Below are 214,069 nucleotides of genomic sequence, written 5' to 3'. Positions count from 1 at the left end.
GAGGCTGTATCCCTCGGCCTCCGGATGGAGGCTGTATCCCTCGGCCTCCGGATGGAGGCTGTATCCCTCGGCCTCCGGATGGAGGCTGTATCCCTCGGCCTCCGGATGGAGGCTGTATCCCTCTGCCTGGAGGGTGAACAACCGGGCGTAGTGGCCGTCCCGCTCCATGAGTTCGGCGTGGCGGCCCCGCTCGGCGACGCGGCCGTCGGACAGGACGACGATCCGGTCGGCGTCGCGGACCGCCCCGAGACGGTGGGAGACCAGCAGGCTGGTCCTGCCCCTCCGGCGCTCGCGCAGGGTCGTGTGGATCCGGTACTCGGCCTCGGCGTCGAGTCCCGAGCTCGGTTCGTCGAGGATGAGCAGGTCCTGCCGGTCGCGCAGGAGCGCGCGGGCCAGCGCCAGCCGCTGCCACTGCCCGCCGGAGAGCGGTACGCCCGCGAGGTCCTCCTCCCCGGGAGAGCCGAACATGCGGCTCAGCACGGTGTCGTAACCCTGGGGCAGCTCGCGGATCATGTCGTGGGCTCCCGCCGTCCGGGCCGCCGCGGTCACGCGTTCCCGGTCGTGCATCGCGTCGAGGTCCCCGATGCCGATGTTCTCCCCGGCGGAGAGGTCGTACTCCATGAAGTCCTGGAAGACCGCCCCGATCCGGGCGCGGAGCGTGTCCGGGGCCAGTTCGCGGATGTCCACACCGTCCCAGAGGATCTTTCCGCGATCGGGGTCGTAGAACCGGCACAGGAGCTTGACCAGGGTGCTCTTCCCCTCGCCGTTGCGGCCGACGACGGCCACCGCCTCGCCGTGGGGGATGAGGAGGTCGACGCCGCGCAGCACCCATGGGTGCTCGGGGGAGTAGCGGAACCACACGTCGCACAGCTCGATGCCCGACCGCAGCTCCGGCGCCGGAAGGCCCAGGGAGGGCAGGTCGGGTTCCGCGGTCACCACGTCGACGTAGTGGCCGAAGAGCAGCAGGGAGCGCTGGACGGTGGAGTAGTCGGCGATGATCTGCGCCAGGGAGGCCTGGACCGCGGCTGCGGCGGCCAGGAACAGGGAGAGGTCCCCGATGGTGAGCCGGCCGTCCCGGGCCGCGCCGATCGCCCACACCAGGCCGCCCGCGGCCGTGAGCGCGGACAGCGCCGTCAGGCAGCTCTGCGTCCACAGCTCGCGGCGGTCCCGTTCCCGCTCGGCGGCGTCGGCGGAGGACCGCTCACCGATCATGCGGTCCAGCAGGAATCCGCCGACGCCGAAGAGCCGCACCTCTTTCGCCGCCCGCACGTCGGTCAGCAGCTGCGAGTAGAAGATGTCGCGGCGGACGGCCGGGCTGATCCGCCACATCATCCCGGCACGGGAACGGTTGAGCGCCCGCTCGGCGGCGACGGCGGGAACGACGGCGAGCAGGACCAGAACCGTCAGGAACACGTTGATCATGATCATCGCGCTCAGGAACCCGGCGGTGAGGAGAAGGCCGCGCGCCATGCCGGTGGCGCTCAGCACGAGTGAGCCGGTGGCCATCTGGCTGGCCTCCTGCGCGAGCCGCAGCCTGTCGTGGAAGCGGGGCTCCTCGAATCGGCCCAGACCGGTGAAGCGGTTGACCGCCTCGTGCAGGCGTCTGCGGGACAGGAGCCCGACGCGTCGTTCGGCCTCCGCGTTCAGGTACCGGGTGGCCTGGGCGCACACGGCTCCGAGCAGGCCCGCCCCCGCGAGGCCCGCAGCGCATCCGAGGAGCCACGGCCACGGCCGTCCGGCCGTCACGCCGTCGAGCACCAGTTTGGTGAGCCACGCGCCCGCGACCGGCGCGGCGGCCAGCAGGACGGTCGCGCTCACCTGACCGGCGACGACTCTGGGGGCCGCCTGCCATACGAGCGCGGCGGCGGCGGTGAGGTTGGGCATCGACGGTTCTTCCTGTGCGGTGGCGGCGCCGGCCGGGGCGCGTGGCTCACGATGATGCACACGACCGCTTCACGTCCGCCATACAGGACCGGCGGCTGCGGGTCAGGCCGAGGGCGTCCCCCACCTCGGCGAAGACGGATCCGGCCTGGTCGGGGCGCGCGGCGGCGAGGAGCGCGTAGCCCTCGAGCCGCCGGAAGCCGTTGCGGCGGGTGACGGCCAGCGCGTGCTCCGCGTGGCGCGCGGCGGCGGCGTCATCGCCGAGCGACCGCAGGGAGACGGCCAGCTCGATGTGCGCCTGCGCCGTCTCGTAGCGGAAATGGCCGGTCAGGGCCAGCGAGAGGGCCTGTTCGTGAAGCCGGGCGGCCCTCCTGGGGGCACCCGCCCGTACGGTGGTCCCCAGGGTGCTGGTCGCCGACGCCTCGGTCCTGGTGTCGCCGATGGCACGGGCGAGGTCGCGAGCGCGCACGGCCAGGTCGTGAGCGGGGCCGTGCGCGTCCACGTCGTGGTGGACGGCGGCCAGGGACGAGAGCGTGTCCGCCGTGCCGTACTCGTTCTTCAGGATGCCGAACAGTTCCAGAGCGCGGTCCAGCCGGGTGGCGGCGAGGTCGGGTTCGCCCATGTGGTGCGCGACCAGGCCGAGGTTTCCCAGGGCGATGGCCTCGCCCATGGTCGAGCGCCTCTCGCGCTCCCAGCGGAGCGCCTCGCCGAGCTGCTCCGCCGCGTGCCGGAGGTTGCCGAGATGGATGTTGGCCAGTCCGAGGTTGCCGAGGTTGCTGATCACCCCGCGGTGCACGCCTGCTCTCCGATGGACCTCGATGGCGCGCAGGCAGTACTCGGATGCCAGGGAGGGTTCGCCCCGGGCGAGGTGGAACGTGCCCAGCCGGCCCAGAGTGGCGGCCTCGTGCTCGGTCCAGCCGGCGGTCTGGGAGAGTTCGAGCGCCGCCGTGTTGTGGCCGAGCGCCTCCGTGTGCCGTTCGAGGAGCAGGCAGACCTCCGCGAGACTGCCCCGCATGGCGGCCTGGGCGGTCGGGTCGGCGGCCGACTCGGCCGCCGCGAGGGCGCTCTCCACGTGCCGCAGCCAGTCCGACGAGTGCCGCCGCAGGTACCAGTAGCCGCGGAGCGCGTCGACCAGCAGCCATTTGGCCGGTCCTGCGAGCCGGTCGGCGAGGGAGAGAAGGTTGTGCCGTTCGCTCTCCAGCCAGCGGAGGGCCGCGACCTCGTCGCCGAAGGACGGCGGCGGCGAGAGATCGGCCGGCAGGAAGATCATTTGCGGGCAGACCAGCTCCGACGCCGCCCGCGCGTGCCGCAGGTACCACCGTGTCAGCCGGTGGTGCGCCCGCCGGCGGGCGGACGCGTCGTCCTCCTCGCCGAACCGCTCCAGCGCGTACGCCCGGAGCAGGTCGTGCAGGCCGAACCGGCCGTCGGCGTCACCGGTGACGAGGTGGGCGCGGGAGAGGACGTCCAGCGAGGCAGCGACGGCGTCGAGCGGCGCGTCGAGTACGGCCGCGGCCGTCTCGGCGGTGAAGTCGGCGCCGGGCATCACGCTCAGCGCGCGGAACAGGCGTCTGGTCTCGTAGGGCAGCCGCCGGTAGGAGAGGTCGAACGCCGAGCGGATGGCCCGGCGCCGCCCGATGCCGCCGTCGAGCAGGTCCAGGGGGTCTGCGTCGTCCAGTCTCTTCAGGTAGGCGGCGGTGTCGAGCCGGGGGTCGCCGGCGATCTGGGTCGCGGCGAGCCGGAGCGCGAGCGGGAGATGGTCGCAGAACCGCGCGAGCCGTTCGCACTCCGCGCCGGTGATCCTCCTGAGGAGCTCACCGGCCTCCTCGCCGGACATGACGTCGACGCCGATCCGCCGTACCCCGTCGAGGGCGGCCAGGCAGTCGAGCCGGTCCCGGCTCGTGATCAGCGTGCACGACGGGACGGGAGGGATCAGGGGCCGCACCTGGTCCCCGTCGAAGGCGTTGTCCAGCAGCACCAGGACGCGCTTGCCGGAGAGCAGGCTCCGGTAGAGCGAGGCCGCCTCGTCGGTGGTGAGGGGAATCTGCTCGGGCGGGACGCCCAGGGAGCGGAGGAACCGGGACAGGGCCTCGATGGGGTGCATGGGCCTGGCGGACGGGGTGAACCCGCGCAGGTCGACATAGAGCTGACCGTCGGGGAAGCGCGCGGCGGCGGAGTTGGCCCAGTGGACGGCGAGGGCGGTCTTGCCGACACCGCCGGTTCCCGTGAGCGCGCAGGAGACGGAGCCGCCGCCCTCGGTGCGGAAGAGGTCGTCGAGGACGCGCAGATAGCCGGACCGGCCGACGAAGTCGCCCACCCCGGCGGGGAGCTGGTGCGGGCGCGGCACCGCGGCGAGGGCGGGGGAGACGGGGCCGGGGGGACGGAGCAGCCCGGGGTCCTCCCGGAGGATCCGGCCGTGCAGCTCGCGGAGTTCCCGGTTCGGGGCGACGCCGAGCTCCTCCTTGAGGACTTCGCGAGCGCTCTGGTAGGAGTCCACGGCCTCCGCCGTCCGCCCGCAGCGGTGGAGCGCCAGCATGAGCAGCGCCCACGCCTTCTCCCGCAGGGGGTTCCTGCCGGTGAACTCGATGAGGCCCGCGACCAGATCATCGTGCTGCCCCAGCGCCAGCCGGGCCCTGGCCAGGTCCTCGTAGGCCGACAGCCGCGCCTCCTCCAGCGCCGCCCGCTCGGGCCAGAGCCACTGCGGCAGGGGGAGGCCGTCGACGAGGTCGCCCCGCCACAGGGCGAGTGCGCCGGCCAGGTGGTGGGCGGCCTCCGCGGAGCGGCCCGCGGCCAGCGCCCGCTGCCCGCTGCCCGCCAGCGCCCGGAACCGGGCGGCGTCGTAGCCGTCCTCGTCCACGGTGAGCAGATATCCGTCCGCGGCCAGGGCGATGCCCCCGCCGAGGAGCTTGCGGAGCTCCGACACGTAGGACTGCAGGTTCGCCCTGGCGGAGGGCGGCCTGTCCTCCTCCCAGAGGGTCTCAAGGAGCTCGTCGGCGGAGACGGCGGTGTTGGCCCGCAGCAGGAGGACCGCGAGCAGCGTGCGCGTCTTGCGCCGCTTCGGGACGAGGAGCTGCCCTGAAGCGGCGCGTATCTCAAGCGGGCCGAGTACACGGAATTCGACCATGAGGGTGTCTCCCGGAGAATCTTCCAGGGTGCGGCGACCTCAGAGACTCGAGGAGGGCGCCGGGCCTCAGGGGGCGGACGGCTCCGGGGCCCGGAGGTTCAGGAGCTCGGCGGCGGCCTGGGCGTTGGCGCGGGCGGCGCCGTACGTGGCGAGGTAGGTGGTGCCGGCGGGCCGCCAGATCGGCAGGCCCATCTCCACCACGGTGGCGTCCGGGCGGGTGGCGAGCAGCGCGGAGACGACCGTCCGGCTGGCCTCGTAGCGGTGCGCGTCCTTGACGACGACCACCAGGGACCGTCCTTCGGCGCGCGCCAGGAGGCCGGACACGTCGGCGGACTCCGGCTTCACCCGGACGATCTCCGCCCGGGAGAGCCACGGGGCGAAGCCCCACGGCACGTCGCCCACCGCGATGGTCGGCGGGGTGTCCACCTCGACCACCAGCGGGTCGACCAGCGGGGAGGCCGAGCCGGTCAGGCTGACCGCGCGGCGGGCCGCGGTGAGCCCGATCACGTTCTCGCCGGCCGCCACCTGACGGGGCTCGCCGAACCAGGTGCGCAGGCGGGCCACGCGCTCGGCGGCCTCCTCCAGGCGGGAGACGGGCAGGCGGCCGTCCCGGACGGCGGCGACGATCCCGGCGATGATCCGGCGGACGTCGTCCTCGGTGGGCAGCGGCCCGAGGCAGAGCAGGTCGGTCCCGGCCGCCAGGGAGAGCACCGCGCCGCCGGCCAGGCCGTAGGCGTCGGTGATCGCCTTCATGTCGAGGGCGTCGGAGACGACGACGCCGTCGTAGCCCAGCTCACCCCGGAGCAGGCCGGTCAGGGCGGCGGGCGAGAGCGTCGCGGGCAGGTCGCCGGTGAGCGCCGGAACCCGGACGTGCGCGGTCATGATGGATTTCGTCCCGGCCTCGATGGCGGCGCGGAAGGGCACCAGCTCGCGCTCGTGCAGCAGTTCCAGGGAGGCGTCGACGAGGGGGACCTCCAGGTGGGAGTCCTGCCGGGTGGCCCCGTGGCCGGGGAAGTGCTTGACGCAGGCGGCCACGCCCGCCGACTGCAGGCCGTGCACGGCGGCGACGGTGTGCCGGGCGACGAGCGCGGCGTCGGAGCCGAACGCGCGGGTGCCGATCACCGGGTTGTCGTCGGCGGTGTTGACGTCGGCGTCCGGTGCCATGTCCAGGTTGACGCCGCAGCGGGCCAGGTCGTCGCCGATGGAGCGGTAGACGCTCCGGGTCAGCTCCACGTCGTCCACGGCGCCGAGGGCGGCGTTGCCCGGGTAGGGGCTGCCCACGTGGTAGGCGAGCCGGGTGACGTCGCCGCCCTCCTCGTCCAGCGAGACGACCGGGTCGCCGGCCGCGCGCAGGCGCGAGGTCAGCGCGGAGAGCTGATCGGGATCGGCGACGTTGAAGCCGAAGAGGGTGACGCCGCCGAGGCCGTTGTCCAGTTCCCGGAGGACCCAGTCGGGAGCGGTGGTCCCCTGGAAGGCGACGAGCAGCGTGCCGGCCGCGAGGCGGTACAGCCCCTGCTCGCTGGGGCCCGTGATGAACTCGGACATGGCGGTGGAGAGCTCCTTACATCAGGAGGGAATCGGACGGGGGCAGGGCCGGTACGGCTCGCGCCTTGTGGGTGCGAGCCGTACCGGCACCAGGGGGATCAGCCCTTGACGGCGCCCGCGACGAGGCCGGAGACCATCCGCCGCTGCACCAGGAGGAAGAAGACGATCACCGGGATGGTCATCAGGGTGGAGGCGGCCATGATCGCGCCCCAGTCCACCGACCGCTGGCTCACGAAGAACCTCAGCGCCACCGGCATGGTGTAGCTGCCCTGGTCGTTGATCAGGGTCAGCGCGAACACGAACTCGTTCCAGGCGGTGATGAACGAGAAGATGCTGGTCGCCACGAGGCCGGGGGCCACCAGCGGGAACAGCACCCGCCAGAAGGTGGTGAACCGGCTCGCGCCGTCGATCCAGGCCGCCTCCTCCAGCGACCTGGGCACCGCCGCGACGAAGGTGCGCAGCATCCAGATGGCGAACGGCAGCGTCAGCGCGACGTTCACCACGATGAGTCCGAGGAGCTGGTCGTAGAGCCCGGCCCTGCGGACCATCAGGAAGAGCGGGATGAGCAGCGCCTCGGCCGGGACCATCTGCACGATGAGCAGCAGGATCAGGAACGAGGTACGGCCCCGGAAGCGGAACCTGGCCACCGCCGTCGCGCCGAGCAGCGCGAAGACGGCGCCGATGAGCACCGTGCCGAGCGCCACGATCGCGCTGTTCATCAGGAACTTCCAGATGGAGTGCCCGGCGACGCCCTGGGTGAAGACCCGCTCGACGTGCTCGAAGGTCGGATCGGTCGGGAACGGGATGAAATCGGTGGTGAAGATCTGCTCGCTGCTCTTGAACGCCGTGGTCACCATCCAGTAGACGGGGAACACCGCGAACAGGAACACCGCGACGGCCGCGGCGTTGAGGCCGAACCTGCGCAGCTGCTTGCGCTTCTTGGCCTGCTGGTGCCCCCGGGCGGCCTTCCGGGATATTCCGACGGCGGTCATCGCACATCCTCCGTCTTCACGATCTGGCGGACGTAGACGGCGGTGATGACGAGCAGGATCAGCGTCAGCACCACCGCGATGGCCGCACCCATGCCCATCTTGGGCGGTGCGCTGAACGCCTGGGTGAAGGAGAACAGCGACAGGTTGAAGGCCTCGCGGTTGGAGGTCCCGCCGGCCAGGACGAACAGCTGGGTGAAGACCTTGAAGTTCCAGATGGTGGAGAGCACGATCAGCACCGAGAAGACCGGCTTCAGCAGCGGGACGGTGATCTTCCAGAAGGTCCGCCACGCGGAGGCCCCGTCAACCCGGGCCGCCTCGTAGAGCTCGGCGGAGATGCTCTTGAGCCCGGCGAGGATCGAGACCGCGATGAACGGGAAGCCCGCCCACACCACGACGAGGATGAGCACCAGGTAGATGGTGAAGGGGTCGTTGAGCCAGGGCTCGCCGGTCCAGTCGGCACGGCCGAACAGCAGCTCGGAGAACCAGTCGGGCAGGGCGTTGAGGGCCCAGTTGATGATGCCGGACTCGGCGTCGAACATCCAGCGCCAGATGATCGCACTGGCGATCGCCGGTGTGGCCCAGGCGGCCATGATGCCGACGATGAGGAAGGTGGACATCTTCCCGCTGAGGTTGTGCAGCAGGATCCCGACCACGGTGCCGAGGATCAGGGTGAGCGCCACCGTGACGACGGCGAAGACGACGGTGTTGCGGAGGGAGGTCCAGAAGAGCTCCGACTCCAGCAGCTTCTCGTAGTTCTCCAGCCCCACCGACTCGGCGGGAACGCCCCGGATCTGCCGCAGTCCCACGTTCTGGAAGGACATGGCGACCATCTGGTACAGCGGGTAGAGCAGGAGACCGCCGATGACCACCAGGCCGGGCAGGAGCAGCACGTAGGGGACCACCCAGGCGGGCAGCCCGCTGGGCTTGCGCGGGGGTGCACTGCCTCGGCGCCCCCGCGCCGGGGCGGGGGAGGAGCCCCCGCCCCGGGCGATGGTTGAGGTGTCGGCCATTTCTACTGGTTCAGGATCTCTTCGAGTTCCTTGTTGGCGTCGGCCAGCGCGGTGTCGACGTCCTTCTTGCCCTCGATGACCGAGCGGGCCGCGTTCTGCAGGACCGCCTTGGTGTCGTTGGCCTCGGCCCAGTTGGTGTCGTTCGGGAAGCCCTTGGCGACCTTGAAGGTCTCGGCGAACGGCGCCTGGACCGGGTCGGTGGCGTACTCGCCCAGCGCCTTCGGGTACAGCGGCAGCAGGCCGCCGTCCTTGGCGTAGCGGGTGCCGAACTCCTCGCCCGCGGCGAGCTTGATGTACTCGGCGGCCAGCTCGGGCTGCTTGGCGTCCTTCCAGATGGCGATGTCGTTACCGCCCTGGAAGGCGGGCGCCGGGCCGCTGCCGTCCTTGGCCGGGAGCGAGAAGAAGGCCATCTGCTCGTCGCCGACCTTGCCGCCGCTCTGCTCCTTGATGGTGGTGATGTCCCAGCCACCGGTCACGTACATGCCGACCTTGCTGTTGGCGAAGCGGGTCGCGATGTCCACCGAGTTCTGGGTCAGGGCGGACTTGCGCGAGACGCCGTGCTTGACGACGAGGTCGGTGTAGTACTGGAAGCCCTCCTTGAAGCCGGGCTCGGTCAGCTTGCCGACCCACTTGCCGCCCTCGAAGGCGGCGAAGTCGCCGCCGGCGGACCAGACGAACGGGGAGAGCGACATGTTGGCGTCGGAGCCGCCGTTGAAGGCGAAGCCGTCGACGTCCTTGCCCTTCTCGGCGACGATCTTCTTGCCGGCCGCGACGAGGTCGTCCCAGTTCTTGGGGACCTCGATGCCCAGCTCCTTGAACCAGTCCTTGCGGTAGAGGACGGCGCGGGTGCCGCCGCCCCACGGGGCGGCGTAGATCTTGCCGTCCACCGTCTCGTAGCCCCACAGGTTCTGCGGGATCTGCTGGAAGTCGGCGTGGCCCTTGACGAGGTCGGTGATGTCGGTGAGGGCGTCCTGCGCGACCCAGGCGGCCACCTGGTCGTTGCCGAACTCGGTGACGTCCGGGCCCTCGCCGCCGGCGAGGGCGGCGGTCCACTTGGCCTGCGCGTCCGGCCACGGGACCCACTGGAGGTTGACCTCGGCGCCGGTGGTCTCCTTGAACTTCGCGTTCAGGTCGGCCATGAGCGCGTTCTGCTTCTCGTCCGGCGCGCCCAGACGCCACACGGTCAGCTTCTGACCGGCGAACTTCTGACCGCCGGAGGCGGCGGAGGCGTCACCCTTCGGCGCGGTCTCCGTGGCCGGCTCGCTGGAGCATGCGGCGAGGCCCAGGGCCAGTGCGGCGGTGGCGGCCGTCGCGGTGGCGATTTTCGCGAACTTCACTTGGGTTCTCCCTTCCCGGCTTTCGACGGGGTAGCGCTCATCTGTATCGGCTAGGGCCCCCCGCGACCCTCTGCACTCACTAGGAGCGGTCGGCGCTGCGGCATCCCGCGGCGACGATCACTTGCCTGCGGGCTGCCTGCCGCTAAACTAACAAGAAACTTTCTTAAAAGAAACGATCGTTAGCGGATCGTGACGGGGGAGGCCGCCTTGCCCAGACGCCCGGGGACACCCAGGTTGTTGCGCCAGCTCAACGACCGTTCGGCGCTGGAACTCCTGCTCTCCGGCGGCCCGCTCACCCGGGCCGAACTGGGAGAGCACACGGGTCTGTCCAAGGTCACCGCGGGCCAGCTGCTCTCCCGGCTGGAGGAGCGCGACCTCGTCGCGGTGGTCGGCGAGCAGGCGGGCGGGCGCGGCCCGAACGCCGCGCTCTACGGCGTGGTGCCCTCGTGCGCGTACGCGGCCGGGCTGGACGTGCTGCCGGACCGGATCAGCGCGGGAATCGCCGACATCACCGGCGCGCTCGTCGCCGAGGTCTCGGTCGACCCCAGCGACCACGAGGACCCGGTGCGGCTGGTGTGCGGCGCGGTCGAGAAGGCCTGCGCGGCGGCGGGCGTCGAGTTCTCCCGGCTGCGCGCCTTCGTGATCGGGACCAGGGGCGTCGTCGACCCCCGGACCGGCGACATGCGCTTCTCCCTCGACCTGCCCTCCTGGCACGGGGACGTGCTCGCCGAGCTCCGCCGGGACCTCGCCATCCCGGTGACGATCGAGAACGATGTGAACCTGGCCGCGCTGGCCGAGCGCTCGCACGGCGCCGCCGCGGGAGTGGACGACTTCGTGCTGGTCTGGGCCGGGATCGGCCAGGGCCTCGGGGTCATGCTCGACGGCCGGCTGCACCGCGGCTTCACCGGGGGCGCGGGCGAGATCGGCTGGCTCCCGGTCCCCGGAGAGCCGCTCCCGACCGATGTGAGCGAGCCCCAGTCGGGTTCCTTCCAGCGCCTGGTCGGCGGGGACGCGGTCACCGGGCTGGCGGGCGCGCACGGCGTGGGCGGCCGGTCCGCGGGCGAGTGCGTCCGTACGGCCGTCGCCGCCGGAGCGGAGGGCTTCCTCGACGAGCTCGCCGGACGGCTGGCGGTCGGCGTGGCGGCGGTGGCCGTGGTGCTGGACCCCGGGCTGATCGTGCTCAGCGGCGACGTCGGCCGGGCCGGTGGAGCGGTGCTCGCGGCCAGGGTCGAGGAGGCGGTGGCGAGGGTCTGCCCGAGCCAGCCGAGGGTCGTGGTGACCGAGGTGGAGGGCAATCCGGTGCTCCGGGGTGCCCTGGAGTCCGCTCTGGAGCAGGCCCGGGAACAGGTTTTCTCCGACACAGTGTGACAATTGAATATATGCGAGAAATCGTGTTGATCTCCGACCCCCGAGTCGTCTCGATCCCGGTCGAGGAGAGCGGAGAGCCGCTGGTCGACGTCCGGGGCCGGTTGCGGACCGACGACCGGCTCGCCGACCCCGAGGGGGACTTCGCCCGCCTGCGGGAGGGGCTGCTGACCCGCCTGGAGGCGGCGCAGGCGCAGCTGCCCCCGGGGTACCGGCTCCTGGTGGTGGAGGGGTACCGGCCGGTCGCGGCGCAGCAGCAGATCTTCGAGGAGTACTCGGCATCCTTGCGGGCGACATTTCCAGAAATGTCGCCCGAGGAACTCTGGTCGGCGGCCAGCCGGTACGTCTCACCCGTCGAGGTCGCCCCGCACACCGCGGGCGCGGCGGTCGACCTGACCCTGTGCACCGAGGACGGCGCCGAGCTCGACATGGGCACCCCGGTCAACGCCACCCCGGAGCAGAGCGGCGGCGCCTGCTACACCGACGTCCCCGGCCTGTCCACCGAGGCCCGCCACCACCGCAAGCTCCTCGCCTCGGTCCTGGAGCCCGCGGGCCTGGTCAACTACCCCACCGAGTGGTGGCACTGGTCCTACGGCGACCGCTACTGGGCCATGGTCACCCGGTCGCCCGCGGCCCGCTACGGCCCCCGCCTGCCGTGACTCCCAGCGCCCGCGTCGCCTGTCACCCCGAGCCGGCCCCGCCGGAGGGCGGGTCCGGCGTGCAGGCGCGCCAGGACAGCGGGCGGCCGGGAGCCGTGCCGACCAGCAGGCCGGCGTGGGCGGTCAGGACGGTGGCGCCCGCGGCGTCGCACAGGCGGGTCCACTCGGCCGGACCGGCGATCGGCAGCCGGGTGCGGACGAGGCCGGCCGCGTCCACGGCGTAGAGGCGGCCGTTCGCGGAGGCCATGGCGACCACCCCGGGGGCGGGCCCGGCCGGGTCCCAGCAGGAGCCGTCCGCGGAGCGGCGCCACAGGGCCGAGGGGGTGGCGGCGAACACCTCGCCGTTGACCAGCGCGAGGCCCGTCGCGCCGGCGGGTGCGCCGCCGAGCGCGGACCAGGAGCCGTCGGGTTCGCGGAGGACCAGGCGGCCGTCCTCGGTGAGGCCGTACAGGCCGACGGGGAGGGCGGTGGTCGCCTCGCGGGGCACGGCCAGGGCGGTCACCCCGGGGGCGGAGCCGTCCCGCCGCCAGCGCAGGTTCTGGCCCGACAGGTCCCGGGCCAGCAGCGAGCCGTCCTCGGCCGCGCCGTACAGCACCGGGCCGAGGACGGCCAGCGCGCGCAGCGAGCCCGCGGGACCGATCACCTCCCAGCCGCCCCCCGGCCCGGACAGCCGGTCCAGCACGTTGCGGGTGATCCGGTCCACGACCGGATCGTGCAGGGCGTTGCCCCAGTTCACCGTGGCGGCGGTGAACACGTTCCCCGCGCCCAGGCGCATGGCGCCCATGGTCGCCATGCCGCCCTGGCCGTACCGGTGCCAGTGGCGCAGGTCCGCGGTGGCCAGGATGACGAAGGACGGCGGCGTGCCGTCCCGGCCGGTGGCCACCGGGACGCCGTCGACCTCGGTGAAGTCGCACGCGTCGGTCTCGTAGCCGAGCGCGCCCTGGCCGAACTTGTCGCCCTCCCCGAGACCGGTCCCGGAGAAGGCCCAGTGCTCGGGGAAGCGGACGGTGTAGGACTCCTCGTGCATCAGCCGCATGTACGGCCCCCAGGTCCCCGCGCCCCGCCGGAAGCTCACCCCGATCATCGAGTTCTCCGGCCGGTCGACCGGGGCGCCGGACCACTCGACCGTGGTGAGGGCGGGTTCCACCGCCGCCACGGGGTCGGCGACGGCGTCCCGGTAGCAGACCATCGTCCGCCCGCCGTCCTCCAGCCGGAACTGCCACCAGCAGGTGTTGCCCGAGAAGACCGCGAGGTTGCCGCCCCGCCGGACGAACTCCTCGACGGTGTCGCGCATGCCCGCCGACCAGTACTCGTCGTGGCCGTTGACCACCAGCAGGCGGTAGCCGGCCAGCAGCTCCCCGCCGTCGTGCAGGTCCAGGCCGGAGCAGTAGTCCACCTCGTACCCGGCGGGCCCCAGCCAGCGGATCATGCCCTCCTCCCAGCGCTCCGGGGGCGGGCCGCCGCCCGGCCGGTCGAAGGAGACGCGCGCGGCCCGGGCGGGGTCCTCGGTCCAGTAGAGGGACTCGCCGGGGATCCCCGCCCGGTTGTAGGCCTGCCAGGTCGGGAACGGGACCGAGAGCAGGACCGGCGAGGCCGGGCGGGCGGCCCGGACCACGAAGTACACCTCGCAGGCGCTCTCCCCGGCCGTGAAGACCGCCCGGTAGAGCGAGCTGGTCCAGCCGGCGGGGACGTCGAGCGTCCAGCGGGGGCCGTCGAACACCCCGTCGAGCACGCGCAGCCCGGAGGCGACGTCCTCCACGTGCACCGAGCCGCGCAGCGGTGCCCGGGAGGTGTGGGTCAGGTGGAAGGCGAGCGGTTCGCCCTGGGCCCGGGAGGTCGACTCGGCATAGGCGTGGACGGTCATCGGGCCCTCTCCGGGACGGGGATCTCGGGCCTCGCCCCCGGAAGGCCGGGGAGATCGGGGAGATCGGGGAAGGGAGTCAACCGACCAGCTCCGGCACCTCGCGGAAGGCGGCCGCCACCAGTGTGGACTCCAGGTCGAGGAGGTAGCGCTCCATGGACGGCCGGGACAGGAAGCGGGTGTCGGCGGTCACCGAGACCCCCAGGCCGCCGGGCTCGGCGGTCAGGTGCAGGCAGAACCGGCAGTTGAGCCGGTCCTGGCTGAGCGGCCAGGTCAGGGTCGTCCCGTCCATCGCCCGCCGTACCGTCGCCTCGTCGTGGGAGGCGTCGGCGCGGTCGGTGAAGCGCATGTCGTTGAAGCAGCAGTAGGGGTGGACGCGGGTGCCCCGCTCCCGGCTCGCCTCTGCCTCCAGCCGGTCGCGGTCGCGGGGGTCGTGGTAGGCGGAGCGGTAGGCGCGCAGCGCGGCCGGCCGCGCTGCGCGCAGCAGCCCGGCCAGGTCCGCCCGGTCCGCGTCGAGCACGAACAGGCCCTCCTGGGAGAGGGTGGTGACCGCGTTCACGGTGTCGCCGCGGAAGCGGTTGCCCACGATCGGCAGCATCGCGCACACCTCGTGGCCGGTCGCCGCGGAGACCAGCGCGGAGGAGGCGGCCAGCAGCACGGTCGAGGTGCTCGTGGCGTGCACGGCGGCGATCCGCTGGACGGCCAGGTCCAGCGCCCGTGACACGATCTTCGCCCGCCACACCGGCGGGCTCGCCGCCTGCCGCGAGGGGCGGTCGAACATGGTCGGCGGGATGCGCCGGTACTCGTTCTCCCAGTGCTCGGCGGCGACCCCGGCCACCCGCCGGCCGGCCCCCGACTCCTGCCAGCGGGCCAGGTCCAGCGGCTGCGGCGGGGGAGGCCCGGGTACCGAGCCGCGCATCAGCAGCAGCCGCAGGTCGCGCACGGCGACCTCGGCGCCGAGCCCGTCGGCGGCCAGGTGGCAGAAGGCGAGCACGACGTGGGTGACCTCGCCGCCGCCGACCACCAGCCCGGCCCGGAGCGGCCACTCGGCGGCGTAGTCGTAGGCGGTCGCCGTCAGCTCGCCGAGCAGGGTCTCGGGGTCGCCGGTCGCGACGGTGACCGGGATCGTGCCCGCACCCGCCAGGACCTGGTACGGCTCGGCGTGGTCGAGGATCCGGCGGGGTTCGCGCCCCTCGGACCGGTGCGGTCCCGCGTGCTCCCCGTCCCGGTACGGCTCCGCCGCGCCCAGCGTGGTCCGCAGCGACTCGTGCCGCTCGACCAGGGCGCCGAGCGCCGCGGCGGCCCGCTCGGGGGTGAGCGGCCGGGCGCGTCCCGGTACGGGCAGGATCCGGCCGAAGTTGAAGTAGCGGTCGTCGGGCACGGTCCTGCGGACCGTGTCCCAGATGGCGCGCTGGCCCCAGGTCAGCGGTGCCGTCCCCGACCTGCCCCCGGAGAACCGGGCGTCCATCACGCCGCTCCGGCGACGTAGCGCTCCAGGGCGCCGAGGTCCTCCAGCACGCCGACCCCGTCACGCGAGAGGTCGAACTCGATCCCGAACTCGCTCTCCACGGCGTCGATCAGCCGCATCTGCGCCAGGGAGGTGACCCCCAGCGCGGACAGGGGCACCGTGGCCGCCAGGGCCTCGGCCGCGGTGACCGTCCCGTCCGAGGCCGCGGCCACCATCGCGGCCAGCCGTTCCCTAAGCATGCGGCGTTCCCTCCGAAGCGTCTGCCGCCGGATCCCCGGCGCGTCTCCCGGGCGAGGACGGCTCCCGCGCGCTGAGCGGGCGCAGGTCCGTCCAGACCCGTTCGATGTGGGCCAGGCACTCGTCCCTGCCGCCGGAGGTGCCCTCCGCGCGCCAGCCGGACGGCAGGTCCCGGCCCGCGGGCCAGATCGAATACTGTTCCTCGTGGTTGACCACGACGAGATGGCTCAACTCGGTTCCCCGTTCTCCATGAGGCGTGCCGCCTCCTCCTCCGACAGCGCGGCGATCTCGGCGACCAGCAGTTCCTCCACCGCGGCCGCGAGCCCGGACACGGTGCTCCGCGCGAACAGCGTGCGGATCGGCACCTCGACCTCGGCGAGCGCGCGGATCCTGGCGACGACCCGGGTGGCCGTCAGCGAGTGGCCGCCCAGGGCGAAGAAGTCGTCGAGGGCCCCGACCGCGTCGAGGCCGAGCACCTCGGCGAAGACCTCCGCCACCAGCTCCTCGGCGTCGCCGCGCGGGGCGACGTGCGCGCGGGGCGCGGCGGCCGGCTCGGGCAGCGCGGAGCGGTCGATCTTCCCGTTGGGCGTCAGCGGCAGCGCGTCCACCACCGTCACCACACCGGGCACCAGGTAGCCGGGCAGTTCGCGCGCCAGGCGCTCGCGCACCCGGTCCGGCAGGTCCCGGTACGCGTCCTCCTCGCCTCCCGCCGCCTCGCCCGCCGATCCCGCCTCGCCTGCCGGTCCCGCCGTGCTCCCCGTGCCCGCCGGGTCCGGCACGACGTAGGCCACCAGCAGGTCGCCGCGGACCGCGGCGACGGACTGCCGGACTCCCGGGCAGGCGTCCATCGCGGCCTCGATCTCGCCCGGCTCGATCCGGTGCCCGCGCAGCTTGACCTGGTTGTCGGTGCGCCCGAGGAACTCCAGGGTCCCGTCGCGGAGCAGCCGGACCCGGTCGCCGGTCCGGTAGCGGCGGGTGCCGTCCGGACCGGGGACGAACCGCTCGGCGGTCAGCGCGGGGCGGCCCAGGTACCCGGTCGCGACCCCGGCGCCGCCGATGAGCAGCTCGCCGGGGACCCCGACGGGGACCGTCCGGCCGGTCCCGTCCACCACGTGGACCGTGGTGTTGGCGATCGGGCGGCCGATCACGATCCCGCCGGGGTCGGCGGGCACCTCCCAGGCGGTGGACCAGATCGTGGTCTCCGTGGGGCCGTACACGTTGAGCAGGCGGTCCACGCGCGGGCGCAGCTCGCGGGCGAGCCGGACCGGCAGCGGCTCGCCGCCGGTGAGCGCGGTCACCCGGGGCAGGTCCCCGGCCAGGAGCACCTGCCAGCCCGACGGCGTCGCCTGCACGTGGGTGACCCCGGCCTCGCGGACCAGGCGGGCGAGCTCCTCGCCGTCCCGGGCCGCCGCGGCGTCCGCGATCACCACCCGGCCGCCGGTGACCAGCGGCAGGAACAGCTCCAGGGCGGAGATGTCGAACGACAGCGAGGTCAGCCCGAGCCACACGTCGTGCGGGGTGGAGCCCACCAGCGACCGCATCGCGAGCAGGAAGTTCACCAGCGCGCGGTGCGGGACCACCACCCCCTTCGGCCGCCCGGTGGACCCGGAGGTGTACAGCACGTACGCGGTGTCGCCGGGACGGGCGGGATCGGCCGCGGCGGATCCCGCCGGTGCGGGAGGCAGGTCGTCGAGGGAGGTCAGGACCAGGGCGGCCGCCGAGTCCTCGATCATGTAGGAGGTGCGGGCCTCGGGGTAGTCCGGGTCAACCGGCAGGTAGGCCGCGCCGCTCATCGCCGTGCCCAGCAGGGCGACGAGCATGTCGGCGCCGCGCTCCATCCGGATCGCGACGAGGGATCCGCGGCCCGCGCCCGCCGCGGTCAGCCGGGCGGCCAGCTCCGCCGCCCGGCCGGTCAGCTCCGCGTAGGTCAGCGTGTCCCGGCCGCAGACGGCCGCGACCGCGCCGGGGGTGGCCGCGGCCTGCGCCAGCACCAGGTCGACCAGCGTCGCCTCCGGCAGCTCCGCGCCGGTCGCGTTCCACGCGTCCATCGCGGCCAGCTCGGCGTCCGGCGCCATCCGCAGCGCGCTCACCGGCAGGTCCGGGTCCGCGACGGCCGCCGCGAGCAGCTCCTGGAACCGCTCGGCGAACCCGGCCACGGTCTCGTGGTCGAACAGCTCGGTGCTGTAGATCATCGTGCCGCCGAGGGAGCCGTCCGGATGTTCGGCCATGTCCACCGACAGGTCGTGGCGCGCGGGGCTCCAGCCGTTGGGGAACGGGACGGCCGACAGGCCGGGCAGCGGGTCGGGGTCCTCGCCGTGGGTGTGCAGGGCGAACATCGTCTGGAAGACCGGAGTGCGGCTCAGGTCGCGGCGCACGCCGAGCTCGGCCACCAGGCGCTCGAACGGGACGTCCTGGCGGGAGAGCGCGTCCAGCACCGCGCGACGGGTGCGCCGGAGCAGCTCCGTGAAGGTGGGGTCGCCGGACACGTCGCACCGGACGGGCAGCGTGGTCGAGAGGAAACCGATCATGGACTCCAGCTCGACGCGGTTCCGGCCGGCCGACGGGGTGCCCACGCAGAAGTCGTCCTGGCCGGTGTGCCGGGCCAGGAGCACCTGGTAGGCGGTGAACAGCACCATGTACGGCGTGCAGCGCGCCCGGCGGGCCAGCCCGGCGACCGCGGCGGCCCGCTCCGGGCCGATCCGGAAGTCGAGCGCGGCCCCGGCGGCGGACCGCTGGGCGGGCCGCGGCCGGTCGGCGGGCAGGTCCAGCGCGGGGACGCCGGCCAGGTGCCCGGTCCACCAATGCAGGTCGGCGTCCGTCCAGTGCCGCTCGCGGGCGTGCTCGCCGTACTGGAGCGGCGGTTCGGGCAGGGAGGCCGTGCCGCGGCTGCCGTAGTGGGCGGCGACCTCGGCGCGGAGCACGTTGAGCGACCAGCCGTCGCTGATGATGTGGTGCACGACGACGCACAGGACGTGGTCGTCCGCTCCCAGCTCGATCAGGGCGACCAGGAACGGCGCGGCGGCGGTCAGGTCGAAGGCGGTGTTGGTGAGCGCGGTGACCAGGGCCCGCGCCTCCTCCTCGCCGCGGGCGGTCAGCCGCCGGACCGCCACGGGGGCGGGCGGGCCGACGACCGCCACCGGCTCCCCGTCCGTCTCGCGGAAGCGGGTGCGCAGGCTCTCGTGCCGGGCGGCGACGGCGGTGAACGCGGAGGCCAGGGCGGACTTATCAAGCCGACCTTTCAACCGGTAAACATAGGATGTGTTGTAGCTCGGGTCGGCCGGATCGAAGCGGTGAAGGAACCAGAGTCGCTGCTGGCCGTGTGAGAGCGGGTGCTCTTGCGCCGTGCCGACGGGGGAACCGCCGGACGAGATGATCTCTGATTGGGGCACGGAGGGCTCCTTCGGCGGATGCGGGCTCACATTCGCGCAGGCGCGGAGAGAGATCGGACACTGGAGTCCGTTCCGCGCATATCTGCCCAGGTGAACATGATTCCAGAAAGGCGTCTTTCCGGAAAGAAACCTTCCAGTTGGGTACGGCTCGCCAGTTTTACACCTCCGTCCGGAGGGCGCAAGGCCTTGGGATGCCAGGAGTCCGTGCCGCTCCGCGGGTTGCCGCAAAGGGCTTGCGTGGCCCTTTCGATCATGTAAGACTGACGCTCGAATCTTAACTGTAAAGATTCTTTCCTGTTGTGGCCATGGCGACCGCACCTCCCTGGCCCACATACATCGGATCTTTGTTGGGAGGTTCACGTGGTGAACCTGACCGTTCCCCAGTTGCTGAGAGACCGGGCGCTCGCCGACCCCGAGGGGGTCGCGCTGATCGTGCAGGGCTCGGCGCCGCTCACCTACGGCCAGTGGGAGGAACGCTCCACCGAACTGGCGAACGGCCTGGTGGAGCGCGGTGTCGGCGGCGGCGACCGGGTGGGGCTGGTGTTCGGCAACGGGGACTGGACGGACTACGCCGTGGCGTTTCTCGGCGTGCTCAAGGCGGGAGCGGCGGCCGTGCCCCTCTCCGACCGCCTCGCCCCCGCCGACCTGCGGTTCATGCTCGATCACTGCCGCGCCGCGGGAGCCGTCCACGCCGAAGGGGCGCAGGCGCCCCCGGGCGGCTGGACCGGCGGCTGGACCGCGACCCCGGACGGCCTGCGGACGCGGGCGGCGGCGGAAACCTCCTACGGGAAGGCGGATCCCGGCCCCGGCGACCTGGCGCAGATCCTCTACACCTCCGGCACCACCGGCCGCCCCAAGGGCGTGTCGGCCACCCACGCCAACCTGGCCCACGGCTGCGGCGGGCGGCGGCGCCCGTTCGCGCACTCCCGGCACCTGGTGCACGCCTTCCCCATCGGCTCCAACGCCGGCCAGACGATGCTGATCAACGCCCTGGACGCCCGTCCCGCCGTGGTCACCCTGCCCCGCTTCACTCCCGGCCGCTTCGCCGCGCTGATCGAGTCCTACCGCGCCGGGACGGTCTTCCTCGTCCCGGCGATGGCGATCGAGCTGCTCAACGCGGGGGTCGCGGAGCGGCACGACCTGTCCAGCGTGCTGCTGCTCGGGTCCGCCGCCGCGCCGCTGCCCTCGGCGGTCGCCGCGGCGCTGACCGGGGCCTTCCCCAACGCGACGATCGCCAACTACTACACCTCGACCGAGGCGGCGCCCGCCCAGACGATCATGATGTTCGATCCGGAGCGGCCCGGCAGCGTGGGCCGGGCGGTGGCCGGGGGACGGGTCAGGATCGCCACCGCGCAGGGGGAGCCGCTCCCGCAGGGCGAGACCGGGGAGGTCTGGATGCGTTCCCCGGCCGCGCCCCGCTCCTACTACGGAGACCCCGGCAGCGGGACCTTCCGCGACGGCTGGGTGCGGATGGGCGACCTCGGCTACCTGGACCCGGACGGCTACCTCTACCTCGTCGACCGCGAGAGCGACGTGGTGAAGTCCGGCGCCTACAAGGTCTCCACGCTCCACGTCGAGGAGGCCGTGTTCGAGCACCCGGCCGTGGTCGAGGCGGCCGCGTTCGGAGTGCCGCACCCGGTCCTCGGGACCGTCGTCGCGGTCGCCGTGGTCACCCGCGCGCCCCTGGCGGCCGAGGAGCTGCGGGTCTTCCTCTCCGGCAGGCTCGCGCCGCAGGAAGTCCCCGCCCATGTGGTCGAGGTCCCGGCGCTGCCCCGCAACACCGGCGGAAAAGTCGACAAGCGGGCGCTGCGCGAGGTCTTGACCGCCGGTACGGCCCCGGTCCCCGGCGCTGCGGAAGGGGCGCCCGCATGAGCGCCACCCTGCCGAACCCGCCCCCCGTCGCCCCGCCGCCCCCTCCCGCGGGACCGCCGCCCGGCCCGGACGGCGCCGAGGCCACCTTTCTCCAGCAGGGGATGTGGGTGACCGAGCAGACCGGGAGGGCGGGAACCGCCTACCACATGCCGCTCCTGATCCACCTGCGCGGCGACCTGGACCCGGACGCGCTCGCGGCGGCCTGCGCCGCGCTCGTGGACCGGCACCCGGTGCTGGGCTCCGTCGTGGCCGAGGCGGACGGCGGCCTGCGGCTGGTCCCCGGCGCCCCGGTCCCGGTACGGCGCATGCGGGTGACCGGGGCGGCGCTGCCGGAGGATCCGGACGCCTGGCCCGAGGCCGTACGGGAGGAGGTCTTCGCGCCCTTCGACCTGGAGACAGGGCCGCTGGCCCGGTTCGCCCTCGTCGAGACCGGCCCCGGGCGGCACACACTCGCCTTCACCGCCCACCACCTGGTCTTCGACGGCCACTCCAAGGACATCCTGGTCCGCGATCTCGCGGCGCTCCGCAACGGCGAGCGGCTCGCCCCGCTGCCGGCGCTCGACCACGGCCGGGCCGAGCGCGAGCGGGTGGCCGCGGAGCTGCCGGCCGCCCGGGAGTTCTGGGCGTCCCGGTGGCGGGAGCCCGGCGAGACGCTGCTGCGCGGCCGGGCGGTGCGCTCCCGCCGCGCGGCCGGGGGCCGCACGCTCCGCTTCTCCGCCGGTCTCGTTCCCGTCGCCGGGCTGACCCGGTTCGAGACGTTCCTCGCCGCGCTGCACACCCTGCTGGCCGGGTACGGCAACGCCGAGGTCACCACGGCCGTGGACCTGTCCACCCGGCCCGCCGAGGCCGCCGGGCACATCGGCGTGTTCGTCAACGAACTGCCCGTCGCCTCACGCCCGGGGCCGGAGGAGACCTTCCGCGGATTCGCCGCCGGGCTGCGGGCCGGGCTGCGGGAGGTCTACCGGTTCCGCCGGGTCCCGCTGAGCCGCGCGCTGCCCCGCCTGCGGCCGCACGCCGCGCTGGCGCCCGTCTCCGTGAGCTACCGCACCCGGGCCGTCCCGGATCCGGTCTTCACCGGCCTGGACTGCACGGTGGACCGGATGGTCCCCACCGGCTCCGTGCGCGGCGCGCTCCACCTGCAGTGCGTGGACGGGACGGACGGCCTCGACATCGCCCTGCGCCACGACCCCGAGGCCGTGCCGGACGCCCGCCGGGTGGTCGGCGACCTGCGCCTGCTGCTGGAACGGGCCGCCCGCGATCCCGGTCTGCGCCTGCGCGACCTGGCGCCCCCGCACTGAGCCCCGCACCGGGCCCCCGCCGGGTCTCCACTGGACCCCCGCCGGGCCCCCGCACCGGGGTCCCGCCTCCGGCGGGCCGCCACCGCACCACCACCGCACGACCCCGAACGATCCGCCACCGAACGATCCGCCACCGAACGACCCACCGAACCGCGCACGACCCTCTGGAGCACGACATGGGTTCCGTCACCACCCTCACCGACCAGGTCCGGGAGATATGGGAGGAGGTCCTGGGCATCTCGCCGATCGGCGACCACGACGACGTCTTCGACCTCGGCGGCCACTCCCTGACCATCACGCAGATCATCGTCCGGATGCGCAAGCGCCTCGGCGTGGAGGTCGAGCTCGACGACTTCTTCGACAACCCCACCATCGCCGGCATCGTCGAGATCCTCGGCGATGACTGAGACCCTCGTCCCCGCCCTCGACCCCGCGGCCGGCCGTCCCGGGCTCTCCCGCCTGGCCGACGACGACCTCGAACTGCTGCTGCTGATCCGGCACTTCGAGCTGGAGTTGCTCCGGCTGTACGGCAGAGGCGAGCTGAACGGCACCACCCACACCTGCCTGGGCCAGGAGTACGTCCCGGTGGCGCTGCGGCCCCTGCTGGGACCGGCCGACTTCGTGTTCAGCAACCACCGCGGCCACGGCCACTACCTGGCCAGGTTCGGCGACGCGCACGGGCTGCTGGCGGAGATCATGGGCAGGGAGGGCGCGGTCTGCGGCGGGGTGGGCGGCAGCCAGCACGTCCACCGCGACGGCTACCTGTCGACCGGGGTGCAGGGGGAGAGCCTCCCGGTCGCCGCCGGCGTCGCCCTGCACCTGCGGCGGACCGGGCCCGGCGCACTGGCCTGCGTGTACATCGGCGACGGGACCTGGGGGGAGGGCGCCGTCTACGAGGCGCTCAACCTGGCCGCGCTCTGGCGGCTCCCGCTGCTGGTGGTCGTGGAGAACAACGGCATCGCCCAGTCCACGCCCACCGCGTCGCAGATGGCGGGGACCGTCGCCGGCCGGGCGGCGGCGTTCGGCATCGCCCACCGCCTCGTCGTCTCCGCCGACGTCAACGAGATCCGCCGCGAGCTGGAGCCGGCGGTCGCACGGGTGCGGGAAGGCCGGCCGCTGGTCGTGGAGTTCGTCACCCACCGGCTCGGCCCGCACAGCAAGGGAGACGACACCCGCTCCCCGCAGGCGATCCGGGCGGCGCAGGAGAACGACTGGTACGGCCGCTACGCCCACGACCACCCCGAGCACTTCCACCGGTTCGACGGGCCCGCCCGCGCCCGGGTCCGGGGCGTCGCCGACGAGGTCGCCGCCCGCCCCCCGTCGAGGTGGTCGCCGTGCGCGTAGCCGAGAACCTCAACGCCGCCCTGCACGGGCTGCTCGACGACGACCCCACGGCGTACGTGCTGGGAGAGGACGTCCTGGACCCGTACGGCGGCGCCTTCAAGATCACAAAAGGGCTGTCCACGCGCTTCCCCGACCGGGTGATCACCACGCCGATCAGCGAGGGCGCCCTCACCGGGGTCGCCGCCGGACTCGCACTGACCGGCAACACCGCGGTGGCCGAGATCATGTTCGGCGACTTCGTCACGCTCGCCTTCGACCAGCTGTGCAACTTCGCCGCCAAGTCGGTCTCGATGTACGGCTCGCGCCTGCCGCTGCGGATGGTCGTCCGCTGCCCCACCGGCGGCGGACGGGGCTACGGCCCCACGCACAGCCAGAGCCTGCAGAAGCACTTCGTCGGCGTGCCCGGGCTGGCGCTGTACGAGATGTCGCCCTTCCACGACAACCGCGAGGTCTTCGCGGCCATGGTGGACCGGGGCGAGCCGTGCCTGTTCTTCGAGGACAAGGTCCTCTACACCCGGCCGATGGGCCAGGCGGACCCGCTGTTCGAGGTGCGCCGCGACGGCGGGCTCGCCGTGGTCGACCCGGCCGTGCCCGACCTGGCCGGCCGCCCCGACTGCGTGATCGTCGCGCCGGGCGGGACGGCGCACCGGGCGCTGGGCGCGATGCGGTCGCTGCTGCTCCAGGAGGAGATCTCCTGCAGGCTGCTGGTGCCCTCCCGGCTGTACCCGCTGGACGCCGAGGCGCTGCTGCCGTACCTCGGCCCGGTCGTGGTGGTCGCCGAGGAGAGCACCCCCGGCGGCACCTGGGGCGGCGAGGTCGCCCACCGGATCCACCAGCGCGCCTGGGACCGGCTCCGGGGACCGGTCCGCCTGGTCTGCTCCAAGGCGTCGGTCATCCCCACCGCCGCCCACCTGGAGCGGGAGGTGCTCGTCACCGAGTCCGCGATCCACCACGCCGTACGGGAGGCCCTGCGTGGCTGACGTCCTCGTCCCCAAACTGAACAACCAGGACACCGAGTACCTGGTCGTGGAGTGGCTCGTCGGCGACGGCGAACCGGTGCGCGCCGGCGAGGCGGTCGCCGTCCTGGAGACCTCCAAGGCCGCCGACGAGATCGAGGCGGCCGACTCCGGACGGCTGGTCCACGTCGCGGCCAAGGACGCCTGGATCGCCCCGGGCGCGGTGCTGGCCCGGATCCTCTCCGGAGACGGCATCCCCTCCGGAGACGGGGCGGCCTCCGTGAACGGCACCCCTCCCGGGGACGGGACGGGCTCCGTGAACGGCGCCGCCTCCGGGGACCGGGCGGGCTCCGGCGGAGCGGCCGGGCCGTCCGGCGGCGACACGGCCGGCACGCCCACCGGGGCGGCGGCCGACTCCCTGATCACCGCTCCCGCCCGTGCCGCGATGCTGGAGCTGGGCGTCGCCGAGGACCGCGTGCTGGCCCTGGGCCTGCCGCTGGTCCGCCGGGCCGACGTCGAACGCCTCGCCGGCGGGGACGCCCCCGCGAACGGTGCCGGAGCGGACGACGGGACGGGGAGGTACGAGCTGCCGCGTGTCCAGCGGGCCGTGGCCCGCGCCGTGGCCCTCTCCCACCGGACGGTCCCGGCGGCCTACACCGTGGTGCGCTTCGACGTCGGCCGGGCCCTGGAGCGGGCCCGCGCGCTGACCCGCGAGGTGCGCAGGCCGGTCGGCCTCCCCGAGCTGTTCGTGCAGGCGGTGGCCGGTCTGCACGAGCGCTTCCCGCTGCTGTTCGCCTCCGTCGAGGACACCGCGGACGCGGGGCACGCGCCCGGTCCGGTGGTCCGGCTGCCCGACGCCCCGCGGATCGGGGTCACCTTCGACCTGGGCGAGGGGCTGTACGTGCCCGTCGTCCGCGAGACCGGTTCCCTGCGCGACATCGCCGCCGCGATGATGCGCCATCGGCTGGCCGCCGCCACGGGCGACTTCCGGGAGAGGGACCTGACGGGGGCGAACATCACCGTCACCCTGCACACCGACGCCGACGTGATCCTCGCCGTCCCGATCGTCCTGCCCGGTACGGCCGCCGCCCTCGCGGTGACCTCTCCCCGGCCGGAGACCGTTCTGGCCGCCGACGGCTCGGTGACGGTCCGGACCGTCACCGACATCGGCCTGGCCTACGACCACCGAATCGTCAACGGCCGGGACGCCGCACTGTTCCTGGCCGCGCTCCGCCAGGAGATCCAGTGACCGAGACCGCATCGACCGCATCGACCGCCCTTGCCGGCTCGGCCGCCCCGACCACGCCGGCCGAGCCGGCCGCCACCGTCGCGCCCGTCGCCACCGTCGCCACCGTCGCCACTGCCGCGCCCGCCACCGCGGGCGCGCAGCCGGAGCTCTCGGACGCCAAGCGGGCGCTGCTCGCGCGGCGGCTGCGGCGCAGGGAGGAGACCCGGGCCGTCGTCCCCCGGCCGCCCGGCGCCCTCCCGCCGCTCTCCCACGCCCAGGAACGCCTGTGGTTCCTGGAGCAGTACCGTCCGGGCCTGACCGCCTACACCGTCCCGGCCGTCGTGCGGCTGCGCTGCCCGCTCGACGAGGACGCCCTGCGCCGCGCCCTGGAGCAGGTCGCCGCCCGCCACGAGGCCCTGCGGATGCGCTTCCCCACCACCGAGGACGGCACCCCCGAGCTGGTCGTCGACGAGCCGGGGCCGGTCCCGGTGGACGTCGTCGAGGCGGCGGACCAGGAGGCGGCGCTGGAGCTGTTCGACGCCGCGCTGGCCGTCCCGTTCGACCTGGAGCGCGGACCGCTGCTGCGCGCCGTCCTGGCCAGGATCGCCCCGGACGACCACGTCCTGCTGGTCGCCGCCCACCACGCCGTCGTCGACGGCTGGTCCTTCGACATCGTCTTCCGCGAGCTGCTCGCCCTCTACGACGGCGAGACCCTCCCGCCCCCGCCGGTCGGCTACGGCGACTACGCGATCTGGCAGCGCGGGCGCGACCTGGGCCGCGAGATCGGCCACTGGCGGGAGAAACTGGCCGGACTGCCCGCACTCGACCTGCCCACCGACCGGCCGCGCCCGGCCGAGCAGGGCTACGACGGCGCCGCGCTCACCGTCCGCATCGACGCCGGCCTCACCGGGCGGCTGGCCGAGCTGGGCCGGACCGTGAACGCGACGCCGTACATGACGCTGCTGGCGGCCTTCCAGGTGCTGCTGGCCCGCTACTCGGGGCAGGCGGACTTCGCGGTCGGCTCCCCGGTGGCCGGGCGCGGCCTGCCCGAGCTGGAGGGCGTCGTCGGCATGTTCGTCAACACGCTGGTGCTCCGCGCCGACCTGGACGGCGACCCGCCGTTCACCGCGTTCCTGGAGCGCGTCCGGGAGACCGCGCTGGACGCCCTCGCCCACGCCGAGCTGCCGTTCGACCGCCTGGTCACCGAGCTGAACGTGGTCCGCGACGTCAGCCGCGCGCCGCTGGCCCAGGTCGCGTTCGCCCTGCAGAACTACGCCGACGGCGGGGACGACCCGCGGGTGGCGTACCTGCCCCCGCCGGTCAGGACCACCCGCCACGACCTGGCGCTGTACCTGTTCGAGACGCCCGACGGGCTGGGGGGCCACTTCACCTACAACACCGAGCTGTTCGACCCGGGGACGGTGGAACTGCTGTCGGCCCGGTTCGAGACGCTGCTGCGCTCCATCGCCGAGGCGCCGGACACCCCGGTCGGGGAGCTGTCGATGCTCTCGGACGCCGAGCGGGACCTCGTGCTGCGGTACGGGTCGGCCGCCGAGCCGCGGCCGACCGGCCACCGCCTGCTCGGCGACATCGTGACCGCCCAGGCCGCGCTCACCCCGGACGCGACCGCCGTGGTCTGCGACCCCGCGGGCGGCCCGGACGGCGGGGCTCCGGCCCGCCTGACCTACGCCGGGCTGGAGCACCGGTCGAAGGCGATCGCCGCGCTGCTGCGCCGGAGGCACGGCGTCGGTCCCGACGTCCGGGTCGGCGTCCTGCTCGACCGGTCCACGGACCTGGCCGCCGCCGTCCTCGGCGTGCTGGCCGCGGGCGGCGCCTACGTCCCGCTCGACCCCAAGCAGCCGCACGACCGGCTGGCCCACATGCTCGGCGACTCCGGGGCCGTCGCGGTCCTGACCACCTCGGCCCAGCGGGAGCTCGTCCCGGCCGGCCACCCGGTGGTCTGCCTGGACACCGAGCCGCTGGAGGAGACCGCGCTCGACGACCCCGGCACCACCCCCGACCACCTGGCCTACGTGATCTACACCTCCGGCACCACCGGGCGGCCCAAGGGCGTCGGGGTGCAGCACCGGCAGGTGCTGAACTACCTGGCCGGGGTCCGGGAGCGGTTCGCCGTCGAGCCGGGCTCGGTCTTCACCCTGCTCCAGTCGCTCTCCTTCGACTTCGGCGTGACGGTCTTCTACCTGTCGCTGCTCACCGGGGGCGAGCTGCACCTGCTCGACCCGCAGGCCCCGGCCGAGGAGCTCGCCGGGCCGCTGGGCCGTACCGACTACCTGAAGATGACCCCCTCCCACCTCGCCTCGCTCCTCGCCGCCGCGGACCCCGCCGAGCTGCTCCCGCGCAAGCTGCTCATCCTCGGCGGCGAGGCCTCCACCTGGTCGTGGGCCCGGGAGCTGGCCGGGCACACGGACGTGGTCAACCACTACGGGCCCACCGAGGCCACGGTCGGCGTGGCCACCCACGCCGTCACCGGCGCACCCGAGACCGCGCTGACCCTGCCGGTCGGCGGGCCGCTGCCCGGCGTCCGGCTGTACGTGCTGGACGAGCACCTGCGGCTCGTCCCGCCCGGCATGACGGGCGAGATCTACATCGGCGGCGACCGCCTGGCCCGCGGCTACCTCGGTCAGCCCGGCCTGACCGCCGACCGCTTCCTGCCCGACCCGTACGGCGGGCCCGGCGCCCGCATGTACCGCACCGGCGACCTCGGCCGCTGGCTGCCGGGCGGGGAGCTGTCCTTCCTGGGCCGCCGCGACCTGCAGGTCAAGGTCCGCGGCTACCGGGTGGAGCTGACGGAGATCGAGTCGGTCCTCGCCGACCAGGAGGGCGTCGCCCAGGCCGTCGTGGAGCTGCGCGGCGACCGGCTGGTCGCCTACCTCGTCGGGGAGCGCGCGCCGGTGGGGGAACTGCGCGCCCGGCTCGCCGACCGGCTCCCCGAGTACATGATCCCGGGACGGTTCGTCTGGCTGGACGAGCTGCCCCTGAAGTCGCACGGCAAGGTCGACCGCGCCCGGCTCCCCGAGCCCGGCGACGAGCGCCCGGACCAGGAGGCCGGGTTCGCGCCGCCGGAGACGCCCCTGGAGGAGGGCGTCGCGCAGGTGTGGGCCGAGGTCCTGGGCCTGGCCCGGGTCGGCGTGCTGGACGACTTCTTCGACCTGGGCGGGCACTCGCTGCTCGCTGCGCAGGTGGTCGCCCGCCTGCGGAAGGTCCTCCCCGCGGGCGGGCGGCAGATCAGCATCCTCGACCTGTTCAAGCACCGGACCGTCCGCGAGCTCGCCCGGCTCGCCGAGACCGCCGAGAGCGGGCCGCGCGCCCTCCTGCACCGGCTCACCCCGGCCCGGACCCTCACCGGGACCCTCACCGGGACCCTGGTCTGCGCGCCGTACAACGGCGGCAGCGCCGCGATCTACCAGCCGCTGGCCGACGCGCTGCCGGACGACTGGGCGCTGCACGCGATCGCCGTGCCGGGCCAGGAACTCGGGCTCGTCGAGGAGACCCGGCCGGTCGCCGAGGTCGCCGAGGGCTGCGCGGCGGAGATCCTCGCCGGGATCAGGGGCCCGGTCGTGCTGTACGGCCACTGCGGGCTCGGCGTCATGCTGACCGTGGAGATCGCCCGCAGACTGGAGGCCGCCGGCCGGCCCGCGGAGGCCGTCTACCTCGGCGGGATCTTCCCCTTCGCCCGGCCCTCCTCGCTGCTGGCGAGGCTCGCCGACCTGACCGACCGGCTCCGCAACGACCAGGCGTGGGCCAACGCGCTGCGGGCCGCCGGGCTCGACATCGACGAGCTCAGCCCCGAAGAGCTCAAAATGATCATCGACAACCGGCGGGAGGGCACCCGGGAGACCGAGCGCTACTTCACCCGGCTGCTCGCCGAGGGCGTCGAACCCCTCCAGGCGCCCATCGTCTCCGTGGTGGGGGAGCGCGACCCGGCGACGGAGTTCTACCAGGAGCGCTACCGCGAGTGGCACCTGCTGAGCGACTCCGCGTCGCTGGTCGTGCTCGACGAGGCCGGGCACTTCTTCCTGAAGTACCGGGCGGAGGAGCTGGCCGGCGTCGTCACCGGCACGCACCGGGCCGTCTCCTCCGGGGAGACCGCGGCGCTGGGCCGTACCGACCGGTCCACCTGGTGGCTGGAGGGCGTCTCCCGGCGCTCCCCGGACGATCCCGCGGCGGAGCAGGAGGGCGTCCCGGACGCGCCGGACCGGCGGGCCCCGACGGGTACGGCCCGGCCCGGGCCCGCCGGACCGGAGCCGAGCATGAAGCGGTTCGGGGCGGTGGCCGCCGGGCAGCTCGTGTCGATCATCGGGTCGGCGCTGACCGAGTTCGCGGTCCCGCTGTGGATCTACACCACCACCGGATCGCTCGCGAACTTCGCGCTCTTCTCGGTCCTGGCGCTCCTGCCCGGCCTGCTGGTCTCCCCGCTCGCCGGGGCGCTCGTCGACCGCTACGACCGGCGCCGCGTCATGCTCGCCGGAGACGCCGGGGCGTTCGGCACCCAGCTCGCCCTGGGGGTGCTGCTGTGGACCGGCAGCCTCCAGGTGTGGCACATCTACCCGCTGCTGGTCGTGCTCTCGGTCTCGCTCACCTTCCAGCGCCTGGCCTACGGCTCCGCCATCCCGCAGCTCGTCCCGAAACGGTTCCTCGGCCACGCCAACGGCGTGGTCCAGATGGTCACCGGAACGGCCCAGCTCGTCGTGCCGCTGGCCGCGGTCGGGCTGCTGGCGGGGATCGGCCTGGAGGGCATCCTGATCCTGGACGTCGCCTCCTACACGTTCGCGATCGGGGTCCTGCTCCTGGTCCGCTTCCCGAAGACGATGGCCGCCCGGCGCCGCGAGTCGCTGGCCGCCGAGATGGTCGAGGGCTGGCGCTTCTCCTGGGGAAACCGGTGGTTCCGCGCCATGCTGGTCTTCTTCGTGGTGCTGAACGTCTTCCTGTCCCCGCTGTTCCTGCTCATCTCGCCCCTGGTGCTGGGCTTCGCCACCCTGGAGGACGCGGGCCGCGTCGCGTTCTTCGGCGGGCTCGGCGTGTTCCTCGGCGGCCTGGCCGTCACGGTCTGGGGCGGGCCCCGGCACCGGCGGATGCGCGGCGTCCTGCTCACCACCCTCGCCCTCGCCGCCTTCTGCCTGGTCACCGGCGTGCGGGAGAACCTGGTGGTGATCGCGGTCGGGGCGTTCGGCATGTCGTTCTGGCTGACCGTGCTCAACGGCGTCTACGCGACGATCGTGCAGGTCAAGGTGCCGCAGCGGTTCCACGGCCGGGTCATGGCGCTGAACCAGCTCGTCGCCCTGTCCGCGCTGCCGGTCGGCTTCGGCCTGGTCGCCCCGTACGGCAGCGCCCTGTTCGAGCCGCTGATGCGGCCCGGCGGCCCGCTGGCCGACACCGTCGGCGCGGTGATCGGCACCGGGGAGGGCCGGGGTGTCGGCCTGATGTACCTGCTGTTCGCGGTGGCCATCGCGGGCGTCGCGCTGGTCGCCCTGCGGACCCGGACCCTGTCCCGGTTCGACGACGAGATGCCGGACGCGCTCCCGGACGACCTGGTCGGGCTCCAGACGGTCCGCAGGCGCGCAGAGCCGGCGGACGCGGAGGCAGGAGAGGCCGGGGAGACCTCCGCCCCTCCGGCGGAGGAGCCGGTGGCGGAGGCGGTCACGCTCCGGAGGTGACGGGCGCCGCCGCCGTCCCCCGGCCCGGGACGGCGGCGGCGGGCCGGACCGCCAGCAGCAGCCCGAGCACGGCGTAGGTGCCGAGCATCCAGGCGGCGCTCACGTAGACGCCGATCCCCATCCCGAGCAGGTTCTTCACCGGGATCATCACGACCAGCCAGCAGCCGGACGCCAGCGGGTACCAGCGCAGCGCGCCCCGCCACCGCCCGGCCCCGGCCACCGCCGCGCCCATGACGAGCGTGCAGAGGTTGGCCAGCGGCCAGCACACGTCCGTCACGACCAGCCAGCCCGTCATGTCGTCGTGGAACCGGTAGCCGAAGGAGGCGAAGCTGTAGACCAGCGCCCCCGCCAGCAGGACGAGCTGCACGATCGGGATCACCCTGCTCCTGAGGGCCCCGGTCGCCATGACCGTCCAGGCGAGCGCGGCGACGCCCAGCAGGTAGAGGATCCCGGCGACCGTCCCGGCGTGCACGATGCGCGTCTGGACGGCCTCGCCCGCGATGATCGTGCCCGCCGCCCATGCGGCGGCCCCGGCGGCCAGCGCCGCCCCTGCGAGCCGTATCCGGAGGAGAAGTCGGTCCATGGTGGTTCGTTCCTTTCGTCGGGCACCAGCGTGGGCGTGACCCGTCCCGGGCGGCCAGGGAGCACCGGCCCCGCCGCCGTCCCGTCCTCGCCCGCCCCGGTCCGGGCCGGGTGTCCCGCACGTCGCGGGACACCCGGCCCGAGCCTCCGGGACGCGGGCGGTGGCACCATTCGAAGATGTCCGTTCTCGCAGGCCCGCGCGTCTCCGACCGGGTGATCCGGGCCGCCGCCCTCGTCCTGGCCGTGCTCTGCGCGCTCGCCGCCGCCGGAGGCGTCTGGGCCGGCGCGCGGCTCGGCGAGGCGGCCCGGCCCGACCCGATCGCGTGGCCGTCGTGGTCCTCGGCGGCCACCGGGCTCGTCCTCGTCCTGGCCGGGGCCGTCCTCGTCCGAAGGCTGCCCCGCCACCCCGTGGCCTGGGTGCTGGCCGGCGGCGGCGCCGTCGCGTCCGCCGACGGGTTCTGCGCCGCCTACGCCGCGCTGTCCGTCGTACGGCACGGCGGGGACCTGCCGCTCACCGCGGCCGCGCTGTTCGTCGGCGGGCGGTTCGGCCCCCTGGAGAACCTGGTCGTCCCCCTGGTGCTCCTGCTGTTCCCCGACGGGAGACTGCCCTCGCCGCGCTGGCGGCTGCCCGCGGGGGCGGCGCTGGGCTGCGTCGGGCTGGTGGTCCTGATCCTGTTCACCATCCCGTGGCGGATCATCTCCGAGGGCGACCCGCCCTTCCCGGGCCTGGCCGGGATCGAGCCGGACCCGATCACCCCCGCGCTGCCGGACCCGGTGTGGCAGGCCACCAGGATGATCATCGTGGTGCTGCTGCTGGCCAGCGTCGCCATCCCGGTGGCGGCCTTCGTCGGCCGGTTCCGCGGGTCCGGCCCGGAGGTGCGCGTGCAGCTCCGGTGGATGCTGCTCGCCGCCCTGGTCAACGTGGTGATCACCGCCCTCGTCTTCGCCGTCAAGCCGTACCTGCCGGGTGTCTCGGAGGCGCTGTGGCCGATCTGCCTGGGAGTCGTCGCGCTGGCCGTTCTCGCCGCGGTCGCCCGCCACCGGCTCTACGACGTGGATCTGCTGCTCGGCAGGACGATCCTGTACGGCGGGCTCGCCGCGGCCGTCGTCGCCGTGGACACCGCGGTCTTCGTGGCGGCGGGCGCGCTGGTCGACGACCCGCTGGCCGCGGTGGTCGGCGCGGGGGCGGTGGGGGTGCTCTACGCGCCGCTGCGGCTGCGCATCCAGCGCTGGACCGACCGGGTCCTGACCGGCCGGGGCGACCCGTACGACGTGGTGTCCGCGCTGGCCGAGCGGCTGGAGGAGTCCGTCGGCCCGGACGAGCTGCTGCGCGAGGTGGCCGGCGTGCTGTCCACCGCGTTCCGCTCGCCGTACGTCCGGGTCGAGCTGGAGCGGCCCGGCGGCGGAACGTACGTCGTGGAGCACGGCTTCCCCCGCGACGACGTCGTGGTGCTGCCCTTCGCCTACCGGGAGGCGCAGATCGGCCGGCTCGCCCTGGTGCCCCGCACCGGTTCCCGGCTGTCCGACGCCGACCAGCGCCTCCTGGCCGACGTCGTGCGGCAGGCCGCCGCGGCGGCCCGCGCCACCGCGCTCACCGAGGAGCTCCAGCGCAACCGCGAACGGCTCGTCACCGGCGTCGCCGAGGAACGCCGCCGGCTCCGCCGGGACCTGCACGACGGGCTCGGCCCCCTGCTCGCCGCGGCGGCCCTCAAGATCGAGGCGGCCCGCAACCTGGCCGGGCGGGATCCCGGGGCCGCGGACGAGGCGCTGGCCGCCGTGCGCGGCGACCTGTCCACCGTGCTCGCGGACGTACGCCGGCTGGTGCACGACCTGCGGCCTCCGGCGCTGGACCGGTTCGGGCTGGCGGGAGCGGTGGAACGGCAGGCCGCAGGGCTCTCCGGCGGCGCCCTGGAGGTGGCCGTCCGCGCCGAGGGCGATCTGGCGGGACTGCCCGCCGCGGTCGAGGTCGCCGCCTACCGGATCGCCGCCGAGGCGCTGGCCAACGTCTCCCGCCACGCCCGGGCCGCCGCCTGCACGGTCCGGCTGGCCGCCGCCCGGGGCGCCCTGGAGATCGAGATAACCGACGACGGGCGCGGCCTGCAGCCCGGAACCCTCACAGGCGTCGGCCTCGTCGCCATGCGCGAGCGCGCCGAGGAGCTCGGCGGGCGCTGCACGGCGACCGCCCGCCCCGGCGGCGGCACCCGGGTCCACGCGGTCATCCCGTACGGCCCCGGTCCGGGATGATGTCCCCATGGAACCGCGTCCGGGGACGGCCCCGTCCGCCCGGCCGGCCGCCCCTGACCGTCCCGGGCCGGAGTCCGCGGGGTCCGCGGGGTCCGCACCGAAGGAGCTTCGATGACCTCCGATCCCTCCTCCCCGCGGGGAGCTCCCGCGCCGCCCCGCGTCCTGCTGGCGGACGACCACCCGGTCTACCGCGACGGGCTCCGCATGATGCTCGCCTCCACCGGGGCCGTCGACGTGGTCGCCACCGCCGCCGACGGGGCGGAGGCCGTCGTCCTCGCGGGGCGGCTGCGGCCCGACGTCGTCGTGATGGACCTGCAGATGCCCGGCCTCGGCGGGATCGAGGCGACCCGGAGGATCGTCTCCGCCCACCCCGGCACCGGAGTGCTGGTCCTGACCATGCACGACGACGACGAGAGCGTCTTCGCCGCGATGCTCGCCGGAGCCCGGGGCTATCTGGTGAAGGGCGCCGACCAGGGGGAGATCCTGCGGGCCATCACCGCCGTCGCCAGCGGGGAGGCGATCTTCGGGCCGGCCCTCGCCGGCCGGGTCACCGCCTACTTCGCCCGCCTGGCCACACTGCGTCCCACCGTCGAGGAGCCGTTCCCGCAGCTCACCGCGCGGGAGCGCGAGGTCCTCGACCTCATCGCGGCCGGCCTGCCCAACCGGGCGATCGCCGAGCGGCTGGTGCTGTCGCCGAAGACGATCCGCAACAACGTGTCGAACGTCCTGGCCAAGCTCCAGGTCGCCGACCGCGCCGAGGCGATCATCCGCGCCCGGGACGCCGGCCTCGGCCGCTGAACCCGCCCCGACGGCCCCGAGGCCCCGGCAGTCCCGACGTCCCGGACGGCCGCCTGCCACCGTCCGGGACGCGCGGCCTGCCGCCCGCCTGCGTACGGCAGGCCGTCAGGCGCGCAGGCGCAGTCCCCGGGGGGTGGGATGGAAACCGGCCGCCTCCAGGGCGGCGGCGAGCGGGGAGTCGTTGATCGCGGTCCCGTCGGCCCGCTCCACGGTCAGCTTCCCCAGCGCGCCGTCGCGCACGGCCAGCGCGAGCGCGTCCACGGCGGGCCGGAGGCGGTCGTCGTCGGCGAAGGACAGCAGCGTCCTGCCGCCGCGCTCGACGTACAGGACCAGGTGGCCGTCCACCAGCACGACCAGGGCCCCCGCCTTCCGGCCCGGCTTGTGGGACACGTCCCCGGGATGGGCGGGCCACGGCAGCGCCGCGCCGTACGGGTTGGCCGGATCGGCCGCCGCCAGCACCACGGCCCGCCGCCCGGCCGCCCCCGGCCCACCGGGACCGGTGGAGCCCTGCCAGGGAAGCGGCGCCGGAGACGACGCGGTCGCGCGCATGCGGTCGACGGCTCCGGGGAGGGCGAACTGGGCTCCGCCCAGGCCCTCGACGAAGTAGCCGCGGCGGCACCGGCCGCTCTCCTCGAAGGCGCGCAGCACCTGGTAGACGGCGGAGAACCCGCCCGGCGACCGCTCGGCGGTGACCGCGCCCCTGGTCAGCACACCGTGCCGCTCCAGCAGCGCCTCCGCCTGGGCGTGGGCGCGCTGGGTGGCGTCCGCGGCCGGCGGGGGCAGCAGCCACCAGCGCCCGCCCACGGTCGGCGGGCCGCTCCGGGTGGGCAGCACGGCCCGCCGCCTGCGCGTGGAGGCGGGCCGGTGCGCGGGCCGTCCCGTGCCGAGCGTCGCGCGGAGCGGGGCCGGCGTGTCGCCGGTGATCCGTCCCGCCCACACCAGGTCCCAGACCGCCGCCACGAGCGTCGCGTCATCCGGGGCCCCGGAGACGGCGGGGACCGCGCCGACGCGGGCGCCCAGCTCGCGGAAGAACAGGGCGCCCCCGCCGCCGAGGACCTCCAGGACCGCCTCGTGCACCGGGGTCATGGTGATCTCCAGCGGTTCGGGCATCAGCAGGGGGGCGGTGTCGGCGAAGTACAGCGAGACCCAGCCGTCCCCACCGGGCAGCGACCCCTGCCCGGCCCAGACGACCTCGCCCGAGGAGGTCAGCTCGTCGAGCAGGGAGGGGTCGTAGCCGGGCACGCGCGAGGGCAGGACCAGCGTCTCCAGCGCCGAGGCGGGCACCGGCGCGCCCTGGAGCCGCTCGACGGCGTCCACCAGCGCGTCGATCGGCGGCCTGCCCGCCCGGGAGGCGCCGGTGATCCCGTGCCAGGCGGGGGTGAAGGCGGCCAGGGTCTCGGCGGGGACCGGCTCCACCTCCTTGCGGAGCCGGGCCAGCGACCGGCGGCGCAGCATGCGCAGCACCCCGGCGTCGCACCACTCCTCGCCCCGGCCGCCGGGCCGGAACTCGCCGCTCACCACCCGGCCGGAGGAGGCCAGACGGCGCAGCGCGTCGGCGACGACGGCCGGGCCGAGGCCGAAGCGGGCGGCGGCCGTACCGGCAGGGAAGGGCGTGCGGGTACGGGCGTGCCGGGCGAGGAGGTCGCCGAGCGGGTCGTCCACCGGCTCCAGGAACGCGTGCGGCACCCCCACCGGGAGCGGCACGCCGAGCGCGTCGCGGAGCCGGGCGGCGTCCTCGATCGCGGCCCACTGCTCCTGCCCGGCGATCCGAACCCGGATCGCGCGCCGGGCCGCCTCCAGGGCGGTCAGCCACGCCGGGTCGCCCTCGCGCAGGCTCACGTCGTCGGCGAGCAGGGGACCGTGCGAGCGGAGCAGGTCGGCCAGGTCCTCGGCGTCGCGGAGCGGCCGGTCCAGCCGGGCCAGCTCGCGCTCGGTGCCGGCGATCACGTCGGGGTCGAGCAGCTCGCGCAGGTCGGCCTGGCCGAGCAGCTCGGCCAGCAGGCTCGTGTCGAGGGCCAGCGCCTGGGCGCGCCGCTCGGCCAGCGGGGCGTCCCCCTCGTACATGAACGCGCCGATGTAGGTGAACAGCAGGGACGCGGCGAACGGCGACGCCTGCGAGGTCTCCACCTCCACCAGCCGCACCCGCCGGGCCGCGATGTCCCGCATGAGCGCGACCAGGCCCGGCACGTCGAACACGTCCTGCAGGCACTCGCGCATCGTCTCCAGCACGACCGGGAACGAGCCGTAGCGGGAGGCCACGCCCAGCAGGTGGGAGGCCCGCTGCCGCTGCTGCCAGAGCGGGGTCCGCCGGCCGGGGCTGCGGCGCGGCAGCAGCAGGGACCGGCCCGCGCACTCGCGGAACCGGGCCGCGAACAGCGCCGACCCGCCCAGATCCTCGGTGACGATCCGCTCGATCTCGTCGGCGTCGAAGACCGCGACGTCCGAGGGCGGGTCCGACAGCGTGTCGGGGATGCGCAGCACGATCCCGTCGTCGGAGTGCACGGCCTGCACGTCGACGCCGTAGCGCTCGCGCAGCCGCCGCCCCATCGCCAGCGCCCACGGGGCGTGCACGCGCGCGCCGTACGGCGAGTGCACGACGACCCGCCAGTCGCCCAGCTCGTCGTGGAAGCGCTCGACCAGCAGCGTGCGGTCGTCCGGGACGTATCCGGTGGCCTCGCGCTGCTCGGACAGGTAGGACAGCAGGTTGGCCGCGGCGAACCCGTCCAGGCCCGCGGCCCTGACCCGGGCCCGCGCGGTCTCGGGGTCCGCCCCGGACAGCTCGCGGAGGAAGGCGCCGATGGCCCGGCCCAGCTCGGCGGGGCGGCCCGGTGTGTCGCCGTGCCAGAAGGGCAGTTTGCCCGGCTTGCCCGGGGCGGGGGAGACCAGCACCCGGTCGGCCGTGATGTCCTCGATCCGCCAGGAGGTCGCGCCGAGCACGAAGACGTCCCCGGCCCGGGACTCGTAGACCATCTCCTCGTCCAGCTCGCCCACCCGGGAGGACTTCTCACCGACCAGGAAGACGCCGAACAGCCCCCGGTCGGGGATGGTGCCGCCGTTGGTCACGGCCAGCCGCTGCGTCCCCGGGCGCCCCTGGAGCACCCCGGTGACCCGGTCCCAGACGATCCGCGGGCGCAGCTCGGCGAACTCCTCGCTCGGGTAGCGCCCGGCGAGCATGTCGAGCGTCGCCTCCAGCGCGCTCCTGGGCAGCGTCCGGTACGGCGCGGCGCGGCGGACCACGGTCTCCAGCTCGTCGACGGTCCACTCGTCCAGCGCGGTCATCGCGACGATCTGCTGGGCGAGCACGTCGAGCGGGTTGCGGGGGTGGCGCAGCTCCTCGATCTCGCCCCGTTTCATCCGCTCGGCCACCACGGCCGTCTGGACCAGGTCGCCGCGGTACTTGGGGAAGATCACGCCTCGCGAGACCGCGCCCACCTGGTGGCCGGCCCGGCCGATCCGCTGCAGGCCGCTGGCCACGCTCGGCGGCGCCTCCACGCAGGCCACCAGGTCGACCGCCCCCATGTCGATGCCGAGCTCCAGGCTGGAGGTGGCCACCACGGCGGGCAGCCGCCCCGACTTGAGCGCCTCCTCGATCTGGGACCGCTCCTCCTTGGAGACCGAGCCGTGGTGCGCCCGCACGATCTCCGGGACCACTCCCGCGCTCGCCCCGGCCTGGGCCATCATCTCGGCCGGGGTGGCGGTCGAGGCGGCGGGGCGGGGGAGGCCGCCGGGAAAGCCCTCGGCCCAGTGGACCGGCTCCCCGGGGCCCTCCGGCCCCCGTTCTCCCGCGCGCCGCTCCCAGGCCAGCTCGTTGAGGCGGGTGCACAGCCGCTCGGCCAGCCGCCGGGAGTTGGCGAAGACGATCGTCGAGTCGTGCGCGCCGATCAGGTCGAAGAGCCGCTCCTCGACGTGCGGCCAGATGGAGCGCCTGGCCGGCTGCTCGGTGAGCCACGCGTCGTCGTCCTGGCGGGGCCGGGGGGCGGTGTCGAGCTCGGTCATGTCCTCGATCGGGACGACGACCTCGACCTCGATGACCTTGTCCGAGGGCGGCTGGACCACGGCCGCCGGGCGCGGCCCGCCGAGGAACCCGGCCACCTCGCTCACCGGCCGCACGGTCGCCGAGAGGCCGATGCGCTGCGCGGGGCGGGGCAGCAGGGCGTCGAGCCGCTCCAGGCTGAGCGCCAGGTGCGCGCCGCGCTTGGTGGCCGCCACCGCGTGCACCTCGTCGACGATGACCGTCTCCACCCCGCGCAGCGCCTCGCGGGCCTGGCTCGTCAGCAGCAGGAACAGCGACTCCGGGGTGGTGATCAGGATGTCGGCCGGCTTGGCCGCGAACCTGCGCCGCTCCTCGGCGGAGGTGTCGCCCGACCGGATCGCCACCGAGATCTCCGGCACGGGGAGCCCGAGCAGCCGGGCCGTCTGCCGGAGCCCGGTCAGCGGAGCCCGCAGGTTGCGCTCGACGTCCACCGCCAGGGCCTTGAGCGGTGAGACGTACAGGACCCGGCAGCGCCGGGGCGGCCCGTCGTCCGGCTTCGCCCGCCCGCGCCCGCCGCGGGACGGCCGGGCCGTCTCCGGGGCCGTCTCCGGGGCCGCGGCCATGCGCTCGGCGGCCAGCCGGTCGAGCGACCACAGGAACGCGGCCAGCGTCTTGCCGGAGCCGGTGGGAGCGACCACCAGGGTGTTGTCGCCCCGGGCGATCGAGGCCCACGCCCCCTCCTGGGCGGCGGTGGGCGCGGCGAAGGCTCCGGCGAACCACTGCCGGGTCACCGGGGTGAAGTGGTCGAGCGCTGATCCGGTCACCGTCCCATGGTGCCTCGCGCCACCGACAGAACCCGCGCCGGGCGGGAGCCGTACGGGAAGGTCAAAAATATCTACGGAAAGTGTCCACAATGTCTATGCCTGGTTTAAGTGTTTTGTCCGCATACTTCTCTGGTGCACAGCTACGACGAGCGCCTGACGAGCCTGGTCTTCGACTACATGAAGGACCGGCTCTCCCTCGATCCCGTCCCCCTCGACAACCCCGGGGTGAAGGACAAGCTCGAGGCCGCCCTGGCCGGGATCATCACTCCCGGGGGCACCGACCCGGAGAAGGTCCTGAACCTGTACGCCGACCAGCTGGCCCCGGCGGTCATCTCCGCCGACAGCCCCCGGTTCCTCTCCTTCATCCCCGCGGCCCCGACCAAGGCGGCCCTGCTGTTCGACATGGTCGTCTCCTGCGCCTCGCTCCAGGGCATCTCCTGGCTGGAGGCCTCCGGCGCGATCGCCGCCGAGAACCAGGTGCTGCGCCTGCTCGCGGACCGGGCCGGGATGCCCGAGGGCGCGGGCGGCTGCTTCGTCTCCGGCGGTTCGGCGGGCAACCTGTCCGCGCTCGTCGTCGCCCGCGACACCGCCCGGCGCCGGATCCCCGCGGGCCGCCTGCGCGTCGCGGTCAGCGACCAGGCGCACTCCTCGATCTCCAACACCCTGCGCATCATCGACGTGGACGCCCTCGTCGTCCCCTCGCGGGACCACCGCCTCACCGGCGAATCCCTGCGCGCCGCCCTGGCGGCCGACCCCGACCCGTCGAACGTGATCGCCGCGGTCGCCACCTCCGGCACCACCAACGCCGGGATCATCGACGACCTCGCCGGAGTCGCCGAGGTCGCCCGCGAGCGCGGCCTCTGGTTCCACGTGGACGGCGCGTACGGCGGCGCGGGGCTGTTCGCCCCCTCGATCCGCCACCGCTACGCCGGGATCGAGCACGCGGACTCCTTCGTCGTGGACCCGCACAAGTGGCTGTTCGCGCCCTTCGACTGCGCCGCCCTGATCTACCGCGAGCCCCGCCTGGCCCGGGCCGTGCACACCCAGGACGCCTCCTACCTCGACGTCCTGCACACCGAGGGCGACGAGTGGAACCCCACCGACTACGCCTACCACCTGACCCGGCGCGCCCGGGGGCTGCCGCTCTGGTTCTCCCTGGCCGTCAACGGCACCGACGCCTACACCGAGGCCATCGAGAAGGGGCTCCGGCTCGCGAGGGAGACCGCGGCCCTGATCGACGGCACCGGGCACCTGGAGCTGATCCGGGAGCCGGAGCTGTCGGCCGTGCTGTTCCGCCGCACCGGCTGGACCGGCCGGGACTACCACGAGTGGTCGGAGCGGCTGCTCGCCGGGCAGATCGGCTTCGTCACGCCGACCGGCTGGGAGGGCGAGACCGTGGCCAGGTTCGCGTTCCTGCATCCGGGGACGTCCATGGAGATCGTGAAGGAGATCCTCGACACCATGGCGTGACGGTGGGGACAGGTTGGGTGACCGCGGCCGGGGAGATAGCTCAGACAGCATCGGCATACTGAGCGGTGGGTCAGCAATGAGCATCGACTATCCGGCCATCGAGACGGCACGCGAGCGGATCAGGGCGGAGCGCATACGGGAGCACCGTCCGCCGAGCAGCGCGAGGGGTCTGCACCACTTCGCCCTGATCTCCTCCGACGTCGAGAGGACGATCGCCTTCTACCAGGACCTGCTGGAGTTCCCCCTCACGGAGATCTTCGAGAACCGTGACTACCGGGGTTCCAGCCATTTCTTCTTCGACCTCGGCAACGGCAACCTGCTGGCCTTCTTCGACTTCCCGGGGCTCGACCTGACCCCCTACCGGGAGGTCCTCGGTGGGCTCCACCACATCGCCGTATCGGTGGATCCGGTGACCTGGGAGCGGTTGCGGGGCAAGCTGGAGGCCGCGGGCGTGCCGCACCAGATCGAGAGCGGCGCCTCGATCTACTTCAGGGACCCCGACGGGACCAGGCTGGAACTGCTCGCCGACCCGCTCGGCGAGATGTACGGCTCCCGCGTGCTCTGACCCGCGTTCCTCCCCGGGAGGGGCGGCGCCCGTCGCCGGGAGGGCCCCGGGGACGGGCCGCGGTCCTCAGCGCCGGGAGGGGCGGCGGGTGCGGGGCCTGCCCTCGCGCGGCTGCCGGACCTGCATGGCGTGCCGCTCGGAGCGCTCGGCCTTCTCCTTCCGCACGGCGAGGCGCAGCTGCTTGAGGAACTCGCGGCGCCTGGCCCGGCGCACGGCCTTCTCGGTGCGGGTGGGCCTGAGCGCCGAGGCGAGGAGGACGCCGGCGAGGGGGAGTGTCAGCATGCTCCGAGTCTCACCCGCCGCGCCGGAGACTTCCAGGCCCGGAACGGGCCCGGAGGCCGGACCGCGCGCGGCCCCCGGGCCCGCGGGACGGGGGGCGCTCCTCGCGGCAGGACGCGCACGGCTGCGGGGGACCCATACTCTGGGGGGCATGCGCCTGTCAGAGTTCTGGAAGCGGATGAAGCTTCACTTCGGCGACTCCTACGCCGAGTCGTGGGCCCACGACTACGTCATCGCCGACCTGGACGGGCGGACCGTGATCCAGGCGCTCGCCGACGGCATCGCGGCCAAGGAGGTCTGGCACGCGGTCTGCGGGGTGGCGGACGTGGCCCCCCGCCTGCGCTGACGGCTCCTGCACGGCACGGAAGGCGGGCCGCCGCGCCGGGAGAGGGCCGGGGCGGACGGCGCGCGGTCACGCGCCCGACGCGCTCCGCGCCGGCCTCAGGAGACGGGGGCGCCGGCCAGGAGCTGCTTGACCGACTCGGCCACCCGGGAGGGATCGGCGGTGCCCTCCTGCCCGTCGGGTGACCACAGGAAGAGCCAGCCCTCCTTGGCGGGGGTGGCGAAGACGATCGTCTGCCTCCCGCTGCCCGGGTGCCAGACCCAGAGCACGGGATCGTCGCCTCCGAGCATGCGACTGACCATCCCCCGGTCGGGCAGCTCGGCGGCCAGGGACTCGAGATGGGCCAACCGCTGCTGGGCGAACGTGTCGGTCACGTCGTTGTCACCTCGGAGACACCTAGACAGCTTTTGGCTCCAGGATTCCCGCAGGTCAGTCCGGCGACACTGGGTTCGGCGGAATGCCCGCAAATGTCGCCTCGCGGGCGGCGGGCGGGAGGCCGTGCGGCACGGGCGGAGCCGGAACGGGTGATGCCGTTGAGCCGCGATCGAACAGTCGTTCGGCTATATTGAACGTGCCATCCGTCGTGGCGTGCTCTCCGGAAAATGTCGGTGGCACCCCGTAGCTTTCTGGCAACACCGATTCCGACCCGCAACCCTCCAGGGGGGCTCCCAATGGCAGCTAACGACCGCGAGAAGGCGCTCGAGACCGCGCTCGCTCAGATCGAGCGGCAGTTCGGCAAGGGCTCCGTCATGCGTCTCGGCGACGAGACCCGCGCGCCCATCGAAGTGATCCCGACCGGATCCATCTCCCTCGACGTCGCCCTCGGCATCGGCGGGCTCCCGCGCGGCCGGATCGTCGAGATCTACGGCCCCGAGTCCTCCGGTAAGACCACCGTCGCGCTGCACGCGGTGGCCAACGCCCAGCGCGCGGGCGGCATCGCCGCGTTCATCGACGCCGAGCACGCCCTCGACCCGGAATACGCCAAGAAGCTGGGCGTCGACACCGACGCGCTGCTGGTCTCCCAGCCCGACACCGGCGAGCAGGCGCTGGAGATCGCCGACATGCTGATCCGGTCCGGCGCCGTCGACCTGCTGGTCATCGACTCGGTCGCGGCCCTGGTGCCCAAGGCCGAGATCGAGGGCGAGATGGGCGACAGCCACGTCGGCCTCCAGGCCCGCCTGATGTCCCAGGCCCTGCGCAAGGTCGCCGGCGCGCTCAACAGCACCGGCACCACCGCGATCTTCATCAACCAGCTCCGCGAGAAGATCGGCGTCATGTTCGGCTCGCCGGAGACCACGACCGGTGGCAAGGCGCTGAAGTTCTACGCCTCGGTCCGGCTCGACATCCGCCGCATCGAGACGCTGAAGGACGGCACCGAGGCCGTCGGCAACCGCACCCGGGTGAAGGTCGTCAAGAACAAGATGGCCCCGCCCTTCCGCGTGGCCGACTTCGACATCCTCTACGGCATCGGCATCTCCCGTGAGGGCGGTCTGATCGACATGGGCGTCGAGCACGGCTTCGTCCGCAAGTCCGGCGCCTGGTACACCTACGAGGGCGACCAGCTCGGCCAGGGCAAGGAGAACGCCCGCAACTTCTTGCGCAACCACCCCGACATGGCGAACGAGATCGAGAAGAAGATCAAGGAGAAGCTCGGCGTCGGTCCCCGCGTCGACGCTCCCGCCGCCCAGCCGCCCGCGGCCCCGGCCGCTCCGGCCGCCTCCGGCCGCGGCGCCAAGGCGGCCGCGGCGCCCAAGCCGGGCGACGTCTGATCCGGGCTGAGCCGTGGTGACGGGGCCTGACTCCGGTCCGGCCGGACCGCGAGACTGGGGCGCCTGGCCCGACCTGCCCGAAACCGGACCCTCCGGCCGGGGCGGCCGGCCGGAGCGCTCGCGCGGTGACCGGCCGGGGGCGTGGGAGGCGTTCACCGCCGGAGCGGGGTCCGCCGGGCGCACGGGACCGGCCGAGGGCTCCGGGCCGGAAGGCGGCTCGGAAGACGGCCCGGAGGGCGGGGCCGGTGGTGCGCGAGGCCGTGCTTCGCGGCGCCGGGGAAAACGCCCTGAGGGCGATGCGGGTGGATCCGCGTGGCGCCGTTCCGGCGGCATGCCCGGAGAAGGGTCCGAGGAGGCGTCCGGAGGCGACTTCGGGAGCGGGCCCGAGGAGCGTTCCGGAAGAGCGCCCAGGGGAGCCTCCGGACGGACTTCCCGGAGGAGGTCCGGAGGATTCCCGCCCGACGGGCCGGTGGAGGGCTCTCCGGCGAGCCGGGGGCCCGAGGCCGATCCGCAGGCGGTGGCGCGGGCGATCTGCCTGAGGCTGCTGACCATGGCGCCGCGCACCCGGGCCCAGCTCGCGGAGGCGCTGCGCAAGCGCGAGGTGCCCGAGGAGGCGGCCGAGGCCGTGCTGGAGCGGTTCTCCGAGGTCGGGCTCATCGACGACGAGGCGTTCGCCGCCGCGTGGGTGAGCTCGCGGCACGCCGGGCGCGGGCTCGCCCGGCGGGCGCTGGCCTCCGAGCTCCGGCGGCGCGGGGTGGAGGAGGACACGGTCAAGGAGGCCGTCGAGCAGCTCGATCCCGAGCAGGAGGCGGAGACCGCCCGGCGGCTCGTGGCGCGTAAGCTCGCCTCCACCCGGGGGCTGGAACCGGCCGCCAGGACACGGCGGCTCGCGGGCATGCTCGCCCGCAAGGGATACGGGCCCGGCCTGGCCTTCCGCGTCATCCGTGAGGCCCTTGAGGGCGAGGAGCCGGAGGGTGTGGATGATCCGATAGATCCGGATTATCCACTTGATTGGCTTTAATTCTGTCCAAACATGTGCGTCAGTGGGTCTTTGCTTGCCCGTTACCACTTTGACGCTTAATCTCGACGGCAGTGAGGAGTTACTCCGCGCAGCGCGGATTGTCATAACGGTGAACTACGGACGAGCAGACGTGGCAGCGCGGGCAGGCGGAGTGTCGGCGGCATGAGCTGGTGCGGCGCCCGTCCGGAGTTGATATCTGCCCCGGTGGCGACACCGCTTGGGCTTTCGTGCCGTGCGTGTGACCCTCGTGTGCTCGATGTCGGCGACGCGAGGAGGGCGGGGCGCACATGGAGCCCGTGGTGGTCATCGTGTTGGCCGGGGCGATGGTGGTTCTCGCCGGAGTGACGATGACCGCGCTGGTCGTCCTGCTGCGCCGTACCGGGGGGATGACGGGCCGGCCGATCGGGCCCTCTCCCGAGCAACTGGCCGAGATCCAGAGTGAGCTGGAGGAGGCCAGGCGCGAGGCGGCCGAGATCCGCGTCAAGGCCGAGCAGGAGGCCACGGAGATCTTCCGCCGTTCCGAGCAGCAGGCCGCCGAGGCCGTGCGCCGTTCGGAGCAGGAGGCCGAGGTGATCCTGCGCCGCTCCGAGGCCGCCGCGGAGAGCGCCGCCCAGCTGCGCAAGGAGGTCGAGGCCGAGAGCCAGGTGCTCAAATACGAGCTCAAGGAGCTCCGCTCCGATCTGGAGCGGCGGGAGAACCGGCTGGCCGAGCGGGAGCAGCGGCTCGACGAGGAGGCCCGGCGCCAGGCCGAGCGGGCGCGCAAGCTCGCCGAGACCGAGACCGAGCTGGCCGACCGCCGCGAGGAGCTCGACCGGCTCTCCCAGGAGCGCAGGGCCGTCCTGGAGCGGGTGGCCGGGCTCACCGGCACCCAGGCCAAGGCCGAGCTGGTCCGGGAGATCGAGAACCAGGCCAAGCGCGAGGCCGCGCTGATCGTCCGGGAGATCGAGGGCGAGGCCCGCAGGGAGGGCGAGAAGCGCGCAACCAAGATCGTCACCCTGGCGGTGCAGCGCGTGGCCGCCGAGCAGACCGCCGAGTCCGTGGTCAGCGTCCTGCACCTGCCGGGCGACGAGATGAAGGGCCGCATCATCGGCCGCGAGGGCCGCAACATCCGCGCCTTCGAGTCGACCACCGGCGTCAACCTCATCATCGACGACACTCCCGAGGCGGTGCTGCTGTCCTGCTTCGACCCGGTCCGCCGGGAGACCGCCCGGCTGACCCTGGAGAAACTCGTCCTCGACGGCCGCATCCACCCGCAGCGCATCGAGGACGCCTACGAGCGCAGCCGGGCCGAGGTCCAGGAGCTGTGCGTGCGCGCGGGCGAGGACGCCCTGGTGGAGCTCGGCATCACCGACATGCACCCCGAACTGGTCACCTTGCTCGGCCAGCTCCGCTACCGCACCTCCTACGGCCAGAACGTGCTCGGCCATCTCGTCGAGTCCGCGCACATCGCCGGGATCATGGCCGCCGAGCTGCGCCTGGACCAGATGCTGCTGAAGCGCTGCACGCTGCTGCACGACATCGGCAAGGCCCTGACCCACGAGGTCGAGGGCAGCCACGCGCTGATCGGTGCGGAGATCGCCCGCCGGTACGGCGAGCACGAGGACGTGGTCCACGCGATCGAGGCGCACCACAACGAGGTCGAGGTCCGCACGGTCGAGGCGGTCCTCACCCAGGCCGCCGACGCGATCAGCGGCGGGCGGCCCGGCGCGCGGCGCGAGTCGCTGGAGGCCTACGTCAAGCGGCTGGAGCGGCTGGAGGAGATCGCCCAGTCTCACGTGGGCGTGGAGAAGGTCTTCGCCATGCAGGCGGGACGCGAGATCCGGGTCATGGTGAAGCCCGACTCCGTCGACGACATCCAGGCGTCGGTGATCGCCCGGGACGTGGCCAAGCAGGTCGAGGAGGAGCTCACCTATCCCGGCCAGATCCGCATCACCGTCGTCCGCGAGTCGCGCGCCACCGAGTTCGCCCGCTGACGCGACGCGGCGTGAGGCCGGTCGCCGCCGCCCGCTGACGCACCGCGGCGGGTCAGGTGAGGAAGATCTGCTGGTAGAAGGCGAACTCGGTGGCCAGCGCCGCGCTGCGGGTCTCGGCGCGGCGGAAGCCGTGGGACTCTCCCTCGAACGTGAGGTAGGTGCAGGGCACGCCGCGCTCGGCCAGGGCGTCGGCGAAGGCCTGCGACTGGGCCGCCGGGACCACCGGGTCGGCCAGGCCCTGCAGCAGGAGCATGGGGCAGCTCACCCCGGAGACCTGGCCGAGGGGCTCGCGGGAGCCGTACAGGGCGGGGTCGGAGGGGCCGACCAGCCACTCGACGTAGCGGGACTCGAAGTCGTGGGTGGTCTCGGCGAACGGGCCCAGGGCGCTCACCCCGTAGTAGGAGACGCCCCCGGCGAACGTGCCGGAGACCGCGCAGGCCGCCATGACGGTCCAGCCGCCGGCGCTGCCGCCCCGGATCGCGATCCGCGCCGGGTCGGCCAGCCCCTCGGCGGCCAGCCACTCGGCCGCCGCGATCGAGTCCTCCACGTCGACGACGCCCCACTGCCCGCGCAGCCGGTCGCGGTAGGCGCGGCCGTACCCGGTGGAGCCGCCGTAGTTGACGTCGATCACGCCGATGCCCCGGCTGGTGAAGAAGGCCTTCTCCAGGTCGAGCGCCGTCGTGCTGTGCCCGGTGGGACCCCCGTGGACGAACACGACGTACGGTGGCGCGCCCTCGCCGGCGGCCTGCGGGTTCGACGGCGGGTAGACGAAGGCGTGCACCCGGCGGCCGAACCGCCCCTCGACCTCCACGGCCCGCGGGACCGGCAGGTAGGCGACGTCGGGCAGTTCGTCGACGTCGCGCCGGAGGCCCTCCACCCGCCCGGTCACCGGGTCCACCCGGACGACCGACCGGGGCACCGCGGGGCCGTACCCGATCCCGGCGAGGGTGCGCCCGTCGGAGGCCAGCATGGGGAGCCAGCCGCCGTAGGGCACGTCCAGGTCGGTGAGCGTGCCGTCGTCGGGGTCGAGGACGGCCAGCCGCAGGTCGCCCTGGCCGTGCAGGACCGCGAGCCGCCCGTCGTCCAGCACGGCGTACGGCGCGCCGCCGAGCTGCCAGAGCGGCCCGGCGAACTCCTCCTCGGCCGGGTGCAGCGCCTGGGAGGAGGTGCCGTAGATGCCGATCCGGTAGAGGTTCCACCAGCCCGACCAGTCGGAGACCAGGTAGAGGTTGCGGTCGTCGCGCCACTGCGGGGCGAGCACGGACTCGGACGAGCCGCCCTTGACGGTCCAGGAGTGGCCGTCGGCCAGCCGGGTGATCCGCAGCTCGGTGCCGTTCCACGGCATGCGGGGGTGGTTCCAGCAGATGTAGGCCAGGTGCTCGCCGTCGGGGGAGAGCGCGGGAGAGGCGTAGAAGTCGCACCCGCCGGCCCGCTCGCGGGGCTCGGCCCCGCCGTGCAGGGGGATGGAGACGATCGACCGGCTGACCTTGCCGTCGTGGTGGCGCTCCTGCACGCACCAGATCTGCCCGTCCCGGACGACCGGGTCCGCGTAGCGGAGGCCGGCCTCCACGTCGGGTTCCGGGGTGATCGGCCGGGGGTCGGCGCCGGGGGCCAGCAGGTAGAGCCGCTGGTCGGACTGGTTGGCGAAGACGACGCTCCTGCCGGCTTCTCCGGCCGGGTCGTCGTCGGGGACCACCGCGTAGGAGCGCCCGCCGTACTCGTGCACGCGGGTCCGGGCGCTCCACGGCGCGGACAGCAGCTCGCAGCGCGTGCCGTCGGCGCTCCGGTGCACGATCGTGGTCCGCCCGCCCTCGGCGGGCCGGTCCTCACTCCACCACACCTCCTCGCCCAGCACGGTCGGGAAACCCAGGTGCAGTCCTGAGCGGGCGACGTCGGAGGTGGAGACGGGGGAGGGCCAGGCGGCGTACGGCAGGACATCACGCTCTGCGGGCATGGCGTAATCCTGCCCGATATCGCGCCGCGTGTCGCCGGGTACGGCGCGCACCGTGTTTCGGATATGCGGAACGCCGGGTTTCCGCTGTCCGGGTCGTGCGGGACCGCCGGGAGGCGGCGGCCGGCACGGCCGTGCGGCAGGGAACGGCATGGCACGGCTGCCGGGAGAGCCTCTGGGCCGGGGAACGGTGCGGGGCGGCCACCCGGATGGGCGGCCGCCCCGCATCAGGGCCGGGACCGGGTCAGTCCACGATGGCCTTCGTGCTGCTGCCGACGCCCGGCGCCACGGCCGCCCCCGGCGGGACGACCGGCTTGGCGGACGTCTTGCGGCTGCGGCGGCTGCGCTTCTCCAGCCAGGTGGCCAGGGCGCTGAGCGCCATGTTGAGGCCGACGTAGATGACCCCGATGACGATGGCGGCGGGGATGAGGGACCCGAAGTGAACCGCGGGAATGATTTTGAAGCCGTAGTTCAGCAGATCGACGTAGGCGATGATGTAGCCCAGCGCCGTGTCCTTGAGAAGCACGACGAGCTGGCTGACGATCGCCGGCATCATCGCGGTCACCGCCTGCGGGAGCAGGACCAGCCGCATCACCCCGCCCTTGCGCAGGCCGATCGCGTAGGCCGCCTCGGCCTGCCCCCTGGGCACGGCCCGGATGCCCGCGCGGACGACCTCGGCCAGTACGGACCCGTTGTAGAGGGCCAGACCGGTCACCAGCGCGATCAGCGTGTAGTCGCCACCGCCGAGCACGCTGGGCGCGAGGTAGAAGAGGAAGAAGATCAGCAGCAGCAGGGGGATCGCGCGGAAGGTCTCCACGATCATCCCGGCGGGCAGCCTGATCCACCGGTGGTCCGAGAGCCGGGCGATGCCGAAGACCGCGCCGAAGATCAGCGCGAACACCGCGCCGAGCCCGGCGGCCTTCAGGGTGCCGAGCAGGCCCGGGATGATGTATCCCGTCCACGTGTACGGCTCCAGGAACGGCTGCCAGATCCGCCCCTCCCACTGGCCCCTCGCGTCGAACTTGGCGTAGACGGCGTAGAGGGCGTAGAGGATCGCGACCGTGGCGAGCAGGGTCAGGATGTTGTTGCGCAGCCGGGCACGCGGGCCCGGCGTGTCGAACAGGACGTTGGCCTGCGAGCTCATCGGGCCACCGCCAGCCGGTTCGCCAGCCAGCCGGTGAGGAACCCGATCGGCAGAGTTATGATCATGAACGCGACGACGATCCCGAGGAAGATGGGGATCGACACTCCGGTGTCGTCGAAGGTGTCCTTCATGACGAACGCGGACTCGGCCAGGTAGCCGGCGGCGATCGCCACCGTGGTGTTCTTGATCATCGCGATGATCACACTTCCCAGGGGGGCGATGACGGCGCGGAACGCCTGCGGGAGAATGATCATGGTCAGGGACTGGAGGAAGGTGAGCCCGATGGCGCGGGCCGCCTCCGCCTGCCCCATCGGGACCGTGTTGATGCCCGACCGGAGCGCCTCGCAGACGAAGGTCGCCGTGTAGAGGGACAGTCCCAGGACCACCAGCCAGAAGCTGTTGCTGCCGGGATCGTCGGAGAAGGTCACGTCGAGTGTGTCGCTGAGACCGAGCGCGGAGAAGGCCAGCACCAGTGTCAGCGGGGTGTTGCGCACGATGTTGACGTAGGCGGTTCCCGCCGCGCGCAGGACCGGCGTCGGCGACACCCGCATGGAGACCAGGACCGTGCCGAGGATCAGGGAGAGGACCGCGCAGACCGCCGAGAGCTGCACGTTCTTCAGGAAGCCCGCCAGCAGGTCCGGCGCATATTTGATCAGATCGTCCATCGTGCTCCACCAAGGGGACGGCGGCGGCCGGTGACCCGGTCTCCCGGGTCACCGGCCGCCGCGTGCGGCAGGATCAGGCGCAGGGCTCGAACTGCGGGGCGCCGGTCGGAGCCGTGAGGCCCTGGGTCCCGGCGAACCACTTCTCGAACAGCTTCTGGGCGGTGCCGTCCTGGTACATCTTGGTGATGGCCGCGTTGACGGCCTCACACGTCTTGGTGTCGCCCTTCTTCAGGCCGACGCCGTACTTCTCGTCGGTGAACGGCTGGCCGAGGATCTTGAAGCCCCCGCCGGCCGCGCTGGCCTGCTTGGCGAAGCCCGCCAGGATCAGGTCGTCGGTCGTCACCGCGTCGAGGTTGTTGCCGCCGAGCTTCTGCACGCACTCGGAGTAGTTGGCGGCACCCACGAGCTGGGCGTCCAGGTCGAGCTCGCCGTCCGGCGGCGGGTCGGTGATCCGCTTGTAGGAGTTGGAGCCGGCCGCCTGGCAGATGCGCTTGCCCGCCAGGTCCTGCGGCTTGGTGATGGCGCTGTCGTCGGCGCGGACCATGACGTCCTGGTGGGCCACGATGTACGGCCCGCCGAAGGTCACCTTCTGCTTGCGGCTGTCGGTGATCGAGTAGGTGGCGAAGATGATGTCCACGGTGCCGTTCTCGAGGAACGCCTCGCGGTTGGAGGAGGCCGACTCCTTCCACTCGACCTCGACCTCCGCGCCGCCCGCGAGCTCCTTGACGACGTACTTGGCGACGTCGACGTCGAAGCCCTCCGGCTCGGCGCCGGTCTTCAGGCCCAGGCTCGGCTGGTCCCACTTGGTGCCGACGACCAGCTTCTTGGCGCCCTTGGCCTTGTCGACGACCGTGGTGTACGCCGCGGTGCCGCCGCCGTCACCGCCGTCGTCACCGCAGGCCGCCAAGCCCAGGGTGAGCATGCCCGCGGCGGCCAGCGCCGCGCCGATACGCGTTACTCGCATGTTTTCGTCCTCTTCTTCATCTGGGGTGACCAGCAGCGGGCAGGGAGGTCAATGCGTCAGGATCTTGGAAAGGAAGTCCTTGGCCCGGTCGGTCCGGGCGTTGGTGAAGAACTCGTCGGGGGTGTTCTCCTCGACGATCTGCCCCTCCGCCATGAACACCACGCGGTTCGCCGCGCGCCGGGCGAAGCCCATCTCGTGGGTGACGACCATCATCGTCATGCCGTCGCGGGCCAGGCCGATCATGACGTCGAGCACCTCCTGGACCATCTCCGGGTCCAGCGCCGAGGTCGGCTCGTCGAAGAGGATCATCTTCGGGTCCATGGCCAGCGCGCGGGCGATGGCGACCCGCTGCTGCTGGCCGCCGGAGAGCTGCGCGGGGTACTTCGCCGCCTGGGCGCCGATGCCGACCCGCTCCAGCAGCTCCATGCCGCGCTGCTCGGCCTGGGCCTTGGCGACGCCCCTGACCTTGATCGGCCCGAGCGTGACGTTCTCCAGGATCGTCTTGTGCGCGAACAGGTTGAAGGACTGGAACACCATGCCGACCTCGGACCTCAGCCTGGCCAGCGCCTTGCCCTCCTCGGGGAGCGGACGCCCGTCGAACAGGATCGTCCCGCCGTCGATGCTCTCCAGCCGGTTGATCGCCCGGCAGAGCGTGGACTTGCCGCCGCCCGAGGGGCCGATGACGACCAGCACCTCGCCGCGCGAGATCGTCAGGTTGATGTCGCGCAGCACGTGGAGGCTGCCGAAGTGCTTGTCGACGCCTTCAAGCACGACAAGAGGAGTCGCGTCCCCGTTCTCCGTCATGAGTCACAACGTAATTCTGTAAAGGGCAACTCGCGCTAACCCTGCGGTACCGATCCGATCACGGGCGGCCAACGGCTGGGTCATACCGGACCTGGGCCGGAGAGGGCCCGGAGAAGGGTCGTGGCCGCGGCCGACCGGTCCGGGCCGATCTCCGCGGCTGCGGTCCCCTGCGGTCCTCTGCAGTCCCCGTGATCCCCCGTGATCCCCTGTGGTCCTTTGCGGTCCTCCGTGGTCCGCCGGTCCCCGCGGCCCGGAAAGCTCCAGCACGGTGACGCTCTTCGCCAATGGTAGCCGATCCGTCACTCCCCGTACGGCCCGCGCGAGCCGTACCCGGAGGTCGGCCGAGCGCCTACCCTTGTCTGTGAGATGACTGCCACCGTGGAGAGCGCCCGCACGTACGAGGTTCGTACCTACGGGTGCCAGATGAACGTGCACGACTCCGAGCGCCTGTCGGGCCTCCTCGAGGACGCGGGATACGTCCCCGCGGCAGAGGGGGAGACGGCCGACGTGGTCGTGTTCAACACCTGCGCCGTGCGGGAGAACGCCGACAACCGCCTCTACGGCAACCTCGGCCACCTGCGCCCGGCGAAGACCGGCAACCCCGGCATGCAGATCGCCGTGGGCGGCTGCCTCGCGCAGAAGGACCAGGGCGAGATCGTCCGGAGGGCGCCCTGGGTCGACGTGGTGTTCGGCACGCACAACATCGGCTCGCTCCCGGTCCTCCTGGAGCGCGCGCGGGTCGCGCGGGAGGCGCAGGTCGAGATCAGGGAGTCCCTGGAGACCTTCCCCAGCACGCTGCCGACCAAGCGCGAGTCCGCCTACGCCGCGTGGGTGTCGATCTCGGTGGGGTGCAACAACACCTGCACGTTCTGCATCGTGCCGTCGCTGCGCGGCAAGGAGCGGGACCGCCGCCCCGGCGACGTCCTCAACGAGGTCCGGACCCTGGTCGAGCAGGGTGTCCTGGAGATCACCCTGCTCGGGCAGAACGTCAACACCTACGGCGTCGAGTTCGGCGACCGGCTCGCCTTCGGCAAGCTCCTGCGGGCCTGCGGCGGGATCGACGGCCTGGAGCGGGTGCGCTTCACCAGCCCGCACCCGGCGGCCTTCACCGACGACGTCATCGCGGCGATGGCCGAGACGCCCAACGTGATGCACCAGCTCCACATGCCGCTGCAGTCCGGGTCCGACCGCGTCCTGAAGGCGATGCGCCGCTCCTACCGGGCCGAGCGCTACCTGGGCATCATCGAGCGGGTCCGCGCGGCGATGCCGGACGCGGCGATCTCCACCGACATCATCGTGGGCTTCCCCGGCGAGACGGAGGAGGACTTCCAGGGCACGCTGGACGTGGTGCGCGAGTCGCGGTTCGCCAACGCCTTCACCTTCCAGTACTCCATCCGCCCCGGCACCCCCGCCGCCACCATGGACGGCCAGATCCCCAAGGAGGTCGTGCAGGAGCGCTACGAGCGGCTCGTCGCCCTGCAGAACGAGATCTCCTGGGAGGAGAACAAGAAGCAGGTCGGCCGGGTGCTGGAGGTCCTGGTGGCCGAGGGCGAGGGCCGCAAGGACGAGGCGACCCACCGCCTGTCCGGCCGCGCCCCCGACAACCGCCTGGTGCACTTCTCCCCGGGCGGGTCCGGCGCGGAGGCGCCGCGCCCGGGTGACATGGTGACCGTCGAGGTCACCTACGCCGCCCCGCACCACCTGGTCGCCGACGGTCCCGTGCTGAAGCTCCGCCGGACCCGGGCGGGCGACGCCTGGCAGGCCCGCCAGGGCGCCCCGGCGGGCAAGGGCCCCGGCGTGATGCTCGGCATGCCGTCGATCGGCCGTCCGGCCCCCGCTCCGCAGGAGCCCTCGGGCTGCTCCGCCGCCCCCTGATCCGCCCGGTGCGGTTCAGCGGGGGAACAGCTCTTCGAGCACGGCATGGCAGTAGGCGCGGCGGAGTTCGTCGAAGGTCGTGCACGGGTCCGGCAGGTGAGCCGGCCGCCTCGGGACCGGGACCGGCGGCGCCGCCGGATGCGCCTCCGGGGTCCGCGCCGCGGGCGGGCGTGCCTCCGGGCTCCGCGGCGCCGGCGCCGGCGTGGGACGCGGCCGGGGGGCGGGCGCCTGCCGCGCCTGGGCGGACCCGCCGGTCGCGGGCTCCGGCGTGCGGGACGGCGGGGCGGGGCGCCTCTTCGCGGCGGAGCCGCCCGGTCCGCCGGGGGCGGGACGGGCGTGCGGGAGCACCGGAGGGGTGGTCCGGGGGAGCGGGCCCGGGGCGAGGGCGGGCGCGAGCGGCTCCCGGGCGGGACCCGGACCGCCGGAGTCCTCCGGAGCGGAGCCTCCGGTCGGCGCGGAGGCGGCCGGGACCGGGACGGGCGAGTCCCAGGAGGCTCCGCCGGGGGCATGGCGGCCGGGGGAGGACGACTCCCCGTCCGGTACGGCGGTGCCCGCGGGCACGAACGGGGCAGCGTCCGGAGCGGTGTTCGTGCTGAGCAGCAGGCCGAGACCCGCGGCCCCGGCGGCGGCCAGCACGCCAATCAGGACATATGGCCTTGAAGTACGTATAAGTCTCTCAATAGATGACAAGTCGTAATTCCTTTGTGATTGATGCGCGGGCATTTCGTTACTGTGGCTAGTGTGGTTCGGCACCCTCGGAAGCCGTGGAGGTTTCCATCGAAAACCGCAGGGAGTTGTTCCACATGCACGTCCCCCCGCCTCCCGGCCGCCCCGAGCAGGCCGGAGAGCCCGAAGTCCTCACCGGCCCCGGCGGGCCGCCCTCCCGGCGCGCGGCAGCCGGATCCGTATCCCGGAAGCGCGGCCTGGCCATAGCCGTCGCATCCGCCCTCACCGCCGCCCTCGTGAGCGCGGGCGCCGTCTTCGTCCTGCTCGGCGGCGCCGGCGGGGGTTCCGGCACGTCCCCGTCGGGGAGCACGCAGGGAGCCCGGCAGGCTCCCGAAGCGGGCGAGGGCTCCGGAGAGGGATCCGGCGAGGCGCCCGAGGACGCCGCGACCGGCCCGGACGGCGCGGCCGACGGTTCCGGCACGGCCGACGACTCCGGCGCGGCCGACGGGCCGGGATCCGGAGAGGACACCGCCGCCGGCCCCGGTGACTCCGGCGCGCCCGGCGAGGGAGACACCGGCGCCCGGTCCGACAAGCCCGCCACCTCCACCGCGGGCAAGAAGGGGCAGGACTCCCGGCAGGAGCCGGAGCAGCCCGCCTCGGACCTCCACACCGACCCCCGGTCCGACGGCCCTCCCGGATTCAGCCCGCCCAACCCCCCGATCGGCGGTTACTGATCCCCGGACGGAGGTTCCCGGCCCGCCGGTGCGGCCGTGCGGCGGGCGGGCTCCGTTAGTCTGGCGGCGTGATCGTCGCCGCCGCCGTGTGCCCGCACCCTCCGCTGTTGGTCCCCGAACTGGCCGGCGCGGCCGCCGCCGAGCTCGACGGGCTCCGAGCGGCGTGCGCGACCGCGGTGGACGCCCTGCGGGACACCGAGCCCGACGCGGTCGTGGTGGTCGGCGGGGCGGAGGCGGCCGGGACCTACGGGCCGGACGCCGCCGGCGGCCTCGCCCCCTGGGGCGTGGACGTCCGCGCCGGCGCGGGCGCCCCGGTCCTGCCGCTCTCCCTCACGATCGGCCGCAGGCTCCTCGACGAGCGCGGCCTGGCCGCCTCCGGGTTCCACGCGGTGCCCTTCGACGCCTCCCCGCAGGAGTGCGCGGCGCTGGGCGGGCGGCTGGCGGCCGCGGCCGGACGGGTGGCGCTGCTGGTCATGGCCGACGGCTCCGCCCGCCTGACCGAGAAGTCCCCGGGCTACCTGGACCCCCGTGCGGAGGCGTACGACGCCGGGATCGTGCGCGCGCTCGCCCGCGGGCGGGTCCCGGAGCTCGATCCCGGCGAGGCGGCGGAGCTCTGGGCCGGCGGCAGGGCCGCGCTGCAGGTCCTCGCCGGAGCCGGAGCCGGAACCGGAGACGGAGCCGGAACCGGAGACGGCGCGGGAACCGGAGACGGGGCGGACGGGCCGCTGAAGGGCGAGATCCTCTACGACGAGGCCCCCTACGGGGTCGGCTACGTCGTGGCCCTGCTCAGGCGCGTCTGATCCGCGCCGCCGCCGGAAGGGGCCGCCCGTCAGGCGCGCCTGGGGACCGGCACCCGCGCCAGGTCCTGGGCCAGGACGATGTCGCCGTCGAAGAACGCGCCCGCCTCCTCGACGAAACGGGGTTCGTCGTCGGGGCCGTAGCGCTCGGAGACATGGGTCAGCACCAGGCGGCGGACCCCGCTCTCGGCCGCGACCCGGCCCGCGTGGGCGGCGGTCAGGTGACCGTAGTCGGCCGCCAGGGCCGCCTCGCCGGACAGGAACGTCGACTCGATCACCAGCAGGTCCACCCCGTCGGCGAGCGCGAACACCCCGTCGCAGAGGCGGGTGTCCATGACGAACGCGGCGCTCTGGCCCGGGCGGGGCTCGCTGCAGTCCTCCAGCCGCACGGCCGAGCCGTCCGGAGCGGTCACCGTCCCCTCCCGCTGGAGCCTGCCGATCAGGGGTCCCTCGACGCCCCGCTCCCGCAGCAGGGCGGGGATCATCCGGCGGCCGTCGGGCTCGTCGAGGCGGTAGCCGTACGCCTCGACGGGGTGGGAGAGCGGGCGGGCGGTGAGCGTCACCGGGCCCGCGTCGAAGGTCGCGAGCTCTCCGGAGACCGGGCGCTCGGCGATCACCTGGGTGTCGGCGAAGACCGAGGCGTGGCGCAGGCGGCGCCAGTAGGTCTCGCCGCTCGCCGGGTAGGCGGCCTGGACGGGGTGGGCGACGCCGTCCCTGGCGATGCGCTGGACGATGCCGGGGACGCCGAGGCAGTGGTCGCCGTGGAAGTGGGTGACGCAGATCCAGGTGACGTCGTGGGAGCCGACGCCCGCCCGGGTCATCTGGCGCTGGGTGCCCTCGCCGGGGTCGAACAGGAAGCCCTGGCCGTCCCAGCGCAGCAGGTAGCCGTTGTGGTTGCGGTGCCGCGTGGGCACGGCGCTCGCCGTGCCGAGGACCACAAGCTCGCGCGTCATGCGCGTCAAACTACCGCCTGCCGTGAGGCCGCCGCCGCCACGCCCGCGGGTTCGGCCCGGCCGATGGGTCCGGTCGTGTTTGCGGGATGATGCGTGCCGCATCCGACCGGCGGCATCGCCGGTCGACGGAGGCCTCGACGATGTCCGGCGGCGCTCGTTCCGCTTCCCGGCGCCCGGAGGCATCCCGGTCGAGACGACCGCCCCGGAACGGCGGCGGGTGCTCCTGCCGAAGTTCCGGCGGGGGCGGTGCACTACCGGGCATTCCGAGTACGCTGATGTGAACGGCGCGAAATGCATCAAAGCCAGAGGCCGGGCCGCCGGGCCGGTCGTCTCAGGGCGTGGGGACTCGGAGGACGCCCGGGTCGGTGAAGCGTCGGGCGCCCCGTTCCACGGCGTGCGCCGCGGCCCGCCGCGTGAAGCGGCACGGGCTGCCCGCCCTTTCCAGGGCGGGGGGCAGGTCGAGGCGACGGGGCGGGACCGCGCCGGAGGCGCCGAGGACGACGAGCTCGCGAAGGGACGCAGGAGCGATGGTGGGAACCGTGGCGTTCGGGCGCCTGCCGACACCCCTGGGGGAGATGACGGCCGCCGTCACCGAGGACGGCGTGGCGGGCCTGGGCTGGGGCGGCGACCGGTGGCTCAGGGAGCGGCTGCTGGACGGGCTCGGGCTGGCCGAGGCGGACGATCCGGGGCGGACGGCTCCGGTGCTGGGCGAGCTGGCGGACTACTACGCCGAGCGGTTGCGGGTCTTCACCGTCCCGGTGGACTGGCGGCTGACCACGGCCGTGCAGCGCAGGGTCCTGGGCACGCTGTACGAGACGGTCCCCTACGGGCAGGCGGTGACCTACGGCGAGCTCGCCGCCCGCAGCGGGACCGGGATCCCGGCGCGGGCCATCGGGTCGATCATGGGCGCCAACCCGATCCCGGTCCTCGTGCCCTGCCACCGGGTGGTCGCCGGCAACGGCCTGGGCGGGTTCAGCGGGGGCGAGGGCGTGGAGTCCAAGCGGTGGCTGCTGACCCTGGAGGGCTACCTGCAGCCGATGCTCTGGAGCTGACGCGGCGGCGTCTCCGATCATCACCTCTGCGTATCGGCTAGTTTGACCCTCTATGGGAGTGGCCTTCAAGCTTGCCAGGCTTGTAGCGGTGGTCGTCAGCATCGGATTCTCGTACGGCGGGTTCATCGGCATCTTCCGCGCCGACGACCCTCCAGGCCGCAAGGCCTTCGGATGCGGGCTGCTCACCGCCCTCCTGCTCCTCCATCTCTACAACTGCGTCCGGACGGCCGACGGCCGGCGCCCCAGGGCCTGGCAGTGGACGCTCGCGCTCCAGGCGGTCCTCACCGTCACCGGGCTGCTGATGTTCGCGAGCACCTGGTACGGCAACACCGGCTTCCTCGCCGCCGCCGTGCTCCTGCTCGTCCGGCCGCCCGCGCTGGCCTGGGGCGGCTTCGCGCTCGTCGTCGCGGCCCAGTACCTGTCCGGCCTCCAGGTCCGTCCGACGGTATGGGACGCCCTCTACCTCGCTCTGGGACACGCGGCCTTCGTGGGCATCGCCCTGTACGGTGTCGCGCGGTTCGCGGACCTGGTGGCCGGCTTGCACCAGACGAGGACCGCCCTGGCCGAGGCGGAGGTCGCCAGGGAGCGTCTCGCGTTCGCGCAGCAGCTCAACGAACGGGTCGGAACGAGCCTTGAGCAGGTGGTGCGCTGCGGAGAGGCCGTCTCCGCAGCGGCCGAGCCCGGTACGGCCCGCGCGCAGCTGGAAGCCGGCCTCGCGACCGCGCGGTCGGCCCTGAACGAGACCAGGTCGGTCGCCCACGCCAGCCGCGACGGCGCACCGGCCGGGCGGCGGGTCGCCGACGACCTGACCACGCCCGTCGTGGCCGGGCTCGGCGCGGCGACCGTCTGCCTGATGCTGCTGACCAGCCCCGTCCGCCAGATCCTCAAGGAGCAGGCGTCCGGCGGCGAGGTCGTGCTGTTCCTCGTCCTGCTGTCCGCGTTCACACTGATCTTCCTGCGCGCCTGCACGCCGGGAGACGACGACGGGCGGCCACGGCACTGGCAGTGGACGCTCGCCGCCGCCGCGGTCGTGGCGCTCGCGCCGTCGCTCGTCTTCGAGCGGGAGCTGTGGTACATGAGCATCTTCCTCCCCGCGCTCACGGCGGTCCTTCTCCGCGGATGGCTGCGCTGGGCGGTGACCGTCCCCCTGATCGTCCAGGACTTCTTCACGCTGACCTTCGCGGGTGTCACCCTGCAGGGCACGAGCGTGGTCGACCAGACCTACGAGATGGTCTGGATAGGCGAGCGGGCGCTCGTCGTCTACGGTCTCGTCCGCATGGCCCGGCTGGCCCGCGACCTCCGGGCCGCGCGCGTGGAGCTGGCCCGCACCGAGGTCGCCCGCGAACGGCTGCGCTTCGCGCGCGACCTGCACGACCTGCTCGGATTCGGCCTCTCGGTCATCGTCCTGAAGAGCGAGCTGGCCTTCCGCCTGATGGACAGGGACCGGGAGAGGGCCCAGCGGGAACTGGAGGACGGCCTGGCCGTCGCGCGGCAGGCCCTCGCCGACATCGAGACGGTCGCGGCGGGCCGTCGCGCGATCTCGCTGGACGACGAACTCGAATCGGCGAAAACCGTTCTGGCCGCCGCGGGATACGAGGTGGACGGTTCCGTGACCCGCCTCGCGCTCACCTCCGAGCTCAGCTCGGTCCTGGCGATCGTGCTCCGCGAAGGCGTGACGAACGTGCTGCGCCACAGCGACGGCGGACGCTGCACCCTCGACGCGGAGACCGTCGGCGGGCAGGTCCTCCTGAGGCTGAGGAACGACGGCGTCCGGGCGGGCGGCGCCGCGCCGGGCATGGGGCTGGACAATCTCACCCACAGGGTGCGGGCGGTGGGAGGGCAGCTGGAGGGCGAGGCCCTGGACGGCTCGTACACGCTGACCGCCCGGGTCCCGCTCCCCGCTCCTTAGCGGCCTCCCCGCGCCGGGTGTCCCGGCGTCAGATCCAGCCTTCGTCCGTGGCGATGCGGACGGCGTCGATGCGGTTGCGCGCACCGAGCCGCATGACGGCGGACGACAGGTAGTTCCGGACGGTCCCGACGCTGAGGGAGAGCGCCTGCGCGATCTCCTCGGCCTCCGCTCCGGTCGCCGCCAGCCGCAGCACGTCGGCCTCGCGGGCGGCGAGCGGGCTGTCGGTCTTCTGGAGGGCGGCCAGCGCGAACTGGGGGTCGACGGCCTGCCGCCCCGAGGCGACCGCGCGGATCGCGTCGACCAGCTCACCGGCCGGTGCGTGCTTGAGCATGAAACCGGAGACCCCGGACGAGAGCGCACGCCGCAGGTAGCCCGGCCGGGCGAGACCGGTCAGCATCACCACCCGGCAGGAGGGCAGCCTTCCGCGCAGCTCGTTCGCCCCGCTCAGACCGTCCATGCCGGGCAGGTCGATGTCCAGTACGGCCACGTCGGGCCGGGTCTCCAGGGCCAGGGCGACGATCTCGTCGCCTCTTCCGGTCACGCCGACCACGTCGAGGTCGTCCTCGAGGTCCAGGACGGCGGCCAGCGTCTCACGCAGGATCCGGACGTCCTCGGCGAGGATCACTCTGATCAATGTGAATCCTTCACAAGGTTCTGGTGAGCGGTGCACTACCAGCCGAACCCGCCGTTCGGCGAAGCTCATTACACACCGAAAGCGCACAGACCTTGCAGAGCGCCGCCGCCAACGAGCGGTGACCGCGCTTGGCGAGGCTGGGTGCGCCGACGAAGGTGCATCCAAGTACGGGACGGACGAACCCGGATGAAAAGGAGCGGATCATGAGCAAGGTCGTCGCGATCGTCTTCATCTCGATGGACGGCGTCGTGGAGGAGCCCGCCTGGACCGCGCCGTTCTGGAACGAGGACCACGACAAGTTCCAGGCCGGTCAGATCGCCCAGAGCCGCGCCCTGCTTCTCGGCCGCGTCACCTACGACGGCATGTCCCAGGCCTGGCCGGCGATGGAGGCGGCCGGCGAGGAGGTGGGCGAGATGAACGACATCCCGAAGTACGTGGCCTCCACCACGCTCAAGGACCCGCAGTGGAACGCCACCGTCCTGGAGGGCGACGTCGCCGAGGCCGTGGCCAAGCTGAAGGCCGAGGAGGGCAAGGACCTGCTGATCTACGGCAGCGGGAGCCTGATCGGCTACCTGATCGAACACGACCTCCTCGACGAGCTCAAGCTCTTCCTCCACCCGGTCGTCGTCGGCAAGGGCAGGCGCCTGTTCCGCGACGGCGTGGACACCACGACCTGGCGCCTCGCCGGCACCCACACGTTCGCCTCCGGCGCCATCGTCCTCGACTACCGCCCGGCGCGGCCCGCCCAGGCCTGAAGGCGCGCGCAGGAGGCGGCCGTGCCGATCTGCCCGCCGTACCGGCCGCCGGTCCTCCGGCCCGCCTCCTGCTGCGCCCTGCCGGTGCCCTGCTCGGTGAGATCCTCCACCGGGTCGGAGTGCCGGCCCGGCAGGTCCTCGGCCCTGCCGAAGATCGGCATGATCGGATCCCCCGATCCCGGCGCGACGATGGTGCCGCTCTCGTGCATACCCGCGATGTTGAGAGACTTGTCGCCGTGCCTCAGCTACCTGTCATCGCCGTCGTCGGTCCCACCGCGGCCGGAAAATCCGATCTGGCCGTCGACCTCGCCCTCGAACTCGGAGGCGAGGTCGTCAACACCGACTCCATGCAGCTCTACCGGGGGATGGACATCGGGACGGCGAAGCTCTCGACGGAGGAGCGGCGCGGGGTCCCCCACCACCTGATGGACGTCTGGGACGTGCGCCGGACCGCGAGCGTGGCCGAGTACCAGGCGCTGGTCCGGCCGCTGATGGACGGGCTGCGGGCCAGGGGCGTCGTGCCGGTCCTGGTGGGCGGGTCCGGCCTCTACGTGCGGGCCGCGCTCGACGACCTGGAGTTCCCCGGCACCGACCCGGAGATCCGGGCCCGGCTGGAGGCCGAACTGGAGCGTGCGGGCGCGGCCCCGCTGCACGCGCGGCTCCGCGAGCGGGACCCGGCGGCGGCCGAGGCGATCCTGCCGGGCAACGGGCGCCGGATCGTGCGCGCGCTGGAGGTCATCGAGCTGTCCGGGCGGCCCTTCTCCGCCACGATGCCGTCCTACGACGCGGTCTACGACAGCGTGCAGCTGGGCGTCGAGGTGCCCAGGGACGTGCTGGACGAGCGGGTGGCGCTCCGGGTCGACCGCATGTGGGAGGCCGGGCTGGTGGAGGAGGTGCGGGAGCTGGCCGGGCAGGGCCTGGCCGAGGGCCGTACGGCCAGCCGCGCGCTCGGCTACGCCCAGGTGCTGCGCTTCCTGGCGGGGGAGTGGAGCGAGGAGCAGGCCAGGCAGGAGACGATCCGGGCGACGCGCAGGTTCGTCCGCCGCCAGGAGTCGTGGTTCCGTCGCGACCCCCGCGTGGTCTGGCTGCCCCAGGAGGCTCCCGACCTCCTGGAGCGGGCTCTCGCGGAGGTCCGCCGCTACCGGCCCCCGGGCGGAGAGGCGCGGCGCCGTCATCAATAGGGTGGCGGTATGCGCTTCGCCAAGGGTCACGGCACCGAGAACGACTTCGTCATCCTCCCCGATCCGGAGGGAGAGCTGGAGCTGCCGGGCGCGCTGGTGGCCGCGATCTGCGACCGAAGGGCCGGGATCGGCGGCGACGGCGTGCTCCACGTGGTGCGGACCAAGCTCAGCCCCGAGGTGGCCGACCAGGCCGGCGAGGCCGAGTGGTTCATGGACTACCGCAACGCCGACGGCGGCGTGGCCGAGATGTGCGGCAACGGGGTGCGGGTCTTCGCCCGGTACCTGGTCTCCGCCGGGCTGGCCGCGCCCGGGGAGTTCGGGGTCGCGACGCGCGGCGGGGTCAAGCGGGTGCGCCTGGCCGAGACGGGTGACGTGACGGTCGACATGGGCCCGCCCCGGGTGCTGGGCGAGAGCCGCGCCTCGGTCTCCGGGCGGGAGTACGGCGGGCTCCGCGTCGACATGGGCAACCCGCACCTGGCGTGCGTCATCGGCGATCCGGTGGCCGGGCTCGACCTGACCCGCCCGCCCGCGTTCGACCCGGAGCACTTCCCGAACGGGGTCAACGTCGAGCTGCTGAACGCGGCCGGCCCGCGCAGGCTCGTGATGCGGGTCTTCGAGCGGGGCTCGGGTGAGACGCGGTCCTGCGGCACCGGGGCGGTCGCCTCGGCGGTGGCCGCCGCCCACCTGGCGGGGGAGACCACCGGGAGCTGGGAGGTCGAGGTGCTCGGCGGCACCGTCACCGTCACCCTCGACGAGCGGACCAGCTATCTCGCCGGCCCCGCGGTCCTCGTGGCGTCGGGGGAGATCACTCTTTAGCCCGCGGGGCTTGCCGAATGTTGTTCCGGTAGGCAATGCTGAGTTCCTAGAATAGACCGAGGAGGAGCGGCATGGCTGACCCACAGGCGACGGCGGCGGCGGTCAAGGGGAGGATCGGGGCACTCGGCGGCGGGTTCATGATCTCGCGTGAGGTCAAGGCCCTGTGCGAGCAGACCGGTACGGCGCCCCGGGCGATGTACTTCCGCGGCCGGTGCGGGGTGCTCGGAGAGGTGGACGCCGGCGTCGTCATGGCGGCCACGGTCTTCTTCACCGCCGAGGACGTTCGGGAGAACTGGGAGGCGGGCAGGGGCCTGCCGGTGGAGCGGGCCGTCGAGCTCTACGCGGGGGCCTGCCACGACTGGGGCCGCCGCAGGCTCGGCGCCTTCGACGGGGCCGCGCGCCTGGCCGAACTGCTGGAACCGGTGGTGCGCGGGGCCTCCGTGCTCGGCGCCCCGCTCTTCGCCGGCTGGCGGGCCCTGCCGCTGCCCGGCGACGCCCCCGCCCGGGTCACCCACCTGATGAACCTGGTCAGGGAACTGCGCGGAGGACTGCACGCCGTGGCCGTGCTGGCCGAGGGGCTGACGCCGCTGGAGGCCATGGTGCTCAACTCCCACGAGGGCAGCCCGACGGGCCTGGTCTCCGGGGAGGCCATGGCGCGCTTCTTCGGCTGGCCGGAGCCGTACCCGGCGCCGAGCCCGGAGCTGCTCGAGCGCCGCGCCCGGGCCGAGGAACTCACCGACCGGCTGATGGCGCCCGCCTTCGCGGTGCTGGACGAGAAGGAGTCCGCCGAGCTGGTGGAGCTGGTGGACCGGGCGGGCTGAGGGCGGGACCGGCGGGCCCGCGCCTGCGGTGACGCCGGGGCGGGGCGGACCCGCCGGTCCGCACGCGTTCGCCGGGGACCGCGGGAGCGGGCGGACGCGTGGTGCCGGGGAGCCGGCTCGTTTGGGGCATCCCCCCCGACCTGGCAGACTGACGTCCCATGGACGTGGACATCTGGGCCTGGGTCGGCGACACCCAGCGGCAACTGCACGAGGCCGGCAACACCGGCCTGGCGATGGCGATCGGCGACGTGCCCGCTCAGGCGCTGGAGGGCCGGTACGCGCAGCTCGACGTGCTGGCGCCGGCCATCGCCCAGCAGGCGGAGAACATGGGGCTGCCCTGGCTTGAGTTCTACGCCCGCTACTGGCACCTGATCGGCCGCATCGGCGACCGCGCCCAGGGCGTAGTCGCCCTCGACGACGCGCGCACGCTGGTGGAGTTCGCCCGCCGCGACGACGTCCGCGACTGCCCCGCGGCTCCCGGCGCCGTCCTCGCGCTGGCGACCGCCCAGGCCAACACCGACGGGCCCGGTTACGCGGCCGAGCGCCTGGAGGCCCTGGCCGCCGCCGGGGTCGAGCCCGGCTCGCCGGCCTTCTCCGCCTTCGCCGAGCAGCGCGTCGCCGCCCTGGTGGACGCCGGCCGCGCCGACGAGGCCGTCGCGCACGCCGAGGAGGCGGTGGCGAAGCTGGCCGGGGCCGGCCGCGAGGCGAGCTGGGAGCTGGGGGCGGCCTCCGCCCGCGCCCTGCTCGCCGCAGGCCGCGCGCAGGACGCGCTCACCGCGCTCGACGCCGCGACCGGGTTCGCGCCCGCCGACCCGGTGGCCAAGGCGCACCGCGAGGGAGTGCTGCGCGCGCTCGTGCTCGCCACCCTGGAGCGCGTGCCGGAGGCCGTGGAGGCCCTGCCCGACCTCGACGTGGTCGGCGACCACCCCCGTGCCTGGGTGGAGTGGGCGCACGCCGTACGCCGGCTCGCGGGCTCGGCGCAGATCACCAACAGCTGGCAGCTCGGCCGCGTCCTCAAGCAGTGGATCGACTACTTCGCCGTGATGGGCGGCTACCGCCCGCGGGTCGAGCTCGCCCTCGTCGCCGGCGACCTGGCCGTCGCCCGCAAGGGCGTCTGGCAGGCCCGCGTGCTGGCCGACCTCGCCGAGTCCGCCGCCGCGGAGCTCAGGAACCCGGACGAGGCCGCCGGCCGGATCGCGGCCCTGCGCGCCGCGGCCGACGGGGTGACCCCGCTGGAGGCCCCCGGGCCGCAGGACGAGCTGGTCGGCTACTTCGACGCCGCGGACGGCTTCAACGCCGACCCGGAGCACTGGGTGGGCTGGCTGGCCCCGCTCTCCGGGCGGGACGTCGAGGCCACCCGCCGGCACACCACCACGCTCGGCTTCCTCGGCTACCCCGCCAGGGGCGCCGACATCTACTGGACCATGCTGGTCGAGTCCGGCGACGTCGAGTCGGCCGACGAGCAGGACGTCTCCTACCTCACCGGCCTGCTGATCGAGGCCCGCCAGGACGAGCGGCTGGAGCAGATGGCCGAGCGGCTCCCCGCCGCCGGGCGCCACCTGGCCCTGGGCCGCCTGCACCGCGCCCGGGAGCGCTGGGAGCAGGCCGCCGCCGAGGGCGAGGCGGGTGTGGCCGCCGGCGCGGGCATCGAGGCGCGCCGCCTGTGGGCCACCGCGGTCCAGCAGGGCGGCGACAACGCCAAGGGCGCGGCGATCCTCCGCGAGATCCTCGACACCGAGGAGATCGAGACCGAGGACGTCTGGCGGATGATCACGATGGCGACCGCCGCCGAGGACTGGGAGACCGTCCGCGCCGGAGCCGCCAAGATCGGCATGCCGCTGCAGTCCGACGAGGGGCCGATCGAGGAGGAGATGGGCCTGATCCGCATCGTCCTGCCCGCCCCCGACGGCACCCAGCGCGCGGTCCTCAGCCTGCGCACCGGCCCGGCGACGGCGCGCCTGGCCATCCCGCAGCCTCCCGGCATGGAGTACAACGCCGGTGACCTGGTCGTCTTCGACCCGGCGCTGCTGGAGCCCATCCCGGAGAGCCCGGAGGAGCAGGAGAGCTTCATCCCGCCGTTCGCGGCGGTCAGCATGCTCCGCCCCGGCGGCTACACCAGCTGGTTCTTCGACGGCGCGGCGCCCAGTGAGGCCGACTGGACCGAGTTCAACGAGGTCATGGCCGAGCGCGAGTGGCCGATGTGGGTCTACAGCGACGAGAACTACACCGTGACCCACCCGACCACGGGCGAGTCCCTGCCCGGCGTGTTCGGCTGGATCGCGATCCCGCCGGACGTCACCCCGGTCGAGCTGGACGCGGTGCTCGACGACGCGACGGAGCGCTGGGTGCACCCGCTGGCCTGGCTCGACCTGGCCAAGGCCGTCGACGTCGAGGTCGAGCGGCACGAGCGCATCGTCAAGGAGTACGGCCTGTAGGAAGGGCACCGGGTCCGCCCGCGGGAAACCTCTCGCGGGCGGCATGCCGTCCAGCCTCTAGAATCTCATTCGGTATGTTCGCCGTGTAGGGGAGAGATCTGAATGCTGGACCGATTCCGGCTGGACGGCAGGGTCGCGATCGTCACCGGTGCCTCGTCGGGGCTGGGCGTCGCGTTCGCCCGCGGGCTGGCGGAGGCCGGCGCCGACATCGTGATCGGCGCGCGCCGCAAGGACCGCCTGGAGGAGACCAGGGCGCTGGTCGAGGAGACGGGCCGCCGGTGCGTGGCGCTCGCCACCGACGTCACCAGGCCCGAGGACTGCCAGGCCCTGGTCGAGGCGGCCGTGGCCGAGCTGGGCGCGGTGGACGTCCTGATCAACAACGCGGGCGTCGGTACGGCGGTGCCCGCGCTGAAGGAGACGCCCGAGCAGTTCCGGCAGGTCGTGGAGATCAACCTGCACGGCACCTACTGGATGGCGCAGGCCTGCGCCAGGGTCATGCGGCCCGGCTCCTCGATCGTCAACATCGGCAGCATCCTGGGGGAGACCACCGCGGGTCTCCCCCAGGCCGCCTACAGCGCGTCCAAGGCCGGGGTGGTCGGCCTCACCCGGGACCTGGCCCAGCAGTGGACCGCGCGGCGCGGGATCCGGGTCAACTGCCTGGAGCCGGGCTTCTTCGCCTCGGAGATGACCGAGCAGTACGCCGAGGGCTACATGGCGTGGCAGCTGGAGAACCGGGTCCTGATGAAGCGGGCGGGGGACCCCGCCGAGCTGGTGGCCGCGGCCGTCTTCCTGGCGAGCGACGCCGCGTCCTACGTGACCGGCGCGGTGATCCCGGTCGACGGCGGCATCCTTATAACCTGAGTCAGTAAATCTGATCACCGGAGTTAATCGTCCGGTTGCAGGAATAATGCGCATCCGTCACGCGCGCGTGCGAGAGTTTGTGTTAAGTGACGGAGCAGATGGAGGGCATCTTGCTGGAAGTCGACCGGCTCGGCGCGGTTGTGCGTGACGAGCGTCCCTGGGGTGGGTTCGAGCGCTACACCCTCAACGAGCCGACCACGGTGAAGATCATCGATGTCGCGCCCGGCCAGCGGCTGAGCCTGCAGCGGCACGAGCACCGCGACGAGCTCTGGGTGGCCCTGGACCCCGGCGCGGTCTTCGAGATCGACGGCATCCGGACGGAGCCCGCGGTCGGCGACCGGGTTCTCATCCGGGCGGGCCAGACCCACCGGCTCGGCTCCTCCGGTCCGGCCACCCGGATCCTGGAGATCGCCTTCGGCTACTTCGACGAGGACGACATCGAGCGCCTCGAAGACTCCTACGGGCGGGCCTGACCGGGACGACCATCCCGGGCGGATCCCTCCCGGGTGACGGCGCGGCCGGAGATCGGCCGCGCCCGCGGTCGTTCCGGACCGCCTCTTGTCCGGCCCTGGTTCGCACCTTATGTTCGGTGGATATCCGGTGATTGGTGCGCGGTAGGGAACACCCGGAGGGTGCATGGCGGGCCGGCCTCGTGTTGTGGTCATCGGTGCCGGCATCGTGGGCTGCGCCCTGGCCGACGAGCTCACCTCGCGGGGCTGGAGCGACGTCACGGTCCTCGACCAGGGACCGCTCTTCGCCACGGGCGGGTCCAGTTCCCACGCCCCCGGCCTGGTCTTCCAGACCAACGCGTCGAAGACCATGACGGAGTTCGCGGCCTACACGGCCGCGAAGTACGGGGAGCTCTCCCTCGACGGGAGGCCCTGCTTCACCCCGGTCGGCGGCCTCGAGGTCGCCACCACCCCCGAACGCTGGCTCGACCTGCACCGCAAACACGGCTGGGCCGCCTCCTGGGGCGTCGGGAGCGAGCTCGTGGACCCGGCCCGCTGCGCCGAGCTCTGGCCGCTGCTCGACGCCTCGCTGGTCCACGGAGGCTTCCACGTCCCCTCCGACGGCCTGGCCGACGCGGTGCGCTGCGGCGAGGCCCAGGCCCGCCGGGCGGCCGCCCGCGGCGCGCGCTTCCTGCCCGGCCACCGGGTGGTCGCGGTGGAGCGGCGCGGCGGCCGGGTGAGCGCAGTGACCGCTCACGTGCTCGCGGGCCCCGCGGCCACCGGGTCCGCGGGAGGGGCGCACGCCACCGGGTCCCTGACGGTGCCCGCCGACATCGTGGTCTGCGCGGCCGGGTTCTGGGGCCCGGCGGTCGGAGAGCTCGCGGGGGTGACCGTGCCGCTGTCGCCCCTGGCCCACCAGTACGCCAGGTCCGGCCCGCTGCCCGCCCTCGCGGGGAGCGGCGGGACGCAGGCGGCCTGGCCCATCCTGCGGCACCAGGACCGCGACCTGTACTTCCGCAGGCACGGCGACCGGATAGGGGTCGGCTCCTACGCCCACCGGCCGATGCCCGTCCGGCAGGACGAGATCGCGGCGCGCGCCACGGCCATGCCCTCGATCCAGGCGTTCACCCCCGGCGACTTCGACCCCGCGTGGCGGGACGCGGCCGAGCTGATGCCCGCGCTCGGCGGGTCCAAGCCCGAGGAGGGCATCAACGGGGTCTTCTCCTTCACCCCGGACGGCTTCCCGCTGATCGGCGAGGCGCCGGAGCTCCCCGGGTTCTGGCTGGCCGAGGCGGTCTGGGTCACCCACTCCGCCGGGGTCGCCAGGGCGCTGGCCGAGTGGCTGGTGGACGGCCGCTCCACGTTCGACCTGCACGAGTGCGAGCTGGACCGGTTCGAGCAGGTCCAGCTGGCGCCCGCCTACGTCGCCGAACGCGGCAGGCGGAACTTCGTCGAGGTCTACGACGTCGTCCACCCCCTCCAGCCGATGGAGTCGCCCCGGCCGCTGCGGACCAGCCCGTTCCACCCCCGCCAGCGGGAGCTGGGCGCGTTCTTCCTGGAGGGCGCGGGCTGGGAGCGGCCGCACTGGTTCGAGGCCAACACGGAGCTGCTGGACGGCCACGTCCGGCACCTGCCCGACCACGAGACGATCATCGGCGCGGAGGCGCGCGACGCGTGGGCCTCGCGCTACTGGTCGCCGGTCGCCGCGGCCGAGGCGTGGGCCACCCGCAACCGCGTCGCCCTGTACGACATGACGCCGCTGAAGCGGATCGAGGTCACCGGGCCGGGCGCCGCGGCGTTCCTGCAGCGCATGACCACCAACGACGTCGACAGGCCGCCCGGCTCGGTCGCCTACACGCTGCTGCTCGACGCGGGCGGCGGGATCAGGTCCGACCTGACCGTGGCCCGGCTGGAGGACGAGCGGTTCCAGGTGGGGGCCAACGGCAACGCCGACCTCGCCTGGCTCCGGCGGCACGCGCCGCCGGACGGCGTGAGCGTGCGGGACGTCACCGCCGGGACCTGCTGCGTCGGCGTGTGGGGACCGGCGGCGAGGGACCTCGTGCAGCCGCTCACCGACCTGGACCTGTCGAACGACGGCTTGCGCTACTTCACCCTCGGGTCCGGGTACGTCGGCCAGGTGCCGGTGACCATGATGCGCCTGTCGTACGTCGGCGAGCTGGGCTGGGAGATCTACACCACCGCCGACGTCGGGCCGCGCCTGTGGGACCTGCTCTGGCAGGCGGGCCGGGAGCACGGACTGGTCGCCGGGGGCAGGGCCGCCTTCAACAGCCTGCGGCTGGAGAAGGGATACCGGCTCTGGGGCGTGGACATGACCCCCGGGCACCGGCCGGAGGAGGCGGGGCTGGGCTGGGCCGTACGGGCGGGCAAGGACTTCCTCGGCCGGGAGGCGCTCGGCGGGGGAGGCGGCGGAGGCAGGGGGGACGGCGGAGGCAGGGGGGACGGCGGAGGTCGGGGGGACGGGGAGGCGCGGCGCAGGCTGGTGCCGCTGCTCACCGAGCGGGTCGTCATGGGCAGGGAACCGGTGTTCCACGCCGGGCGCGCGGCCGGCTACGTGACCAGCGCCGCCTACGGGCACACCGTCGGGCGGGCCATCGCCTACGCCTGGCTGCCACCCGGCGCGACGGCGCCGGGCACACCCGTCGAAGTGGAGTACTTCGGGCGGCGGGTGCCCGCGGAGGTGGCCGCCGAGCCGCTCTTCGACCCGGACATGTCCCGGATCAAGCGGTAGGGCCGCCGTGCGGATCCGGGGACGGGGAGAGAGGAGGACTCCATGCGCCGAGGAGCCACGATGAGACGGACCGAGCGGCGGGAGAGCCGGTGAGCGCCTCGAACCACCCGGACTTCCTCTGGCGCGACCCCGAGCCGCGCCCCTCCTACGACGTGGTGATCGTCGGAGGCGGCGGGCACGGCCTGGCCACCGCCTACTACCTGGCGGAGAACCACGGGATCACGAACGTCGCCGTGCTGGAGAAGGGCTGGCTGGCCGGGGGCAACATGGCCCGCAACACCACGATCATCCGGTCGAACTACCTGTGGGACGAGAGCGCCGCGATCTACGAGCACTCCCTGAAGCTCTGGGAGGGGCTCTCCGCCGAGCTGGACTACGACCTGATGTTCAGCCGGCGCGGCGTGCTCAACCTCGCCCACAGCCTGCACGACGTGCGGGAGGGGCGGCGCAGGGCCAACGCCAACGTGCTCAACGGCGTCGACGCCGAGTGGCTGGACGCCGACGAGGTGCGCGCGTTCTGCCCGATCCTCGACACCGGCGGGCACACCCGCCACCCGGTGCTCGGCGCGACCCTCCAGCGCCGCGGCGGCATCGCCAAGCACGACCACGTCGCCTGGGGGTACGCGCGGGGCGCCGACGCGCTCGGGGTCGACCTCGTGCAGGGGTGCGAGGTCACCGGGTTCGAGATCGCGGGCGGGCGGGTGCGGGCCGTGCTGACCTCGCGGGGGCGGATCGCCGCCGGGACCGTCGCGCTGGCCGCGGCCGGGCACACCAGCGTGCTGGCGGAACGGGCCGGAATCCGGCTGCCGCTGCAGTCGCACCCCCTGCAGGCGCTGGTCTCCGAGCTGCTGGAGCCGGTGCTGGACTGCGTGGTCATGTCCGGCGCGGTGCACGTCTACGTCAGCCAGGCGCACAAGGGCGAACTGGTCATGGGCGCGGGCATCGACGCGTACAACTCCTACGGCCAGCGGGGGGCCTTCCACATCGTGGAGGAGCAGATGGCCGCCGCGCTGGAGCTGTTCCCGATCTTCAGCCGGGTCCGGGTCGTGCGGACCTGGGCGGGGATCGTGGACGTCTCGCCCGACGCCTCGCCGATCATCGGGACGACGCCGGTGGACGGGCTCCTGGTCAACGCGGGCTGGGGGACGGGCGGCTTCAAGGCGACCCCCGGCTCGGGCTGGGTCTACGCCGACACGATCGCGCACGGGAGACCGCACCCGCTGGCCGAGCCGTTCGCCCTCGAACGCTTCACCACCGGGGCGCTCATCGACGAGCACGGCGCGGCGGCGGTGGCGCACTGATGCGGCGGCGGACCGGCGAGGGCGGTGCGGAGGTGACGGGCTGATGCAGTCGATCGAGTGCCCCTGGTGCGGCCCGCGGGACGAGATCGAGTTCCGGTACGGCGGGCAGGCCGGGGTGGCCTACCCGCCGGATCCGGCGGCGCTGAGCGACGAGGAGTGGGCCGGGTACGTGTTCGTGCGCGACAACCCCAGGGGCTGGTTCCACGAGCGCTGGTTCCACGCGCACGGCTGCCGGACCTGGTTCTCGATCCGGCGGCACACCGTCACCCACGAGACCGAGCCGGGCCCGGCCCTCCACGGGAGCGGGCGGGCCCCGTCCGCCCCCGGCGCGGGGGAGGCGGGATGAGGCGGGAGACCGGAGGCCGGATCGACCGCTCGCGGGTGCTGCGCTTCTCCTTCGACGGCAGGGAACTGGCCGGGCACCCGGGCGACACGCTGGCCTCGGCGCTGCTGGCCTGCGGGATCCGGATCGTCGGGCGGAGCGTGGACCTCGGACGGCCGCGCGGGATCTTCACCGCCGGGGCCGAGGAGCCGAACGCGCTCCTCCGGGTGGGGGACGAGCCCATGGCCGCGGCGACGGCGGTGGAGCTGCGGGACGGGCTCCAGGCGTGGAGCCTGCGCGGCAGGGGCCGCCTCGACCCGTCCGCGCCGCCCGCCGGGGCCCGGCACGACAAGGCGTACCTGCACTGCGACGTCCTGGTGGTCGGCGCAGGTCCCGCCGGGCTGGCGGCGGCGCTTGCGGCGGGCGAGGCGGGCGCGCGGGTCGTCCTCCTCGACGACCAGCCCGAACCCGGCGGCGACCTGCTGGGCGGCCGGACCCTCCTGGACGGCGCCCCGGCCGCGGAGTGGGCCGCCGCCGTCACCGCCCGCCTCGCGGCCCTGCCCGAGGTGCGGGTCCTGCCCAGGACCACCGCGACCGGCTACCACGACCACAACTACGTCATCGCCGTGGAGGAGCGCGACGCCAACCGCGCCGCGGCGGGCCGGGGGAGCGGAGGGCGCGGCCGCGTCCCGGGGGGCGGGGACGGCGGCCGGCGGCGGGGAACCGGCGGCGCCGGAGACGGAGGGCGGCGGCTGTGGCACTTCCGGGCGGGCCGGGTCGTGCTCGCCACCGGGGCGCACGAGCGCTCGGTCGCCTTCCCCGGCAACGACCGCCCCGGCGTCATGCTGGCCTCGGCCGCACGGACCTACGCCAACCGGTACGGTGTGCTGCCCGGCCGCCGGGCGGTGGTGTTCACCTGCACCGACTCCGGCCACGAGGCCGCCCGCGACCTGGCGGCCGCCGGGGTGGAGGTCGTGGAGGTCGTCGATCCGCGCGAGGCGGGCGCCGTGGTCACCGGGACGCTCGCGGACTCCGAAGGAGTCCTGGCGGGCGTCGTGATCGCCGCTCCGGCCCCGCCCGGGGACCCCGTCCCGGAGCGCGTGGTCGCGTGCGACCTGCTGGCGGTGTCGGGCGGGTGGAACCCGGCGGTCCACCTGTTCAGCCAGTCGCAGGGGCGGCTCCGGTTCGACGAGACCCTCCAGGCCTTCGTCCCCGACCGGTCCGCGCAGGCCGAACGGTCGGCCGGGGCCTGCCGGGGCGTGTACGGCACGGCCGCCGCCGTCGCCGACGGCTTCGAGGCCGGATCCTGGGCCGCCGGGGAGACCTGGACACGTGCCCGGGGGGAGGCCGGGGGCGGGAGGGGGGAGGCCCTGCGCGTCCCCCGATGCGACGAGCCCGACCCGCTGCCCCCGGCCGCCCTCTGGGCGGTCCCGGCCCCGGCCCGGTCCGGCTCCGGGGACGGGACCGCACACGGTCCCGGGGCGGTGGCCGGAGGCGCCGCCGAGGCCTTCGTCGACCTGCAGCGGGACGTGACGGTGGCGGACGTCGAGCGGGCCACCGGGGCGGGGATGCGCTCGGTGGAGCACGTCAAGCGCTACACCACCGCCGGGACCGGCGCAGACCAGGGCAAGACGTCCGGGGCGACGGCGGTGGGGGTGGTGGCCGGGCTGCTCGGGGCGGCCCCCGGGCAGGTGGGGACGACCACGTTCCGCCCGCCGTACACGCCGGTGGCCTTCGGGGTGCTCGCGGGGCGGGAGCGGGGGGCGCTGTCGGACCCGGTCCGGGTCACCGCGATGCACGGCCTGCACGTCGCGCGCGGCGCGGTCTTCGAGGACGTCGGGCAGTGGAAGCGCCCCCGCCACTTCCCGCTCGGCGGCGAGTCCATGGCGGAGGCGGTCGAGCGCGAGCGCCGGGCCGCGCGCACCGGGGCGGCCGCGATGGACGCCTCCACCCTCGGCAAGATCGAGATCATCGGGCGGGACGCGGGGGAGTTCCTCGACCGGATCTACACGAACACCTTCTCCACCCTGCCGGTCGGCTCCTGCCGGTACGGAATGATGTGCGGGGCCGACGGCATGGTCCTCGACGACGGGGTGGCCACCCGCCTGGCGCCGGACCGCTACCTGGCGACCACGACGACCGGGAACGCCGCCGCCGTGCTCGACCGGCTGGAGGAGTGGCGGCAGACCGAGTGGCCGCACCTGGACGTCTCGCTCACCTCGGTCACCGACCACTGGGCGGTCGTCGCGGTCGTCGGCCCCCGGTCCGGGCCCGTCGCCCGGGCGCTGCTCCCCGGCGTCGACTTCGGCGACTTCCCGTTCATGACCTACCGGGAGAGCGGTCCCGCCAGGGTCTTCCGGATCAGCTTCTCCGGGGAGCTCGCCTACGAGATCAACGTGCCCCGGTGGTACGGCGCGGCGCTGTGGGAGGCCGCGCTGGAGCTGGGGGCGGTGCCGTACGGGACCGAGACCATGCACGTGCTCCGGGCGGAGAAGGGCTTCGCGATCGTCGGGCAGGAGACCGACGGGACCGTGACCCCGCAGGACCTCGGGATGGGGTGGATCGTCTCCGCGCGCAAGCCCGACTTCGTCGGCAGGCGCTCCCACACCCGCCCCGACACCGCCCGCCCCGGCCGCAGGCGCCTCGTCGGCCTCGTCCCCGACGACCCCGGCGAGACCCTCACCGAGGGCGCGCAGCTCGTCGCGGCCCCCGGCGGCACGCGGATGCTCGGCCACGTCACCTCCGCCTATCCCGGCGTCGCGCTGGCCATGGCGGCCGGCGTCGCGACCGGCGACCGCCTGGTCGCCTTCGACGCTTCCGGGGGCGGGCAGGTGCCGGTGACCGTGGTCTCCCCGGTCTTCCACGACCCGGAGAACACCCGCCGCGACGGCGACCCGCAGCCGGGCTCCTCCCGGCCCGGAGACGCCGCCGCGGGGCGGGGGGCCGGGCCGGACCCCGCAGGCGCGGCGGCGGGGCCGGCGCCGGACTGGGCCTCCGACGACCGGAGGGTGAGTCCGCTGGCGGAGTTCGCCGGCCGTTTCGCGGCCGAGGGCTCTCCGGAGGCGGTGATCCGGGAGGTCCCCTTCCTGCCGGTGCGGGAGGTCCGGGGGGAGGAGCAGTCGGAGGGGCTGCGGCTCGGGCCCGACTGGTGGCTGGTCGCAGGGGGGCCCGCGGGCGGGGACGACGGCGCCACGGCGGGGGGAGCGGACCCGGCCGCCGCGGCCGGTCCGGGACCCGGGGTGGACGTGTCGGCGCAGTGGGCCGTCGTCGAGCTGGCCGGGCCGGGAGTCCGGGACGTGCTCATGACCGGCTGCCCGATCGACCTGCACCCGGAGGTGTTCACCACCGGATCGCACACGCGGACCCTGCTGGGCCGCGTCCCGGTGGTCCTGCACCGGGTGGGGCCGGACGTCTACCGGGTGCTCGCCGGCTCCAGCCTCGCGGGGTACCTTGCCGAGTGGCTGCTGGACGCGTTGGAGGGGCTGTGAACGTCGTAGTGATCGGCGGGGGCCGGATGGGGGCGGGGATCGCCCAGGTGTTCCTGGCCGCGGGGGCGCGGGTGACGGTCGCCGAGGCGGACGAGAGCGCGTCGGCCGCCGCGCGGGAGCGGATCGCACGCGGGCTGCGGGTCGCCGAGGAGAAGGGCGGGGCCGGAGCCGGGGAGGCGCTGGCGCGGCTGGTGACCGGGCCGGTGCCCGCGGACGCCGAGCTGGTGGTGGAGGCGGTGCCGGAGGACGCGGCGCTCAAGGTCCGGGTCCTGGCCGAGGCGGAGAAGGCCGTCGGGCCGCACGCCGTACTGGCCACCAACACCAGCTCGCTCTCCGTCGGAGAGCTCGCCGCGGGGCTGGAGCGCCCCGAGCGCTTCCTCGGGCTGCACTTCTTCAACCCGGTCCCGGTGCAGGAGCTCGTGGAGATCGTCACGGCCCCCGCCACCTCGGCGGAGACCCTCGCGCGGGCGGAGGGGTGGGTGGCCGGACTGGGCAAGACCGGGGTGGTGATCAAGGACTCGCCCGGGTTCGCCACCAGCCGCCTCGGCGTGCTGGTCGGGCTGGAGGCGATCCGCATGGTCGAGGAGGGCGTCGCCTCGGCCGAGGACATCGACCGGGCGATGGTGCTCGGCTACCGCTACCCGATGGGCCCGCTCCGCCTGGGCGACCTGGTCGGGCTGGACGTGCGGCTGGCCATCGCCGAGTACCTGTGCGAGCGGCTCGGCCCCCGGTTCGAGCCGCCGGAGCTCCTGCGCCGCAAGGTCGCCGCCGGGGAGCTGGGACGTAAAACCGGACGCGGCTTTTACGACTGGGACTGATTGTTCGGGTAGATTCACCGTTTCGGGGTAGCCAAATATTGTGAGAGACGGTGCAAAGGCGCAGGTGAGACGGGGACGGGGCGCGCTCGCCGCGGTGCTGGCGGTCGCGCTGGCGGGCTGCGGCCCCGCAGGGAAGATCTTCGACGAGCCCGCGGGCGGTGAGTCGCGCGAGCAGGGGAAGTCCGCCGCCGAGGCGCTCAAGGACCTGGAGAAGCTCCCGGTCAAGGGCCGCGGCCCGAAGACCGGCTTCGACCGGGACGAGTTCGGGCCCGCGTGGGCGGACGTCGACCGCAACGGCTGCGACACCCGCAACGACATCCTGAAGCGGGACCTGAAGGACGAGACCTTCAGGAAGGGCACGAACGACTGCATCGTGCTCACCGGGATCCTGGAGGACCCCTACGGAGGGAAGACCATCGAGTTCGAGCGCGGCGAGAGGACCAGCATGGAGGTGCAGATCGACCACGTGGTCGCGCTCTCCGACGCCTGGCAGAAGGGTGCCCGGCAGCTCGGCGCCGCCGAGCGCAGGGAACTGGCCAACGACCCGCTGAACCTGCTGGCGGTGGACGGCCCGCTGAACAACCAGAAGAGCGACGCCGACGCGGCGACATGGCTGCCGCCGCGCCGCGCCTACCGCTGCCCCTACGTCTCCCGGCAGATCTCGGTGAAGCTCAAGTACGAGCTCTGGGTCACCGCGGCGGAGAAGGCCGCGATGGAGCGGGTGCTGAAGTCCTGCTGACCGTCCGTCCGGCGGTCAGTCGTCGTACTCCTTCTTGAACTTTACGATCTTCCCGGTCCTGAGGGACACGTAGACGTCGTACTCCCAGTTCCCCCTCTCCAGCTCCACCTTGCAGACGCGGTGGCCGTGCTCCCGCTCCCGCTCGACGTCGGTGACCCGGGCGCCCGGGACCCGCTTCTTCGCGGTCTTCACGGCTCCCGCGCACGAGACGGCCGCGGCGGGGGCCGCGGTGAGGGCCGTGGCCGGTGCGGGGGCCGTGACGGGGGAGGGGGAGGCGGCCGTGGCGCTCCCGGCGAGGGCCGCGCCGCTGCCCGCGGACAGCAGGGCGGCGGTCCCGGCGGCGGTGAGCGCGATCTTGGCGATCATGTGGGTTCTCGTCATGACCCCAGGTTCGCCGGGCGGGTGATAGGGCCGCGCTAAGTCCCGGCTAAGACCGGGCCCGGGCGGGAACGGGTCGTGCCCCCGCTGTGTCTCCGCTGTACCCTCGGCCGCGCGGAGCGGGGTCACGCCCCCGGACGGGCGGGGGCGGCCAGGAACAGGGTCACGCTCGCCCCGCCCGCCGGGGAGGCGGCCAGGGCGAGCGCGCCGCCCGACGACTCCGCGGTACGGCGGGCGATGTCCAGGCCGAGCCCGGTCGACCCGGCCCCGCTCTCGCCGCGCTCCAGCGGGGCGGCCGTGCCGAAGCCGGGCCCGGCGTCGGTGACGGCCAGCACCGCGCCTCCCGGGGCGGGCGCCAGCCGTACGCCGAAGGAGACCCCCTCGTCGGTGTGCGCGAACACGTTGCCGAGCAGGGCGTCCACGCAGGCGGCGAGGTCGCCGGCGGCGACCGCGACGGGGAGCGGGCCGGGGGAGAGCTCCAGTTCCACGCTCCGGCCCTGGTCCTCGGCGAGCACCGACCAGAACGCCACCCGGTCGCCGACCACCGCCGCCGCGTCGCACTCCCCCCGGTCCCTGGACCGCCGCCGGGCCTCGGTGATGACCGCCGTGACGGCCCGCTCCAGCGCGTCCACCCGGGCCTCGATCCTGGCCGCCTCCTCCGGGTCGGACAGGGACTCGGCCTCCAGCCGCAGCCCGGTCAGCGGCGTGCGCAGCCGGTGGGACAGGTCGGCCGCGTTCTCCCGCTCCTCGGCGAGCAGGCCGGTGATGCGCTCGGCGAGGTGGTTGAGCGCCAGGCCGACCGCGTGGACCTCCGGCGGGCCGCCGGGCACCGTCCTGGCGGCCAGGTCGCCGCCGGCGAGCCGGTGCGAGACCCCGGCCAGCGCCGAGACGGGCCGGATCACCGCGCGGGCCAGCCGGTCGGCGACCAGGACGCCCAGGCCGACCAGGGCCAGCCCGAGCGCCAGCAGGCCGGCCTGCACCCGCGTGACGCCCCTGTCCAGTTCGCCGTCGCCGAGGAAGACCCGGACCACCGCCGTGCCGCCGGGCGCCCCCTGGACCGCGACCAGGATCTCCCGGCCGCCCGGCACCGCCGCGGTCACGCTGCGTCCCCGCGAGGCCAGCTCGACCGCGGCGGACCGGTCCGCGGGGGCGCCGACGACCCGGCCGTCGCCGAGGAAGACCGTGGTCGGATGGGCGGCCCGCTCCGCGGTGAGGCGAAGGGTCTCGACGTCCACGGCGTCGCCGCTCCCGGCGCCGACGGCGACGGCCACCGACTCGGCCTCGGCGCTCGCCCGCTCCGCGGCGCCGCTCTCGGCGGCCGTCCTGACCAGCAGGGCGAGCGGGACCAGCAGCGCGACGAGGACGAGCGAGGTGGTCGCCGCGGTCAGCACCGCCAGCCAGCGCCTCACGAGGGCCTCGCGGGGCGGGCCGGGCGGGGCCCCGCGACCCGTCCCCGCCCCGCGGAGGAGTTCGCGAGGGTCATGCGGGCGCGGCCAGGCGGACGCCCACGCCCCGCACGGTGTGCAGGTAGCGGGGCTCGGCGGAGGTCTCGCCCAGCTTGCGGCGGAGCCAGGAGAGGTGGACGTCCACGGTCTTGTCCGCGCCGCCGTACGGGACCTGCCAGACGTGGGTGAGGAGTTCGCGCTTGGTGACCACCTCGCCCGGCCGGGCCGCCAGGTAGTGGAGCAGGTCGAACTCCCGGGGGCTGAGATCCAGCGGCACGCCGTCCAGGGTCGCCTCCCTGGTCCGCGGATCCACGCGCAGGCCGCCGACCGCTACCGAGCTGTCGGCGCGGCTCTCGCCGGAGCGCCGGAGCACCGCCCGGATCCGGGCGTCGATCTGGGCCGCGCTGAACGGCTTGACCACGTAGTCGTCGGCCCCGGCGTCCAGCAGCCTGACCATCTCCGCGTCGCCGTCCCTGGCGGTCGCGACGATCACCGGGACGCGGCTGACCGCGCGGAGCATGCGCAGCAGGTCCAGGCCGTCCAGGTCGGGCAGGCCCAGGTCGAGCACGATGAGGTCGGGGCGCTCCTCGACGGCCAGGCGGAGGCCGTCCAGCGCGGCGGGGGCGGACGACACGGCGTGGCCGCGCTCGCGCAGGCCCCGGGTGAGCGAGGTGCGGATCGCGGCGTCGTCCTCGATGAGCAGCACGTTCGGCATTTGCCGCCACGTTAGCCGGGCCCGGCCGGTGACGGAACCGCGTTATCGGTCCCTTAACCCCGTCTTAGCGGCACAGGTGGCAGGGTGGGCGCATGCGCAGGCGTCTCCCTCTCGCCGTGGCCGGATGGCTGGTCACGGGTGCTCTCGCGACCGGGGCGGGAGTGGCGGTGATCTCCTATCTCGGTGAGCCGCTGACGGCCTCCGCGCACCGCCCGCTCTCCTCCGCCGAGGTCCGGCAGGCGCTCGCCCGCCTCACCCCGTCCGGCACCGCCACCGTGCCCGGGTCCCCGCCCGCGACCGCCGTGCCGTCCGCGACCCCCGTCCCGTCCGGGACCGCCCTTCCGTCCGCGACCCCCGTCCCGTCCGGAAGCGCCGCCCCCACGCCACCGCCCGCCGGACCGTCCGGCCGGAGCCGCGTGATCGGTACGGCGGGCGGGAACGTGATCGCCCGGTGCGACGGCGGGCTCGTCACGCTCCGGGCGTGGAGTCCCGCCCAGGGCTTCCGGGTGGACGACGTGGAGCGCGGTCCCGCCGTCCGCGCCCGCGTCGAGTTCGAGGCGGACGACGACGACGCCGGGATCGACGATCTCAGGATCGAGGTGTGGTGCCCGGCCGGCGGCTCGCCGGTCCACCGGATCAGCGACTGAGGCCGTCAGCTGTAGTTGATCTTCAATCTGACGATCCTCCCGGTCTTGGTGGAGATGTACAGGTCGTACCTCCACAGTCCTTCCTCCATCTGAACCCACCAGGTCCAGATGCCCTGCTCGTGCACGCGCTCGACCTTCACGACCATGGCCCCGGGAGCGTTCCGCTCGGCGATCTCGACGGCCTCCTCCGAGGTGATCTCGTCCACGGCGGCGGGTGCGGCCGGGGCCGGGGTGGGCGCGACCGGGGCGCGGGTGACGGTACCGGTGCCGGCCAGGGCGGTGCCGCCCCCGGCGAGCAGGAGGACCGCGGCCCCCGCGGTGGCGAGGGCGGCCCTGAAGATCGTGCTGAGCTCTCTCATACAGGAGGCCTTCCCGGGCGGCGGTGAGGCTCCGCCATGCCCCCGCTAAAAACAGCGTCACGTCCGCGCCGCCCGGGCAGGGTCCCCGTCAGCCGCAGCCGGACCTGTCATCCCCCTCGACCGCGGGTGCCTCGTCGGTCACGGTGACCGAGAGCTGCGCGGTGGAGGCGACCAGGCTCCCCTCGGGGGACTTCGCCAGCTTCTCGTCCACCACGACGCCGCGCTCCCCGAGCAGCTCGTAGGTCTCCGGGTCGAAGACGAGGTCCTCGCGGACCCCGCCCAGGTTCACCCGGCCCACCCCGATGCCCTTGCGGCCCGCGGCGTCCTCGGCGTCCTCCACCGCGTTCACCCCGGGGATCGTGGCCGCCGCCTTGAACAGCGCGGCCCGCTGCGCGGCGGGCAGGTAGTTCTCCCGCAGCAGGTCGCCGACCCGGGTCCAGGCGGCCTCGTCCCTGGAGTTGCCTCCTCGGTCGCCCTCGTAGAGGTGGGCGCGCATGCCCTCGGCGTCGGTCGGAAGCCTCTTCAGCGCCGCGTGGTCGGTGCGGAGGAAGTCGGGAACCGGTTCGCAGACCGGCAGCCGGTCCATGCCGACCCGGCCGACCGCCTCGTACGCCTCCTCCGGAATCGGCCAGCCGGGATAGGCCTTCGGCTCCAGGTGCTCGACCCTCAGCGCTCCCTCCCTGCTCCCGTCGGCGGACTGCCAGATCGTCCGCCTGGTCCGGTAGAGATGGCGGGTCTCGCCGGTGGCATCCGCCGCGGGGTCGGCGTCCATGTGGGAGTAGGCGGCGTACATCGTCTCCGACTCGACCTTGATGAACTGGTCGTCGCGCGGTTCCAGGTCGGTCCCGGTCCGGGTGGCCGCGTTCGCGGCCCTGCCGAGCACCTCTCTCGCCGACACGGGCGCGATCTCGGGGAGTGCCACCACGACCTCCTCGACCGGCCCGCGCTCCGGGCCGGTCCCGGTGACCAGAACGACCCCGGTCGCGGCGGCCGCCACCGCCAGCGCACCGGCCAGCAGCGTCATACGCGGCCCGCGCCAGAAAGGCCGGGCGGGCGCGCGCGAGGCGGCCGCCGCGGCCAGCCCCCGCCGGGCCGCGGCCTTCGCCTCCGGGTCGTACGGCGGCGCGTCCGGCCGGACGGCCGCGACCAGCTGGATCTCGTCCTCGTTCATGCGTGCGACTCCAGGAAGCGGCGGATCTTGGTTCGGGTCCGGGAGAGCCGGGAGCGCACGGTTCCGATCGGGACGCCGAGCGCCTGTGCGGCCTCCTCGTAGGTCAGCTCGGCCCAGGCGACCAGGAGCAGCAGGTCGCGCTCTGCGGAGCTCAGTCTCGCCAGCGCGGCGGCCAGCGCAGGCCGGAGGCCGTCGGCGGTCACCCGCTCGGCGCTGCGCTCCTCGAAACCGGCCGCCTGCTCCGGGGCCTGCCGGGAGAGGGCCTTGAGCCTGCGCGTCTCGGCCCTGCGGTGGCCGGAGATCAGGTTCGAGGCGATGCCGTACAGCCAGGGCCGGGCGTCGGGCCTGGTCAGGTCGTAGCGGGCGCGCTTGCGGAAGGCCACGAGGAACGTCTCGGCCGTCACGTCGTCGGCCGTGGTGACGTCGTCGAGCCGCCGGGCGGCGTACCGGTGGATCTCGTCGGCGTGCCGGTCGAACAGCCCGGCGAACCTGTCGGGGTCCGCCAGCGACTCCTCGATCAGCGCCGCGTCGTCGGAGGGCGGAGACAGGGCGGGCGCTGCCGCCCGGTGCGGGAACGACAGCGTCACCACCTGTTTCGTCCAGTCATGAGAGGGGTCCTTGTCTGCGAGCGCGGTCGCGCCCACATCCCCTACTCCGTCAGCGGACGTTATCCGGTTCCACGTTTCAGTGGACTTCGACGATCAAAGAGGGTGAGGTGACGCGGAGGCGGGGGACCCGCCGGACGAGGGCGAGGACCTCGGCGGCGCCGGTCTGGCCGAGGCGGCCGAGCCACTGCTCGGGGGCCTCGCTCTCGGTGTCCAGGGTCAGCGTGTAGGCGTAGGAGCCGGGCCGGTCCGGGGCGAAGGTCTCGAAGGTGGCCAGGGTCCGCGCCGCGCAGGGGTCGAACGCCTCGCCGGGCGCCAGCCGTACGAAGTCGGAGGCGAGCAGCGGGCCGGTGAGAGGGTCCTCCGGGACGGGCGGGGCGGCGGCGACCCGGCCCTCGAAGGAGACCGACGGAAGGTAGCGGGGATAGCGGCTGCCGTCCTCCGAGCCGTCGAGGACGCCGGTGACCAGCAGTTCGGCGACGGCGACGAGGGAGACGGAGACGGGGACCGGCTTCCCGGCGGGGTACGGCCCGCCGGGAGCGGTCAGTTCTACGCGGAGCGCGTCCGCCCGGTGCGTGTCTGTCCGGGGCACGGTGTCCTTCTTCTCGGTCGCCCGGCGATCATGCCGGCCGTGGCGGACATGCCGCCTCTCGACGGGTCACCGCTTCCTCTCGGCGGGCCGTTCACCAGCCTCGGCGGCGAGGACCGCCTTGGCCCGCTCGGCCTGCTGCCGGATCTGGTCGAGCACGGACGGGCGCAGATGCTTGGCCTCGAAGGTGTGGACCATCCTGTCGATGGTGCCGGTGGCCTGCTCCAGGTCGCCCTGCCTGGCCTGGGCGCGGGCCAGGCGGCGCATCACCATGTTGAGCGTGATGTTGTCCACGCCCGCGCCCTTCGCCGAGGCGTCGGCCACCATGGTGAGCTGCTGGATGCTCTCCTTGGTGTCGGGCTGGCGGATTTTCAGCTCCTTGTCGGCGGTGAGGTCCTTGAACTCCCGCTCGGCGTTGATGCCCTGGGCCATGCGGGCGTACACCGCCAGGGGGTGCTCGCCGTAGCGCTCGATGACCTCGCGCAGCGCGTCGTTCCCCGAGGCCAGGCAGGGGGAGTCGGAGCCGAGCAGGGAGAGCAGCTTGCCCGACTCCTCGCCCAGCAGCAGCTCGGCGACCTGCTGGTCGTCCTGCGTGACGGGGTACCGGACCCGGATCACGCAGACCGGGGAGACGACCCGGGAGCCGTCGGAGGCCAGGTACTGGGCGCGGACGCGGTACTCGCCGGGCTGCTGGAAGTAGTGCCCGTCGCTGCCGTGGCCGATGTAGGCGCTGCGGTAGATCGCCGGGTTCTCCCCGTCCAGCCTGATCATGGCCGTCTCGTCCACGCAGTGGCGGAGCATCGGCCGGTAGAGCACGGTCCGGCCGGACGGCTGGGTGATCGCGATGTGCGTGAAGTCGGTGTCCGGGTGCAGGTGGCCGTGGGTGCTGCGGCCGCGCAGGTCGGTGGTGCAGAGCTTGAGCTCCACGACCACCGGCTCGCCGAACGCGAAGGCCTCCTTGGTGGCGCGCAGTCCGAGGGCGAGGCCCGACCGGTCCTCGACCGGCTCGTCGAAGAGCTCGGGGGCGATCTCGGCGCCGCCCGTCCCGAAGGGGTTCGCCCCCATGATCACGTCGCGGTAGTGGCCGTGGCGGAGGTGGACCAGCTCGCTGTCGGTGAACTGGAAGGGGAACGCCGCCCAGTAGGCGGCCTCGCCCCCGGCGCCGGAGACGGGCCGGTAGTTCTGGACGTAGTTCATCCAGCTCAGGTCCGCCAGGCCCCCGTTGGGGCCGAGCGGCTGCGGCGGGACGGCCAGGTGCTTCTGCCAGGAGTGCAGCAGGTTGAAGGCGTGGCCGATCTCGTGCACGTAGGTGCGGAGCTGGGCGCGCAGGGCCTGCGGGCCGTCACCCTTGACGGCGTTGTAGAAGACCGCCGCGCCCTGGCGCTGGCAGGCGTCGCCGTAGTCGAACATGATCCCGCGGTAGCCGCCGGTGTGCGCGCTGGCGACCAGCATCCAGACCTTCCACTGCGGCACGTTGTGGTGCGCGCTGAAGTGCCTGACCATCGCGTTGTGCAGCTCGGCGTCGTCCCAGAGCAGGTCGGCGCCGGAGCCCGCGGTGTCGATGACGTCGGAGACGCCGGACATCTGCAGCTCGATCCCGGCCTCGGCGTAGGCGCGCACGACGGTGAGCTCGCGGGCCCGGCTGCCGGGGGGCTGGGGCAGGGCCCCGGTGTCGTAGGAGACGAACGGCACGGTCCCGGTCACCGAGTCCTGCTCCAGGAGCACGCTGCGGAAGTACGGCGAGACGAACGCGCAGGTGTAGGCGGCGCCGGGCTCGCCCGAGGCGGCGGAGAAGCGCACGGTGGCGTCGGCCTGGGGCTGCAGGGCGGTCCTGCGCGGGATGCTCACCCGCACGACGGGGGCCCCGGCGGTGAAGGTGAAGTTCCCCGTCCCCTCGATCACGACCTCCTCGGCCGTGACGGTGACCGCCGGCAGGTGCACGATGACGGAACCGAAGTAGGAGGTCGTGCTCCCGCTGACGGAGAAGAAGTCGGCGCTGACCCGGTGCTGCGGCCGGGCGCCGTCGACGTCCACGCGGAGCTCGATCCGGCAGTCCTGGCCCGCGCTGCCGTACCTGCCGCGCGTCAGCTGCCACTGGACCTCCTGCCGCGGGCCTCCCGCCTCCGGGCGCTGCTCGAGCACCCTCCCGTCGGGCCGGACGTCCTCCTCGCGCAGGGGGTGTCCGAGGACGACCACGCCGGGCGGGGACGCCGACGTCCCCAGGGTCGGGTCGGATGGAGCGGACATGTGATCTCTCCCGTCGCTCTCGCCGCGTTCCGGGCACGGCGTCGTGGCCCGGGACACCCGGTGGCGCGCCGCCGGGCGGCCGCCCGGGCTCGCGGCAGCGGTATATCCGGACACTTCTCTCCGGCTCCGGATGTGTCAATGGGCCGCGGGGAATGTGGCTCCGGGGGCAGACCGGCGTCACGAACCCGGTTCCAGAAGTGTCTCCAGTTCCGCTTCCAGCCTCTCATCCCCGGTCGCGCGGACCACGAGGGGCAGGCCCAGGATCCCGGCCGCCCGTACGGCCAGCGCGCGCAGCTCCGGCGTCGGGCGCTGGGCCAGCCAGACGGCGCGGCGGTAGTGGGCGAAGTAGGCGTCGCGCAGGTCCGGGTACCGGTCCAGGCCGAGTTCGGCCAGGACGGAGCGGTGGAAGGTGCGGACCAGGTAGTCGGTGAGGAAGTACGTCCCCGGCTCCTCCTCGGCCAGCCGCCGCAGCGCGGGCCCGGCGAAGACGTCGTAGCAGTGCCCGCCGCGCAGCCGGGCCAGGCCGTGCCGCTCGCACACCGCGTCCAGCGCCCCGTAGGTCCCGCAGTCGGCGTAGGCCACCGCCAGCCGCCGGTGCCTGTCCCGCACGCCCGCCGCCACCGCCTCGACCTCGGCGGCGATCAGGGCCGGACGGTTGTGCAGCAGCGGCGGGAGCGGGTACACCTCGACCGCCCATCCGCGCCGCGCCGCGATCTCCCGCACGTGCCCCGCCAGCGCCCCGCACGCGATCACTCCCGCGCTCTCCCGCCGCTGCCCGGCACCGCCCGCCGGAGCGGGCCGGGGGAGGGGTTCAGGGACCGGGGAAGGAGAGCAGGTCGACGAAGCGGTCGTTGAAGTCGGGCCGGTCGGAGAGCTCGACATAGCGGATCTCCTCCAGGAGGGCGAGGGCTCCGGCGCGTTCCTGGACCGAGAGCAGCGCGAGCTTGGCGCCCTCCCCGGCGACGTTGCCCGCGCTGACGATCCGGGACAGGGCCAGCTCCGGCACCAGGCCGATGCGGACCGCCGAGGCGGGGGAGAGGTAGGAGCCGAAGGAACCGGCCAGCAGGACCTGCTGGATGTCGTCCTCCCCGGCCCCGTGCTCCTGCAGCAGCAGCCGCCACCCCGTCGCGATCGCTGCCTTGGCGAACTGCAGTTCGCGCACGTCCCGCTGGGACAGGTAGACGTCCCCGGCCAGCACGAAGACCCGTTCCCCGCCGATCACGGTCAGCCGGGCGGCCAGGCCGGGTGCGAGCCGTACGGCCTCCTCCTCGGGGACGAACCGGCCCGAGCGGTCCAGCAGGCCGACCCGGAGCAGCTCCGCCACCGCGTCCACCAGCCCCGACCCGCACAGGCCGGCCGGGGCGACGTCGCCAATCACGCCCAGCTCCACCGAGGGCGCGAGCCGCACCGTCTCGATCGCCCCGGCCGAGGCGCGCATCCCGCAGCGGATCTGGGCCCCCTCGAAGGCGGGCCCGGCCGGGGCGGCCGTGGCCAGCAGCCGGTCGGCGCCCCCCAGCACGATCTCGCAGTTGGTGCCCACGTCGACGAAGAGCCGCAGCCGCCGGTCCCGGTCCATGCCGGTCGCCAGCGCCCCGGCCACGATGTCGCCGCCGACGTAGGCGCCCAGCGCGGGCAGCACCACGGCCCGGGCCCGCGGGTGCAGCCGCAGCCCCAGGTCGGAGGCGAGCAGCACGGGCAGCGCGCGCACGGCGGTCACGAACGGCGCCACGCCCAGCGGCTCGGGGTCGACGCCGAGGACGAGGTGCACCATGGTCGCGTTCCCGGCCAGCGCGACCTCGTAGACGTGCCCGGGGGAGACCCCCGCCTCCTCGCACACCTCCAGCGCGAGCCGGTCCAGCGTCTCGCGGGCCGCGTCCCGCAGCCGGTCCAGTGCCGCCGGGTCCAGCATGGTCGCGCTGATCCTGGAGATCACGTCGGCGCCGTACGGCTGCTGCAGGTTGAGCATCGAGCGCACCGCCACCGGCGTCCCGGCGGACAGGTCCAGCAGCGTCGCCACGACCGTCGTCGTGCCCAGGTCGACGGCGAGGCCGTAGCGCGACCCGCTGGTGTCCCCGGGCTCCACGTCGATCAGCGCGTCGTCCACGACCACCGCCGTGACCCTGAAGTCCGCGGCCCGCATCACGCGCCCCGCGGCCCGCACGGCGTGCAGGTCCGGGGTGGGCTCCAGGTCGTCCAGGGCGGCCAGCAGCCGCTCCACGTCCGGGACCTGGTCGGAGAGGGAGGGCTCGGCCAGCTCGACGTAGCGTTTCTGCACGGCCGGGCGGAGGATGACCTGCCGGCCCACCCCCACGGTCGCCGCCTTCGGCCGGGTGGAGAGCGCGGGCACCTCCACCTCCAGGTCGGAGACGGCCTGGGCCAGGCAGGCCAGGCGCCACCCCTCGCGCAGCTGCTCCGGGGTGAACGCCCGGGGGTCCAGCCGGGAGACCGGGAAGGCGGCGTCCGCGCCGGCCGCCCCGCCCCCGGCGCCACCGGGGCCGTCCGGGCCGTGCGCGCCGTTCCCGCCGCCCGGACCGGGGGTCACCCTGACCCTGCACTTGCGGCAGGTCCCGTGCCCGCCGCAGGTGGAGTCGATCGCGACGCCGTTCCAGCTCGCCGCCTCGAACACGCTCACCCCCGCAGGCACGCTCACCTCCCTGGGCGGCCTTCCCTCGGTCAGCAGGCGCAGCCGTACCCGCCCGCTCCCGGGGGCCTGCCCGTCGCCGGGGACCGCTGCGGTCACGGCCGCCGGGCCCGGTAGGCGGCGATCCAGTTCGCGCCCCACGGGTCGTTTCCGAGCAGCAGGTCGGCGGCGCGGGCGGCGGTGACGCACTCGGGGGCCAGGACGTTCATGATGGCGCCGGTCAGCCCGGCGGCGGCGGCCATCGGCAGGAAGGCGGCGCCCAGCGCGTGCCGGTCGGGCAGGCCGAAGGAGACGTTGGAGGCGCCCAGGCACATGTTGAGCCCGTAGACGTCGCGGATCGCCCGGATGGTCTCCAGCGTCGTGTTCACCGCGTCGGTGTCGGCGCCGACGGTCATCGCGAGCGGGTCGATGACGATGTCCTCCATCGGGATGCCGTACTCCTCCACGGCCACCCGGACGATCTTCCCGGTGATCTCCAGCCGCTGCTCCGCGGTCTCCGGGATGCCGGTCTCGTCGTTGGCCAGCGCGACGACCGCCGCGCCGTACCGCTTGACCAGCGGCAGGATCTCGGCGAGCCGGTCGTCCTCGCCGGTCACCGAGTTGACCAGCGCCTTGCCCTGGTAGACCGCCAGGGCCGCGGCCAGCGCCCCGACCACCGAGGAGTCGATGCACAGCGGCAGGTCGGTGTGCTCCTGGACGAGCTTGACCACGGCGGTGAGCAGCTCGGCCTCGTCGGTGAGCGGCACGCCCGCGTTCACGTCGAGCACGTGCGCCCCGGCCGCGACCTGCCGCTCCACGTCGGCGACCACCTGGGACAGGTCGCCCGCGCGCAGCGCCTCGGCGAACTTCGTGCGCCCGGTCGGGTTGATGCGCTCCCCGATGACGCAGAACGGCCGGTCGGGGCCGATGACCACTTCCCTGGTCCGGGACCTCAGGACGGTGTGCACGATGCCCTCCTAGGCGGGTACGGCGCGGCGGCCGGCCAGGAGCTCCTTGGCGCGGCGGACGGCGGTGGAGGCGTCGGCGGCGTAGCCGTCCGCGCCGACGGCGTCGGCGTACTCCTGGGTGACCGGGGCCCCGCCGACCATGACGATCACCTGGTCGCGCAGGCCCGCCTTCTCCAGCGCGTTGATGTTCGCCTTGAACATCGGCATCGTCGTGGTGAGGAAGGCGGAGAAGCCCACGATGTCGGGCCGGTGCTCGCGGACGGCGGCCACGAACCTCTCCGGGGCCACCTGCACGCCCAGGTCGATCACCTGGAACCCGGCGCCCTCCAGCATGATGTTCACCAGGTTCTTGCCGATGTCGTGCACGTCGCCCTTGACCGTCCCCATCAGGAACGTGCCCAGCGAGGTCGCGCCCGTCCGGGCCAGCAGCGGCCGGAGCACCTCCATCGCGCCGGCCATCGCCCGCCCGGCGATGAGCATCTCCGGCACGAAGAAGTCACCGCGCTCGAACCGGGCGCCGACCTCCTCCAGGGAGGGGATCAGCGCCTCGAACAGCATCGTCTCGGGGGCCATGCCCGCGGCCAGGCCCCGGCCGGTCAGGTCAAGGACGGCCGGGGCGTCTCCCACGAGCGTCCGGTCGTAGAGGCCCTGCAGGATCTCTTGCTCGGTCAACGGGGGGCTCCTAACACTTCGGAGAGGGCGGCGGCTTCACCGGCGAGCAGCTCGCCGATCTCGGTGACGCGTTCCGGGGTGAGCCGGACCGAGGGGCCGGAGACCGACAGGGCCGCGACGACCGTGCCGTCCCCGCCGCGCACGGGGGCGGCCACCGCGACCAGGCCCGGCTCCAGCTCCTCGCGGGCCGCGCCGTACCCGCGGCGCCGGATCCCGGCCAGCTCTCCGCCGAGCTCCCCGCGGTCGGTCACGGTGCGCGGGGTACGGCGCTCCAGCGGTCCCCGGGGCAGCTCGGCGGCGCCGTGGGCGAGGAAGACCTTGCCCAGCGCCGAGCAGTGCAGCGGCACCCGCAGCCCCACCCAGTCGGTCGCGCCGAGCAGGTAGCTGCTGTCGACCTGGGCGATCTGCTCGACCGCGCCGCCGCTGGGTACGGCCAGGTTGACGGTCTCGCCGGTCTTCTCCCCGATCCGCTCCAGGTACGGCCGGGCGGTGGCGGCCAGGCCCGCGCCGCCGGACCGTGCGGCGTGGCGGGCGAGCACGGGCCCCGGGAGGAAGGCCCCCTCGTGGTCGCGCTGGAGCAGGCCGTGCCGTTCCAGCGCCGAGAGCAGCCGGGAGGCGGTGCTCTTGGGCAGCCCCGACCCGGTGTGCAGGGCGGTGAACGGCTGGGGCGCGTCCGCCTCGACGACGCGGACGAGCAACCGCGCCGCCCGGTCGACGGCCTGCGTCCCGGCCGGGTTCCTCGTCTCGTTCTCCCCGCTCATCGCGGGCCGCGGGGGTTCTCCGGCCGGCTCACCGGCGCCTCCTCGGGGGAGTTCCACATTATGGAACTTCAGTTCCATTTCTTGAGCGTAAGATCGGCCTGAGATCCGGGTCAAGAGGGTCGAGCAGGTCCGAAGGAGTGGCCGTGTTCCTGAACCAGATGCCCCGCTACGAGATCCTGTCCGCCGACGCGATGGCCACCCTCGACCGCGGCTGGCGCCGCATCGTCTCCGAGATCGGGGTCGAGTTCATGTCCCCCCGGGCGCTGGAGCTGTTCCGCCGGGCGGGGATGAAGGTCGAGGAGAACAACGTCTTCTTCGACCCGGAGTTCGTCCTCGAACAGGTCGCGAAGGCGCCGCGGGAGTTCGACGTCCGGGCCCGCAACCCCGCCAACAGCGTGCACATCGGCGGCGACCACATGGCGTTCGGCGCGGTGTACGGCTCGCCGTTCGTGCGCGAGGGCGGCGTGCGGCGCGAGGCGACGCTCGACGACTTCCACCGCTTCTGCAAGCTCTCCCAGGTCTTCGGCGAGATGGACTCCGCCGGGGGCGTGGTCTGCGAGCCGGGCGACGCGCCGCTCGACTCCCGCCACCTCGACATGGTCTACGCGCTCCAGACGCTGACCGACAAGATCTACATGGGAAACGTGGTCTCCGGGCCGAACGCCGCCGACACCATCGCGATGACCCGCATCCTGCTCGGCGACATCGAGGCGGCCCCGGCGACCATCTCCCTGATCAACTGCAACTCGCCGCTGCGCTGGGACGACCGCATGCTGGACGCCCAGTTCGAGTACTCCGCGGCGAACCAGCCGGTCGTCCTCACCCCGTTCCTGCTGATGGGAGCCATGTCGCCGGTCTCGGTCCCGGCCACGCTGGTCCAGCAGATCGCCGAGGCGCTCACCGGGATCGCGCTGTCCCAGCTCATCCGCCCCGGCTGTCCGGTGATCTTCGGCTCGTTCCTGTCGAACATCGACATGCAGTCCGGCTCGCCCTGCTTCGGCACCCCGGAGTCGGCCGTCGGGCTGCTGTGCACCGGCCAGATCGCCCGCCGCTTCGGCCTGCCCTGGCGCTCGGGCGGGGCGCTGACCTCCTCGCAGACCGCCGACGCGCAGGCCGGGTACGAGGCGCTGATGACGATGCTGCCCACGTTCCTGGCGGGCGCCAACTGGGTCATGCACGCCGCGGGCTGGCTGGAGGGCGGCCTGGTCAGCGGCTTCGAGAAGTTCGTCGTGGACGTCGAGATCCTGCGCATGCTCCAGCACGAGTTCACCCCGCTGGAGATCACCGAGGAGTCCCTGGCCTTCGACGCCCACGCCGAGGTCGGCCACGGCGGTCACTTCCTCGGCGCGGCGCACACCATGGAGCGCTTCCGGACCTGCTTCTACCGGCCGCTGCTGTCGTCGTCGGACAACTACGAGCGCTGGATGCGGCGCGGCGCCCAGGACGCCGCGGCGCGGGCCGGGGAGATCTACCGGGCCAAGCTGCAGGAGTACGAGCAGCCGCCGCTCGACGACGCGGTCCGCGAGGAGCTCCGGGAGTACGTCACCCGCCGCCGTCGCGAACTCGGCGACTGAGGGGCGGGCCGCGGACTCGGCGGCTGAGGGGCGGGCCGCGGACTCGGCGGCTGAGGGGCGGGCCCGTCCTCAGCAGCGCACCGGCAGGGGGACGCGGAAGCCGTGCTGGTCGCGGAGCACGCCGCCGCTGGCCTCGGCGATCGCGATGGCGAGCCGTTCGGCGGCCTCGACGACCGCCGGGGTGGACGGCCCGCGCCGCAGCGACACCTCGTAGTCCGTCTCGCCGTCGTCTCCGCCGCAGAAGGAGATCTCCAGCGGGCTGTGGCCGGAGCGGAGCAGGGTGAGGTCGATGCCGGGGAGCCGCTGGGGGCGCGTGCCGGGCAGTAGTTCGGCCAGGCGTTCGGCGGGCAGCGCCCGTCCGGTGACGGAGAACAGGTCGGGTGAGCGCTCGGGCGGGTGCGGGCAGGCCAGTCCGCCCAGGCGCGCGGCCAGCCCGGCCACGATCGCGGCCGGGTCGGTCTCGCCCTCGGGGTCGCGCTGCTCGGCGGTGTAGGCCACCGGCCAGCCGACCGGGAGCCGCGCCGCGAGCGCGAGCCCGCGGTGGACCGGGACCGGGCCGCGGAGCCGTACGGACTCGTCGACCACGATGGAGCGGCCGCGCGGGTGCGCCTGCGGGCTGTGCAGCCGGACCGTCTCCAGCACGGTCCGGGGCGGGACGGAAGCGGGCAGCAGCAGCGTGGGCCCGCCCCGGAGGCGCCGGGCGGGCAGAAAGTCGAACAACCCCATGGACCGGGAGCCTGCCAGGCGCCACTTGTGAATCACTGGGATCGGCTTGAGGGCCACCGGGCACGGCCGCCGGGGCCGGGCGGGAACCCCGGCGCCTCCTGCCTCCGGCGATCGGACGCGGCCGGACTACGCCTTCGTGAGCGGCGCCACTAGGATCCGCCTTCGGTAAAGCGGACGTAAAGGAAGTGGCGATGAGCGCGCAGAGGACCGGTGGCAGACGGTTGCTGCTGAAAGGGTTCCTGCTGGCCGTGGGCGCGGTGGTGGTGCTGGGCTTCGTGCTCAGCGGGTGCACCCGCGTGAGCACCCAGCCCGACGAGGTCGTCCTGCACTACGCGGGCGGGACCTTCGAGGCCATCAAGTTCGAGAAGTGCATCAACCCCTCCAGCGGGGCGACCCTGCTGGGGCCCGGCGACACGGGCTACTCCTACCCGTTCGGCCAGCGGACCTTCGACTTCTCCGGCGCCGAGGGCGCCGAGTCCAAGCCGCTCAGCGTCGTCAGCAAGGACAACGTGGAGATGCTCGTCTCGGGGGTGGCGACCTTCACGCTGAACACCGACTGCGGGACGCTCCAGAGGTTCCACGAGAAGATCGGGCTGAAGTTCCGCGCCTACCACGAGGACGGCGAGTCCGAGGGGTGGCGGCGGATGCTCGGCACCTACATGCGGATCCCGCTGGACCGGGCCCTGGACGCGGCCTCGCAGGAGTTCGAGTGGCGCGGGCTGTTCAACGACCCGAAGGTGAAGCAGGCCTGGGAGGCGCGGGTCGGCACGCTGGCGCGGGAGTTCATCAAGGAGACCGCCGGGGCCGACTACTTCTGCGGCCAGAACTACGCCGGCAGCGGCGACTGCGGCGACATCTCCCTGACGATCCAGAAGCCGGAGCCGCCCGAGGCGCTGGTCGACGCCCTGGCCGCGGAGCAGGCCGCGAAGGCCGAGAACGCCGCCCAGGCCCAGCGCAACGCCAAGGTCCGCACCGAGATCGAATCGATCAGGGACCTGGTGAAGGTCCTCGGCAGGGACGGCGCCGTGCTCTGGCAGGCCATCCAGAAGGGCCAGGTCACGGTGGTGCCGGTCCCGCAGGGCAGCGACCTGGACATCACCCCGCCGAACCGGCAGTGAGCTCCGACGGCCCGTTCCCGCGGGAGCCGATCTCCTCCGCTCCGCTCCCGCGGGTCGCCGGGACGGTCACCCGGGGCTGAGACCGCCGCCGAGCTCGGAGCCGAAGTCGCGGGCGATCCTCCGCATGCCCGCGGCGAGTTCCTCCCGGTCGAGGGCGTCGATGCGCTCGGCCGGGCCGGAGACCGACATCGCGGCGATCGTCCGCGCGCCGTCGCGCACCCCGACGGCCAGGCAGTGCACGCCGAGCTCCTCCTCGCCCAGGTCCAGCGCGTACCCCCGGTCCCGCACCCGCTCCAGTTCGGCGAGCATGCCGGGCAGGTCGGTGATCGTGTTGGCGGTCCGCCTGGGCATGCCGGTGCGCTCGACGAGGGAGGCGACCTCGGCGTCCGGCCGGTCGGCCAGCAGGACCTTGCCGACCGCGGTGCTGTGCGGCAGCACCCTCCTGCCGACCTCGGCGAACATGCGCAGCCGCCGGGGGGAGGGGATCTGCGCGACGTAGACGATGAAGTCGCCCTCCAGCACCGCCATGTTCGCGGTCTCGCCGGACAGCTCGACCATCCGCTTCAGGTACGGCTGCGCCCACACGCCGACCATGCGCTCGGCCACCCCGCCGAGCCGTACCAGCGCCCCGCCCAGCGCGTAGCGGCGGTCGGACTCCTGCCGGACGTACCCCCGGTCGAGCAGCGTGCGCAGCAGCCGGTGGATCGTCCCGTACGGCAGGCCGGTCGCGGCGGCCAGCTCCGAGATCCCGGCCGCGCCGCCGTGCCCGGCCAGCGCCTCCATCAGGTCCAGCGCCCGGTCGACGGACTGCACCGTGCCTTTGGCGCTCGCTTCGCTCACGCGGTCCGGACGCCCGGGTGCCGGTGGCCGCCCTCTTCGCTCGTCCGCTCGTTCCTCGCTCCCTCGCTCATCGGTTGGCTCACCGGCGCGTCCTGCCGGGCCTTCGGCGCTCGCTTCGCTCACGGTCATGCGATCTTCCCCAGGCCGCGCAGGGAGGCGTCGAGGACCTGGGCGGTGTGGGCGACCGGGATCGGGGCCGCCCCGGACCTGCGGATCGCGGAGGCGATCTGCATGGTGCAGCCGGGGTTGGCCGAGACCAGCAGGTCGGCGCCGGTGGCGAGGACCCGCTCGGCCTTGCGGTCGCCCAGTTCGCGGGCGGCCTCGGGCCGGAACAGGTTGTAGGTCCCGGCGGAGCCGCAGCAGATCGACGACTCGGCGATCTCCCGCAGTTCCAGCCCGGGGACGGCGGCCAGCAGCTCGCGCGGCTGGGAGCGCACCCCCTGGGCGTGCGCCAGGTGGCAGGCGTCGTGGTAGGCGACCTTCAGCGGGAGCGGATGGCGCCTGGCCGCCGGCCCGAGTTCGGCGAGGTACTCCGCGAGGTCCACGGTCCTGACGGCGCGGGCCCGCCCGGCCCATTCCCCGTCGCCGATCCCGTCGAAGACCTCCGCGTAGTCCTTCATGGTCGAGCCGCATCCGGCGGCGTTGACCACGACGGTGTCCACGCCCGCCCGCTCGAAGGCGGCGACCGTCCGCCGGGCGAACCGCACGGCCTGCTCCGGGCGGCCGGAGTGCAGCGGCAGCGCCCCGCAGCAGCCCTGCGCGGGCGGGATCACGACCTCGCAGCCCTCCATCGCGAGCACCCGCGCCGTGGCCGCGTTGACCTGCGGGAAGAACGCGCCCTGCACGCATCCGGTGAGCATGCCGACGACGGCCCTGCGCCGGCCGACGGCCGCGACGCGGCGCGGCAGCCGTACCCGCCCGGCCGGTTCGGGGGCGAGATCGGCCATCGCGGCCAGGGACGGGTTGATCCGCTCCAGCCTGGGGGCGAGCCGGCGCCGCAGCCCAGCGCCGAGCCGCAGCGGCAGCCGCATCGCGCGCAGCCGCCGGGGGTAGGGGAAGAGCTGGAAGACCAGCTCCCGCAGGGCCCGGTCGGCGGGTTCGCGGACGTGCTCCCGCTCCACCTCGGCACGGGTCTGCTCGATCAGCCTGTCGTACCGGACTCCGGAGGGGCAGGCCGTCACGCACGCCATGCAGCCCAGGCAGGCGTCGAAGTGCCCGGCCATCTCGTCCGTCAGGGGGGTGCCCTCGACGTGCTGCTTCATCAGGTGGATCCGGCCGCGCGGGGAGTCCATCTCCTCGCCCCACAGCACGTAGGTCGGGCAGGACGGCAGGCAGAACCCGCAGTGCACGCAGTCGTCGATCAGCTCGGGGTCCATCTCAGAGGCCTCCCGCCATCCGGCCGGGGGACATCCTCCGGCCGGGGTCGAACCGTTCCTTGACCCGCCGCATCAGCGGCAGCGCGGCCACCGGTCCCCAGCGGCCGGCGAGCCGGGCGAGCTCCGCGGGCGCGGCGAGCACGGTGAGCCTGCCGCCGAGAGGGGCGACGTCGGCGCGCACGCCGGAGACGAACGCCGCGAACGCCGCCGCGCCGACCTCCCCGGGCAGGGCGATCTGCAGGACCGCCGAGGCCAGTGAGCCCCGCACCCGGGCGGGCAGCCCGCGCCCGGCGACCGCCGACAGCGCGCGGTCCACGCCCGAGGGCGGGATCCGCAGCTCCAGCAGCACCTCACCGGGGGGCGCCCCCCACCAGCCGGGGGCCTGCCGCGTGACGGCCGTCTCCGGTACGGCCTCCACCCGCCCGCCGGGCGCGGGGCCGTCCCCGCCCCCGGCCAGGTCCCTTACGGCCTCCGCCCGGACGCCGGTCGCCCTCCCGCTCCCGACGAGACCGCGCACGGTCTCCGCCCGGTCCCCGGCCGCCGTGCCCTCGACCAGCACGGAGAGCGCGGGCGCCCCGGAAGGCGCGAGCCAGTCCAGTTCGACCGCGCTCGGTTCGGCCTGCGAGGCCGCGAGCGCGGTGGCGAGGGCCCCGGGCCCCACGGGGAAGCCGGTCGCGCTCTCCCCGGCCGCCGCGGGCGCGGGCAGGGCCGTGGTGACCCAGCGGCGGGCCGGGGGGACGGGGTGCAGGCGGAAGACGGCCTCGGTGATGATCCCCAGGGTGCCGTACGAGCCGGTGAACAGCTTGCCGAGGTCGTAGCCGGCGACGTTCTTGACGACCTTCCCGCCGGAGCGGGCGACCGTGCCGTCGGCGAGCACGACCGTGATCCCGATCAGCAGGTCGCGGGCGGTGCCGTAGCGGAGCCTGCGGGGCCCGGCCGCGGCGGTGGCGAGCATCCCGCCGACGGTCCCGCCCGGGACGGGGCCGTCCAGGGCGAGCTCCTGCCCGGAGGCCGCCAGGGCGGACTGCAGGACGTCGAAGGGGAGCCCGGCGCTGACCCGGGCCACCAGGTCGCCGCAGGAGTGCTCGACGGCCGACCCGCCGCCGAGGACCAGGGAGGAGGTGCCGACCACCAGGTCGCACCGTTGCGGCGGGTCGCCCCATGCCTGCTTCGTCCCGCCGCCCACGGGCACCACGGCCAGGTCGTACCCGGCCGAGACGCGCATCAGCGCCGCGACCTCCTCGGTGCTCGCGGGCGATGCGACCCAGCGGGGCGCGACCCCGGCCACGGCGTCGCCGGGGTCGGCGTCCCGGACCGCTGCGCCGGTCGCCCGCAGGGCGTCCCCCGCGGCGGTCGCCGGTGCGCCGGGGCCGTGGGAGGCGTCCCGCGGGCCGGACGGATGCGACGCGGCCATCAGAACTGCTCCGCCCGGCCGGACTCGACCAGCGGGTGCACGCCCCTGCGCACGCCCGGGACCTCGCCGCACAGGCGGGGGGTGGGGAAGACCTTGCCCGGGTTGGACAGGCCGCGGGGGTCGAAGGCGCAGCGGACCAGTTGCATGGTGTCCAGATCATCGTCGGTGAACATTTTCGGCATATAACGGGACTTGTCTACACCAACGCCGTGCTCGCCCGTGATGGATCCGCCGTGCTCGATGCACAGGTCGAGGATCCGGCCGGAGACCGCCTCGGCCCGTTCACCCGCGCCCGGCTCGGCGTCGTCGAACAGCACCAGCGGGTGCAGGTTCCCGTCCCCGGCGTGGAAGACGTTGGCCACCCGGATGCCGTGCTCGGCCGAGAGCCGGTCGATGCCCGCCAGCACCTCCGGCAGCGCGGTCCGGGGGACCACCCCGTCCTGCACGATGTAGGCGGGACTGATCCGGCCGACCGCGGCGAACGCCGACTTGCGGCCCTTCCAGATCGCGGCCCGCTCCTCGGGCCCGGCCGCGGTCCGCAGCTCGAACGCGCCGACGGCGCGGCAGACCCGTTCCACCTCGGCGAACTGGTGCGCCACCTCGGCGGCCGGGCCGTCCAGCTCCACGATGAGCACCGCCCCCGCGCCCTCGGGGTAGGCGCAGGCCACCGCGGCCTCGGCCGCCTCGATCGCCAGGGCGTCCATCATCTCGATCGCGGCCGGGACGATCCCGCCGCCGATGATCGCCGAGACGGCCTGCCCGCCCTGCTCGATGTCCCTGAAGGCCGCCAGCAGCGTCGTCACGGACTCCGGGGTCCGCGAGAGCCGTACGGTGACCTTGGTGGTGATCCCGAGCGTGCCCTCCGAGCCGACGAACGCGCCCAGCAGGTCGTAGCCGGGGTCGTCGGCGTCGAGCGTGACGATGTCGCCGTCGGGGGTGACGATCTCCAGGGCGAGGACGTGGTTGACCGTGAAGCCGTACTTCAGGCAGTGCGCGCCGCCGGAGTTCTCCGCGACGTTCCCGCCGATCGTGCAGACCTGCTGGCTGGAGGGGTCGGGCGCGTAGTAGTAGCCGTGCTCGCGGACCGCCTCGGTGATCGCCAGGTTGCTCACCCCCGGCTCCACCACGGCCCGCCGGTTCGCCAGGTCGATCTGGAGGATCCGCCGCATCTTCGAGGTCACCACCAGCACCCCGTCGGTGCGCGGCAGCGCCCCGCCGGACAGCCCGGTCCCCGCGCCGCGCGCCACGAACGGCACGCCGTACTCGCCGCAGAGCTTCACGACGGCGGCGATCTGCTCGGCGCTGCCGGGCAGCACGACGATTCCGGGCACGGCCCGGTGGTGGGTGAGACCGTCGCACTCGTAGGTGCGCAGCCGCACCGGATCAGTGATCACCGCCCCCGGCGGCAGCACCCCCGCCAACCGCCGGGCCAGCTCATCGAGCGTCTCGGTCAATTTCGATCCTCCTCAAACTCACGCGGAGGTGCGGCCCAGGCGTTGATGCCGGGGCCGATCGGCTCATCCGGGACATCCTCCTCGCCGGTGCCGAGCTCCTGCAGGAAGCGCACGACGTTCGCGACGATCTGCTGCTCGACGTCGCGTTCATGTCGCGCGTTGTCGTCCAGGAACTCCAGGACGTAGGGGTCCTTGATGAGCTTCTTGACGGACTCGCGGTCCTGCGGAGGCACCGTCCGGTCGACGTTGTGCAGGGGATGGCCGGTGCGGAGGTGGAGCTGCCCCTTGATCTCCCGCTTGGTGTCCGCCGGCAGCGCGGCGTACTCGTCGGGGTGGACCTCTTTGCCGTTCCTGTGATCGTTCATGGACGGAACGCATTGGATCCGTCCGGTGACTCTGAGTGACGGTGACGGCCCGGGGTGGGGAAACCTCCTCGTGGGAGGACGATTCCTCACCCCGGAGACGCTCATGTCACGGCATGCGCGCGTAGGCGGGCAGGGTGAGGAACTCGGCGAAGTCGTCGTCCAGGGCGACCTCCTTGAACAGGGCGGTGGCCTGGGCGTAGAGGGCCTCGTCGTAGCCGGGCCCGGCCTCGATCTTGGCGAGCTCCTCGTCGATGATCCGCTCGACGAGCTCCTTGGTGACGACCGCGCCGGTGTCGGCCAGCTCGATGCCGTTGTGGATCCACTGCCAGATCTGGGAGCGGGAGATCTCGGCGGTGGCGGCGTCCTCCATCAGGTTGTGGATCGCGACCGCGCCCAGCCCGCCCATCCAGGCGGCGAGGTAGCGCAGCGCCACGTCCACGTTGTTGCGCAGGCCGGCCTCGGTGATGTCTCCCGGGGTCTCGGAGACCGCGAGCAGGTCGGCGGCGGAGACGGAGACGTCCTCGCGGAGCCGGTCGAGCTGGTTCGGCTTCTCGCCGAGCACGCCGTCGAAGACCTCGCGGCAGATCGGCACCAGGTCGGGGTGGGCCACCCAGGAGCCGTCGAAGCCGTCGCCGGACTCGCGGGTCTTGTCGGCGGTGACCTTCTCCAGCGCCACCTTGTTGACCTCGGGGTCGCGGCGGGAGGGGATGAAGGCGGCCATGCCGCCGATGGCGTGGGCGCCGCGCTTGTGGCAGGTGCGCACCAGCAGCTCGGTGTAGGCGCGCATGAACGGCGCGGTCATGGTCACCGCGTTGCGCTCGGGGAGCAGGAACTCCCTGCCCCGGGTGCGGAACTTCTTGATCACGCTGAACAGGTAGTCCCAGCGGCCCGCGTTGAGCCCGGCCGAGTGCTCGCGCAGCTCGTAGAGGATCTCCTCCATCTCGAAGGCCGCCGGGTAGGTCTCGATCAGCACGGTCGCGCGGATCGTGCCCTGCGGGATGCCGAGCAGGTCCTGGGCCCGGACGAAGACGTCGTTCCAGAGGCGGGCCTCCAGGTGCGACTCCATCTTCGGCAGGTAGAAGTAGGGGCCCTTGCCCTTGGCGAGCTGCCGGGCGGCGCAGTGGAAGAAGTAGAGGCCGAAGTCGACCAGCGAGCCCGAGAGCGGGACGCCGTCGAGGGTGAGGTGCTTCTCCTCCAGGTGCCAGCCGCGCGGGCGGACCACGACGGTGGCCAGCTCCTCGTCGGGCTTGAGGGCGTAGCTCTTGCCGCCGGTGGAGAAGTCGATGGTCCGGTCCAGCGCGTCCCGCAGGTTGAGCTGGCCGTTGACGGTGTTCTCCCAGGTGGGAGCGTTGGCGTCCTCGAAGTCGGCCAGCCAGACCTTGGCGCCGGAGTTGAGGGCGTTGATCGTCATCTTCCGGTCGACCGGGCCGGTGATCTCCACGCGGCGGTCCACCAGGCCGGGCGCGGGAGCGGCGACCTTCCACTCCGACTCGCGCACGTGCTTGGTCTCGGGGAGGAAGTCGAGGGTGCCGCCGGCCGACAGCTCCGCCTGCCGGGCCCGCCGGGCCTCGAGCAGTTCGAGGCGCCGGGCGCCGAACTCGCGCTGGAGGGCGGCCACGAAGGCCAGCGCCTCCGGCGTGAGGATCTCGTCGAACCGGTCCTGGGAGGTGCCGGTGATCTCAACGCCGTCCATGAGCTTCCTCTCCATGTTTTCCACATGATGGAAAATCTCTTCTGAATTGCGGAATAGACGCTACTGGACGGTCACTTGCCGGTCAAAAGCCGGGGGTCCCTCAGGGCCGCTTCGGGGGCTTCCCGGATGGGTGGCGGCAGGGCCGGTCGGCCACAGTGGAGTCGCATCCCCCTCCCGAGGGATGAGGTAAGTCGTGAGAGGGAGGCGGAAAGCCTCCCGGAAGTCGAGGATTGGGCTCATGAAGAAGAACATGCTCGCCGCAGGGGTCGTCGTGGGTTCGGTCCTGGTGCTCTCCGCGTGTCAGTTCGACGGTTTCGGCCTGGCCGAGCAGGCCGTCTCCTCCTATGACGTGCCGGAGAAGGTGCTGCGGCTCACCGTGGACGCCGGGTCCGGGGACATCGTGGTGAACGAGTCCGACCGGACGGGGATCAAGGTCACCGAGACGATCCACTGGAACAAGGAGAAGCCGGAGACCGAGCATGTCGTGACCGGTGACACCCTGGCGCTGAAGTACACGTGCCCGGGCGGCTTCGGCGCGGTGACCTGCAGTGTCGACTACAAGATCGAGATCCCGAAGGGCGTGACGGTCAAGGCGGACACCGGCTCGGGCGACATCGTCCTGCGCTCGCTCAGCGGGGAGGTGGACGCCGACACCGGCGCCGGCGACATCGACGCCACCGGCCTGGGCGGCAAGCGGTTCCTCGCCGACTCGGGGGCGGGGGACATCGAGGCGAAGTTCGCCGCGGCGCCGGACGACGTCCAGATCGAGACCGGCGCGGGCGACGCCACGGTACGGCTGCCGCGCGAGACCTACCGGGTGACCGCCGAGACCGGCGCCGGGGACGAGACCATCGAGGTCGCCAACGACGCCTCCGCGTCCCGCACCGTCCGGGTCGAGACCGGCGCCGGGGACGCGAAGGTCCTGCCCTCCTGATCCCGCCCCGCGCCGCCCGCCGGGACCCGGCTCAGCCGGCCAGCACGGGGTAGTTGCTGCGCAGCACGCCCAGCGGGTCCCTGCGGCGCTTGACCTCCCGCAGCCGGGCCAGCACGTCACCGGGGAAGGCGGCGGCGGCCTTCTCTCCCGCCCCGAGGTTGGTGAAGGGCTTGCGCCCGCTGGTGTACGGCACCAGCGCCGCGGAGACCGCCCGCTGCCGCTCCCCGACGGCCGCCCGGTCCTCGGGCGTGAACGGCACGCCCAGCATGCCGAGCAGGTACTCCTCCTCGATGTGCCCGCAGGCTCCGCCCCCGGCGGCGGGCCGGGACAGCGCCCCGCCCAGGTGGCGCAACTGGGCCACGGCCAGCGGGGCCACCGTGCCCGGGCCCGCGAGCCCGTCCAGGACCGCCGCGGCCACCGTGTCGTCGAAGCGGGTCAGCAGCTCGCCGCGGAACATGCCGGGTCCCGGGTCGACCGGCTCGGCGCAGACGCTCCCCAGCTCGGCCGCGGGCAGCGGACCCCGGGTGTCGAGGACCCGGCCGTCGATCTTGTCGAACCGGCGCAGCAGCGCCTGCCCCTCGCCGGGGTCGCCGAGGTGGGTGACGTCCACGAGCACCGCCGACAGCCCGCGCAGCGGCTCCGGGACGTGGGGGAGCGGCGGGAACCGCATGAGAGAGAACCACACGGCCAGCTCCTCCGGAGCCTCGGCCGTGACCTCGCGGAACGCGTCCAGGACCGCTCCGGCGCGCTCGGCGGGCCACACCGTCCGCCCGCCGTACAGGCTCGGCTCCGGGTGGAGGGCGAACTCCATGGCGGTGACCACCGCGAAGTCGCCGCCGCCGCCGCGCAGCGCCCAGAACAGCTCGGGATCGGAGTCGGCGTCCACCCGGGCCCGTGCCCCGTCGGCGGTCACCACGTCGAAGGAGCGCACGCCGTCGGCCGCGAAGCCGTACTTCCGGCCGAACCAGCTCACCCCGCCGCCGAGGGTGTAGCCGACCACGCTCGGCGCGGGCGAGCTGCCCGCCAGGCCGATGAGCCCGTGCCCGCCGGCCTCGGTGAGCACCTCGCCCCAGGAGACACCGGCGCCCACCCGGGCCAGCCGCTCTCCCGGCCGGACCTCCAGCCCGCGCAGCCGCCCGGTGCGCAGCAGGATCGTCCCCTCCGTGTCCCCGCTCGCGCCGTGGCCGCTCGGCTGGGTGCTGACGCCCAGGCCGGCGAGCCCGGCGTAACCGACCACGGCGGCCGCGTCGTCGGCGTCGGCCGCCTCCACCACGGCCAGGACGGCCTGCTCGACGGCCAGGTTCCACGGCCTGCGGGCCGCGTCGAAGTCCTCGTCCCCGGGGACGAGGATCCGGCCGCGTACCGTCCGGCGCAGATCGCTGCCTATATTCGTGCTGTCCTTCTTCATGCTTTCCTCCCGTGTTCCGGTGGCTCCGATACTGGCAGGGGCCCTTTGTGAAGGGTTTGGGGTCGGCTTGACGTGACGTGGGGTGAGATGGAGATCCGGCTGTTCGGCCCGGTGGAGGTCGTGGACGCCGACGGGCGGACCGTCGGTCTCGGCATCCGCAAGCAGCGGGCGGTCCTGGCGATGCTGGCCCTCGAACCCGGCCGGGTCGTCCCGCTCGACCGGCTGATCGACGAGCTGTGGGCCGGAGAGGCCCCTTCCAGCGCGACCGGCACGCTCCAGGCGTACATCTCGCACCTGCGCAGGGCGCTGGAACCCGGCCGCCCGCCCCGTACCCCGTCCGGTGCGATCCTCACCCGCGAGCCCGGTTACCTGCTCGCGGTCGCTCCGGGCCAGGTCGACCTGTTCCGCTTCGCCGCCTGGGCGGAGGAGGGGCACCGCGCCCTGGTCCGCGGCGAGCACGGCCGGGCGCTGCAGACCCTGGAGCAGGCCGGGTCGGTATGGCGGGGCGACCCGCTGGCGGAGTTCGCCGACCAGGAGTTCGCCGCGCCGACCCTCGCCAGGTTCGCCGGACTGCGCGTCACGGCGGAGGAGGACAGGTTCGAGGCGCGGCTCGCCCTGGGCGAGAGCGGGACGTGCGTCGCCGACCTGGAGCGGCTCGTGGAGGCGCACCCCTACCGGGAGCGGTTTCGGGGCCTGCTCGCGCTGGCGCTCTACCGGTCGGGCCGGCAGGCCGACGCGCTGGGCGCGCTGCGCCGGGCCCGCGAGCTGCTCGCCGCCGAGCTCGGCCTCGACCCCGGCCCGGAGCTGCGCCGCCTGGAACGGGCGGTGCTCGAGCAGGATCCCGGACTGGACGCTCCGGCTCCCGCCTCCGCGCAGGCCCGTCCGGCGCCCGCGCAGACCGGCTCCGCGCCGGGGCGGGACGGCCCGGGGCCCGCGGGCCGTACGGCGGCGCCCGCGTGGTCCGGCGAGGCGGAGGAGCGGCTCGTCGGCAGGGAGCGGCAACTGGGACGGATCGGCGCGCTGGTGGCCGAGGTCCGGCGGGGCCGGGGCGGGGTGCTGCTGATCGAGGGCGAGGCGGGGATCGGCAAGACCCGGCTCGCCCGGGCCGCGGCCGGCGAGGCGGCGGCCCGCGGGATGGCCGTGCTGTGGGGGCGGTGCGTCGACACCGCCACGGCCCCGCCGTTCTGGCCGTGGGCTCAGGCGCTGAGGGAGGCGGGACCGGAGGCCGCGGAGGCCGTCCGCCTTCTCGCCGGCGATTCCATCGAATGTCCGGACATGCAGTTGTTCGAGCTGTACCAGCGGGTGCTGGCCGCGCTGACGTCGGCCGGGCCGCTGCTGGTCATGCTCGACGACCTCCACTGGGCCGACGTCGCCTCGCTCCGGCTGCTCGCCTTCGCCGCCGGCGAGCTGGAACGGCACCCCGTGCTCGTGGTGGCCACGCTCCGCCCGGAACCGGGGGAGCACCCCGAGCAGCTCCGCGACACCCTCGGCGCGCTGACCAGGGAACGGCGCACCGAGCGGATGGCGGTGGGCCCGCTCACCGGTGACGACGTGGCCTCCTACCTGCGGACGCGGCGGATCGCCCCGGACCTGGCCGGGACGCTCCACGCGCGCAGCGGCGGCAACCCCTTCTACCTGGGGGAGCTGGTCCGCCTGCTGGAGAGCGAGAGCGCCCTGGCCGCCGGTCTCGCCGCAGGCTCCCCGGGAGAACCCGCCGCGGAGGGCGGAGACGGCCTGCCCGCCGTCGTCCCCTCCGGGGTGCGGGACGTCGTCGGCCGCCGCGTCGCCCGGCTCCCCGAGGAGAGCCAGGCCCTGCTGCGGGTCGCGGCGGTCGCCGGACGCGACGTCGAGGTGGACCTGCTCGCCTCGGCCACCGCGACCCCGGAGGAGCAGGTCATGTCCCTGCTGGAGCCGGCGGTGGCCACCGGGCTGCTGGCCGAGGCCGGCGAGGACTACCGCTTCTCCCACGCGCTGGTGCGCGACACCCTCTACGCCGGGCTCGGCCGGGTGGAGGCGGCCCGGCTGCACCTGCGGATCGGGGAGGCGCTGGAGACCCTCCCCGCGCACGACGGCTCCCGCCGGGCCGCCGACCTCGCCCACCACTTCGGCAGGGCGATCCGGGTCGGCGGCCGGGCCAAGGCGGTGGAGCACGCCTCGAACGCCGCCAGGAAGGCCACCGCCCAGCTCGCCCACGACGAGGCCGTGGGCCTGTGGGAACTGGCCCTGGCCGCACTGCCCGCCGCGGACGACGCCGCCCGGTGCGCGGTGCTGACGGCGCTCGGGCAGGCCCGCCGCACCGCGGGAGACGCCGACGGCGCCCGGCGCGACCTGGAGCAGGCCGTGGAGCTCGCCCGCCGGTCGGGGGACCGGGAGGCGCTGATCGCCGCGGTCGGCGTCTTCGGCGGGCAGAGCGTCTGGAACTGGAGGCCCTACGGTGTCGTGGACGAGCGCATGGTCGCGCTGCTGGAGGACCTGCTGGCCGGGCCGCTGCGGGAGCACCAGCGCGCCGCACTGCTCGGCACCCTCGGCATCGAGCTGTTCTACGGCCCGCGCCGGGCCGAGGGCGAGCGCCTCGCCCTGGAGGGCGTCGAGCTCGCCCGCGGGATCGGCGATCCGGTCCTGACCGCCACCACGCTCAACAACTACCACATCGCCGCCTGGGTGCCCGGGCGGGAGGCCGAGCGGCGCGCCGCCGCCGAGGAGATCCTCGCCCTGCCCGCCCTGCCCCGGGCCACCGAGCTGATCGCCAGGGTGCTGCGGATGGCCCCGCTGCTGCGCGCCGGGGAGCTGGCCGCGTGGGACCGGGACCTGGCCCGCTGCGAGCACCTGCTGGGGGAGATCGGCCGGCCCGAGCTGGAGGCGATGGTCCGCATCGCCGAGACCGCCCGCCGCACCCTCGACGGGGACTGGGCGGCCGCGGAGGCGCTGGTCGCCAGGTTCGGCGCGCTGCTGGACGGCTCCAGCCTGTGGGGCCGGGACTTCCCCCGGCTGGTCGCCCTGTTCACCTGCATGCGCGGGCAGGACCGGGTCCCCGAGGTCCTCGGCGAGCTCGTCGCCCGGGCCGGGGACCCGGACATGGTCCTGCTCCGGCCGGTCGCCGTGCTGGCCGCGCTGGACTGCGGCGACCCCGGACTGGCCCGGGAGCTGATCGCGCGCTGGGGCACCGGGATCCCGGACGACTGGGCGGCGGACCTCCTGCTCCCGGTCTGGGGGCTGGTCGCCGCCCGGCTCGGCGTCCCCGACCCCGGGGAGCTGTACGGCAGGCTGCTGCCGTACGCCGACGACCTCGTGGTCAGCGGGATGGGGACCTCCGGATGGGGCGCCCACCACATGGTCCTCGCCGAACTGGCCGGCAGGCTGGGCCGTACGGGCCCGGCGCTCGACCACGCCCGGCGGGCGGCGGAGATCCACCGGAGACTGGGCCTGGCCTACTGGGAACGGCGGAGCACGGACCTGGCGGCCTCGCTCGCGGCGGACGCCGGCGGCTTCGCGCACGGCGGACGGATAACCGGATGAGAGAGCGGGTGCCGACGTGGCACCATCGTGGGGAAGATACCCGGGGTGTCCAGGCGTTCTAATGAACGATGACGCCTGTGAACCGAACCTACGAACGGAGCAACGACATAGACATCCGTGAGCCGCTGGACTTCGACCAGTTCGACGACCTGCCCGAGATCGGCGAGATGGAGCTGGCCGAGCGCCAGGCACTACGCCGGGTGGCGGGCCTCTCCACCGAGCTTGAGGACGTCACCGAGGTCGAGTACCGCCAGCTGAGGCTTGAGCGGGTCGTCCTCGTCGGCGTCTGGACCTCCGGTACGGTGACCGACGCCGAGAACTCCCTGCTGGAGCTCAAGCTCCTGGCGGAGACCGCGGGCTCGGAGGTGCTGGAAGGCCTGATCCAGCGCCGCCAGAAGCCCGACACGGCGACCTACATCGGCTCCGGCAAGGCACAGGAGCTGGCCGACATCGTCGCGGCCACCGGCGCCGACACCGTGGTCTGCGACGGCGAGCTGAGCCCCGGCCAGCTGCGCCAGCTCGAGGAGGTCGTCAAGGTCAAGGTCATCGACCGGACCATGCTGATCCTCGACATCTTCGCCCAGCACGCCAAGAGCCGCGAGGGCAAGGCGCAGGTCGAGCTCGCCCAGCTCAACTACCTGCTGCCGCGCCTGCGAGGCTGGGGCGGCAACCTGTCCCGCCAGGTCGGCGGACGTGCCGCCGGCGGCGTCGGCATCGGCGGCCGCGGCCCCGGTGAGACCAAGATCGAGCTGGACCGCCGCCGGATCCGCGAGCGGATGGCCAAGCTGCGCCGCCAGATCGCGGAGATGACGGTCGCGCGCGAGACCAAGCGCGCGCGGCGCCTGGCCCGCGAGGTCCCGGCCGTGGCCATCGCCGGTTACACCAACGCCGGCAAGTCCTCGCTGCTGAACCGGCTGACTGGGGCGGGCGTGCTGGTGGAGAACGCGCTGTTCGCCACGCTGGACCCGACCGTCCGCAAGGCCTACACGCCCGAAGGGCGCCTGTTCACGCTGGCCGACACCGTCGGATTCGTCCGGCACCTGCCGCACCAGCTCGTCGAGGCGTTCCGCTCCACGCTGGAGGAGGTCGGCGACGCCGACCTGATCCTGCACGTGGTCGACGGCTCCCACCCCGACCCGGAGTCGCAGCTCGCCGCGGTGCGCGAGGTCATCGCCGACATCGAAGGCGCCCGCGACATCCCGGAGGTCGTGGTCATCAACAAGGCCGACGCCGCCGACCCGGTGGTGCTGGCCCAGCTGACCGCGCGGGAGAAGCACACCGTCGTCGTCTCGGCCCGCACCGGCGCCGGGATCGACGAGCTGCGGGCCGTGATCGAGCGGGAGCTGCCGCGCTTCGACCAGGAGGTCAGGGTGCTGGTGCCGTACCAGCGCGGCGACCTGATCTCCCGGGCGCACAAGGAGGGCGAGGTCCTCGGCGTCGAGCACACCGAGGACGGCACGATCCTGCACGCCAGGGTCCTGCCCGGCCTCTTCGCCGAGCTGGAGAGGACCGCCAAGCCGGTCGAGACCGTCTGACCGGGCGGCACCGGGCCCCGCGGCCCGGTGCCGCCTCCGCCGCATCCCGAGGGCGGCCGGCGCACGTCGCCGGCCGCCCTCGGCCGTGCGCGCCGGACGCGGGATCCGGCGGCGATCTCAGCGGTGGTCCCGGGCGCCCGGGACCCCGGCCAGGCGGCGGAAGAGCACGAGGGCCACGTCGTCCTCACGGGCGCCGAAGCGCGCCAGCAGGCGGTCGCAGAAGGGCTCCAGGTCCTCCCCGGCGGACTCCGCCAGCCTCCGGGCGATCTCCAGGCTCTCGTCCAGCAGCTTGTCGCGGTCCTCGATGAGCCCGTCGGTGAACATCAGCACCGCGCCGCCCTCGGGGATCGTCAGATGGTCGACCCGGTAGGACGTCTCGCTCACGCCCAGCAGGAGGTCGCCGAGCCCGTGGTAGCGGGCCCGGCCGCGGGGGTCGACCAGGATCGGCGGGATGTGGCCCGCGTTGGCGAGCTCGGCCCGCCCGCTCACCGGATCGAGGAGGATCAGGCACACGGTCGCGGTCATGCCGGGGTGGTAGCTCCGCAGCACCTCGTTGAGCAGCGCCATCGACGCGCCGAGGTCCACCGCGCCGAGGAGCGAGGCGCGCAGGGCGTGCCGGAGCTCGGCCATCACGGTGGCGGCGTGCAGGGAGTGCCCCTGCACGTCGCCGATGCCGATGAGCACCCGCTCGCCCAGCCGGAGGACCTCGTAGAAGTCCCCGCCGACCTCGACGTTGTCCGCGGCGGGCTGGTAGCGCCAGCTGATCTCCACTCCCGGGATCTCGGGGATCCGCGCCGGCAGGAGGCTGCGCTGCAGGGTGAGCGCGATCGCGTGCTCCTCGGTGTAGGCGCGCAGGGCGTCCACCGCGAGGGCGAGGGCCTGGCCCAGCTGGCGCAGGAGGTTCAGCTCGTCCGGGGCGAGGGGCGGGGCCGGCTCCACCCCGAGGCACACGGCGGGCCGGCCGGACTTGGTGCGGCAGACCACCAGGGCGGCGCCCTCCTCGGCGGCCGAGTCGGGCACCAGTCCCAGCCAGTCGGCGGCCGTGATCGTGGACGTCTCGGTTCCTGCGAGACTTCCCGGGAGCATCGCGCTCAGCCTGTCCAGGGAGTCGGCGGTGCCGGTCCTCGCGGTGGCGGCGTGCGTCGGAGGCTCGGCCGTGTACCTGCGGATCCGGCCGTCCGGCGGGAGCGCCAGCGCGCCGGCCAGCCGGCCGAGGATGCGCGAGGCGCCCTCGACGGCGGTCGCCAGGAGCATGTCGAACGTCTCGGCCGCGTTCATCGCCAGGGTGACCTCGTTGAGGATCACCAGCCGGGCGGTCATCCGCTCCGCCCGCTGCCGGGCGCGGTAGTAGCGCAGAGTGGCCTCGACCGTCGCGGTGAGCTCGTCCGGCTCGACGGGCTCCGTCAGGTAGGCGTCCGCGCCCCGCCCGAGGCCCTCGGCCCGGTCGGCGGGGGTGATCGCCGCCCCGGAGATCTGGACGACCGGGATCGAGGAGGTGGCCGGGTCCGCCTTGATCTGCTCGCACACCTCGTACCCGCTCATGTCGGGCAGCCGGACGTCCAGGACGACCAGGTCCGGCCGGAGCTCGCCGACCTTGCCCAGGGCCTCCAGGCCGCCCGTCGCCTCCACGACCCGGTGGCCGGCGCGCCGCAGCCAGCTGGACAGGATGTAGAGCTTGGTCGGAGTGTCGTCCACGACCAGCACCGTCGCGGTTCCCTCACCGTGGTTCCCGTCCCCCGGCCTACCCGCCGCCCTACTCACCGCCGCCCTCCACCGCATGCCGTACGGCCTCCAGCAGGGTCTCCCGGCTCAGGCCGTGCTTGGAGATCACCGCCCGTGCCGTCTGCGGGTACTGGTGGGAGGTCACGACCGTGACGACGACCGCGGGGACCGTGCGCAGCCGCTCGTCCTCGGCCATCCGCAGCAGCAGGGCCGCCCCGTCCATCCGGGGCATCAGCAGGTCCACCAGCACGAGGTCCGGGAGGGCTCCGGCCATCAGCTCCAGCGCGGCCAGTCCGTCGGAGGCCTCGTCCACGTGGGCGGCGAAGCCGGTGAGCATGCGGCGGACGGTGGCGCGGAACTCGTCGTCGTCGTCGGCGACGAGCACACGGCCCACCACCGGAGGGCCGTCGTGGCGCCGCGGCAGCCGCAGCACGGCCGTGGTCCCCCCGGTCGCGGTGCCCGCCGCGGTCGCTCCGGCCACCGTGCTGGACAGCCGGAGCGTGCCGCCCATCGCCTCGGCCAGGCGGCGGGCGTACGGCAGGCCGAGGCCCGTGCCCTTCGCCCTCGCCTGGATCGGTCCCGGCACCTGGTAGAACTCCTCGAAGACGCGCTCCAGATGCTCGGCGGGGATGCCGATCCCGGTGTCGGTCACCGTGAAGACCATCTCGTGGGTCGCGGCGTCGGGGGCCACCTCCAGCCGGACCTCGCCCCTCTCGGTGAACTTCAGGGCGTTGGAGAGCAGGTTGCGCAGGATCTTGGTGAGCATCGCCTCGTCGACGAGCATCTCCGGCGAGGACTCCGACACCTCGACCGAGAGCGTGACCTGGTCCAGTCCGCTGGTGGGCCGGAGCACCATCCCCAGCCGCTCGGTGAGCGCGATCAGGTCCACCGCGGACGGCTGCGGGTCCAGCCGCCCCGACTCGGCCTTGGCCATGTCGAGCAGCTCGCTCACCAGCGCCAGGAGGGTCTCCGCGGAGGAGCCGATGAGCTGGACCTGGTGGAACTGCTCCGGTCCCAGCGGCTCCCCGCCGGGACCGGCCAGGAGGCGGACCAGGCCGATGATCGAGTTCAGCGGGGTGCGCAGCTCGTGGCTGACCGTGGTCCAGAACCTGTTCCTGGCGTCACCGGCCTCCCTGATCTGCCCGGACTTCTCGTCCAGCTCCGCGTAGAGCGCCACGACCCCGCGGTTGGTCTCCTCCAGCTCCGCCGAGAGCTGGTTGTACAGGGCGAGCACGCCCTGGTTGGTCTCCTCCAGCTCGGTGTTGAGCTGCAGGACCTCCTCCAGGGTCTCGGCGAGCTCGCGGTTCTGCCGGCGGAGCTCGTCGAGCGCGCTCACCGGCGCGAGCGCGGCGATCCTCGTGCGGATCATCTCCGCGGAGGGCCGGGCGCGGCCCGCGGGGAGGCTCTTGACCATGACCACCCGCCCCCCGGAGGGATCGCACTCGATCGTGTCCACCAGGCGTCCCGCCAGCGTCACGCCGTCGGCGCGCTGGAAGCCGGTGTCCGCGGGGAGGTCGATGGTGACGGTCAGGGTGTCCCGGCCGAGGAGGAAGGCGGCCGAGGCCGCCAGCCCCCGGGCGAGGACCTCCCTGCCGATCTCGCTCAGGGCGGTGGCCACCCGGATCTGGTCGGAGCCGGCCAGCCCGGCCATCTCGGCGACCTCGCGGCCCACCCTGCGCATGGTGAACACGTCCCGGTCGTCCAGGACGCGCAGGCGGATCAGTTCGTCGCCGGTCATGCGGCGGGCCTCACCGTCACCACGCAGGCATCGTCCCTGCGGGTCCCCGCCTCGCGCAGCAGCGCGGCGGCCACGACGGAGGGGGAGCGTGTGATCAGACCCGGGCAGGAGGTGACGTCCCAGCGGTCGGAGAGCCCGTCGGAGTGGAGGACCACCATGCCGTGCGCGGGCATGGCGTACTCGTACTGGCGGAGCGTGCGGGGGGCCCGGTGCCCGGCGATGCCCGGTACGGAGATCATCCCCTGGCGGCCCTCCTGGTGGGCGATCCACGCCGAGATGTTGCCGAGGCCGGCGAAACTCACGGTGCCCCCTGTGCCCCCTGTGCCCCCTGTGCCCCCTGTGTCGGCCGTGCCCCCTGTGCCGCTCGTGCCGCTGCCTCCTGCGCCGCCCGGCCGCCCCTCCATCCGGACCACGGCCGCCGCGCCGCCCCGGGTGCCGGCCAGGCCCCGGTGGATCCGTTCCAGCACGGCGGCCGGCGCGAGGTCCGCGTGGTCCAGGAACACCCTGACCGCCTCCCGCGAGGCCAGGGCCGCGGCGTCCCCGTGGCCGAGACCGTCGCACACCATCGCGGTGATCACGGTTCCCGTCTCGACGAGCGCGAACGCGTCGCCGCAGACGGTCTCCTCGCCGATCGGGCGCGTCATCCCGCTCACCCGGAACGGAGGCCGCGGCGCGCCGGACGCGGTGAAGCACATGGCCAGCACCGTGCCCCGGCCGGGCACGGAGTAGATCTCGTGCCCGTCGGCCATGCGCGTGATGCCGCCCAGCCCGATGCCGAGGGTGCCGGCGGTGGAGTAGCCGTCGCGCAGGGCGCGGGAGACGTTGCGCATGCCGGGCCCCCGGTCCAGCGCGACGACCTCGACCGCGGTGGGGGACTCCGGGTGCGGCCGGATCAGCATGACCCCCTCGACGGCGTGTTTGACCAGGTTCGAGGCGGCCTCGCTCACCGCGACGGCCACCCGGCCCGTGTCCTCGTCGCCGAACCCCCGGGCCGCGGCGAGCGCGACGGCCGCGCGGCGGAGCGAGCCGATCGCGCTCGCGTCCTCGACCCTGGCCCAGACGTCGTTCCGGGAGCGGATCACCTGGTCCATTTGGTCACCGTGATCAGCGTTCCCTCGCCGGGGGCCGACCTCAGGTCGAACTCGTCGACCAGGCGCCGGGACCCGCCGAGGCCGAGGCCGAGGCCGGTGCCCGTGGTCCACCCGTCGACGAGTGCCTGCTCGATGTCGGGGATGCCGGGGCCGTCGTCGCCGAAGGCCAGGCGCAGCCCCATCCGCACCCCGTTGCGGACGATCTCGATCCGGACCCTGCCGCCGCCCGCGTAGACCAGCGCGTTGCGGGCCAGTTCGCTGGCGGCGGTCACGATCTTCGTCTGGTCGACGAGGGAGAGCCCGACCTCCAGGGCCGCGGCCCTGACCCGCTGCCGGACCAGGACGATGTCGCTGCTGCCGCCGATGGCCAGCTCGCCGGAGGAGGTCATCGCGCGGCTGCGGCGATCTGCGTGTCCTCGGAGGAGTTCAGCAGGGCGACGCCCTTCTCGAGGTTGAGCGCCGTCCGCACGCCGCCGAGCGAGAGGCCCAGCTCCACCAGCGTGATCGCGACCGCGGGGCGCATGCCCACGACGACCGTCTCCGCGTCGAGCATGCGGGAGATCGAGGCGATGGTGGCGAGCATGCGGCCGATGAAGGAGTCGACGATCTCCACGGCCGTGATGTCGATGATCACTCCTCGTGCGCCGGTCGCGACCACCGCGTCCGCCAGGTCCTCCTGGAGGGCGAGCACGCCCTGGTCCTGCAGGTCGACCTGGATGGAGACGATGAGGACGTCTCCGAGCTTGAGGACGGGGACCCGGTCCATCAGGCCTCCTCGGTCCGCAGGGCCACGCGTGTCCTCCGGCTGCCGGCGACCTCGACGCCGCTCCGGCGCAGCGCGTGGGCGAGGGCGTCGGCCAGGGAGGCCTTGGTGACGATGTCGCCGAACTCGATGCCGAGGGTGACGATGGTGTGGGCGATCTGCGGGCGGATGCCGGAGATCACGCATTCCGCGCCCATCAGCCGGGCCGCCATCACGGTCTTGAGCAGATGCTGGGCGACCTGGGTGTCCACCGCGGGCACGCCGGTGATGTCGATGACCGCGTGCTCGGAACCGGTCTCCACCAGCGCCTGGAGCAGTTTCTCCATCACCACCTGGGTCCTGGCGGAGTCGAGCGTGCCGATCAGCGGCACCGCGACGATGCCCTCCCAGAGCTTCACGACCGGGGTCGAGAGCTCCAGGAGCTGCTCGGCCTGGTCGATGATGATCTTCTCTCTGGCCGCCGCGTAGGTCTCGAACGTGAAGAGCCCGAGATCGTCGATGATCTTGGAGAACCAGATGAAGCCCCGCAGCGCCTCGGGGGTCCCGTCGTCCTCGACGACCTCGTAGAGGGCCTCCTTGAGGCCGAACACCGCGTTGGCGGTCTCGGCGGGGGAGAAGCCCTGCCGGGCGCGGGACCGGGACAACTCGGCCAGCAGCCCGTGCAGGTCGCTGAGGTTCTCCTCGCCGGTGAACGACTGCCGGAGCGCCTGGTAGATCTCGGGGAGCCGGGCGGCCGTGTCATCCCGGTCCGCCTGGCCGGCGGAGACGGCCGCGGTTATTTCGAGCCAGCGCTTGAGGACGCGGTCCTCGTTCTGCCGCAGGAGCTCTTCGATGCGACGCCGACCGGCGTCCGGCTGGACGGTCAAAGTCACTCCCATGCATACGACCGTGGTTGGCCCGCCCGAAAGGCTACATGGAATGCCCCGCTTTGGAATGACTTCGACGGCTTGTGCTGTGAACCGGCGGGGGCGGGAGGCGGCGGAGTGCCGAGAGGGAGCGAGGGGGAGGTCGCCGCCCGGCGAATTTCAAGCCTAGGGGGATTCTCGTGGGGGATTCAATGCCTGGGCTTGTGCTGCGGAGCGATTCTTGTGGAACTGAAAGCCTTCAAAAACGCCCAAATGGCCATGAAGAGGACACTGGTGGGTCAAGGTTTGGATTGCTACCATGGGGCAAATCCAACGAGACGTTATGGCGCCGGCGCCCTTGGCTCCTGATGTTGCGGGTGGGAAAAGAGTGACCTGAGCTGTGAAAACATGCTTGAGCTCTCTTGTGTGGACGAAACCGATGAACCGGACCCGGTTGTGGGGAAGCGGTGTTCTTCCCAATTAGCCTGTACAGCGGACCAACCTGTGAAATAACGTAACTGGACTGAAACCGCCGGATCATGATGCTGGCGATACTGTCGCCGCACATGAAGCGGATGAGAGCAGGAGACCCCCAATGTCGTCCGGACTCGGAGCGGACCCGGCGGGCACGACGCCCGCGATCGGCCGGGTCCCCGCGGCGTGCCCGGTGGCGGCCTCCCCTGCGGTGCCCTTCCCTGCGCGCAAGGCGGTGATGCGATGACGGTCCGCCTTCTGACCAACATCGGCCGGCTCTGGACCGGAAACGACGTGTGCAGCAACGCTGCGATCCTCGTGCACAACGACCGCATCGCCTGGGTCGGCCGGGCCGCGGACCTGCCGCAGAGCGTGCCCGGAGTGGTGGACGACATCGTCGACGTGGACCACGTCGAGAACCTGGGCGGGGCCCTGGTCACACCGGGCCTGATCGACGCGCACACCCACCCCGTCTACGCGGGCAACCGCTACGCCGAGATGGCCATGCGCTCGGGCGGGTCGACCCCGTCCGCGATCACCGCGGCCGGCGGCGGCATCGGCTCCACCGTCACGGTGACCCGGGGGACCGATCCGTGGACCCTGTGCAACGGGGTCCGCGAGCGCCTGCGCGACTGGCTGCTCGGCGGCACCACCACGGTGGAGGCCAAGACCGGCTACCACCTCACCCGCGACGGCGAGCTGGCCGACGTGCGTCTCCTGCGCGAGCTGGAGAAAGAGCCGATGATGCCGCGCGTGCACGTCACGTTCCTCGCCGCGCACGTCGTCCCGCCGGAGTACTTCGGGCGCCAGCGCGACTACGTCGAGGCGGTGGGCGCCTGGTGCGCCGACGCCGCCGCGGCCGGCGCCGACAGCGTGGACGTCTACTGCGACGAGGGGCACTTCAGCACCGAGGAGGCCCGCTGGGTCCTGGCCTCCGGCCGCAACGTCGGGCTGCTTCCCCGCCTGCACGCCGGCGCCTACAGCCGGCGCGGCGCCGTGCAGCTCGCCGCCGAGCTCGGCTGCGCCTCGGCGGACCTGCTCCACCACACCTCCGACGAGGACATCGCGATCCTGTCCCGCTACGGCGTGCCCGCCGTGGTCTGCCCCGGAACCGCGCTGCAGAACGGCAGCCTGCCGCCGGTCCGCCGGATGCTCGCCCAGGGCGTCACGGTGGCCCTGGGCAGCGACCACAACCCCGGCCACTGCGGTATCACCTCGATGTCCCTGGTCGTCAGCCTCGCCGTCGCGGCCTTCGGCATGAGCGTCGGAGACGCCCTGCGCGCGGCGACCCTCGGCGGGGCCACCGTTCTCGGGGCTCCCGACCGGGGCGTGCTCGCCCCCGGGCGCCTGGCCGACATCGTCCAGTGGGACGCCGACCACGAAGGCGCCTTCGCCTGGGCCTTCGGCCTCAAACCCCGCCGGGTCTGGCGCGGCGGCACCCCCGTCCAGTGACCCTCACGGGATCCCGGCGGCGCCTTCGTCCGGCGGGAGAGGGCGGGCCTCCGCCGGGCGGACCCGCAGCGGGCGGCCGCCGCCGGACGGATGTCTTCCTTGTGCCGCCCGGTCCGGTGCCGCCCGGGCGCGGCCCGGTGACGGCGCCGCTCCCGGTCACGTGATCGCCCCCGGGTAATCTCTGGTCATGCCGCCATCGGTCGCCGTCGTCACGGACTCCACCGCGTACCTGCCGCAGGAGGAGGTCTCCCGCCTGGGCATCACCGTGGTGCCGCTCCAGGTGGTCGTCGGCGGCAGGCCCTTCGACGACGTGGCGCAGATCGGCGGCGCGGAGATGGGCGAGGCGCTCAGGGAGTGGGCCCCGGTCAGCACCTCCAGGCCGGCGCCCCGGCGTTTCACGGACGCCTACGACGAGGCGGCGGCCGGAGGCGCGACCGGGGTGGTCTCCCTCCACCTGTCCGGAGAGATGTCGGGCACGGTCGAGGCGGCCCGGACCGGGGCCCTGGACGCGCCGATCCCGGTGGAGGTCATCGACAGCAGATCCATCGCCATGGGCCTCGGCTTCCCCGTCCTGGCCGCGGCCGAGGCGGCCGCCGGAGGCGGGACGCTCGCCGCCGTGGCCGACGCCGCCCGGCGCCGGAAGGACTCCCTCCGGAGCTTCTTCTACGTGGACACCCTGGAGTACCTGCGCAGGGGAGGCCGCATCGGCGCCGCGGCGACCCTGCTCGGGTCCGCGCTGATGATCAAACCGCTGCTCCACATCACCGAGGGCACGATCTCCCCTCTGGAGAAGGTCCGTACCGCGAGCCGGGCCATCGCCCGCCTGGAGGATCTCGCGGTCCAGGCGGCGGGCCCCGGCCCGGTCGACGTGGCGGTCCAGCACATCTCCGCCCGAGCCCGGGCGGAGACCCTGGCCGAGCGCCTCTCCCAGCGCCTTCCGGGGCTCGCCGCGCTCAGGGTGATCGAGACCGGCGCGGTCATCGGCGCCCACGTCGGCCCCGGCATGCTCGGCGTGACGGTCTCCCCCGTCCCCTCGTGACGGATCCTCCAGGGTCTTCTCCCGCCCGCCGCGGACCGGAAACGGTCCCGGGCCACGGCCCGATCCCGGCCGGTGAGCCCGGAACCGTCGTCTTGCGGCCGTGACCTGTTCCCGGGCGGCCGCGCGCGGTCGGGATTCGTGCCGGGGCGGTCGTCCACAACCGGGACCCGTGCCCGGGCGGTCGTCCACAACCGGGACCCGTGCCCGGGCGGTCGTCCACAACCGGGACCCGTGCCCGGGCGGTCGTCCACAGAATCGAATTCAGCCGGGAGGCGGTCGGCGGCGCGGCCATAACGTTCTCGCGTGCGGACCACAGACCAGGCCACCGAGCGGTTCCGGGCCGAGTCGCGGCTACGGGAGCTGACCGTGCCCGGCGCCTCCCAGGCCCGGCCGACCGGCTCGGAGGGATTCCCCGGCCGCCGGGACACGGGCGATCGTATGCCTCCGATCGCGGTCCCGCCCTCCTTCGAAGCCCTCCGGGCGGCCGTCGACAGAGCGGGTCCCGCGCTCGACCCCGGCCGGTCGGGGACACGGCTCCTGATCGTCGCCGCGCTGGTCGCGGTCGTCGCGGGAGGGCTGTACGCCTGGCGGGCGCAGCCGGAGCCCGAGCCCCTGGCTCCGCCCGCTCCGGTCTCCGGACCGTCCCTCACCGGAGCGGCCGCGCCCTCCCGGCCGCGGCCTTCCCCGGCCGCCGAGGTCACCGTCCACGTCACCGGAAAGGTCCGCCGCCCCGGTGTGGTGGTCCTGCCCGGCGGGTCCCGGGTGGCCGACGCGGTCCGGGCCGCCGGGGGCGTCCGCGGGGAGGCCTCGGCGGGCTTCCTCAACCTCGCGCGCAGACTCGTCGACGGCGAGCAGATCGTCGTCGGCCCCTCCGCCCAGGGAACGCCCGCTGCTCAGGGGGTGCCGGCGGCGCCCGTTCCCGTCGACCCCGCGACGGCGGTCCTCGACCTCAACGTCGCCACTGCGGAGCAGTTCGAGCAGTTGCCCGGAGTGGGAGAGGTGCTCGCCCGCCGCATCGTCGAATACCGCGACGGCCGCGGCGGGTTCCAGAGCGTCGGGCAACTGCGCGAGGTCAGCGGCATCGGCGAGAGAAAGTACGCCGATATCAAGGACAGGGTGCGCGTATGAAGCGGGTCGTCATCGCATCCTCCGTGAGAACCCGCGCGGCCCTCCCCGCGTGGAGCGCGGCCAGGTGACCGGTCCCGCCTTCCCGGCAGATCCGAGCCCGGCGGGACCCCCCGCTTCGCGCCCCGGCCGTGCTTCTCCTCCTGATCCCTTTCCTTCCGGTGGCACCGTTCCTTCCGGTGGGGCCGCCTTCCCGGGACTCCCGGTGCACATGCTCGGGCTCGTCCTGCCCGCGCTCGCCTCGTGGGCGACCGCCCTGGTCCTCCTGGGCCACCCGGCACCGGCCGGTGCCCTGGTGAGCGTCGCCGCGGCAGGTTCCGCGCTCATCGTCGCGCTGCGGGTCCATCTTCCCGGCCTGCGGAGACGTCCCCCGGCGGTGCCACGCGCCGCGGCCGCGCCGGTACGGCCGGCCTGCTCCCCGGCGCCGGCGCCGCCCTCCCTTCACCGGTACGGCGCGGCGCGGCAGAGGCGAGACCCGTGCCGCGGCGCGGCGGGGGGTCCGGCGGGCCCTCGCCATCCCTGGGGAAACGTGGTGATCGCGGTGCTCGGGTGTGTGGCGGCGGTGGCCGGGACCGTGGCCTTCCGGGTGCACGCCACCGGCACCGGGCCCGTGGCCGCGCTCGTGGAACGGCGGGCCTCGGCGACGGTGGAGGCGGTGCTGACGGACGACCCCCGGGAGATCGGACGGGGAGGGGCGTCCCGCGGGGGGAGCGGGCGGCGCGGGGCGGTGCCCGGCCGGGAGGGCTTCGTGGTGCCGGCACGGGTCGAGGCGGTCGAGACGGCGACCGGCAGGGTGCGGGTGCGGGCGCCGGTGGTGCTGCTGGTCTCGGGCGGAGAGTGGCGGTCGCTGCTGCCCAGCCAGCGGATCGGGCTGCGGGGGCGGTTCGGCCCGGCCGACTCCGGCGACCTGCTCGCGGCGGTGGTCCTCGTCCGGGGCTCCCCGCGGGTCCTGGACGGGCCATCGTGGGTGCAGCGCGCGGCCGGTGCGCTCAGGGCGGGGCTGCGGGAGGCGGCCGACGTGCTGCCCCCGGCCCAGCGCGGCCTGCTGCCCGGGCTGGTCGTCGGCGACGTCTCCCGAATGGACGCGCAGGTCACCTCCGACTTCAGAGAGGCCGGGCTCAGCCACCTGCTGGCGGTGAGCGGTGCGAATCTTGCGATCGTGGCGGGGGCCGCCGTGGCACTGGCCCGGACGGCCGGGTTGCCGCTCGCGGTCAGGGCGGTGCTCGCGGTGCTCGCCATGCTCGCCTTCGCGGTCGTCGCCCGCCCGTCGCCGAGTGTGCTCCGAGCGCTCCTCATGGGCACCGTCGCCGCGGTGGCGCTCGGTACGGGCCGTTCCCGCGACGGCGTCACCGCCCTGTCGGTGACCGTTCTCGGGTTGATCCTGTTCGACCCCGCCCTGGCCAGGTCCTACGGCTTCGCCCTCTCGGTGTGCGCCACCGGGGGCATCCTGACGCTCGCCCCCCGCTGGCGCGACCGGATGGCCGGGCGGGCGTCCCGCCGGGTCCCGCGCTGGATCGCCGAGGCGGTCGCCGTCCCCGCCGCCGCGCAGGCCGCCGTCACCCCGGTCCTGGTCCTCATGTCCGGTCAGCTCACCCCGGTGGCGGTCCCCGCCAATCTCCTCGCCGGTCCGGCCGTCGCGCCCGCGACCCTGCTCGGGTTCGCCGCGGCGCTGGCCGCGCCGGTGCTCATGCCCGTCGCCCAACTGCTGGTCCGCCCTGCGGGCCTGGCCACGGGGTGGATCATCGAGGTCGCCCGGCACGCCGCCGGGCTCCCGCTGGCGGTGCTCCCCTGGCCCGGTGGCGTTTCCGGGCTGCTCCTGCTGGCAGTCTCCGCGCCGGTCGCCGTCCTGGTACTGCGACACCGCCGGTCGCGCCGGATCGCCGCCGCCGTGCTGTCCGGGGTGCTCGCCGCGACCGTCCTCACGAGCACGGTCGCGGCCCGCTGGCCGCCTCCCGGCTGGCTCCTGGTGGCATGCGACGTCGGCCAGGGTGATGCGCTGCTGGTCGCCGCGGGGCCGGGCCGGGCGGTGGTCGTGGACACGGGCCCCGATCCGGTCCCCATGGACCGGTGCCTGCGGTCCATGGGGATCGAGCAGGTTCCCCTGGTCGTCCTCACCCATCCGCACGCCGACCACACCGGCGGCCTGGACGGGGTCTTCCGGGGGCGGGCGGTGGGGGCGGTGCTGGTCGGCCCCGGCACGCGGACGGAGCGGGGGTCCGCCAGGCTGAGCGAGGACCTCGCCCGCCGCCGGGTCACCGCATGGAAGGCGCGGCCGGGGGCGTGCTGGCGGTTCGGCCCCTCCGAACTCACGGTCGTCGGGCCGCCCGACGGGCCGCCCGGGGAGAGCGGAGGAGGGGCGGGCACGGAGGCCAACAACGCCAGTGTCGTGGTGCACGTGCGGTGGGCGGCCGGAAGCGCGCTGCTCAGCGGCGACATCGAGACCGAGGCGCAGGCGGAGCTGCTCCGCCGGGGCTTCCCTCCCGCCGATGTCTTCAAAGTCCCGCACCACGGTTCAGCAAGGCACGATCCGGACTTCTTCGCCGCCGTCGGCGCCCGGGCCGCGCTCATCAGCGCCGGGGCGGGCAACGACTACGGCCATCCCGCCCCGCCGACCCTGGCCCGGTTGAACCGCCTCGGCATGCGGACCTACCGGACCGACCTGTCGGGAGACCTGGCCGTGGTGGCCCGCGGCGGAGGCTTGGCCGTCGTCACCCGGGGTCGTCCCCTGACCCGCGGGTAGGGCCCCGCCCTGACGGACCCGTGGTCCGCGTCCCGGCGGGGAGACCGGCGAGGTCCCGTCGCCCCCCGCACCACCGGTTCCCCGAGGACATCCGCAGGGGACGCCCCTCCCCGTCCTCCGCCGGATGGCGGACGCCCCGGAGCGGCTCCCTCCCCGATCCCTCTACCCGGCGGTGAAGGTCAGGCCGAGGCCGGGACGGGGCGGCGGAACTCGGTGTCCACGTCGGCGGCGTAGACCGAACGGCTGCAGTGTGCGCAGCGGTACATGATGGGCCCCTCGTCCAGGGCCGTGCCACAGCGCGGGCAGGCGTGGCGGTAAGCGGCGGACTTCATCACTTCACCTCCTTGCTCGCTCCCGAGACTGCCCCGTGGCGCCTGCACACGGATTGCGAACGACTTGACGATTGGGGGTCGGAGGCCGGGACGTGGCATGCTGCTCGGCATGGCGGCAAGCGATCCGGCACCCGTGACCCTGATAGTCGGCGACGAGGAGCTGCTGGCCGACCGCGCGGTGGGCGAGGTGATCGCGGCGGTGCGGGCGGCGGACCCGGCGGCGGAGACGCACGATCTGGTCGGCGGGAAGGTGGAGCCGGGTGAGCTGACCCGGCTGGCCTCGCCGTCGCTGTTCGGCGACCGGTCGGTGGTGGTCGTGCGCTCGGCCCACGATCTCGCCAAGGAGGTCATCGCCGAGTTCGTCTCCTACGCGGCCCGCCCGGCGGAGGAGACGACACTGGTCCTCGTCCATCCCGGAGGGGTGAAAGGCAAGGCGCTGGTCGACGGGGTGAAGAAGGCCGGGGCGCAGGTGGTCGCCGTCGCCAAGCCGACCAAACCCGCAGAGAGGCTCGCCTTCGTCAAGGCCGAGCTGAAGCGGGCCGGGCGGACCGTCAGCGGTGACGCGGCCTCCGCCCTGCTCGACGCCGTCGGCAGCGACCTGCGAGAACTCGCCGCCGCCTGCAGCCAGCTCGCCTTCGACACCCCGGGCAAGGTCATCGACGAGGCGGCGGTCGCCCGCTACCACCGGGGCCGGGCCGAGGTCAGCGGGTTCACCGTGGCGGACTCGGCCGTCGAGGGCCGGCTGGGTGACGCGCTGGAACAGCTCCGCTGGGCGCTGGCGACGGGGACGGCCCCGGTCCTGCTGGTGAGCGCGCTCGCCAGGAGCCTGCGCTCGCTGGCCAAGGTGGGCGGGGCCCCGCGCAACCTGCGGGGCGGGCAACTCGCCAGTCACCTCGGCATGCCGCCCTGGCAGGTCACCCGGGTCCAGAACCAGCTGAACGGCTGGGGTCCCGACGGCATCGCCCGCGCGCTGCAGGCGGTCGCCGCCGCCGACGAGCAGGTCAAGGGCGGCGGTGCCGACCCGGCCTACGCGCTGGAGCGCACGATCCAGACCATCGTGGCGAGCCGTACCGGTCGCTGAGCGGCGTTCGCCCGGGCCTCGCTGCGTGCGGGCTCCCGCCTGCGCGCGCCGGCCGGGCGGTTGCAGGACGGGGCGGGGAGGCGGCGCCGAGCGATGGCAGGCGGCGTGGCCGGGCTTCACGGGAAGCCCGGCCACCGGTGGATCCGATCACCTGGCGTGCTGAGGTGCCGGGCGGAGTTCAGACGCGCCGTCACCGATGAGAGCCGCCGGCCCTGCTCGTGCGGAGGGCTCGGTGCCCGGTGGCCGAGGGCGACCGGCCGCCGCCCGGCGCCTCAGCACACGGGTCTGCGTCAGAGGGAGATCCGGCCGGCTCCGGCTCCGGCGCTCACGATCGACTTGACGCTGGAGGCGGGGTCGAGCGTGTAGGAGTAGGGGACGGAGGCCACGCTGCCGCCGGCGTCCCCCGCTCCCGAGTTCACGAAGTGGTTGTTGCGGGCGACCAGGCCGCCGGGGTCGGAGGAGCCCTCACCGCGGTGGAAGGGGTCGGCGGTGTTCTCGAAGTAGTTGCCCTCGACCAGGACGCCGGCCTCCTCGGTGGAGGCCACGCCGTACCCGCCTCCGCTGCCGACGTTGGCGTAGTAGTTGTTGTAGACGTGGACCGGGTTGCCGAACCGCACCCGCGGGTGGCGCTGGTTGGTGCCGTCGAACCAGTTGTGGTGGTAGGTCACGCGCAGCTTCCCGCGGTCCTCGCCGCCGTTGCCGTCGCTGTGGCCGAGCAGCATCGTCTTGTCGTGGTCGGAGAACCTGTTCCACGAGACGGTGACGTAGTCGCTGGCGCGCTTGACGTCGAGCGCGCCGTCGTAGCCGTCGCTGAAGGAGTTGTGGTCGAGCCACACCCGGGTGGAGTACTGGACCTGGATGCCGTCGTCGTTCCAGCCGCGGAAGGTCAGGTTGCGGACGATGACGTTGGACGCCTGGGTGATGTTGAGCCCGCAGCCGGCGATGGTGGCTCCGGAGCCGCCGATGACGGTCTTGTCGGAGGTCACCTTGAGCATCCCGGAGCAGGAGATGGTGCCGGACACCCGGATCACCGACGCGCCGCTCGCGGAGAGCGCGCTGGTGAGGGCCGAGGCGCTGGTGACCGTGACCGGTGCCGCGTTGCCGCCGCCGGTGGTTCCGCCGCCCTGGGCGGCCCAGCCGACGAGGCCGTTCGCGTTCCCGGGCGGAGGCGTCGTGGTGGGGGTGACCGTCGGGGTCACGGTGGGAGTGGGCGAGGGGCCGGATCCTGCGGCCTTCAGCGTCCAGCTCTTGCTGGTCACCGAGTCGCAGGAGTTCTGCTGGACGAGGGCTCCGGCGGCGGCCGAGCTGTCCTTGACGTTGAGGCACTTGTCGCTGCCGGTGTTGACCACCCGGTAGGTCGACCCGCTGACGAGTTCCGGCTCCCATGTTTGGAAAGCGCTTTCCATGCAGGCCTGCTGAAGAGCGGCCTTCCCTGCCGAGGTGCTGTTCCCGGCGATCCCGGTGCACTTGCCGCTGTGTGCGGCGATGAGCCGGAAGCCCGCGCCGGCCGCGGTGAGGTTCCAGGTCTGCCCGGGCCCGCCGCAGGCGTTCTGGGTCAGCTGCACGCCGTCCGCGGTGGAGGCGCCGGGAACGCCCAGGCACAGGCCGCTGGCGGCGTTCACGAGGGTGTAGGCCCCGGGTGCGGGGGCGGCGGAGGCGGAGGCTGCCGACACGCCGGCCGCCATGGCCGCGACGACGGCCGCGCCGGTGAGGGCGGCGGTGATCGCCTTCGCGCTGGATGCATGTCTCACAGTCGAGCTCCTTGCCGGTCCGGCAGGCCGCAGCCTGCGCTTTCGGAATCCCCCCAGCGAGTACTCGCCGTCCGCGGATGCGCCGCATCCCTGGACGGCGTCCGCGTCCGGACAATGGCCACCGTAGGAAAGCGTTTTCCGCTTGTCAACGGATTGTGAAATTTTCATGTCAAGGATGGTCGGGAAGGATTCCCGGGCCGTTCGGCGCGGTGGCGGTGCGGGAGGGGGAGGTCACCGGCGGTGGGGCGTGGCGGCGGGGGGAGCGGGCCGGGGGCGGCGGCCGGTGCGTGCGCGCCGGGGTGCCGGCAACTGGCCGAGGGAGGTGGCGGCGATGGCGATGAGGAAGCCGGCGAGCTGCAGGGAGGTGAGGGACTGGCCGAGGGCGGCCCAGCCCAGGAGCGCGGCGGTGAGCGGGCTCAGGGTGCCGAGGAGGGAGACCTGGAGGGCGGGCAGCCGTCCGATGCCGCGGAACCAGAGCGTGTAGGCGACGGCGGTGCCCACGAGGCCCAGCCAGAGGTAGCCTCCCGCGGCCGCGGCGTCCATCGCCGGGGGCGGGCCCTCCACCGCGAAGGCGACCGGGGCGATCATCAGGCCGCCCGCGGTGAGCTGCCAGCCGGTGAGCGCCAGGTCCCCGACCCCCTCCGGCCTGCCCCACGAGCGGGTGAGGACGATCCCGGCCGCCATCCCCGCCGCCGCGACGAGCCCGGCGACGATGCCCAGGAGATCGAGAGCGGCTTCGGCGCGCAGAACGACGAGGGAGACCCCGGCCGCGGCGGCGACCCCGGTGAGCACGCGGTGGAGGGGAACGGCCTCCCGGAGCGCGGCGCGGGTGAGGCCCGCGACGATGAGCGGCTGGACGGCGCCGAGCACCGCGGCGACGCCGCCCGGCAGCCGGTAGGCCGACAGGAACAGCAGGGGAAAGAACGCGCCGATGTTCAGTCCGCCGAGAACCGCGGCCCGCCACCACCAGCCGCCCCGGGGGAGCGTACGGGTCGCGGCGACCAGGAGCAGACCCGCGGGGAGCGCGCGGAGCAGGGCGGTGAACAGCGGCCGGTCCGGCGGAAGGAACTCGGTGGTCACCAGATAGGTGCTGCCCCAGACCGCGGGGGCGAGGGCGGTGACCAGGACGAGGAGGAGGTCGCCGCGGGCCGCGGGGGCCGAGTCCCCGGGAGGGCTGCCGTGCGGTCCGGGCGGGGCGGGAGCGGGGTCGCCGTGGTCGGGGGAGGTGGAATCCCGGGACGGGGAGGCGGGTCTCATGGGGGCGGGCGCGCTGGAGTCCAGGGCTGCGGAGTGCAGGATCGTGGAGTCTGCGGCCAGGGAAGCGGGAGCGGTGGGAACGGGGACGGCCGGAGATGCGCAGGGAGAAGACACGAGAGCTCCTTGAGTGAAGCTTGTATGCAAGTAACTTAGCACTAAGTTATTTAGCGTCAAGTTAGAATGGCGGCATGACAGCGCAGCCCGGAGAGGATCCTGTCGACCGGATCGTGGCGCAGTGGCGCAGGGAACGGCCCGACCTCGAGGCGTCGCCGATGGCGGTCTTCGGGCGGATCTACCGGATCGCCCGCCTCATGGGGGACCGGGTCGCGGAGATCTACCAGGAGTACGGCATCGGCCGGGGCGAGTTCGACGTGCTCGCCACCCTCCGCCGCGCCGGGGCGCCCTACACGCTCTCGCCCAAGGCCATGACCGCCACGCTCATGCTGACCTCCGGCGGCATGACGGGGCGGCTGGACCGGCTGGAGCGGGCGGGCCTGATCACCCGCACCCCCGACTCGGACGACCGCAGGGCCCTGCGCGTCAGCCTCACCGAGACCGGGCTCCGTGTCATCGAGGAGGCCGTCGCCGCGGGGCTGGAACCGCAGCACGAGGCGCTGGCGGTGCTGTCGGAGGAGGACCGCCGGCGCCTGGCCGCACTGCTCAGGCAGGTGCTCGCCGCCCTGGAGTAGACGGGGAGCGGCCGGTCGGCGTCCGGCCGGACGCCGCGGCGCCGGTCGGCGGCGGGGGCCGTGAACGCCGAAACGCCGCACCCCGTGACGGGGTGCGGCGCCGGTGAAGAACCTGGGTTACTTGGCGGCCGTCAGGGCGGCGGCGCGCTGGGCGATCGCCGACTTGCGGTTGGCGGCCTGGTTCTTGTGAATGACGCCCTTGCTGGCAGCCTTGTCCAGCTGGCGGGCGGCGGCGCGCTGGAGCGCGACGGCCTCGTCAACGTTGCCCTGCTCGGCGGCCTCGCGGAACTTGCGGATCGCCGTCTTCAGGGACGACTTGACAGCCTTGTTGCGCAGCCGGGCCTTCTCGTTCTGCCGGTTGCGCTTGATCTGGGACTTGATGTTCGCCACGAAGAAGCCTCGGTGATGTCGTCGGATGGGGCGCGCGGGCAGAGAGGGCGCGCCACACGCAGTTGAACAGGCTACCAACTGCCCAGGTGGTCGCTCAAATCAGCGCACTGGACAGAGGAATGCTGCACAAGTCTACCGTTCTCCGCTTACGGCCGGTACCAGAACCGGGTGTATTCCGCCCAGTCCTCCTCCGTGGCCGCGAAGTCCACGTACAGCGCCAGTCCGAACCTCTCGCGGGGCGTCCCGTGCCCGCTCAGGGCGAGCCGGGCGCCCTCGGCGGCGACGGCGACGCTCTCGGCGGCGTCGAGCCACGGGACCCCGTGGTCGTGGTAGGCGGGGGCGCCGATCAGCAGGGTCTTGCCCTCCGGTACGAGATCGAGGGCGAGCGTGCCCTGCCGTACGACGTGGCCGCCGTAGAGCGATTCGAGCGGCAGGAACGAGTCGTAGGTCATGATCGCGACCTGGTCGACGCGGTCCACGACCTCGCGGAAGTAGTCGCGCAGCCAGTACTTGTCGTGGTCGATGGCCGCGCGGGCGACCGGGCGCATGAGGGGCAGCGGCTCGATCTGCGGGGTGGAGGTGGACAGCACGCCGTCGCCGACGAGCGGCCGGGTCCGCTCCAGCAGGTCGAGGAAGCCGGCGTCGCCGCTGGTGATCGGCTCGAAGTTGTAGTGCACGCCGTCGAACCCGGCGGCCATGATGTCGCGCGCGCCGTCCAGCACGCGCTGCCGGGAGGCCGGGTCACCGAGGTCGAGGCCGTAGTCGACCTTCTGCCCCAGCCAGGCGGAGACCCGGACCTGCGGCAGCTCGGCCTTCCACCATTTCAGGAAATTCTTGGCATTGGGATATTTCGATGCGGGAAGCTCCCCGCTGAACTTGAAGGGGCCCGCGTGTACGTAGACGTCCTTGATTCCGGTCCCGCGCAGCCGTACGGCCATCGCCTTCACGTCGGCCTCGCTCCTGCGCCCGTCCACCCAGGCGTGCCCCAGCCAGAGCGCGTCGTGGCCGGTGCTCCTGGCCCCGGGTCCGGGCGTCCCGGTGAACTCGAGCCAGAAGAAGACCGCAGTCATCGCGGGAATCGCGAGGAGTGCGGCGACCGCCCCCGCGAGGAGGCGGAGCACCCGCCGTACCGTGATCCTTCTCGTCATCGGGACATGTCATCGCGCTTCTCCCGCCCGGGTCAACGCCGGGGCCGCGGCCGCCGGTACGGGAGCGCCGCGGGGAGGGGCCGTCCCCGGATGCCGCGGGGCGGCGGTGAGGGCGGTTTCCCCTGCGGGATGAAGCCATCGGCCCTCTCGCTAAACTTGCTAGGAAGATGGCTGGATTTACCAGCTCCTGATCACATCAATCCCGTCGAAACGGACACCGGTGCGTATTCAGCCTGGCCAGACCGATCCCGCGGTGATCCGCAACTTCTGCATCATCGCGCACATCGACCACGGCAAGTCGACGCTTGCCGACCGCATGCTGCAGATCACCGGCGTGGTCGACGACCGTTCCATGCGCGCCCAGTACCTCGACCGGATGGACATCGAGCGCGAGCGCGGCATCACGATCAAGTCGCAGGCGGTCCGGCTGCCGTGGCAGGTCGGTGAGACCGACTACGTCCTCAACATGATCGACACTCCCGGGCACGTCGACTTCACCTACGAGGTCTCCCGCTCGCTCCAGGCGTGCGAGGGCGCGATCCTGCTGGTCGACGCCGCGCAGGGCATCGAGGCGCAGACGCTGGCCAACCTCTACCTGGCGATGAACGCCGACATGACGATCATCCCGGTGCTCAACAAGATCGACCTGCCCGCGGCCCAGCCGGAGAAGTACGCCGCCGAGATCGCCCACCTCATCGGCTGCGAGCCGGAGGACGTGCTGAAGGTCTCCGGCAAGACCGGCGTCGGCGTCCGCGAGCTCCTGGACCACGTGGTCGAGCGCGTCCCGGCTCCGGTCGGCGACGCCGCGGCCCCGGCCCGCGCGCTGATCTTCGACTCGGTCTACGACACCTACCGCGGCGTGATCACCTACGTCCGGGTCATGGACGGCCACCTGGGCAAGCGCGAGCGCATCCTGATGATGTCCACCACCGCGGCCCACGAGACGCTGGAGATCGGCGTCATCTCGCCCGAGCCGAAGATCGCCGACAGGGGTCTCGGCGTCGGCGAGGTGGGCTACCTGATCACCGGCGTGAAGGACGTGCGCCAGTCGAGGGTCGGCGACACCGTCACCTCGGTCTCCCGGCCCGCCGTCGAGCCGCTCGGCGGCTACGAGCACCCCAAGCCCATGGTCTTCTCCGGCCTGTACCCCATCGACGGCGACGACTACCCCGAGCTCCGCGAGGCCCTGGACAAGCTCCAGCTCAACGACGCCGCCCTGGTCTACGAGCCGGAGACCTCCGCGGCGCTGGGCTTCGGCTTCCGCTGCGGCTTCCTCGGCCTGCTCCACATGGAGATCGTCCGCGAGCGGCTGGAGCGGGAGTTCAACCTCTCGCTGATCTCCACCGCGCCCAACGTGGTCTACCGGGTGATCATGGAGGACGGCAAGGAGGTCACGGTCACCAACCCGTCGGAGTTCCCCACCGGCAAGGTGGACAAGGTCTTCGAGCCGATGGTGAAGTCGACCGTGCTGGTCCCCTCGGAGTTCATCGGCGCCATCATGGAGCTCTGCCAGAACCGCCGCGGCAACCTGCAGGGCATGGACTACCTGTCCGAGGACCGGGTCGAGATCCGCTACACCATGCCGCTCGGCGAGATCATCTTCGACTTCTTCGACCAGCTCAAGTCCCGCACGCGCGGCTACGCCTCGCTCGACTACGAGCCCTCCGGCGAGCAGGAGGCCGAGCTGGTCAAGGTCGACATCCTGCTCCAGGGCGAGGCGGTCGACGCCTTCAGCGCCATCGTGCACAAGGACAAGGCGTACGGCTACGGCGTCGAGATGGCCAAGAAGCTCCGCGAGCTCATCCCCCGGCAGCAGTTCGAGGTGCCGATCCAGGCCGCCATCGGCGCCCGGGTCATCGCCCGTGAGAACATCCGCGCCATCCGCAAGGACGTCCTGGCCAAGTGCTACGGCGGCGACATCTCCCGCAAGCGCAAGCTGCTGGAGAAGCAGAAGGAGGGCAAGAAGCGGATGAAGATGGTCGGCCGGGTCGAGGTCCCGCAGGAGGCCTTCGTCGCCGCGCTGTCCACCGAGTCGTCGGCGGACAAGACCAAGAAGTAGCCGCCCGGCGCTCCCCGGCTCGGCGCCGCCCACCTGTACCACTCCGTCTCGCCGCTCGCCGTGCCGGTGCCCGGACGGCCGCCGGTACGGCGAGACCTGCGGTCACCGCGCTGGAAACGCGTCAGGCCCGGTCCGGCTCGTCGTGCTGGACCGGGCCTTCCGGAGGGCGGACCAAGTACGCCGGGAAGGGGCCGGCCGCCGATGCGGCTGCGGGCCTTCGTGGTGGCTGCGGAACGATTCGCCCTCGCTGACCACCACGATGCCGTGGTGCACGCGGGCCGTCATGGCACGAACTGGTATTGGCGCTGGGTGCGCCATTCGACCAGCAGCACGGTGGCGTCGTCGTCGAGATGGTCGTGCTGGTGCTCCAGCAGGGTCTGGATGAGGCGGCGCAGGGTTTCGGGGGCCGGTAAGCCGTCGGCCTCGCGGCGGATCAGGAAGTCGATGAAGCGCTCCAGGCCGAACTCCTGGCCGTCGGGGCTTTTGGCCTTGAGGATGCCGTCGGTGTAAAGCAGCAGCCGGTCTCCGGGTTCCAGCTGGTAGCTGGACGGTTCGGTGAGTGCGCCCGCCCCGAGGCCCATCGGCGGGTCGGGCTCGGCCTCCAGTACGGCTGCCAGGTGTCCGCCGCGCAGCACCAGCGGCGGGTGGTGGCCGCGGTTGACCCAGGTCAGCAGGCCGGTACGGGTGTCGAGGCCGGCCAGCACGCCGGTGGCGAAGCGGTCACCGGCGAACTGCTCGGCGATGGCCGCGTCGATGGCGTCGCCGGTGGCCGGCAGGTCGGCGCCTTGGCGGCGGTGGTTGCGGCAGGCGCCCAGCGCGATGGTGGAGGTCAGCCCGGCGGCGGTGTCGTGTCCCATGGCATCGAAGATCGACAGGTGCAGGGTGTCGCCGGCCAGCGCGTGGTCGAAGGCGTCCCCGCCCGCCAGATAGGCCGGTTCCAGCGCGGCGCTGACGACCACCCGCTCGTTGGCGAACGTTCTGACCGGCAGCAGCGTCCACAGTATTTCGGTCGACAGATGCATCGGCTGGGCCCGGACCAGACGCGCGTAGGTGTCGCTGGTGGGACTCTTGCTGGAAATCATCACTGCGATCAGGCCGGCGAGCCGGGCGGCCCGCACCCGGAGGGTCTCGTCGTCGCCGGGGGCGGTCACACCGAGCACGCCGATGCATTCGGTGCCGTCCAGCAGGGGCAGCCACCAGCGTCGCGGGCCGTCGTCGGTGAACGGCTGGACGGGCGGCCCATCGGGGTCGGGGGAGTCGTCGGTGAGCCGGGCTTGGACGATCTCCAGGGTGCGGAAGGCGCGCCCGGCCATGGTGGCGTCGATGCGCAGGTGTTTCAGCTCTTCGCCGTTGTGATCGTGCTGACCGGGCAGCGGCATCAGGAACCGGTGCTGCAGGTCGGCCGCATACAGCATCGGCGCGGTCAGGCCGACCAAGCCGGCGTAGGTGGTGACCAGGGCGGGGAAGTCCTCCAGGGAGGTCAGGTGCTGGGCGGTGATCAATCCGCCGAACATCTGCTCGCCGTCGCTGCTCACGGTTCGGCTCCTCGCCGTCGCTGGTGTGGCGGTGTGTCGTGCCGTCCTGCCGTTCGGGCGCGCCGGCGGCGTCGGCATCGGTGGTGGCGCGCCGTCGCGCTGAGCGTCCGTGCGAGCCGGTGATTCAGGCAGAGGTGGCGGGCAGGGCAGCTCCAGCCGCACACAGGTGCCCTGGCCGGGCCTGCTGGTGATGTGCACGGTGCCGCCGTGCATCCGCATGATCTTCTTGACGATGGCCAGGCCCGCGCCGGTGCCGGCGATCGCCTTCGCCTCGGCCTGGCGGGAGCGGTAGAAGTCCTCGAACACGTACGGCAGGTCGGCCGCATCGATGCCCATGCCGTTGTCGCGGACCTCCACCGTCGGAACCGGGTCGCCGCAGACGGTGACGTCGATCCGGCCGCCGGATGAGGTGAACTTGATGGCGTTGTCCAGCAGCTGGCTCAGCACCTGCCGGAGCCGCTGGGCATCGGCCCAGACGCTCACCTCACCGTGGGCATGGGCGGTGAGCACCACGCCGTTGTGCCAGGCCTTGCCCACCGTCTCGATGACCGTCTGGCGCACCAGCGCAGCCACGTCGACGCGGTCGGGCTGGAACGTGACGGTGCGGGCGGTCAGGCTGGCCAGCAGCAGCAACTCATCGATCAGCTCCAGGAGGCGGTCGCTGTTGCGCTCGATCACCCGCAGGAACTCCCGCTCGGTGGCGGGGTCCACGCTGCCGTCCTGGATCAGTTCCAGGTAGCTGCTGATCCCGGTCAGCGGGGTGCGCATCTCGTGGTTCATGGTGCGCAGGAACTGGTGCTTGAGCTCTTCGGCCTCGTGCAGTTGCTGGGTGACCTGGCCGAAACGGCGGCCGTAGTGGCGCAGCTGCAGCACATCGGCCACCGTGCCGGCCAACGTGGCCAGGCCCCGCAGCTGCCCGGCCGCCAGGCGGCGCGGCCGGACATCCATCACGCACACCGTGCCCAGCACGTGGCCGCGGCCGCTGAGCACCGGGGCCCCGGCGTAGGACAGCACCCGGGGCTCCTGGGTGACCAGGGGCTCGCCGCCGAAGCGCGGATCGGCGGCCGCGTCGGGCACCTCCAGCATCTGCCGGCCGGTCAGCACGTGCGGGCAGAACGGGATCGGCGGCGTGAGGCCGGCCACGCCATCCCCGGCACGGCCTTTGAAATGCTGGCCGTCGGCGCCGATGAGGTTGACCAGCGCGATCGGTGCCTGGCACAGCTGGGCGGCCAGCTCGGCGACGGCGTCGAAGCGCGGCTCGACACCGGACCCCAGCGCGTCCAGCTCGTCGAGCTCGTACAGGCGCTGGACATCATCCGTCGGCACCGGTCGCTGCGTCATCACCGTGTGCTCCTGCGCTGTCCGTCTCGTTACCGGGCACCACATCATTCCCCGGAGGCAGCGTGCAAAGCGGCAGAAGCCCGGCGTGGCGGGTAAAAGACCGGTAACAGCCACTCGCCAGAGCAGGGACGTCGTCGTGGCGACCCGCGCGGAGGTCCCTGCTCGATGCGGGCGCAAAGTCCCCTTCTCCGCTCTCCGGCATCCCTCGCGCTCGCACATGGCCGACGACGACTTCGGGGATCTCCTGCTCCCCCCGCCCGGGGCCCGACGGGTCACGAGGGCTCTCGTGCCGTCGGGCCCCGGGCGGGGGGCGGCGGTGACCCGGGACTCCGGGCCCCGTCCGAGTCCGCGGGGCCCGACGGCGGACCACGTCAACCCGTCAGCGCAGCACCCGGTGGAGCGCCGTGGTGAGGGAGCCCTTGGCGTCGTCCTGGTCGAGCGACCACATCATGGAGCCGCCCAGGCCCTTCAGCCGGATGTAGGCGGCCTTCTGGGTCACCGTCGCCGGGTCGTCGTAGGACCAGAACTCGTTGCCGTCGTAGAGCCACATCGCGCCCGTGCGCAGGTCGCGGTAGCGCTTGCCGGGCTTGTTGACGAGCTCCTTGTAGTCGTCGGTGCCGGCGGCCCACTTGCCCTGGGCGGGACCGGTGCTGGTGCCGTACAGGCCGTTCCTTCCGCCCTTGACGCCCGTCCAGCCCTGGCCGTAGGCGGGCACGCCGACCACGATCTTCCTGGCCGGGGCGCCGCGCCTCAGGTAGTCGCGGACGGTCTGGTCCACGCTGTAGGTGAACTCGTGCGGGTCGCGCCGGTCGGTGAACAGGTTGCCGTTGTGCCCGGTGACCTGCTCCCACGGGCCCTGCAGGTCGTAGCCCTGCAGGTTGCCGAAGGTCAGGTTCTTGAAGACCTCACGGACGTCGAACCCGGCGTCGATCTTCGCCGCGGCGGCGGGGAGGTAGGCGGTGATCTCGCTCTTCGGGTCGTACTCGTTCATCTGGCGGCGGAGCTCGGCGAGGAACAGCGTGAAGTTCTGCCGGTCCTCGGGCCGGATCACGTTGCCCTCGTTGCCCTCGGAGCCGGGCCACTCCCAGTCGAGGTCGATGCCGTCGAAGACGCCGGCGCCGGACCCGGCGGGCATGCCGGTGAGGTTGCCCTTGAGCCAGAGGTCGATGCAGGAGGCGGCGAGCTTGCTGCGGCTCTCGGGGGTGAGGACGGCGTCGGAGAAGTACTTCGAGCCGCTCCACCCGCCGAGCGAGATCAGCGCCTTGAGGCCCGGGTGCTTGGCCTTGAGCTCCTTGATCTGGTTCAGGTTGCCCTTGAGGACCTGGTCGGCGGTGTCGCCGGCGCCGTCCACGCTGTGCGCGTCGTCCATGGGCATCTGCCAGTCGGCCCAGGGGTCGGCGGACACGCACGAACCGTCCTGGCTGACGTTGCTGAAGGCGTAGTTGAGGTGGGTCAGCTTGGCGGCGGCGCCGCTGGTGTCGACGTCCTTGACGAAGAACTGGCGGCCGTAGACGCCCCACTGGATGAAGTAGCCGACCCGCTTGAAGCGGTCGCCGTGGCCGGTCTGCGCCTCGGCGTGGGCGGCGGCCGGGGCGGCCGCGGCGGCGAGGCCGGTGGCGAGGATCGCCGCGGCCATCGGCCGGAGGAATCTCTGCACGGGGTTCTCCACACGTTCGGGGGGATAACTTATAGGAAACTTTCCTTTAAGTTTTCCCGGATCGTAGGCCTGGGCGATCTCCGCGTCAACGACCCTTCCGGAACGTGCTGCATGATGCACACCGCCTCGGTACGGTCTGCACATGGAGCAGCCGACCTTCTGTAACCGGTGCGGCACGCAGGTCGGAGAACTGCCACGGTGCCCCCGCTGCGGAGCCCTCTGTCCGCCGCCGTCCCCGCCCTCCGGGTGGCCGCAGTCGCCGCCGCCCTCCGACCGGCCCGGACCGCTCCCGTCCTACGGGGATCCGGCTCCGGGGCCGCGGGCGCGGGAGGAGCCGCCCCCGGGTCCTCCGTGGCCGTCCCCGGCTCCGGACGGGTGGGATCCGCCCGCCCGGCACAGGGGCGCGGTCAGGCGCCCTCCGGCCGGTCGCAGGGCGGTCCCCGTGCTCGCGGTCGTGGTGGCGCTGGCCGTCTGCGGGATCGTCTGGCTGGTCGTGCGGGACGGCGGTCCCGCCGTCTCCGCAGCGGGCACGGCGGCGGGCGGCACGTCGGGGGCGGCGCCCGGGAGCACGGAGCAGGCGGCCGGGCCATCGGGGCGGCCCTCCTCCGCCGACGCGGCACGGGAACAGGCCGAGGCGATGGACTCCCTGCTCACCGAGAGCGGCGAGGCCCGCTCAGGCCTGGGCCCGGCTCTTGACCGGCTCCGCTCCTGCACGGACACCTCGGCGGCCCTCGCCACGGTCGAGCGGGTCACCGAGATCCGCCGGGAGCAGGTGAGCCGGGTCGAGACCCTGGCGGTCGACGCGCTCGACGGCGGGGAGCGGGTGCGGGAGTCGCTGGCCGAGGCCCTCACCGCCTCCCGGGACGCCGACGAGAAGTTCCTCGCCTGGGCGGCCCGGCAGGACGCGGACTGCCGGCCCGGCTCCGTGGACGATCCCGACTACCGCGGCGGCCTCTCCCACTCCACCGAGGCCACCGCCGCGAAGCGGGCGTTCCTCGCGGCGTGGAACCCGCTGGCCGTCCGGTACGGCCTGCCGGAGCGCGCGGAGCACGAGATCTGAGGCCCCCGGGCGCGGCACGGGCGCCCGGGGGACCGGGGTCAGAGGATCAGGTTGGTCAGCGCCGCGACCGCCTCGGCGATCGCGGCGACCGAGGCGACCCGCCGGGCCATCCGGCCCAGGGAGTCGGACAGGTACTCGCGGTCGGGCTCCTCCTGCCGGAGCTCGGTCTCGACCTCGTCGGCGTCCCTCAGCACCGGCCGGGTGTCGCCCAGCTCGCCGGCGTGCCGCCGGACCAGCTCGCGCACGAGGGCGAGCAGCTCGGCGGTCCGGTCCGCGTCCGCGCCGCCGTGGCCCGCGCCGATGTTCTGTACGGCGTGCGCTCCTGCCCCGGCGGCCATGGGGCCGTTGAAGGTGCCCCCGGTGATCTGGAAACCGCTGTTGCTCCCGGTCATTTCCCACTCCCGTTCTGGGTCGCGTGCGCTCCTGTCCCGGCGGCGACCGGGCCGTTGAAGGTGCCCCCGGTGATCAGGGCGCCGTAGCTGGTCAGGGTCGCGGCCTGGGCGCGGTAGCCGCTGGTGTCGACGTCCTTGGCGTCCAGATAGTCGAGGACCGCCTCCGTCAGCCGCCGCTCGATCAGCTTGGAGTACTTGTCGGCGTCCAGGACCTGGGTGAACCGGTCCTCGCGGAACTCGGCGCCCAGCTCGCGGACGCTGAGGCGCGCCCCGAAGGGGTAGACGGGGTAGCGCGCGGGATTGCGCGCGGCGCGGTTGGCCTTCACGATCCGGATGAGGGCGCGCACCAGCCGTCCGGGGGCGAACATCGCGTCCGCGGCGAGTTCCGCGCGGGCCCGGACGAGGGCGCGCCAGACGATGCCGGGCCTGCCGAGGACGGGCAGCTCGTCCACGATGTGGAAGTCGTCGCGGATCGGGGGCAGGACGGTGACCACGAACTGCGTGTAGAGCATCCGGCCCTCGACGGCGAGGTGGATGAACGCCGAGACCACGATCTCCTGGTCCTCGCCGGGCGCCAGCAGGTGCCCGGCGGGGGAGCGGACCTCGCCCGCCTCGGCGCCGACGGTGACCCGCTGGTAGTACCTGAGCCCGCCCTGGGGGTGGCGGGCGGCCGTCGTGACGGTCTCCGGCGGGGCGGTGAAGTGCGGCAGCCCGGTGGCGGCGTCGATCAGCGGATGGCTCTGCCCGCCCCAGCTCCGGGCGGTCGCGGAGCGTTCCCAGTCGAGCCTGGCGAACGTGCCCCGGACGGCCAGGTGGTCGCTGATGTGCAGGCGGGCGACGCGTTCCGGCGGTGACGGCACGGCGTCGCGCATCTCCAGCAGCCGCTGCCTGACGAAGGAGTGCAGGTCGGCCGGGTCGATCCGGACATGCTCGCGCGGCACGGGCGAGGGGGCGTTGTCGCCGTTCGCCGTACGGTCCGTCTCCACCGTGATCGACCAGGAGCGGTGCACCCGGCCCGCGCCGACGAAGGGGTTCTCGGCTCCGTAGAGCGCGATGTTGCCCCACTGCGCGCGGGACACGTAGGACATCCGGCCGGACGGCCACGCGTTCTCCTCGGCCTGCCCGCCGCCGGCGCCCGGGGCGAGGTCCACCGCCAGGGCGAGGTACCGCTGGACGCGGTAGCCGAGCGCGATCAGCACGGGGGAGAGCACGGAGAGCACGATCAGCAGGAAGTGCGCCCCGAGCAGCGCCACGAGGCTGGAGGCCGGCAGTGACAGGAACATCACCAGCTCGATCACTCCCACGCTGAGGAGGAGGGCGGGGGCGGAGACCACCCCCGCGACCGCCCAGCACACGAGCAGCGTGCGCAGCGGCCACGGCCCCCAGCGGACCCGGGGGAGGGTGAGCAGGGCGGCGGGGAGGAAGACGGCCAGCCACAGGACGGGCGCCACCGATCCCGTGAGGAAGAGCAGGACCATCAGGGCGGTGATCAGCCCGTCGCGGATCAGCGCCATCCGCTCGGCGCGCAGGCAGTGCGCGACCACGGGGGCCAGGTCGGTCCCCCCGTAGGAGGGGGCGACCGCGCGATAGGGGTCGCCGAGGATCTCGTCGAGCACACGGGTTCGGAAGCGGCTGTCGAGGTAGGCGCCCGCGCACAGGTACCGGGTGGCGTTCGGCAGGGGAGGTGCCGCGGTGCGGTCGTCGGCGCCGGAGGCGACGGTCTGACTCATCGGGCCTTCCAGGATGCAGGGGGAGTACATCGGAAAGATCAGCGGAAACGGTAGCCCCGATCGCTCCCGGAGGAGGGGAGAACTCTCCGGTAAGTTGGTACGGCAGGTGGCCCGGGCGCCGGTTCCTGCCGGTCCGGTGCCGGATGGCGCCGGATGCGGCGGGTGCGGACGTACAGGGCACCGGGGCGGGTGCGGACGTACAGGGCACCGGGGCGGGGACGGCAGACTTGGGAGGTGCCATCCACACTTCCCGACGGCGACCCCGTACCGCCCTCCGGCGAGCTGCCCGCGAGCGCGCTCGACGGCCTCGGCGGGCGGCCCTTCGGCTTCTACGTCCACGTGCCCTTCTGCGCGACCCGCTGCGGCTACTGCGACTTCAACACCTACACGGCGTCCGAGCTCGGCCCCGGCGCCTCGCACGCCGACTACGCCGCCACCGCGGTCGAGGAGGTACGGCGGGCGCGCGCCGTCCTCGGCACGGCCGGCCTGCCGGTCGAGACCGTGTTCTTCGGCGGCGGCACCCCCACCCTGCTGCCCGCCCGCGACCTGGTGCGGATCCTGCGCGCGATCGACGAGGAGTTCGGCCTCGCCCCCGGCGCGGAGGTCACCACCGAGGCCAACCCCGAGTCCGTGGACCCGGGCTACCTGGCCGAGCTGCGGCGCGGCGGGTTCACCCGGATGAGCTTCGGCATGCAGAGCGCCCGCGCGCACGTGCTGAAGGTGCTGGACCGGCACCACACGCCCGGCCGCGCGGCGCAGGCCGTACGGGAGGCCAGGGAGGCGGGGTTCGAGCACGTCAACCTGGACCTGATCTACAGCACGCCGGGGGAGAGCGACGACGACTGGCGGGCCTCGCTGGCGGCGGCGGTCGAGGCCGGGCCCGACCACGTCTCGGCGTACTCGCTGATCGTGGAGGACGGCACCCGGCTGGCGGCCCGGATCCGCCGCGGCGAGCTGCCCATGCCCGACGACGACGTGGCGGCCGACCGCTACCTCATCGCCGAGTCCATGCTCACCGGGGCGGGTTTCCACTGGTACGAGGTGTCCAACTGGGCCGCCTCGGAGGCGGGGCGCTGCCGGCACAACCTGCTCTACTGGACCGGCGGCGACTGGTGGGGCGTCGGTCCCGGCGCGCACAGCCACGTCGGCGGCACCCGGTGGTGGAACGTCAAGCACCCGGCGGCCTACGCCCAGCGCCTGGCCGCGGGGGTCTCGCCCGCGCACGCGCGCGAGGTGCTGACGGACGAGGACCGCGCGGTGGAGCGGATCATGCTGGAGCTCCGGCTGTCCGACGGCTTCCCGCTGGCCGAGCTCGACCGGCCGGTGGTGGTCGCCAGGGCGCTGGCGGACGGCCTGCTGGAGACCGGGCCGTTCAAGCGGGGCCGCGCAGTGCTCACGCTCCGCGGCCGCCTGCTGGCCGACGCCCTGGTGCGCGACCTCGTCGGCTGAGGCGTCAGCTCACGAAGCGGATGTTGATCGGATAGCGGTAGCGCTCGCCGCGGTTGGCCGCGACGGCGGCGATGACCATGAAGATGACCGACCCGATCCAGATCACGGGCATCAGCAGGAAGCCGATCAGCGCGAACGCCAGCACGATGGAGGCGAGGTAACCGATCATCAGGGTGAGCTGGAAGTTGAGCGCCTCGGCCGCCTGCTGCCGCACGTAGGGGGAGCCGTCCTTCTTGGCCAGGTACATCACCAGGGGGCCGACGAAGCCCGTCACCAGGCCCAGCACGTGGGAGAGCATGGCCATGGTGGTGTCGTCGCTGCCGGGCCGCGGGGCGGGCGGGCCGTAGGGCCCGTACGGGCCCGGCGGGCCGTACGGATCGTACGAGCCGTACGGCCCGGACCCGTAGCCGTGGTCATAGCCGTAGCCGTAGCCGGACCCGTAGCCGTGGTCGTAGCCGGACGGCGCGCCGTACCCGCCGGCCGGGGAATGACCGCGCTGGTGGTAGGGGACGGCCGGGCCGCCGGCGTATCCGCCGTGACCGCCCGTGCCGTACGGCGGGGCGCCGTACTGAGGGACGTCGTACTGAGGGACGTCGTACTGAGGGACGTCGTACTGAGGGACGTCGTACGGCGGGGCGCCGTACTGCGGGTGGCCCCGGCCGGGCGGGTGCGCGGGGCCGCCGTGTCCGGGCGGCGTGCGGTCCTGGCCCGGGTAGGCCTGCGGGTGGCCGGAGCGGTCGCCGGGCTCGTGCCAGGTTCCCTCGGGGGCTCACTCATGTGGTCTCCTCCCCGGCGGCTCGCGCCGGGTCAGCGGTCCTCGCCGGGAGCCGTCACGAAGTCGATCAGTTCCTCGACCGGTCCGAGCAGCTCGGGCTCCAAGTCAGCATATGTCGTTACCGAGCCGAGAATGCGACGCCAGGCGTCGGCGGGTTCCAGCGCCCAGCCCAGGGCCGCGACGACCCCTTCCTTCCACGGCAGGCCGCGCGGGACGGACGGCCAGGCGGGGATTCCGAGCACCGCCGGCTTGACCGCCTGCCAGACGTCCACGAACGGGTGGCCGACGACCAGCACGTGCGGGGACGCCACCTGCGCGGCGATCCGGCTCTCCTTGGAACCGGCGACCAGGTGGTCGACGAGCACCCCCAGGCGGCGGCCGGGGCCGGGGCCGAACTCCGCCGCGATTCCGGGCAGGTGGTCGACGCCCTCGAGGTACTCCACGACCACGCCCTCGACCCGCAGGTCGTGGCCCCAGATCTTCTCCACGAGGGCGGCGTCGTGCACGCCCTCGACGTAGATACGGCTCTCCCTGGCGACCCGGGCGCGCAGCCCCTCCACCGCCACGGAGCCCGAGGCGCTGCGCCCGGGGCCCCTCGGCCCCGGAGAGGAGGGCCGCACCAGCGTCACGACCTCGCCCTCCAGGAGGAACGCGGCGGGATCCAGCGGGAACACCCGCCGCCGCCCGAAGCGGTCCTCCAGCGTGACGGCCTCCTTGTCGCAGGCGACCACCGCGCCGCAGAAGCCGCCGTCGGCGTCCTCCACGACCAGGTCGAGCTCCGCGGGAACCTGGGGGATCCTCCCCTTGAGGGGTCTGCGCCAGTTCCCGGCCAGCACGTCACGCTCGTACATCGCCGACCGCCCGCCCTCTCTCGCCGGAGATCACAGGTGGACGGTAGCAAACCGGACGGTCATCCGCCCGGGGGACCGCCCCACGCGCCGGCCGCCGCGGCGGCCTCCCGCTTGGCGCGCTTCCGCTTGACCAGTACGACGATCGTCACGATGACGGCCAGCAGGAAACCCAGGATCGGGAGGAGGACCAGCATGACGGCGCCGCCCACCAGCGAGCCGGCGGCCACCTCCCTGCCCACGCCGAAGCGGGCGTCGCCGCCGTCGGTGACGGCGCAGCCGAGTTGGTAGTCGCCCGCCCGGTCGACGCCTATCCGCAGCGCCTGCTCCCAGGTGATCCCGTCGGAGCCGGTGACGGTGGTGCTCGTCCCGGGCCGCTCCAGCCGGCCCTGGGGGGTGCCCTCGGCGAAGCCGCACTCGAACTTGGTGCCCGCGGCGGCGGAGACGTAGATGGCCGGCTTGTCCTCCGGGTCCAGGCGCACCGTGACGAACTCGCCGGGACCGAACGAGGACGACGGCGCGGCGTCGCCGACCGTGTTGATGACGCCGCCGACGAACCCTCCGATACCGATGATCACGGTGAGCGCCGCGACCAGCCAGGCGCCGACGATCCAGCCGATGCCGGGCTTCACCTTCGGCTGGGGAGCCGGGTGCGCGCCGGGGCCGGGCGGGGGGTGCTGGCCGTACGGGGGACCGCCCGGCGGCTGCTGGCCGTAGGGAGGGCCGCCCGGCGGTTGCTGGCCGTGAGGCGGCTGGGATGCCCCGTGACCGGGACCGCCGGGACCACCCGAAGAAGGTCCGAAATCGTTGGACATGTAAATAAGTGTGCGCTCAGTACCTTATTCGTCACCAACGGGTTGCCTAACGGTCCCCTAGATCTTCGATGGGGCCGGACGCCGGGCCGGGTGGCGGCGGACCGGCCGGTCACCCGCCGTAGTGTCCGCCCCAGGCCGCGGCCGCGCTCCTGCGGGCGCGCTTCCGCTTGACCAGCACGACGATCGTCACGATGACGGCCAGGACGACCCCGATGACCGGTACCCCGACCAGCAGGACGACCCCGATCGCCGCCGTCCCGGCGCTCAGCTCCTTGCCCACGCCGAAGCGGGCGTCGCCGCCGTCGGTGACGGAGCAGACGACCTGGTACTCGCCCGCCTGCGCGGCGCCGAACCGCAGAGCCAGCTCCCAGGCGACCTGGTCCGTGCCGGTGACGGTGAACTGCGTGTCCGGCCGCGCGAGCTCGCCCACGGCGGAGCCCTCGGGGAAACCGCACTCGAACTTGGTGCCCGCGGCGGCGGAGACGTAGACGGCGGGCCGGTTCGCCTCGTCCGCCGGGTCGAAGCGGACCGTCATGGTCTCGCCGGGGGCGTGCGAGGTCTCCGGGGCCACACCGGAGACCGTGAAGAAGAAGCCGCCGACGCCGACGACCACGGCGACCACCGCGACCAGCCAGGCGCCGACGATCCCGCCGACACCCGGCTTCACCTTCGGCGGCGGGCCCTGGGGCGCGCCGTAGCCGGGAGGGGCTCCGTAGCCGGGGGCGGCGCCGTAAGGGGGGATGCCGGGCTGCTGGCCGTACGGCTGGCCGCCGTACTGCTGGTTCTGGGGGGTGCCGTAGCCGGGCATGCCGGGGCCGGCGCCACCCGGAGGGGTTCCGAAATTGTGGGACATGGGGCAAGTGTGCAGGTTGTCGCTTGTCTCCGGATAGCAGTTGACTTAACACCCAGGTGGGCCCTCGCCGGGTCGTGTTATCGCATGCTCCGGGCGGGAGCCCTACAATTGGCACTCGGGAACACAGAGTGCCAGACCTGGCGTTTCCAGCTGAGGTGCGCGAGTGCTGGCAGGGAGGTGAGCACGTTGGTCGACGACCGTAAGCTCGCGGTGCTCCGTGCCATCGTCGAGGACTACGTCTCCACCAACGAGCCGGTGGGTTCCAAGGCGCTCACCGAGCGGCACAACCTGGGCGTCTCGCCGGCGACGATCCGCAACGACATGGCGGTGCTTGAGGAGCAGGGCTACATCGCCCAGCCGCACACCAGCGCCGGCCGGGTGCCCACCGACAAGGGCTACCGGCTCTTCGTCGACCGCCTCTCACAGGTCAAACCGCTGTCCGGCGCCGAGCGCAGGGCCATCGAGTCCTTCCTGGCCGGCGCGGTGGACATCGACGACGTCGTGACGCGCACGGTGCGGCTGCTGGCGCAGCTCACCCGGCAGGTCGCCGTGGTGCAGTACCCCACGCTGACGAGCTCCACGGTCCGGCACGTCGAGCTGGTCCCGCTGAGCGAGCGCCGGCTGGTGTTCGTGCTCATCACCAACACCGGCAGGGTCGAGCAGCGCGTGGTCGAGCTGCCCGACCCGGTGGACGAGGCCCGCATCGCCCACCTGCGCGCCATGCTCAACGCCTGCCTGGACGGCTGCGGGCTCACCAACGTCCCGGACAGGGTCGCCGACCTGCCCGAGCGCCTCCCGGCCGAGGACCGGCCGCTGGCGGCCACGGTCCTGTCGGTGCTCCTGGAGTCCCTGGTGGAGCGGCAGGATGAGAAGATCGTCATCGCCGGGGCCGCCAACCTCGCGGGGGCCGACTTCACCGTCGGGCTCCGCGACGTGCTGGAGGCGCTGGAGGAGCAGGTCGTGCTCATGCGCCTGCTCGGCGAGACCTCCGACCTGTCCGCGCTGACCGTGCGGATCGGCTCGGAGAACCCCTATACCGGACTGCGCGGCACATCGATCGTGGCCGCCGGATACGGTTCGGGGGACAAGCAACTGGCCCGGCTCGGTGTGCTGGGGCCGACACGAATGGACTACCCGGTCACGATGGGCGCGGTGCGCGCGGTGGCACGCTACGTCAGCCAGATCCTGGCTGCATCCTAAGAGGTCGACTAAGTGGCTAAGAGTGACTACTACGGCACCCTCGGGGTGCGCCGTGACGCCAGTGCGGAAGAGATCAAGAAGGCCTACCGCCGCCTGGCGCGGGAGCTGCACCCCGACGTGAACCCCGACCCTGAGACGCAGGAGCGTTTCAAGGAGATCACCCAGGCCTACGAGGTCCTCTCCGACGCGGGCAAGCGGCAGATGTACGACATGGGCGCCGACCCGTTCGCCGCGGGCGGCGGCGCGGGCGCCGGCGGCTTCGGCGCCGGCTTCCCGTTCAGCGACATCATGGACGCCTTCTTCGGCGCGGCGGCCGGCGGCGGGCGCGGCCCCCGCTCCCGGGCGCGCCGGGGCCGCAACGCCACCATCCGGGTCGAGCTGGACCTGCGCGAGTCGGCCTTCGGCACCACCCGCGAACTGGTGGTGGACACCGCGGTGCTCTGCGACGTCTGCTCCGGCTCGGGGGCCGCCGCCGGCACCCACCCCGACACCTGCGACACGTGCCACGGCCGGGGCGAGGTCTCCCAGGTGACCCGCTCCTTCCTGGGCCAGGTCATGACCTCCCGGCCCTGCCCCCAGTGCGGAGGGTTCGGCTCGATCATCCGCCACCCCTGCCAGGAGTGCTCCGGCGACGGCCGGGTCCGCACCCGGCGCACCATCAAGGTCCGCATCCCGGCGGGGGTGGAGGACGGCACCCACATCCAGCTCGCCGGCGAGGGCGAGGTCGGTCCCGGCGGCGGCCCGCCCGGAGACCTGTTCCTGGAGATCGTGGAGCGCCCGCACGAGATCTTCGAGCGCCGCGGCGACGACCTGCACTGCACCGTGCAGATCCCGATGACCGCGGCCGCGCTCGGCACCGTCCTGACCGTGGAGACGCTCGACGGCGCCGAGGAGATCGACGTCCGGCCGGGCTCCCAGTCCGGGCAGACCATCCCGCTGTACGGCAGGGGCGTGCAGCGCCTCAACGAGACCGGCCGCGGCGACCTGCTCATCCACATCAACGTGGAGACGCCGACCCGCCTCGACCCGGCCCAGGAGGCGCTCCTGCGCGAGCTGTCGAAGCTCCGCGGCGAGGAGCGCCCGCCAGGCAAGTTCGCCCCCGGCCAGCAGGGCTTCTTCTCGCGCCTGCGGGACGCCTTCAACGGCCGATGACGGTCCCCGTCTTCCTGGCCGACCCGGCCGACCTGGCGCGGGCGCGCTTCGTGCTCGGCGGCTCCGAGGGGCGGCACGCGGCCGCCGTACGGCGGCTGCGCGCGGGGGAGCGGCTCGACCTGACCGACGGGGCGGGCGCGGTGGCCGAGTGCGTGGTGCTGGCCGCCGGCAAGGACTCCCTGGAGGTCGAGGTGGTGGGCCGCCGCGACGTGCCCGCGCCCCGGCCCCGGCTGGTCGTCGTGCAGGGGCTGCCGAAGGGAGAGCGGGGCGAGCTGGCGGTGGAGATGATGACCGAGGCCGGGGTCGACGTCATCGTGCCCTGGGCGGCGGCCCGGTGCGTCACCCAGTGGAAGGGCGAGCGGGCGGCCAAGTCGCTGGCCCGGTGGAGGTCCACCGCACGGGAGGCGGGCAAGCAGGCGCGCCGCTTCCACCTGCCGGAGGTGACCGGGCCCGCCACCACCGCGGGGGTGGCCGCGCTGCTGTCGGCGGCCGCGCTGGGCGTCGTGCTCCACGAGGAGGCCGCCGCGCCCCTGTCCGGCCTGGAGCCGCCCGGTGAGGGGGACATCGTGGTGGTGGTCGGCCCCGAGGGCGGGATCGCCGACGAGGAGCTCGCCGCCTTCAGGGCGGCGGGGGCCGTACCCACGCTGCTCGGACCGACGGTCCTGCGCACCTCGACGGCGGGGGTCGCCGCGGCGGCCGTGCTCCAGGCCCGCACCGGCCGCTGGTGACCCCGCCCGGCCCGCCTCAGCTGTTGACGGGGGCCGGGGTGATCTCCTCCGACGGCAGCGGCGGCTCCGACCCGTCCGGCGACGGGCAGTCCTCGGCCGGGCAGGGGGACTCCGAGGGCGTGCCGGCCTCCGAGGGCGCCGGGGTCGGCGTCTCGGCCTCCTCGCACTCCTCGGACGGCTCCGCGGGATCGGCCGCCAGCGGCTCGGCGGTCGCGGTCGGGCAGGGGGTGGCCGTGGGAGTGGGCGTCGGAGTCGGGGTCGGCCGCGGGGTCGAACTCGGCGCCGGGGTCCTGGCCTGTGTGGTGGCGGGCAGGGGCGGTGCGCTGGACTCGGTGACGACGGGGGGCTGCGCACCGTTGTTCGCGGGCGGCCGGGAGGTCGACGACAGCTCTGGCGGGGCTGTCGTCGACGTCGGCTGGACGTCGCGGACAACGATGATCTGCTGCACCTGCTGGCGGAACTCCGGGACCGCCACGACGACGGCACCGCCGACCAGCACCGCTCCCGCGACGGAGGCTCCCACGCGCCACCACACCAGCCCGCGGAGCCCGCGTCGTTCTATGCGAGCGCGGATGATCTCCAGTCCGTCCGGGGAGGGAACGACCGAGTCCGCCTCCGCGCTGAGGGCACGGCGGAGCAGCTCGCCGTACTCGTCGGGGGAGTCGGTCATGACAGTTGCTCCAGTGTGGTCCGTAGGGCGGCCATGCCGCGAGCCGTGTGACTCTTGACCGCGCCCTTGCTGATGCCCATCGCGTCGGCGATCTGCGCTTCTGAGAGGTCTCCGTAGTAGCGCAGGACCAGTGCCTCCCGCTGGCGTGCGGGGAGCCCGCGGAGCGCCTCGATGACGGCGGACCGCTCCAGCTCGCCGATCGCGCCGTTCTCGGCGCTCGGCGCGTCGGGCAGGCCCTTGGGTGCGTACTTCTCGACGACCGCCCGGTGCCGGAGCACCGACCGGGATCGGTTGACGACCGACTGGCGCAGGTAGGCGAGTGCCTTGTCGGTGTCGCGCAGCCTGCGCCAGGCGCCGTGGATGGCGACGAACGCGTCCTGCACGACTTCCTCCGCGGTTGCCACGTCGCGGACGAGTAACACGGCGAGGCGCACGAGCGACCGGTAGTGCGCGCTGTAGAGCGCGGTAACGGCCATGTCGGCATCCCACCCGACGGGCACCGCCCCGAGCGACCTGTCGGCCACGAGGGTCTCGGTGGTCACATCAATGGGACGCTCATCTTCGTCGGAGGGTTTACTCTCTTGCCGTTCATTAGGGGGCATGACCCAGTCGTGTCCTCGCCATGCGGACTTTTGAGCAGACGCGTACTTGTCTGTCGTCGCAAGTTTCGCACACACACCCTATCCGCGTGGATCTCTCTTCGCGTCCGGCGGCGCATCACCGATCGGCAACACCCGCCGGGATAGGGTGCCCCCATGGTGAGTGAAGCCGACTGCCTGTTCTGCAGGATCGTGGCCGAGGAGATTCCCGCGGAGATCGTCCACGAGACCGGGCGCACCCTGGCCTTCCGCGACATCGACCCCAAGGCGCCCACCCACGTCCTGGTCATCCCCAAGGACCACTACCCGGACGCGGCCGCACTGGCCGCCGCCGACCACGGGCTGGCCGACGAGGTGATCAAGGCCGCGCACGCGGTGGCCGAGCAGGAGGGCATCGCCGGCTCCGGGTACCGGTTGGTCTTCAACACCGGGGCGCAGGCCGGGCAGACCGTCTTCCACGTGCACGGACACGTGCTGGGTGGGCGCGGCCTGAGCTGGCCGCCCGGGTGAAAACGGGAAGGCGCGATCACCGCGATCGCGGATACGATGGCGGAGGAGGCGCCTTCCGGGGCGCTTCTGTGAGTCCGTCGTCGATGTCTGGAGGCGAACAGGCCGCGAGGCCCGCCCATGTCCGAGCCAAACGATTCCAGCAGAACCCCACCGCCGCGGTCCAAGGGTCCGAGCCGGACCCAGGCGAAGGTGGTGATACCGGACGATCATTCGATGGTCAGCCTGCTGGGCTCGCGCGACGAGCTGTTGCGGGTCATCGAGGGCGCCTTCCGCGCAGACATCCACGTCCGGGGCAACGAGATCACCATCACCGGCAGCCCGGAGGAGAGCAGCATCGTCGTGCGCCTCTTCGAGGAGCTGACCGAACTGGTCCAGGGGGGCGCCGAGCTGACGGCGGACGCGGTCGAGCGCAGCATCGCCATGCTGCGGATGACCTCCGACCGCCCAGCCGAGGTGCTCTCCCTCGACATCATCTCCTCGCGGGGCCGGACCATCCGGCCGAAGACCGTCAACCAGAAGCGCTACGTCGACGCGATCGACAGGCACACCATCGTCTTCGGCATCGGCCCGGCCGGCACCGGCAAGACCTACCTGGCGATGGCCAAGGCCGTGCGGGCGCTGCAGGAGAAGAAGGTCAACCGGATCATCCTCACCCGCCCCGCGGTCGAGGCCGGAGAACGGCTGGGCTTCCTGCCCGGCACGCTCTACGAGAAGATCGACCCCTACCTGCGCCCGCTCTACGACGCGCTGCACGACATGATCGACCCCGACTCGATCCCCCGGCTGATGGCCGCGGGCACGATCGAGGTCGCACCCCTGGCCTACATGCGCGGCCGCACGCTCAACGACGCCTACATCATCCTGGACGAGGCGCAGAACACCTCGCCCGAGCAGATGAAGATGTTCCTCACCAGGCTGGGCTTCAACTCGAAGATCGTCGTGACCGGCGACGTCACCCAGGTCGACCTGCCGGGCGGCGTGCAGAGCGGCCTGCGGGTCGTCCAGGACATCCTCGACGGCATCCCGGACATCCACTTCAGTAGGCTGACCAGCGCCGACGTGGTGCGGCACAAGCTGGTGAGCGACATCGTGGACGCCTACGGGCGCTATGACGAGACCGTGCGGCAGAGCGCGCCGCAGGCGATCAAGGGCGCGGTCAAGCGTCCCCGGGGGAGATCGTGAGAGAGCGGAGCGAACGAGCCCGTGCGGGCTCCGGGCCGCTGGGTGAGGAGACCGCATGAGCATCGAGGTCAACAACGAGTCCGGCGTCGAGGTGGACGAGGGGCTCCTCGTCGCGCTGGCCGGGCACGTCCTGGAGCGGATGGGCATCAACCCGCTCGCCGAGCTGTCGATCCTCGTCGTGGACGAGGAGGCCATGTCGGAGCTGCACGAGCGGTGGATGGGCGAGCCCGGCCCCACGGACGTGCTGGCCTTCCCGATGGACGAGCTCCGTCCCGGTCACGGAGCCGGAGCGCGGCGGGAGGGCGACGCCCCCGCGGATCCGGCGCTGCTCGGAGACGTGGTGCTCTGCCCGCAGGTCGCCGCCAAGCAGGGGGCCGAGGCCGGGCACGGCACGGAGGCGGAGCTGGAGCTGCTGTGCACGCACGGCATCCTGCACCTGCTCGGCTACGACCACGCCGAGCCCGAGGAGCACAAGGAGATGTTCGGGCTCCAGGGCGAGCTGCTCGAGGCGTGGCGGGAGGTGCGCCCCCAGCGGTGAGCCTCGCCAACGGGTGGTTGCCGGCGGCCGTCGTCCTCGTCGTGATCGGCGGCCTGATCGCCAGCGCGGAGACCGCGCTGACCCGCATCTCCAGGGTGCGCGCAGAGGAGTTCGCCCGTGAGGAGCGGCGGGGCGCGGCGCGGCTGCAGGCGATCGTCGCGGACCCGCCGCGCTACCTCAACCTGCTGCTCCTGCTCCGGCTGACCTGCGAGCTGGTCGCCACGGTGATCGCCACGCTGCTGTTCATCGACTGGCTCGGCGACCAGGGCTGGGCCTACGCCTCGGCGGCCGCGGTCATGGTCGTGATCAGTTACGTGATCGTCGGGGTCTCCCCGCGGACCCTGGGCCGCCAGCACGCCGAGCCGATCGCGCTCGCGAGCGCTCCGCTGGTGTACGGCCTCACGCGGATCTTCGGCCCGCTCCCCAAGCTCCTCATCCTGCTCGGCAACGCCGTGACGCCCGGCAAGGGCTTCCGGGAGGGCCCGTTCACCTCCGAGGCCGAGCTGCGCGACCTGGTCGACCTGGCGGAGGAGCGCAGGGTCATCGAGCCGGACGAGCGGGAGATGATCCACTCGGTCTTCGAGCTCGGCGACACCATCGTCCGCGAGGTCATGGTGCCCCGTACCGACATGGTGTTCATCGAGCGTGGCAAGACCCTGAACCAGGCCCTCTCGCTCGCCCTGCGCAGCGGTTTCTCCCGCATCCCCGTGGTCGGCGAGAACGAGGACGACGTCATCGGCATCGCCTACCTCAAGGACGTCGTGCGCAGGGTCCAGGAGGCCGGGGACGCCGGCCGGGCCGAACCGGTGGATTCGATCATGCGCCCGGCGGGCTACGTGCCGGAGAGCAAGCCGATCGACCAGCTCCTGCGGGAGATGCAGGCCCGCCAGATCCACCAGGCCATCGTCATCGACGAGTACGGCGGGACGGCGGGCCTGGTCACCATCGAGGACGTCCTGGAGGAGATCGTCGGTGAGATCACCGACGAGTACGACCAGGAGACGCCCCCGGTGGAGCAGCTGGAGGACGGTGCCGTCCGGGTGACGGCCCGGCTGCCGGTGGGGGATCTGGAGGACATGTTCGGCGTGGAGCTGGACGTGGACGACGTGGAGACGGTCGGCGGCCTGCTGGCGCACGCGCTGGGCCGGGTGCCGATCGCGGGCTCGGAGGCGGTGGTGGAGGGGCTCAGCCTGACGGCTGAGAGCCTCGAGGGGCGGCGCAACCGGATCGGCACGGTCCTGGTCCGGCGGGGCGGCGCGGCCGAGTCCGGCACCCCGCCCGTCTCCGCCGACCACGGCTGAGCCCCCGGCCTTCGCCGGGCCCGGTGCGCGTGGCCTCCGCACGCCCGGTCTCCGGAGAAGGCGGCCCGTCCTCGCCGGAGGCGGCGGGGCTCCGTCCCGCCGCCGCGCCCGCGACCGGCGGTCTCAAGGCGTCCGCAAGCGGTCTGCAAGCATCCTGCGCGACGATCTTCCCGCGGCACTCGCCAAGGCGGGGGCCGGGGAGCGGTCCGAGCGCCGGGAGGGGTTCGCGGCGCGAAGACCGGCTCTCGGGGGAAGGACGGGCGCGGCCAGCTAGCCGGCTGTACCCCGGCCGATCAAGGGTGTCCTCGCCCGCGTGATGCGGGCGAGGACACCCTTGACGTTTTCCGGATGATTGTCGCTTTTCTTCGAAGGGAAGAAAGCGGATCGGCGGGGACGATCAGCCCGCACGTGACATTCGGGGGAAGTCATGACGTGGGGGATTCGAGCTGTAGCGCTGACCGCAGCCTGCGCGGTCCTGGGCGGGGCCGCGGCGGGTTGCGGGTCGGGTGCGACGATCTACGCTGAGGCCGAGGCCCGTACGGAGCTGGACCGGCTGAGCGGGCTGCTGCGGGAGGCGGAGGGGCTGCCGGAGGGGTTCTCCGCCCAGCCCCGTGAAGGATGGCGGCCTCCGTTCCGCCCGGCCGACCGCGACTGCCGGCGAGTCCTGGACGAGGCGGGAGGAGCCTCCCGGAAACGGGCGCAGAGCGTGCGGGCGAGCGCGACCTATCACGGAGACGGGCTGGGCGAGCTGGCGGGGGTCGTCCTGACGACCTACCCCGGCCAGGGCGCCGAGGCCCGTTTCGACGACCTGGCCGAGGCGCTGGAGGGCTGCCCGGCCGCGACGGATCCGGCGGGCGGAGGCACCGCCCTGGCGGCCTCGGGCCTGGAGCTGGCGGAGATCGGGGACGGCACGGCGGCCAGGCGGCTGCGCGGCCGGCTGAACGGATACCCGTACGAGATGCACGTGGTCTTCGTCCGCTCGGGGCGGACCCTCGTCTCGCTGGTGCACACGGCGGTCGCGGGCGCCGACGCCGGACGCACCGAGCGGCTCGCCCGGTTCTTCGCCGACCGGGTGGCCGAGTGACCGGGTGCGCACGGGCCCGCGAGAGCTGAATACCCTTGTCCCCGTGAGTGAGACGACCCTCGACCCCGAGGACAACAAGATCATTACGCTTGCCCGCTCGGCCCGTGCCCGCAACGGCGCCGCCGAGGGCGCCGCCGTACGCGACGAGACCGGCAGGACCTACTCCTCGACCAACGTCGCGCTGCCCTCGCTGACGCTGTCCGCGCTGCAGGTCGCGGTGGCGATGGCGGTCTCCAGCGGGGCGCGGTCCCTGGAGGCGGCGGCACTGGTCACGGCGGGCGACGGGCCGAGCGAGGCGGACGCCCGGACGGTGCGCGACCTGGGCGGAGCGACCCTGCTCGTGGCCGCGCCGGACGGCACGCTCCGTCAGAGCTGATCCCCGCATCGGGGACAATGGGTGACGTGAGTTCCTCAGCTGCTGATTTCCACGCGGGTTTCGCCTGCTTCGTCGGCCGGCCCAACGTCGGCAAGTCCACGCTGATGAACGCGTTGGTCGGCACCAAGGTGGCGATCACCTCGTCCAAGCCGCAGACCACCCGGCGGGTCATCCGCGGCATCGTGCACCGCCCGGACGCCCAGCTCATCATCGTGGACACACCCGGCCTGCACCGCCCGCGCACGCTGCTCGGCGAGCGGCTGGACAGCCTGGTGCTGTCCACGCTCACCGAGGTCGACGTGATCGGCTTCTGCGTCCCCGCCAACGAGCCCGTCGGCAGGGGTGACAAGTTCATCGCCGAGAAGCTCGCGGCGGTCAGGAAGACCCCGGTGATCGCCGTGGTCACCAAGTGCGACCTGGCCACCCGCGAGCAGATCGCCGAGCAGTTGCTCGCCGTCTCTGCCCTCGCCGACTTCGCGGAGATCGTCCCGGTCTCCGCGCAGTCCGGGGAGCAGCTCGACGTGGCGGCCGACCAGCTGATCGCCAGGCTCCCGGTGAGCCCTCCCCTCTACGAGGGCGGGCAGCTCACCGACGAGCCGGAGCAGGTCCTGGTCGGCGAGCTGATCCGCGAGGCCGCCCTGGAGGGCGTCCGCGACGAGCTGCCGCACTCGATCGCGGTCGTCGTCGACGAGATGACACCCCGCGAGGGCCGGGACGGCCTGCTCGACATCTACGCGCACATGTTCGTCGAACGCCCGTCGCAGAAGGCCATCGTGATCGGCCACAAGGGCACCCGGCTGAAGGACGTCGGCAGCAGGGCCCGCAAGCAGATCGAGGCCCTGCTCGGCACCCGGGTCTACCTCGACCTGCGGATCAGCGTCGCCAAGGACTGGCAGCGCGACCCCAAGCAGCTGCGCCGCCTCGGCTTCTACGACTGAGGCCCCGCTCCGAGGCCCGCGCCCGCCTTCCGCGCGCAGATCCGCTCCCCGGGCGGGGCGGCTCCGGGAAGCGGCGCCTGCGGGTGCGGACCAGGGCGCGGTCACGGCCGCCGGACCAGGACGGCGACCCCCAGCACGGTCACCGCCAGTGCCGCCGCGAGCGCGGCGAACCAGCCGTACTCGATGGTCGGCCGGACCGTCACCAGACCGCCGAGGTCGATCGAGACGTTCTCGGCCCTGCCCCGGGGATCGCTGAGGAAGACCAGCAGGACCAGGACGGTGACCGCGCCCGGCAGCGCCGCGAGGGCGGCCAGCCGCAGGTCCCGCATGACGCCCGCGACGCCGAGCGCCGTCGCGGCGGCTCCGGAGACCAGCGCGAGCACCCCCGACCAGTCGTCCACGCCCCGGACGTGCTCGCTCACCGAGCCGATGACGACGATGTCCGCCCTGATCCCCGCCCAGGGCAGGAAGGCGGTCACCGCCAGCAGGGCGCCTGCGGCGATCACCGCGACCGGCAGGGCACGGCCGGACACGGGGGAGGCGGAGGGCGAGGCGGTGGGGTCGGCCATCGGCCCAGGGTAGTTTTCGGGCCGGACCGCGGACAGGCGCCACGCGCACAATCACCGGAGCCCGTTCCTCACCCCGGCAACACGATCACCGGCTCCGCCGCGGCACGACCGCCGGCCGGCCGGATCCGGTCACCGGTGGTGGGGCCGTACAGCATCGCACGCCGACGTCGCGCTGGTTTCCAGCGGTTTGATCACTTCTTGGTGACTGTTGCCGCCGAGGAGTGTGTCGTTTCCGGGCCCTGCCGTACCCTGCCCCAAGAATTCCGTGGACATCGAGGGAATCCGGATCCGGAGGTCGCCGTGCTGCCTTTCAGGAGGAGGACGAGGCAGGGGCCGGGCTCCGCGGCGGAGCCGGAGCCGTCCGCGCCGCCGCCTCCGGACACGGCGGGAACGGCGGAGGAGGCCGGCGGCGGGGAGCGGTCCGGAGGCCGCCGCCTGCGGCTGGCCGGCTGGCTCGCCGCGGTGCTGGCGGCGGTGTTCGTCGCGGGCTGGGCCGTATGGGAGACGGGACCGCCCACCGAGGCGGAGTTGCTGGAGCAGGCGGGACTGAACGGCAAGGACCGGCTCCTGGTCGGGGTGAAGGACGACACCCCGGGCATAGCGCTGCGCCGGCCCGACGGCGGCTACGAGGGCTTCGACATCGAGATCGCCCTCATGATCGCAGCCGATCTCGGCTTCCGCGCGGACGAGGTCGAGTTCCTGTCCATCGAGACCGAGGACCGGGCCCGGATGACGGCCAGGAACGCCGCCGGCCAGCACGTCAAGGTCGATCTCGTGGTGGCCACGTTCAGCGTGACGCCGGCGCGGCGGGAGAACCCCGCGATCGGCTTCTCCACGCCCTACCTGGAGACCCAGCAGTCCGTCATCACCCGCAAGGGGCACGCCGACGTGACCTCGCTGGCGCAGCTCCGGGGCAAGAAGGTGTGCACCCTCGCCACCTCGACCTCCGAGACCGAGGTGGACAAGGTCGGCGCCGACGTCACCCGCAAGAACCGGATCAGCGAGTGCGTCGCGGGCCTCAAGGCGGAGGAGTACGAGGCGGTCACGACCGACACCGCGCTCCTGGCCGGGTTCGTCGAGAACGAGCCGGACCTGCTGGAGCACCACGACATCGGCCTGGAGACCCCGGAGCAGTGGGCCGTCAACGCCGGGACCAACACGGCGCTGCGCACCCTCGTCGACCTCTCCCTGCACCGCTCCGCCACCGACCCCAGGGACCTGCGCTGGGAGGAGGCCTACGAGCGGTTCATCAGCCCCATGCAGCGGCACAACCCGAGGGAGCAGGTCGCCGGCCGCACGCAGCCGCCGGTGCCGGAGCCCGACGTGCGGCGCTGGCCGTGGGAGCGGGGGATCGCGCAACGGGACGACGGATGAGCGAGCCGGACGCGGCTCCGCCTCCGGGAGCTCCCCGGGAGGCCGGGGAGCGCGGGACCGGGAGCGGGCAGGCCGCGGCGCGGCCGTCCGGGGAGCACGCGACGTCCGGGAAGCCGGTGCCGGAGGCGCGGGCCGGGCAGCGCGGCGGACACGGCAACCAGCAGTGGATGTTCGCGATGCTGCCGGCGTTCCCGCTGGCCCTGCTCGTCGTGCGCCTGTGGTACGCCAGCCGCCAGGACACCCAGACGCTGCTCCTGCTGGTCCAGCACGTCAGCGCGCTCGGCCTGCTCACGGCGGTGCTGCTGACCACCCTGTGGGTGCTGCCCGCCCTCGTGCTGACCGGCCGCGCGCTCGGCACCCTCTACCGGGTCAGCACCGCCCGCTCCTCCTGGTTGTCGGCGGCGGCCGACCGCATCCCGGACTGGGTCGTGGTGCTCTCCGTCATGGTCGGCGCGGTGAGCTGGCAGCTGCGGTTCCTACCCACGCTGATCGCGCTCTCGCTGGCGGTGCTCGGCCTGACGATCCACGACCGGATGCCCGTACGGCGGGACCTGATCGTCGTGTTCACGCTGCTGCTCCCCCTGGTGGCGGCGGTGGGACTCTACGTGTGGCTCGCCCCGGCCATCGGCCAGGCGCTCGCGGAGCGGGACGTGGTGACCGCGGTCCTGCTCGCGCTGCCTCCGGGGCTGGCGGTCCTGCTGACCGGGCCGGTCCCCGCCCGCGCCGCCGCGGCCCTGACCTCGACGGTGGCCGTCGCGGTGCTCGCGCTGGCGCCGCTGTTCACCGCGGCCGTCGTGGTGGAGGCGCCGATCCTGCCGCTGATGGGGCTGGAGATCTCCGACGAGGGCGCCGACGAGGAGATCGCGGGGAAGGTGCTGCTCGGCCATGTGATCGCGACCGACGACCGGGTCTCCACCTTCCTGGACCGGGACGGGACCGTGCGGTTCATCCCCAACGGCGCGGTGGCCTCGCAGTTCCTCTGCCCCGATCTCGGCCAGATCCCGCGCAGCCGCGTCGCGCTGAACCGCTGGTATGTCGAGCACAGCGTGCTCGCGTGGTTCGCCCCGGACCCGCTGGAGAAGCCCAGCGACCCCCGCTGCCCCGGCCGCCCGACGGATCCGGGGAAGTCCCGGGAACCCGGCGGTCCCGGCAGGGGTGAGGAACCTACTGCTGGTACTCCTCGACCTCCTCGATCGGGCGGGGCGCCGCCGCTCCCGGGTCGTCACCGAACTCCCGCCTCGCCCGACGCTGCCTGAGCAGGTCCCACGCCTGGTCGAGGGCCTCCTCGAGATATCTGATCCGGTGGTTCTCCTCGTGTGAGGAGATGGAGCCGGCCGCCAGCGACGTGCGGAGCTCGCGCTCCTCCGCGATGAGCCGGTTGATATGGGCGAGGATGTCGTCGTCTTTCATGTCGAACCCCCTACGTCCCCTCTGTCCTACCCTCCCTCCGGACTGTAACCGGCGCGGGCACGCCCACTCGGGTGCAGGGGGCACCGGACGGGGGTGAAGATCCTGCGGGGCCTCATCCGATCCGCCGGCTCCTCTTGGGGGAATAAGTACCTTTTTTCGGGGCAGAGATAGGGTAGCGGAAGGTGTTCGTCTGATAGCGAAGAGTGGTTAGCGATGGACATTCCTCACGAACTCCTGCATGTCGCCACCCGGCCCGACGGTTCCGAGGAGTGGGCGTGCGGCGTCTGCGCCCGCCGCATCCTGCTGCGCTGGCCGCCGAGCTTCGAACGGCTGGTGCTGACCGAGGGCGACGAGACCGTCCAGCACTTCGGGACCAAGGGGCCGATCACCGTCCTCGGCGTGGACGTCGCGCAGGAGCCCGACCAGAAGGACCGCGACTGGCTCGGCGAGAACGGCATCGCCTGGTCGGCCTGACCCCCGCGCGCGGGCCGGGTCCGGGCCGCCCCGCCGTACGAGGCCCGGAGCCGGGCCGGGCCCGGGCCGCCCCTCAGGGGCTCCACCGCCGGCGCCCCGAGGGCCGGAACCGCCATCGCGGCACGTCAAGAGACTTGTGTTCCGTCATGTGAGACCGTTGCCTGGATTTTTGAAACTCTCTGATAACGTATCGTGCATGCTGCGCGGGCTTCTTCTTAGCTGCCGCGACGAGGGCCTGTAGAAGGCCGGCTCCCTCGTCGCGGAGCGAGTCATGCGCGTCGGCCGTGATCGTCTTCCAGCCGAGGAGCCCGTGAAAATGCATCCGCAGCAGCCCAGCCCCATGCCGTTCCACCGCTATGAGGCCTTCGCCCCGGTGAAGCCGGCCGACCGCACCTGGCCCGACAAGGTCATCGAGAAGGCGCCCCGGTGGTGCGCGGTCGACCTGCGCGACGGCAACCAGGCGCTGATCGACCCGATGGACTCCCACCGCAAGCTCAAGATGTTCGAGCTGCTGGTACGGATGGGCTACAAGGAGATCGAGGTCGGCTTCCCCGCCGCCTCGCAGACCGACTTCGACTTCGTCCGCCAGATCATCGAGGAGGACCGGATCCCCGAGGACGTGGTGATCCAGGTCCTGACCCAGGCCCGTCCGGAGCTGATCGAGCGGACCTTCGAGGCGATCCAGGGCGCGAAGAGCGCCATCGTCCACCTGTACAACTCGACCTCCACGCTCCAGCGCCGGGTCGTCTTCGGCCAGGACCGCGAGGGCATCACCGCCATCGCCGTCGAGGGCGCCAAGCTCTGCAGGAAGCTGGCCGACGCCTCCGACGTCGACGTCCACTTCCAGTACTCCCCGGAGTCGTTCACCGGCACCGAGCTGGAGTACGCCGTGGAGGTCTGCGACGCGGTCAACGAGGTCTGGCAGCCCACGCCGGAGCGCAAGGTCATCATCAACCTGCCCGCCACGGTCGAGATGGCCACGCCCAACGTCTACGCCGACCAGATCGAGTGGATGAGCCGCAACCTGGCCCACCGCGACTCGATCATCCTGTCCCTGCACCCGCACAACGACCGGGGCACGGCCGTCGCCGCCGCCGAGCTGGGCTACATGGCCGGGGCCGACCGCATCGAGGGCTGCCTGTTCGGCAACGGCGAGCGCACCGGCAACGTCTGCCTGGTCACGCTGGGCATGAACCTGTTCTCCCAGGGGATCGACCCGGAGGTCGACATCTCCGACATCGACGAGATCCGCCGCGTGGTGGAGTACTGCAACCAGCTGCCCGTGCACCCGCGCCACCCCTGGGGCGGCGAGCTGGTCTACACCGCCTTCTCCGGCTCCCACCAGGACGCCATCAAGAAGGGCTTCGAGCACCTGGAGCGCGACGCCGCCGAGGCGGGCGTGCCGGTGGACGACTTCCGCTGGGCGGTGCCGTACCTGCCGATCGACCCCAAGGACATCGGCCGCACCTACGAGGCCGTGATCCGGGTCAACAGCCAGTCCGGCAAGGGCGGCGTCGCCTACATCATGAAGGCCGACCACCACCTGGACCTCCCGCGCCGCCTGCAGATCGAGTTCTCCCGCGTGGTGCAGGCCCGCACCGACGCCGAGGGCGGAGAGATCACCCCGGCCGCGATGTGGGAGGCCTTCACCGACGAGTACCTCCCCAACCCCGCCAGCCCCTGGGGCCGCCTGGGCCTGCTGGCCCACCGCAACTCCTCCACCGTCGACGGCAAGGACGCCATCAGCGCCGACGTCCGCGTCGACGGCGAGATCCGCGAGGTCGCGGGCGTCGGCAACGGCCCCATCTCCGCCTTCTGCGACGCCCTGTCCAGGGTCGGCATCCAGGTCCGCGTCCTGGACTACGCCGAGCACGCGATGAGCGCCGGCAGCGACGCCAAGGCCGCCTCCTACGTCGAGTGCGACGTGGCCGGCACGACCCTGTGGGGTGTGGGCATCGACGCCAACACCACCACCGCCTCCCTGAAGGCCATCATCTCCGCCGTCAACCGCGCCACCCGCTGACGTACGGCTCCCGCGCCGGGGCCCGGCACCGACCTGCCGCGGCCCGGGGCGTCCGGCACACGCCCACAAGGCCGCCCACCGCCACGCGACCGCGCCCTCCGAGACCTTGGGAGGCGCGGTCGCGTGCGTTTTCTGCGGGGACGGTACGGCTCCGCTACGTGCCCGGCGTGCAGCCGTACAGTTCGCCGTAGCGCTTCTGGGCGATGCGCATCAGCTCGATCATGTCCTTGATCGCATCCCTGCCCTCGGCGACCTGGGCTAGGTAGATGTCGATCATCCGGTCTTTTCCGTCGCAGCGGAACTTCGCACTCACCCGGTAGAGCGGATCGGGGAGCGCGCTGGTCGACAGATAAGCGGCCCAGCCCTTTCCGAGGTCCGTGGGGAGCGTGGTTCCGTCGTACCTGCTATAGAGCTGACGCCTGCTATCCAGGAGATAGTCCAGATGCTCTTGGCTTGTCCCTTCACCCGCCCATAGCCAGGTCACTATCAACGGAGGGAGGGATGCGTCCGGGTCTTGGCACTCGCCGCTGCTCTCACCGCCGTATGTTTTTTCCATGAGCGGCTCAGTAACGCCGCTGACCAGGCGAAACGCCTGCTCGGGCACGAGTTTGCAGATGTAAGGGGCTGAGTCCACGACCGGGCGGGGATGCGGGGCGGGTGTGGACGCTGCGTCGTTCTCCGAGGTGCAGGCCGCAGCGAGGAACGCGAGGGAGGTCAGAGTGACGGAGAGACGGCGAAGCCTCACTTGTCACCTGCCGGGGAGGATGGAATCTGCAGGTCGAGGTAGTCGTCCACATGGCTGGTCCTGCGGAAGGTGTTATGGAAGCGGTCCATCAGGTCGTCACTTCCACCGGTTACGCGTGCCCATTCGAGGAACTGGCTGTACTCCTGCGGGGTCATCTCGGTGAAGGGCTTGAGTCTCGGCGGGGTTCCCATCGCGAACGACTGATCCTTTAGGGCGAATTCATCGAGCATGCCCTTGTTCAGCATGGCAGTGGCGATCATTTGCTCTGCCAGTCGCTCCACCGCAACCCGGTTGTCTCCCAGCGTCCGATGAGCTTCGTCCATGCTTCGCCCCTGAGTGGCCGCCTGCTGGCCGATCTGCTTGGAGAGCGCGTCGTATCCGAATCCGGTCAGCTTGTCGTAGGCACTGGTGACCAGTCCGCTGAAGGCCTGGCCGACCTGCTCGCCCAACTGCCGGGAGCCCGGCACGGGGAACAGGCCGATGCCGTCCCGCACCATGTTTTTCAAGGCGTCGCTCGCCTTCTTGCCGTCCAACCCTTGGGCGATCAGCGTCTGATGGCGGATCTCCACAATGTGCCCGAAGGGACGGGCCTCCGCCACGGTCCGGTCGGTCAGGAACTGCTTGATGTCGGCCTTGTCGACTCGTCCATCCTCGTCGAAGTCGAACTTCTTGACATCGGACTTCGTGAAACCCAGCTTCTCGGCATTGGCCGCGGTGAGACCCACCGGGGGCACAGTGTCGAGAGCCGCCCGCATGTGCTCGGTCTGAGCCCGTACCAGGGCCTCGAATCCGGCGTCATTGGCAGTGGCCAGCGTCAGCGCGTAGGACAGGTCCTCCGCCGAGGCCTTGCCGAAGGTCGCGTGGTTGAGCAGGAGCCGGGAGAACTGGTCGATGTTGGCCGCCAGCGCGCGGGCCAGCGGGTAGCCCAGAGGCGTGAAGCGGTCGAATGCCGCCCGGTCTTTGATTGACAGGTTCCCGTCGTCGCCCTTGGCGAAGGCGGGGCGGACCTCGTCGGCGAGGATCTTGGTCATCTCGGACGCCAGTTTCTGGGACGTGGTGTCCTGACCGGTCGTCGCGGCGATCAGCACGTCGTTGAACGGCTTGTAGTCGTCCAGGTAGCGGAAGGCGTTCCACCGCGTGGTCAGCATGTAGTCGAGCACGGACTCCTTCCACCCCGCCGGGGTGTGGTTCAGCAGGGCCTGGGAGGCGTCCTTGCCGAAGCTCGCCGCGTGGAACAGATCGTCCACCACCGACGACCTGGTCTGCGCGCCCGGACCGCCCGCGTGCGTCCCCGGCCTCAGCAGACCGCCCAGACCGAGTGAGGAGGCCAGATCGAACATGGGGATCTGGTCTCCCGCGAAGGTCCGGCCCAGCAGGTCCTTGCTCGCCGCCCACCTGCTTTTGTACCGCTCCTGCTCGTAGACGACCGCGTCGCGCCCGACGACCTCCATGAACTCCTTCGAGAACGGCGTCTTCCCGTCGTGGGCACGCCAGATCAGCGCCTGGGCCTGGTAGCCCGCGTACTTCGTGTCACCGGCCTTGTGCTCCTTCCGGCCCTCCTTGGCCAGGCTCCTGAGGAAACCGGCGCCCATGTACGCGGGGTTCTTCGGGTCGGTTCCCTTGGCCAGAGCCGTGCTCAGCATGCGCAGGGCCTGCTTGCCCGAGGCGGAGAGCCGCGCCACACGATCGGAGTCTCCGCGGCTCGCGGCCTCGCGCAGCCGCACGGCGAGCGAGCCGGGCAGCCGCGTCACGCCTCCGGCGCCCAGCACGCTCAGGAACACCTTGGCGAACTCCGCGTCCCCGGTCCGCGAGGCGTACTTCTCCAGCTCCGCCAGTGCCCTGGCGTCGCCGTCCGCGCCTTTCAGCGCCGCGCGGCCCGCCAGCGTCCCGTCCAGCAGGCCACGGGCGGCCTCCAGCGTGTCGGGGACCTTCAGGAAGCTTCCGGCGGGCGTGCTCACCCCGAAGGCGACCTTCCGCCGATCCAGCTCGTGGACCAGCTTCTGCCGCCGCCGCAGGTCCTCGGCCTGCGCGGTGACCCGCCCGGCCAGCTCCCGCAGCCGCACCGCGGGGGAGGTGTCGAGCCCGGCGCCCTGCAGCTCGCCGTACAGCGCCTGTGCGAGCTGCTCCAGCCGCCCGGCGGCCTGGGTGTGCTCGCCGGCCATCGCGTCGAACTCGGCCTGCCTGACTCCGGTGAACTCCGGGCCGGTCGTCATGGCCGCTCCGGCAGCGAGGCGAGCTTCCGCTCCGCGCTGTGCACCGCCTCTGCGAGCACGGCGCGCAGCTCCCGCTGGTCGGCGTGGACCTGCGTGCCGAACCGGGCACCCGCGGGCCCCACCCACGCGTCGTCCTCCATCAGGCGGCAGGAGGGATCGAGCGCCCACCAGTGCTCGTCCGAGAGCCGCCGGATCCGCTCCACGACGGCCCGCATCGCCTCGCGATCGAGCTCGGCCACGCTGCTCCCCTCGTACGGCTCGCTGCACCAGAACCAGATCAGGAGGCGGCGTCCCCCACGTCATTCACACGGTAATCAACAGCATGTCAACAGAACAAGCTCAATCCCAAGAAAGGGGTAATGGATTTGCGGATATCGCGCTGATTGAGAATTTCGTCCGGCAGAAAGCCGGGATTCATCCCTGAAGAAAGGACGGAAAACGTATTCGACCGGCGGGGAAGTGCCGCCGTCCGCTGAACGCGGGCAAGGTGCGCGAGATCGCCCGTGCCCGCGAGGGGACCGGCGCCGGCGGTCGCGCCGGAGTCATTGCGAGCCGGTCGGTACGGCCGCGGCGGCCGGGCCGGCCGGTCCGGCGCGCAGGCCGGAGAACGCGGGGTACCCGGGCAGCGGGGGCACGTCCCAGCCTCCGGCGACCTCCCGCAGCAGCAGCCGCATCGTCTCGGCGAACGCCGGATACTCCTCGACCGTGCTCGCCAGCTCCCAGCGGTGCCTCAGCACCTGCCGCCGGGTCGGGACCGGCCGCCGGGTCCGGTGGATCGGCCCGTCCTCCACGGTGCGCGGCAGCATGTTCACCGTCGCGAACACCGTCCAGACCACGGTCGCCCGCCGCATCCCCGCCTGCCAGACCTCGTCCTCCGCCAGCGCCGGGTAGGCCGCCACGACCTCCGCGCGGAAGACCCGCTCGATCTCCTCCGCCAGCCCGGACGGGAGCCGGAAGACGCACCAGCAGGTGGAGAACGGCATCCGGCAGTACGCGGCGGTCAGGAAGACCGACTGGAAGCAGGCGGCCTCGAAGTCGATCAGCCGCAGGCCCTCCGTGGTGAGCAGGTTGTTGTCGGGGCAGGTGTCGCCCGGGGTGAACGCCGGGTACTCCTCCGCGGCCACCGCCCCGATCCCGGCCAGCTCCCCGGCCAGCCCGGCCGGCATCACGAGCCCGGCTCCGGCGAGCGAGGCGAGCAGGCGGGCGGCGTTCTGCCCGATCCACGGCTCGTCCTCCCAGGACGTCGCGCCTCCGCCGTACCGCGTCCAGAGCGACGCGAGGTCGGCGCGCCTGGGCACCGACCCCGCGGCCAGCCGCCCGAGCCCGCGGGCCCAGGTCAGCAGGCCCTCCGCGGCGGCCTCCGGATCGTCCCCGAGCAGGACGTCCGCCAGGGACGGCGCGTCTCCGAGATCCGCCATCACCACCAGCGGCACGGAGGTGTCCACGCCCAGCAGTTCGGGGCCCGCCAGCCGCAGTGAGAGCCCGGCCGCCTCGGAGGTGAAACCGCGCAGCCCCTCGGGCCCGTCGGTGAACGACTTGACGATCACGGTTCCGCCGCCGGCCGTACGGCAGCGCAGCACGGTGCTGCGCATGCTGCCGCCCAGGTCGACCGGGTCGGACAGTTCGGTGCCGAGCAGCTCGCCCGCGCTACGCAAGATCGAATCCATCCCGGCATCCTGCCACCGCCGCCCCGGACGCCGCACCCGCCCGTCCGCCCCGCCGCCGGAGGGAGCGGGGCCGTCTACCGGTGCGGGGGAGCGGCGGGAGCCGGGAGCCCGAGCAGGGCGGCGTGGCAGCGCATGGCGTGGCCGAAGGCCGTCGCCGGATCCAGGACCACGGCGTTGAACTGGCCGAACAGCTCGAAGCTCACCCAGCCGAACAGGCCGCTCCAGGCGACCAGGGCGCGGGCGACCACGTCGTCGGGGACGCCGGGCATGACCTCGCGCACGCGTGCCGCGTCGCCGGCGAAGGAGGCGGGCGCGGGAGGGCAGACGCCCGGCGGGTTCAGGGCCCCGGCGGCATGGGCCTCGGAGAGGATCCGGCCGTAGACGACGGTGTCGCGGACCGCCGCGGTGACGGTGTCCATCGGCGCCTGGTAGCCGGGCACGGGCGAGCCGTACAGCAGCGCGTACTCGTGCGGGCGGGCCAGCGCCCAGTCCCGCACGGCGTGGCAGACCGCCAGCCACCGTCCGGTGTAGTCGGAGCGCGGGCAGGCGGCGTCGGCCCTCTCGACGGCCTCGCCGGCGGTGTTGTAGCCGTCGATGATCAGCGCTGTGAGCAGGTCGTCCCGGGAGGGGAAGTAGCGGTAGATCGCCGAGGAGACCATGCCCATCTCCCGGGCGACCGCGCGGAGCGAGAGCCCCGCCGCGCCGTCGACGGCCAGCTGCCTGCGCGCTATGTCGGTGATCTCGCGGGTCAGCTCGGCCCGGACCCGTTCCCGTGCTGTACGGCCTGCGTTCATGCGACGACCGTACCAGAGCACCGAAGAGAAACGAGAGCACTGCTCTTGACGGACTCTGCTCCAATGAGAGAGCATTGCTCTCAGAACGGAACGGCAATCTCTAAGGAGTCCCGATGCTGCCCCTCGCCAAGAGCACCAACCTCCTCGTGATGTTCCTGCTGGAGCTGGGTGTGCTGGCCTCGGTCGGCTACTGGGGCTTCACCGCGGGCCAGAACTGGCCGGTGAAACTGCTCCTCGGGCTCGGCGGGGTCGCCCTGTTCATCGCGGTCTGGGCGGTCTTCGGCGCCGCCAACGACGCCCGGGTCCCGCTGACCGGACTGGCCAGGGTGGCGCTGGAGCTGCTCTGGTTCGGCGGCGGCGCCGCGGCCCTCGCCCTGGCCGGCCGCCTCACCCCGGCGCTCGCCTTCGCCGCCGTCTACGTCGTCAACGCCATCCTGCGGCTCGCCTGGAACCAGTGAGAACCGGTGAGAACCGGCAGGAACCGATGAGAGGAAGAATGATCATGGGTAAGCACGTCATCGCCGGGGCGGGACAGGTCGGCTCCCAGGTCGCCGCGCTGCTGGCCGGGCAGGGGCACGAGGTCGTCCTCGTCAGCCGGTCCGGTTCCGGCCCCGACCTGCCCGGGGTCCGCAAGGTCGCCGCGGACGCGGCCGACCGGGAGCGGATGACCGCCCTGACGCAGGGCGCCGACACCCTCTACAACTGCGTCAACCCGCCCTACCACCGCTGGGCGCAGGACTGGCCGCCGATGGCGGGGTCCCTGCTGGGGGCCGCCGAGGCCGCCGGAGCCGGATACGTCATCCTCGGCAACCTCTACGTCTACGCCGCGCCCGGCCGCCCGATGAAGGAGGGCGACCCGCTCGCGCCACCCTCGGCCAAGGGCGCCATCCGAGCCCGCATGTGGCGCGATGCCCTGGCCGCGCACGAGGCCGGGCGGGTCCGGGTGACCGAGGTGCGCGGGTCCGACTACTTCGGCCCCGGCTGCCTGGACCAGTCGCACCTGGGCGACAGGCTCGTCCCCCGCCTGCTCACGGGCAAGGCCGTCCGCCACATCGGCGACCCGGACCAGCCGCACAGCTGGACCTACGTGCCCGACGTGGCCCGCGCCCTGGTGACCGCCGCAGGCGACGACCGGTCCTGGGGCCGCGCCTGGCACGTCCCGACGGGACCCGCGATGACCTACCGCGCCGTGGCGGAGCGCCTGTGCGAACTGGCCGGGGTGCGCAACCCCGGGGTCAGGGCCATGCCCCACTGGCTGCTCCGCACGGCGGGAGCCTTCTCTCCCGTGCTCGGCGAGCTGGAGGAGCTGCGGTACCAGTTCGTCCGGCCGTTCGTCCTCGACTCCACCGACTTCCAGGTGACCTTCGGCACGGCGCCCACCCCGATGGACGAGGCACTGGCCGAGACGATCGCCTGGTGGCGCGAGCGCCTGGCCACGGCGGCGTGAGCCCTTCCGGGGCAGGCCCGCGTGGAAGGGTGTGCGCAGGGCCGTAGGGAGAGGCGTGCGGCCCGGACCGGACGGCACGCCATGCGATCCGGCCGTCCGGCCCGGGCCGCAGGCCGTAGGGTCGCGGCATGAAGATTGCCATGATCGGTCTCGGGGACATCGCGGAGAAGGCCTACCTGCCGGTCCTGTCCGCGCTGCCCGGCCTCGACCTCCACCTGTGCACCCGCAACCGGGCCGTCCTCGACCGGCTCGGCGACGCCCACCGGATCGGGCCCCGCTTCACCTCGGTGGAGGAGGTCGTGAAGGCGGGAGTCGACGCCGCCTTCGTGCACGCGGCCACGAGCGCGCACGCGGAGATCGTCGAACCGCTGCTCCGTGCGGGCGTCCACGTCTACCTGGACAAGCCGATCGCCTACACCCTCGCCGAGTCCGAGCGTCTCGTACGGCTGGCGCGCGAGCGGGAGCGCTCCCTGCTCGTGGGCTTCAACCGCCGCCGGGCGCCGTCCTACGCGGCCCTGCTGGACCTGCCCCGGCACCTGGTCGTGATGCAGAAGAACCGCAGAGGGCTGGCCGAGGACCCGCGGACCGCGATCTTCGACGACTTCGTCCACGTCGTGGACACCCTCCGTTTCCTGGTCCCCGGCGAGGTCGGGCACACCGGCATCCGGACCCGGGTCAGGGACGGCCTGCTGGAGCACGTGACCCTGGAGCTCTCCGGCGACGGCTTCACCGCCTTCGGGATCATGAACAGGGTGGGCGGCGCGTCCGAGGAGACCGTGGAGGTCATGGGCGGCGGCGCCAAGCGCCGGGTGGCCAACCTCGCCGAGGTGACCGACTACGCCGGGACCGAGACCCTCACCCGGCGCGGCGACTGGACCCCGGTCTCCCGCCAGCGCGGCATCGAGCAGGTCTGCCTGGAGTTCCTGGACGCGGTCCGCTCGGGCGCCGTCCTCGACGCCGGAGACGCCCTGGCCACCCACGCCCTCTGCGAGGACATCGTCAGAGCCGCCCGGCCGTGACGGCGCGCCCGGGTCGTGGGGAGGGACGGCGGCGCTCTCCGGGAGGTCCCGCGCCGTCGCACTCCGGGTCGTGCGGCGGTGCGGGACGGTTCCGGGGCTGTCAGCGCTCCGACAGGTAGCGGCGGCCCAGGGAGCGCAGGCGGTCGTGGGCCGACTCGTAGACGGCGGGACCGCCCAGGTAGTCCTTGGGGAGCTTGGCGACCATGGTGTAGTTGCTGTCGCAGACGTTGCCGACCGGGGCCTGGCCCGCCTGGCTGACGAGCTGGTAGGCGTCCAGGACGTCCAGGCCGGTGAGCTCGGCGGCCCAGGTGACCAGGTCGTGCTGGCTGATCCGGTAGGCGTCCTCCAGCGGGCGGGCCGAGCCGGTGGACATCAGGTGGCCGTCGTCCTCCAGCCGCGGCCAGGGGGTGCTCACCCCCTTGATCAGCTCCACCGCCACCACGGTGTTCATCGCCGCCTCGACCGCGGTGCCGCAGACCTCGCCGTGCCCCTGCCGGGCGTGGCCGTCGCCGATCGCGAACAGCCCCCCCGCGACGTTCACGCCGAGGTACACGGTCACTCCCGCACGCAGCTCGGGGGTGTCCATGTTGCCGCCGTGGGCGTCCGGGGTGATCGTCATCCGGGCCTCGGAGGCGCCCGGCGCGACGCCGACGGTGCCGTGCATGGGGTCCAGCGGGAGCTCGACGGTGAAGTCGCTCCGGCGGGCGCGGTAGCGGACCACGCCTTTCTCCGCGTCGACGTCGTAGCGCCAGACGACCTCGTCCAGCGGCGGGTGCAGCATCGCCGTCGTGTGGGTCGCGGTCAACGCGCCGAAGTGCGGGAACGTGGTGGAGACCGCCCAGTCCCTGGCCGGCTCGATGGCGACGAAGTGCAGCGCGAGCGTGTCGCCGGGCTCGGCGCCCTCGACGTGGAAGGGGCCGGTGACCGGGTTGAGGTAGGGGAACTCGCAGACCTTCGAGGGCAGGTCGTCGACCGAGCGGACCCGCCCGCCGAAGCAGTCCTCGGTGTACAGCTCCAGGATCGTGCCGGGCCGTACGGTGCCGACGGCGGGACGGCCGCCGAAGGTGTAGGCGAGTTCGGCCGGGCCGGGCCGGTAGGAGACGACGTTCATCGTGCGCCTCCCGGGGTCCGGGGGCTCGGGGAGGGCGGCGGCGCCTCGGATGCGTCGAACACGTGATCTCTCCTGGGGTCGGGCGGTCAGAGGGTCTGCTTGGGGGAGGCGTCCGAGGGATCGTTCAGGCCGGACAGGGTGGGGCGCCGGCCCAGGGCGTAGGAGGCGCCGAGCACCACCACGCCGAGGCCGAGCCAGGCCAGGCCGAGGGCCTGGGCCGCGATGCTGGCGTTGACCACGACGTAGACCAGGATCGCGAAGCCGATCGCCGGGGCGATCAGGTGCCGCCACCAGTCGCGGCTGCCCCGCCGCAGGACGTGGTGGACGACGACCGAGACGTGCAGCGCGAGGAAGGCGGTCATCGCGCCGAAGTTGACCAGCCCGCTGATCAGGCCGATGCCGTCGTCGCGGGTGGTCAGGTACAGGCCCACGGCCAGGGAGACCGCGGCCACGAGCAGCGTCGCGTTGACCGGGACCCGCCGGGCCGGGTCCACCCGGGCCAGGAACCGGGGGAGCTGGCGGTCGCGGGCCATCGCGAACAGCAGCCGGGAGGTGGCGGCCTGGGCGACCAGCGAGTTGGCGAACCCCCAGGCGATCGCGGTGGCGACGGCGGTGAGCACGCCGAGCCAGTGGCCCCCGGCGAACTCGGCCATGTCGTAGAACGCGGTGCCCGCCGGGTCGCCCTCGGCCAGCAGCTTCTCCCGGTCCGGGGTCAGCAGCGCGCCCACCCAGGTCTGCGCGATGAACAGCACGCCCGCCAGGCCGAGCGCGGCCACCATGGACCGCCCGAGCACCCGGCTGTCCTCCCGGTTCTCCTCGGCCAGCATCGAGATGCCGTCGAACCCGAGGAAGGACAGCACCGCGATCGAGACCGCGCCGAAGACCAGGGGCCAGGAGAACGTCGAGGAGTCGAAGAGCGGGCTGAGCGCGCCCGCCTGGGCCTTCCCCTGGGCCAGCGCGACCAGGCCGACGACCAGGAAGACCGCCAGCACGATGAGCTCGGCGACCAGCATGACCTTGGTGATCCGGGCGGTCATCTGGATGCCCGCGTAGTTCACCACCGTGTTCAGCAGCACGAAGATGACCAGCCAGCCCCAGACGGGGATGAGGGGAACGAACGAGGCCATCGCGTAGCTCGCGATGAGGTAGAGCAGGGCGGGCACCAGCACGTAGTCGAGCAGGATCACCCACCCGGCCAGGAAGCCGACCGGTGCGGCGATGCCGCGGCCGGCGTAGGTGTAGACCGAGCCGGCCATCGGGAAGGCCCGGGCCATCTGCGCGTAGGACAGTGCGGTGAAGGCCATCGCGACCATGCCGATGACGTAGGCGAGGGCGACCATGCCGCCGGAGCCCTGGTAGACGCTGCCGAAGATGCCGAACGGGGCGATCGGCACCATGAAGATCAGGCCGTAGACGAGCAGGTCGGTGAAGCTCAGCGACCTGCGGAGTTCCTGCTGGTAGCCGAAGTGCTCCAGAGAGGGGTCGGTTGCCATGGCGGCTCCTTGACGAAGGGGGCAGCCGTACCCTAGAGCTAATCCTTGAAAAGGAAAAGATTTCTATTGGAAGCTTCTGGATGATCTCCTCGCGGTCCCGCGCTCCGCCCTCGCACGCCGCGTCCTCACGCCGTTCAGCACATGATGTCGAAGTCGAGCCCGTCGGCCCGGCCGAGATGCGCGTGCCGCCGCACGCCCCGGCCCCGGAGCGTCAGCCGTCCGCGCGCCGTGACGATCGACGCGCCGTCGGCGGCCGCGTCCACCGCGGGCACCGCGAGGGTCCCGGCGCGGGCGGCGAGCGCGGCGATCATCAGCACCGCCTCGTAGCAGCCCTGCCCGTGCCCGTTGAGCAGCGGCGCGGTGGGGCCGAAGCGCCGGGTGTAGCGTTCGCCCAGACTCAGGCTCTCCTCGGTGACCATGCTCGCGAAGTAGCCCATCGCCCCGTACAGCTCGCCGGTCGTGTCACCGCCGACGCCGAGCAGGCCGTGCTCCTCCAGCGCCCCGCAGAGCCGCGCGCACGGCAGCCCCGCCGCGGCGAAGGCCCGGTTGAAGGCGACGAGGTCACTGCCGATCAGGCTGAGCAGCACCGCGTCGGCCCGCGCGGCGGCCAGCTCCTCCAGCAGGGGGGCGAAGGCCCGCACGCCGTACGGCACCAGCCGCTCGCCGACCACCGAGGCGCCGTGCCCGGCCAGGCGCCGTCTGGCCGCCGCGTGGACCAGGCGCGGCCAGACGTAGTCGTTGCCGAGCAGGTACCAGCGGCGGGCGCGGCGGCCGGCGACCAGCCAGTCGATGCCGGGCCCGAGCTGCCGCTCCGGCGTCTCGCCCAGGAAGTAGACGCCGGGCGCGTGGCCGCCCCCCTCGTACGGCGGGGCGTAGACGAACGGCACCCGCCCGGCCAGCGCCCGGACCACCGCCACGCGCACGTCGCTGCCGCAGGTCCCGGCCACCGCGTCGACGGCTCCGGCGGACACCAGCGCGCCGGTCTCGGCCGCGACCAGCTCCGCAGGGCGGCCGCCGTCGACGAGCACCAGCTCGACCTGCCTGCCGAGGATCCCGCCCGCGCGGTTGACCTCGTCGGCGGCCAGGATCGCGCAGTTGATCGCGCACGGCCCGACCAGCCCGAGCACCCCGGAGACCGGGACCACGAGCCCGACGCGCAGCGCGGACGTCCCGAGCAGCCGCGCCTCCAAGGGGGTGATCACGGTTGCGACGGCTCCTCCTGGGACGGCTTCTGCCACGGAGCCGAGTATCCTCCCGTGGAGACGGGCCCGGCAGGTCCGTTGTCCAACCGGGATGCAGACGGGAGCTCCACGTGGTGACGACCGGGCTGGGATCCTCGCTCGCCTACCTGCTCAGCCGGGCCGAGCGCAGCGTCAACCGGGGGCTCGCCGCCGCGCTGGCGGCCGAGGACGTCACCGTCGAGCAGTGGCGCATCCTGCGCGGCCTCGCCGACGGCCGCGGCCACTCCATGGGCGAACTGGCCGAGGCCGTGCTGATGCCGCACCCGACGCTGACCAAGGCGGTCGACCGGCTCGTCGACCGTTCGCTGGTCTACCGGGGACACGACCCGGCCGACCGCCGCAGGGTCGCGGTCTTCCTCGCCGACCGGGGCGCCGAGCTGCTCGCCCGGGTGGAGGGCGGGGTGGCCGGGCACCACCGGGTGATCGAGGCGGCCTACGGCCTGGAGCGCACCGAGCGGCTCATGCGCGAGCTGGAACGGCTGGTCAGCGTTCTGGACGGGCCGGACTCCCCGCCGTCGCCCCGGGGCCACGCCCGTTCGTGAGCCCCCGGCCGGACGGAAACGCTCAGGATCCTCCGCGCCGGACCGATGGTGGGTTCCGAGTCACTGTGCCCACGACAGGACGGACGGCGAAGGAGGTGAGCCAGATCGTGCCCGAGGTGTTCCCCTCCGCCCTCTCGCGCCTCACCGGAGCCTCCCGGCTCTGGCTGGTCTACCTCCTGGCGGCCACCGCGCTGACCGCGGCGACCCCGTTCCTCGCCTCCGTCTCCCCGGCACTGGACGTGCTGGCGTGGGTGCTGGCGCAGGGGGCCTCGGCGGCCGCCGTCCTGACCGGTGCCCGCAGGAACGGGCTCACCGGACTGTGGCCGTGGCGGCTGCTGTGCGTCGCCGCCGTCTCCGCCTGGCTCTCGACCACCCTGGCCTGGGGCGTCGGCTGGGTCTGGCTGGAGATCCCCGGGTCCATGGACCTGTACCGGGCCGGCACCCTGGCCACCTACGCCCTGTCGCTGGTCGCGCTGACGATGCTCAGCCTGCGGGCCGAGGGCTCGCGCGGGGCCGGGCTGCTGGACGCGGGCATCATCGCCGTCTGCGTGGCGATGCCGCTGTGGACCTTCCTGATCGGCCCGCTGATCGACGCGAGCGGGCGCACCGGCGCGGACCTCGCGTTCGCGGTCGCCATCCCCGTCATCGACCTGTTCGCCGTCGGCATCCTCCTGCGGCTGGCGTTCGACAACCGCCGCGCGCCGTGGCTGCGGCTGCTGGGCGCCGCCTACCTGTCCCTGTTCGCCGGAGACGGCGCCTACCTGGTCGACCAGGTGGCGGGCCGGTCCTCCGGCGCCGCCGCCACGCTCGGCTGGCTGGGCTTCTCCGTCCTGTCCGGCGCCGCCGTCCTGCACCCCGACGCCGCCGGGAGGCGCCTGCGCACGCCCGTCGTGTCCAGCCGGGGACGGGTGATGGCCTTCCTGGGTCTGGCGCTGCTCAGCCCGCTGGTCTCCGGACTCGGCCACGCGTCCCTGGAGTCCTCCGGGTCGGGCCACTTCTTCGACGGCCTGATGAACACGGCGCTGACCGTGATGCTGGCCGTACTGCTGGTGCTGCGCCTGAACACCCTCGCGCGGCTCGCGGAGGAGCGCTCCGCCGAGCTGGGCGTCGCCCTGCGCCGGCAGGAGGCGCTCCAGCGCAGCCTCTCGCACCGCGCCCTGCACGACCCGCTGACCGGGCTGGCCAACCGGACCCTGCTCAGCCAGTCCCTCGAGCACACGATCATCGCCTCCTCCTCCCTTCCCGGCATACGGCCGCCCGCGCTGCTCCTGCTGGACCTGGACGGGTTCAAGGACGTCAACGACACCTTCGGCCACCCGATCGGGGACGAGCTGCTCACCCACGTGGCCCGGAGGCTGAACACCGTCGAGGCCCCGGGCCGGATCCTGGCCCGCCTCGGTGGCGACGAGTTCGCCCTGCTGCTGCCCGAGGCGACGCCCGAGGAGGCGCTCGCCCTGGCCCGGCGCGTGCTGACCGCGGTGCGGGCCCCCTACCGGCTGGAGGCCCGGGAGCTGCACCTGACCACCAGCATCGGCATCCTGGCCGGGCTCGGCGTCGACAGTCCGTCGGAGGCCCTGCGCAACGCGGACCTGGCGCTGTACGCGGCCAAGAACGCGGGCAAGGACCAGATCGCCGTCTTCGAGCCGGGGCTGCGCGACGCCCAGCTGGAGCGCACCCGGCTCACCGCCGAGCTGCGCCGGGCGCTCGCGGGCGACGAGTTCACCCTGAACTACCAGCCCGTGGTGAACCTGATCGACGGTGACATCTGCGGGGTCGAGGCCCTGCTGCGCTGGACTCCCACCGGGGGCAGGCCGGTCCGGCCGGACATCTTCATCCCCGTCGCCGAGGAGACCGGCCTCATCGTCCCGATCGGCCGGTGGGTGCTGGAGCAGGCCTGCGCCGACGCGCGCCGCTGGCACGAGCGGTACGGCATCTCGGTCGCCGTCAACGTCTCCGGCCGCCAGCTGCGCGAGGACGGCTTCGGCGCCATGGTCCTGGAGACGCTGGTCCGGCACGAGCTGCCCGAGGGAGCGCTGACCCTGGAGATCACCGAGAGCATGCTGCTGGCCACCACCCCGGCCGAGACCCAGCGCCTCATCGGCGTCCTCGACGCCCTGCGCGAGCACGGCGTGCGCATCGCCCTGGACGACTTCGGCACCGGCTACTCGTCCCTGGCCTACCTGCGCACCCTGCCGGTGGACGTCCTCAAGATCGACCGCTCGTTCACCATCGCGCTGACGGAGGAGGGGCCCCACCAGACGCAGGCCTTCACCAAGGCGATCATGGAGCTCTCGGCCAGCCTGCACCTGGACACCGTGGTCGAGGGCGTGGAGACCTCCGAGCAGGCCGCCCTGCTGCAGCAGATGGGGCGCCCCCTGGCGCAGGGCTACCTGTTCTCGCCGCCCGTCCCCGCCCCGCGGGTCGACGAGCTGCTGGACACCGCCCCGTGGCGGAACGCCGCCTGACGGAGGGCTTCTTCCACCGGGGACCGGGCCCGCCGGGACCCGGTGGGGTGGGTCCCGGCGGATCCGGTGGCCGTCAGGGGTACAGGCCGCGCAGCCGGTGGGCTTCGGCGACCCGGCCCACGCCGATGACGTGGGCGGCCTGGCGCAGCGTGACGCCGCGCTCGGCGGACAGCCCGGCCGCCGCGTTGAAGGACTGCTCCATGAGGTCGCGGAGCTTGATCTCGACCTCGTCGGCGCTCCAGGAGTAGGCCTGCATGTTCTGCACCCACTCCAGGTAGGAGACGATCACGCCGCCGGCGTTGGCCAGGATGTCGGGGACCACCGTGGTCCCGGCGTCGGCCAGGATGCGGTCCGCCTCGGGGGTGGTGGGGCCGTTGGCGCCCTCCACGATCAGGCGGGCCCTGATCCGGGGGGCGTTCCCCTCGGTGATCACGCCTTCCAGCGCGGCCGGGACGAGGACGTCGACGTCCAGTTCCAGCAGTTCGGCGTGGGACAGGGCGTCGGCGTGCCGGTAGCCGCGCACGCCGCCGGACTCCGCCACCCAGGCCCGCAGGTCGTCGACGTCGAGACCGGAGGGGTTCACCACCGCGCCGGTGACGTCGGAGACCGCCACCACGCGGCAGCCGGCGTCGGCGAGGTAGCGAGCGGCGAGCGCGCCGACCTTGCCGAAGCCCTGGACCGCGACGGTGCGGCCCTCGGGAGAGCCCTGCAGCGCCCGGAGCGCGGCGATCTGCACGCCGCGGGAGGTGGCCCCGGCCCGGCCGAGGGAGCCGCCGAGCGTCATCGGCTTGCCGGTCACCACGCCGGGGACCGGGTAGCCCGCGTTCACCGAGTAGGTGTCCATGATCCAGGCCATGGTCTGCTCGTCGGTGCCGACGTCGGGGGCCGGGATGTCCCGCTCCGGGCCGATGATCGGCAGGATCTCGTTGACGTAGCGGCGGGTGACCCGCTCCAGCTCGCGTACGGTGAGCGAGGCCGGGTCCACGGAGACGCCGCCCTTGGCGCCGCCGTACGGGATGCCGACCAGCGCGCACTTCCAGGTCATCCACATGGCCAGCGCGGTGACCTCGTGGATGTCGGTGGAGGGGTGGAAGCGGATGCCGCCCTTGGCCGGGCCGCGGGTGATGTTGTGCTGGACCCGGAAGCCCTGCACGACGTCCATCCGCCCGTCCTCGCGGCGGACGGGCACCGCGACGGTGAGCGAGCGGCGGGGGGTGGCGAGCATCGTGCGCAGGCCGTCGTCCAGGCCGAGCCGGTCGGCGGCCTGGTCGAGCTGGAAGAGCGCGGAGTCGAGGGCCTGGCGGCCCGGGGTGAGCAGGGGGGTGGCTGCCGGCGTCGTTGACGGCACCATGATGGACATGAAGGGAGTCCTCCATACGGTGAGCGGAGCGCCATTGCTCCGCTCGTGGCAGTTTGTCATGATCAGCGTAGTTATGGGGTGTTGATCACGCCAAGGTGGACATGTTGCGTTTCGGTGGCTGATCTTTGTGTGTTTCCCCACTTACCGGCTGATCTGTTGTCATCGAGGAAAGCGCCTCGGGGCGGGGAAAGGAACCCGCCAATATGGCGGGCTTCCCGGAGGACGACCGCCGATCTGGAGTGGTCCCGGAGCGGACGTCCACGCCGGTGGCCGGAGGCCGCGGCGGCGAGGATCCGTCCGGCCGGTCGCCGGCCGTCCGCCCGGCCGGGCAGGCGCACCGGCACTGCCCCTCCTCCAAGGCGCTGCCGGGCGGTGTGGACGTCGAGTCGAGCGTCGCGTGAGGCCGCATCGCCGGACCCGGAGATGATCCATTCTCGAAAGTCGGGACATGCGCGGATCTCATGTCGCAATCCGGGTAAACGACCTTTCGTCGCGGTACCGGCATGGTGGTGCCGGTAAGGGGACCGCGACTCCGTTACCGGTGACAGGGGGGTCACATGCAACGCAACACCGTCATACGCAGCATGCACGACATCGGGATGGCGATCTGGTTCGGCGGCTCGCTGATGGGGGCCGTCGGCCTGAACGGCGCATCTTCCAAGGTCAGTGACAGGCGCGAGCGTACGCGGGTGGCGAACGCGGGATGGGACCGGTGGACGCCGGTCAACCTGGCGGGCATCGCCATGCACCTCGTCGGTGCGACGGGCCTGCTGATGGCCAACAAGGGGCGCGTCGCCCGCCAGCGCGGTGTGGGATCCAGCTCCATGCTCAAACTGGCGCTGACCACCGCGGCGCTGGCCGCCACCGCCTACAGCAGGAAGCTCGGCGCCACGCTCGAGCAGGCGGGCGAGGTCCCGGCCGAGGGCGGCGTGAAACCGGGAGAGGACACCCCCGCCGAGGTCGCGAAGGCGCAGCGGCAGCTGCGCGTCATGCAGTGGGTCGTCCCCGGCGCCACCGGGGCGCTCGTCGCCGTGACCTCTCTCCACGGGGAGCAGCAGCGCCCCACCGAGGTGCTGGGGGGCGTGCTGAGCGGAGTCTTCTCCCGGTAGACCGCGCCGGACCGGGTCTTCCGGGCGGGGCGGGTGCGAGTCCGTGCCCGTCCCGTCCGGAACCGCCCGGTCGGTCCCCGTCGTATCCGGGCGGCGGGAGCCCGCGTGTCGCCCGGCCGTTCGTGACGGTCCCCGATGCCCGGCGCGGTCGCCGGGGCGTCCCACCGGGATCCGGTGAGGATGGATATCCCTCTTGTGCTGATGTTTATCCTTTTCTAGGCATAGCTGATGATCCGTTGTTATCGGGTGGGATGACCGGGCACCGGAACGGGGCGTGCCGGTACGGCGGGCCCGCTGGAAGGGCTCCGCCGGCCTGGAGTGTCTGGGAGGGTGAACGTGCCGGAACTTGTCGTCGGGCCGCTGCTGCGTTATGTCGACGAGCGGAGCGCCTCGGTCTGGGTGGAGACCAGCGAGCCGTGCGAGGTGACGGTCGAGGCCGGGGAGACGCGGGCGAGCGCGCGGACCTTCACCGTGCACGGCCACCACTACGCGATCGTGGACCTGGCCGGCGGCGGAGCCTACGAGGTCCGTCTCGGCTCCGAGCGCGTCTGGCCGCTGCCGGACCATCCGCCCAGCCGGATCCGGCTGCTCGGCCCGGACGGCCCCCGGAAGGTGATGTTCGGCTCCTGCCGGACCAGCGTGCCGCACGACGTGGTCCACACGATCTCGCACGGGGTCGACGTGCTGCGCGCGTACGGCTGCCGCATGATGGAGGCCCCCGAGCAGGACTGGCCCGACCTGCTGCTGCTGCTCGGCGACCAGGTCTACGCCGACGAGCCCTCCGCCGAGATGCTGGAGTTCATCAAGAACCGCAGGGACGACGAGCCGAAGACCGAGATCGCCGACTTCGAGGAGTACGCCGAGCTGTACCGGGTGGCCTGGACCGACCCGGAGATCCGCTGGCTGCTCTCCACCGTGCCCACCGGAATGATCTTCGATGACCACGACCTCCGCGACGACTGGAACACCTCCTCCGACTGGCGCGCGAAGATGGCCCAGGTGGAGTGGTGGCCGCGCCGGGTGGTCGCCGGGCTCGGGGCCTACTGGATCTACCAGCACCTGGGCAACCTGTCGCCGGCCGAGCGCGACGCCGACGGCCTGCTCGGCAAGCTGTGCGCCGCCGAGGGCGACGGGGCCGAGATCCTCGACACCTTCGCCGCGCACGCCGACGCCGTCCCCGCCGACAGCCGGTGGAGCTACGCCCGCGACCTGGGCACCACCCGCCTGATCATGCTCGACTCGCGGTGCGCGCGGCAGCTCACCCCGGGGGACCGGCGGATGCTCGACCCCGTGGAGTGGGAGTGGCTCACCGGGCAGCTGGCGGGGGAGGGCGTCGAGCGCTTCGTGATCGGCACCTCGGTGCCGTTCCTGCTCCCGGCCGGCATCCACCACGTGCAGAACTGGAACGAGGCGCTGGCCCAGGGCGCCTGGGGCCCGCGGATCGCCCGCTGGTCGGAGTGGCTGCGCCAGACCTTCGACCTGGAGCACTGGTCGGCCTTCCGCCGCTCCTTCGAGGACCTGTCCCGGCTGCTGGCCCGGACCGGCAAGCCCGTGATCATCCTCTCCGGGGACATCCACTACTCGTATGCCGCGAAGGCCAGGAAGCACCCGATCTACCAGCTCGTCTGCTCGCCCATCCGCAACCCGCTGAGCCGTGTCCTCCGGCTCGCCAACATCGTCGCCCAGTTCGGCGTCGCCACCCTGATCGGCGGCCTGCTGGCCCGCCTGGCGAAGATCCCGCGCCCCCCGGTCAAGTGGCGGATCACCGACGGCCCCTGGTTCTCCAACGCCATCGCCACCCTGTCGCTGGACGGCCCGGTCTCCGTGCGCTGGGAGACCGCCAGCACCACCGAGGTCATGGAGGTCGCCACCGTGGAACTGCCGGTCTAAGGAGCCGGTCCCCCGGCGGAAGCACCGGCGGAGTCACTTCCGTCAACGGGATCACGGCACGGCGGGGTCCGCAGACAGGGTTTCTCCGCAGGCAGGGCTTCTCCTCAGGATCGGCGTGCGAGGGTCGATGGAGTCGCCGTGAAACTCAGTCGCCTCAGAGCCGGATCCCCTCTGGCGGGGCTCGTCGTCGTCGCAGTCGTCGCGCTCGGTTTCGTGGCCCAGCGACAGGTCGCGGTCACCGCGTTCGACCGCGTCGAGGCCGACCAGATGGCCCAGAACGCGCAGCGGATACGCATCGCGCTGGACTACGAGATCCGCCTGCTCGGCGACTACGGGGCGACCAACTCGATCTGGGACAGTTCCTTCGCGGATGTGCGTGAGGCCGACGGAGCCGCCTTCGAGGCGGATTTCCCGCCGGGTGACATCCAGCGCATCTACGGTGTGGACGGTGTCGTCGGCACCGGACCGGACGGCACCGTACGGGTCGGAGGGCTGGCCGGGACCGGGGCGGGGTTCGCCCCGCTCCCGGCCGACCTGGCCCGGCCCGAGTCGTTGCGGAGGCTCTTCGACATCGGCGCCGACCCGGGGTCGGCCCGCTGCGGCGTCGTCCCGACGTCCGGCACGCCGTTCCTGTACTGCGGCTTCGCCAGCCATCCCGGTGGCAGCGGCGCCGAGCCCGCGGGCGGTCTCATCTACTTCAAGGCCCTCAGCGAGGATCGCCTCGCCGCACTCGGCGAGCAGATCGGCCTGCCGGTGGAACGGGTGAGCGAGGCCCGGACGGCGGGCGGGCGCCCTCTCACGCTCTCCAGCCGGCTGGGCGAGCTGAAGGTCGTCACGAAGGCCCTCGACGAGGACCGCATCGGGATGACCGTCGCCCTGCCCGCCGTCGAGGGAGAGCCGATCCTGATCGAGGCGGTACGCGACCGCCCGATCCACGAGACGGCGACGACGGCGCTGCGCGACATGTTCCTGATGACCGCGATCGCGGCGGCACTCCTGTTCGCGGCGGTGATCCTGCTGGTGCGCCGGGGGATCCGGCGGCAGGTCGGGCCGCTCCGGCGTACCGCCGAGGCCGTCATCGCCTCGGGGGACCGCACCCTGCGCGTGCGGTCCGGCGACGGCGGCGAGATCGGCGCGCTGGGACGGGCCATCGACACCATGCTCGATGCGATGGCCGCGCAGGACGCGGAGCTGGAGCAGGCCAACGTCGCGCGGGAGGAGCAGCTGCGCGTCACCTACGCCGAGCGCCAGCTCAGCGAGCAGCAGGCCCGCCAGCGAGCCCAGGAGATGATCAACGGCAGCGTCTCGAACATCCTGGACGAGCTCCAGGTGGTCGTCGACAAGACCGACGAACTGCGTGGTACGGCCGACACCATCGACGAGCGCGTCAGCGTGACCGACACCATCACCCACCGCGTCGTCGAGCAGGCGCGCCGGGCCAACGACACCGTCGAGCAGCTCGAGCTGAGCCTGCACAAGGTGGAGGGGATCGCCCACATCATCTCGAGCGTGGCCATGCAGACCAACCTGCTCGCGCTCAACGCCACCATCGAGGCGGTTCACGCGGGTGAGGCGGGCAAGGGGTTCAGCGTCGTGGCCAACGAGGTGAAGGAGCTGGCCACGACGACGACCCGGTCGACCGACGAGATCACCGCCATCATCCGGTCGCTGGAGCAGAACGCCACCGCCATGGCGGTGGCGCTCACCGAGATGACCAGTGGCGTCGGCACCCTCGACGAGGCCACCGCGCAGGTCGGCGTCATCACCCGGCAGCAGCACTCCAGCGTCGATCTGCTCAGGGAGTATCTGGACCGGGCGATCCGCCGGATCTCGACCATGGCGGACCTGGCCACCCAGCTCGAACGGCGCAGCTTCCCGCGCGCGGCGATCGGCGACGCCACCTGGATCCGCTCGGCCGGCCGCAGCCACCCCGTCCAGCTGCTCGACCTGAGCGCCTCGGGGGCGCACTGCTCCACCGGCCGGGACGCCCCGCTGAAGCACGGCGACCTCGTCGAGATCGACATCCCGCTGCGGGGCGAGGACGTCCTGACGCTGGGCGCCGAGATCGTCCACCACAGGAGGGGCGGTGACGGCGCAGAGATCCGCCTGCACTTCACCGAGGTCTCGCAGGCCGCGGCGAGCCGGATCAACAAGTACGTCATAGGGGTGCTCAGCGAGCAGAACTGACCGCCGCGGGAAACCCGCCGAGGCCGGGGAGGCCGGACCGCCGCGGACCTCGCCGCCGGAAAGGTTACTCTCGTTGATGGAAGTATCAGTGAAGTTACTAACATCAATGAGAGCATGCCGTGGTGGAGTTCGTCGGACGCGAGCGGGAGCTCGCCCTGCTGCATGACCATCTGGACGCGGTGCGTGCGGAGACAGGGAAGAGCCGTCCCGGGCGATGCCTGGTCATGCGCGGCCGTCGGAGGGTGGGGAAATCGCGGCTGGTCGAGGAGTTCGTGCGGTCGGCCGGTGCCCCGGTGCTCTACTACACCGCGGGCGGGGTCCGGCTGGAGCAGGAGCTGGAGCAGTTCCGCAAGGACGCCTTCCTCTCGGGGGCGCCGGAATGGGAGTTGCTGGCCAAGACGCCCCTGAGCAGCTGGGACGGCGCCTTCCACCTCCTCGGTCAGGTGCTCCCCGACGACCGGGCGTCCATCGTGGTGATCGACGAGGTCCCCTACCTCGCCCAGGGCGATCCGGGCTTCGAGGGGACCCTGCAGCGAGCCTGGGACCGCTACTTCGAGCAGAAGCCGGTCCTGCTGATCCTCATCGGCTCGGACCTCTCCGTGATGGAGGCGCTCACCGGCTACGGCCGGCCGTTCTACCAGCGCGGACGGGAGATGAAGCTCGGCCCGCTCGCCCCCGGTGAGGTCGGCCGGATGCTCGGCCTCCCTCCCGCGGAGACGTTCGACGCCTGGCTGGTGACCGGCGGCCTCCCGCTGATCTGCGCGGAATGGGGGAGCGGAGAAGGGTTGTGGGACTTTCTGGGGCGTGCCCTGACCGACCCCACCTCCCCGCTGCTCGTCTCCGCGGAGCGCTCGCTCGCCGCGGAGTTCCCCAAGCAGGCGATCGCCAAGGACGTCCTCGGTGTCATCGGGTCCGGCGAGCGGACCTTCGCCAACATCTCCAGGGCATCGGGAGGGCTCGCCGCCGCGACGGCGACCCGCTCGCTGGACCTGCTCGTCACCAAGCGGGTCGTGGCCGCCGAACTCCCGCTGAGCACCCGCCCCTCCAAGGACCGGCGCTACCGGATCGCCGACCCCTACCTGCGGTTCTGGACGCGTTTCCTGGAGCCCGGGCTGCCGCTGCTGGAGCGCGGGCGCTCCGACGTGGTGCTCCGCCGCATCCGCGAGGGCTGGACGTCCTGGCGGGGACGCGCGGTGGAGCCGGTGATCCGCGAGGCCCTGTCACGGCTCCTGCCCGACGACCTCTTCCCCGACGTCGTGGAGGTCGGCTCCTTCTGGACCCGGACGAACGACGTGGAGATCGACATCATCGGCGCCGACCGCGAGCCGATCGCCAAGCGCCTGTTCTTCTCCGGCTCCATCAAGTGGCTGGAGGACCGCCCGTTCGACAACCACGACCTCGTCGAACTGGCCAGGGCGCAGGGAGCCGTACCGGGAGGAGGCGACCTGCCGATGATCGCCGTTTCGAGGGCCGGAGTCACCACAGGCGGCCTGGCTGCGGCTTACGGCCCGGAAGACCTCATCAGCGCATGGGCGCCTACTGAGTGAGAAAGCTGGTGGTTATGCCGGATCGGAGAGCACGAGTCCGGTCTCGGCGATGAACCCATCCAGCAGGTCGGGCCGGTACTGCAGAGGTTTGAGCCGGCTCCTGATCAGTGCGGTGAGCTGGTCGATGCCGTTCACGGTGAAGTTGAGCAGCCTGGTGCGCAGGTTGGACCAGATGCCCTCGGCCGGGTTGAGATCGGGTGCGTACGGCGGCAGCCGGTAGACCAGCAGCCAGTCGTCCTGGGCGTCGATCCAGGTGACGATCTCTTCGTCGCGCCGGGCGGCCCGATGCGCCGGTACCTGGAACGACCAGCCGAGCCGCTGGAGCAGGTAGGCCACCCCGCGTGGAGTGTAGGTACGGTGGAACCTGGCGGCGATCAGTACGGCGACGCGGGCGCTGGTCCAGCGCTGCTCGTCCCAGCCGTGTGCGCGGGCCCCCTGCTCCAGGAACACCTCCAGCCGGTCCAGCCGCTCCTCGGTGAGCTTGCAGCCGCTCCCGGCGGCGCCCTTGGAGGCCAGGGCGGCCGTGCCGCCGTGCTTCCACAGTGCGTGCCACTCGTAGACGGATTTGCGGGTGACGCCCAGCAGACGAGCGACCCGCGGTGGCGGGATCTTCCCGGCGAACATGTCCGCGGCCCGGAACCGCAGCGCCTCGCGCCGATCCCGTTCCGGTGCGGACAGTCCTCCGCTTCTGTCGGGGTACCTCATATCTCCAGGCTGCCACCAGGACCAACGGTCGTTATCGGGCACCCGTCCCCAGGTCACGCCCACATTTCTAGATCAGTACGCGAATGCGCAGGGCGGTTTCCCGCGTGAGTGAGGCTGCGGCCGCATCCTGCGGCGTGGGCCGTATCGGGAAGGTCAGCCGGCGAGCTCCCCGACCGCCTCGGCGAGCTGGTCGACGGCCCACAGGAGGTCCTCCTCGGAGACGACGATCGGCGGGGCGAGGCGGATCGTGGAGCCGTGGGTGTCCTTGGCCAGGACCCCGCGGGCCATCAGGGCCTCGGAGACCTCGCGGCCGGTCGCGATGGACGGGTCGATGTCGATGCCCGCCCACAGGCCGCGCCCGCGCACCGCCACCACACCGCTCCGGCCCACCAGGCCGCGCAGCCGCTCGTGCAGGACGCCGCCGAGCTCCCTGGCCCTGGCCTGGTACTCCCCGGTCCTGAGGATCTCGATGACCGCGCACGCCACCGCGCAGGCGAGCGGGTTGCCGCCGAAGGTGGAGCCGTGCTGGCCCGGCCTGATCACGCCGAGCACGTCCTGGTCCGCCGCGATCGCCGAGACCGGGACGACGCCGCCGCCCAGGGCCTTGCCCAGCACGTAGACGTCGGGCACGACGCCCTCGTGCTCGCAGGCGAAGGTCTCGCCGGTACGGCCGAGGCCGGACTGGATCTCGTCGGCGATCATCAGCACGTTGTTCTCGGTGCAGATCTCGCGGATCTGCCGGAGGTAGCCGTCCGGTGGCACCAGCACGCCCGCCTCGCCCTGGATGGGCTCGACCATGACCGCGACCGTGTCGGCGTCGACCGCCTCGCGGACCGCCTCCGCCGAGCCGTACTTCACGATCCGGAAGCCCGGCGTGTAGGGGCCGTAGTCGTCGCGGGCGTCGGGGTCGGTGGAGAAGCTCACGATCGTCGTGGTGCGGCCGTGGAAGTTGTCCTCCATGACGACGATGTTCGCCTGGTCGCGGGCGACGCCCTTGACCTGGTAGCCCCACTTGCGGGCCACCTTGATGGCGGTCTCGACGGCCTCGGCGCCGGTGTTCATCGGCAGGACCATGTCCTTGCCGGTCAGGTCGGCCAGGCCCGCGGCGAAGGCCGCGAACCGGTCGTGGAAGAAGGCGCGGCTGGTGAGGGTGAGTCTGTCGAGCTGCTCCCGGGCCGCCTCGATGATCTTCGCGTTGCCGTGGCCGAAGTTCAGCGAGGAGTAGCCGGACAGGCAGTCGAGGTACCGCCTGCCCTCGACGTCGACGACCCAGGCGCCCTGGGCCTCGCGGATCACGACGGGGAGCGGGTGGTAGTTGTGCGCGCTGCGGCGCTCACTGAGCTCGATGAGCTCGGCCGTGCTGGTCATCCGGATATCACCGTTTTCCTCTGGTTCGAAATCCTGTCCACCCGGCTTATCCCCGGATCTCCAGCGTGCAGCACTTCGGGCCGCCGCCCGCCTTGCGCAGCTCGGAGAGCTCGACCGGGACGACCTCGAAGCCGCGCCGCTTGAGCTCCAGCTGCAGGCCGGACGCCTCGGCGCTGATCACCACGCTGGTGCCGTCGCTGACCGCGTTCAGGCCCAGGACGGCCGCGTCGTCGGCGTCGGCGATGACGGCGTCGGGGAACAGGTGACGCAGGACCTCCCGGCTCCCCGCGGAGAAGGCGCCGGGGAAGTAGGCCACGTTCCGGCCGTCCAGCGGGAACAGCGCGGTGTCCAGGTGGTAGAAGCGCGGGTCCACCAGGCGCAGCGTCACCACCGGGCGGCCGAGGAACTCCTGGGCCTCGGCGTGCGCGGCGACGTCGGTGCGGAAACCGGTCCCGGCCAGCACGACGTGGTCGAGGGTGAGGAAGTCGCCCTCGCCCTCGTTGACGGAGGCCGCCGCGTGCACCCGGTCGTAGCCGTTGTCGGTGAACCACCTCAGGTACGCCGGGCCCTCGGCCGCCCGCTCGGGGTGGGCGAAGCGCGCGCCGTACACCCGGCCGCCGACGACCAGCGCGCCGTTGGCGGCGAAGACCATGTCGGGCAGGCCCTCCAGCGGGTCGATCAGGCTCACCCGGTGGCCGAGCCCCTCGTAGGCGCTCTTCAGCCCTTCCCACTGCCGGATCGCCACCTCGCGGTCGGCGCCGGCCCCGGGATCCATCCACGGATTGATCGCGTACTCCACCGCGAAGTGGTCGGGCCGACACATGAGGTAGTGCCTCGTCATACAGAACCCCGCAAGGACGTCGTGGTGGGAACGGCAACAGCCTAGGAACGGGGTTCACGCAGGCCAATAGCCCGATCTTGCGTGTCGGCGCGGGCCTGTTGCGTGTCTCAGAGAGCGAACGGCGATTCGTTGCGCGAGGTGATCAGCGGGGCCTCGATCAGCCGGGAGAGCACGATGGAGCTCTTGGTCCGCACCACGAACGGCTCCGCCACGATGCGCTCGATCACCTGCTCCACGTGGCGCACGTCCGTCGCCCTGATGTGCAGCAGCGCGTCGGCCTCGCCGGTGATGGTGCAGGCCGAGACCACCTCGGGGTGGCGGGCCACCGCCAGTCCGATCTCCGCGGGGGAGGTGCGGCCCGCGCAGAACAGCTCCACGTACGCCTCGGTGGTCCAGCCGAGGGCGGCGGGCTCCACCCTCGCGGTGAACCCGGTGATCGCCCCAGTCTCGCGCAGGCGGTCCACCCGCCGCTTCACCGCCGACGCCGACAGGCCCACCCGCTGCCCGATCTCGGCGTAGGTGGCGCGGGCGTCCTCGACGAGCGCCCCGATGATGTCTCGGTCCAGCCGGTCCAACTCCACGTTGCTTTGTAACACAGCTCCCCGCCGCGGCGGGGGTGCGGCGGAGGGCCGCGACGGGGCACCGGGACGGGGGCACGACCGGGGGCACGGGGCCCGGGCACGGCGAAGGGCCGCGGCGGTGCGCCACGGCCCTTCGCGTCGTCGTACGGCCCGCGTCAGGTCGGCTCGGCCTCGCCGGTCGCCTGCTCCAGGGCCTCCTCCGGAGAGGCCTCGAGGTCGGCCTCGGCGGAGGCCTTGACCGCCGCCGACTCCTTGTCCAGGCGGACCCAGCTGGTCACGCTCTCCACCGCGAACAGCACGCCCAGGTAGAGCGTGAGCACCGCCAGCACCCAGGTCAGCACGTCCAGCGCGGCACCCGCACCGATGATCAGCAGCCGGAGCTCCCAGCCCAGACCGGCCCGGAACACCCAGTCGGGCGGCCAGATGCTCTGCCGGGTCCGGTAGACCGTGTCGTAGGTGTGGTAGCCGACCACGTAGATCAGCACGAAGACCAGCCACTTGGGCGCCTCGGCGGCCAGGCCGACCAGGATCATGACGAGGAACTCGGTGCCCCGGATCAGCGGCGGCACCAGCCAGTCGAGCTTGCCCAGGTGGTCGCGGGCCGCGGTGGGCAGCACCAGCGCCACCATGACCAGGGCCGGGACGAGCAGGACCGGTCCTTCGCCGAGCAGCCCGGCCACCGCCATGGCGACGATGGCGAGCAGCGCGGCGAGGGCGGCCGGCACCGGGGGCAGGCCCGGCCCCACCCTGCGGCGGAGCAGGGTGACCAGCGGGCCGTCGTCGCGGTAGGCGAGCAGGCGTGCGGTCTGCACGCGGAGCCGCTCCTCGTAGGGATCCGGAGCGGGAGTGGCCTGCGGCTGGGTGATCATGCGAGCGACCTCATCAGACGTCCGGTGAGCGAGTAGGCGGCGCCGACGCCGCCCCAGATGATCAGCGTCAGGAAGGTGACGCGGGCGTCGAAGAAGGCGCCGGCGATGGCGATGACGGCGAAGCGCTCGCCGATCGGGAAGACGATCATCTTGCGGGCCCAGTGCATGGCGCGGTACTTGCCCGCCTTGCTCCACATCTTCAGCAGGCTGCGGATGGTGCCGCCGCTGCGGGCGACCTTGCGCTCCTCCAGGGCCGCGCGGAGCGGGGTGTCGGGACTGATCGAGAGCGGGATGCCGGGCAGCGGCGACGGCGGCTTGCGCCGGTTGGCCGCGCCGAAGGAGAAGTCCAGCAGGTGTTTGATGGACTGCGCGCCGAGCGCGATCAGCGCCAGCGTCCAGACGTCGCCGACGCCCGATACGGCCGCGCCGACCGCCAGGCCGGCGAAGACCACGTACTCCTTGAACCGGTCGAAGGTGGCGTCCAGCCAGGCGCCGAGCACCCCGAACTTGCGGGCGTAGCGCGCGACCTGGCCGTCCACGCAGTCGAACACGAACGCGAAGTAGATCAGGATGCCGCCCGCGACCATGCCGGCGCGCGCGCCGGTGGCGAAGCACAGCGCGGACGCCACGCCCAGGGCGATCGAGATCAGCGTGACCTGGTTGGGCGTGAGTCCGCGCCGGGCCGCCCAGCGGGCGATGAAGCGCGAGTAGGTGCTGACGAAGTAGGTGGTGAAGAAGCCGTCGGCGCCCTTGACCGCGTTGTTCAGCCGGGCCCGGTCCTCGTCGAAGGCGGACATCTCCGCGACGAACTGCTCGGCCTCGGCCTGCGTGGCCACTCGGCGGTAGAACAGGTCGCGGCGGCCGCGGATGCCGACCGAGACGCCGCGCCGTACCAGGCCGAGGACCAGGAGCTGGAGCAGGTCGTCCTCGGGACCGAACAGGTGGGCCATCTCGGCCAGCTCGCGGGCGGCCTCGGCGAGCGTGGGCGCGTGCCTGACGTGCAGGTGCAGCGGGCCGAGCAGGACGGCGTTGGGCCGGGTCACGGCGTGGTAGGCCGAGCCGACCGAGATCACCCGGGACTTGGCGGCGCGCGCCCGGACCGGGAGGCCCTCCAGGGTGCGGTCGCCGATCTCGGGCTGGGCCTCGTCGATGGGGACGTCCGGGACGATGGCGTCGCCGTTCTCGTCCTCCTCCCGGGGCTCCTTGGTGATCAGCGCGAGCGCGCCGCGCTTCGACTTGGTGATCTGGTAGATCAGCTCGTCGTGGATCAGCGAGTTGGCCGGGAGGATCAGCAGATTCTCCGTGGCGCGCTCGGCGGCCTCGGCCACGGCGCGCAGGTCGGCCGCGAGATCGGAGGTCTCCACGAGCGTGCCCGGGAATCCCCGGTAGGCGGCGGCGTCGCCGGAGCGGGCGATCGTCACCGGCGCCGGGTCGAGCGAGGCGAGCTGGCCGTGCAGCTTGCCGATCACCGTCGGACAGCCGGGAAGCGCGGGCAGAGTCAGCGCGGCGGGCGGCGCGGACTGGCCGGAGGCGGCATCAGGGCCGGGCGATGAGCCCAGCAGGACCACGCGGGGCATGGCACCCTTTCGTGCGGGGGTGGATCCGGGTTGAACATGGCGGGGATGGCGCCAGAGGTCAAAGTTTAGTGAGTTCCAGGTGAACAGCACGCATCCGTGGTGGTTCCGTGCCGCCCGGCCGCGCTTCGAGGCCTTCCACGTGGGGCTCCCGGCTAAACTGGGGAAAGTGAGTCTGTACCGTGACGAGGGCGTCGTCTTGCGCACCCACAAGCTGGGAGAGGCCGACCGCATCGTCACCGTCCTCACCAAGCGGACGGGGAAGATCCGGGGCGTCGCCAAGGGCGTGCGGCGGACCACCTCGCGCTTCGGCGCCCGGCTGGAGCCGTTCACCCACGTCGACCTCCAGTTGCACACCGGCCGCACGCTGGACGTGGTCACCCAGGCGGAGACCATCCGCCCGTACGGCGAGGCGCTCGTGGCCGACTACCCGCGCTACACCGCGGGCAGCGCGATGCTGGAGACCGCCGACCGGCTGATCATGGGGGAGAAGGAGCCCGCGCTCCGCCAGTTCCTGCTGCTCGTCGGAGGGCTGCGGGCGCTGGCCGCCGCCGAGCACGAGGCCAGGCTGGTGCTCGACGCCTACTTCCTGCGCTCGCTGGCCGTGGCCGGGTACGCCCCCGCGCTCCAGGCGTGCGCCCGGTGCCAGGCCACGGCCGTGCGGGCGTTCGCCATCGTGGCCGGCGGCATGGTCTGCGGGAACTGCCGTCCCGCGGGCGCCGCCGTACCCGAGGGGGAGACCCTCGCGCTGATGCTGGCGCTGCTCAAGGGCGACTGGCCCGCCGCCGACGCCTCACTCGCCCGGCACCGCACCGAGTGCAGCGGCCTGGTCGCCGCCTATCTGCAGTGGCACCTGGAACACGGCATACGCTCTCTCCGACACGTAGAAAGGGAGCCCGCCACGTGAACGTCCGCCCGCCCGCCCCGCACCCCTCCGGCGCCGTCCCGCCGCCGATCCCGCGCGACCTCGTGCCCCGGCACGTGGCGATCGTGATGGACGGCAACGGCCGGTGGGCCAAGCAGCGCGGCCTGCCGCGCACCGAGGGGCACAAGGCGGGTGAGGCCTCGCTCTTCGACGTGATCGAGGGCGCGATCGAGCTGGGCATCCCCTACCTGTCGGCCTACGCCTTCTCCACCGAGAACTGGAAGCGCTCCCCCGACGAGGTCCGCTTCCTGATGGGGTTCAACCGCGACGTCATCCGCCGCCGCCGCGACCAGTTGCACGCGATGGGCGTGCGGGTCCGCTGGGCCGGCCGTCCCGGGAGGCTGTGGAAGAGCGTGATCTCCGAGCTCCAGGACGCCGAGGAGATGACCGAGGGCAACTCCACGCTGACCCTGCAGTTCTGCGTCAACTACGGCGGTCGCGCCGAGATCGTCGACGCCGCGCTCCGGCTGGCCGAGGACATCGCCGCCGGGCGGGTCAAGCCGGGCCGGGTCAAGGAGGAGACCTTCGCCCGCTACCTGGACGAGCCGCAGATCCCGGACGTGGACCTGTTCGTGCGCTCCTCCGGGGAGCAACGCACCTCCAACTTCCTGATCTGGCAGACGGCCTACGCCGAGATGGTCTTCCTCAACCGGCTCTGGCCCGACTTCGACCGCCGCGATCTGTGGGAGGCGTGCGAGACCTACGCCAAACGCGACCGGAGGTACGGCGGAGCCGTCCCCAACCAGGTCGGCTAGCCCTCCCGGACGGCCTTCGCCGCAGGTCGCCGCCTTGTGGCCGCCATGTGCCGGTGCGACACTGAAGCTGACGAAGGGGGAACGTCATGATCGAAGTCAAGAGCATCGACAAGCCGGACGAGCGCCGGGACTTCCCGAAGGGGCACCTGGAGGTGTGCAACCTGACCGGGCTGAGTTTCGGCGCCGCCACCTTCGAGCCCGGCTGGCGCTGGTCGGAGTCGGTCAAACCGATCGTCGGCACGGACTTGTGCGAGGTCGACCACAACGCGTTCGTCATGCAGGGCCGGCTCCACATCCGGATGGGCGACGGCACGGAGACGGAGGTGGGGCCCGGCGAGGTCTTCGTCTGCCCGGCCGGGCACGACGCCTGGGTCATCGGCGACGAGCAGGTCGTGATCTACGAGTTCTCGGGCGGCGCCGCGGACTACGCCAAGGCGAAGGAGTAGCGGCAGCGCCCCGGTCCGCCGCCTGACGGGCCGGGCCGCCCGGTCCCGCCGCCCGGCTCAGGCGCGGCGGCGGGCGCGGTAGGCGGCCACGTGCATGCGGTTGCCGCAGGTACGGCTGTCGCAGTAGACCCGCGACCGGTTGCGGGACTCGTCGACGAAGACGCGCTCGCAGTCGGGCGCCGAGCAGGTGCGCAGGCGCTCCCACTCGCCCTCGACGAGCAGGTGGGCCAGGGCCACGCCGAGATCGGCCGACAGGTGCTCGCCGAGGGAGGCTCCCGGGGCGAAGTAGTGCACGTGCAGGGGATGGCCGTCGTGCTCGGTCAGGCGCGGGGTGATGCGGGTCCGGCTCAGCAGGGTGTTCAGCCGGATGACCGCGGTGGCCTGGTCCGGGGCGGTGAAGACCTTGTGGAAGGCCTCGCGCAGGGTGCGGACCTGTGCGAGGTCCTCGGCGCCGAGGTCCTCGACGCCGCTCACCTGCCACCGCTGCACGAACTCGCAGAGTTGCGCCAGGTCGCCCAGCCCGTCTTCCCCTCCGGTGGCGGGTGAGGTGTTGACCAGGTCGACGGCGGTGGCGAGTGAGTGCACCATGTCATGTCCGAATGGCATGTTGACTCCTGTTATATGCGGTCGCGGGCGCGGCGGCGCGCGTACGGTGACGCGTCGTCCCGGAAGCGTATCTCTCCAGAGCCCCGCGGGAGTTTGCCGTGACCGGACATCGCCGTATCGGTCGCGTCACCGTCTGCGATCCCCGCCGCCCGCGTCCGTGCCGTCCGTACGGCTCCCGCCCGGTCAGCCCGCCTTCGCCGCCGAGCAGGACGAGCAGGTGCCGAACACCTCGACCGTGTGGGTGATCTCGGTGAAGCCGTGCTCGGTGCCGACCGCCTCCGCCCAGCGCTCCACCGCGGGCCCGGCCACCTCCACGGTCCGGCCGCACCGCCGGCAGACCAGGTGGTGGTGGTGGTGCACGCTGGCGCACGCCCGGTAGACCGACTCGCCGTCGTCGGTGCGCAGCACGTCCACCTGGCCGTTGTCGGCCAGCGTCTGGAGTGCCCGGTAGACCGTGGTCAGGCCGATCTTGGCGCCCTCGGCGCGCATCTCGGCGTAGACGTCCTGCGCGCTGCGGAAGCCCTCGCTCTGGCGGAGGATCTCATGGACGGCATCGCGTCTGTTGCTCATTGACGGGACTCCTGGGGTCGGTTCCGGCGTACGAATCTACCGAGCCCGAGGGCCAGGGCGAACCCTCCCAGCGCGACGAGCACGATGAGGGCGCCCGGCGGCGCCTCGACGTAGAACGACGAGGTGAGGCCGCCCACCGTGGCGACCGTCCCGAAGAGCATGGCCAGGAGTATCGTACTGCGGAAGCCCCGGGTGAGCTGCTGGCCGGTCGCCACCGGGATGACCATGAGGGCGCTGACGAGCAGCAGCCCGACCACCCGCATGGCGACGACCACGGTCAGCGCGGCGGTGACCGCGATCAGCAGGCTGAGGAAGCGCACCGGCAGACCGCTCGCCCTGGCGACCTCCTCGTCCTGGCAGAGCACGAACAGCTCCCGGCCGAAGACGGTCACCACGAGGAGCACGGCCACCGCGAGCAGGGCGATCACCAGGACGTCCTGGGCCGTGACGCTGCTGATCGAGCCGAACAGGTAGGACATGAGGGTGGCGTTGCTCCCCCCGGGGGCGAGCGAGATGAGCAGCACGCCGCCGGCGATGCCGCCGTAGAACAGCAGCGCGAGCGCCACGTCGCCGCTGGTCCTGCCGCGCGCGCGGACCAGCTCGATGGCGACGGCGCCGAGCACCGCGACCAGCACGGCGGTCAGCACGGGGGCGGTGCCGGTCAGGAAGCCGAGCGCCACGCCGGTCAGCGCGATGTGCCCGATGCCGTCGCCCAGCAGGGCCAGGCGGCGCTGGACGATGAAGGTGCCGATGGCCGGGGCGGCCAGGCCGACGAGGAACGCGGCGACCAGCGCCCGCTGCATGAAGTCGTACTGGAGCAGGTCGATCACGGGGCCGCCTCCGGGGCGGGCGGGTGGGGGCGCGGGGTGAGGGCGGCCCCCCTGGCGTCGGCGGTCACGAGGTGGGTCTCCAGTCGAGCGTGCCCGCGGGTCGCTCCTCGGCGTGCGGGTGCACGTGGTCGTGGCCGGGCAGCGCGTGCGCGCCGACCGCCTTGGGCGGGGGGCCGTCGTGGCAGACGCAGCCGTCCTGCAGGACCACGGCGCGGGTGATCAGCGGCTCCAGCGGGCCGAGTTCGTGGGCGACCAGGACGACCGTCCTGCCCTGATCGACGAGGCCGGTCAGGGTGTCGGCCAGCAACTGCTGGCTGGCGGCGTCCACGCCCGCGGTCGGCTCGTCCATGACGAAGGTGTCGGGCTCGCCGGCCAGGGCGCGGGCGATCAGCACCCGCTGCTGCTGCCCGCCGGACAGCGCCTGGACCGGGTCCCCGGCGCGGTCGGCCAGGCCGACCGCCTCCAGGGCGCGGGTGGTCGCGGCGGCGTCGGCCGCGCCGGTCAGGCGGAACCGGCTCTGCCGGGAGATCCGCCCGGAGGCGACGACCTCGCGGATGGTGGCCGGCACTCCGCCGCCCACCGAGAGCCGCTGGGGAACGTAGCCGATCCGCCACCACTCCCGGAAGCGCGCGGGCGGGCGGCCGTACAGGAGGGTGGAGCCCCCGGACAGGGGGATCAGGCCGAGCAGGGCGCGGACGAGCGTGGACTTGCCCGACCCGTTCGCGCCGAGCACGGCCACCACCTCGCCGGAGCGGACGGTCAGGTCGATGCCGCGCAGCACCGGGCGGCGGTCCAGGCTGACCTGGCCGCCGCGCATGGCGAACGCTTCTTCTCTGTCTGTCACAGGTGCCTTTACGAGCAGCTCAGGGCCGCCTTGAGGGTCGTGAGGTTCTGGCGCATGGCCGACAGGTAGTCGCCGGTGGCGGGCCGGCTCTCGATCGGGTCGAGAACCGCCGTCGTGGCGCCGACCTCCTGGGCGAGAACCTCGGCGACCTTCGGGCTGACGAGGGTCTCGGTGAAAATCGTAGTCACTTTTTCCCGCTTGGCCACTTCGGACACTTCGGCCAGGCGCGCGGGGGAGGGCTCGGTGTCGGGGTCGACGCTGATGCCGATCTGGTGGAGCTTGTAGCGGTCGGCCAGGTAGCCGAAGGCCTCGTGGCTGGTGACCATGGCGTCGGAGGCGCAGTTCGCCAGGCCCTCGGCCAGCTCCTTGTCGAGGGCGGTCAGGTCCGCGGCGGTCTGCGCGGCGCGGTCCTTGTACCCCTGGGCGTGGGCGGGGTCGGCGGCGGCCAGTTTCTCGCCGAGCCTGGTCGCGACGGTGGCGAAGCGGCTCGGGTCGAGCCAGAGGTGCGGGTCGTAGGAGACCCCGTGCTCGTCGCCGTGCCCGCCCGCCTCCTCCTCGTGCCCGTGCCCCTCCCCGGCGGGGATGGTGGTGACGGCGGTGGCCGCGTCGAAGCCCCGGTCGGCGGCGTGCTGTTCGACGGCCTCGTCCACGGCGGGCTGCACGCCCTTGATGTAGACCACCAGGGATGTCTGCTCCAGCTCGGCGACCGTCTGCGGTGAGAGTTCCAGATCGTGCGGCTCGACGCCGGGCTTGGTCAGCCCGGTGACGGCGGCGTCGGACCCGCCCACCCGCTCGGCCAGCCACTGCAGCGGGTAGAAGGCGGCGGCGATCTCCGGAGCGCCTCCCCCGGAGCCGCCGGACGCGGCCGAGCCTTCAGCTCCGGTGCCGCAGGCGGCGGCGGTGAGAAGCGTGGCTCCGGCGAGCAGACCGGTGACGCGCATACGGATACGTCGGGAGGAGTCGGACATCATGCGTCCAGTATGCGCGCCGATGAAAATGGTTGTCAAAATCGGCTGCGGAGGGGCCGGAGGCGAGGGGGCGATTCGCCGTCCGGTCCCCCGCCGCCGTGCCGGGACGCGGTCGCCGCCGCGACGCGGTCCCCTCACCGGCGTTCAGGGAGAGGCGGGCCGATCCGCCCGCCTCCGAGGGAAGCCGGGTGCGGTCCCGGGCGGGGTCCCCGGACGCACGCCAGACGGGCTAGATGGCCGCGCCGATCCGGTCCTCCCTGCTGTAGACGTTCATCGAGGCGCCCCGGACGAACCCGGCGAGGGTCAGGCCCGCCTCCGCGGCGAGCTCCACGGCCAGCGAGGAGGGAGCCGAGACGGCGGCGAGCACCGGGATCCCGGCCATCACCGCCTTCTGGACGAGCTCGAACGAGGCGCGCCCGGAGACCATCAGCACGCCGGAGGCCAGCGGCAGCCGGCCGTCGCGCACCGCCCAGCCCACCAGCTTGTCCACCGCGTTGTGGCGGCCCACGTCCTCCCGCACGCACAGCGGGGTCCCGTCCGGGGCGAACAGGCCCGCGGCGTGCAGGCCGCCGGTCCGGTCGAACACCCGCTGGGCCGCGCGGAGCCGGTCGGGCAGGGCCGCGATCACCTCGGCCGGCACCCGGACCGGGTCGCCGTCCACCCGCCACGTGGCGACCGTGCGGACCGCGTCGAGGGAGGCCTTCCCGCAGACCCCGCAGGAGGAGGTCGTGTAGAAGTTGCGCTCCAGCGACGCGGGCGGCGGCGCGGTCCCGGCGGCCAGGGTGACGTCGAGCACGTTGTAGGTGTTGCGGCCGTCCGCGGTCGCGCCCGCGCAGTAGCGGATCGCGGTGATCTCCTCCGCGGAGGAGATCACCCCCTCGCCGACGAGGAACCCGGCGGCCAGGTCGAAGTCGTCGCCGGGGGTGCGCATCGTGACCGTGAGCGGCCGGCCGCCGAGCCGGATCTCCAGCGGCTCCTCGGCGGCCAGCGCGTCGACCTTGCGGGTGGCCGTGGAGTCCCGCAACCGCAGGACCCGGCGCCTGACCGTGACCCTACCCATCGCACGGCCTACCCATCGCACGGCCTGCCCGTCGCACTGCCGCCCGTCGCGCGGCTACCCATCGGACGGCCCCACGTTCTGGACGTGCTGGTAGCCGAAACGGCCCTTGATGCAGAGGTTGCCGCGGGTGACCGGGTTGTCGTGCGGCGAGCTCACCTTGACGATCCGGTTGTCCTGCACGTGCAGGGTCAGGTTGCAGCCGACCCCGCAGTAGCTGCAGATCGTCGTCGTCTGCGTCTGCCGCGGCTCGTCCCACTCGCCCGCCGCGCGCATGTCGAACTCACTCTTGAACGACAGCGCCCCGGTGGGGCAGACCTCCACGCAGTTGCCGCAGTAGACGCACGCCGAGTCGGTCAGCGGGGCGTCGTGCTCGGTGGAGATCACCGCGTCGAAGCCCCGCCCGGCGACCGCGATGGCGAAGGTGTTCTGCCACTGCTCCCCGCAGGCGTCGACGCACTTGTAGCACAGGATGCACTTGGCGTAGTCGCGCACGTAGAGGTCGTTGTCGACCTTGGGCGGCTGCGCGACCGTGGCCGCCTCCGGGCCGAAGCGGTCCGGCCGCGCGCCGTACTCGCCGATCCACTCGGCGGCGCGCGGTGTCGTGGACAGGTCGGTGGAGGAGGCCAGAAGCTCCAGGACGACCTTGCGGCTGTGCCGGGCGCGCTCGGTCGCGGTGCCCACCACCATGCCCGGCTCGGCCCTGCGGGAGCAGGCGGGGGCGAGCGTGCGGGAGCCCTCGACCTCCACCACGCAGACCCGGCAGGCGTTCTTGGGGGTGAGGGTGTCGCCGTGGCAGAGGGTGGGGATGTCCTTGCCCGCCGCGGCGCAGGCGTCCAGGACGGTCGCCCCCTCGGGTACGCGGACCTCCTGTCCGTCGACGGTCATCTCGATCAGCCGCCGGGGCGGCTGCAGGGGAACGGCGCTCATCGGCTGCCTCCAGCGTGTGGCCCCCGGCCTCCGCGCCGGGGAGGGACGGAGAAGCGGCCCGCCGCGCCGGGGATCCGCCCGGCGGCCGCCGTGCCGGCGTTCCCTCCGGGGGCGGTCATGCCGGCGACCCTTCCCGGGGGGAGAAGACGCCCAGGCGGTCGATGGCGGACTCGACCGCGTTCCACGCGGTCTGGCCGAGCCCGCAGATCGAGGCGTCGCGCATGGCCTGGCCGACCTCCCTCAGCAGCGCGAGGTCGCCTGCGGCGTCCCCCGGGGCGGGCCTGAGGCTGAGCCGGTGCAGCGCCTCCTCCTGGCGTACGGTGCCCACCCGGCAGGGCACGCACTGCCCGCACGACTCGTCGCGGAAGAACCCGGCGATGCGGAGCAGGATCCCGGCCAGGTCGACGCTCTCGTCGAGCGCGAGCACCACGCCCGAGCCCAGCGTCGCCCCGATCGCGCGGGTGCCCTCGAAGGTGAGCGGCACGTCCAGCTCGCCGGGGCGGACGAAGGCGCCCGCGGCCCCGCCCAGCAGCACCGCCCGGAGCGTCCCGGTCGTGCCTCCGGCCAGGCCGAGCAGGTCGCGCAGGGTGGCGCCGAACGGCACCTCGTAGACGCCCGGCCGGGCGACGGCGCCCGAGACGCAGAAGAGCTTGGGGCCGGTCGAACCCGCGGTGCCGGTCGCGGCGTAGGCGCCGGCGCCGGCGAGCAGGATGGGCGGCACGTTGACCAGGGTCTCGACGTTGTTGACCACCGTCGGCTTGCCGAACAGCCCCTTCTCCACGGGGAAGGGCGGCTTGCTGCGCGGCTCGCCGCGGTAGCCCTCGATCGAGTTGAAGATCGCCGTCTCCTCGCCGCAGATGTAGGCGCCCGCGCCGCGCCGGAGCTCGATGTCGAAGGCGTATCCCTGGCCCATGACGTCGTCGCCGAGCAGGCCGCGCGAACGGGCCGCGGCGATGGCGTGGGACATGCGGCGGACGGCGCGGGGGTACTCGCCGCGGATGTAGAGGTAGCCCCGGTGGCAGCCGGTCGCGTAACCCGCGATGGTCATCGCCTCGACCAGGGCGTACGGGTCGCCCTCCATGATCACGCGGTCCTTGAACGTGCCGGGCTCGCTCTCGTCGGCGTTGCAGACCAGGTAGTGGGGGTGGTCGGGCCGGCCGGCGGCCGCCTCCCACTTGCGCCCGGTGGGGAACGCCGCCCCGCCCCGGCCGACCAGGCCCGAGTCGAGCACCTCGCGGACGACCCCGGCCGGGCCGAGCGCGAAGGCCCGGCGCAGCGCCGCGTAGCCGCCCTCGGCGCGGTAGTCGTCGAGGCTCGCCGGATCGACCCTCCCCACCCGGCGCAGCAGGACCAGCCCGTCCCGGCCCGCCTGGGGCACGGCGTGCTCGGCCGGGGGCTCCGGCCGCTCGGTGAGGTCCACGCCGGGAGGACCGGCCGGGGCGTCGTCCGCCGCGCCCGGACCGGGACGCCCCGCCGCCTCCCGGTCCGGTGCCATCGGGCCGTACACGGCGGCCTTCGGCACCTCGCCCGCCTCCAGGGCGAGCGCTGCCGGGGCCCGCTCGCACAGGCCGAGGCAGGGGCTGGGCCGCCAGGACGCGCCGGGCGGTCCCAGGGCCTCCGCCACGCCGCGCCGTACGGCCTCCGCCCCGCGCGCCCGGCAGGCCAGGTCGGTGCAGACGTGCAGGACCCGGGTGGGGCGCGGCTTCAGGGAGAACAACGAGTAGAACGTCGCCACGCCGTACGCCTCGGCGGGCGGCACGGTCAGACGGCGGCAGACGTAGTCGAGCGCCCCCTGGCTGATCCACCCGATCCGGTCGTTGACCGCGTGCAGCGCGGGGAGCAGGAGATCGCGGCGGTCGCGGGCCTCGTGGCCGCCCGAGGCGAACCGCAGGTCCTCCTCGGTGCGGGCGCCGCCCTCCCAGCCGCTCGGGGGAGGGCCGAGGACGGCGTCGACCGCCGCCCGCTCCTCCGCCGACGGTTCGGCGTCGCGGAACCGGAGGTCCATGCCCTCACCCGGCCTTCGCGGGCACGAGCCTGTCGACGCGGACGGCGGCCGCCTTGAACTCGGCGGTGCCCGCGATCGGGCAGGTCGCCTCGATGGTCAGGGAGTTGGTGTCGACCTCGTCGGGGAAGTGCATGGTCATGAAGACCAGCCCGGGGCGCAGGCCGGGGTCGACGAAGACCGGGGCGACCACCGAGCCCCGCCGGGAGGTGATCCTGACCTCCTCGCCCGGGACCACGCCGAGCCGCGCGGCGTCCTCGGGGGAGAGCTCGACGGTCTCGCCCCGGCGCAGCGGGGAGGCGAAGCCGGAGGACTGCACGCCGGTGTTGTAGGAGTCGAGACGCCGGCCGGTGGTCAGCCGGAGCGGGTAGTCGTCGTCGAGCAGGTCGACCGGGGGGGAGTGCCGCAGGATCGCGAAGGGCGCGGCCCTGCCGCGCCTGGCGGGGTCGGTCTCCCAGAGCCGCCCGTGCAGGAAGGGGGGCTCCAGGGAGTCCTCGGACGGGCAGGGCCACTGGATGCCCTGCAGGTCGGCCAGGCGCCGGTAGGTCATTCCGGCGTGCGCGGGCGACAACCGCCGCAGTTCGTCCCAGACCTCCTCGGCGCCGTCGTAGTGCCAGTCGTGGCCGAGACGGCGGGCGAGCTCGCAGAGGATCACGATGTCGTCACGGGCCTCGCCCGGCGGCTCGATCGCCTTGCGCACCCGCTGCACCCTGCGCTCGCTGTTGGTGAAGGTGCCCTCGCTCTCGCACCAGGCCGCGCCGGCGGGCAGGACCACGTCGGCCATCAGGGCGGTCTTGGTGAGGAAGATGTCCTGCACGACCAGGTGGTCGAGCATGCCCAGCCGTTTGACGCAGTTGAGGGAGTCGGCCTCGGACTGCACGGGGTTCTCCCCGACGATGTAGCAGGTGGTGACCTTCCCCTCGCCCATCGCCTCCAGCATCTCGGTGAGGTTGAGGCCGTAGCGTGGCTGGAGGGGGGCCTGCCACGCCTGCTCGAACCGGGCCCGGACGGCCGGTTCGAGGATGTCCTGGAAGCCGGGGAGCCGGTTGGGGATGGCGCCCATGTCGCCGCCCCCCTGCACGTTGTTCTGCCCGCGCAGCGGGGACAGGCCCGAGCCGTAGCGCCCGACGTGGCCGGTGAGCAGGGCCAGGTTGATGAGCGCGCGCACGTTGTCGGTGGCGTTGTGGTGCTCGGTGATCCCGAGCGTCCAGCACAGCTGGGCGCGGTCGGCCCGGGCGTAGGCGTGCGCGAGCTCCCGGATCGCGCCGGCGGGCACCCCGGTGACCTGTTCGGCCGCCTGCAGGGTCCACGGCTCGACCGAGGCGGCGAACTCCGCGAAGCCCTCGGTGGCGCGCTCGACGAACGCGGTGTTGTGCAGCCCGGCGTGGACGATCTCCCGGGCGACCGCGTGGGCGAGCGGGATGTCGGTGCCGACGTTCAGCCCCAGCCAGCGGTCGGCCCACCGGGCCGTGCCCGTGCGCCGGGGGTCGACCGCGAACATCCTGGCGCCTTTCCTGATCCCCTTCAGCACGTGCTGGAAGAAGATCGGGTGGGCGTCGCGGGCCGCCGACCCCCACATCACGATCACGTCGGTGTCCTCGACCTCCTGGTAGGAGGAGGTGCCGCCGCCGCTGCCGAAGACCGCCGACAGGCCGGCCACGCTCGGCGCGTGGCAGGTGCGGTTGCAGGAGTCGACGTTGTTGGTGCCCACGACGACCCTGGCGAACTTCTGGGCCACGTAGTTCATCTCGTTGGTGGAACGGGCGCACGACAACATGGCGAAGGCGTCGGGCCCGTGCCGGGCGGCGTTCCTGCGGAACCCCTCCGCGGCCCGGTCCAGCGCCTCCTCCCAGCCGGCGCGGCGGAGCACGCCGTCCTCCCGGACGAGGGGGTGGGTGAGCCGGTCGTAGCGCTCGGCGCGCCTTCTCTTCATCGATCGCCTCCAGCATCGGGACCCCGGGCCGCCGGGGCCGGCCGGCGGCCGGCCTCACAAGGAATCCTGTATACCGTCTACAGTATGTCGCTTCAGCCCGCCGGAACAAGGCCCCGCCGCGCCTGCTCGGCCAGCAGGTCGGAGACCGCGTGGACCGCGCGCAGCGTGGGGACCTCGGCGCCGGTCAGCTCCGCCAGCTCCACGACGGCGGCGAGGATCGCGTCCAGCTCCAGGGGCCTGCCCCGCTCCAGGTCCTGGAGGGTCGAGGTCTTGTGCTCTCCGGCGCGCTCGGCGCCGGAGAGCCTGCGCTCGATGGAGACGCCGGGGTCGCAGCCGACCCGGCGGGCCACCTCGACGGTCTCGCGCATCATCGCGACGACCAGTTCGCGGGTCCCGCGGTGGCGGCAGATGCCCGCCATCGTGGCCCGGGTGAGGGCACTGATCGGGTTGAACGCGATGTTGCCCATGAGCTTGATCCAGATGTCGCGTCTCAGGTCGGCCTCCACGGGGCACTTCAGGCCGCCGGCGACCATGGCCTCGCTGAAGGCCAGGCAGCGGGGGGAGAGGGAGCCGTCCGGCTCGCCCACGGAGAAGCGGGTGCCCTCCAGGTGGCGGATCACGCCGGGGGCCTCGATCTCGGTGGCGGCGTAGACGACGCACCCGATGGCGCGCTCCGGCGGGAGGGCGGCGGTGACCGCCCCCCGGGGGTCGACGCTCTGGATGGAGCGGCCCAGGTAGGGGCCGGGGAGCCGGTGGAAGTACCACCACGGGATGCCGTTCTGGGCGGCGACGATGCCGGTGGCCTCGTGGAGCAGGGGCTCGACCAGGGGGCCGGCGGCCGCGTAGGAGGTGGCCTTCAGTCCCAGGAAGACGTGGTCCACCGGGCCCACCTGGGCCGGGTCGTCGGTGGCGTGGGGGCGGGCGGTGAAGTCTCCCCTCGGGCTCAGCACCCGCACGCCGGACCTGCGCATCGCCGCCAGGTGCTCGCCGCGCGCGATGAGGTGCACCTCGGCCCCGGCCCGGTGCAGGGCGGCGCCGACATAGGCGCCGATGGCGCCGGCGCCGAGAACAGCGACTTTCATGGCGGACTCCGTCCCGCGTCGACACTGCATTCGGTATACAGTATGGAAAATTGCCGGTCAAGAAGCGTCCAGGCGGCCGGAGCGGCCGGCGGCGGGCTCCGTCCGCCGGTGCGCCCGCCGAGGCGCGGTCGCCGGGCGGCCCCGCGGGGACGCACCCGGCGACAAAGGGTCTGGACATCACCAGGCGGAGGGGTGACCATGACCCTCATACGGTATGCAGTATGCAGAACACAACGAGAGGACCGCTCGGATGACCCAGCCGACGGACACGGCGCCGGAAACGATCTCCGGCGGACACCTGGTGGCCAAGGCGCTCAAGGCGGAGGGGATCGATGTGATCTTCACGCTCTGCGGCGGCCACATCATCGACATCTACGACGGTTGCGTGGACGAGGGCATCGATGTGGTCGACGTCCGCCACGAGCAGGTGGCCGCGCATGCCGCCGACGGCTACGCGCGGATCACCGGGAAGCCGGGGTGCGCGGTCGTGACGGCGGGCCCCGGGACCACCGACGCGGTCACCGGCGTGGCCAACGCCTTCCGGGCGGAGAGCCCCATGCTGCTCATCGGCGGCCAGGGCGCCCTCAGCCAGCACAAGATGGGCTCGCTGCAGGACCTGCCGCACGTCGACATGATGACCCCGATCACCAAGTTCGCCGCCACGGTGCCCTCGACCGAACGGGTGGCCGACATCGTGTCGATGGCCTTCCGCGAGTGCTACCACGGCGCGCCCGGCCCGTCGTTCCTGGAGATCCCGCGCGACGTGCTCGACGCCAGGGTCCCGCTGTCGGCCGCCCGCGTCCCCGAGGCCGGCCGCTACCGCGCCTCCACCCGCCAGGCCGGCGACCCGGAGGCGATCGAGCGCCTGGCCGACCTGCTCGCCCACGCCGAGAAGCCCTGCGTCCTGCTGGGCAGCCAGGTCTGGACCTGCCGCGCCACCGACGACGCGATCGACTTCGTCCGCGCGCTGAACGTCCCGGCCTACATGAACGGCTCGGGCCGCGGCACGCTCCCGCCCGGCGACCCCCACCACTTCCAGCTCTCGCGGCGCCACGCGTTCGGCAACGCCGACCTGATCATCATCGTCGGCACCCCGTTCGACTTCCGGATGGGCTACGGCAGGCGCCTGTCGCCCGCCGCCACCGTGGTCCAGATCGACCTCGACTACCGCACCGTCGGGAAGAACCGCGACATCGACCTCGGCATCGTCGGCGACGCCGGGCTCGTGCTCTCCGCCGCCGCGCAGGCCGCCTCCGGCCGCACCGACAACGGCGCGGCCCGCCGCAAGGAGTGGCTGGAGGAGCTGCGCGCGGTCGAGAAGCAGGCCTTCGACAAGCGGCTGCCCCGGCAGCTGTCGGACTCCCGGCCGATCGACCCCTACCGGCTCGTCCACGAGATCAACGAGTTCCTCACCGAGGACACCGTCTACATCGGCGACGGCGGCGACATCGTCACCTTCTCCGGCCAGGTCGTGCAGCCCAAGTCGCCCGGCCACTGGATGGACCCCGGGCCGCTGGGCACCCTCGGCGTCGGTGTGGCCTTCGCGATGGCCGCCAAGCACGCCCGCCCGGACAAGGAGGTGCTCTGCCTCTTCGGCGACGGCGCCTTCAGCCTCACCGGCTGGGACTTCGAGACCATGGTCCGCTTCGGCCTGCCGTTCATCGGGGTCATCGGCAACAACTCCTCGATGAACCAGATCCGGTACGGCCAGGCGGCCAAGTACGGCGAGTCGCGCGCCCGGGTCGGCAACACCCTCGGCGACGTCCGCTACGACGAGTTCGCCCGGATGCTGGGCGGCCACGGCGAGGAGGTCAGGGACCCCGCCGGCATCCGCCCCGCCCTGGAGCGCGCCCGCGAGTCGGGCAAGCCCGCGCTGATCAACGTATGGGTCGATCCGGAGGTCTACGCCCCCGGAACCATGAACCAGACCATGTACAAGTGAGGGGCGAGCGATGACCGGATCCGGCAGGGCGCTGGAGGGCGTCCGCGTCCTCGACATGACCCACGTGCAGTCCGGCCCGTCCTGCACCCAGCTCCTGGCGTGGCTGGGCGCCGACGTGGTCAAGCTGGAGGCCCCCTCGGGCGACATCACGCGCGGGCAGCTGCGCGACGTCCCCGGCGTCGACAGCCTCTACTTCACGATGCTGAACTGCAACAAGCGCAGCATCACGCTCAACATGAAGAGCGAGCGCGGCAAGGAGATCTTCACCGACCTGGTGCGCGGCTCCGACGTCATGGTGGAGAACTTCGGTCCCGGCGCCGTCGACCGGATGGGCTTCACCTGGGAGCGGCTCCGGGAGCTCAACCCCCGGCTCGTCTACGCCTCGATCAAGGGCTTCGGTCCGGGCCGCTACGCGGACTTCAAGGCCTACGAGGTGATCGCCCAGGCGATGGGCGGCTCGATGAGCACCACCGGCTTCGAGGACGGGCCGCCGCTGGCCACCGGGGCGCAGATCGGCGACTCCGGCACCGGCGTGCACGCCGTCGCGGGCATCCTGGCGGCGCTCTACCAGCGCGAGCGGACCGGCCGGGGCCAGCGGGTCCAGGTCGCCATGCAGCACGCCGTGCTCAACCTGTGCCGGGTGAAGCTCCGCGACCAGCAGCGGCTGGCGCACGGCCCGCTGGCCGAGTACCCCAACAAGACCTTCGGCACGGAGGTCCCCCGCTCGGGGAACGCCTCCGGCGGCGGGCAGCCCGGCTGGGCCGTGCGATGCGCGCCGGGCGGCCCCAACGACTACATCTACGTCATCGTCCAGCCGGTCGGCTGGGCGCCGCTCGCGGAGATCATCGGCCGCCCCGAGCTGGCCGCCGACCCCGAGTGGGCCACGCCGGCGGCCCGGCTGCCGAAGCTGGACAAGATGTTCCAGCTCATCGAGGAGTGGAGCGGCCGCCACGGCAAGTGGGAGGTCCTCGACCGGCTCAACGCCGCCGGCGTCCCGTGCGGCCCGATCCTCTCGACCGAAGAACTGATCGGCGACGAGACCCTGCGCAGGGAGGGCGCGGTCGTCGAGGTCGCGCACCCCGAGCGCGGCTCGTTCGTGACGGTCGGCAGCCCGCTGAAGCTGTCCGACTCCCCGGTCGAGGTCACCGCCCCGCCCCTGCTGGGCGAGCACAACACCGAGATCTACACCGGCCTCGGCCTCTCCGCGCGGGAGCTCGCCGAGCTGAAGACGGACGGGGTGATCTGATGGCGTACGACCGTGCCGCGGTGCGGGAGGTGCTGGACAAGGCCCGCGCTGAGGGCCGGACGGCCCTGACCGCGCCCGAGGGGCGCCGGATCTGCGACGCCTACGGCATCACGACCCCGGGAGAGGGGCTGGCGGCCTCGGCCGAGGAGGCCGCCGCCGTCGCGGAGGAGCTCGGCCTCCCCGTGGTGCTGAAGATCGTCTCACCCGACATCCTGCACAAGACGGAGGCGGGCGGCGTGCTCGTCGGCCTGCGCGACCCGGCGGCGGTGCGCGCGGGCTACGACCAGGTCATGGCGGCGGCGCGCGCCCACAACCCCGAGGCGGCGATCGACGGCGTCCAGGTGCAGGCCATGGTCGGCGGCGGCCACGAAGTGATCATCGGTGCGGTCACCGACCCGACCTTCGGCAAGATCGTCGCCTTCGGGCTCGGCGGCGTCCTGGTCGAGGTGATCAGAGATGTGACCTTCCGGCTCGCCCCGCTCACGGGTGAAGATGCCATGGGGATGCTGGACGACATCAGGGCGGCCGAAGTGCTGCGCGGTGCCCGGGGCGCCGAGCCGGCGGACAGGAGGGCGCTCGCGGACATGATCGAACGAGTGGGCGCGCTGGCCGGCGACTTCCCCGAGCTGGCCGAGGTGGACCTCAACCCCGTCTTCGCCACCGCGGCCGGGGCGGTCGCGGCCGACGTGCGGATGCTGCTCGCCGACCGGCCGGAGCCCGAGCGGGTACGGCCGTCGCGCGAGGAGATCCTCGCCTCCATGAACCGCATCTTCCGGCCGCGCTCCGTCGCGGTGATCGGCGCGTCGGGCGAGACCGGCAAGATCGGCAACTCGGTCATGCGTAACCTGATCGACGGCGGCTACCGCGGCCACATCTATCCGGTCAACCCCAAGGCCCCGGAGATCCTCGGCCTGCCCGCCTATCCGAGCGTCGCCGAGGTGCCGGGCGAGGTGGACGTGGCGGTCTTCGCGATCCCCGCCAAGCTCGTGCCCGCGGCCCTGGAGCAGGCGGGCCGCAAGGGCGTGGCGGGCGCCATCATGATCCCGTCCGGGTTCGCCGAGACCGGGAACGCGGAAGGGCAGCGGGAGATCGTGGAGATCGCGCGCCGGCACGGCGTGCGCGTGCTCGGCCCCAACATCTACGGCTACTACTACACGCCGGAGAACCTCTGCGCCACGTTCTGCACGCCGTACGACGTCAAGGGCGGGGTGGCGCTGACCTCGCAGAGCGGCGGCATCGGCATGGCCATCCTGGGCTTCAGCCGGGCGACCAGGACCGGGGTCTCGGCGATCGTGGGCGTCGGCAACAAGGCCGACATCGACGAGGACGACCTGCTCACCTTCTTCGAGCAGGACGACGACACCCGCTGCGTCGCCATGCACCTGGAGGACCTCAAGGACGGGCGCGGCTTCGTCGAGGCGGCCCGGCGGGTGGTGCGGAGCAAGCCGGTGATCGTGCTCAAGGCCGGGCGCACCGCGATGGGCGCGCGGGCGGCCGGCTCCCACACCGGGGCGCTGGCCGGCGACGACAAGGTCTACGACGACATCCTGCGCCAGGCCGGGGTGGTCCGCGCGCCGGGCCTCAACGACATGCTCGAGTACGCCCGCGCCCTGCCGCTCATGCCCACCCCCGCGGGGGAGAACGTCGTCATCATCACCGGGGCGGGCGGCTCGGGCGTGCTGCTCTCCGACGCGTGCGTCGACAACGGCCTCTCGCTCATGGAGATCCCGCCGGATCTCGACGAGGCCTTCCGCGCGTACATCCCGCCGTTCGGCGCGGCCGGCAACCCCATCGACATCACCGGCGGCGAGCCGCCGAGCACCTACGAGAACACCATCAGGCTCGGCCTGTCCGACCCGCGGGTGCACGCGCTGGTGCTCGGCTACTGGCACACCATCGTGACACCGCCGATGGTCTTCGCCGAACTGGTCGCGCGGGTGGTCGCCGAAGAGAGGGCCAAGGGCAACGACAAACCCGTCGTCGCCTCGCTGGCCGGCGACACCGAGGTCGAGGACGCCTGCGCGCACCTCTTCGACCACGGCGTCGCCGCCTACCCCTACACCACGGAGAAGCCGGTGGCCGTGCTCGGCGCCAAGTACCGCTGGGCCAGGGCGGCCGGGCTGCTGCGCGGCTGAGCCGCGCGGCGTGAGCGAGGGGGCGAACAGAGGAACTCCAGCAGGATCAACCAACCCCCCAGGAGGTCCGCACGTGGACACGTCAAGAACACCGGCGACGGCGGGGACCGGGCAGGTCCCCGCCCAGCCGGGCCAGGAAGAACGCGTATGGCGCGCGGGCGGGCTGGAGCCGATGCCCATCCGCACGCTGCCCGACGCGCCGCCGTCGGTGCACATCCTCGGACCCACCGTGTTCCTCGTCGCGCTCGGCGTGGGCATGGGCGAGTCCTACATGTGGCCCCGGCTGGTCCTGCTCTTCGGACCGGAGATCCGGTGGCTGTTCCTCATCGGCGTCACCCTCCAGGCCGTGGTCATGCTGGAGATGGCGCGCTACGCCATGGCCACCGGAGAGAGCATCTTCTCCGGCGCCGCCCGGGTCTTCAAGCCGCTCATGTGGTTCTTCTTCGTCGCGGCGATCCTGGTCTACATCTGGCCGGGCCACCTGTCGGCGGGGGCCGCGGCCTTCGAGGAGATCACCGGGATCCCGTGGACGGTCACGGCCGTCGCCGGCCTGATCCTCGTCGGCGTCGTCTTCAGCCTCGCGAAGGTGATCTACAACCTGCTGGAGAGCGTGCTCTCGATCCTGATCGGCGTGCTCGTGCTGGGCACGGCCGTCGTCGCGGCGATGGTCGGCACCTGGGGCGACGTGGCCGACACGGTCACCGGCATGTTCGCGTTCGGGTACTTCCCGTCCGAGGCCATGTCGGCGGCGTGGTTCCCGGTCATCGTCGGCGCGTGCGCCTTCGCCGGCCCCTCGGGCATGCAGCAGATGTGGTACACCCTGCACCTGCGCGACTCCGGGGCCGGCATGGGCGCGCACATCCCGAGCATCCGCGGGCTGCGGCACGCCGGCGAGGAGGAGGCCATGCCCTCCCGGGGATTCATGTTCGACACCGACGACCCCGCGGAGATGGCCAAGTGGCGGGGGTGGCGGCGCTGGGTCACCTTCGACGCGCTGCTGCTGTTCTGGGGCATCACGATGCTGGTGACGATCTCCTTCACGGTGATCGCGCAGGCCGCGGTCCGGCAGGACCCCGCGGTCCGCACGGCCATCCAGGGTGACGAGCGCGAGGTGGCGCTCACCGCCATGGCCGACTCCGTCTCCTCGGCGGGCAGCCCGGTGCTCGGCACGATCTTCCTGGGGTTCATCGCGCTCATCGGACTGAACGCCACGCTCGGCCTGTTCGACTCCTTCTCCCGGGGCCAGGCCGACATGACCCACAACTTCGTCCCGGGGGCCAAGAGGTTCAAGCTCTCGCACCTGTACGCGGGCTTCCTCTGGGGCGTGATCGCATTCGGCATCCTCATCCTGCTGTTCGGCCCCGCCGACGGGCCCAGCGGCATCCTGGACACGCTGGCCTTCCTGTCGACCTTCGCGATGGGGGCCTACTGCGTGACGCTGCTGCTGGTGAACAACCGGATGTTGCCCAAACCCATCAGGCCCAGATGGTGGAGCAACCTGATCATCGGGTTCGGCGCCTTCTTCTACCTGGGCATGCTCTTCTACAGCCTGTTCGCCTTCGGCGTGGTCGTGGGCTGATGGAGCACCGGCACAGCTTCGAGCTCGCCCTGCCCGGGCTGGCCGTCGGAGCCGTCGCCGGAGCCGCGGCCGGCGGGCTGACCCTCATCGCAGGACAGCCCGCCGGCACCGCGGCCCTGTCGGCGCTCCTGCTCGCCACCCCGCTCGGTCTCCTCGGCGGGGGGTACGGCCTGCTGATGAGCCGGGGCACGATCAGGCCCGGCCTGTTCGCCCCGGCCGGCCTGTACTGGCTGGCCGGCTTCCCGCTGGCCCGGCTGGTGCAGGAGACGGCCCTGGGACTGGTCCTGGCCGGGGAGGTCGTCCTGGCGGGCGGCCTGCCGGGCTTCCTCGCCTACCAGGCCATGGTGAGCCTCGGGTTCGCGCTCGGCTTCGTCTGGCTGCACGAGCGGCTCATGCCGTACTGGCTGCTGCGCGTGCGCGGCCGCAACCCGCGGGCGCGGGAACTGCTCGGCCGCTACGTCGCGCACGCGGAGGTGCTGAGGCGGACCGCCGAGCGCCGCCGGGCGCCGAGGAAGGGAGCACGATGAACGTCCCCGGATGGGTGTGGCTGGTCACGGTCGCCGGTTTCGGGCTCGTGCTGGCCCTCGACTTCTACCTCGTCGCGCGCGACCCGCGCGAGCCGTCCTTCCGCGAGTGCACGTGGTGGGTCGCCTTCTACGTGCTGCTCGCCGGGGCCTTCGGCGGAGGGCTGCTGCTGGCCGCCGGCCCGGCCCGGGGCGGGGAGTTCTTCGCCGGCTGGATCACCGAGTACTCCCTCAGCGTGGACAACCTCTTCGTCTTCCTGCTCATCATGAGCCGCTTCGCGGTGCCCCGGCCGTACCGGCAGAAGGTGCTCCTGGTCGGCATCGTGCTGGCGCTCGGCATGCGGGGGCTCTTCATCGCGGCGGGGGCGGAGGCCGTCGCCCGCTTCGACTGGCTCTTCTACGTCTTCGGGGCCTTCCTCGTCTACACCGCGTGGAAGCTGGTCGGCCACGAGGAGGAGGCGGAGTTCTCCGAGAACCTGGCGCTGCGCACGGTCAGGCGGGTGCTGCCCACGACGGAGACCTACCGCGGAGCGGCGCTCACGGCGCGGATCGGCGGCCGCCTGGTCGTCACCCCCATGCTGATCGTGATGGTGGCGATCGGGACCACCGACCTGCTGTTCGCCCTGGACTCGATCCCGGCCATCTTCGGGCTGACCAAGGAGCCCTACCTGGTGTTCACCGCCAACGCCTTCGCGCTCATGGGGCTGCGGCAGCTGTTCTTCATGCTCGGCGGGCTGCTGGACCGCCTGGTCTATCTCAGCAAGGGCCTCGCGGTGGTCCTGGCGTTCATCGGCGTGAAGCTCGTGCTGGAGGCGCTGCACCACGACGGCGTGCCCTGGGCCCCCGAGATCCCCATCGCGGTCTCCCTGGGCGTCATCGTCGGCACCCTGGCGGCCACCACCGCGGCCAGCCTGCTCAAGACGCGCAGCGACCGCAGGCGCGACGCCCGGGCCCAGGCGGATCCGGGCGACCGGGACCGCACGGCGCGGGCGGGGACGCACGCGGACGGGTGAGATCGGGTACGGCGCGGGCGGGTGACTCCGCGGGGAGGAGCCCGCCCGCCATGGCGTGCTCCGGCCCGCCGGGGAGCCGCCTCGCCGGGTCTCACCCGGACCGGTGCTCGGGGGCGCCGATCCGCTGTTCCGCGGCCCAGCGGCGCAGATGGTGCTCGGCGCCGTCGGCCGAGTTGTGCCTGCGCAGGGCCGTGGCCAGGCCGAGGCCGATCATCCGGCCGTCCGCGGGGGCGCCGGCGGGTCTACCGGCGAGAAAGCGGAGCCGGTCGAGGAACGCCTTCATCACGTCATCACCAACTTTCTTCCTCAAACCTCTGCCCGAGGTGTTCCGGGGAAACCACCCGCCGGTGGAACGCCCGTCAGCTCGCGCTGAGCGAGCGCGGGCGCCGGCGGCGCTGGGGCGCGGGAGCCGGTTCGTCCGGGCTCTGGGCGCGCTGCTCCATGTAGGACTGGCGGGTGTGCTCGGTGTGGTCGCGCATGATCTGCTCGGCCCGCTCCTGGTCGCCCGCCTCGATGGCGTCGATCAGCAGGGCGTGCTCCTCCCAGGAGGCGTGGCCGCGGTGGCGCGCCACGGGCGTGTGGTACCACCGGACGCGGCGGGCGACCTGGGAGGCCAGCTCGGCCAGCACCTTGTTGCCGGAGAGTTCGGTGATCAGGGCGTGGAGCTCCGAGTTGGCCGCCACCGCGGCGTCGATGTCGTCGGCCTCGATCGCGGCCCGGCCCCGGGCGCAGATCTCGCGCAACCGCGCCGTGCCGCCCGCCGTCGGGTCCAGCGCGGCCAGCCGCGCCGACTCGGTCTCCAGCAGCGTGCGGACGGCGAGCAGCTGGTCGGCCTCCTCCACCGTCGGCGCGTGGACGAACGCGCCGTGCCCGGGACGCAGATCGACCCAGCCCTCGCCGCTGAGCATCTGCAGGGCTTCGCGGACGGGCTGGCGGGAGACCCCGAGCATCTCGGCGAGCTCGTTCTCGGCGAGATGCTGGCCGGGGCCGAGGCCCCCGCTGATGATCAGCTCCAGGATCGCCTCGAAGACGCTCTCGCGGAGGGTGACCGGGCGCGGGATCTTGGGTGCCGCCCCCGGGTTCACTGGTTCCGACCGCACCATGTTGTCTGCTCCAAAAAGGGACGACACGACCACCGTCTGCCGACGGCCCGGTGTTTGTCGTCGACTGCCTACAGTATACAGCGACCAGTGGATCCGCCGTGGTGAGCCTGGTCACATCATGGTCCACCGTGTGCGCGGCGTTGACGATCATTGCCGCGTTTGAGCCGTTCCGGCAGGGGGAGATGGATACGGACAACCGTTTTGACGTGATACGGCCTGTGCGGTTCTCCGCCGGAACCGGGCGCCGGCCAGGACGCATCCATCGCCCTTAGGAGTCTGCCGTGCTGACGCTGACCGAAAAAGCCGTGGAGGCGATACGCGATCTCATGGTGGGGGAGAACCTGCCCAAGGAGGCGGGGCTGCGCATCACGCCCAAGGCCGATGACGCCTCCACGCTCGAACTCTCCCTGACGAGCGTGCCGCACGACGGCGACCAGGTGATCAGGAAGGAGGACGTCCGGGTCTTCCTGGACCCCGAGGCCGCGGCCGCGCTCGACGACCAGATGCTCGACGCCGACGTGAGCCCGAGCGGCACCCGGATGTCCCTCTACCTGTCCCGCAAGGACGACGCGGGCTGACCGTCCGCCGCCCGCTCCCGCCCGGCCCCGGGAGCGGGCGGAGACACGCGGACGCCAGGCACCGAGTCCGCCCGATCGGCTACCCGTCAGCTCCCGTCAGCGGGGGAGCGTGGCGGGCCAGCCGGGCCGGCGCAGGGCGGAGGCCAGGACCGCGGAGACTCCCGCCAGCGCGGCGGCGAGCAGGAGGGCCGTCGCCTGCCCCGGCAGGCTCAGCGCCAGGGCCGCCAGGCCGGTGCCGAGCAGGCCGGCGAGCACCTTGGCGCTGTAGACGACGCCGTGGATCGAGGGCAGGTGCTCCTCGCCGAAGTACTCCCGGGCCAGGCTGGCGACGAGCGGGTAGAACGCGCCCCCGCCGAGACCGGCCGGGACCGTCGCGAGCAGTGTCACGGCCGTCGATCCCGCCGTCGCGCCCGCGGCCAGCAGCAGTTGCCCGAGGGCCAGCAGCGCGAGGACCGCGGTGAGCACGTGCTTGCGCCCCGCCGCCTCGGCGGCGAGCATCGCGCAGGCGCGCCCGGCGCCGTTGAGCACCAGGAGCAGGGCGACGGCGGCCCAGGCCGGGGCCGCTCCCGAGGCCGCCAGGACGATCACGTCGAAGATCGAGACCGCGCCCGCGAAGGCCAGGATCGGCACCAGCGCGGGGAGGGCGCCGGTCCGCAGCGCCTGCCGTACGGAGAACTCCCGCAGCGCCCGGGGGTTCCTGCGCAGCGCGAGCCGGTCGCAGGCCCATGCCCGGGGGTCGATGTGCCCGGGCCACCAGTGCCGCGGCGGGAGGCGGACCAGCGCCGCGGCCGCGCCCACCACCGCCCAGGCGATGAGCGCCGCCGCCGTGAACACGGACGCCAGCAGGTCCGCGTCCAGCCCGACGGCGATCGCCAGGGGGGCCGTGCCGTAGGCGAAGGCGCCGGTCGTGAAGCCGACGCGGGCCGCGGGGCGCTCGGGGTACCAGCGGGCGACGGCCTCGGTGCACGCGCCGTACACCAGGCCCGCGCCCACGCCGCCGAGCAGCGCGTAGCCGGCGACGATCACCGCGGTGCCGCCGGTCCCCGGGCCGCGGTGGGCGACGGCCAGCGTGAGCAGCGCCGCGCCGCTGAGGGCGGCCCCGGCGCCCAGGGCCACGCGGACTCCGAGCGTGCCGCGGCGCAGCAGGAGGGCGGTGGGCAGGGCGGTGGCGGCCTGGCAGGCGATCCAGACGGCCAGCGGGGCCAGGACGGAGGCGGCGGACCTGCCGGGATGCTGCTCCATCAGGGCGGGTACGGCGGCCGCGTAGCCGTACTGCAGGGGGCCGACGGCGGCCATCGCCGCCCAGGGCAGCCAGAACATCCACGACCTGGAGCGGCCGGTCAGTTCGTGCGGTGACCGGCTGACGAGGTAGTTGCGGCCCCGCCAGTCCCGGACGAGTCCTGTCTTCTCCGCGAACTCTGTCTTCTCCATACTGTATGGAATAACCCGATCCGGCATTCCTGTCGAGGTATGGACGTGTTCTTATGCATACTGTATACCGTCTACAAGAGGCCTTGACGGGAGGACGCCGTGGACCTGTTCGAGCACCAGGCGAAGGAGCTCTTCGCGCGGCACGGCATCCCCGTCCCGCCCGGAGGAGTGGCGGCCACCCCGCGGGAGGCGCGCGGCATCGCGGCCCGCCTGGGTGTGCCCGTCGTCGTCAAGGCGCAGGTCAGGACCGGCGGGCGGGGGAAGGCCGGGGGAGTGCGGCCCGCGCCCGGCCCGGCCGCGGCCGAGGACGCGGCGCGGCGGATCCTCGGCACGGACATCAGGGGCCACGTCGCCGAGACCGTGCTCGTGGAGGCCGCCACGGTCGCCGTGGAGGAGTACTACGTGGCCTACCTCGTCGACCGGGCCGAGCGCCGGTTCCTCGCGATGGCCTCGACCGAGGGCGGTGCGGACATCGAGGAGGTCGCGGCCACCCGGCCGCAGGCGCTGGCCCGCATGCCCGTCGACCCGCGGGAGGGCGTCGGGCAGGAGGCCGCGCGGGAGCTCCTGGCGCGGGCGGGCTTCGCCGCCGACGTGCGGGACGCGGTCGCCCGGGTGCTGGCAGACCTGTGGCGCGTCGCGGCGGAGGAGGACGCCCTCCTGGTGGAGGTGAACCCGCTCGCCTGGACGCCGGGCGGCGGCGTCGTCGCGCTGGACGGCAAGATCACTCTGGACGACGGCGCGGCCTTCCGCCACGACCGCACCGCCTTCGCCGCGGCGCCGCCCGGCGAGGGGCCGGAGTCCCGGGCCCGGGCCAAGGGGCTGAACTACGTCAAGCTCGACGGGCAGGTGGGCGTCGTCGGCAACGGCGCCGGGCTGGTGATGAGCACCCTCGACGTCGTCGCCCTGGCGGGCGAGCGCCTCGGCGGGGTCCGCCCGGCCAACTTCCTCGACATCGGCGGCGGCGCCTCGGCCCGGGTGATGGCCGACGGGCTGGAGGTCGTCCTCTCCGACCCGGACGTCCGCTCCGTCCTCGTCAACGTCTTCGGCGGAATCACGGCCTGCGACGCGGTCGCCGACGGCATCGTCTCCGCGCTCGCCGAGCTCGGCGAGCGCGGCCTGGGCCGCCCCATCGTGGTGCGGCTCGACGGCAACAACGCCGAGCCGGGCCGCCGGATCCTGGAGCGGGCCGGCCACCCGGCGATCCGGCAGGTCACGACCATGGACGGCGCCGCCGAGGAGGCGGCCAGGCTCGCGGCCGCCTGAGCGGGCGGGCGACCGGTGCGGCCCGCGGGCGTCCGGAGACGGCGGGCGGGAGAGAGGAGCGGCAGGCATGGCCATCTGGCTGACCGAGAACAGCAAGATCATTGTGCAGGGCATGACCGGCGGGGAGGGCACCAAGCACACCCGCCGCATGCTGGCCTCCGGCGCGAA

The 214,069-nt window shown here is 73.2% G+C and carries 181 protein-coding genes and 1 pseudogene; 86 read left to right on the top strand and 96 right to left on the bottom strand.

All coding sequences use genetic code 11. The features are described 5' to 3' along the window. From FHS22_RS19270 to FHS22_RS19245, 6 genes are all read right to left on the bottom strand, one after another. Positions 1-1,884: ABC transporter ATP-binding protein (locus FHS22_RS19270; RefSeq protein ID WP_184943555.1), on the bottom strand; the 1,884-nt coding region annotated here is incomplete at its 3' end. A gap of 46 nt (positions 1,885-1,930) precedes the next feature. Continuing rightward, positions 1,931-5,002, bottom strand: coding sequence for an AfsR/SARP family transcriptional regulator (locus FHS22_RS19265; RefSeq protein ID WP_184943554.1), 3,072 nt, complete (start codon positions 5,000-5,002; stop codon positions 1,931-1,933). A 66-nt stretch (positions 5,003-5,068) separates the two neighbouring features. After that, positions 5,069-6,547 (bottom strand): glycoside hydrolase family 3 protein, encoded by a 1,479-nt coding sequence (locus tag FHS22_RS19260; protein WP_184943552.1) that lies wholly within the window; start codon positions 6,545-6,547, stop codon positions 5,069-5,071. 98 nt (positions 6,548-6,645) lie between these two features. Further along, the gene (locus FHS22_RS19255) at positions 6,646-7,539 is read right to left on the bottom strand and encodes a carbohydrate ABC transporter permease (RefSeq protein ID WP_184943550.1); all 894 of its coding nucleotides are present in this window, start codon (positions 7,537-7,539) and stop codon (positions 6,646-6,648) included. Beyond that, entirely contained in the window at positions 7,536-8,549 is a 1,014-nt protein-coding gene (locus FHS22_RS19250; protein ID WP_184943548.1) for a carbohydrate ABC transporter permease, read from the bottom strand. Before FHS22_RS19250 ends, FHS22_RS19255 begins: the two co-directional genes overlap by 4 nt. Before the next feature lie 2 nt (positions 8,550-8,551). Continuing rightward, on the bottom strand, positions 8,552-9,886 hold the full coding sequence (locus FHS22_RS19245) for an extracellular solute-binding protein (RefSeq protein WP_184943546.1): 1,335 nt from the start codon (positions 9,884-9,886) through the stop codon (positions 8,552-8,554). A 207-nt stretch (positions 9,887-10,093) separates the two neighbouring features. Here FHS22_RS19245 and FHS22_RS19240 point away from each other — a divergent pair, with 207 nt between their 5' ends. Next, positions 10,094-11,254, top strand: coding sequence for an ROK family transcriptional regulator (locus tag FHS22_RS19240; RefSeq protein ID WP_184943544.1), 1,161 nt, complete (start codon positions 10,094-10,096; stop codon positions 11,252-11,254). An 11-nt stretch (positions 11,255-11,265) separates the two neighbouring features. Further along, complete coding sequence (locus FHS22_RS19235; RefSeq protein ID WP_184943542.1) at positions 11,266-11,910, top strand: M15 family metallopeptidase; 645 nt, start codon at positions 11,266-11,268, stop codon at positions 11,908-11,910. 22 nt (positions 11,911-11,932) lie between these two features. Here FHS22_RS19235 and FHS22_RS19230 read toward each other — a convergent pair whose 3' ends face one another. From FHS22_RS19230 to FHS22_RS19210, 5 genes are all read right to left on the bottom strand, one after another. Next, entirely contained in the window at positions 11,933-13,774 is a 1,842-nt protein-coding gene (locus FHS22_RS19230) for a N,N-dimethylformamidase beta subunit family domain-containing protein (RefSeq protein WP_184943540.1), read from the bottom strand. Between the two features lie 76 nt (positions 13,775-13,850). Then, on the bottom strand, positions 13,851-15,239 hold the full coding sequence (locus FHS22_RS19225; protein WP_184943538.1) for a non-ribosomal peptide synthetase condensation domain protein: 1,389 nt from the start codon (positions 15,237-15,239) through the stop codon (positions 13,851-13,853). Further along, positions 15,239-15,478, bottom strand: a complete 240-nt coding sequence (locus FHS22_RS19220; protein WP_184943536.1) for an acyl carrier protein — start codon at positions 15,476-15,478, stop codon at positions 15,239-15,241. The genes FHS22_RS19225 and FHS22_RS19220 overlap by 1 nt, the downstream gene beginning before the upstream one ends. Next, positions 15,471-15,707, bottom strand: a complete 237-nt coding sequence (locus FHS22_RS19215) for an MbtH family protein (protein WP_184943535.1) — start codon at positions 15,705-15,707, stop codon at positions 15,471-15,473. Before FHS22_RS19215 ends, FHS22_RS19220 begins: the two co-directional genes overlap by 8 nt. Beyond that, positions 15,704-19,198, bottom strand: coding sequence for an amino acid adenylation domain-containing protein (locus tag FHS22_RS19210; protein WP_260408071.1), 3,495 nt, complete (start codon positions 19,196-19,198; stop codon positions 15,704-15,706). The genes FHS22_RS19215 and FHS22_RS19210 overlap by 4 nt, the downstream gene beginning before the upstream one ends. 30 nt (positions 19,199-19,228) lie before the next feature. Between FHS22_RS19210 and FHS22_RS19205 the strand changes: the two genes are divergently transcribed. From FHS22_RS19205 to FHS22_RS19175, 7 genes are all read left to right on the top strand, one after another. Then, a complete protein-coding gene (locus tag FHS22_RS19205; RefSeq protein WP_338047824.1) occupies positions 19,229-20,737 on the top strand; it encodes a class I adenylate-forming enzyme family protein in 1,509 nt (502 codons plus the stop codon). Continuing rightward, positions 20,734-22,035, top strand: a complete 1,302-nt coding sequence (locus tag FHS22_RS19200) for a condensation domain-containing protein (protein ID WP_184943529.1) — start codon at positions 20,734-20,736, stop codon at positions 22,033-22,035. The genes FHS22_RS19205 and FHS22_RS19200 overlap by 4 nt, the downstream gene beginning before the upstream one ends. Positions 22,036-22,211: 176 nt before the next feature. Beyond that, complete coding sequence (locus FHS22_RS19195; protein WP_184943527.1) at positions 22,212-22,442, top strand: phosphopantetheine-binding protein; 231 nt, start codon at positions 22,212-22,214, stop codon at positions 22,440-22,442. Beyond that, complete coding sequence (locus tag FHS22_RS19190; RefSeq protein WP_184943525.1) at positions 22,435-23,379, top strand: thiamine pyrophosphate-dependent dehydrogenase E1 component subunit alpha; 945 nt, start codon at positions 22,435-22,437, stop codon at positions 23,377-23,379. The genes FHS22_RS19195 and FHS22_RS19190 overlap by 8 nt, the downstream gene beginning before the upstream one ends. Further along, the gene (locus FHS22_RS19185) at positions 23,370-24,359 is read left to right on the top strand and encodes an alpha-ketoacid dehydrogenase subunit beta (protein WP_184943523.1); all 990 of its coding nucleotides are present in this window, start codon (positions 23,370-23,372) and stop codon (positions 24,357-24,359) included. Before FHS22_RS19190 ends, FHS22_RS19185 begins: the two co-directional genes overlap by 10 nt. Beyond that, complete coding sequence (locus FHS22_RS19180) at positions 24,352-25,584, top strand: 2-oxo acid dehydrogenase subunit E2 (protein ID WP_184943521.1); 1,233 nt, start codon at positions 24,352-24,354, stop codon at positions 25,582-25,584. Before FHS22_RS19185 ends, FHS22_RS19180 begins: the two co-directional genes overlap by 8 nt. Beyond that, the gene (locus tag FHS22_RS19175) at positions 25,581-31,238 is read left to right on the top strand and encodes a non-ribosomal peptide synthetase/MFS transporter (RefSeq protein ID WP_338047823.1); all 5,658 of its coding nucleotides are present in this window, start codon (positions 25,581-25,583) and stop codon (positions 31,236-31,238) included. The genes FHS22_RS19180 and FHS22_RS19175 overlap by 4 nt, the downstream gene beginning before the upstream one ends. On the opposite strand, the gene FHS22_RS19170 is transcribed toward FHS22_RS19175, so the two are convergent. Continuing rightward, a complete protein-coding gene (locus tag FHS22_RS19170) occupies positions 31,222-31,821 on the bottom strand; it encodes a hypothetical protein (protein ID WP_184943520.1) in 600 nt (199 codons plus the stop codon). The two genes, FHS22_RS19175 and FHS22_RS19170, sit on opposite strands and share 17 nt — an antisense overlap. Before the next feature lie 176 nt (positions 31,822-31,997). Here FHS22_RS19170 and FHS22_RS19165 point away from each other — a divergent pair, with 176 nt between their 5' ends. Both FHS22_RS19165 and FHS22_RS19160 read left to right on the top strand, forming a co-directional pair. Continuing rightward, positions 31,998-34,064: a sensor histidine kinase gene (locus tag FHS22_RS19165; protein WP_184943518.1), complete on the top strand. Its 2,067-nt coding sequence runs from the start codon at positions 31,998-32,000 to the stop codon at positions 34,062-34,064. Positions 34,065-34,175: 111 nt separating this feature from the next. Then, positions 34,176-34,862, top strand: coding sequence for a response regulator (locus FHS22_RS19160; protein ID WP_184943516.1), 687 nt, complete (start codon positions 34,176-34,178; stop codon positions 34,860-34,862). 105 nt (positions 34,863-34,967) lie between these two features. Here the strand turns inward: FHS22_RS19160 and FHS22_RS19155 are convergent, their stop codons facing one another. Continuing rightward, positions 34,968-39,659: an ATP-dependent helicase gene (locus tag FHS22_RS19155; protein WP_184943515.1), complete on the bottom strand. Its 4,692-nt coding sequence runs from the start codon at positions 39,657-39,659 to the stop codon at positions 34,968-34,970. Between the two features lie 132 nt (positions 39,660-39,791). Here FHS22_RS19155 and FHS22_RS19150 point away from each other — a divergent pair, with 132 nt between their 5' ends. Then, positions 39,792-41,129 (top strand): pyridoxal phosphate-dependent decarboxylase family protein, encoded by a 1,338-nt coding sequence (locus FHS22_RS19150; RefSeq protein WP_221473814.1) that lies wholly within the window; start codon positions 39,792-39,794, stop codon positions 41,127-41,129. A 76-nt stretch (positions 41,130-41,205) separates the two neighbouring features. Then, a complete protein-coding gene (locus tag FHS22_RS19145) occupies positions 41,206-41,694 on the top strand; it encodes a VOC family protein (protein ID WP_184943513.1) in 489 nt (162 codons plus the stop codon). Positions 41,695-41,760: 66 nt separating this feature from the next. Here FHS22_RS19145 and FHS22_RS19140 read toward each other — a convergent pair whose 3' ends face one another. Next, on the bottom strand, positions 41,761-41,976 hold the full coding sequence (locus FHS22_RS19140) for a hypothetical protein (RefSeq protein WP_184943511.1): 216 nt from the start codon (positions 41,974-41,976) through the stop codon (positions 41,761-41,763). 148 nt (positions 41,977-42,124) lie between these two features. On the opposite strand from FHS22_RS19140, the gene FHS22_RS19135 reads away from it, so the two are divergent. Next, positions 42,125-42,319: a DUF3046 domain-containing protein gene (locus FHS22_RS19135; protein ID WP_184943509.1), complete on the top strand. Its 195-nt coding sequence runs from the start codon at positions 42,125-42,127 to the stop codon at positions 42,317-42,319. Positions 42,320-42,414: 95 nt separating this feature from the next. Here the strand turns inward: FHS22_RS19135 and FHS22_RS19130 are convergent, their stop codons facing one another. Continuing rightward, positions 42,415-42,690 (bottom strand): hypothetical protein, encoded by a 276-nt coding sequence (locus tag FHS22_RS19130; protein ID WP_338047822.1) that lies wholly within the window; start codon positions 42,688-42,690, stop codon positions 42,415-42,417. A 297-nt stretch (positions 42,691-42,987) separates the two neighbouring features. Between FHS22_RS19130 and recA the strand changes: the two genes are divergently transcribed. The 3 genes from recA (at position 42,988) to rny (ending at position 47,079) form a co-directional block, all read left to right on the top strand. Beyond that, positions 42,988-44,085: a recombinase RecA gene (recA, locus tag FHS22_RS19125; protein WP_184943507.1), complete on the top strand. Its 1,098-nt coding sequence runs from the start codon at positions 42,988-42,990 to the stop codon at positions 44,083-44,085. Between the two features lie 469 nt (positions 44,086-44,554). After that, entirely contained in the window at positions 44,555-45,106 is a 552-nt protein-coding gene (gene recX / locus FHS22_RS19120; protein ID WP_338047821.1) for a recombination regulator RecX, read from the top strand. 287 nt (positions 45,107-45,393) lie between these two features. Beyond that, entirely contained in the window at positions 45,394-47,079 is a 1,686-nt protein-coding gene (rny, locus tag FHS22_RS19115) for a ribonuclease Y (RefSeq protein WP_184943505.1), read from the top strand. A 52-nt stretch (positions 47,080-47,131) separates the two neighbouring features. On the opposite strand, the gene FHS22_RS19110 is transcribed toward rny, so the two are convergent. The 5 genes from FHS22_RS19110 to FHS22_RS19090 form a co-directional block, all read right to left on the bottom strand. Further along, positions 47,132-49,033 carry a S9 family peptidase gene (locus FHS22_RS19110; RefSeq protein WP_184943503.1) on the bottom strand — a complete coding sequence of 634 codons (1,902 nt, stop codon included), beginning with the start codon at positions 49,031-49,033 and terminating at the stop codon, positions 47,132-47,134. Between the two features lie 241 nt (positions 49,034-49,274). After that, complete coding sequence (locus FHS22_RS19105) at positions 49,275-50,174, bottom strand: amino acid ABC transporter permease (protein ID WP_184943501.1); 900 nt, start codon at positions 50,172-50,174, stop codon at positions 49,275-49,277. Next, positions 50,171-50,839: an amino acid ABC transporter permease gene (locus tag FHS22_RS19100; RefSeq protein WP_184943499.1), complete on the bottom strand. Its 669-nt coding sequence runs from the start codon at positions 50,837-50,839 to the stop codon at positions 50,171-50,173. Before FHS22_RS19100 ends, FHS22_RS19105 begins: the two co-directional genes overlap by 4 nt. Before the next feature lie 73 nt (positions 50,840-50,912). After that, positions 50,913-51,803: a glutamate ABC transporter substrate-binding protein gene (locus FHS22_RS19095; RefSeq protein ID WP_184943497.1), complete on the bottom strand. Its 891-nt coding sequence runs from the start codon at positions 51,801-51,803 to the stop codon at positions 50,913-50,915. A gap of 48 nt (positions 51,804-51,851) precedes the next feature. Beyond that, a complete protein-coding gene (locus FHS22_RS19090; protein ID WP_184943495.1) occupies positions 51,852-52,607 on the bottom strand; it encodes an amino acid ABC transporter ATP-binding protein in 756 nt (251 codons plus the stop codon). Positions 52,608-52,973: 366 nt separating this feature from the next. Here FHS22_RS19090 and miaB point away from each other — a divergent pair, with 366 nt between their 5' ends. Beyond that, positions 52,974-54,482 carry a tRNA (N6-isopentenyl adenosine(37)-C2)-methylthiotransferase MiaB gene (miaB, locus tag FHS22_RS19085; RefSeq protein ID WP_184943493.1) on the top strand — a complete coding sequence of 503 codons (1,509 nt, stop codon included), beginning with the start codon at positions 52,974-52,976 and terminating at the stop codon, positions 54,480-54,482. Positions 54,483-54,497: 15 nt separating this feature from the next. On the opposite strand, the gene FHS22_RS19080 is transcribed toward miaB, so the two are convergent. After that, entirely contained in the window at positions 54,498-55,118 is a 621-nt protein-coding gene (locus tag FHS22_RS19080) for a hypothetical protein (protein ID WP_184943491.1), read from the bottom strand. Between the two features lie 167 nt (positions 55,119-55,285). Here FHS22_RS19080 and FHS22_RS19075 point away from each other — a divergent pair, with 167 nt between their 5' ends. Together FHS22_RS19075 and FHS22_RS19070 are read left to right on the top strand one after the other, a co-directional pair. Continuing rightward, a complete protein-coding gene (locus tag FHS22_RS19075) occupies positions 55,286-55,882 on the top strand; it encodes a hypothetical protein (RefSeq protein WP_184943489.1) in 597 nt (198 codons plus the stop codon). 68 nt (positions 55,883-55,950) lie between these two features. Further along, positions 55,951-56,682, top strand: a complete 732-nt coding sequence (locus FHS22_RS19070) for a class III extradiol ring-cleavage dioxygenase family protein (RefSeq protein WP_184943487.1) — start codon at positions 55,951-55,953, stop codon at positions 56,680-56,682. A 29-nt stretch (positions 56,683-56,711) separates the two neighbouring features. Here FHS22_RS19070 and FHS22_RS19065 read toward each other — a convergent pair whose 3' ends face one another. Next, positions 56,712-57,632 (bottom strand): ribonuclease Z, encoded by a 921-nt coding sequence (locus tag FHS22_RS19065; protein WP_184943485.1) that lies wholly within the window; start codon positions 57,630-57,632, stop codon positions 56,712-56,714. A 527-nt stretch (positions 57,633-58,159) separates the two neighbouring features. On the opposite strand from FHS22_RS19065, the gene FHS22_RS19060 reads away from it, so the two are divergent. Next, positions 58,160-58,684 (top strand): methylated-DNA--[protein]-cysteine S-methyltransferase, encoded by a 525-nt coding sequence (locus tag FHS22_RS19060; protein WP_184943483.1) that lies wholly within the window; start codon positions 58,160-58,162, stop codon positions 58,682-58,684. A gap of 58 nt (positions 58,685-58,742) precedes the next feature. Further along, complete coding sequence (locus tag FHS22_RS39295) at positions 58,743-60,593, top strand: histidine kinase (RefSeq protein WP_184943482.1); 1,851 nt, start codon at positions 58,743-58,745, stop codon at positions 60,591-60,593. Between the two features lie 28 nt (positions 60,594-60,621). On the opposite strand, the gene FHS22_RS19050 is transcribed toward FHS22_RS39295, so the two are convergent. Further along, positions 60,622-61,218 carry a response regulator transcription factor gene (locus tag FHS22_RS19050; RefSeq protein ID WP_425567354.1) on the bottom strand — a complete coding sequence of 199 codons (597 nt, stop codon included), beginning with the start codon at positions 61,216-61,218 and terminating at the stop codon, positions 60,622-60,624. A gap of 212 nt (positions 61,219-61,430) precedes the next feature. Between FHS22_RS19050 and FHS22_RS19045 the strand changes: the two genes are divergently transcribed. Further along, a complete protein-coding gene (locus tag FHS22_RS19045; RefSeq protein WP_184943479.1) occupies positions 61,431-61,982 on the top strand; it encodes a dihydrofolate reductase family protein in 552 nt (183 codons plus the stop codon). On the opposite strand, the gene FHS22_RS19040 is transcribed toward FHS22_RS19045, so the two are convergent. Further along, a complete protein-coding gene (locus tag FHS22_RS19040; protein WP_184943477.1) occupies positions 61,952-62,191 on the bottom strand; it encodes a hypothetical protein in 240 nt (79 codons plus the stop codon). The genes FHS22_RS19045 and FHS22_RS19040 overlap by 31 nt on opposite strands. A 27-nt stretch (positions 62,192-62,218) precedes the next feature. Here FHS22_RS19040 and miaA point away from each other — a divergent pair, with 27 nt between their 5' ends. From miaA to FHS22_RS18980, 12 genes are all read left to right on the top strand, one after another. Continuing rightward, the gene (gene miaA, locus FHS22_RS19035) at positions 62,219-63,163 is read left to right on the top strand and encodes a tRNA (adenosine(37)-N6)-dimethylallyltransferase MiaA (protein ID WP_184943475.1); all 945 of its coding nucleotides are present in this window, start codon (positions 62,219-62,221) and stop codon (positions 63,161-63,163) included. A 9-nt stretch (positions 63,164-63,172) separates the two neighbouring features. Next, positions 63,173-63,979 (top strand): diaminopimelate epimerase, encoded by an 807-nt coding sequence (gene dapF, locus FHS22_RS19030; RefSeq protein WP_184943473.1) that lies wholly within the window; start codon positions 63,173-63,175, stop codon positions 63,977-63,979. Positions 63,980-64,050: 71 nt separating this feature from the next. Then, positions 64,051-64,800 carry an SCO6745 family protein gene (locus tag FHS22_RS19025; RefSeq protein ID WP_260408070.1) on the top strand — a complete coding sequence of 250 codons (750 nt, stop codon included), beginning with the start codon at positions 64,051-64,053 and terminating at the stop codon, positions 64,798-64,800. 158 nt (positions 64,801-64,958) lie between these two features. Further along, the gene (locus tag FHS22_RS19020) at positions 64,959-67,235 is read left to right on the top strand and encodes a tetratricopeptide repeat protein (protein ID WP_184943471.1); all 2,277 of its coding nucleotides are present in this window, start codon (positions 64,959-64,961) and stop codon (positions 67,233-67,235) included. A 102-nt stretch (positions 67,236-67,337) separates the two neighbouring features. Beyond that, entirely contained in the window at positions 67,338-68,096 is a 759-nt protein-coding gene (locus FHS22_RS19015; RefSeq protein WP_184943469.1) for an SDR family NAD(P)-dependent oxidoreductase, read from the top strand. A gap of 86 nt (positions 68,097-68,182) precedes the next feature. After that, positions 68,183-68,569 carry a phosphomannose isomerase type II C-terminal cupin domain gene (locus tag FHS22_RS19010; protein ID WP_338047820.1) on the top strand — a complete coding sequence of 129 codons (387 nt, stop codon included), beginning with the start codon at positions 68,183-68,185 and terminating at the stop codon, positions 68,567-68,569. 163 nt (positions 68,570-68,732) lie between these two features. After that, positions 68,733-71,294: a GcvT family protein gene (locus FHS22_RS19005; protein ID WP_184943467.1), complete on the top strand. Its 2,562-nt coding sequence runs from the start codon at positions 68,733-68,735 to the stop codon at positions 71,292-71,294. An 89-nt stretch (positions 71,295-71,383) separates the two neighbouring features. Beyond that, positions 71,384-72,595 carry a sarcosine oxidase subunit beta family protein gene (locus tag FHS22_RS19000; protein WP_184943465.1) on the top strand — a complete coding sequence of 404 codons (1,212 nt, stop codon included), beginning with the start codon at positions 71,384-71,386 and terminating at the stop codon, positions 72,593-72,595. Positions 72,596-72,638: 43 nt separating this feature from the next. Beyond that, positions 72,639-72,941: a sarcosine oxidase subunit delta gene (locus tag FHS22_RS18995; protein ID WP_184943463.1), complete on the top strand. Its 303-nt coding sequence runs from the start codon at positions 72,639-72,641 to the stop codon at positions 72,939-72,941. After that, positions 72,938-76,405 carry a 2Fe-2S iron-sulfur cluster-binding protein gene (locus FHS22_RS18990; protein WP_184943461.1) on the top strand — a complete coding sequence of 1,156 codons (3,468 nt, stop codon included), beginning with the start codon at positions 72,938-72,940 and terminating at the stop codon, positions 76,403-76,405. Before FHS22_RS18995 ends, FHS22_RS18990 begins: the two co-directional genes overlap by 4 nt. Next, on the top strand, positions 76,402-77,223 hold the full coding sequence (locus tag FHS22_RS18985; RefSeq protein WP_338047819.1) for a 3-hydroxyacyl-CoA dehydrogenase family protein: 822 nt from the start codon (positions 76,402-76,404) through the stop codon (positions 77,221-77,223). The genes FHS22_RS18990 and FHS22_RS18985 overlap by 4 nt, the downstream gene beginning before the upstream one ends. A 64-nt stretch (positions 77,224-77,287) precedes the next feature. After that, complete coding sequence (locus FHS22_RS18980; RefSeq protein ID WP_338047818.1) at positions 77,288-77,962, top strand: HNH endonuclease family protein; 675 nt, start codon at positions 77,288-77,290, stop codon at positions 77,960-77,962. 15 nt (positions 77,963-77,977) lie between these two features. Here FHS22_RS18980 and FHS22_RS18975 read toward each other — a convergent pair whose 3' ends face one another. The 3 genes from FHS22_RS18975 to FHS22_RS18965 form a co-directional block, all read right to left on the bottom strand. Next, complete coding sequence (locus tag FHS22_RS18975) at positions 77,978-78,343, bottom strand: PepSY domain-containing protein (protein ID WP_260408069.1); 366 nt, start codon at positions 78,341-78,343, stop codon at positions 77,978-77,980. A gap of 122 nt (positions 78,344-78,465) precedes the next feature. Continuing rightward, the gene (locus FHS22_RS18970) at positions 78,466-79,749 is read right to left on the bottom strand and encodes an ATP-binding protein (protein ID WP_184943459.1); all 1,284 of its coding nucleotides are present in this window, start codon (positions 79,747-79,749) and stop codon (positions 78,466-78,468) included. 70 nt (positions 79,750-79,819) lie between these two features. Continuing rightward, positions 79,820-80,500, bottom strand: a complete 681-nt coding sequence (locus FHS22_RS18965) for a response regulator transcription factor (RefSeq protein WP_184943457.1) — start codon at positions 80,498-80,500, stop codon at positions 79,820-79,822. 92 nt (positions 80,501-80,592) lie between these two features. On the opposite strand from FHS22_RS18965, the gene FHS22_RS18960 reads away from it, so the two are divergent. Beyond that, positions 80,593-81,147, top strand: coding sequence for a septum formation initiator (locus FHS22_RS18960; RefSeq protein WP_184943455.1), 555 nt, complete (start codon positions 80,593-80,595; stop codon positions 81,145-81,147). Between the two features lie 5 nt (positions 81,148-81,152). On the opposite strand, the gene FHS22_RS18955 is transcribed toward FHS22_RS18960, so the two are convergent. The 10 genes from FHS22_RS18955 to FHS22_RS18910 all read right to left on the bottom strand — a co-directional run bounded on the left by FHS22_RS18955 (position 81,153) and on the right by FHS22_RS18910 (position 91,217). Then, positions 81,153-81,506 carry a PepSY domain-containing protein gene (locus FHS22_RS18955; protein ID WP_184943453.1) on the bottom strand — a complete coding sequence of 118 codons (354 nt, stop codon included), beginning with the start codon at positions 81,504-81,506 and terminating at the stop codon, positions 81,153-81,155. Between the two features lie 88 nt (positions 81,507-81,594). Further along, positions 81,595-82,677 carry a CU044_5270 family protein gene (locus tag FHS22_RS18950; protein WP_184943451.1) on the bottom strand — a complete coding sequence of 361 codons (1,083 nt, stop codon included), beginning with the start codon at positions 82,675-82,677 and terminating at the stop codon, positions 81,595-81,597. Continuing rightward, on the bottom strand, positions 82,674-83,321 hold the full coding sequence (locus FHS22_RS18945; RefSeq protein WP_338047817.1) for an RNA polymerase sigma factor: 648 nt from the start codon (positions 83,319-83,321) through the stop codon (positions 82,674-82,676). The genes FHS22_RS18950 and FHS22_RS18945 overlap by 4 nt, the downstream gene beginning before the upstream one ends. Before the next feature lie 40 nt (positions 83,322-83,361). After that, positions 83,362-83,874 (bottom strand): hypothetical protein, encoded by a 513-nt coding sequence (locus FHS22_RS18940; protein ID WP_184943450.1) that lies wholly within the window; start codon positions 83,872-83,874, stop codon positions 83,362-83,364. Between the two features lie 66 nt (positions 83,875-83,940). Further along, a complete protein-coding gene (locus FHS22_RS18935; RefSeq protein ID WP_184943448.1) occupies positions 83,941-86,118 on the bottom strand; it encodes a hypothetical protein in 2,178 nt (725 codons plus the stop codon). Between the two features lie 177 nt (positions 86,119-86,295). Beyond that, on the bottom strand, positions 86,296-86,871 hold the full coding sequence (locus FHS22_RS18930) for a DUF1638 domain-containing protein (RefSeq protein WP_221473812.1): 576 nt from the start codon (positions 86,869-86,871) through the stop codon (positions 86,296-86,298). A gap of 58 nt (positions 86,872-86,929) precedes the next feature. Then, positions 86,930-88,858 (bottom strand): ASKHA domain-containing protein, encoded by a 1,929-nt coding sequence (locus tag FHS22_RS18925; RefSeq protein WP_221473811.1) that lies wholly within the window; start codon positions 88,856-88,858, stop codon positions 86,930-86,932. Next, complete coding sequence (locus FHS22_RS18920) at positions 88,855-89,706, bottom strand: dihydropteroate synthase (RefSeq protein WP_184943443.1); 852 nt, start codon at positions 89,704-89,706, stop codon at positions 88,855-88,857. Before FHS22_RS18920 ends, FHS22_RS18925 begins: the two co-directional genes overlap by 4 nt. A 9-nt stretch (positions 89,707-89,715) precedes the next feature. Continuing rightward, positions 89,716-90,378, bottom strand: coding sequence for a corrinoid protein (locus tag FHS22_RS18915; RefSeq protein ID WP_184943442.1), 663 nt, complete (start codon positions 90,376-90,378; stop codon positions 89,716-89,718). Next, positions 90,375-91,217, bottom strand: a complete 843-nt coding sequence (locus tag FHS22_RS18910) for an IclR family transcriptional regulator (protein ID WP_221473810.1) — start codon at positions 91,215-91,217, stop codon at positions 90,375-90,377. The genes FHS22_RS18915 and FHS22_RS18910 overlap by 4 nt, the downstream gene beginning before the upstream one ends. Before the next feature lie 65 nt (positions 91,218-91,282). Between FHS22_RS18910 and FHS22_RS18905 the strand changes: the two genes are divergently transcribed. After that, the gene (locus FHS22_RS18905) at positions 91,283-92,713 is read left to right on the top strand and encodes a trimethylamine methyltransferase family protein (RefSeq protein ID WP_184943441.1); all 1,431 of its coding nucleotides are present in this window, start codon (positions 91,283-91,285) and stop codon (positions 92,711-92,713) included. Between the two features lie 69 nt (positions 92,714-92,782). Here FHS22_RS18905 and FHS22_RS18900 read toward each other — a convergent pair whose 3' ends face one another. Then, positions 92,783-93,439, bottom strand: a complete 657-nt coding sequence (locus FHS22_RS18900) for a hypothetical protein (RefSeq protein ID WP_184943440.1) — start codon at positions 93,437-93,439, stop codon at positions 92,783-92,785. A 191-nt stretch (positions 93,440-93,630) separates the two neighbouring features. On the opposite strand from FHS22_RS18900, the gene FHS22_RS18895 reads away from it, so the two are divergent. Next, complete coding sequence (locus FHS22_RS18895; protein ID WP_184943439.1) at positions 93,631-94,557, top strand: SPFH domain-containing protein; 927 nt, start codon at positions 93,631-93,633, stop codon at positions 94,555-94,557. A 66-nt stretch (positions 94,558-94,623) separates the two neighbouring features. Here FHS22_RS18895 and FHS22_RS18890 read toward each other — a convergent pair whose 3' ends face one another. The 6 genes from FHS22_RS18890 to aceB all read right to left on the bottom strand — a co-directional run bounded on the left by FHS22_RS18890 (position 94,624) and on the right by aceB (position 101,714). Beyond that, positions 94,624-95,397: an IclR family transcriptional regulator gene (locus FHS22_RS18890; protein WP_338047816.1), complete on the bottom strand. Its 774-nt coding sequence runs from the start codon at positions 95,395-95,397 to the stop codon at positions 94,624-94,626. A gap of 125 nt (positions 95,398-95,522) precedes the next feature. After that, positions 95,523-96,773: a (Fe-S)-binding protein gene (locus tag FHS22_RS18885; protein WP_184943436.1), complete on the bottom strand. Its 1,251-nt coding sequence runs from the start codon at positions 96,771-96,773 to the stop codon at positions 95,523-95,525. Between the two features lies 1 nt (position 96,774). Then, on the bottom strand, positions 96,775-98,187 hold the full coding sequence (locus tag FHS22_RS18880; RefSeq protein WP_184943435.1) for an FAD-binding oxidoreductase: 1,413 nt from the start codon (positions 98,185-98,187) through the stop codon (positions 96,775-96,777). Next, a complete protein-coding gene (locus FHS22_RS18875; protein ID WP_184943433.1) occupies positions 98,187-99,641 on the bottom strand; it encodes an FAD-linked oxidase C-terminal domain-containing protein in 1,455 nt (484 codons plus the stop codon). The genes FHS22_RS18880 and FHS22_RS18875 overlap by 1 nt, the downstream gene beginning before the upstream one ends. Continuing rightward, positions 99,638-100,006, bottom strand: a complete 369-nt coding sequence (locus tag FHS22_RS18870) for a PDDEXK nuclease domain-containing protein (protein ID WP_184943431.1) — start codon at positions 100,004-100,006, stop codon at positions 99,638-99,640. The genes FHS22_RS18875 and FHS22_RS18870 overlap by 4 nt, the downstream gene beginning before the upstream one ends. Positions 100,007-100,112: 106 nt before the next feature. After that, entirely contained in the window at positions 100,113-101,714 is a 1,602-nt protein-coding gene (gene aceB, locus FHS22_RS18865; RefSeq protein WP_260408068.1) for a malate synthase A, read from the bottom strand. 223 nt (positions 101,715-101,937) lie between these two features. On the opposite strand from aceB, the gene FHS22_RS18860 reads away from it, so the two are divergent. Beyond that, on the top strand, positions 101,938-102,633 hold the full coding sequence (locus tag FHS22_RS18860) for a DUF4097 family beta strand repeat-containing protein (RefSeq protein ID WP_184943430.1): 696 nt from the start codon (positions 101,938-101,940) through the stop codon (positions 102,631-102,633). Positions 102,634-102,664: 31 nt separating this feature from the next. Here the strand turns inward: FHS22_RS18860 and FHS22_RS18855 are convergent, their stop codons facing one another. Next, on the bottom strand, positions 102,665-104,041 hold the full coding sequence (locus tag FHS22_RS18855) for an FAD-binding oxidoreductase (RefSeq protein ID WP_184943428.1): 1,377 nt from the start codon (positions 104,039-104,041) through the stop codon (positions 102,665-102,667). A gap of 72 nt (positions 104,042-104,113) precedes the next feature. On the opposite strand from FHS22_RS18855, the gene FHS22_RS18850 reads away from it, so the two are divergent. Both FHS22_RS18850 and hflX read left to right on the top strand, forming a co-directional pair. Continuing rightward, a complete protein-coding gene (locus FHS22_RS18850; RefSeq protein WP_184943426.1) occupies positions 104,114-107,557 on the top strand; it encodes a BTAD domain-containing putative transcriptional regulator in 3,444 nt (1,147 codons plus the stop codon). A gap of 167 nt (positions 107,558-107,724) precedes the next feature. Beyond that, positions 107,725-109,092, top strand: a complete 1,368-nt coding sequence (gene hflX / locus FHS22_RS18845; RefSeq protein ID WP_184943604.1) for a GTPase HflX — start codon at positions 107,725-107,727, stop codon at positions 109,090-109,092. Positions 109,093-109,209: 117 nt separating this feature from the next. On the opposite strand, the gene FHS22_RS18840 is transcribed toward hflX, so the two are convergent. Genes FHS22_RS18840 through FHS22_RS18815 form a run of 6 tightly spaced genes read right to left on the bottom strand, consistent with a single transcriptional unit; the run spans position 109,210 to position 115,284 of the window. Beyond that, positions 109,210-110,787 carry a SpoIIE family protein phosphatase gene (locus FHS22_RS18840; RefSeq protein WP_338047815.1) on the bottom strand — a complete coding sequence of 526 codons (1,578 nt, stop codon included), beginning with the start codon at positions 110,785-110,787 and terminating at the stop codon, positions 109,210-109,212. A 58-nt stretch (positions 110,788-110,845) separates the two neighbouring features. After that, on the bottom strand, positions 110,846-112,552 hold the full coding sequence (locus tag FHS22_RS18835; protein WP_184943423.1) for an ATP-binding response regulator: 1,707 nt from the start codon (positions 112,550-112,552) through the stop codon (positions 110,846-110,848). Further along, positions 112,549-113,643 carry an ATP-binding protein gene (locus FHS22_RS18830; protein ID WP_184943421.1) on the bottom strand — a complete coding sequence of 365 codons (1,095 nt, stop codon included), beginning with the start codon at positions 113,641-113,643 and terminating at the stop codon, positions 112,549-112,551. The genes FHS22_RS18835 and FHS22_RS18830 overlap by 4 nt, the downstream gene beginning before the upstream one ends. After that, a complete protein-coding gene (locus FHS22_RS18825) occupies positions 113,631-114,032 on the bottom strand; it encodes an anti-sigma regulatory factor (protein WP_184943419.1) in 402 nt (133 codons plus the stop codon). The genes FHS22_RS18830 and FHS22_RS18825 overlap by 13 nt, the downstream gene beginning before the upstream one ends. After that, positions 114,029-114,409, bottom strand: a complete 381-nt coding sequence (locus FHS22_RS18820; RefSeq protein WP_221473809.1) for an STAS domain-containing protein — start codon at positions 114,407-114,409, stop codon at positions 114,029-114,031. The genes FHS22_RS18825 and FHS22_RS18820 overlap by 4 nt, the downstream gene beginning before the upstream one ends. After that, the gene (locus FHS22_RS18815; RefSeq protein ID WP_184943417.1) at positions 114,409-115,284 is read right to left on the bottom strand and encodes an STAS domain-containing protein; all 876 of its coding nucleotides are present in this window, start codon (positions 115,282-115,284) and stop codon (positions 114,409-114,411) included. Before FHS22_RS18815 ends, FHS22_RS18820 begins: the two co-directional genes overlap by 1 nt. Before the next feature lie 684 nt (positions 115,285-115,968). Between FHS22_RS18815 and hutI the strand changes: the two genes are divergently transcribed. From hutI to FHS22_RS18795, 4 genes are all read left to right on the top strand, one after another. Further along, positions 115,969-117,177, top strand: coding sequence for an imidazolonepropionase (hutI, locus tag FHS22_RS18810; RefSeq protein ID WP_184943416.1), 1,209 nt, complete (start codon positions 115,969-115,971; stop codon positions 117,175-117,177). 187 nt (positions 117,178-117,364) lie between these two features. Then, the gene (locus FHS22_RS18805; protein WP_184943414.1) at positions 117,365-118,216 is read left to right on the top strand and encodes a DegV family protein; all 852 of its coding nucleotides are present in this window, start codon (positions 117,365-117,367) and stop codon (positions 118,214-118,216) included. Between the two features lie 303 nt (positions 118,217-118,519). Continuing rightward, positions 118,520-119,344, top strand: a complete 825-nt coding sequence (locus FHS22_RS18800) for a ComEA family DNA-binding protein (RefSeq protein WP_338047812.1) — start codon at positions 118,520-118,522, stop codon at positions 119,342-119,344. A 208-nt stretch (positions 119,345-119,552) separates the two neighbouring features. Continuing rightward, positions 119,553-122,081 (top strand): ComEC/Rec2 family competence protein, encoded by a 2,529-nt coding sequence (locus FHS22_RS18795; RefSeq protein WP_184943601.1) that lies wholly within the window; start codon positions 119,553-119,555, stop codon positions 122,079-122,081. A 179-nt stretch (positions 122,082-122,260) separates the two neighbouring features. Here the strand turns inward: FHS22_RS18795 and FHS22_RS18790 are convergent, their stop codons facing one another. Continuing rightward, positions 122,261-122,413: a hypothetical protein gene (locus FHS22_RS18790; RefSeq protein WP_184943412.1), complete on the bottom strand. Its 153-nt coding sequence runs from the start codon at positions 122,411-122,413 to the stop codon at positions 122,261-122,263. 97 nt (positions 122,414-122,510) lie between these two features. On the opposite strand from FHS22_RS18790, the gene holA reads away from it, so the two are divergent. Beyond that, on the top strand, positions 122,511-123,494 hold the full coding sequence (gene holA / locus FHS22_RS18785) for a DNA polymerase III subunit delta (protein ID WP_184943411.1): 984 nt from the start codon (positions 122,511-122,513) through the stop codon (positions 123,492-123,494). Positions 123,495-123,784: 290 nt separating this feature from the next. Here holA and FHS22_RS18780 read toward each other — a convergent pair whose 3' ends face one another. Both FHS22_RS18780 and FHS22_RS18775 read right to left on the bottom strand, forming a co-directional pair. Next, positions 123,785-125,245, bottom strand: coding sequence for a pectate lyase family protein (locus FHS22_RS18780; protein WP_338047811.1), 1,461 nt, complete (start codon positions 125,243-125,245; stop codon positions 123,785-123,787). Positions 125,246-125,476: 231 nt separating this feature from the next. Further along, entirely contained in the window at positions 125,477-126,616 is a 1,140-nt protein-coding gene (locus FHS22_RS18775) for an EamA family transporter (protein WP_338047810.1), read from the bottom strand. 74 nt (positions 126,617-126,690) lie between these two features. Between FHS22_RS18775 and FHS22_RS18770 the strand changes: the two genes are divergently transcribed. Beyond that, entirely contained in the window at positions 126,691-127,191 is a 501-nt protein-coding gene (locus tag FHS22_RS18770) for a MarR family winged helix-turn-helix transcriptional regulator (protein WP_184943409.1), read from the top strand. Between the two features lie 117 nt (positions 127,192-127,308). Here FHS22_RS18770 and rpsT read toward each other — a convergent pair whose 3' ends face one another. Both rpsT and FHS22_RS18760 read right to left on the bottom strand, forming a co-directional pair. Beyond that, positions 127,309-127,581 carry a 30S ribosomal protein S20 gene (rpsT, locus tag FHS22_RS18765; protein WP_184943407.1) on the bottom strand — a complete coding sequence of 91 codons (273 nt, stop codon included), beginning with the start codon at positions 127,579-127,581 and terminating at the stop codon, positions 127,309-127,311. Positions 127,582-127,727: 146 nt separating this feature from the next. Then, the gene (locus FHS22_RS18760; protein ID WP_184943406.1) at positions 127,728-128,729 is read right to left on the bottom strand and encodes a glycoside hydrolase family 18 protein; all 1,002 of its coding nucleotides are present in this window, start codon (positions 128,727-128,729) and stop codon (positions 127,728-127,730) included. Between the two features lie 220 nt (positions 128,730-128,949). Here FHS22_RS18760 and lepA point away from each other — a divergent pair, with 220 nt between their 5' ends. Further along, positions 128,950-130,788, top strand: coding sequence for a translation elongation factor 4 (gene lepA, locus FHS22_RS18755; protein ID WP_184943404.1), 1,839 nt, complete (start codon positions 128,950-128,952; stop codon positions 130,786-130,788). A gap of 281 nt (positions 130,789-131,069) precedes the next feature. Here lepA and FHS22_RS18750 read toward each other — a convergent pair whose 3' ends face one another. After that, positions 131,070-133,664, bottom strand: coding sequence for a SpoIIE family protein phosphatase (locus FHS22_RS18750; RefSeq protein WP_184943402.1), 2,595 nt, complete (start codon positions 133,662-133,664; stop codon positions 131,070-131,072). 379 nt (positions 133,665-134,043) lie between these two features. Beyond that, positions 134,044-135,321, bottom strand: a complete 1,278-nt coding sequence (locus FHS22_RS18745; protein WP_338047809.1) for a glycoside hydrolase family 18 protein — start codon at positions 135,319-135,321, stop codon at positions 134,044-134,046. A gap of 442 nt (positions 135,322-135,763) precedes the next feature. Here FHS22_RS18745 and FHS22_RS18740 point away from each other — a divergent pair, with 442 nt between their 5' ends. Beyond that, entirely contained in the window at positions 135,764-136,381 is a 618-nt protein-coding gene (locus FHS22_RS18740) for a TrbL/VirB6 family protein (protein ID WP_184943400.1), read from the top strand. Between the two features lie 38 nt (positions 136,382-136,419). Here the strand turns inward: FHS22_RS18740 and FHS22_RS18735 are convergent, their stop codons facing one another. Continuing rightward, the gene (locus FHS22_RS18735) at positions 136,420-136,773 is read right to left on the bottom strand and encodes a hypothetical protein (RefSeq protein WP_184943399.1); all 354 of its coding nucleotides are present in this window, start codon (positions 136,771-136,773) and stop codon (positions 136,420-136,422) included. Beyond that, positions 136,770-138,503 carry a hypothetical protein gene (locus tag FHS22_RS18730; protein WP_184943398.1) on the bottom strand — a complete coding sequence of 578 codons (1,734 nt, stop codon included), beginning with the start codon at positions 138,501-138,503 and terminating at the stop codon, positions 136,770-136,772. Before FHS22_RS18730 ends, FHS22_RS18735 begins: the two co-directional genes overlap by 4 nt. Before the next feature lie 234 nt (positions 138,504-138,737). Between FHS22_RS18730 and hemW the strand changes: the two genes are divergently transcribed. Further along, entirely contained in the window at positions 138,738-139,952 is a 1,215-nt protein-coding gene (gene hemW / locus FHS22_RS18725; protein WP_184943397.1) for a radical SAM family heme chaperone HemW, read from the top strand. 4 nt (positions 139,953-139,956) lie between these two features. Here the strand turns inward: hemW and FHS22_RS38140 are convergent, their stop codons facing one another. From FHS22_RS38140 to FHS22_RS18705, 4 genes are all read right to left on the bottom strand, one after another. Next, the gene (locus FHS22_RS38140) at positions 139,957-140,256 is read right to left on the bottom strand and encodes a DUF4870 domain-containing protein (protein ID WP_260408067.1); all 300 of its coding nucleotides are present in this window, start codon (positions 140,254-140,256) and stop codon (positions 139,957-139,959) included. Positions 140,257-140,759: 503 nt separating this feature from the next. After that, on the bottom strand, positions 140,760-141,578 hold the full coding sequence (locus FHS22_RS18715) for a DUF3097 domain-containing protein (RefSeq protein WP_184943396.1): 819 nt from the start codon (positions 141,576-141,578) through the stop codon (positions 140,760-140,762). A 59-nt stretch (positions 141,579-141,637) separates the two neighbouring features. Further along, positions 141,638-142,207: a hypothetical protein gene (locus FHS22_RS18710; RefSeq protein WP_260408066.1), complete on the bottom strand. Its 570-nt coding sequence runs from the start codon at positions 142,205-142,207 to the stop codon at positions 141,638-141,640. A 292-nt stretch (positions 142,208-142,499) separates the two neighbouring features. Then, positions 142,500-143,243, bottom strand: a complete 744-nt coding sequence (locus FHS22_RS18705) for a hypothetical protein (RefSeq protein WP_184943394.1) — start codon at positions 143,241-143,243, stop codon at positions 142,500-142,502. Positions 143,244-143,429: 186 nt separating this feature from the next. Here FHS22_RS18705 and hrcA point away from each other — a divergent pair, with 186 nt between their 5' ends. The 3 genes from hrcA to FHS22_RS18690 are packed head-to-tail and all read left to right on the top strand — an operon-like array spanning position 143,430 to position 146,323. Beyond that, on the top strand, positions 143,430-144,443 hold the full coding sequence (gene hrcA / locus FHS22_RS18700) for a heat-inducible transcriptional repressor HrcA (protein ID WP_184943392.1): 1,014 nt from the start codon (positions 143,430-143,432) through the stop codon (positions 144,441-144,443). A gap of 12 nt (positions 144,444-144,455) precedes the next feature. Then, complete coding sequence (dnaJ, locus tag FHS22_RS18695; protein ID WP_184943391.1) at positions 144,456-145,595, top strand: molecular chaperone DnaJ; 1,140 nt, start codon at positions 144,456-144,458, stop codon at positions 145,593-145,595. Next, complete coding sequence (locus tag FHS22_RS18690; protein ID WP_184943389.1) at positions 145,592-146,323, top strand: 16S rRNA (uracil(1498)-N(3))-methyltransferase; 732 nt, start codon at positions 145,592-145,594, stop codon at positions 146,321-146,323. Before dnaJ ends, FHS22_RS18690 begins: the two co-directional genes overlap by 4 nt. Before the next feature lie 16 nt (positions 146,324-146,339). Here FHS22_RS18690 and FHS22_RS18685 read toward each other — a convergent pair whose 3' ends face one another. Both FHS22_RS18685 and FHS22_RS18680 read right to left on the bottom strand, forming a co-directional pair. Further along, positions 146,340-146,993 (bottom strand): hypothetical protein, encoded by a 654-nt coding sequence (locus FHS22_RS18685; protein WP_184943387.1) that lies wholly within the window; start codon positions 146,991-146,993, stop codon positions 146,340-146,342. Beyond that, on the bottom strand, positions 146,990-147,469 hold the full coding sequence (locus FHS22_RS18680; protein ID WP_184943596.1) for a SigE family RNA polymerase sigma factor: 480 nt from the start codon (positions 147,467-147,469) through the stop codon (positions 146,990-146,992). The genes FHS22_RS18685 and FHS22_RS18680 overlap by 4 nt, the downstream gene beginning before the upstream one ends. A gap of 282 nt (positions 147,470-147,751) precedes the next feature. Between FHS22_RS18680 and FHS22_RS18675 the strand changes: the two genes are divergently transcribed. The 7 genes from FHS22_RS18675 to era all read left to right on the top strand — a co-directional run bounded on the left by FHS22_RS18675 (position 147,752) and on the right by era (position 153,521). Continuing rightward, a complete protein-coding gene (locus tag FHS22_RS18675; RefSeq protein ID WP_184943595.1) occupies positions 147,752-148,102 on the top strand; it encodes an HIT domain-containing protein in 351 nt (116 codons plus the stop codon). A 117-nt stretch (positions 148,103-148,219) separates the two neighbouring features. Further along, positions 148,220-149,284, top strand: coding sequence for a PhoH family protein (locus FHS22_RS18670; RefSeq protein WP_184943385.1), 1,065 nt, complete (start codon positions 148,220-148,222; stop codon positions 149,282-149,284). Positions 149,285-149,339: 55 nt separating this feature from the next. After that, positions 149,340-149,822: an rRNA maturation RNase YbeY gene (gene ybeY / locus FHS22_RS18665; protein ID WP_184943383.1), complete on the top strand. Its 483-nt coding sequence runs from the start codon at positions 149,340-149,342 to the stop codon at positions 149,820-149,822. Further along, entirely contained in the window at positions 149,819-151,123 is a 1,305-nt protein-coding gene (locus FHS22_RS18660) for a hemolysin family protein (protein WP_184943381.1), read from the top strand. The genes ybeY and FHS22_RS18660 overlap by 4 nt, the downstream gene beginning before the upstream one ends. 427 nt (positions 151,124-151,550) lie before the next feature. Continuing rightward, complete coding sequence (locus FHS22_RS18655) at positions 151,551-152,207, top strand: hypothetical protein (protein WP_184943379.1); 657 nt, start codon at positions 151,551-151,553, stop codon at positions 152,205-152,207. Positions 152,208-152,250: 43 nt separating this feature from the next. After that, complete coding sequence (locus FHS22_RS18650; protein ID WP_184943377.1) at positions 152,251-152,583, top strand: cytidine deaminase; 333 nt, start codon at positions 152,251-152,253, stop codon at positions 152,581-152,583. 17 nt (positions 152,584-152,600) lie between these two features. After that, positions 152,601-153,521 (top strand): GTPase Era, encoded by a 921-nt coding sequence (gene era, locus FHS22_RS18645; protein ID WP_184943375.1) that lies wholly within the window; start codon positions 152,601-152,603, stop codon positions 153,519-153,521. 101 nt (positions 153,522-153,622) lie between these two features. On the opposite strand, the gene FHS22_RS18640 is transcribed toward era, so the two are convergent. Further along, positions 153,623-154,090, bottom strand: coding sequence for a hypothetical protein (locus FHS22_RS18640; protein ID WP_184943373.1), 468 nt, complete (start codon positions 154,088-154,090; stop codon positions 153,623-153,625). 300 nt (positions 154,091-154,390) lie between these two features. On the opposite strand from FHS22_RS18640, the gene FHS22_RS18635 reads away from it, so the two are divergent. Beyond that, positions 154,391-155,464 carry a transporter substrate-binding domain-containing protein gene (locus tag FHS22_RS18635; RefSeq protein ID WP_184943371.1) on the top strand — a complete coding sequence of 358 codons (1,074 nt, stop codon included), beginning with the start codon at positions 154,391-154,393 and terminating at the stop codon, positions 155,462-155,464. Continuing rightward, complete coding sequence (locus FHS22_RS18630) at positions 155,461-156,720, top strand: hypothetical protein (RefSeq protein ID WP_184943369.1); 1,260 nt, start codon at positions 155,461-155,463, stop codon at positions 156,718-156,720. The genes FHS22_RS18635 and FHS22_RS18630 overlap by 4 nt, the downstream gene beginning before the upstream one ends. On the opposite strand, the gene FHS22_RS18625 is transcribed toward FHS22_RS18630, so the two are convergent. Next, entirely contained in the window at positions 156,629-156,874 is a 246-nt protein-coding gene (locus FHS22_RS18625) for a DUF2630 family protein (protein ID WP_184943367.1), read from the bottom strand. The genes FHS22_RS18630 and FHS22_RS18625 overlap by 92 nt on opposite strands. A 213-nt stretch (positions 156,875-157,087) precedes the next feature. Here FHS22_RS18625 and FHS22_RS18620 point away from each other — a divergent pair, with 213 nt between their 5' ends. After that, positions 157,088-157,348 (top strand): hypothetical protein, encoded by a 261-nt coding sequence (locus FHS22_RS18620; protein ID WP_184943365.1) that lies wholly within the window; start codon positions 157,088-157,090, stop codon positions 157,346-157,348. Positions 157,349-157,664: 316 nt separating this feature from the next. After that, entirely contained in the window at positions 157,665-159,371 is a 1,707-nt protein-coding gene (gene leuA, locus FHS22_RS18615; RefSeq protein ID WP_184943363.1) for a 2-isopropylmalate synthase, read from the top strand. Positions 159,372-159,525: 154 nt separating this feature from the next. On the opposite strand, the gene FHS22_RS18610 is transcribed toward leuA, so the two are convergent. The 5 genes from FHS22_RS18610 to FHS22_RS18590 all read right to left on the bottom strand — a co-directional run bounded on the left by FHS22_RS18610 (position 159,526) and on the right by FHS22_RS18590 (position 164,790). Continuing rightward, positions 159,526-159,975, bottom strand: a complete 450-nt coding sequence (locus tag FHS22_RS18610; RefSeq protein WP_184943361.1) for a hypothetical protein — start codon at positions 159,973-159,975, stop codon at positions 159,526-159,528. A gap of 137 nt (positions 159,976-160,112) precedes the next feature. Next, positions 160,113-162,329 (bottom strand): hypothetical protein, encoded by a 2,217-nt coding sequence (locus FHS22_RS18605; protein ID WP_184943360.1) that lies wholly within the window; start codon positions 162,327-162,329, stop codon positions 160,113-160,115. Then, positions 162,326-162,568 (bottom strand): hypothetical protein, encoded by a 243-nt coding sequence (locus FHS22_RS18600; RefSeq protein ID WP_184943358.1) that lies wholly within the window; start codon positions 162,566-162,568, stop codon positions 162,326-162,328. Before FHS22_RS18600 ends, FHS22_RS18605 begins: the two co-directional genes overlap by 4 nt. Before the next feature lie 303 nt (positions 162,569-162,871). Beyond that, the gene (locus tag FHS22_RS18595; RefSeq protein ID WP_221473806.1) at positions 162,872-163,996 is read right to left on the bottom strand and encodes a hypothetical protein; all 1,125 of its coding nucleotides are present in this window, start codon (positions 163,994-163,996) and stop codon (positions 162,872-162,874) included. A gap of 74 nt (positions 163,997-164,070) precedes the next feature. Then, entirely contained in the window at positions 164,071-164,790 is a 720-nt protein-coding gene (locus FHS22_RS18590; RefSeq protein WP_184943357.1) for a TetR/AcrR family transcriptional regulator, read from the bottom strand. A 113-nt stretch (positions 164,791-164,903) separates the two neighbouring features. On the opposite strand from FHS22_RS18590, the gene FHS22_RS18585 reads away from it, so the two are divergent. From FHS22_RS18585 to FHS22_RS18575, 3 genes are all read left to right on the top strand, one after another. Continuing rightward, positions 164,904-165,248, top strand: a complete 345-nt coding sequence (locus tag FHS22_RS18585; RefSeq protein WP_184943355.1) for a YrdB family protein — start codon at positions 164,904-164,906, stop codon at positions 165,246-165,248. Between the two features lie 44 nt (positions 165,249-165,292). After that, positions 165,293-166,237 (top strand): NAD-dependent epimerase/dehydratase family protein, encoded by a 945-nt coding sequence (locus FHS22_RS18580; protein WP_184943353.1) that lies wholly within the window; start codon positions 165,293-165,295, stop codon positions 166,235-166,237. A gap of 128 nt (positions 166,238-166,365) precedes the next feature. After that, on the top strand, positions 166,366-167,256 hold the full coding sequence (locus FHS22_RS18575; protein WP_184943351.1) for a Gfo/Idh/MocA family protein: 891 nt from the start codon (positions 166,366-166,368) through the stop codon (positions 167,254-167,256). 100 nt (positions 167,257-167,356) lie between these two features. Here the strand turns inward: FHS22_RS18575 and FHS22_RS18570 are convergent, their stop codons facing one another. The 3 genes from FHS22_RS18570 to FHS22_RS18560 all read right to left on the bottom strand — a co-directional run bounded on the left by FHS22_RS18570 (position 167,357) and on the right by FHS22_RS18560 (position 171,062). After that, the gene (locus FHS22_RS18570; RefSeq protein ID WP_184943349.1) at positions 167,357-168,367 is read right to left on the bottom strand and encodes an acetamidase/formamidase family protein; all 1,011 of its coding nucleotides are present in this window, start codon (positions 168,365-168,367) and stop codon (positions 167,357-167,359) included. Positions 168,368-168,453: 86 nt separating this feature from the next. Further along, the gene (locus tag FHS22_RS18565) at positions 168,454-169,860 is read right to left on the bottom strand and encodes an APC family permease (protein ID WP_184943347.1); all 1,407 of its coding nucleotides are present in this window, start codon (positions 169,858-169,860) and stop codon (positions 168,454-168,456) included. A 134-nt stretch (positions 169,861-169,994) separates the two neighbouring features. Further along, positions 169,995-171,062, bottom strand: coding sequence for a substrate-binding domain-containing protein (locus tag FHS22_RS18560; protein ID WP_184943345.1), 1,068 nt, complete (start codon positions 171,060-171,062; stop codon positions 169,995-169,997). A 110-nt stretch (positions 171,063-171,172) separates the two neighbouring features. Here FHS22_RS18560 and FHS22_RS18555 point away from each other — a divergent pair, with 110 nt between their 5' ends. Beyond that, positions 171,173-171,643, top strand: a complete 471-nt coding sequence (locus FHS22_RS18555; protein WP_184943343.1) for a MarR family winged helix-turn-helix transcriptional regulator — start codon at positions 171,173-171,175, stop codon at positions 171,641-171,643. A 95-nt stretch (positions 171,644-171,738) separates the two neighbouring features. Next, positions 171,739-174,108 (top strand): EAL domain-containing protein, encoded by a 2,370-nt coding sequence (locus tag FHS22_RS39290; RefSeq protein ID WP_184943341.1) that lies wholly within the window; start codon positions 171,739-171,741, stop codon positions 174,106-174,108. 73 nt (positions 174,109-174,181) lie between these two features. Here the strand turns inward: FHS22_RS39290 and FHS22_RS18545 are convergent, their stop codons facing one another. Further along, positions 174,182-175,468, bottom strand: coding sequence for a Glu/Leu/Phe/Val family dehydrogenase (locus tag FHS22_RS18545; RefSeq protein WP_184943339.1), 1,287 nt, complete (start codon positions 175,466-175,468; stop codon positions 174,182-174,184). A gap of 203 nt (positions 175,469-175,671) precedes the next feature. On the opposite strand from FHS22_RS18545, the gene FHS22_RS18540 reads away from it, so the two are divergent. From FHS22_RS18540 to FHS22_RS39285, 5 genes are all read left to right on the top strand, one after another. Beyond that, the gene (locus tag FHS22_RS18540) at positions 175,672-175,869 is read left to right on the top strand and encodes a hypothetical protein (RefSeq protein WP_184943338.1); all 198 of its coding nucleotides are present in this window, start codon (positions 175,672-175,674) and stop codon (positions 175,867-175,869) included. Positions 175,870-176,052: 183 nt separating this feature from the next. After that, complete coding sequence (locus FHS22_RS18535) at positions 176,053-176,577, top strand: hypothetical protein (RefSeq protein WP_221473805.1); 525 nt, start codon at positions 176,053-176,055, stop codon at positions 176,575-176,577. A gap of 336 nt (positions 176,578-176,913) precedes the next feature. Beyond that, positions 176,914-178,467, top strand: coding sequence for an alkaline phosphatase D family protein (locus FHS22_RS18530; RefSeq protein ID WP_184943334.1), 1,554 nt, complete (start codon positions 176,914-176,916; stop codon positions 178,465-178,467). Positions 178,468-178,605: 138 nt separating this feature from the next. Continuing rightward, positions 178,606-180,654: a methyl-accepting chemotaxis protein gene (locus FHS22_RS18525; RefSeq protein ID WP_184943332.1), complete on the top strand. Its 2,049-nt coding sequence runs from the start codon at positions 178,606-178,608 to the stop codon at positions 180,652-180,654. Positions 180,655-180,776: 122 nt separating this feature from the next. Further along, positions 180,777-182,201 (top strand): ATP-binding protein, encoded by a 1,425-nt coding sequence (locus tag FHS22_RS39285; RefSeq protein WP_338047808.1) that lies wholly within the window; start codon positions 180,777-180,779, stop codon positions 182,199-182,201. 12 nt (positions 182,202-182,213) lie between these two features. On the opposite strand, the gene FHS22_RS18515 is transcribed toward FHS22_RS39285, so the two are convergent. The 6 genes from FHS22_RS18515 to FHS22_RS18490 form a co-directional block, all read right to left on the bottom strand. Then, the gene (locus FHS22_RS18515) at positions 182,214-182,906 is read right to left on the bottom strand and encodes a winged helix-turn-helix domain-containing protein (protein ID WP_184943328.1); all 693 of its coding nucleotides are present in this window, start codon (positions 182,904-182,906) and stop codon (positions 182,214-182,216) included. A 153-nt stretch (positions 182,907-183,059) separates the two neighbouring features. Then, complete coding sequence (rocD, locus tag FHS22_RS18510) at positions 183,060-184,274, bottom strand: ornithine--oxo-acid transaminase (RefSeq protein WP_184943326.1); 1,215 nt, start codon at positions 184,272-184,274, stop codon at positions 183,060-183,062. Between the two features lie 46 nt (positions 184,275-184,320). After that, positions 184,321-185,115, bottom strand: coding sequence for a dimethylargininase (gene ddaH / locus FHS22_RS18505; protein ID WP_184943324.1), 795 nt, complete (start codon positions 185,113-185,115; stop codon positions 184,321-184,323). Between the two features lie 107 nt (positions 185,116-185,222). Continuing rightward, a complete protein-coding gene (locus tag FHS22_RS18500; RefSeq protein WP_184943322.1) occupies positions 185,223-185,696 on the bottom strand; it encodes an Lrp/AsnC family transcriptional regulator in 474 nt (157 codons plus the stop codon). A gap of 155 nt (positions 185,697-185,851) precedes the next feature. Further along, a complete protein-coding gene (locus FHS22_RS18495) occupies positions 185,852-186,565 on the bottom strand; it encodes a DUF5941 domain-containing protein (protein ID WP_184943320.1) in 714 nt (237 codons plus the stop codon). Continuing rightward, positions 186,562-188,142, bottom strand: coding sequence for a CDP-alcohol phosphatidyltransferase family protein (locus tag FHS22_RS18490; protein ID WP_184943318.1), 1,581 nt, complete (start codon positions 188,140-188,142; stop codon positions 186,562-186,564). The genes FHS22_RS18495 and FHS22_RS18490 overlap by 4 nt, the downstream gene beginning before the upstream one ends. Positions 188,143-188,308: 166 nt before the next feature. On the opposite strand from FHS22_RS18490, the gene recO reads away from it, so the two are divergent. From recO to FHS22_RS18475, 3 genes are all read left to right on the top strand, one after another. Continuing rightward, positions 188,309-189,046, top strand: coding sequence for a DNA repair protein RecO (gene recO, locus FHS22_RS18485; RefSeq protein WP_184943316.1), 738 nt, complete (start codon positions 188,309-188,311; stop codon positions 189,044-189,046). After that, positions 189,043-189,819: an isoprenyl transferase gene (locus FHS22_RS18480; protein ID WP_184943315.1), complete on the top strand. Its 777-nt coding sequence runs from the start codon at positions 189,043-189,045 to the stop codon at positions 189,817-189,819. Before recO ends, FHS22_RS18480 begins: the two co-directional genes overlap by 4 nt. Before the next feature lie 86 nt (positions 189,820-189,905). Continuing rightward, complete coding sequence (locus FHS22_RS18475; RefSeq protein WP_184943314.1) at positions 189,906-190,265, top strand: cupin domain-containing protein; 360 nt, start codon at positions 189,906-189,908, stop codon at positions 190,263-190,265. 57 nt (positions 190,266-190,322) lie between these two features. Here FHS22_RS18475 and FHS22_RS18470 read toward each other — a convergent pair whose 3' ends face one another. From FHS22_RS18470 to FHS22_RS18425, 10 genes are all read right to left on the bottom strand, one after another. After that, positions 190,323-190,871, bottom strand: coding sequence for a CGNR zinc finger domain-containing protein (locus FHS22_RS18470; protein ID WP_184943313.1), 549 nt, complete (start codon positions 190,869-190,871; stop codon positions 190,323-190,325). Positions 190,872-191,054: 183 nt separating this feature from the next. Then, positions 191,055-191,441, bottom strand: a complete 387-nt coding sequence (locus tag FHS22_RS18465; RefSeq protein WP_184943312.1) for a Fur family transcriptional regulator — start codon at positions 191,439-191,441, stop codon at positions 191,055-191,057. Then, positions 191,438-192,271, bottom strand: coding sequence for a metal ABC transporter permease (locus FHS22_RS18460; RefSeq protein WP_184943311.1), 834 nt, complete (start codon positions 192,269-192,271; stop codon positions 191,438-191,440). Before FHS22_RS18460 ends, FHS22_RS18465 begins: the two co-directional genes overlap by 4 nt. A gap of 64 nt (positions 192,272-192,335) precedes the next feature. Then, the gene (locus FHS22_RS18455; protein WP_184943593.1) at positions 192,336-193,088 is read right to left on the bottom strand and encodes a metal ABC transporter ATP-binding protein; all 753 of its coding nucleotides are present in this window, start codon (positions 193,086-193,088) and stop codon (positions 192,336-192,338) included. Positions 193,089-193,123: 35 nt separating this feature from the next. After that, complete coding sequence (locus tag FHS22_RS18450; RefSeq protein WP_260408065.1) at positions 193,124-194,056, bottom strand: metal ABC transporter substrate-binding protein; 933 nt, start codon at positions 194,054-194,056, stop codon at positions 193,124-193,126. Between the two features lie 256 nt (positions 194,057-194,312). Next, positions 194,313-195,143 carry a formate dehydrogenase accessory sulfurtransferase FdhD gene (fdhD, locus tag FHS22_RS18445; RefSeq protein ID WP_184943310.1) on the bottom strand — a complete coding sequence of 277 codons (831 nt, stop codon included), beginning with the start codon at positions 195,141-195,143 and terminating at the stop codon, positions 194,313-194,315. Positions 195,144-195,197: 54 nt separating this feature from the next. Beyond that, a complete protein-coding gene (locus FHS22_RS18440; RefSeq protein ID WP_184943309.1) occupies positions 195,198-196,070 on the bottom strand; it encodes a 2Fe-2S iron-sulfur cluster-binding protein in 873 nt (290 codons plus the stop codon). Between the two features lie 115 nt (positions 196,071-196,185). Next, entirely contained in the window at positions 196,186-198,075 is a 1,890-nt protein-coding gene (locus tag FHS22_RS18435) for an NAD(P)H-dependent oxidoreductase subunit E (RefSeq protein ID WP_184943308.1), read from the bottom strand. 4 nt (positions 198,076-198,079) lie between these two features. Continuing rightward, a complete protein-coding gene (locus FHS22_RS18430) occupies positions 198,080-200,005 on the bottom strand; it encodes a molybdopterin oxidoreductase family protein (RefSeq protein ID WP_184943306.1) in 1,926 nt (641 codons plus the stop codon). Positions 200,006-200,097: 92 nt separating this feature from the next. Next, positions 200,098-201,087: a 2-dehydropantoate 2-reductase gene (locus FHS22_RS18425; protein ID WP_184943304.1), complete on the bottom strand. Its 990-nt coding sequence runs from the start codon at positions 201,085-201,087 to the stop codon at positions 200,098-200,100. Between the two features lie 250 nt (positions 201,088-201,337). On the opposite strand from FHS22_RS18425, the gene FHS22_RS18420 reads away from it, so the two are divergent. From FHS22_RS18420 to FHS22_RS18395, 6 genes are all read left to right on the top strand, one after another. Continuing rightward, positions 201,338-203,029 (top strand): thiamine pyrophosphate-binding protein, encoded by a 1,692-nt coding sequence (locus tag FHS22_RS18420; protein ID WP_184943302.1) that lies wholly within the window; start codon positions 201,338-201,340, stop codon positions 203,027-203,029. 10 nt (positions 203,030-203,039) lie between these two features. Beyond that, the gene (frc, locus tag FHS22_RS18415) at positions 203,040-204,275 is read left to right on the top strand and encodes a formyl-CoA transferase (RefSeq protein ID WP_184943300.1); all 1,236 of its coding nucleotides are present in this window, start codon (positions 203,040-203,042) and stop codon (positions 204,273-204,275) included. Then, complete coding sequence (locus FHS22_RS18410) at positions 204,275-206,410, top strand: acetate--CoA ligase family protein (RefSeq protein WP_184943298.1); 2,136 nt, start codon at positions 204,275-204,277, stop codon at positions 206,408-206,410. Before frc ends, FHS22_RS18410 begins: the two co-directional genes overlap by 1 nt. A gap of 73 nt (positions 206,411-206,483) precedes the next feature. Further along, the gene (locus tag FHS22_RS18405; RefSeq protein WP_338047807.1) at positions 206,484-207,989 is read left to right on the top strand and encodes an Nramp family divalent metal transporter; all 1,506 of its coding nucleotides are present in this window, start codon (positions 206,484-206,486) and stop codon (positions 207,987-207,989) included. Beyond that, entirely contained in the window at positions 207,989-208,516 is a 528-nt protein-coding gene (locus tag FHS22_RS18400; protein ID WP_184943295.1) for a hypothetical protein, read from the top strand. The genes FHS22_RS18405 and FHS22_RS18400 overlap by 1 nt, the downstream gene beginning before the upstream one ends. Then, positions 208,513-209,526 carry a TerC family protein gene (locus tag FHS22_RS18395; protein WP_184943293.1) on the top strand — a complete coding sequence of 338 codons (1,014 nt, stop codon included), beginning with the start codon at positions 208,513-208,515 and terminating at the stop codon, positions 209,524-209,526. The genes FHS22_RS18400 and FHS22_RS18395 overlap by 4 nt, the downstream gene beginning before the upstream one ends. 91 nt (positions 209,527-209,617) lie before the next feature. Here FHS22_RS18395 and FHS22_RS18390 read toward each other — a convergent pair whose 3' ends face one another. Both FHS22_RS18390 and FHS22_RS18385 read right to left on the bottom strand, forming a co-directional pair. After that, positions 209,618-209,812, bottom strand: a complete 195-nt coding sequence (locus FHS22_RS18390; protein ID WP_184943291.1) for a hypothetical protein — start codon at positions 209,810-209,812, stop codon at positions 209,618-209,620. Between the two features lie 73 nt (positions 209,813-209,885). Further along, positions 209,886-210,629 carry a GntR family transcriptional regulator gene (locus FHS22_RS18385; RefSeq protein ID WP_184943289.1) on the bottom strand — a complete coding sequence of 248 codons (744 nt, stop codon included), beginning with the start codon at positions 210,627-210,629 and terminating at the stop codon, positions 209,886-209,888. Positions 210,630-210,910: 281 nt separating this feature from the next. Between FHS22_RS18385 and FHS22_RS18380 the strand changes: the two genes are divergently transcribed. Then, a complete protein-coding gene (locus FHS22_RS18380) occupies positions 210,911-211,207 on the top strand; it encodes a hypothetical protein (RefSeq protein ID WP_184943287.1) in 297 nt (98 codons plus the stop codon). 96 nt (positions 211,208-211,303) lie between these two features. On the opposite strand, the gene FHS22_RS18375 is transcribed toward FHS22_RS18380, so the two are convergent. Then, positions 211,304-212,638, bottom strand: coding sequence for an MFS transporter (locus tag FHS22_RS18375; RefSeq protein ID WP_184943286.1), 1,335 nt, complete (start codon positions 212,636-212,638; stop codon positions 211,304-211,306). Positions 212,639-212,737: 99 nt separating this feature from the next. On the opposite strand from FHS22_RS18375, the gene sucC reads away from it, so the two are divergent. Together sucC and FHS22_RS38120 are read left to right on the top strand one after the other, a co-directional pair. Next, positions 212,738-213,901, top strand: a complete 1,164-nt coding sequence (gene sucC / locus FHS22_RS18370) for an ADP-forming succinate--CoA ligase subunit beta (RefSeq protein WP_184943283.1) — start codon at positions 212,738-212,740, stop codon at positions 213,899-213,901. 67 nt (positions 213,902-213,968) lie between these two features. Continuing rightward, a pseudogene (locus FHS22_RS38120) lies at positions 213,969-214,069 on the top strand (succinate--CoA ligase subunit alpha); the annotation flags it as partial.

Source organism: Thiemannella venezuelensis (assembly GCF_014203605.1).
Lineage (GTDB): Bacteria > Actinomycetota > Actinomycetes > Streptosporangiales > Streptosporangiaceae > Planomonospora_A > Planomonospora_A venezuelensis.
This window is presented reverse-complemented; position numbering and strand designations above follow the sequence as displayed.

Bases quoted from the DNA above. Each gene is read 5' to 3' on its own strand.
- FHS22_RS18420 (WP_184943302.1), top strand. From the start codon at position 201,338: ATGACCCAGCCGACGGACACGGCGCCGGAAACGATCTCCGGCGGACAC.
- FHS22_RS18830 (WP_184943421.1), bottom strand. From the start codon at position 113,643: ATGGACCAGGTGATCCGCTCCCGGAACGACGTCTGGGCCAGGGTCGAG.
- FHS22_RS19260 (WP_184943552.1), bottom strand. From the start codon at position 6,547: ATGTCCGAGTTCATCACGGGCCCCAGCGAGCAGGGGCTGTACCGCCTC.
- FHS22_RS19250 (WP_184943548.1), bottom strand. From the start codon at position 8,549: ATGGCCGACACCTCAACCATCGCCCGGGGCGGGGGCTCCTCCCCCGCC.
- FHS22_RS18400 (WP_184943295.1), top strand. From the start codon at position 207,989: ATGGAGCACCGGCACAGCTTCGAGCTCGCCCTGCCCGGGCTGGCCGTC.
- FHS22_RS18630 (WP_184943369.1), top strand. From the start codon at position 155,461: ATGAGCGAGCCGGACGCGGCTCCGCCTCCGGGAGCTCCCCGGGAGGCC.
- FHS22_RS19200 (WP_184943529.1), top strand. From the start codon at position 20,734: ATGAGCGCCACCCTGCCGAACCCGCCCCCCGTCGCCCCGCCGCCCCCT.
- FHS22_RS18470 (WP_184943313.1), bottom strand. From the start codon at position 190,871: ATGCCATTCGGACATGACATGGTGCACTCACTCGCCACCGCCGTCGAC.
- FHS22_RS19230 (WP_184943540.1), bottom strand. From the start codon at position 13,774: ATGACCGTCCACGCCTATGCCGAGTCGACCTCCCGGGCCCAGGGCGAA.
- FHS22_RS18805 (WP_184943414.1), top strand. From the start codon at position 117,365: ATGCCGCCATCGGTCGCCGTCGTCACGGACTCCACCGCGTACCTGCCG.
- leuA (WP_184943363.1), top strand. From the start codon at position 157,665: ATGCATCCGCAGCAGCCCAGCCCCATGCCGTTCCACCGCTATGAGGCC.
- FHS22_RS19225 (WP_184943538.1), bottom strand. From the start codon at position 15,239: ATGGACGCCCGGTTCTCCGGGGGCAGGTCGGGGACGGCACCGCTGACC.
- FHS22_RS19025 (WP_260408070.1), top strand. From the start codon at position 64,051: ATGGCTGACCCACAGGCGACGGCGGCGGCGGTCAAGGGGAGGATCGGG.
- ybeY (WP_184943383.1), top strand. From the start codon at position 149,340: ATGAGCATCGAGGTCAACAACGAGTCCGGCGTCGAGGTGGACGAGGGG.
- FHS22_RS19005 (WP_184943467.1), top strand. From the start codon at position 68,733: ATGGCGGGCCGGCCTCGTGTTGTGGTCATCGGTGCCGGCATCGTGGGC.
- FHS22_RS19170 (WP_184943520.1), bottom strand. From the start codon at position 31,821: ATGGACCGACTTCTCCTCCGGATACGGCTCGCAGGGGCGGCGCTGGCC.
- FHS22_RS18910 (WP_221473810.1), bottom strand. From the start codon at position 91,217: ATGGAACTGAAGTTCCATAATGTGGAACTCCCCCGAGGAGGCGCCGGT.
- recA (WP_184943507.1), top strand. From the start codon at position 42,988: ATGGCAGCTAACGACCGCGAGAAGGCGCTCGAGACCGCGCTCGCTCAG.
- hflX (WP_184943604.1), top strand. From the start codon at position 107,725: ATGGAGCTGGCCGAGCGCCAGGCACTACGCCGGGTGGCGGGCCTCTCC.
- FHS22_RS38140 (WP_260408067.1), bottom strand. From the start codon at position 140,256: ATGGCCATGCTCTCCCACGTGCTGGGCCTGGTGACGGGCTTCGTCGGC.
- FHS22_RS18895 (WP_184943439.1), top strand. From the start codon at position 93,631: ATGAGCGCGCAGAGGACCGGTGGCAGACGGTTGCTGCTGAAAGGGTTC.
- FHS22_RS18475 (WP_184943314.1), top strand. From the start codon at position 189,906: ATGATCGAAGTCAAGAGCATCGACAAGCCGGACGAGCGCCGGGACTTC.
- FHS22_RS19165 (WP_184943518.1), top strand. From the start codon at position 31,998: ATGTCCGTTCTCGCAGGCCCGCGCGTCTCCGACCGGGTGATCCGGGCC.
- FHS22_RS19045 (WP_184943479.1), top strand. From the start codon at position 61,431: ATGAGCAAGGTCGTCGCGATCGTCTTCATCTCGATGGACGGCGTCGTG.
- FHS22_RS18770 (WP_184943409.1), top strand. From the start codon at position 126,691: ATGACAGCGCAGCCCGGAGAGGATCCTGTCGACCGGATCGTGGCGCAG.
- FHS22_RS19075 (WP_184943489.1), top strand. From the start codon at position 55,286: ATGCACGTCCCCCCGCCTCCCGGCCGCCCCGAGCAGGCCGGAGAGCCC.
- FHS22_RS18950 (WP_184943451.1), bottom strand. From the start codon at position 82,677: ATGAACGAGGACGAGATCCAGCTGGTCGCGGCCGTCCGGCCGGACGCG.
- FHS22_RS18490 (WP_184943318.1), bottom strand. From the start codon at position 188,142: ATGCCCCGCGTGGTCCTGCTGGGCTCATCGCCCGGCCCTGATGCCGCC.
- FHS22_RS18730 (WP_184943398.1), bottom strand. From the start codon at position 138,503: ATGAGTCAGACCGTCGCCTCCGGCGCCGACGACCGCACCGCGGCACCT.
- FHS22_RS18760 (WP_184943406.1), bottom strand. From the start codon at position 128,729: ATGACGAGAAGGATCACGGTACGGCGGGTGCTCCGCCTCCTCGCGGGG.
- FHS22_RS18965 (WP_184943457.1), bottom strand. From the start codon at position 80,500: ATGCCGAACGTGCTGCTCATCGAGGACGACGCCGCGATCCGCACCTCG.
- FHS22_RS18495 (WP_184943320.1), bottom strand. From the start codon at position 186,565: ATGATCACCCAGCCGCAGGCCACTCCCGCTCCGGATCCCTACGAGGAG.
- FHS22_RS19095 (WP_184943497.1), bottom strand. From the start codon at position 51,803: ATGCGAGTAACGCGTATCGGCGCGGCGCTGGCCGCCGCGGGCATGCTC.
- frc (WP_184943300.1), top strand. From the start codon at position 203,040: ATGACCGGATCCGGCAGGGCGCTGGAGGGCGTCCGCGTCCTCGACATG.
- FHS22_RS18425 (WP_184943304.1), bottom strand. From the start codon at position 201,087: ATGAAAGTCGCTGTTCTCGGCGCCGGCGCCATCGGCGCCTATGTCGGC.
- FHS22_RS19105 (WP_184943501.1), bottom strand. From the start codon at position 50,174: ATGAGCTCGCAGGCCAACGTCCTGTTCGACACGCCGGGCCCGCGTGCC.
- FHS22_RS18715 (WP_184943396.1), bottom strand. From the start codon at position 141,578: ATGTACGAGCGTGACGTGCTGGCCGGGAACTGGCGCAGACCCCTCAAG.
- FHS22_RS18375 (WP_184943286.1), bottom strand. From the start codon at position 212,638: ATGGAGAAGACAGAGTTCGCGGAGAAGACAGGACTCGTCCGGGACTGG.
- FHS22_RS18680 (WP_184943596.1), bottom strand. From the start codon at position 147,469: ATGGCCGTTACCGCGCTCTACAGCGCGCACTACCGGTCGCTCGTGCGC.
- FHS22_RS18705 (WP_184943394.1), bottom strand. From the start codon at position 143,243: ATGTCCCACAATTTCGGAACCCCTCCGGGTGGCGCCGGCCCCGGCATG.
- FHS22_RS18880 (WP_184943435.1), bottom strand. From the start codon at position 98,187: ATGGCCGCGTCGCATCCGTCCGGCCCGCGGGACGCCTCCCACGGCCCC.
- era (WP_184943375.1), top strand. From the start codon at position 152,601: ATGGGTGACGTGAGTTCCTCAGCTGCTGATTTCCACGCGGGTTTCGCC.
- miaB (WP_184943493.1), top strand. From the start codon at position 52,974: ATGACTGCCACCGTGGAGAGCGCCCGCACGTACGAGGTTCGTACCTAC.
- FHS22_RS19195 (WP_184943527.1), top strand. From the start codon at position 22,212: ATGGGTTCCGTCACCACCCTCACCGACCAGGTCCGGGAGATATGGGAG.
- FHS22_RS19060 (WP_184943483.1), top strand. From the start codon at position 58,160: ATGGTGGGAACCGTGGCGTTCGGGCGCCTGCCGACACCCCTGGGGGAG.
- FHS22_RS18565 (WP_184943347.1), bottom strand. From the start codon at position 169,860: ATGGCAACCGACCCCTCTCTGGAGCACTTCGGCTACCAGCAGGAACTC.
- FHS22_RS18835 (WP_184943423.1), bottom strand. From the start codon at position 112,552: ATGACCGGCGACGAACTGATCCGCCTGCGCGTCCTGGACGACCGGGAC.
- FHS22_RS18575 (WP_184943351.1), top strand. From the start codon at position 166,366: ATGAAGATTGCCATGATCGGTCTCGGGGACATCGCGGAGAAGGCCTAC.
- FHS22_RS18515 (WP_184943328.1), bottom strand. From the start codon at position 182,906: ATGAGGTACCCCGACAGAAGCGGAGGACTGTCCGCACCGGAACGGGAT.
- FHS22_RS19040 (WP_184943477.1), bottom strand. From the start codon at position 62,191: ATGCACGAGAGCGGCACCATCGTCGCGCCGGGATCGGGGGATCCGATC.
- FHS22_RS18750 (WP_184943402.1), bottom strand. From the start codon at position 133,664: ATGACGCAGCGACCGGTGCCGACGGATGATGTCCAGCGCCTGTACGAG.
- FHS22_RS18395 (WP_184943293.1), top strand. From the start codon at position 208,513: ATGAACGTCCCCGGATGGGTGTGGCTGGTCACGGTCGCCGGTTTCGGG.
- FHS22_RS18885 (WP_184943436.1), bottom strand. From the start codon at position 96,773: ATGGACCCCGAGCTGATCGACGACTGCGTGCACTGCGGGTTCTGCCTG.
- holA (WP_184943411.1), top strand. From the start codon at position 122,511: ATGCTGCTCGGCATGGCGGCAAGCGATCCGGCACCCGTGACCCTGATA.
- FHS22_RS18605 (WP_184943360.1), bottom strand. From the start codon at position 162,329: ATGACGACCGGCCCGGAGTTCACCGGAGTCAGGCAGGCCGAGTTCGAC.
- FHS22_RS18860 (WP_184943430.1), top strand. From the start codon at position 101,938: ATGAAGAAGAACATGCTCGCCGCAGGGGTCGTCGTGGGTTCGGTCCTG.
- FHS22_RS19140 (WP_184943511.1), bottom strand. From the start codon at position 41,976: ATGCTGACACTCCCCCTCGCCGGCGTCCTCCTCGCCTCGGCGCTCAGG.
- FHS22_RS18955 (WP_184943453.1), bottom strand. From the start codon at position 81,506: ATGAGAGAGCTCAGCACGATCTTCAGGGCCGCCCTCGCCACCGCGGGG.
- FHS22_RS19190 (WP_184943525.1), top strand. From the start codon at position 22,435: ATGACTGAGACCCTCGTCCCCGCCCTCGACCCCGCGGCCGGCCGTCCC.
- rocD (WP_184943326.1), bottom strand. From the start codon at position 184,274: ATGACCAGCACGGCCGAGCTCATCGAGCTCAGTGAGCGCCGCAGCGCG.
- FHS22_RS18430 (WP_184943306.1), bottom strand. From the start codon at position 200,005: ATGAAGAGAAGGCGCGCCGAGCGCTACGACCGGCTCACCCACCCCCTC.
- FHS22_RS18690 (WP_184943389.1), top strand. From the start codon at position 145,592: ATGACGGTCCCCGTCTTCCTGGCCGACCCGGCCGACCTGGCGCGGGCG.
- FHS22_RS18385 (WP_184943289.1), bottom strand. From the start codon at position 210,629: ATGGTGCGGTCGGAACCAGTGAACCCGGGGGCGGCACCCAAGATCCCG.
- FHS22_RS19160 (WP_184943516.1), top strand. From the start codon at position 34,176: ATGACCTCCGATCCCTCCTCCCCGCGGGGAGCTCCCGCGCCGCCCCGC.
- FHS22_RS18975 (WP_260408069.1), bottom strand. From the start codon at position 78,343: ATGACGAGAACCCACATGATCGCCAAGATCGCGCTCACCGCCGCCGGG.
- FHS22_RS19235 (WP_184943542.1), top strand. From the start codon at position 11,266: ATGCGAGAAATCGTGTTGATCTCCGACCCCCGAGTCGTCTCGATCCCG.
- FHS22_RS19255 (WP_184943550.1), bottom strand. From the start codon at position 7,539: ATGACCGCCGTCGGAATATCCCGGAAGGCCGCCCGGGGGCACCAGCAG.
- FHS22_RS19100 (WP_184943499.1), bottom strand. From the start codon at position 50,839: ATGGACGATCTGATCAAATATGCGCCGGACCTGCTGGCGGGCTTCCTG.
- FHS22_RS18585 (WP_184943355.1), top strand. From the start codon at position 164,904: ATGCTGCCCCTCGCCAAGAGCACCAACCTCCTCGTGATGTTCCTGCTG.
- FHS22_RS19065 (WP_184943485.1), bottom strand. From the start codon at position 57,632: ATGACGCGCGAGCTTGTGGTCCTCGGCACGGCGAGCGCCGTGCCCACG.
- FHS22_RS18595 (WP_221473806.1), bottom strand. From the start codon at position 163,996: ATGGATTCGATCTTGCGTAGCGCGGGCGAGCTGCTCGGCACCGAACTG.
- FHS22_RS18670 (WP_184943385.1), top strand. From the start codon at position 148,220: ATGTCCGAGCCAAACGATTCCAGCAGAACCCCACCGCCGCGGTCCAAG.
- FHS22_RS18590 (WP_184943357.1), bottom strand. From the start codon at position 164,790: ATGAACGCAGGCCGTACAGCACGGGAACGGGTCCGGGCCGAGCTGACC.
- FHS22_RS19210 (WP_260408071.1), bottom strand. From the start codon at position 19,198: ATGTGGGCCAGGGAGGTGCGGTCGCCATGGCCACAACAGGAAAGAATC.
- FHS22_RS19135 (WP_184943509.1), top strand. From the start codon at position 42,125: ATGCGCCTGTCAGAGTTCTGGAAGCGGATGAAGCTTCACTTCGGCGAC.
- fdhD (WP_184943310.1), bottom strand. From the start codon at position 195,143: ATGGGTAGGGTCACGGTCAGGCGCCGGGTCCTGCGGTTGCGGGACTCC.
- FHS22_RS18735 (WP_184943399.1), bottom strand. From the start codon at position 136,773: ATGACCGGGAGCAACAGCGGTTTCCAGATCACCGGGGGCACCTTCAAC.
- FHS22_RS18620 (WP_184943365.1), top strand. From the start codon at position 157,088: ATGGACATTCCTCACGAACTCCTGCATGTCGCCACCCGGCCCGACGGT.
- FHS22_RS19145 (WP_184943513.1), top strand. From the start codon at position 41,206: ATGAGCATCGACTATCCGGCCATCGAGACGGCACGCGAGCGGATCAGG.
- FHS22_RS18640 (WP_184943373.1), bottom strand. From the start codon at position 154,090: ATGGCCGACCCCACCGCCTCGCCCTCCGCCTCCCCCGTGTCCGGCCGT.
- FHS22_RS18790 (WP_184943412.1), bottom strand. From the start codon at position 122,413: ATGAAGTCCGCCGCTTACCGCCACGCCTGCCCGCGCTGTGGCACGGCC.
- FHS22_RS18655 (WP_184943379.1), top strand. From the start codon at position 151,551: ATGACGTGGGGGATTCGAGCTGTAGCGCTGACCGCAGCCTGCGCGGTC.
- FHS22_RS18870 (WP_184943431.1), bottom strand. From the start codon at position 100,006: ATGAACGATCACAGGAACGGCAAAGAGGTCCACCCCGACGAGTACGCC.
- FHS22_RS19265 (WP_184943554.1), bottom strand. From the start codon at position 5,002: ATGGTCGAATTCCGTGTACTCGGCCCGCTTGAGATACGCGCCGCTTCA.
- FHS22_RS19015 (WP_184943469.1), top strand. From the start codon at position 67,338: ATGCTGGACCGATTCCGGCTGGACGGCAGGGTCGCGATCGTCACCGGT.
- FHS22_RS18815 (WP_184943417.1), bottom strand. From the start codon at position 115,284: ATGGGAGTGACTTTGACCGTCCAGCCGGACGCCGGTCGGCGTCGCATC.
- FHS22_RS18410 (WP_184943298.1), top strand. From the start codon at position 204,275: ATGGCGTACGACCGTGCCGCGGTGCGGGAGGTGCTGGACAAGGCCCGC.
- dapF (WP_184943473.1), top strand. From the start codon at position 63,173: ATGCGCTTCGCCAAGGGTCACGGCACCGAGAACGACTTCGTCATCCTC.
- FHS22_RS18935 (WP_184943448.1), bottom strand. From the start codon at position 86,118: ATGTCCGCTCCATCCGACCCGACCCTGGGGACGTCGGCGTCCCCGCCC.
- FHS22_RS18995 (WP_184943463.1), top strand. From the start codon at position 72,639: ATGCAGTCGATCGAGTGCCCCTGGTGCGGCCCGCGGGACGAGATCGAG.
- FHS22_RS19220 (WP_184943536.1), bottom strand. From the start codon at position 15,478: ATGCTTAGGGAACGGCTGGCCGCGATGGTGGCCGCGGCCTCGGACGGG.
- FHS22_RS19110 (WP_184943503.1), bottom strand. From the start codon at position 49,033: ATGCCCGCAGAGCGTGATGTCCTGCCGTACGCCGCCTGGCCCTCCCCC.
- FHS22_RS18465 (WP_184943312.1), bottom strand. From the start codon at position 191,441: ATGAGCAACAGACGCGATGCCGTCCATGAGATCCTCCGCCAGAGCGAG.
- FHS22_RS18990 (WP_184943461.1), top strand. From the start codon at position 72,938: ATGAGGCGGGAGACCGGAGGCCGGATCGACCGCTCGCGGGTGCTGCGC.
- FHS22_RS18440 (WP_184943309.1), bottom strand. From the start codon at position 196,070: ATGAGCGCCGTTCCCCTGCAGCCGCCCCGGCGGCTGATCGAGATGACC.
- FHS22_RS18855 (WP_184943428.1), bottom strand. From the start codon at position 104,041: ATGAAGAAGGACAGCACGAATATAGGCAGCGATCTGCGCCGGACGGTA.
- FHS22_RS18795 (WP_184943601.1), top strand. From the start codon at position 119,553: ATGCTCGGGCTCGTCCTGCCCGCGCTCGCCTCGTGGGCGACCGCCCTG.
- rny (WP_184943505.1), top strand. From the start codon at position 45,394: ATGGAGCCCGTGGTGGTCATCGTGTTGGCCGGGGCGATGGTGGTTCTC.
- FHS22_RS18450 (WP_260408065.1), bottom strand. From the start codon at position 194,056: ATGCGCGTCACCGGTCTGCTCGCCGGAGCCACGCTTCTCACCGCCGCC.
- FHS22_RS19090 (WP_184943495.1), bottom strand. From the start codon at position 52,607: ATGACGGAGAACGGGGACGCGACTCCTCTTGTCGTGCTTGAAGGCGTC.
- FHS22_RS18455 (WP_184943593.1), bottom strand. From the start codon at position 193,088: ATGCGCGGCGGCCAGGTCAGCCTGGACCGCCGCCCGGTGCTGCGCGGC.
- aceB (WP_260408068.1), bottom strand. From the start codon at position 101,714: ATGGAGAGGAAGCTCATGGACGGCGTTGAGATCACCGGCACCTCCCAG.
- FHS22_RS18625 (WP_184943367.1), bottom strand. From the start codon at position 156,874: ATGAAAGACGACGACATCCTCGCCCATATCAACCGGCTCATCGCGGAG.
- FHS22_RS18580 (WP_184943353.1), top strand. From the start codon at position 165,293: ATGGGTAAGCACGTCATCGCCGGGGCGGGACAGGTCGGCTCCCAGGTC.
- FHS22_RS18825 (WP_184943419.1), bottom strand. From the start codon at position 114,032: ATGACCTCCTCCGGCGAGCTGGCCATCGGCGGCAGCAGCGACATCGTC.
- FHS22_RS18570 (WP_184943349.1), bottom strand. From the start codon at position 168,367: ATGAACGTCGTCTCCTACCGGCCCGGCCCGGCCGAACTCGCCTACACC.
- FHS22_RS18820 (WP_221473809.1), bottom strand. From the start codon at position 114,409: ATGGACCGGGTCCCCGTCCTCAAGCTCGGAGACGTCCTCATCGTCTCC.
- FHS22_RS19020 (WP_184943471.1), top strand. From the start codon at position 64,959: ATGGACGTGGACATCTGGGCCTGGGTCGGCGACACCCAGCGGCAACTG.
- FHS22_RS18435 (WP_184943308.1), bottom strand. From the start codon at position 198,075: ATGGACCTCCGGTTCCGCGACGCCGAACCGTCGGCGGAGGAGCGGGCG.
- FHS22_RS18685 (WP_184943387.1), bottom strand. From the start codon at position 146,993: ATGACCGACTCCCCCGACGAGTACGGCGAGCTGCTCCGCCGTGCCCTC.
- FHS22_RS18960 (WP_184943455.1), top strand. From the start codon at position 80,593: ATGCGCAGGCGTCTCCCTCTCGCCGTGGCCGGATGGCTGGTCACGGGT.
- FHS22_RS18545 (WP_184943339.1), bottom strand. From the start codon at position 175,468: ATGTCCATCATGGTGCCGTCAACGACGCCGGCAGCCACCCCCCTGCTC.
- hutI (WP_184943416.1), top strand. From the start codon at position 115,969: ATGACGGTCCGCCTTCTGACCAACATCGGCCGGCTCTGGACCGGAAAC.
- FHS22_RS18900 (WP_184943440.1), bottom strand. From the start codon at position 93,439: ATGGGGTTGTTCGACTTTCTGCCCGCCCGGCGCCTCCGGGGCGGGCCC.
- FHS22_RS18535 (WP_221473805.1), top strand. From the start codon at position 176,053: ATGCACGACATCGGGATGGCGATCTGGTTCGGCGGCTCGCTGATGGGG.
- FHS22_RS18540 (WP_184943338.1), top strand. From the start codon at position 175,672: ATGGCGGGCTTCCCGGAGGACGACCGCCGATCTGGAGTGGTCCCGGAG.
- ddaH (WP_184943324.1), bottom strand. From the start codon at position 185,115: ATGACGAGGCACTACCTCATGTGTCGGCCCGACCACTTCGCGGTGGAG.